Source organism: Pseudomonas sp. TWR2-1-1, from assembly GCF_049897045.1.
In the GTDB taxonomy this organism is placed as follows: Bacteria; Pseudomonadota; Gammaproteobacteria; order Pseudomonadales; family Pseudomonadaceae; genus Aquipseudomonas; species Aquipseudomonas versuta.
In genome coordinates this window covers 39,556-270,241 of record NZ_JAFCVM010000005.1, presented here as the reverse complement: position 1 = coordinate 270,241, position 230,686 = coordinate 39,556, and the positions used below count along the sequence as shown (strand labels likewise).

The 230,686-nt window shown below is 58.8% G+C and carries 204 protein-coding genes, 2 tRNA genes, 1 other RNA gene and 1 pseudogene (1 of these 208 cut by a window edge); 106 read left to right on the top strand and 102 right to left on the bottom strand.

The window, feature by feature from the left end:
- The 10 genes in view from ACP7BO_RS14955 to ACP7BO_RS14910 are tightly spaced (at most 19 nt apart) and all read left to right on the top strand, a layout consistent with a single transcriptional unit that may run on beyond the window.
- On the top strand, positions 1-417 hold the final stretch of the coding sequence (locus ACP7BO_RS14955; RefSeq protein WP_426211166.1) for an MMPL family transporter. 1,899 nt of this gene lie to the left of the window's left edge; only the last 417 of its 2,316 coding nucleotides appear in the window; the start codon falls outside the window, past its left edge; it ends in the stop codon at positions 415-417.
- Positions 411-1,571, top strand: coding sequence for a sodium:proton antiporter (locus tag ACP7BO_RS14950; protein ID WP_397455103.1), 1,161 nt, complete (start codon positions 411-413; stop codon positions 1,569-1,571). The genes ACP7BO_RS14955 and ACP7BO_RS14950 overlap by 7 nt, the downstream gene beginning before the upstream one ends.
- Positions 1,562-2,809 (top strand): NAD(P)/FAD-dependent oxidoreductase, encoded by a 1,248-nt coding sequence (locus ACP7BO_RS14945; protein ID WP_426211164.1) that lies wholly within the window; start codon positions 1,562-1,564, stop codon positions 2,807-2,809. The genes ACP7BO_RS14950 and ACP7BO_RS14945 overlap by 10 nt, the downstream gene beginning before the upstream one ends.
- On the top strand, positions 2,806-3,531 hold the full coding sequence (locus ACP7BO_RS14940; protein WP_426211162.1) for a class I SAM-dependent methyltransferase: 726 nt from the start codon (positions 2,806-2,808) through the stop codon (positions 3,529-3,531). The genes ACP7BO_RS14945 and ACP7BO_RS14940 overlap by 4 nt, the downstream gene beginning before the upstream one ends.
- Positions 3,528-4,082: a DUF3261 domain-containing protein gene (locus tag ACP7BO_RS14935; protein WP_426211160.1), complete on the top strand. Its 555-nt coding sequence runs from the start codon at positions 3,528-3,530 to the stop codon at positions 4,080-4,082. Before ACP7BO_RS14940 ends, ACP7BO_RS14935 begins: the two co-directional genes overlap by 4 nt.
- Entirely contained in the window at positions 4,079-5,266 is a 1,188-nt protein-coding gene (locus ACP7BO_RS14930; RefSeq protein WP_397455106.1) for a beta-ketoacyl-[acyl-carrier-protein] synthase family protein, read from the top strand. The genes ACP7BO_RS14935 and ACP7BO_RS14930 overlap by 4 nt, the downstream gene beginning before the upstream one ends.
- Positions 5,263-5,730 carry a hotdog family protein gene (locus tag ACP7BO_RS14925; protein ID WP_060695927.1) on the top strand — a complete coding sequence of 156 codons (468 nt, stop codon included), beginning with the start codon at positions 5,263-5,265 and terminating at the stop codon, positions 5,728-5,730. Before ACP7BO_RS14930 ends, ACP7BO_RS14925 begins: the two co-directional genes overlap by 4 nt.
- Entirely contained in the window at positions 5,723-6,451 is a 729-nt protein-coding gene (gene fabG / locus ACP7BO_RS14920) for a 3-oxoacyl-ACP reductase FabG (RefSeq protein ID WP_397455108.1), read from the top strand. Before ACP7BO_RS14925 ends, fabG begins: the two co-directional genes overlap by 8 nt.
- Positions 6,451-7,677, top strand: coding sequence for a beta-ketoacyl-ACP synthase (locus tag ACP7BO_RS14915; RefSeq protein WP_397455109.1), 1,227 nt, complete (start codon positions 6,451-6,453; stop codon positions 7,675-7,677). The genes fabG and ACP7BO_RS14915 overlap by 1 nt, the downstream gene beginning before the upstream one ends.
- Before the next feature lie 19 nt (positions 7,678-7,696).
- Positions 7,697-8,128: a hypothetical protein gene (locus tag ACP7BO_RS14910; protein WP_397455110.1), complete on the top strand. Its 432-nt coding sequence runs from the start codon at positions 7,697-7,699 to the stop codon at positions 8,126-8,128.
- A gap of 71 nt (positions 8,129-8,199) precedes the next feature.
- Here ACP7BO_RS14910 and ACP7BO_RS14905 read toward each other — a convergent pair whose 3' ends face one another.
- On the bottom strand, positions 8,200-9,102 hold the full coding sequence (locus tag ACP7BO_RS14905; protein ID WP_397455111.1) for a LysR family transcriptional regulator: 903 nt from the start codon (positions 9,100-9,102) through the stop codon (positions 8,200-8,202).
- Positions 9,103-9,253: 151 nt separating this feature from the next.
- On the opposite strand from ACP7BO_RS14905, the gene ACP7BO_RS14900 reads away from it, so the two are divergent.
- Positions 9,254-10,501 (top strand): MFS transporter, encoded by a 1,248-nt coding sequence (locus tag ACP7BO_RS14900; protein WP_426211412.1) that lies wholly within the window; start codon positions 9,254-9,256, stop codon positions 10,499-10,501.
- Between the two features lie 64 nt (positions 10,502-10,565).
- On the opposite strand, the gene hemE is transcribed toward ACP7BO_RS14900, so the two are convergent.
- The 11 genes from hemE to pilM form a co-directional block, all read right to left on the bottom strand.
- Entirely contained in the window at positions 10,566-11,633 is a 1,068-nt protein-coding gene (hemE, locus tag ACP7BO_RS14895; protein ID WP_060695964.1) for a uroporphyrinogen decarboxylase, read from the bottom strand.
- 266 nt (positions 11,634-11,899) lie between these two features.
- Positions 11,900-13,318: an FAD-dependent oxidoreductase gene (locus ACP7BO_RS14890; RefSeq protein ID WP_060695965.1), complete on the bottom strand. Its 1,419-nt coding sequence runs from the start codon at positions 13,316-13,318 to the stop codon at positions 11,900-11,902.
- A gap of 33 nt (positions 13,319-13,351) precedes the next feature.
- On the bottom strand, positions 13,352-17,800 hold the full coding sequence (gene gltB, locus ACP7BO_RS14885) for a glutamate synthase large subunit (RefSeq protein ID WP_426211156.1): 4,449 nt from the start codon (positions 17,798-17,800) through the stop codon (positions 13,352-13,354).
- Positions 17,801-18,130: 330 nt separating this feature from the next.
- Complete coding sequence (locus ACP7BO_RS14880; protein WP_426211154.1) at positions 18,131-19,702, bottom strand: AAA family ATPase; 1,572 nt, start codon at positions 19,700-19,702, stop codon at positions 18,131-18,133.
- A 10-nt stretch (positions 19,703-19,712) separates the two neighbouring features.
- A complete protein-coding gene (gene aroB / locus ACP7BO_RS14875; protein WP_397455114.1) occupies positions 19,713-20,813 on the bottom strand; it encodes a 3-dehydroquinate synthase in 1,101 nt (366 codons plus the stop codon).
- Positions 20,814-21,152: 339 nt separating this feature from the next.
- The gene (gene aroK / locus ACP7BO_RS14870) at positions 21,153-21,671 is read right to left on the bottom strand and encodes a shikimate kinase AroK (protein WP_397455116.1); all 519 of its coding nucleotides are present in this window, start codon (positions 21,669-21,671) and stop codon (positions 21,153-21,155) included.
- 4 nt (positions 21,672-21,675) lie between these two features.
- Entirely contained in the window at positions 21,676-23,031 is a 1,356-nt protein-coding gene (locus tag ACP7BO_RS14865) for a type IV pilus secretin PilQ (protein ID WP_426211152.1), read from the bottom strand.
- A gap of 12 nt (positions 23,032-23,043) precedes the next feature.
- Positions 23,044-23,571, bottom strand: coding sequence for a pilus assembly protein PilP (locus ACP7BO_RS14860; protein ID WP_426211150.1), 528 nt, complete (start codon positions 23,569-23,571; stop codon positions 23,044-23,046).
- Entirely contained in the window at positions 23,568-24,188 is a 621-nt protein-coding gene (locus ACP7BO_RS14855; RefSeq protein WP_426211148.1) for a type 4a pilus biogenesis protein PilO, read from the bottom strand. The genes ACP7BO_RS14860 and ACP7BO_RS14855 overlap by 4 nt, the downstream gene beginning before the upstream one ends.
- Positions 24,188-24,751: a PilN domain-containing protein gene (locus tag ACP7BO_RS14850; RefSeq protein ID WP_397455124.1), complete on the bottom strand. Its 564-nt coding sequence runs from the start codon at positions 24,749-24,751 to the stop codon at positions 24,188-24,190. Before ACP7BO_RS14850 ends, ACP7BO_RS14855 begins: the two co-directional genes overlap by 1 nt.
- Positions 24,751-25,716 carry a type IV pilus biogenesis protein PilM gene (pilM, locus tag ACP7BO_RS14845; RefSeq protein WP_426211146.1) on the bottom strand — a complete coding sequence of 322 codons (966 nt, stop codon included), beginning with the start codon at positions 25,714-25,716 and terminating at the stop codon, positions 24,751-24,753. Before pilM ends, ACP7BO_RS14850 begins: the two co-directional genes overlap by 1 nt.
- Positions 25,717-25,923: 207 nt before the next feature.
- On the opposite strand from pilM, the gene ACP7BO_RS14840 reads away from it, so the two are divergent.
- A complete protein-coding gene (locus ACP7BO_RS14840) occupies positions 25,924-28,347 on the top strand; it encodes a penicillin-binding protein 1A (RefSeq protein ID WP_426211410.1) in 2,424 nt (807 codons plus the stop codon).
- Between the two features lie 67 nt (positions 28,348-28,414).
- On the opposite strand, the gene ACP7BO_RS14835 is transcribed toward ACP7BO_RS14840, so the two are convergent.
- From ACP7BO_RS14835 to rpmE, 4 genes are all read right to left on the bottom strand, one after another.
- Positions 28,415-30,487, bottom strand: coding sequence for a lipase family protein (locus tag ACP7BO_RS14835; RefSeq protein WP_426211144.1), 2,073 nt, complete (start codon positions 30,485-30,487; stop codon positions 28,415-28,417).
- A gap of 264 nt (positions 30,488-30,751) precedes the next feature.
- Positions 30,752-32,020 carry a malic enzyme-like NAD(P)-binding protein gene (locus ACP7BO_RS14830; RefSeq protein WP_003438767.1) on the bottom strand — a complete coding sequence of 423 codons (1,269 nt, stop codon included), beginning with the start codon at positions 32,018-32,020 and terminating at the stop codon, positions 30,752-30,754.
- 181 nt (positions 32,021-32,201) lie between these two features.
- Entirely contained in the window at positions 32,202-33,029 is an 828-nt protein-coding gene (locus tag ACP7BO_RS14825; protein WP_426211142.1) for a thermonuclease family protein, read from the bottom strand.
- A 5-nt stretch (positions 33,030-33,034) separates the two neighbouring features.
- The gene (rpmE, locus tag ACP7BO_RS14820; RefSeq protein ID WP_003438761.1) at positions 33,035-33,283 is read right to left on the bottom strand and encodes a 50S ribosomal protein L31; all 249 of its coding nucleotides are present in this window, start codon (positions 33,281-33,283) and stop codon (positions 33,035-33,037) included.
- Positions 33,284-33,502: 219 nt separating this feature from the next.
- On the opposite strand from rpmE, the gene ACP7BO_RS14815 reads away from it, so the two are divergent.
- The 6 genes from ACP7BO_RS14815 (at position 33,503) to ACP7BO_RS14790 (ending at position 41,016) form a co-directional block, all read left to right on the top strand.
- Positions 33,503-35,722 (top strand): primosomal protein N', encoded by a 2,220-nt coding sequence (locus ACP7BO_RS14815; protein WP_426211140.1) that lies wholly within the window; start codon positions 33,503-33,505, stop codon positions 35,720-35,722.
- Positions 35,723-35,923: 201 nt separating this feature from the next.
- Positions 35,924-37,660 (top strand): arginine--tRNA ligase, encoded by a 1,737-nt coding sequence (gene argS, locus ACP7BO_RS14810; protein WP_426211408.1) that lies wholly within the window; start codon positions 35,924-35,926, stop codon positions 37,658-37,660.
- A gap of 1 nt (position 37,661) precedes the next feature.
- The gene (locus ACP7BO_RS14805) at positions 37,662-38,354 is read left to right on the top strand and encodes an SPOR domain-containing protein (protein ID WP_060696000.1); all 693 of its coding nucleotides are present in this window, start codon (positions 37,662-37,664) and stop codon (positions 38,352-38,354) included.
- 197 nt (positions 38,355-38,551) lie between these two features.
- A complete protein-coding gene (hslV, locus tag ACP7BO_RS14800) occupies positions 38,552-39,082 on the top strand; it encodes an ATP-dependent protease subunit HslV (protein ID WP_003438754.1) in 531 nt (176 codons plus the stop codon).
- A 62-nt stretch (positions 39,083-39,144) separates the two neighbouring features.
- Positions 39,145-40,479: an ATP-dependent protease ATPase subunit HslU gene (gene hslU / locus ACP7BO_RS14795; protein WP_060696002.1), complete on the top strand. Its 1,335-nt coding sequence runs from the start codon at positions 39,145-39,147 to the stop codon at positions 40,477-40,479.
- 147 nt (positions 40,480-40,626) lie between these two features.
- Positions 40,627-41,016 (top strand): gamma-butyrobetaine hydroxylase-like domain-containing protein, encoded by a 390-nt coding sequence (locus ACP7BO_RS14790; RefSeq protein WP_397455136.1) that lies wholly within the window; start codon positions 40,627-40,629, stop codon positions 41,014-41,016.
- 78 nt (positions 41,017-41,094) lie between these two features.
- On the opposite strand, the gene ACP7BO_RS14785 is transcribed toward ACP7BO_RS14790, so the two are convergent.
- Positions 41,095-41,841: a phasin family protein gene (locus ACP7BO_RS14785; protein ID WP_426211136.1), complete on the bottom strand. Its 747-nt coding sequence runs from the start codon at positions 41,839-41,841 to the stop codon at positions 41,095-41,097.
- 148 nt (positions 41,842-41,989) lie between these two features.
- A complete protein-coding gene (locus tag ACP7BO_RS14780) occupies positions 41,990-42,265 on the bottom strand; it encodes a polyhydroxyalkanoic acid system family protein (protein ID WP_060696008.1) in 276 nt (91 codons plus the stop codon).
- Between the two features lie 110 nt (positions 42,266-42,375).
- On the opposite strand from ACP7BO_RS14780, the gene ubiE reads away from it, so the two are divergent.
- The 11 genes and pseudogenes from ubiE (at position 42,376) to ACP7BO_RS14725 (ending at position 50,591) form a co-directional block, all read left to right on the top strand.
- Entirely contained in the window at positions 42,376-43,146 is a 771-nt protein-coding gene (ubiE, locus tag ACP7BO_RS14775) for a bifunctional demethylmenaquinone methyltransferase/2-methoxy-6-polyprenyl-1,4-benzoquinol methylase UbiE (RefSeq protein WP_003438744.1), read from the top strand.
- Entirely contained in the window at positions 43,146-43,769 is a 624-nt protein-coding gene (locus ACP7BO_RS14770) for an SCP2 domain-containing protein (protein ID WP_397455138.1), read from the top strand. Before ubiE ends, ACP7BO_RS14770 begins: the two co-directional genes overlap by 1 nt.
- Positions 43,766-45,370 (top strand): ubiquinone biosynthesis regulatory protein kinase UbiB, encoded by a 1,605-nt coding sequence (ubiB, locus tag ACP7BO_RS14765; protein ID WP_060696012.1) that lies wholly within the window; start codon positions 43,766-43,768, stop codon positions 45,368-45,370. Before ACP7BO_RS14770 ends, ubiB begins: the two co-directional genes overlap by 4 nt.
- Positions 45,371-45,459: 89 nt before the next feature.
- Positions 45,460-45,861, top strand: coding sequence for a phosphoribosyl-AMP cyclohydrolase (hisI, locus tag ACP7BO_RS14760; protein ID WP_397455139.1), 402 nt, complete (start codon positions 45,460-45,462; stop codon positions 45,859-45,861).
- Positions 45,854-46,186, top strand: a complete 333-nt coding sequence (locus tag ACP7BO_RS14755) for a phosphoribosyl-ATP diphosphatase (protein ID WP_003438737.1) — start codon at positions 45,854-45,856, stop codon at positions 46,184-46,186. The genes hisI and ACP7BO_RS14755 overlap by 8 nt, the downstream gene beginning before the upstream one ends.
- Before the next feature lie 23 nt (positions 46,187-46,209).
- The gene (locus ACP7BO_RS14750) at positions 46,210-46,488 is read left to right on the top strand and encodes a twin-arginine translocase TatA/TatE family subunit (protein ID WP_019825245.1); all 279 of its coding nucleotides are present in this window, start codon (positions 46,210-46,212) and stop codon (positions 46,486-46,488) included.
- Between the two features lie 10 nt (positions 46,489-46,498).
- Positions 46,499-46,912: a Sec-independent protein translocase protein TatB gene (tatB, locus tag ACP7BO_RS14745; protein WP_426211132.1), complete on the top strand. Its 414-nt coding sequence runs from the start codon at positions 46,499-46,501 to the stop codon at positions 46,910-46,912.
- 4 nt (positions 46,913-46,916) lie between these two features.
- Positions 46,917-47,711 (top strand): twin-arginine translocase subunit TatC, encoded by a 795-nt coding sequence (tatC, locus tag ACP7BO_RS14740; RefSeq protein ID WP_073509370.1) that lies wholly within the window; start codon positions 46,917-46,919, stop codon positions 47,709-47,711.
- Positions 47,708-48,418, top strand: a complete 711-nt coding sequence (locus ACP7BO_RS14735) for a 16S rRNA (uracil(1498)-N(3))-methyltransferase (protein ID WP_397455141.1) — start codon at positions 47,708-47,710, stop codon at positions 48,416-48,418. Before tatC ends, ACP7BO_RS14735 begins: the two co-directional genes overlap by 4 nt.
- Before the next feature lie 256 nt (positions 48,419-48,674).
- Positions 48,675-49,736 (top strand): annotated as a pseudogene (locus ACP7BO_RS14730) (methyl-accepting chemotaxis protein); the annotation flags it as partial.
- Positions 49,728-50,591: a methyl-accepting chemotaxis protein gene (locus tag ACP7BO_RS14725; RefSeq protein ID WP_426211406.1), complete on the top strand. Its 864-nt coding sequence runs from the start codon at positions 49,728-49,730 to the stop codon at positions 50,589-50,591. The pseudogene ACP7BO_RS14730 and the gene ACP7BO_RS14725, both read left to right, overlap by 9 nt.
- A gap of 99 nt (positions 50,592-50,690) precedes the next feature.
- On the opposite strand, the gene ACP7BO_RS14720 is transcribed toward ACP7BO_RS14725, so the two are convergent.
- The 15 genes from ACP7BO_RS14720 to hutC form a co-directional block, all read right to left on the bottom strand.
- The gene (locus ACP7BO_RS14720; RefSeq protein ID WP_060696992.1) at positions 50,691-51,425 is read right to left on the bottom strand and encodes an amino acid ABC transporter ATP-binding protein; all 735 of its coding nucleotides are present in this window, start codon (positions 51,423-51,425) and stop codon (positions 50,691-50,693) included.
- Complete coding sequence (locus ACP7BO_RS14715) at positions 51,418-52,377, bottom strand: amino acid ABC transporter permease (RefSeq protein ID WP_426211403.1); 960 nt, start codon at positions 52,375-52,377, stop codon at positions 51,418-51,420. The genes ACP7BO_RS14720 and ACP7BO_RS14715 overlap by 8 nt, the downstream gene beginning before the upstream one ends.
- Positions 52,378-52,479: 102 nt before the next feature.
- A complete protein-coding gene (locus tag ACP7BO_RS14710) occupies positions 52,480-53,277 on the bottom strand; it encodes a transporter substrate-binding domain-containing protein (RefSeq protein WP_003438717.1) in 798 nt (265 codons plus the stop codon).
- 270 nt (positions 53,278-53,547) lie between these two features.
- The gene (gene mdoH / locus ACP7BO_RS14705) at positions 53,548-56,100 is read right to left on the bottom strand and encodes a glucans biosynthesis glucosyltransferase MdoH (RefSeq protein WP_397455142.1); all 2,553 of its coding nucleotides are present in this window, start codon (positions 56,098-56,100) and stop codon (positions 53,548-53,550) included.
- A complete protein-coding gene (locus tag ACP7BO_RS14700; protein ID WP_426211129.1) occupies positions 56,093-57,778 on the bottom strand; it encodes a glucan biosynthesis protein G in 1,686 nt (561 codons plus the stop codon). The genes mdoH and ACP7BO_RS14700 overlap by 8 nt, the downstream gene beginning before the upstream one ends.
- Positions 57,779-58,054: 276 nt before the next feature.
- Positions 58,055-58,492: a D-aminoacyl-tRNA deacylase gene (gene dtd, locus ACP7BO_RS14695; RefSeq protein WP_060696027.1), complete on the bottom strand. Its 438-nt coding sequence runs from the start codon at positions 58,490-58,492 to the stop codon at positions 58,055-58,057.
- Complete coding sequence (gene pip, locus ACP7BO_RS14690) at positions 58,489-59,460, bottom strand: prolyl aminopeptidase (protein ID WP_397455143.1); 972 nt, start codon at positions 59,458-59,460, stop codon at positions 58,489-58,491. The genes dtd and pip overlap by 4 nt, the downstream gene beginning before the upstream one ends.
- Positions 59,461-59,600: 140 nt before the next feature.
- Positions 59,601-60,401, bottom strand: coding sequence for an N-formylglutamate deformylase (gene hutG, locus ACP7BO_RS14685; protein ID WP_397455144.1), 801 nt, complete (start codon positions 60,399-60,401; stop codon positions 59,601-59,603).
- Positions 60,402-60,412: 11 nt separating this feature from the next.
- Positions 60,413-61,618, bottom strand: coding sequence for an imidazolonepropionase (hutI, locus tag ACP7BO_RS14680; RefSeq protein ID WP_060696033.1), 1,206 nt, complete (start codon positions 61,616-61,618; stop codon positions 60,413-60,415).
- Positions 61,619-61,645: 27 nt separating this feature from the next.
- Positions 61,646-63,046 carry an amino acid permease gene (locus ACP7BO_RS14675; protein ID WP_426211125.1) on the bottom strand — a complete coding sequence of 467 codons (1,401 nt, stop codon included), beginning with the start codon at positions 63,044-63,046 and terminating at the stop codon, positions 61,646-61,648.
- Between the two features lie 74 nt (positions 63,047-63,120).
- Positions 63,121-64,653, bottom strand: a complete 1,533-nt coding sequence (gene hutH, locus ACP7BO_RS14670) for a histidine ammonia-lyase (RefSeq protein WP_125863068.1) — start codon at positions 64,651-64,653, stop codon at positions 63,121-63,123.
- A 63-nt stretch (positions 64,654-64,716) separates the two neighbouring features.
- A complete protein-coding gene (locus ACP7BO_RS14665) occupies positions 64,717-66,186 on the bottom strand; it encodes a purine-cytosine permease family protein (RefSeq protein WP_397455146.1) in 1,470 nt (489 codons plus the stop codon).
- Between the two features lie 99 nt (positions 66,187-66,285).
- On the bottom strand, positions 66,286-67,983 hold the full coding sequence (gene hutU, locus ACP7BO_RS14660; RefSeq protein ID WP_060696039.1) for a urocanate hydratase: 1,698 nt from the start codon (positions 67,981-67,983) through the stop codon (positions 66,286-66,288).
- Between the two features lie 363 nt (positions 67,984-68,346).
- A complete protein-coding gene (locus ACP7BO_RS14655; protein WP_426211122.1) occupies positions 68,347-68,925 on the bottom strand; it encodes a HutD/Ves family protein in 579 nt (192 codons plus the stop codon).
- Positions 68,922-69,632, bottom strand: coding sequence for a histidine utilization repressor (gene hutC / locus ACP7BO_RS14650; RefSeq protein WP_171970595.1), 711 nt, complete (start codon positions 69,630-69,632; stop codon positions 68,922-68,924). The genes ACP7BO_RS14655 and hutC overlap by 4 nt, the downstream gene beginning before the upstream one ends.
- Positions 69,633-69,778: 146 nt before the next feature.
- On the opposite strand from hutC, the gene ACP7BO_RS14645 reads away from it, so the two are divergent.
- Positions 69,779-71,143, top strand: a complete 1,365-nt coding sequence (locus tag ACP7BO_RS14645; protein WP_426211120.1) for a formimidoylglutamate deiminase — start codon at positions 69,779-69,781, stop codon at positions 71,141-71,143.
- Positions 71,144-71,337: 194 nt separating this feature from the next.
- On the opposite strand, the gene ACP7BO_RS14640 is transcribed toward ACP7BO_RS14645, so the two are convergent.
- Entirely contained in the window at positions 71,338-73,281 is a 1,944-nt protein-coding gene (locus tag ACP7BO_RS14640) for a RecQ family ATP-dependent DNA helicase (protein WP_426211118.1), read from the bottom strand.
- A gap of 262 nt (positions 73,282-73,543) precedes the next feature.
- Between ACP7BO_RS14640 and ACP7BO_RS14635 the strand changes: the two genes are divergently transcribed.
- Complete coding sequence (locus ACP7BO_RS14635; protein ID WP_426211401.1) at positions 73,544-74,578, top strand: S8 family peptidase; 1,035 nt, start codon at positions 73,544-73,546, stop codon at positions 74,576-74,578.
- 264 nt (positions 74,579-74,842) lie between these two features.
- Positions 74,843-79,903, top strand: a complete 5,061-nt coding sequence (locus ACP7BO_RS14630; RefSeq protein ID WP_426211116.1) for an RHS repeat-associated core domain-containing protein — start codon at positions 74,843-74,845, stop codon at positions 79,901-79,903.
- A gap of 136 nt (positions 79,904-80,039) precedes the next feature.
- On the opposite strand, the gene ACP7BO_RS14625 is transcribed toward ACP7BO_RS14630, so the two are convergent.
- From ACP7BO_RS14625 to ACP7BO_RS14615, 3 genes are all read right to left on the bottom strand, one after another.
- Positions 80,040-81,581, bottom strand: coding sequence for a phosphoenolpyruvate carboxykinase (locus ACP7BO_RS14625; protein WP_060696051.1), 1,542 nt, complete (start codon positions 81,579-81,581; stop codon positions 80,040-80,042).
- Positions 81,582-81,760: 179 nt separating this feature from the next.
- Positions 81,761-82,663 (bottom strand): Hsp33 family molecular chaperone HslO, encoded by a 903-nt coding sequence (gene hslO / locus ACP7BO_RS14620; RefSeq protein WP_426211114.1) that lies wholly within the window; start codon positions 82,661-82,663, stop codon positions 81,761-81,763.
- A 261-nt stretch (positions 82,664-82,924) separates the two neighbouring features.
- A complete protein-coding gene (locus tag ACP7BO_RS14615) occupies positions 82,925-83,332 on the bottom strand; it encodes an RNA-binding S4 domain-containing protein (protein ID WP_426211112.1) in 408 nt (135 codons plus the stop codon).
- 255 nt (positions 83,333-83,587) lie between these two features.
- Here ACP7BO_RS14615 and ACP7BO_RS14610 point away from each other — a divergent pair, with 255 nt between their 5' ends.
- Together ACP7BO_RS14610 and rimK are read left to right on the top strand one after the other, a co-directional pair.
- Positions 83,588-84,070, top strand: coding sequence for an ATP-dependent zinc protease (locus ACP7BO_RS14610; protein WP_397455156.1), 483 nt, complete (start codon positions 83,588-83,590; stop codon positions 84,068-84,070).
- Positions 84,067-84,972, top strand: a complete 906-nt coding sequence (gene rimK / locus ACP7BO_RS14605) for a 30S ribosomal protein S6--L-glutamate ligase (protein WP_060696060.1) — start codon at positions 84,067-84,069, stop codon at positions 84,970-84,972. Before ACP7BO_RS14610 ends, rimK begins: the two co-directional genes overlap by 4 nt.
- An 87-nt stretch (positions 84,973-85,059) precedes the next feature.
- Here rimK and ACP7BO_RS14600 read toward each other — a convergent pair whose 3' ends face one another.
- Together ACP7BO_RS14600 and ompR are read right to left on the bottom strand one after the other, a co-directional pair.
- A complete protein-coding gene (locus tag ACP7BO_RS14600) occupies positions 85,060-86,373 on the bottom strand; it encodes an ATP-binding protein (RefSeq protein ID WP_397455157.1) in 1,314 nt (437 codons plus the stop codon).
- A gap of 111 nt (positions 86,374-86,484) precedes the next feature.
- A complete protein-coding gene (ompR, locus tag ACP7BO_RS14595) occupies positions 86,485-87,225 on the bottom strand; it encodes a two-component system response regulator OmpR (protein WP_003438667.1) in 741 nt (246 codons plus the stop codon).
- A 357-nt stretch (positions 87,226-87,582) separates the two neighbouring features.
- On the opposite strand from ompR, the gene ACP7BO_RS14590 reads away from it, so the two are divergent.
- The 3 genes from ACP7BO_RS14590 (at position 87,583) to gshA (ending at position 92,077) form a co-directional block, all read left to right on the top strand.
- On the top strand, positions 87,583-89,904 hold the full coding sequence (locus tag ACP7BO_RS14590; protein ID WP_397455158.1) for a Tex family protein: 2,322 nt from the start codon (positions 87,583-87,585) through the stop codon (positions 89,902-89,904).
- Positions 89,904-90,287, top strand: coding sequence for a PaaI family thioesterase (locus ACP7BO_RS14585; RefSeq protein WP_060696067.1), 384 nt, complete (start codon positions 89,904-89,906; stop codon positions 90,285-90,287). The genes ACP7BO_RS14590 and ACP7BO_RS14585 overlap by 1 nt, the downstream gene beginning before the upstream one ends.
- 206 nt (positions 90,288-90,493) lie before the next feature.
- Positions 90,494-92,077, top strand: a complete 1,584-nt coding sequence (gene gshA, locus ACP7BO_RS14580; protein ID WP_426211107.1) for a glutamate--cysteine ligase — start codon at positions 90,494-90,496, stop codon at positions 92,075-92,077.
- Positions 92,078-92,130: 53 nt separating this feature from the next.
- Here gshA and argA read toward each other — a convergent pair whose 3' ends face one another.
- Entirely contained in the window at positions 92,131-93,429 is a 1,299-nt protein-coding gene (argA, locus tag ACP7BO_RS14575) for an amino-acid N-acetyltransferase (RefSeq protein WP_397455160.1), read from the bottom strand.
- Between the two features lie 148 nt (positions 93,430-93,577).
- Positions 93,578-94,720: an acetylornithine deacetylase gene (gene argE, locus ACP7BO_RS14570; RefSeq protein ID WP_426211104.1), complete on the bottom strand. Its 1,143-nt coding sequence runs from the start codon at positions 94,718-94,720 to the stop codon at positions 93,578-93,580.
- A gap of 158 nt (positions 94,721-94,878) precedes the next feature.
- Here argE and ACP7BO_RS14565 point away from each other — a divergent pair, with 158 nt between their 5' ends.
- Complete coding sequence (locus tag ACP7BO_RS14565; RefSeq protein ID WP_397455161.1) at positions 94,879-96,267, top strand: inorganic triphosphatase; 1,389 nt, start codon at positions 94,879-94,881, stop codon at positions 96,265-96,267.
- Between the two features lie 49 nt (positions 96,268-96,316).
- Here ACP7BO_RS14565 and ACP7BO_RS14560 read toward each other — a convergent pair whose 3' ends face one another.
- The 4 genes from ACP7BO_RS14560 to ACP7BO_RS14545 all read right to left on the bottom strand — a co-directional run bounded on the left by ACP7BO_RS14560 (position 96,317) and on the right by ACP7BO_RS14545 (position 101,052).
- On the bottom strand, positions 96,317-96,883 hold the full coding sequence (locus tag ACP7BO_RS14560; protein ID WP_426211102.1) for a lipocalin family protein: 567 nt from the start codon (positions 96,881-96,883) through the stop codon (positions 96,317-96,319).
- A gap of 21 nt (positions 96,884-96,904) precedes the next feature.
- On the bottom strand, positions 96,905-97,159 hold the full coding sequence (bamE, locus tag ACP7BO_RS14555) for an outer membrane protein assembly factor BamE domain-containing protein (RefSeq protein WP_060696080.1): 255 nt from the start codon (positions 97,157-97,159) through the stop codon (positions 96,905-96,907).
- Positions 97,160-97,357: 198 nt separating this feature from the next.
- Positions 97,358-98,368: a class 1 fructose-bisphosphatase gene (locus ACP7BO_RS14550; RefSeq protein ID WP_060696082.1), complete on the bottom strand. Its 1,011-nt coding sequence runs from the start codon at positions 98,366-98,368 to the stop codon at positions 97,358-97,360.
- Positions 98,369-98,604: 236 nt separating this feature from the next.
- Positions 98,605-101,052, bottom strand: coding sequence for a glycogen/starch/alpha-glucan phosphorylase (locus ACP7BO_RS14545; protein ID WP_397455163.1), 2,448 nt, complete (start codon positions 101,050-101,052; stop codon positions 98,605-98,607).
- 265 nt (positions 101,053-101,317) lie between these two features.
- Between ACP7BO_RS14545 and ACP7BO_RS14540 the strand changes: the two genes are divergently transcribed.
- Positions 101,318-101,755, top strand: a complete 438-nt coding sequence (locus ACP7BO_RS14540; protein WP_029612548.1) for a YkgJ family cysteine cluster protein — start codon at positions 101,318-101,320, stop codon at positions 101,753-101,755.
- Between the two features lie 1,302 nt (positions 101,756-103,057).
- Here ACP7BO_RS14540 and typA read toward each other — a convergent pair.
- Both typA and thiI read right to left on the bottom strand, forming a co-directional pair.
- Positions 103,058-104,878: a translational GTPase TypA gene (gene typA / locus ACP7BO_RS14535; RefSeq protein ID WP_003438614.1), complete on the bottom strand. Its 1,821-nt coding sequence runs from the start codon at positions 104,876-104,878 to the stop codon at positions 103,058-103,060.
- Positions 104,879-105,017: 139 nt separating this feature from the next.
- A complete protein-coding gene (gene thiI, locus ACP7BO_RS14530) occupies positions 105,018-106,472 on the bottom strand; it encodes a tRNA uracil 4-sulfurtransferase ThiI (protein ID WP_060696085.1) in 1,455 nt (484 codons plus the stop codon).
- Between the two features lie 332 nt (positions 106,473-106,804).
- Here thiI and glnA point away from each other — a divergent pair, with 332 nt between their 5' ends.
- The 4 genes from glnA to ntrC all read left to right on the top strand — a co-directional run bounded on the left by glnA (position 106,805) and on the right by ntrC (position 111,516).
- Positions 106,805-108,211 carry a glutamate--ammonia ligase gene (glnA, locus tag ACP7BO_RS14525; RefSeq protein WP_003438610.1) on the top strand — a complete coding sequence of 469 codons (1,407 nt, stop codon included), beginning with the start codon at positions 106,805-106,807 and terminating at the stop codon, positions 108,209-108,211.
- A 212-nt stretch (positions 108,212-108,423) separates the two neighbouring features.
- A complete protein-coding gene (locus tag ACP7BO_RS14520; RefSeq protein ID WP_426211097.1) occupies positions 108,424-108,777 on the top strand; it encodes a DUF4124 domain-containing protein in 354 nt (117 codons plus the stop codon).
- Positions 108,778-109,001: 224 nt separating this feature from the next.
- Positions 109,002-110,096 carry a nitrogen regulation protein NR(II) gene (glnL, locus tag ACP7BO_RS14515; protein ID WP_426211095.1) on the top strand — a complete coding sequence of 365 codons (1,095 nt, stop codon included), beginning with the start codon at positions 109,002-109,004 and terminating at the stop codon, positions 110,094-110,096.
- Positions 110,083-111,516, top strand: a complete 1,434-nt coding sequence (ntrC, locus tag ACP7BO_RS14510) for a nitrogen regulation protein NR(I) (protein ID WP_060696090.1) — start codon at positions 110,083-110,085, stop codon at positions 111,514-111,516. Before glnL ends, ntrC begins: the two co-directional genes overlap by 14 nt.
- A gap of 406 nt (positions 111,517-111,922) precedes the next feature.
- Here ntrC and ACP7BO_RS14505 read toward each other — a convergent pair whose 3' ends face one another.
- Positions 111,923-112,360, bottom strand: a complete 438-nt coding sequence (locus ACP7BO_RS14505; RefSeq protein ID WP_397455166.1) for a hypothetical protein — start codon at positions 112,358-112,360, stop codon at positions 111,923-111,925.
- On the opposite strand from ACP7BO_RS14505, the gene ACP7BO_RS14500 reads away from it, so the two are divergent.
- The gene (locus ACP7BO_RS14500) at positions 112,359-112,814 is read left to right on the top strand and encodes a tRNA (cytidine(34)-2'-O)-methyltransferase (protein ID WP_060696095.1); all 456 of its coding nucleotides are present in this window, start codon (positions 112,359-112,361) and stop codon (positions 112,812-112,814) included. The two genes, ACP7BO_RS14505 and ACP7BO_RS14500, sit on opposite strands and share 2 nt — an antisense overlap.
- A gap of 148 nt (positions 112,815-112,962) precedes the next feature.
- Here the strand turns inward: ACP7BO_RS14500 and secB are convergent, their stop codons facing one another.
- From secB to ACP7BO_RS14485, 3 genes are read right to left on the bottom strand one after another with little or no spacing between them, the layout of a single operon-like run.
- Positions 112,963-113,448, bottom strand: a complete 486-nt coding sequence (gene secB, locus ACP7BO_RS14495) for a protein-export chaperone SecB (protein ID WP_060696097.1) — start codon at positions 113,446-113,448, stop codon at positions 112,963-112,965.
- Positions 113,449-113,489: 41 nt separating this feature from the next.
- Positions 113,490-113,744: a glutaredoxin 3 gene (grxC, locus tag ACP7BO_RS14490; RefSeq protein WP_060696099.1), complete on the bottom strand. Its 255-nt coding sequence runs from the start codon at positions 113,742-113,744 to the stop codon at positions 113,490-113,492.
- A 2-nt stretch (positions 113,745-113,746) separates the two neighbouring features.
- Positions 113,747-114,160 carry a rhodanese-like domain-containing protein gene (locus ACP7BO_RS14485; RefSeq protein ID WP_003438586.1) on the bottom strand — a complete coding sequence of 138 codons (414 nt, stop codon included), beginning with the start codon at positions 114,158-114,160 and terminating at the stop codon, positions 113,747-113,749.
- 148 nt (positions 114,161-114,308) lie between these two features.
- On the opposite strand from ACP7BO_RS14485, the gene gpmI reads away from it, so the two are divergent.
- The 4 genes from gpmI (at position 114,309) to ACP7BO_RS14465 (ending at position 119,449) form a co-directional block, all read left to right on the top strand.
- Positions 114,309-115,844, top strand: a complete 1,536-nt coding sequence (gpmI, locus tag ACP7BO_RS14480) for a 2,3-bisphosphoglycerate-independent phosphoglycerate mutase (RefSeq protein ID WP_060696101.1) — start codon at positions 114,309-114,311, stop codon at positions 115,842-115,844.
- Between the two features lie 176 nt (positions 115,845-116,020).
- Positions 116,021-117,307 (top strand): murein hydrolase activator EnvC family protein, encoded by a 1,287-nt coding sequence (locus ACP7BO_RS14475; RefSeq protein WP_397455168.1) that lies wholly within the window; start codon positions 116,021-116,023, stop codon positions 117,305-117,307.
- Positions 117,308-117,342: 35 nt separating this feature from the next.
- The gene (locus ACP7BO_RS14470; protein WP_397455169.1) at positions 117,343-118,656 is read left to right on the top strand and encodes a S41 family peptidase; all 1,314 of its coding nucleotides are present in this window, start codon (positions 117,343-117,345) and stop codon (positions 118,654-118,656) included.
- A gap of 1 nt (position 118,657) precedes the next feature.
- Positions 118,658-119,449 carry a divergent polysaccharide deacetylase family protein gene (locus ACP7BO_RS14465; protein ID WP_426211090.1) on the top strand — a complete coding sequence of 264 codons (792 nt, stop codon included), beginning with the start codon at positions 118,658-118,660 and terminating at the stop codon, positions 119,447-119,449.
- Between the two features lie 94 nt (positions 119,450-119,543).
- Here ACP7BO_RS14465 and ACP7BO_RS14460 read toward each other — a convergent pair whose 3' ends face one another.
- From ACP7BO_RS14460 to ACP7BO_RS14430, 7 genes are all read right to left on the bottom strand, one after another.
- Complete coding sequence (locus tag ACP7BO_RS14460; RefSeq protein ID WP_426211088.1) at positions 119,544-120,299, bottom strand: substrate-binding periplasmic protein; 756 nt, start codon at positions 120,297-120,299, stop codon at positions 119,544-119,546.
- Positions 120,300-120,371: 72 nt separating this feature from the next.
- Positions 120,372-121,142: an imidazole glycerol phosphate synthase subunit HisF gene (gene hisF / locus ACP7BO_RS14455; RefSeq protein WP_003438568.1), complete on the bottom strand. Its 771-nt coding sequence runs from the start codon at positions 121,140-121,142 to the stop codon at positions 120,372-120,374.
- A gap of 10 nt (positions 121,143-121,152) precedes the next feature.
- A complete protein-coding gene (gene hisA, locus ACP7BO_RS14450) occupies positions 121,153-121,890 on the bottom strand; it encodes a 1-(5-phosphoribosyl)-5-[(5-phosphoribosylamino)methylideneamino]imidazole-4-carboxamide isomerase (RefSeq protein WP_397455172.1) in 738 nt (245 codons plus the stop codon).
- A 39-nt stretch (positions 121,891-121,929) separates the two neighbouring features.
- On the bottom strand, positions 121,930-122,187 hold the full coding sequence (locus ACP7BO_RS14445; RefSeq protein ID WP_003438564.1) for a DUF2164 domain-containing protein: 258 nt from the start codon (positions 122,185-122,187) through the stop codon (positions 121,930-121,932).
- Complete coding sequence (gene hisH / locus ACP7BO_RS14440; protein WP_060696111.1) at positions 122,187-122,825, bottom strand: imidazole glycerol phosphate synthase subunit HisH; 639 nt, start codon at positions 122,823-122,825, stop codon at positions 122,187-122,189. Before hisH ends, ACP7BO_RS14445 begins: the two co-directional genes overlap by 1 nt.
- Positions 122,825-123,418, bottom strand: coding sequence for an imidazoleglycerol-phosphate dehydratase HisB (gene hisB, locus ACP7BO_RS14435; protein ID WP_003438561.1), 594 nt, complete (start codon positions 123,416-123,418; stop codon positions 122,825-122,827). The genes hisH and hisB overlap by 1 nt, the downstream gene beginning before the upstream one ends.
- 177 nt (positions 123,419-123,595) lie before the next feature.
- Positions 123,596-125,257 carry an OFA family MFS transporter gene (locus ACP7BO_RS14430; RefSeq protein WP_397455173.1) on the bottom strand — a complete coding sequence of 554 codons (1,662 nt, stop codon included), beginning with the start codon at positions 125,255-125,257 and terminating at the stop codon, positions 123,596-123,598.
- Between the two features lie 294 nt (positions 125,258-125,551).
- On the opposite strand from ACP7BO_RS14430, the gene ACP7BO_RS14425 reads away from it, so the two are divergent.
- From ACP7BO_RS14425 to ACP7BO_RS14400, 6 genes are all read left to right on the top strand, one after another.
- Complete coding sequence (locus ACP7BO_RS14425; protein ID WP_426211084.1) at positions 125,552-127,765, top strand: AsmA family protein; 2,214 nt, start codon at positions 125,552-125,554, stop codon at positions 127,763-127,765.
- The gene (gene mutY, locus ACP7BO_RS14420; protein ID WP_426211082.1) at positions 127,762-128,829 is read left to right on the top strand and encodes an A/G-specific adenine glycosylase; all 1,068 of its coding nucleotides are present in this window, start codon (positions 127,762-127,764) and stop codon (positions 128,827-128,829) included. The genes ACP7BO_RS14425 and mutY overlap by 4 nt, the downstream gene beginning before the upstream one ends.
- Complete coding sequence (locus ACP7BO_RS14415; protein WP_003438557.1) at positions 128,826-129,098, top strand: oxidative damage protection protein; 273 nt, start codon at positions 128,826-128,828, stop codon at positions 129,096-129,098. Before mutY ends, ACP7BO_RS14415 begins: the two co-directional genes overlap by 4 nt.
- Positions 129,099-129,202: 104 nt before the next feature.
- Positions 129,203-129,278: transfer RNA gene (locus tag ACP7BO_RS14410), tRNA-Phe, on the top strand.
- A 165-nt stretch (positions 129,279-129,443) separates the two neighbouring features.
- Positions 129,444-129,914 carry a hypothetical protein gene (locus ACP7BO_RS14405; RefSeq protein WP_426211080.1) on the top strand — a complete coding sequence of 157 codons (471 nt, stop codon included), beginning with the start codon at positions 129,444-129,446 and terminating at the stop codon, positions 129,912-129,914.
- A 59-nt stretch (positions 129,915-129,973) separates the two neighbouring features.
- Positions 129,974-130,831 (top strand): alpha/beta hydrolase family protein, encoded by an 858-nt coding sequence (locus ACP7BO_RS14400; protein ID WP_397455177.1) that lies wholly within the window; start codon positions 129,974-129,976, stop codon positions 130,829-130,831.
- 81 nt (positions 130,832-130,912) lie between these two features.
- Here the strand turns inward: ACP7BO_RS14400 and arsH are convergent, their stop codons facing one another.
- The 5 genes from arsH to ACP7BO_RS14375 form a co-directional block, all read right to left on the bottom strand.
- Positions 130,913-131,605 (bottom strand): arsenical resistance protein ArsH, encoded by a 693-nt coding sequence (gene arsH / locus ACP7BO_RS14395; RefSeq protein ID WP_426211078.1) that lies wholly within the window; start codon positions 131,603-131,605, stop codon positions 130,913-130,915.
- Between the two features lie 12 nt (positions 131,606-131,617).
- A complete protein-coding gene (locus ACP7BO_RS14390) occupies positions 131,618-132,088 on the bottom strand; it encodes an arsenate reductase ArsC (protein WP_426211076.1) in 471 nt (156 codons plus the stop codon).
- A 3-nt stretch (positions 132,089-132,091) separates the two neighbouring features.
- Complete coding sequence (locus ACP7BO_RS14385) at positions 132,092-133,375, bottom strand: arsenic transporter (protein WP_426211074.1); 1,284 nt, start codon at positions 133,373-133,375, stop codon at positions 132,092-132,094.
- A 19-nt stretch (positions 133,376-133,394) separates the two neighbouring features.
- A complete protein-coding gene (locus ACP7BO_RS14380) occupies positions 133,395-133,748 on the bottom strand; it encodes a metalloregulator ArsR/SmtB family transcription factor (RefSeq protein WP_397455181.1) in 354 nt (117 codons plus the stop codon).
- 80 nt (positions 133,749-133,828) lie between these two features.
- Positions 133,829-134,077 carry a DUF1272 domain-containing protein gene (locus tag ACP7BO_RS14375; protein WP_060696128.1) on the bottom strand — a complete coding sequence of 83 codons (249 nt, stop codon included), beginning with the start codon at positions 134,075-134,077 and terminating at the stop codon, positions 133,829-133,831.
- Positions 134,078-134,284: 207 nt separating this feature from the next.
- Between ACP7BO_RS14375 and ACP7BO_RS14370 the strand changes: the two genes are divergently transcribed.
- Together ACP7BO_RS14370 and ACP7BO_RS14365 are read left to right on the top strand one after the other, a co-directional pair.
- The gene (locus ACP7BO_RS14370) at positions 134,285-134,890 is read left to right on the top strand and encodes a biliverdin-producing heme oxygenase (RefSeq protein WP_426211072.1); all 606 of its coding nucleotides are present in this window, start codon (positions 134,285-134,287) and stop codon (positions 134,888-134,890) included.
- Entirely contained in the window at positions 134,887-137,124 is a 2,238-nt protein-coding gene (locus ACP7BO_RS14365; protein ID WP_426211070.1) for an ATP-binding protein, read from the top strand. Before ACP7BO_RS14370 ends, ACP7BO_RS14365 begins: the two co-directional genes overlap by 4 nt.
- A 54-nt stretch (positions 137,125-137,178) precedes the next feature.
- Here the strand turns inward: ACP7BO_RS14365 and gltS are convergent, their stop codons facing one another.
- The 4 genes from gltS to gabP form a co-directional block, all read right to left on the bottom strand.
- Complete coding sequence (gltS, locus tag ACP7BO_RS14360; RefSeq protein ID WP_426211068.1) at positions 137,179-138,387, bottom strand: sodium/glutamate symporter; 1,209 nt, start codon at positions 138,385-138,387, stop codon at positions 137,179-137,181.
- A gap of 58 nt (positions 138,388-138,445) precedes the next feature.
- Positions 138,446-139,384: a formimidoylglutamase gene (hutG, locus tag ACP7BO_RS14355; protein ID WP_397455185.1), complete on the bottom strand. Its 939-nt coding sequence runs from the start codon at positions 139,382-139,384 to the stop codon at positions 138,446-138,448.
- A gap of 20 nt (positions 139,385-139,404) precedes the next feature.
- Positions 139,405-140,130 (bottom strand): IclR family transcriptional regulator, encoded by a 726-nt coding sequence (locus tag ACP7BO_RS14350; protein WP_397455186.1) that lies wholly within the window; start codon positions 140,128-140,130, stop codon positions 139,405-139,407.
- A gap of 190 nt (positions 140,131-140,320) precedes the next feature.
- Entirely contained in the window at positions 140,321-141,712 is a 1,392-nt protein-coding gene (gabP, locus tag ACP7BO_RS14345; protein ID WP_060696141.1) for a GABA permease, read from the bottom strand.
- A 535-nt stretch (positions 141,713-142,247) separates the two neighbouring features.
- On the opposite strand from gabP, the gene ACP7BO_RS14340 reads away from it, so the two are divergent.
- The 5 genes from ACP7BO_RS14340 to ACP7BO_RS14320 are packed head-to-tail and all read left to right on the top strand — an operon-like array spanning position 142,248 to position 146,431.
- On the top strand, positions 142,248-143,021 hold the full coding sequence (locus ACP7BO_RS14340) for an ABC transporter ATP-binding protein (protein ID WP_397455187.1): 774 nt from the start codon (positions 142,248-142,250) through the stop codon (positions 143,019-143,021).
- A gap of 13 nt (positions 143,022-143,034) precedes the next feature.
- A complete protein-coding gene (locus tag ACP7BO_RS14335; RefSeq protein WP_060696143.1) occupies positions 143,035-143,787 on the top strand; it encodes a transporter substrate-binding domain-containing protein in 753 nt (250 codons plus the stop codon).
- Positions 143,788-143,845: 58 nt separating this feature from the next.
- Positions 143,846-144,538, top strand: coding sequence for an ABC transporter permease (locus ACP7BO_RS14330; protein WP_426211065.1), 693 nt, complete (start codon positions 143,846-143,848; stop codon positions 144,536-144,538).
- Positions 144,538-145,227, top strand: a complete 690-nt coding sequence (locus ACP7BO_RS14325; protein ID WP_060696148.1) for an ABC transporter permease — start codon at positions 144,538-144,540, stop codon at positions 145,225-145,227. The genes ACP7BO_RS14330 and ACP7BO_RS14325 overlap by 1 nt, the downstream gene beginning before the upstream one ends.
- Positions 145,208-146,431, top strand: coding sequence for a methyltransferase (locus ACP7BO_RS14320; protein ID WP_426211062.1), 1,224 nt, complete (start codon positions 145,208-145,210; stop codon positions 146,429-146,431). The genes ACP7BO_RS14325 and ACP7BO_RS14320 overlap by 20 nt, the downstream gene beginning before the upstream one ends.
- Positions 146,432-146,469: 38 nt before the next feature.
- Here the strand turns inward: ACP7BO_RS14320 and uraH are convergent, their stop codons facing one another.
- Both uraH and ACP7BO_RS14310 read right to left on the bottom strand, forming a co-directional pair.
- Positions 146,470-146,880, bottom strand: coding sequence for a hydroxyisourate hydrolase (gene uraH / locus ACP7BO_RS14315; protein WP_397455189.1), 411 nt, complete (start codon positions 146,878-146,880; stop codon positions 146,470-146,472).
- A 32-nt stretch (positions 146,881-146,912) separates the two neighbouring features.
- Entirely contained in the window at positions 146,913-147,392 is a 480-nt protein-coding gene (locus ACP7BO_RS14310) for a GlcG/HbpS family heme-binding protein (RefSeq protein WP_060696156.1), read from the bottom strand.
- A gap of 135 nt (positions 147,393-147,527) precedes the next feature.
- On the opposite strand from ACP7BO_RS14310, the gene ACP7BO_RS14305 reads away from it, so the two are divergent.
- Complete coding sequence (locus ACP7BO_RS14305; protein ID WP_010656843.1) at positions 147,528-148,202, top strand: heavy metal response regulator transcription factor; 675 nt, start codon at positions 147,528-147,530, stop codon at positions 148,200-148,202.
- Complete coding sequence (locus ACP7BO_RS14300) at positions 148,195-149,574, top strand: heavy metal sensor histidine kinase (protein WP_426211059.1); 1,380 nt, start codon at positions 148,195-148,197, stop codon at positions 149,572-149,574. Before ACP7BO_RS14305 ends, ACP7BO_RS14300 begins: the two co-directional genes overlap by 8 nt.
- On the opposite strand, the gene ACP7BO_RS14295 is transcribed toward ACP7BO_RS14300, so the two are convergent.
- Complete coding sequence (locus ACP7BO_RS14295) at positions 149,523-150,275, bottom strand: DUF72 domain-containing protein (RefSeq protein WP_426211057.1); 753 nt, start codon at positions 150,273-150,275, stop codon at positions 149,523-149,525. The two genes, ACP7BO_RS14300 and ACP7BO_RS14295, sit on opposite strands and share 52 nt — an antisense overlap.
- Positions 150,272-150,703 carry a DNA methylase gene (locus ACP7BO_RS14290; RefSeq protein ID WP_426211055.1) on the bottom strand — a complete coding sequence of 144 codons (432 nt, stop codon included), beginning with the start codon at positions 150,701-150,703 and terminating at the stop codon, positions 150,272-150,274. Before ACP7BO_RS14290 ends, ACP7BO_RS14295 begins: the two co-directional genes overlap by 4 nt.
- Before the next feature lie 147 nt (positions 150,704-150,850).
- On the opposite strand from ACP7BO_RS14290, the gene ACP7BO_RS14285 reads away from it, so the two are divergent.
- A tRNA-Thr gene (locus tag ACP7BO_RS14285) sits at positions 150,851-150,926 on the top strand.
- Between the two features lie 116 nt (positions 150,927-151,042).
- Here ACP7BO_RS14285 and ACP7BO_RS14280 read toward each other — a convergent pair.
- The 5 genes from ACP7BO_RS14280 to ACP7BO_RS14260 form a co-directional block, all read right to left on the bottom strand.
- A complete protein-coding gene (locus tag ACP7BO_RS14280; protein WP_426211053.1) occupies positions 151,043-151,810 on the bottom strand; it encodes an amino acid ABC transporter ATP-binding protein in 768 nt (255 codons plus the stop codon).
- Positions 151,807-152,466 carry an amino acid ABC transporter permease gene (locus ACP7BO_RS14275; protein WP_426211051.1) on the bottom strand — a complete coding sequence of 220 codons (660 nt, stop codon included), beginning with the start codon at positions 152,464-152,466 and terminating at the stop codon, positions 151,807-151,809. Before ACP7BO_RS14275 ends, ACP7BO_RS14280 begins: the two co-directional genes overlap by 4 nt.
- A 10-nt stretch (positions 152,467-152,476) precedes the next feature.
- A complete protein-coding gene (locus tag ACP7BO_RS14270) occupies positions 152,477-153,124 on the bottom strand; it encodes an amino acid ABC transporter permease (RefSeq protein ID WP_003438446.1) in 648 nt (215 codons plus the stop codon).
- 62 nt (positions 153,125-153,186) lie between these two features.
- A complete protein-coding gene (locus ACP7BO_RS14265; RefSeq protein WP_426211049.1) occupies positions 153,187-153,975 on the bottom strand; it encodes an ABC transporter substrate-binding protein in 789 nt (262 codons plus the stop codon).
- 156 nt (positions 153,976-154,131) lie between these two features.
- On the bottom strand, positions 154,132-157,179 hold the full coding sequence (locus ACP7BO_RS14260; protein ID WP_426211047.1) for an aminotransferase class III-fold pyridoxal phosphate-dependent enzyme: 3,048 nt from the start codon (positions 157,177-157,179) through the stop codon (positions 154,132-154,134).
- A 139-nt stretch (positions 157,180-157,318) separates the two neighbouring features.
- On the opposite strand from ACP7BO_RS14260, the gene ACP7BO_RS14255 reads away from it, so the two are divergent.
- The 7 genes from ACP7BO_RS14255 to ACP7BO_RS14225 all read left to right on the top strand — a co-directional run bounded on the left by ACP7BO_RS14255 (position 157,319) and on the right by ACP7BO_RS14225 (position 165,927).
- A complete protein-coding gene (locus ACP7BO_RS14255) occupies positions 157,319-157,759 on the top strand; it encodes an Lrp/AsnC family transcriptional regulator (protein WP_426211045.1) in 441 nt (146 codons plus the stop codon).
- 205 nt (positions 157,760-157,964) lie between these two features.
- The gene (locus tag ACP7BO_RS14250) at positions 157,965-159,305 is read left to right on the top strand and encodes a gluconate:H+ symporter (protein WP_426211043.1); all 1,341 of its coding nucleotides are present in this window, start codon (positions 157,965-157,967) and stop codon (positions 159,303-159,305) included.
- A 44-nt stretch (positions 159,306-159,349) separates the two neighbouring features.
- On the top strand, positions 159,350-160,702 hold the full coding sequence (dsdA, locus tag ACP7BO_RS14245) for a D-serine ammonia-lyase (protein WP_426211041.1): 1,353 nt from the start codon (positions 159,350-159,352) through the stop codon (positions 160,700-160,702).
- A gap of 99 nt (positions 160,703-160,801) precedes the next feature.
- Positions 160,802-161,752, top strand: a complete 951-nt coding sequence (gene dsdC, locus ACP7BO_RS14240) for a DNA-binding transcriptional regulator DsdC (protein WP_426211039.1) — start codon at positions 160,802-160,804, stop codon at positions 161,750-161,752.
- Positions 161,753-161,928: 176 nt separating this feature from the next.
- Complete coding sequence (locus ACP7BO_RS14235) at positions 161,929-162,429, top strand: sigma-70 family RNA polymerase sigma factor (RefSeq protein ID WP_426211037.1); 501 nt, start codon at positions 161,929-161,931, stop codon at positions 162,427-162,429.
- Positions 162,429-163,376, top strand: coding sequence for a FecR domain-containing protein (locus tag ACP7BO_RS14230; RefSeq protein ID WP_426211035.1), 948 nt, complete (start codon positions 162,429-162,431; stop codon positions 163,374-163,376). The genes ACP7BO_RS14235 and ACP7BO_RS14230 overlap by 1 nt, the downstream gene beginning before the upstream one ends.
- Positions 163,377-163,488: 112 nt before the next feature.
- Complete coding sequence (locus ACP7BO_RS14225; protein ID WP_426211033.1) at positions 163,489-165,927, top strand: TonB-dependent siderophore receptor; 2,439 nt, start codon at positions 163,489-163,491, stop codon at positions 165,925-165,927.
- A 192-nt stretch (positions 165,928-166,119) separates the two neighbouring features.
- Here the strand turns inward: ACP7BO_RS14225 and ACP7BO_RS14220 are convergent, their stop codons facing one another.
- Together ACP7BO_RS14220 and ACP7BO_RS14215 are read right to left on the bottom strand one after the other, a co-directional pair.
- Positions 166,120-167,403 carry an OprD family porin gene (locus tag ACP7BO_RS14220; RefSeq protein ID WP_060696174.1) on the bottom strand — a complete coding sequence of 428 codons (1,284 nt, stop codon included), beginning with the start codon at positions 167,401-167,403 and terminating at the stop codon, positions 166,120-166,122.
- A 249-nt stretch (positions 167,404-167,652) separates the two neighbouring features.
- Positions 167,653-168,351, bottom strand: a complete 699-nt coding sequence (locus ACP7BO_RS14215; RefSeq protein WP_426211031.1) for a DsbA family protein — start codon at positions 168,349-168,351, stop codon at positions 167,653-167,655.
- 259 nt (positions 168,352-168,610) lie between these two features.
- Here ACP7BO_RS14215 and ACP7BO_RS14210 point away from each other — a divergent pair, with 259 nt between their 5' ends.
- Positions 168,611-170,683, top strand: a complete 2,073-nt coding sequence (locus ACP7BO_RS14210; RefSeq protein WP_426211029.1) for a TonB-dependent receptor — start codon at positions 168,611-168,613, stop codon at positions 170,681-170,683.
- A 150-nt stretch (positions 170,684-170,833) separates the two neighbouring features.
- On the opposite strand, the gene aguA is transcribed toward ACP7BO_RS14210, so the two are convergent.
- On the bottom strand, positions 170,834-171,940 hold the full coding sequence (gene aguA / locus ACP7BO_RS14205; protein ID WP_426211027.1) for an agmatine deiminase: 1,107 nt from the start codon (positions 171,938-171,940) through the stop codon (positions 170,834-170,836).
- Between the two features lie 307 nt (positions 171,941-172,247).
- Between aguA and rfbB the strand changes: the two genes are divergently transcribed.
- The 5 genes from rfbB (at position 172,248) to ACP7BO_RS14180 (ending at position 178,089) form a co-directional block, all read left to right on the top strand.
- A complete protein-coding gene (gene rfbB / locus ACP7BO_RS14200; RefSeq protein ID WP_060696183.1) occupies positions 172,248-173,330 on the top strand; it encodes a dTDP-glucose 4,6-dehydratase in 1,083 nt (360 codons plus the stop codon).
- A gap of 17 nt (positions 173,331-173,347) precedes the next feature.
- On the top strand, positions 173,348-174,217 hold the full coding sequence (gene rfbD, locus ACP7BO_RS14195; RefSeq protein ID WP_426211399.1) for a dTDP-4-dehydrorhamnose reductase: 870 nt from the start codon (positions 173,348-173,350) through the stop codon (positions 174,215-174,217).
- Between the two features lie 198 nt (positions 174,218-174,415).
- Entirely contained in the window at positions 174,416-176,230 is a 1,815-nt protein-coding gene (locus ACP7BO_RS14190) for a sensor histidine kinase (RefSeq protein ID WP_060696185.1), read from the top strand.
- Positions 176,227-177,621, top strand: coding sequence for a sigma-54-dependent transcriptional regulator (locus tag ACP7BO_RS14185; RefSeq protein ID WP_426211025.1), 1,395 nt, complete (start codon positions 176,227-176,229; stop codon positions 177,619-177,621). Before ACP7BO_RS14190 ends, ACP7BO_RS14185 begins: the two co-directional genes overlap by 4 nt.
- A 12-nt stretch (positions 177,622-177,633) precedes the next feature.
- On the top strand, positions 177,634-178,089 hold the full coding sequence (locus ACP7BO_RS14180) for a thioesterase domain-containing protein (protein WP_060696189.1): 456 nt from the start codon (positions 177,634-177,636) through the stop codon (positions 178,087-178,089).
- Between the two features lie 53 nt (positions 178,090-178,142).
- Here ACP7BO_RS14180 and cysQ read toward each other — a convergent pair whose 3' ends face one another.
- Positions 178,143-178,976 (bottom strand): 3'(2'),5'-bisphosphate nucleotidase CysQ, encoded by an 834-nt coding sequence (gene cysQ, locus ACP7BO_RS14175; RefSeq protein WP_060696191.1) that lies wholly within the window; start codon positions 178,974-178,976, stop codon positions 178,143-178,145.
- Entirely contained in the window at positions 178,973-179,539 is a 567-nt protein-coding gene (gene nudE, locus ACP7BO_RS14170) for an ADP compounds hydrolase NudE (RefSeq protein ID WP_073510363.1), read from the bottom strand. The genes cysQ and nudE overlap by 4 nt, the downstream gene beginning before the upstream one ends.
- Before the next feature lie 88 nt (positions 179,540-179,627).
- Between nudE and yrfG the strand changes: the two genes are divergently transcribed.
- A complete protein-coding gene (gene yrfG / locus ACP7BO_RS14165; protein WP_426211022.1) occupies positions 179,628-180,290 on the top strand; it encodes a GMP/IMP nucleotidase in 663 nt (220 codons plus the stop codon).
- A gap of 73 nt (positions 180,291-180,363) precedes the next feature.
- On the opposite strand, the gene lysM is transcribed toward yrfG, so the two are convergent.
- Positions 180,364-180,804 carry a peptidoglycan-binding protein LysM gene (lysM, locus tag ACP7BO_RS14160; RefSeq protein ID WP_003438388.1) on the bottom strand — a complete coding sequence of 147 codons (441 nt, stop codon included), beginning with the start codon at positions 180,802-180,804 and terminating at the stop codon, positions 180,364-180,366.
- A 115-nt stretch (positions 180,805-180,919) separates the two neighbouring features.
- On the opposite strand from lysM, the gene ACP7BO_RS14155 reads away from it, so the two are divergent.
- The 5 genes from ACP7BO_RS14155 (at position 180,920) to ACP7BO_RS14135 (ending at position 187,040) form a co-directional block, all read left to right on the top strand.
- Positions 180,920-181,807: a LysR family transcriptional regulator gene (locus ACP7BO_RS14155; RefSeq protein WP_060696198.1), complete on the top strand. Its 888-nt coding sequence runs from the start codon at positions 180,920-180,922 to the stop codon at positions 181,805-181,807.
- Between the two features lie 94 nt (positions 181,808-181,901).
- Positions 181,902-182,741: a formate dehydrogenase accessory sulfurtransferase FdhD gene (gene fdhD / locus ACP7BO_RS14150; protein ID WP_060696199.1), complete on the top strand. Its 840-nt coding sequence runs from the start codon at positions 181,902-181,904 to the stop codon at positions 182,739-182,741.
- Positions 182,738-185,086, top strand: coding sequence for an FdhF/YdeP family oxidoreductase (locus tag ACP7BO_RS14145; RefSeq protein ID WP_397455207.1), 2,349 nt, complete (start codon positions 182,738-182,740; stop codon positions 185,084-185,086). Before fdhD ends, ACP7BO_RS14145 begins: the two co-directional genes overlap by 4 nt.
- Positions 185,087-185,379: 293 nt before the next feature.
- Positions 185,380-185,856: a glycine zipper domain-containing protein gene (locus tag ACP7BO_RS14140; protein WP_073510357.1), complete on the top strand. Its 477-nt coding sequence runs from the start codon at positions 185,380-185,382 to the stop codon at positions 185,854-185,856.
- 251 nt (positions 185,857-186,107) lie between these two features.
- Complete coding sequence (locus ACP7BO_RS14135; protein ID WP_060696205.1) at positions 186,108-187,040, top strand: hypothetical protein; 933 nt, start codon at positions 186,108-186,110, stop codon at positions 187,038-187,040.
- Between the two features lie 155 nt (positions 187,041-187,195).
- Here ACP7BO_RS14135 and ACP7BO_RS14130 read toward each other — a convergent pair whose 3' ends face one another.
- Positions 187,196-187,660: an Lrp/AsnC family transcriptional regulator gene (locus tag ACP7BO_RS14130; RefSeq protein WP_397455209.1), complete on the bottom strand. Its 465-nt coding sequence runs from the start codon at positions 187,658-187,660 to the stop codon at positions 187,196-187,198.
- A 127-nt stretch (positions 187,661-187,787) separates the two neighbouring features.
- Between ACP7BO_RS14130 and ACP7BO_RS14125 the strand changes: the two genes are divergently transcribed.
- From ACP7BO_RS14125 to ACP7BO_RS14100, 6 genes are all read left to right on the top strand, one after another.
- The gene (locus ACP7BO_RS14125) at positions 187,788-188,144 is read left to right on the top strand and encodes a hypothetical protein (RefSeq protein ID WP_426211017.1); all 357 of its coding nucleotides are present in this window, start codon (positions 187,788-187,790) and stop codon (positions 188,142-188,144) included.
- Positions 188,145-188,256: 112 nt separating this feature from the next.
- Positions 188,257-190,023: a GspE/PulE family protein gene (locus tag ACP7BO_RS14120; protein WP_426211015.1), complete on the top strand. Its 1,767-nt coding sequence runs from the start codon at positions 188,257-188,259 to the stop codon at positions 190,021-190,023.
- Between the two features lie 129 nt (positions 190,024-190,152).
- Complete coding sequence (locus ACP7BO_RS14115; RefSeq protein WP_060696209.1) at positions 190,153-191,073, top strand: SPFH domain-containing protein; 921 nt, start codon at positions 190,153-190,155, stop codon at positions 191,071-191,073.
- A gap of 3 nt (positions 191,074-191,076) precedes the next feature.
- A complete protein-coding gene (locus ACP7BO_RS14110) occupies positions 191,077-191,553 on the top strand; it encodes an NfeD family protein (RefSeq protein ID WP_426211013.1) in 477 nt (158 codons plus the stop codon).
- A gap of 37 nt (positions 191,554-191,590) precedes the next feature.
- Positions 191,591-191,905 (top strand): DUF2388 domain-containing protein, encoded by a 315-nt coding sequence (locus ACP7BO_RS14105; RefSeq protein WP_060696211.1) that lies wholly within the window; start codon positions 191,591-191,593, stop codon positions 191,903-191,905.
- 190 nt (positions 191,906-192,095) lie between these two features.
- Entirely contained in the window at positions 192,096-193,238 is a 1,143-nt protein-coding gene (locus ACP7BO_RS14100) for a DegT/DnrJ/EryC1/StrS family aminotransferase (protein WP_426211011.1), read from the top strand.
- A gap of 96 nt (positions 193,239-193,334) precedes the next feature.
- On the opposite strand, the gene gcvH is transcribed toward ACP7BO_RS14100, so the two are convergent.
- The 8 genes from gcvH to ACP7BO_RS14060 form a co-directional block, all read right to left on the bottom strand.
- Entirely contained in the window at positions 193,335-193,718 is a 384-nt protein-coding gene (gene gcvH / locus ACP7BO_RS14095) for a glycine cleavage system protein GcvH (RefSeq protein ID WP_060696213.1), read from the bottom strand.
- Between the two features lie 62 nt (positions 193,719-193,780).
- Positions 193,781-194,863 (bottom strand): glycine cleavage system aminomethyltransferase GcvT, encoded by a 1,083-nt coding sequence (gene gcvT, locus ACP7BO_RS14090; protein ID WP_060696214.1) that lies wholly within the window; start codon positions 194,861-194,863, stop codon positions 193,781-193,783.
- A gap of 155 nt (positions 194,864-195,018) precedes the next feature.
- Positions 195,019-196,635 carry an ABC transporter permease gene (locus tag ACP7BO_RS14085; RefSeq protein WP_073510410.1) on the bottom strand — a complete coding sequence of 539 codons (1,617 nt, stop codon included), beginning with the start codon at positions 196,633-196,635 and terminating at the stop codon, positions 195,019-195,021.
- 138 nt (positions 196,636-196,773) lie between these two features.
- Positions 196,774-197,775, bottom strand: coding sequence for an extracellular solute-binding protein (locus ACP7BO_RS14080; protein WP_060696215.1), 1,002 nt, complete (start codon positions 197,773-197,775; stop codon positions 196,774-196,776).
- A gap of 179 nt (positions 197,776-197,954) precedes the next feature.
- Positions 197,955-199,172 carry a 2-octaprenyl-3-methyl-6-methoxy-1,4-benzoquinol hydroxylase gene (locus tag ACP7BO_RS14075; RefSeq protein ID WP_167344893.1) on the bottom strand — a complete coding sequence of 406 codons (1,218 nt, stop codon included), beginning with the start codon at positions 199,170-199,172 and terminating at the stop codon, positions 197,955-197,957.
- 86 nt (positions 199,173-199,258) lie between these two features.
- Positions 199,259-200,446 (bottom strand): 2-octaprenyl-6-methoxyphenyl hydroxylase, encoded by a 1,188-nt coding sequence (gene ubiH, locus ACP7BO_RS14070; RefSeq protein ID WP_426211008.1) that lies wholly within the window; start codon positions 200,444-200,446, stop codon positions 199,259-199,261.
- Positions 200,443-201,777 carry a Xaa-Pro aminopeptidase gene (gene pepP / locus ACP7BO_RS14065; RefSeq protein ID WP_426211006.1) on the bottom strand — a complete coding sequence of 445 codons (1,335 nt, stop codon included), beginning with the start codon at positions 201,775-201,777 and terminating at the stop codon, positions 200,443-200,445. The genes ubiH and pepP overlap by 4 nt, the downstream gene beginning before the upstream one ends.
- 29 nt (positions 201,778-201,806) lie before the next feature.
- The gene (locus ACP7BO_RS14060) at positions 201,807-202,364 is read right to left on the bottom strand and encodes a YecA family protein (protein WP_060696219.1); all 558 of its coding nucleotides are present in this window, start codon (positions 202,362-202,364) and stop codon (positions 201,807-201,809) included.
- A 134-nt stretch (positions 202,365-202,498) separates the two neighbouring features.
- Here ACP7BO_RS14060 and ACP7BO_RS14055 point away from each other — a divergent pair, with 134 nt between their 5' ends.
- From ACP7BO_RS14055 to ACP7BO_RS14040, 4 genes are all read left to right on the top strand, one after another.
- Positions 202,499-202,708 (top strand): TIGR02449 family protein, encoded by a 210-nt coding sequence (locus ACP7BO_RS14055; RefSeq protein WP_060696220.1) that lies wholly within the window; start codon positions 202,499-202,501, stop codon positions 202,706-202,708.
- Entirely contained in the window at positions 202,705-203,022 is a 318-nt protein-coding gene (locus ACP7BO_RS14050) for a cell division protein ZapA (RefSeq protein WP_397455217.1), read from the top strand. Before ACP7BO_RS14055 ends, ACP7BO_RS14050 begins: the two co-directional genes overlap by 4 nt.
- A 31-nt stretch (positions 203,023-203,053) precedes the next feature.
- A non-coding RNA gene (gene ssrS, locus ACP7BO_RS14045) (6S RNA) lies at positions 203,054-203,231 on the top strand.
- A gap of 83 nt (positions 203,232-203,314) precedes the next feature.
- Entirely contained in the window at positions 203,315-203,914 is a 600-nt protein-coding gene (locus ACP7BO_RS14040) for a 5-formyltetrahydrofolate cyclo-ligase (RefSeq protein ID WP_426211003.1), read from the top strand.
- A 40-nt stretch (positions 203,915-203,954) separates the two neighbouring features.
- Here the strand turns inward: ACP7BO_RS14040 and ACP7BO_RS14035 are convergent, their stop codons facing one another.
- Positions 203,955-204,104: a hypothetical protein gene (locus ACP7BO_RS14035; RefSeq protein WP_125863057.1), complete on the bottom strand. Its 150-nt coding sequence runs from the start codon at positions 204,102-204,104 to the stop codon at positions 203,955-203,957.
- A gap of 196 nt (positions 204,105-204,300) precedes the next feature.
- On the opposite strand from ACP7BO_RS14035, the gene ACP7BO_RS14030 reads away from it, so the two are divergent.
- The 4 genes from ACP7BO_RS14030 to ACP7BO_RS14015 all read left to right on the top strand — a co-directional run bounded on the left by ACP7BO_RS14030 (position 204,301) and on the right by ACP7BO_RS14015 (position 209,744).
- Positions 204,301-204,750, top strand: a complete 450-nt coding sequence (locus ACP7BO_RS14030) for an EVE domain-containing protein (RefSeq protein ID WP_397455220.1) — start codon at positions 204,301-204,303, stop codon at positions 204,748-204,750.
- 181 nt (positions 204,751-204,931) lie between these two features.
- On the top strand, positions 204,932-205,897 hold the full coding sequence (locus ACP7BO_RS14025) for an HlyD family secretion protein (RefSeq protein ID WP_060696223.1): 966 nt from the start codon (positions 204,932-204,934) through the stop codon (positions 205,895-205,897).
- Complete coding sequence (rbbA, locus tag ACP7BO_RS14020; RefSeq protein WP_426211000.1) at positions 205,894-208,626, top strand: ribosome-associated ATPase/putative transporter RbbA; 2,733 nt, start codon at positions 205,894-205,896, stop codon at positions 208,624-208,626. The genes ACP7BO_RS14025 and rbbA overlap by 4 nt, the downstream gene beginning before the upstream one ends.
- Complete coding sequence (locus tag ACP7BO_RS14015) at positions 208,626-209,744, top strand: ABC transporter permease (protein ID WP_060696225.1); 1,119 nt, start codon at positions 208,626-208,628, stop codon at positions 209,742-209,744. The genes rbbA and ACP7BO_RS14015 overlap by 1 nt, the downstream gene beginning before the upstream one ends.
- Before the next feature lie 58 nt (positions 209,745-209,802).
- Here the strand turns inward: ACP7BO_RS14015 and ACP7BO_RS14010 are convergent, their stop codons facing one another.
- Positions 209,803-210,207 carry a flagellar basal body-associated protein FliL gene (locus ACP7BO_RS14010; protein WP_397455223.1) on the bottom strand — a complete coding sequence of 135 codons (405 nt, stop codon included), beginning with the start codon at positions 210,205-210,207 and terminating at the stop codon, positions 209,803-209,805.
- A gap of 365 nt (positions 210,208-210,572) precedes the next feature.
- Between ACP7BO_RS14010 and glpT the strand changes: the two genes are divergently transcribed.
- The gene (gene glpT / locus ACP7BO_RS14005) at positions 210,573-211,922 is read left to right on the top strand and encodes a glycerol-3-phosphate transporter (protein WP_060696227.1); all 1,350 of its coding nucleotides are present in this window, start codon (positions 210,573-210,575) and stop codon (positions 211,920-211,922) included.
- Here glpT and ACP7BO_RS14000 read toward each other — a convergent pair.
- Entirely contained in the window at positions 211,919-212,566 is a 648-nt protein-coding gene (locus ACP7BO_RS14000; protein ID WP_426210997.1) for a gamma-glutamylcyclotransferase, read from the bottom strand. The two genes, glpT and ACP7BO_RS14000, sit on opposite strands and share 4 nt — an antisense overlap.
- Before the next feature lie 248 nt (positions 212,567-212,814).
- Between ACP7BO_RS14000 and ACP7BO_RS13995 the strand changes: the two genes are divergently transcribed.
- Positions 212,815-213,264: a sn-glycerol-3-phosphate transporter gene (locus tag ACP7BO_RS13995; protein WP_397457331.1), complete on the top strand. Its 450-nt coding sequence runs from the start codon at positions 212,815-212,817 to the stop codon at positions 213,262-213,264.
- An 86-nt stretch (positions 213,265-213,350) separates the two neighbouring features.
- Here the strand turns inward: ACP7BO_RS13995 and ACP7BO_RS13990 are convergent, their stop codons facing one another.
- From ACP7BO_RS13990 to trxA, 5 genes are all read right to left on the bottom strand, one after another.
- Positions 213,351-214,319, bottom strand: a complete 969-nt coding sequence (locus ACP7BO_RS13990) for a CDP-6-deoxy-delta-3,4-glucoseen reductase (RefSeq protein WP_426210995.1) — start codon at positions 214,317-214,319, stop codon at positions 213,351-213,353.
- Positions 214,319-215,785, bottom strand: coding sequence for a 4-hydroxy-3-polyprenylbenzoate decarboxylase (gene ubiD / locus ACP7BO_RS13985; RefSeq protein WP_060696231.1), 1,467 nt, complete (start codon positions 215,783-215,785; stop codon positions 214,319-214,321). The genes ACP7BO_RS13990 and ubiD overlap by 1 nt, the downstream gene beginning before the upstream one ends.
- Positions 215,786-215,854: 69 nt before the next feature.
- Entirely contained in the window at positions 215,855-217,864 is a 2,010-nt protein-coding gene (locus ACP7BO_RS13980) for an acyltransferase family protein (RefSeq protein ID WP_426210993.1), read from the bottom strand.
- A gap of 119 nt (positions 217,865-217,983) precedes the next feature.
- Positions 217,984-219,243, bottom strand: a complete 1,260-nt coding sequence (gene rho, locus ACP7BO_RS13975) for a transcription termination factor Rho (RefSeq protein ID WP_003438291.1) — start codon at positions 219,241-219,243, stop codon at positions 217,984-217,986.
- A gap of 233 nt (positions 219,244-219,476) precedes the next feature.
- Positions 219,477-219,806 (bottom strand): thioredoxin TrxA, encoded by a 330-nt coding sequence (trxA, locus tag ACP7BO_RS13970; protein ID WP_003438289.1) that lies wholly within the window; start codon positions 219,804-219,806, stop codon positions 219,477-219,479.
- A gap of 361 nt (positions 219,807-220,167) precedes the next feature.
- On the opposite strand from trxA, the gene ACP7BO_RS13965 reads away from it, so the two are divergent.
- The 5 genes from ACP7BO_RS13965 to ppx all read left to right on the top strand — a co-directional run bounded on the left by ACP7BO_RS13965 (position 220,168) and on the right by ppx (position 224,721).
- Complete coding sequence (locus ACP7BO_RS13965) at positions 220,168-220,953, top strand: transporter substrate-binding domain-containing protein (RefSeq protein ID WP_426210990.1); 786 nt, start codon at positions 220,168-220,170, stop codon at positions 220,951-220,953.
- A gap of 22 nt (positions 220,954-220,975) precedes the next feature.
- A complete protein-coding gene (locus tag ACP7BO_RS13960; protein ID WP_060696234.1) occupies positions 220,976-221,641 on the top strand; it encodes an amino acid ABC transporter permease in 666 nt (221 codons plus the stop codon).
- A complete protein-coding gene (locus tag ACP7BO_RS13955; RefSeq protein WP_171970614.1) occupies positions 221,638-222,288 on the top strand; it encodes an amino acid ABC transporter permease in 651 nt (216 codons plus the stop codon). The genes ACP7BO_RS13960 and ACP7BO_RS13955 overlap by 4 nt, the downstream gene beginning before the upstream one ends.
- The gene (locus tag ACP7BO_RS13950) at positions 222,275-223,006 is read left to right on the top strand and encodes an amino acid ABC transporter ATP-binding protein (RefSeq protein ID WP_073510339.1); all 732 of its coding nucleotides are present in this window, start codon (positions 222,275-222,277) and stop codon (positions 223,004-223,006) included. Before ACP7BO_RS13955 ends, ACP7BO_RS13950 begins: the two co-directional genes overlap by 14 nt.
- A 212-nt stretch (positions 223,007-223,218) precedes the next feature.
- Positions 223,219-224,721: an exopolyphosphatase gene (gene ppx, locus ACP7BO_RS13945; RefSeq protein WP_397455232.1), complete on the top strand. Its 1,503-nt coding sequence runs from the start codon at positions 223,219-223,221 to the stop codon at positions 224,719-224,721.
- Between the two features lie 117 nt (positions 224,722-224,838).
- Here ppx and ppk1 read toward each other — a convergent pair whose 3' ends face one another.
- A complete protein-coding gene (gene ppk1 / locus ACP7BO_RS13940) occupies positions 224,839-227,076 on the bottom strand; it encodes a polyphosphate kinase 1 (RefSeq protein WP_060696238.1) in 2,238 nt (745 codons plus the stop codon).
- Between the two features lie 434 nt (positions 227,077-227,510).
- Between ppk1 and ACP7BO_RS13935 the strand changes: the two genes are divergently transcribed.
- On the top strand, positions 227,511-228,131 hold the full coding sequence (locus tag ACP7BO_RS13935; RefSeq protein WP_060696239.1) for a DedA family protein: 621 nt from the start codon (positions 227,511-227,513) through the stop codon (positions 228,129-228,131).
- Here ACP7BO_RS13935 and ACP7BO_RS13930 read toward each other — a convergent pair.
- Complete coding sequence (locus ACP7BO_RS13930; protein WP_426210987.1) at positions 228,109-229,347, bottom strand: sterol desaturase family protein; 1,239 nt, start codon at positions 229,345-229,347, stop codon at positions 228,109-228,111. The genes ACP7BO_RS13935 and ACP7BO_RS13930 overlap by 23 nt on opposite strands.
- 109 nt (positions 229,348-229,456) lie before the next feature.
- Between ACP7BO_RS13930 and elbB the strand changes: the two genes are divergently transcribed.
- Positions 229,457-230,122 (top strand): isoprenoid biosynthesis glyoxalase ElbB, encoded by a 666-nt coding sequence (gene elbB / locus ACP7BO_RS13925; RefSeq protein ID WP_397455234.1) that lies wholly within the window; start codon positions 229,457-229,459, stop codon positions 230,120-230,122.
- Here elbB and ACP7BO_RS13920 read toward each other — a convergent pair whose 3' ends face one another.
- Positions 230,123-230,575, bottom strand: coding sequence for a YaiI/YqxD family protein (locus ACP7BO_RS13920; RefSeq protein WP_003438273.1), 453 nt, complete (start codon positions 230,573-230,575; stop codon positions 230,123-230,125).
- Positions 230,576-230,686 lie beyond the last annotated feature (111 nt).

Here is a 230,686-nt window from a genome sequence, read left to right as displayed (position 1 = left end):
AGCGCCGCCGAATTGAAGCTGTTGTCCTGCGCCCTGATCGTGTTGCTGTTGATCGCACCCTTCGGTTTTCGCGGCGCGCTGCGCATCGTCGCCCTGCCATTGCTGGCCGCGCTGTGCAGCCTGGCCAGCCTCGGCTGGCTGGGCCAGCCGCTGACCCTGTTCAGCCTGTTCGGTTTATTGCTGGTAACGGCCATCAGCGTCGATTACGCCATCCTGATGCGCGAGCAAATCGGCGGAGCCGCGGTCAGCCTGCTCGGCACCTTGCTCGCGGCACTGACCACCTGGCTGTCATTCGGCTTGCTGGCCGTGTCCAGCACGCCTGCGGTGAGCAACTTCGGGCTGGCGGTGAGCCTGGGGCTGGCGTTCAGCTTCATCCTCGCGCCATGGGCCGGGAAACAGGAGCACACCCCATGCTGAGCCTGCTGTTCTGGCTCATGGCCCTGGCCTTGTTCGCCTTGGCCACCCGCCTGGGGCGCCGCTTCGGGGTGATCCCGATTGTCAGCCAGTTACTGCTGGCGTCCATCGGTTTGCCGCTGCTGATGCTGCTGTGGGTCGAACCCCACTGGCAGCTAAGCGGCGCACAGCTGGTCACGCCGGTATGGCTTAAAAGCCTGTACAGCCTGAGTTTCGCCCTGTTGCTGGGGCATATCCTGAGCGATGTGATTGATCTGCGCATCGACCGCCAGAGCCTGAAAATCGCCGTGCCCAGTTTTGCCGTTCCGTTTGTCTGCGGGCTGGCCTGCGCGGTGTGGCTGTTGCCTGCACAACCCTGGCTGAGTTCGCTGGCGGTCGGCCTGGTGTTTGCGATCACCGCGATCCCGGTGCTGTATCTGTACTTGCGTCATATCGACTACCCACCCGCTGCCGCCCGGCGCCTGGTACAAAGCGCGATCCTGATCGATCTGACCTGCTGGAGCCTGTTCGGCCTGGCCCAGGGCAGCCTCAACCTCAACAGCTTGCTCCTGCCGCTGGCAGGCGCCCTGTTGCCATTGCTGCTGCGCGGGCTGCGGATTCGCCAGCCGCTGTGTTACAGCCTGAGCTTTTTCGCCCTGCTGGTGGTGGCCGAGCATTACCACCTCAACGCGCTGATTTTCGGGGTCGGTTATCTGCTGTGCATGGCGTGGCTCAAAGTCCCGCTGGTGATGCCATTGAAAGCTGCCTGGCTGGAAGCTTTGCAGACCCATTTCGCGGTGCCGTTGATCCTCACGTTCGGCATTGTGCAGATCAACCTGCACAGCGCCCTGAACACCATCAGTGCACTGCAGATAGCGGCGCTATTGCTGCTGCCGATGGCCAGCAAGCTGCTGGGCAACTGGCTCGGCCTGAGCTGGGCCACACCGTCGTTCGCGGGCGCCAGCAAATGGCGTGAAAGCCTGCTGCTGAATATTCGCGGGTTGAGTGAAATCGTGTTTCTCAACCTGCTGCTGCAACAACAACTCATCAGCCCCGCGCTGTATTTCGCGCTGATGCTGATGGGCTTGATCGCCACGCTGTTACCGGCGCTGGCGGGCATGAACAAACCCCCTTTGAAGTCTGCTGTAACCCGCGACAAGGAGCCCTTGTGTCAGTAGTAGATATGGAACGTCGTCAGGTGGTGGTGATTGGTGCCGGGCCCTCCGGTGCAATCGCGGCTGCCCTGCTCAAACGCAAAGGCCATGATGTATTGATCGTCGAGCGCCAGCACTTCCCGCGCTTCTCCATCGGCGAAAGCCTGCTGTCGCACTGCCTGGATTTCGTCGAAGAAGCCGGCATGCTCGAGGCGGTGCAAGCCGCCGGTTTTCAGCTCAAGAACGGCGCTGCCTTTGCCTGGGGCGAGCAGTACAGCGCCTTCGATTTTGGTGACACCTTCAGCAATGGCAAGCCGACCACGTTCCAGGTCCAGCGCGCCGATTTCGACAAGTTGCTGGCCGACCAGGCCGCACTGCAAGGCGTCGAAATCCGCTATGGCGAAACCGTGACCGCAGTCGATGTCGAACGCAGCAAACCGCTGCTGCAGGTTGTACGCGAAGACGCCAGCCGTTATCAGATCGAGGCCGACTTTATCCTCGACGCCAGCGGTTACGGGCGCGTACTGCCGCGCTTGCTCGACCTCGAGGCGCCCTCCAGTTTCCCGATACGCCAGGCGGTGTTCACCCACGTTGAGGACCGGATTGACTGCGAGGGTTTCGAGCGCGAAAAAATCCTCATCACCACCCACCCGACCCGGCGCGACATCTGGTTCTGGACCATCCCCTTCAGCAATGGCCGCTGTTCGGTGGGAGTGGTGGCAGCGGCAGAACAGTTTGCCGGGCACAGCCAAAACCTCGACCAGTGCCTGCGCAGTTTTATCGATCAGACCCCAAGCCTGGGCCGGGTGCTGGCCAATGCCGTGTGGGACACCCCGGCACGCACCATCGGTGGTTACTCGGCCAACGTCAAAACCCTGCACGGGCCGGGTTTTGCCCTGCTGGGCAATGCCGCCGAGTTCCTCGACCCGGTGTTCTCTTCGGGCGTGACCATTGCCATGCGCTCGGCCAGCATGGCCGCCGCAGTGCTGCACCGCCAGCTGCAAGGCGAAGCCGTAGACTGGCAAACCGAGTTTGCCGAACCGCTCAAGCGCGGGGTCGACACCTTCCGCTGCTACGTCGAAGGCTGGTACGCCGGCACCTTCCAGGACGTGATCTATCACCCTGACAGCTCACCGCAAATACGCCGCATGATCAGCGCGATTCTGGCCGGCTATGCCTGGGATGAGCGCAACCCGTTTGTCAGCGAACCCAAGCGTCGCCTGCGCATGCTGTCGGACATCTGCGCCACGGAGACCGTATGAAACCTCTGAGCGATACCTACGTTGAAGAAACCCGTTTCGGGTTCTGGTTCTTGCGCAGCCACACCTGGCAGCATCACGTGTTGCGCGTGGCAATCAACGACCTGCGCAGCCTGTTCAGCGCTGAGCTGCCAACTGCGCCGGTGATCCTCGATGCAGGCTGCGGGCAGGGCAAGTCGTTCCAGTACCTGCACCGCACGTTTACTCCCAAGCGCCTGATCGGCCTCGACGCCGACCCGCTGAGCCTGACCCTGAGCCGCGAAGAAGCGCGCCGCCAGGGCATCGACATTGAGCTGATCGGCAGCGACTGCGCCGAACTTGAAGTCGCGGACGCCAGTGTCGACATTCTGTTTTGCCATCAGACATTCCATCACCTGGTGCAACAGGACCGGGCGCTGGCCGAGTTTTATCGGGTGCTCAAGCCGGGGGGCTATTTGCTGTTTGCTGAATCTACCGAGGCCTACATCGACACCTGGGTGATTCGCTGGCTGTTCCGCCACCCGATGCACGTGCAGAAAAGTGCGGCGCAGTATCTGGAGATGATCCGCGATCAGGGCTTTGAGTTTGAAGCGCAGAACGTGTCGTACCCGTACCTGTGGTGGAGCCGCTCCAAAGACTTTGGGCTGCTGGAACGCCTGGGCCTGCGTCGTGCAAAGCCGGTGGGTGAGCGCGAGGAAACCCTGGTCAACGTGGTGGCACGTAAACCTGCGGGACCTGCGCAGTGAGCCTGGCGATGCACAAAACCTGTAGGAGCGAGCTTGCTCGCGAGATTTTTAAAAAGATCAAACAGCTCGCGATCAAGCTCGCTCCTACAGGGTTGCTGGCGTGTCTGCTATTGAGTGGCTGCACCAACCTGCCGCTGCCCAAACAAATGCCGGCTCTGACGCTGCCGATGCAACTGCATATTCAGCGCGAACAGGGCGATCAGCGTCAGGACTGGCTGCTGGTGATTCAGCAACAAGACGCAGGCTTGCGCTGGTCATTGATGGACCCGCTGGGGATTCCCCTGGCGCGTCAGGTGCTGCAGGACGGCAATTGGCATGCCGACGGTTTGTTGCCTCCCAACCCCGAGGCCCGGGAGCTGTTTGCCGCCTTGCTGTTTGCATTGACGCCACAAGCCGGGCTGTCAGCTAATTATCCACAGGCAGAATCGGCGTCCGACGCGCGATTTCTGGGGTCGCGCTGGCAGGTGCACTATCAACAGCCACAAGCGTTTCACATTGATATGAAGGGCAATCTGCACTACGCCATTAGCCCGTTGGAGGCGGCACCATGACCGCATACCTGAATGCATTGGGCATCATCTGTTCACTGGGCCGCGGCCCGGATGAAGTGGCTCACCGGCTGGTGGCGGGAGACTGTTCGGGCATGCAGCGCGCCAGCGGCTGGGTGCCCGCACGCTCGGTGTCGGTAGCCGGTGTGCAGGGTGCACTGGCAGCGATCCCGGCTGAACTGAGCGGGCACAACAGCCGCAACAATCAATTGCTGCTCGAAGCGGCATTGCAGATTCGCGAGCCCATTGAGCAGGCAATCCGCACCTGGGGCCGCGATCGCATCGCCATTGTGCTGGGCACCAGCACCTCGGGTATCGATGAAGCCAGCAACGGTATAACCCATTACTTGCAGCATCAGCAGTTCCCCGCCGATTACGATTATCAGCAGCAGGAACTGGGCGCACCGGCCAATTTCCTGGCTGACTGGCTGAACCTCAGCGGTCCGGCCTATGTCATTTCAACCGCCTGTACCTCCAGCGCCCGCGCCCTGATGAGTGCCCAACGCCTGCTGGACATGAATCTGTGCGACGTGGTGCTGTGCGGCGGTGTCGACAGTTTGTGCAAGCTCACCCTCAATGGCTTTTCGGCGCTTGAAGCGGTGTCCGATGAGCGCTGCAACCCGTTCTCGGTAAACCGCAGCGGGATCAATATCGGCGAAGCCGCGGTGCTGTTTTTGATGAGCCGCCAGCCCGCCGCCGGGCATTCGATTGCCCTGCTCGGCGCCGGTGCCAGTTCTGACGCGCACCATATCTCTGCCCCCGAGCCCACGGGCCGGGGTGCGGCTCAGGCGATGCACAAAGCCTTGCGCCGGGCCAATCTGCAAGCCAGCCAGATCGGCTACCTGAACCTGCATGGCACTGCCACCCGGCACAACGACGCCATGGAAAGTCACGCCGTGACCCAGGTGTTCCCCCAGGGCGTGCCCTGTTCCTCGACCAAGCCCATGACCGGGCACACCCTGGGTGCAGCAGGGGCTCTGGAAGCTGCGTTTTGCTGGCTGAGCCTGACCCACGGCAACCTGCTGCCACCCCATGTCTGGGATGGCCAGGGCGATCCGGCACTGGCGCCGCTCAATTGGGTGACGCCCGGCCAGACTCTGGCATCTACACAACAACGCTGCCTGATGAGCAACTCGTTTGCTTTCGGCGGCAATAACGTCAGCCTGATTATCGGAGACGCCCCATGATTGATTGGCCGCTCGCCGAATTGCTGCCCCACGCCGGCGACATGATCCTGATCGATCAGGTGCTGGGGTTTGACCAGGAACAGATTCACACCCGCCTTACCGTGCGCGCCGGCGGGTTGTTCAACCGCGAAGACGGCAGCCTCCCGGCGTGGGTGGGCATCGAGTTGATGGCGCAAAGCGTGGCGGCCTATGCCGGTTGCCGCGCACGCAGTGAAGGCAACCCCGTCGAGCTGGGCTTTTTGCTCGGCACGCGCAAATTTGAATGTAACGTCGAGCACTTCCCGGCGGGCGCCGAGTTGCAGATCCACGCCCTGCGCTCGCTGGAAGACGACAACGGCATGGGCGTGTTCGAGTGCCACCTCAGCGGCCCCGGCATTCATGCCAGCGCCCGCCTGAACGTGTTCCGCCCGCCCCAGGCACAAAACTATCTTGCTCAAGCATCCCGGGAGACGCGCCATGACTGAGTCCATTTTGGTCACAGGCTCCAGCCGTGGCATCGGTCGCGCCATCGCCTTGCGTCTGGCCCGGGCCGGCTTTGATCTGGTGCTGCATTGCCGCAGTGGCCGCAGCGAGGCCGACGCCGTAATGGCCGAAGTACAGGCCCTGGGCCGCAGCGCCCGGGTGCTGCAATTTGACGTGTCGGATCGCGCCCGCTGCCGGGAGGTTCTTGAAGCCGACGTTGAAGCCTTTGGCGCCTATTACGGCGTGGTGCTCAATGCCGGTCTGACCCGCGATGGCGCCTTCCCGGCGTTGAGTGAAGACGACTGGGATGTGGTGATGCGCACCAACCTGGACGGTTTTTACAACGTGCTGCACCCGGTGATGATGCCGATGATCCGCCGCCGCAAGGCCGGGCGCATTGTGTGCATTACCTCGGTGTCGGGCCTGATCGGCAATCGCGGACAGGTCAATTACAGCGCCTCCAAGGCCGGTCTGATCGGTGCCGCCAAAGCGCTGGCCATCGAACTGGGCAAACGCAAGATCACCGTTAACTGCGTCGCTCCGGGCCTGATCGACACCGCCATGCTCGACGAAAACGTCCCCGTGGAAGAACTGATGAAAATGATCCCCGCACAACGCATGGGCACCCCGGAAGAAGTGGCGGGCGCGGTCAACTTTTTGATGTCCGGCGAAGCCGGCTACATCACCCGCCAGGTCCTGGCGGTCAATGGAGGCCTGTGCTGATGAAGCGTGTTGTCGTCACCGGCATGGCCGGCATCACCTCGCTGGGCAGTGACTGGGCCAGTATTGAAGCCAACTTTTTAGCCGGACGCAGCGGCATTCGCCGGATGGACGAGTGGGACCGGTTCACTGAGCTCAACACCCGTCTGGCCGGCCCTATCGATGACTTTGCGGTGCCAAAGCACTGGACCCGCAAACAGCTGCGCAGCATGGGCCGGGTCTCACGCCTGGCCGTTGGCGCGGCCGAGCTGGCCTTGCAGGACGCCGGTCTGCTCGGCAACCCGATCATTCGCGACGGGCGCATGGGCGTGGCCTGCGGCTCGTCCACCGGCAGCACCGACGAGATCAAGGCCTTTGGCAACATGCTGCTCAACTCGGTGGCCGACGGTTTGAATGCCAACAGTTACGTGCGCATGATGCCCCACACCACAGCGGCCAATATCAGCATCTTCTTTGGCCTCACCGGGCGCCTGATTCCCACTTCCAGCGCCTGCACCAGTGGCAGCCAGGGCATCGGCTATGCCTACGAATCGATCAAGTTCGGACGCTTGCCACTGATGCTCGCCGGCGGCGCCGAAGAACTGTGCCCCACCGAAGCCATGGTGTTTGACGCGCTGTATGCCACAAGCCTGAAAAACGACGCCCCGCACACCAGCCCGCGCCCGTACGACAAGGACCGTGACGGGCTGGTGATCGGTGAAGGCGGCGGCATGCTGGTGCTCGAAGAGCTTGAACACGCCCTGGCCCGTGGCGCCCATATCCATGCCGAAATCGTCGGTTTTGGCAGCAATGCCGACGGCCAGCACACCACCCGCCCGGAAGTCAGCACCATGCGCCGGGCCATGGAGCTGGCGCTGGAAGACGCAGGCATCGCGGCGCAGGCCATCGGCTATGTGAACGGCCATGGCACGGCCACCGAACAAGGCGACATTGCCGAAACCCTGGCCACCAGTGAGTTGTTCGGCAAGCACATGCCGATCAGCTCGCAGAAGAGCTTTCTGGGCCACACCCTGGGTGCGTGCGGGGCGCTGGAATCGTGGTTCTGTATCGAAATGATGAACCGCGACCGCTATGTACCGACGCTCAACCTGGATGAAGTCGACCCGCGCTGCGGCGAGCTGGATTACCTGCGTGGCGGGTTTCGCGAAATGCACAACGAATACGTCATGAACAACAACTTTGCCTTTGGCGGGGTCAACACGTCGTTGATCTTGCGCCGCTGGTCGTAACACTTCTGGAGCCAATGGAATGTCTTACCTGCTACGCGTAACCCTGATCGCCCTTGCCCTGCTGACCACCGTGTCGTGCAGCAGCAAACGCATGCTGACCCCCGACCGCACGCTGCACCCCTCGATTCATGCTGACCGGGCGCAGATGCAACAGGCGATCGTAAAGTCCCTGGTCGGTCGTGGCTGGACAGTGCAAAAAATCACCCCTGAACTAGTGCAGGCGCAAATCACCGTGCGTGAGCAATTTCACGCCGAAATCGACATCCCGTACAGCGCCACCCACTACCAGATCATTTACCGCAACAGCAGCGGCCTGGACTACAAGGACGGCAAGATCCACAAGAACTACATCCGCTGGGTACGCCTGCTGGACCGCGACATCGTGCGCGACCTCAAGGACAACCAGAACGAGCGTACGGCGCAGCAGTTGTCGGAAGCGGCTGCAAAGTGACAGTTAACCCCCTGTAGGAGCGAGCTTGCTCGCGAGCTGTTTTCGCAAAAGGCTCGCGAGCAAGCTCGCTCCTACAGGGGTTGGTTAACGGTTTTACGCGTCAGCAGTTCGGCAAATGCCGTGGCCATCGGCGAGCTTTGGCCCTTGCGCTGCACCAGCCATACCGCCGAATGGGCATCGGCATCCAGCAGCGGCCGATACACCACGCCCTTGATCCGCATGTGCTGATACGACGCCGGCAGCACCGATACGCCCAACCCCGCCGAGACCAGGCCAATGATGGTCATGGCCTCGCCCGCTTCCTGTGAAAAGTGCGGGCTGAAACCTGCCTGGCGGGCCAGGCTCATGAGCTGTGCATAGAGTCCGCTGCCGTAACTGCGCGGGAAGAATACAAAGGGCTCCTCGGCCAGGGCCGCCAGCTGCAGGCCCGCTTCGCTGCCGGCAGCCAGCGGGTGGTCGCCCCGGATCACGGCCACCAGCGGTTCGCTGAACAGTTCAACGGCGGTCAATGAGTCCGGCAACGCCAGCGGGCGGATCATCCCGACTTCGATGGATTCGTCCACCACCCCTTCGGCCACTTCGCGGCTGCTCATTTCCTTGAGGTTTAAATGCACCGCCGGGAACGCCTGGCGAAAGGCAAATATGGCCTGGGGAATACTCGAGCTGAATGGCGCCGATGAGGTAAAACCGATTTTCAGTTCGCCCAATTCCCCCAGCTGTGCGCGCCGGGCGACATCGGCAGCCTTGTCGACCTGGGCCAGCACCAGACGCGCTTCCTCCAGGAACAAGCGGCCCGCTTCACTGAGCTCGACCCGACGGTTGTTTCGATCGAACAGGCGAGCGCCCAGTTCTTGTTCCAGCGCCTGGATTTGCTGGCTCAGCGGCGGCTGGGAGATACCCAGCAACTGGGCCGCACGGCCAAAGTGCAGTTCTTCGGCAACAGCGATGAAGTAGCGTAAATGGCGCAATTCCATAGAAGCCCTATTAAGTCGTAAAACCTATCAAACAGGTCGAACAATATATTGGAAAGAATCGTTAGCCACCTATATTCTTTTGCCATTGCCGCTCGGCTTTACGCTTTCTGAGGTCCCCGTGAAAACTGCTGTCGCCCCTCTCGCCCACGAAATCACGCCGCCTGCACAGGGTGATGTGGTTGCGCAACTGAATGACATTTTTATCGAGAAAGGCACACCGTTGTTTATGCGCACGGTGCTGGCGCTGTTCTCGGGGGGCTTTGCAACCTTTGCCTTGCTGTATTGCGTGCAACCGATGATGCCGGTGCTGTCCCATGAATACGGGATCAACGCGGCGCAGAGCAGCCTTATTCTGTCGGTCGCCACTGCGATGCTGGCTATCGGTTTGCTGATCACCGGGCCCATTTCCGACGCCTTCGGGCGTAAACCGGTGATGGTGTTTGCGTTGTTTTCGGCGGCGGCGTTCACCCTCCTCAGCGCGCTGATGCCCACCTGGGAAGGTGTACTGATCACCCGGGCGCTGGTGGGTTTGTCACTGAGCGGACTGGCCGCCGTGGCCATGACCTATTTAAGTGAAGAAATTCACCCGCAACACATCGGCCTGGCCATGGGCTTGTACATTGGTGGCAATGCCATTGGCGGCATGAGCGGACGCTTGATCAGCGGCGTGCTGATCGACTTTGTCAGCTGGCATACGGCGATGATGGTGATCGGCGGTCTGGCGCTGGTCGCAGCCCTGGTGTTTGTGAAGATCCTGCCCGAGTCGCGCAACTTCCGCCCTCAAGCCATGAACCCGCGCAGCCTGCTGAACGGGTTCACGATGCACTTTCGCGATGCCGGCCTGCCATGGCTGTTTCTTGAGGCGTTCCTGCTGATGGGCAGCTTCGTGACGCTGTTCAACTACATCGGTTATCGCTTGCTGGCTGAGCCATACAACATGAACCAGGCGCTGGTGGGCTTGCTGTCAATTGTGTACCTGTCCGGTATTTACAGCTCCGCGCAGATCGGTGCGCTGGCCGACAAGCTGGGCCGACGCAAAGTGTTGTGGGCCGTGATTGTGCTGATGCTGGCCGGGATCGCGCTGACCATGTTCGAACCCGTCGCACTGGTGATCATCGGCATGCTGCTGTTCACCTTCGGCTTCTTCGGCGCGCATTCGGTTGCCAGCAGCTGGATCGGCCGGCGCGCTACCAAGGCCAAGGGCCAGGCGTCGTCGTTGTACCTGTTCAGTTACTACGCCGGATCGAGCATCGCCGGGACCGCCGGCGGTTTCTTCTGGCATTACGCCGGGTGGAACGGCATTGGTTCGTTTATCGCCGCCCTGCTGGTGATTGCACTACTGGTGGCATTGCACCTGGCCCGATTGCCGGTACTGCCGGGGAACGTGAAGAGCATTTGATCCAAGGCCTCTCGCAACCCAAAAAAAACCCGGCAATGGCCGGGTTTTTTTATCAGGCTTGAGCTTACTCGTGATACTGGCCCGAGAACTCGTGAACGGCGCTGATAAAGGCGCCGGCATGTTCCGGTTTCACTTCCGGGGTAATGCCATGCCCCAGGTTGAATACATGGCCCGAACCCTTGCCGTAGCTGGCCAGGATGCGCTTGACCTCGGTGCGGATCGCCTCGGGGTTGGCGTAAAGCACAGTCGGGTCCATGTTGCCTTGCAGTGCAACCTTGTTACCGACGCGCTGACGGGCTTCACCCAGATCGCAGGTCCAGTCCAGGCCCAGCGCATCAGCGCCGGCATCGGCAATGCTTTCGAGCCACAGGCCGCCATTTTTGGTGAACAGGATCACCGGTACTTTGCGCCCTTCATGCTCGCGGATCAGACCGCTGACGATTTTGCGCATGTAGGCCAGCGAAAACTCCTGATAGGCCGCAGACGACAGATTGCCGCCCCAGGTATCAAAGATTTGTACGGCCTGGGCTCCGGCCAGAATCTGGCCATTGAGGTAGGACGTCACCGACTGCGCGAGCTTGTCGAGCAACAGGTGCATGGCGTGCGGGGTGTCGTAGAGCATGGCCTTGGTCTTGCGGAAGTCTTTCGACGAGCCACCTTCGACCATATAAGTGGCCAGGGTCCACGGGCTGCCGGAGAAGCCGATCAGCGGCACACGGCCGTTGAGCTCGCGGCGGATGGTGCTGACCGCGTTCATCACGTAGCCGAGGTCTTTTTGCGGGTCCGGAATCGGCAGGGCTTCGATGTCGGCCAGGGTGCTGACCACTTTTTTGAAGCGCGGGCCTTCGCCGGTTTCGAAGTACAGGCCCTGCCCCATGGCATCGGGGATGGTCAGGATGTCGGAGAAGAGGATGGCCGCATCCAGCTGCGGGAAGCGGTCCAGAGGCTGCATGGTGACTTCACAGGCGAACTCGGCGTTCTTGCACAGGCTCATGAAATCGCCGGCCTTGGCGCGGCTCGCGCGGTACTCCGGCAGATAGCGACCGGCCTGACGCATCATCCAGACAGGCGTGACATCTACGGGTTGCTTGAGCAAAGCGCGAAGGAAACGGTCATTCTTGAGATCAGTCATGTCTGCATCCGGAAAAAAAGTGGGGGCATTTTCTCAGAGACGGACGCAAAAGGCACGGCAAGAGCCGTGCCTTTTATCTATCGGGTCGATTTGTCGCGGGGATTTTGATTTGGCGCAGACCACAAACCCCATTCTGGAATGAGGTTTGTGTGGGAGCTGGCTTGCCAGCGATGCTGACACCTCGGTCTTTCATCAAGACCCAGGTGATGCTATCGCTGGCAAGCCAGCTCCCACATTTTGATCATATTTCAAAAATTACAACCGCATCACACGCCCAGGTAATCCATGATCCCTTCAGCCGCAGTGCGGCCTTCGAAGATCGCGGTGACCACCAGGTCAGAGCCGCGCACCATGTCACCACCGGCAAAGATCTTCGGGTGGCTGGTCTGGTGTTTGAACTGCGACTGCTCGGGTGCAATGACACGGCCCTGACTGTCGGTCTGGATCTCAAACTGCTCAAACCATGACGCCGGGCTCGGGCGGAAACCGAAAGCGATGATCACGGCGTCCGCCGGGATGATCTCTTCAGAACCCGGGATTGGCTCCGGGCTACGACGGCCGCGGGCATCCGGTTCGCCGAGACGGGTCTCGACCACCTTCACGCCTTCGACCCGACCTTCGCCGACAATGGCGATCGGCTGGCGGTTGTAGAGGAATTTCACGCCCTCTTCCTTGGCGTTCTTCACCTCTTTGCGCGAGCCGGGCATGTTGGCTTCGTCACGACGATAGGCACAGGTCACCGATTTGGCGCCCTGACGGATCGAAGTACGGTTGCAGTCCATGGCCGTGTCGCCGCCGCCGAGCACCACAATCTTTTTGCCTTTCATGTCGACGAAGTCTTCCGGCGACTTTTCAAAGCCCAGGTTGCGGTTGACGTTGGCGATCAGGAAGTCCAGCGCGTCGTGGACGCCCGGCAGGTCTTCACCGGCAAAGCCGCCCTTCATGTAGGTGTAAGTGCCCATGCCCATGAATACCGCATCGTACTCGGCCAGCAGCTGCTCCATGCTGATGTCCTTGCCGATCTCGGTATTGAGGCGGAACTCGATCCCCATGCCGGTGAAGACTTCGCGACGGTGGCTAAGCACGGTTTTTTCGAGTTTGAACTCCGGGATGCCGAAGGTCAGCAGACCGCCGATTTCCGGATTCTTGTCGAAGACCACCGGGGTCACGCCGCCACGCACCAGCACATCGGCACAGCCCAGGCCCGCAGGCCCGGCACCGATGATCGCGACTCGTTTGCCGGTCGGCACCACCCTGGACATGTCCGGGCGCCAGCCCATGGCAAAGGCGGTGTCGGTGATGTACTTCTCGACCGAACCGATGGTGACCGCGCCGAACCCGTCGTTGAGGGTGCAGGCACCCTCGCACAGACGGTCTTGCGGGCACACCCGGCCGCACACTTCGGGCAGGGTGTTGGTCTGGTGCGACAGCTCGGCGGCGGCGAGGATGTTGCCCTCGGCTACCAGCTTGAGCCAGTTGGGAATGAAGTTATGCACAGGGCATTTCCATTCACAATACGGGTTACCGCAACCCAGGCAGCGGTGGGCCTGCTCGGCCGACTGCTGGGGTTTGAAGGGTTCGTAGATTTCCACGAACTCTTTTTTGCGTTGACGTAACAGTTTCTTCTTCGGATCTTTGCGCCCGACATCGATGAACTGGAAGTCGTTATTCAGACGTTCAGCCATTGTTAAAACCTCATCAAACTCTTCAGGCGCATATCACTGCGGATTGGCACGGATGCTGGAAAGCAGCGATTTCAAGCTGGCAGCCTTAGGCTTGACCATCCAGAAACGACGCAGGTAATCATCGAGGTTTTCCGAGAGGTTACGGCCCCACTCGCTGTTGGTTTCCTCAACGTATTCGTCCAGCACGTGTTGCAGATGGTTGCGATAGGCCTCCATCGCTTCGCCGCTGATACGCTGGATTTCCACCAGTTCGTGGTTCACCCGGTCGACGAAGGTGTTGTCCTGATCCAGCACGTAGGCGAAACCGCCGGTCATGCCCGAGCCGAAGTTGTAACCGGTCTTGCCCAATACGCAGACGAAACCGCCAGTCATGTATTCGCAGCAGTGATCACCCGTGCCTTCAACCACGGTGTGGGCACCGGAGTTACGCACGGCGAAACGCTCGCCCGCCGTACCCGCAGAAAACAGCTTGCCGCCGGTGGCGCCGTACAGGCAGGTGTTGCCGATAATTGCGCTGTCCTGGGTTTTGTAGACGCTGCCTGCAGGCGGCACGATCACCAGCTTGCCGCCGGTCATCCCTTTGCCCACGTAGTCGTTGGCATCGCCTTCGAGGTACATGTTCAGGCCGCCGGCGTTCCACACACCAAAGCTCTGGCCAGCAGTGCCTTTGAAGCGGAACGTGATTGGCGCCTTGGCCATGCCCTGGTTGCCGTGGGCACGGGCGATCTCACCCGAAATACGGGCACCGATCGAACGGTCGCAGTTACAGATATCCAGGGCGAAGTCCGCGCCGCTCAGGTCGTTGATGGCCGAAGTGGCCATGTCGACCATCTTCTCGGCCAGCAGGCCTTTGTCGAACGGCGGGTTGCGCTCTACCTGACAGAACTGCGGCTTGTCGGCCGGGATATGGTCGCTGCCCAGCAGCGGCGTCAGGTCGAGGTTGTGCTGCTTGGCCGTCTCGCCCTGCAGGATTTCCAGCAGGTCAGTACGCCCGATCAGCTCTTCGAGGGTGCGTACACCGAGCCTGGCCAGCCATTCGCGGGTTTCTTCAGCCACGTAGGTGAAGAAGTTGACCACCATGTCGACAGTGCCGATGTAGTGGTTTTTACGCAGCGATTCGTTCTGGGTCGCCACGCCGGTCGCGCAGTTGTTGAGGTGGCAAATACGCAGGTATTTACAGCCCAGGGCGATCATAGGCGCGGTGCCGAAGCCGAAACTTTCAGCGCCGAGGATCGCGGCCTTGATCACGTCGAGGCCGGTTTTCAGGCCACCGTCGGTTTGTACCCGAACCTTGCCGCGCAGGTCGTTGCCGCGCAGGGTCTGGTGGGTTTCGGCCAGGCCCAGTTCCCACGGTGCGCCCGCGTATTTGATCGAAGTCAGGGGCGAGGCACCGGTGCCGCCGTCATAACCGGAGATGGTAATCAGGTCGGCATAGGCCTTGGCCACACCTGCGGCGATGGTGCCGACACCCGCTTCCGCTACCAGCTTGACCGAGACCAGTGCCTTGGGATTGACCTGCTTGAGGTCAAAAATCAGCTGCGACAAGTCTTCGATGGAGTAGATATCGTGGTGCGGCGGTGGCGAGATCAGGGTCACGCCGGGTACTGCGTAACGCAGTTTGGCGATCAGACCGTTGACCTTGCCGCCTGGCAGTTGCCCGCCTTCGCCCGGCTTGGCGCCCTGGGCCACCTTGATCTGCAGCACTTCGGCATTGACCAGGTATTCCGGGGTGACACCGAAACGACCGGTGGCCACTTGCTTGATTTTCGAGCTCTTGATGGTGCCGTAACGCGCCGGGTCTTCGCCGCCTTCACCGGAGTTGGAGCGTGCGCCCAAACGGTTCATGGCTTCGGCCAGGGCTTCGTGGGCTTCCGGGGACAGTGCACCGAGGGAGATACCCGCCGAGTCGAAACGCTTGAGGATCGAATCCAGTGGTTCGATCTGGTCGATGGACAGCGGCGTGTCGAGGGTTTTGACCTTGAACAGATCGCGGATCATCGACACCGGGCGTTTGTCGACCAGTGCGGTGTATTCCTTGAATTTGCTGTAGTCGCCCTGCTGCACGGCCGCCTGCAAGGTGGCAACCACGTCCGGGTTGTAGGCGTGGTATTCGCCGCCGTGCACGTACTTGAGCAGACCGCCTTGCTGGATCGGCTTGCGCGCGCTCCAGGCTTCGGCTGCCAGCAGCTTTTGCTCGGCTTCAAGGTCGATGAAACGGGCGCCCTTGATCCGGCTCGGTACGCCGCGGAAGCTCAGGTCACAGATTTCTTCGGACAGGCCAATGGCTTCGAACAGCTGCGCACCGCGGTACGAGGCAATGGTCGAAATGCCCATCTTCGAGAGGATCTTGAGCAGGCCTTTGGTGATGCCCTTACGGTAGTTTTTGAAGACTTCGTAAAGATCGCCCAGCACTTCGCCGGTACGGATCAGATCACCCAGCACTTCGTAGGCCAGGAACGGGTAGACCGCCGAAGCGCCAAAGCCGATCAGTACCGCGAAGTGATGCGGGTCACGGGCAGTTGCGGTTTCTACCAGGATGTTGCTGTCGCAGCGCAGGCCTTTTTCGGTCAGGCGGTGGTGAACAGCTCCCACGGCCAGCGAGGCATGAACCGGCAACTTGCCCGGCGCGATATGGCGGTCGGTCAGGACAATTTGCGTACGGCCGGCACGGGCGGCTTCTTCAGCCTGGTCGGCAATGTTACGCACCGCCGCTTCAAGGCCAACCGACTGGTCGTAGTTGAGGTCGATGATCTGACGCTCAAAGCCCGGCAGCTCGAGGTTCATTAGTGAGCGCCATTTGGCAGGCGAGATCACTGGCGAACTGAGGATGACCCGGGAAGCGTGCTCAGGGGATTCCTGGAAGATGTTGCGCTCGGCACCGAGGCAGATTTCCAGCGACATGACGATGGCTTCACGCAGCGGATCGATCGGCGGGTTGGTGACCTGCGCGAACTGCTGGCGGAAGTAGTCATACGGCGTGCGCACACGCTGGGACAAGACTGCCATTGGCGTGTCGTCCCCCATCGAGCCCACGGCTTCGTAGCCCTGCTCGCCCAATGGACGCAGCACCTGGTCACGCTCTTCGAACGTCACCTGATACATCTTCATGTATTGCTTGAGCTGATCCACGTCGTAAAACGCCGAACCGTGGTCGTGGTCGTCGATGGTGGCCTGAATGCGCAGGGCATTCTTGCGCAGCCACTGTTTGTAGGGGTGGCGCGACTTCAAGCGGTTATCGATGGAATCTGTGTCCAGGACCTGGCCGGTTTCAGTATCGACGGCGAGGATCTGGCCAGGGCCTACACGGCCTTTGGCGATCACGTCCTGCGGCTGGTAGTTCCACACGCCGATTTCCGAGGCGATGGTGATATAGCCGTTGGTGGTGGTGACCCAGCGCGCCGGACGCAGACCGTTACGGTCGAGCAGGCAGACTGCGTAACGACCGTCGGTCATTACCACGCCCGCCGGGCCGTCCCACGGTTCCATGTGCATCGAGTTGTACTCATAGAACGCCCGCAGGTCGGGGTCCATGGTTTCAACGTTCTGCCACGCCGGTGGAATCAGCATGCGCACGCCGCGGAACAGGTCGATACCGCCGGTGACCATCAGCTCCAGCATGTTGTCCATGCTGGAGGAGTCAGAACCCACGCGGTTGACCAGCGGGCCGAGCTCGTCGAGGTCGCCGATCAGGTCGTTGGCGAACTTGGTGCGACGGGCCAGGGCCCAGTTGCGGTTGCCGGTGATGGTGTTGATCTCGCCGTTGTGGGCGAGAAAGCGGAATGGCTGGGCCAGCGGCCATTTCGGCAAGGTGTTGGTCGAGAAACGCTGGTGGAACACGCAGATCGCGGTTTGCAGGCGCTCATCGCTCAGGTCCGGATAGAAGGCGGTGAGATCCGCCGGCATCATCAGGCCTTTATAAATGATGGTCTTGTGGGAAAAGCTGCAGATGTAGTGATCGGTATCAGCGGCGTTGGCCACCGAGGAACGGCGACGGGCGCTGAACAGCTTGATCGCCATGTCCTGATCGCTCAGGCCGGCACCGGCAATGAACACTTGCTCGATCTGCGGCAGACGGTCCAGTGCCAGACGGCCCAGGACGCTGGTGTCGATTGGCACTTTGCGCCAGCCGACCAGTTGCAGGCCCGCCGCGAGGATTTCGCGGTTCATGTTGTTACGGGCCGCTTCAGCCTTGATCGGGTCCTGGTTGAAAAACACCATGCCGACCGCGTACTGCTTGGGCAAATCATTGCCGAACTGTTCTTTGGCGACTGCACGCAAGAACAGATCAGGCTTTTGAATCAGCAGGCCACAACCGTCACCGGTCTTGCCGTCTGCGTTGATCCCACCGCGGTGGGTCATGCAGGTCAGGGCCTCAATGGCGGTTTGCAGAAGGGTATGACTGGGTTCGCCCTGCATATGGGCAATCAGGCCGAAACCACAGTTATCCTTGAATTCATCGGGGTGGTACAGACCTGCTTTCATAGACACTTTCTCACCAGGCTGCCCTATAAAGGGGCAAATTTCTTTTAATTCAACCACTTGGTCCCCGCGCTGAACGTACGCCAGCTTGGCAGGGCAAAAGGGTGGTCATTCTACACACCGACGTAAGGGCTCACAAATTAAGCGGCGATTTGCCGTAAATTCATGTCGCATTTATGAAGGTTTAAAGCGATTGCCTGTGCTAGTCAAAACATTTTTGATGTTGACCGCCACACGGCGCAGACACCACAAGGCCTGCGGCTTAAGAAGTCGCAGGCACAAGCTGGAATTTTGATGTACTAGAACGGCGGCCTGGGTAAGGCCGCCGGAGCATCAGCGAGCTGCTGCCAGTTCTTGTTGGACGCTGGCGACAGTGCGAGGCCAAGGTTTACCAGCCTGAATCTTCGCTGGCAAGTTCTTGATTGCCGCAGTTGCTGCGGCATGGTTCGGGAAATTGCCGTAGGTGACGACAAACAGGGGCTTGCCGTTGAGCGATTTCTTGAAGTAGCGGGCTTCGCCACCCACCTCTTTGACAACGTTTTGCGCAGACGCTTCGGAGCTGGTGCCAACAATCTGCACCACGTAGTTAGTCGCTGGCTGGCTGGAGTACCAGCTACCGCCCGGTGCAGCCTTGGCCAGGTTGACCGGCTTCTCGGCAGGCTTCACGACAGGCTTTGGAGCCGGGGCCGGAGCCGGCTTGGCAACCGGGGCTGGCGCGGGCTTGGCTGCTGCAACGGCTGGCGCCGGGGCCGGACGCGGTGCGGCTACAGGCGCAGGGCCAGGTGTCACGCCCGCTGGTGGCGCGGTAGTGGTTACGGTTGGCGGCTGAGCCACACCACCGTCGACTGCCGGAACACCGCCGTCATCGCCTTCGGCAATGCCGCCAGCGGCCTCAGCCAGAGGCCCCCGCATTACCGGCTGCGACTGGCCCACCAGCGGCAATGGCATTGGCTGCGAGGAACCGGCGAAATCTATCGACGGGTTGGCGCCGCCGTTGGGCGTAGCCTGGCCCAGTTGCGTCTGCTCGGTAGCGGGTGCGGTTGGTGCTTTGCTGCGACCCGGAATCAGAATGGCAGCGGCTACAGCCACGACCACTACGGCACCAATGGCCAATACGTGTTTCTTAGGCATCTTGAACCCCATACTTGGACGCTTGACCGCGGAACGGCTAGCTATCATGGCTTCGATCATTGCATCGCGGGCGACCTGGTTGATGATGCCAGGCCAGCCTTCGGAGCTCTCGTGTATATCTGAGATCTGCTGTGCGCTAAAGAGTTCGATTCCGCGCCCGGCACCTTCAAGCCGCTGAGCCAGATACTCGCGGGTTTCTTCTTCGGTGTAGGGCTGCAACTCGATCACATGGAAGCGCTCTTCATCAGCGCTCAATTGCTCAAGCCCGGCAATCATCGATGGCTCGCCGAACAGGAATACATGCGGCCGGCCTTCCGGCGCACCTGCTGCCAGTGCCAGCAACGCTTCAAGCGCAGACTCGTCGAGCTGCTCGGCATCATCGACCAGCAGGTAAACTTCCTGGCCGGTCAGCGCCAGCTGTACCACCTGCGCCAGAATCGCCCCCACATCGGCCCGGGCAGCGTTCAGCGTTTGCGCCACCTGGCGCAAAATGCCCGCAGCGTCACCGGCACCCCGTGCCGATACCACAACGCTCTGCACTGATTGCTTGTTGGTACTGGCCACCAGCGCCTGACGCAGCAAGGTTTTGCCGCTGCCTTCAGGCCCTGTCACCACCAACAGCAACTGGCTGTAGCGCGCTAGGTGGTGCAATTGCCCCAGCACCGGCTTGCGCTGGGCAGGAAAAAACTTGAACCCCGGCACCCGTGGTGCAAAGGGGTCGTGGTTGAGCTGGAAGTGACCGAGGAACGCCTCGTCGGCATGCAAACTAGTCATCAGGATCTTATTAACCTTTAAGCTGAGCCAGTGCGCGGTAATCCGCACCCAGCGTGGCTTGTAGAACCTCTTGTGGATAATCGTCAGTCACTGTGGCTTCGCCCATGCGGCGCAGCAGCACCAGTCGCAAACGACCGTCGATCACTTTTTTATCAACTGCCATGTGTTGCATGAAGTCGGCTTCGCTCATGCCTGCAGGCGGCACAACCGGCAAACCGGCACGCTGGAACAAGCGGATACCGCGATCACGCTCGGCTTGACTGATCCAGCCCAGGCGGTAAGACATTTCCAGCGCCATCACCGTGCCTGCCGCAACCGCCTCGCCATGTAGCCAGACGCCATAGCCCATATGGGTTTCGATGGCGTGGCCAAAGGTGTGACCAAGGTTGAGCGTGGCGCGTACGCCCGACTCGCGCTCATCGGCGCCGACCACTTCGGCCTTGGCTGCGCACGAGCGCTGAATGGCGGCAGTCAGGGCGACCTGATCAAGGGCACGCAGTGCATCCATGTTGTCTTCAAGCCAGGTCAGGAAAGGCTCGTCGCAAATCAGCCCGTACTTGATGACTTCCGCCAGCCCTGCGGACAATTCGCGGGCAGGAAGAGTATTGAGGGTCTGTGTGTCGATCAGCACCAGATTGGGCTGATAGAACGCACCGACCATGTTCTTGCCAAGCGGATGGTTGATCCCGGTTTTGCCGCCAACTGACGAATCAACCTGAGACAGCAAGGTGGTCGGCACCTGGATGAAATCGACACCGCGCTGATAACAGGCAGCTGCGAACCCCGCCATATCGCCAATCACACCGCCACCAAGAGCAATCACAGTGGTGCGACGGTCATGCCGGGCAGTGAGCAGGCCATCGAAAATCAGCTGCAGGGTTTCCCAGTTTTTGAATGATTCGCCATCAGGCAGAATGATCGGCAGTACGGAGTACCCCGCCAGGCTGCGGGTCAGGCGCTCAAGATAGAGGGGGGCAATGGTGGTGTTGGTCACAATCGCCACCTGGCGACCGGCGATGTGCGGAGCCAGCAGCAGCGGCTGATCCAGCAAACCTTCGCCAATGTGAATCGGGTAGCTACGCTCGCCTAGATCAACCTTCAGTGTTTGCATGAATCCCCGCATTGAAAAAGGACAGCCTGCGTCCTGTCTCACAATTATCAAGTGTGGGTCGCGCCGGGAAGTGACACAACCCTCTAGCCTTTGACCATACCGCTCAAACAATACAAGACAAGCTCTGTGGGAACTGGCCTGCCGGCGGCTGCATAAACCGGGTCAAACTGTGAGACCGCGGTGCCTGCATCGCTGGCGAGCCAGCCCCATACTAAATTTGCCTGCCTGGTCCATGATCGGCGCCGAGGATAGCGCATTTCGCAACGCACTTTAATGGCCCGGCCATGGATACACCGTCAAGGGAACGGTGGTTTTTTGTAACCGCTGTCGAGGCAACCGCTACCGTGGAGCAAGCTGAGCCAGACGCTCAAGAATATTGAGCACCACCATTCGCGGCGGCCGCTCATCGGTTTCGACCACCAGATCGGCGATTTCCCGGTAGAGAGGGTCGCGGATCGCCAGCAAGTCCCGCAGGATTTTCTCCGGGTTCGCATTACGCAGCAGAGGCCGATTGCGGTCACGCGCGGTGCGTGCAACCTGCTGTTCAATGGAGGCATGCAAGTACACCACCCGCCCGCCATTGCGCAGCGCAAGCCGGTTTTCCGGGCGCATGACCGCGCCACCACCGGTTGCCAAGACCACGCCATCGGCCTCGCAAAGTTCGGCAATCATTGCCGTTTCACGATCCCGGAAACCCGGTTCGCCTTCTTTATCGAAGATCCACGGGATATTGGCACCGGTGCGCAATTCAATTTCCTTGTCGGAATCTTTGAAAGGCAGGTGCAGCTCTTTGGCCAGCAAACGTCCGATGGTGCTTTTTCCAGCCCCCATTGGCCCAACAAGAATCAAATTTCGCACAGAATCAATGACTCACAGCAATCGCCTGGTTGTTCATGATACGCGGAGTCAGGAACACCAGCAGTTCGGATTTTTTTTCCTGGACAACGTCTCTACGGAAAAGTCGGCCAACATACGGCAGATCGCCAAAAAATGGCACTTTATCTATTACATTGCTTTGAGTATTTGAGAACACCCCCCCAATCACAATGGTTTCACCGTCTTTAACCAGCACTTTGGCCTTGACCTCATTCTTTTTGATCGGCGGCACATCGTTGACCATATTGATGTAATCAGGCTCGTCCTTGGTCACAACGACTTCCATGATGACGCTGTTGTCCGGAGTGATTTGCGGAGTCACTTGAAGCGACAGCGACGCTTCCTTGAACGACACCGAGGTTGCCCCGCTGCCACTGGTTTCCTGATAGGGGATTTCGGTGCCTTTAAGGATTTTGGCGGTTTCCTTGTCCGCGGTGACGACCTTGGGTTGAGAGATGATTTCGCCATTCCCGGTTTTTTCCATGGCGCTGAGTTCCAGGTCAAGCAACACATTGTTGCTGATAAAGGCGATGCCCAACCCCGAGGAATGACTCCTGATACCCAGATCGACGAAGCTCGTATCGCCGCTGCCACCTGCCGGTTCAAGACCACCAGCGCTCCACTTGCCACCCTGGTTGATCGCACCGCCCCAGCGCACCCCCAGGTTCCTTTCAAAGTCCACCCCGGCCTCAACAATACGGGCCTCGATCATTACCTGACGCATCGGCACATCCAGCTGAGCCACGATGCGCCGCAACTCTTCAAGCTGCTCGGGGGACTGCAGCGCAATAATGTGATTGGTACGCTCATCGACCGTCAGCGAGCCCCGCCCTTCTGCGCCAGGCTGGCTAGCGGTCACTGACTCGAACAGCCGTGCAATGTCTGCTGCCCGGGCATGACTGACCTGCACCAGCTCTCGACGCAAAGGCACAGCTTCGGCCAGTTTATTTCGCACCTCTTGTTCATGCTGCTCACGGGCGGCTATTTCGTCAGCCGGTGCAACCAACAGCACATTGCCTTCAAGGCGCTTGTCGAGATCTTTACTTTTGAGCACCAGCTCCAGTGCCTGATCCCAGGGAACATCCTGCAGGGTGAGCGTCACACTGCCCTCTACGGCATCACTGACCACCAGATTGAATCGGGTGAAATCCGCCAGCAACTGAAGCACCGTACGCACTTCGATGTCCTGAAAGTTAAGCGATATTTTTTCGCCCGCATACACCGCACCACTCGCTTCGGGCCCTGGTGCCACAAGGGCACCGACCTGTGCGAGCGCCAGTATTTGCGGCGAATTCAGCGCACTCCATAGCGCCAGCCCACACACCGGGAAAATCCTTTTCATGGCGTAGTTCCGTCAAGACTGCTGTTTTAATGGGATCGTCAGGGATCGCTCCAGCCAACCGCCCCGACCATCAGAAATCACTTCAAACACTTCAACCTGCGCAGCATCGATCGAGACAATCTGACCGTTATTGCGCCCCAGGTAATCACCTGTTTTCAAGCGATGGACAACCTCGCCAACTCGCAACAAGGCGCTGGTTTGCTGAGCACCGGTGAGCGTGCCGACCATTTCGAATTGCTCAAGATCAAAACTCTCCAGAAATTGCCGCGGCCGGTTCTCGTCAAGCCCGTCACCCGCAAGACTTGCCTGCCAGCTCCCGGGAGCACCTTCTCCTGCTGCCATAAAAGGGTTGCGAAGAGTCTGCGCCTGGTAGACAAAAGGCGGCCGGGGCGCAATTTTCGGGACAGGCGCAATGGCATCTACCGGGAGAGACCGGACTGTCTGAAACCAGGTTTGCAACTCCCGGTTGCCTTGTGTGTTGTCGCACCCCGCCAGAGCCACCATGCACCCCAGAACGCACAACCGTGTACGAGCGCTCATGGGGCCAATCCTTGATCGTGGGTGCGGTAAGTAGTGGCCAGCAAGGTCATGCGCAATTGTTCGCTACCCGAACCACCAAGAGCCGCAAGGGTAAAGTCCTGCACTGTCACAACCCGGGGCAAGCTCGCAAGACCGCTGACGAAAAGACCAAAGTCGTGATACCCGCCGACCAGCGACATCTGCAGTGGCAGCTCGGTATAAAAAGACTGAATAACTTCAGGCAACCAGTGGATATGTTCGATCCGCAGGCCGCTGGTCAGGCCTATGCGCGCAATCTCGTCCAGCAACCCGGGCACTTCTGCCTTGCGGGGCAATTGCACCACCAGGTTTCTGAATGAGTTTTCGAGTTCCTGCATTTGCAGCAGGTTGGCATCAAGACCCGCAACATGCGACGCCCTGGCCTCAAATCCGGTCTTGAGCACCACCTCCGTCGCACGCTCCTCCTGGAGCCTGATTAACGGAGATTGAATCTGCAGCAGATACCCCACCAGTAACACAAAGCCCGTTAACGCGAGCGCCACCACTGACTTGCGCCTTGCCGACCAATCCCCCGGATGCCCAGCTTCCAACTCGCGCAAATCAAGGCTGCGCAGGCTCTCCAGCCACTGCGCAACCATTAGAGCGTACCTCCGGCCGGGGCATGCCGGCTGCGTACGGTCATCTGAAACAACCGCTCGTCGCCACCGGCCTGAACCGGACCGGCTTTCACATCGATGAGCACCGGCGTTTCCAACCAGTGCGAAGCATCCAGATTTCGCATCAACTCGGCGACGAGTGTGTTGGACAGGGCAACCCCCGTGATGACGATGGTGCGCTCAGTCATTTTGACGTCGGTGAAATACACGCCCACCGGCAGGCTGCGCGCCAATTGTTCCAGGATGATCCCGCTGTCTGACCGGTTTGCCTGGAGCGTCTCGATGGTTTGCATGCGCTCAAGCAATTGCTCGCGCCGCACCTTCAACTGATCGATTTGCCGGGCTCGCCCATCCAGTTGCACCGTGGCACTCCTGATCAGGTCATTGCGTGCCAGCTGGCGCTCAACCGCACGGTCAATAAAGCGCTCAATCACCAACAAACCACCTGCCGCCACCAGCGCCAGGGCTAACAGAACGATCAAAAAACGCCTGCGACGCTTTTCACGCGCCAATGCGCGCCAAGGCAGCAAGTTGATTCTCGCCATTAATCAAACCCCCTCAAGGCCAGACCGAAGGCAGTCAACAACATCGGAGCATCGCAGAACAAGGCTTCAGGCGCGAGCGCAGGATCAAGGTCGATGAACGCAAACGGGTTGGCCACACATGCCGGCAGGCCCAGCTTCGTTTCAATCCACTGATCCAGCCCCGGACGGGACGCCCCCGTCCCCGCCAACATGATTGAAACGACCGGCCTGTCATTCCCGTACCCGGCAATCTGCTCAAGCCCGTCACTCAGGTGCTCAACAGCCAGCGCTCTAAAGATTTCATCGCAAGGTTCGCCTGCCCCAAACAGCAATTGCCGGGAATGGGTTACACGGCCTTGCTGCACGATGCTTAACAGGGTCGTCTCTGTAGCGAACTCCACCACTGCCACTGCGCCTGAGGCTTGCAGAGCCGGACTCGGCATCCACAACACCGCACGGGCCAAAGCATGGGTCTGAACATCGATCACCCGTGCCTGCAATCCGGCACAGTTCAATAGCGCCTGATACCACGCCAGGGTCTCTTGCCGGCACGCCACCAGCAAAACGCTGACTTGCCCCGGATTGATCGACAACTCCTCTTGAACTTCGAAGTCCAGCGCAGCATCTTCAAGCGCATAGGGAAGGTATTGCTCGGCTTCCAGCCAGACGTGAAGCTCGAGTTCTTCCTGACTCAAGCCCGCTTGCACCTCAAAGGTTTTACCAATGACCTGCGTGTCAGACACTGCAACAACAGCCTCACGAGCCACCACTCCCGCCCTCTCCAATGCCCTGGTCAGCGCTTGCGCGACACTTTTCGGATCAGCGCCGGTCTGATCCTCCGTACACAGGGGAGCCAGCGGTTCAATGGCATACGCATGCAGCCTGAATGCACCGTGCGCACGGCTCAGTTCGACGACTTTAATCGCGTGAGAACCGATATCGATCCCCACGAATCTCTGGCCGGACTTGCTAAATAATCCGCTCACTGATGTTTTCCCTAATGCAATCCGTGACTTACGGAGGGGTAAAAAATGAGATCCGTTCAAAACCTGTTCTGACATGCGGTCCATGACGCCCATGAGCGAAAAATGCTTATAATGCCGGGCGTTTTTTTCCGTATCGTCGACCCGTCGCACTTGCGCACTACCCTGACGTGCAAACCCTTTTCTTAATCTGGAAATCCAAAAGCCTTGATTCGTCTGCTGAAGTTTTTCGGGTGGTCTTTCGTTGCTGTGTTCTGCGGGCTTCTGCTCGTACTGAGCGGCGCGTTTCTCTATCTTAGCCCTGGCTTGCCGTCCGTAGAGTCGTTGAGAAGTATCCAGTTGCAGATTCCTTTGCGGGTCTTCACCAGCGACGGGAAATTAATCGCAGAGTTTGGCGAAATGCGCCGCTCCCCGATCAAGTTCGCCGACATTCCGCCCAATTTCATCAATGCGTTGCTGTCGGCAGAAGATGACAACTTCGCCAATCATTACGGGGTCGACCCCAGCAGCCTGATGCGCGCCGCAACTCAGCTGGTAAAAAGCGGACACATACAATCGGGTGGCAGCACCATCACGATGCAGGTTGCGAAGAACTATTTCCTCTCCAGCGAGCGCAGCTTTTCCCGCAAAACCAATGAAATCCTGCTGGCCCTGGAGATCGAACGCGAACTGACCAAGGACGAAATCCTTGAGCTGTACGTGAACAAGATTTACCTGGGCAACCGCGCTTACGGCATCGAGTCCGCAGCGCAGGTTTACTACGGCAAGTCGATCCGCGACCTGAGCCTGGCGCAGATGGCCATGATTGCCGGCCTGCCCAAAGCCCCTTCGCGCTTTAACCCGCTGGCCAACCCGGTACGCAGCAAAGAACGGCGCGACTGGATTCTGGGCCGTATGTACAAGCTGGGGAAAATTGACAAGGCCAGCTACGAAACCGCGATCGCAGAGCCGGTCAACGCCAGCTATCACGTGCCAACCCCGGAAGTCAGTGCACCCTACATCGCCGAAATGGCCCGCGCCGAAATGGTTGGGCGCTACGGCAGCGAGGCCTACACCGAAGGCTATCGTGTTACCACCACCGTACCGAGCAACCTTCAGGAACTGGCCAATACCGCGGTTCACGAAGGCCTGATTGCCTACGACCAGCGCCACGGCTACCGCGGCCCGGAATCACACCTGCCGGGCAAGACTCCGGCCGCCTGGGCTCAAGAACTCACCAAGCAACGCCCGCTCAGCGGTCTGGAGCCAGCCATCGTGACCCAGGTCGACAAAAACGGCCTGCAAGTGCTGACCCGTACCGGCGAAGGCCACGTGCCGTGGGACAGCATGAAATGGGCGCGCAAGTTCCTCAATACCAACAGCATGGGCCCGATGCCCAAGCAGCCTTCAGATGTCGTGCAAGTCGGCGACCTGATTCGCGTACAGCCCCAGGCCAATGGCAGCCTGAAATTCAGCCAGGTGCCAAACGTTCAGGGAGCCCTGGTTTCCCTTGACCCGGACAACGGCGCCATTCGCGCACTTGTCGGCGGTTTCGCGTTCGAGCAAAGCAACTACAACCGCGCAATGCAGGCCAAGCGCCAGCCGGGCTCCAGCTTCAAACCCTTCATCTACAGCGCCGCGCTGGATAACGGCTACACCGCCGCCACCCTGGTCAACGACGCACCTATCGTGTTTGTCGACGAGTATCTGGACAAGGTCTGGCGCCCAAAGAACGACACCAATACATTCCTCGGCCCGATCCGGGTACGCGAGGCGCTGTACAAGTCGCGCAACCTGGTCTCGATCCGCTTGCTGCAAAGCCTGGGCGTCGACCACACCATCGACTACATCAGCAAGTTCGGCTTCAACAAACAGGACCTGCCGCGCAATCTGTCGCTGGCCCTGGGTACGGCTACCCTGACCCCGATGGAAATTGCCACCGGCTGGAGCACGTTTGCCAACGGCGGTTACAAGATCACGCCGTACCTGATCGACAAGATCGAAAGCCGCAACGGCGATACCCTGTTCGTTGCCAACCCGCCAAGCGTGCCGAAAAACGCCAGCAAAGACGTACCGGCAGAAGCCGCAGCGCTGACCATCGACACCATCAATGCAGCCCCGGGCTTGCCGACTACACAAACCCAGGCAGTCGCCGAGCGCATCGTTGACGGACGCACCACCTACATCCTGACCAGCATGCTGCAGGACGTTATCAAGCTCGGCACCGGGCGCCGCGCCCTGGCATTGGGCCGTACCGATCTGTCGGGCAAAACCGGTACTACCAACGAGTCCAAGGACGCATGGTTCTCCGGGTACAACGCCGATTACGTGACTACGGTCTGGACTGGCTTCGACCAACCCGAAAGCCTCGGGCGTCGCGAGTACGGTGGCACCGTCGCCCTGCCGATCTGGATGACCTATATGGGCGGCGCACTCAAAGGCAAGCCTGCTCACACCCAGCCCGAACCCGAAGGCATCCTCAGCCTGCGCATAGATCCGGTGAGCGGCCGCATCGCCTCACCCGGCACACCTGGCGCCTATTTTGAGCTGTTCAAAAGCGAAGACACGCCACCCACCAACAGTGAGCTGGGCAATGGCGTAGCGCCAGGCAGCCCGCTGCCGGCAGATGACGGCGCGCCGATAGATCTCTTCTGACGCCGAGCTACCGAGCGCAGCGCCCCGTCAAAGGCGCTGCGCTCGGCACCATCACCGCCAGCGCCGTTCAGGCCTGTATTCGTCCCGTCTGGAAAATCCGCAGATTCAATCCGTCGAGCGACTCTTCTACAGGCGCCATGGCCAACTGATCGGCACGCCGGCTTTCACTGTGCGCCAACCAGCGTGCCAACCCCTCGGCCAGCGCCTCGGGGTGTAGCGCAAACTGGCCATACACACTCGCCGGGCCGGGTACCTTGAACCTCAGACAGTACAAACGCTCGCGGGTCATGTGGACCTTGCTGATCTCGCGCATCAACAAATTTACCGTCCGAACCTGCCCGTGAGTCTTGCTCCCTGGGCGAGTCATCTGTTGCTGGTATTTGCCCCGCAGTTGTTGAGCGATGCTCTCGAACGCCCGGTCAATGAACATGACCTCACGCTCTGTCACCAGTGAGCGCTTCCCCTCCAGAGCTTGCTGATAACGACGCAGAGCGGCCCAACAACTCGGAATGTAGCTGTCGAGCATGAATTGCTGGCCCACGCTAACAAGCTCCTTGAGCGGCCCGTCACGCCCGGGTAATGCGCATTTGTGCTCAAGCACTGCGACGTTCACTGCGTGCTGGGTGACGGTATCGCTCACAGGCCCCCACATCACATGCGAGACCTGGCCCTGTCCAAACTCCACCGGCATAAAGTGCTGCAAGTTTCCGTGATGCTGATAAAGCTCCCCGGTCAGATGGTTAAGCCCCACCACAAACGCCCCGAACCCCGCAGGCACACGCTCAAACGTGAACACGTCTTCTGCGCCATACGCCGACAGCCTGGTGTTCATCCAGCCCCCCGGGGTACAGGGCACCGGGTCATCATGGTTGACCATACGATGATGCACCAGGGACCCGGCATCTTTGACGAAGGTCGCATCTGCCGCGCGCGGGGCGCCGTATGTGTAGAGCTGTACATCGCAAGCTGCAGAACGCTTGCGTAGCATCTGCGCCAGAATCAACCCGATGGCGCCACCCGTGCTGTGACCACAAACCAGTATTTTTTGCCCCGCGTAGAATTTATCCAGGTAAGTGCTCACAAGCTCGTAAGCCTGCCTGGCGGCCTGATAAAACCCGCCATGCACCTTGCCTTCACCCTCCTCAAATTGCACTTGAAGTACATCTGCATCGCACGAGATATCGGACCACGAACGGGTGCTCCGAACGGCAATCAGGATGATTTCGTCGTGATGGGTCACAAAGGTCTGTGCATCGCAGCCTTGTGCTCCAAACCGGATATCGCCCAGAAAGTGAATATTGGCCGGGGTTCGCTGAGCGGCTTCTAATAACGGGTCATTGAGCGGATATAAAACAGGATCGAAGGGCACGATCTCGAAACGCCTGGAGTACGGCACATCCTCATAGAGCGGGTAATAGCGCTTGGCTTGCTCCGGGTTGACCTGCCAGTCCCCCATGCTCAGTTGCGCATACGCAGACTGTTCACTCGGCGTGCCTGATGCCTGACCAAACGGGCAATGGCCCAACGTCGACATCAATGCCAACTGGTACAGGTTAAGCGCACAAAACTGCGGGCTCGTTGACAGCATCGGACGCAACGCCCGCAAGGGACGAATCTGCAGCACCGAGTGATGATTGCCAGCCAGAAGCAGCCCGGGCCGAGAGCGTCCGCAGGCTCTCGGCGGAGCTGCATCATCGGCCGGAAAATGGCACTCAAGCTCTGGCGGCAAATGCGTAACGTGCTCGACCAGATGCCTCACTTCAACCTGGTAATAGTCATGTCCGGCGCTCAGGTGCGCCGGGTTATTCGGTGCACGGGCAGCGTCACGGTCAAGGTGTCGGGTTCGCTCGGCCCTGACCTGAAGCTCGGTGATTTTAAGGGGGTAATGCGCCCGGTCCATTAATTGCGAGTAGAGCGGATCGCTACGGTCATGGGGCTGCGTAAACAGCAAGCGGACCGGGCCGCCCACAAGATTGATCAGTCTGGCGCTACCTGTCTGATCCAGATAACCACTGTGCTTGCCGCCCTCCCTGTCGACGACATCAAAAGCCAACCCCGCATAGGGCTCTCCCGCCCCATGCGCATCTATTAACTGGAAAGTGGTGCAACTATTACTGTGCTCGCAGGCAAGAGTGGACATCCGTGATTCCTCTTTGGCGCAGAGGGCACGCTTCGAAACAAAGTAGCCCCCAAATAAAGGGGGGCGAAGCTAACGAATAGGCTCAAGAAAATATGTAGGATAATTCTCAAAAGTAAGCAAAAACCGCCTAAACGATTACAAGTTGTCTCCTGCCATCCCTGAGGGTCTGGCTTTTGCTAGCTCAACAAAAACCTGACACCGCCAAAAAGCAAAAAGCCCCGATGCTTCGCAGCATCGGGGCTTCAGGTTTGACGCTAAACGGAATTAGCCGTTAAACACGTCATCCACGCTTTTGAGCGGGTAGTTTTTCGGGTATGGCAGGGTAGCAACGCCGGTCTCGATGGCGGCCTTGGCCACGGCATCGGAGATCAGGGTGATAAGACGGGCGTCCATTGGTTTCGGGATGATGTACTCACGACCGAATTCCAGCTTGATGCCGCCGTAGGCGTCACACACTTCTTGTGGCACCGGCAGTTTGGCCAGTTCACGCAATGCGTTGGCCGCTGCGATTTTCATTTCTTCGTTGATGCGCTTGGCGCGAACGTCCAGAGCACCACGGAAGATGAAAGGGAAGCCCAGAACGTTGTTGACCTGGTTCGGGTAGTCCGAACGGCCAGTGGCCATGATCACGTCGTTACGCGTGGCGTGAGCCAGTTCCGGAGAGATTTCCGGATCCGGGTTGGAGCACGCGAACACGATCGGGTTAGGCGCCATGCGCAGCAGGTTCTCAGCGCTCAGCAGGTTTGGACCCGACAGGCCAACGAACACGTCTGCGCCTTCCATGGCGTCAGCCAGGGTGCGTTTTTCGGTTGCGTGGGCAAATACCGCTTTGTACTGGTTCAGGTCGTCACGACCGGAGTGGATCACCCCGGTACGGTCGATCATGTAGATGTTCTCGATGGCTGCGCCCATGCTCACCAGCAATTTCATGCAGGAGATGGCAGCAGCACCGGCGCCCAGGCAGACGATTTTGGCGTCAGCCAGGGTTTTACCGGCGATTTCCAGGGCGTTGATCATGCCGGCCGCAGTCACAATGGCGGTGCCGTGCTGGTCATCGTGGAATACCGGAATATCGCACTGCTCGATCAAGGCACGCTCAATCTCAAAGCACTCAGGAGCCTTGATGTCTTCGAGGTTGATGCCGCCGAAGGTGATGGAGATGCGCTTTACAGTGTCGATGAAGGCTTGCGGGCTTTCGGAGTCAACTTCGATGTCAAAAACATCGATACCGGCAAAGCGCTTGAACAGTACGCCTTTGCCTTCCATAACAGGTTTGGAGGCCAATGGGCCGAGGTTACCCAAGCCCAGAATCGCGGTACCGTCAGAAATTACGGCTACCAGGTTGCCCTTGCCGGTGTACTTGTAGGCAAGTTCAGGGTCGCGGGCGATTTCGCGCACTGGTTCGGCTACACCCGGGCTGTAAGCCAGCGCTAGATCGCGGGCAGTCGCAGTAGGCTTGGTGAGCTCGACACTCAGTTTCCCTGGACGGGGCTGGGCATGATATTCGAGAGCGGCGGTTTTCAAATCAGACATGTGGGCAATCCGCTTTTATGCTGTTGGACAGACGGACCGCCGAGCATACGCGTGTCGTAAAGTCCCGACAAGACTGACCAGTCAGCAGTGTCAAGGGCTTTACCTTACGACTTTGGGCCAAGAGCCGCGCCCTGCAAGGGCTAGAGTGTTCACAATCAGCATTAAAAATTGTCTACAACTTTCAATGCGCAATGACTTGAAGCATCCCCGAATGGGTCAATGGCAACATCCAGCGCACCTGCCCGTCCTTCAGGCCACCCCGGCGCTGGCGATCCAGCACCCAGCCACGGGCTTCAACCTGCGCACCTTGCAGCTTGAGCAAGGATTGTTGATCAAAGTTGGCAAGCTGATTGGGTGCAATGTGCAATACCAGACCGCCCTGCAGATCGATCCAAAGACCGCCACGATTGCGCTGCACCTTGCTGACCTTGCCGCCCACCAATGCAAAACCCGAATGGGTAATTTGCTGCGGCGCCAGCACCGGCGACTGGCGCCATAACCCCAAACCGGAGGCCCGGGCGCTGCGCTCCGCAGCCTGCTGGCACTCGAGCAGCTCGACGTTCGGGGCTATCGCGACCTGATACGCCAGTCCATCGGCCAGTAACCGGGCCTCGAGATTACTGCCATCGGCGCCAAACACATGGGCCAGAGTGCGACCGTAACGGTCCTGAGCCTGCCTACCGGCGAACAATCCAACCCGCCCGTCGCTCTGAGCCACCAGGTCTTGCAGACGCCTGCGCGCAGCCTCGGCAAAAGGCTCGGCGGACTGGCTTTTCTTCCCCGTCTCGGGGGCATTGAGACCGATCATGCGCACACTGCGGCCATCCGTGAGGCGCAGCGTGTCGCCATCGATCACCCGCTGCACCTGTGCGTAAGACAGCGCTCCCGGCGCGGCGCACAGCGGCGCAGCAGATACGCCAGCCAGCCAAATCGCAGGCACAAAAAAGGCGCCCGCAAGGGACGCCTTTTTCAATAACCCGGCCAGACCAGAAAGCCTGACCAGAGTCATCAGCCTTACTCGGCTGCTTTGTCTGCTTCTGCTGCTGGAGCTGCTTTAGCGCCGAAAGCACCAAAACGAGTCTTGAAGCGATCAACACGACCGCCAATGTCCAGAGTTTTCTGCTTACCGGTGTAGAACGGGTGGCACTCGTTGCATACGTCAGTGCCCAGTGGCTTGCACAGGTTCGAACGGGTTTCGAACTTGTTGCCGCAGCTGCAAGTTACCAGGATTGTTTCGTACGCTGGATGGATATCGGCTTTCATGGGGTATTCCTCAGGCTAGCGTGCCGCCACTCAACACCATTGTTGAATACCGCACGTAAATTTAGGGCGCCGATAATACCAGACCTTTGCATTGACGCAAGTGACCAATCATGCTCCCCCCAAATTCTTTCACCATTCATTGACCTGCCTTTTAGTCCCGGACCGCGTTGTCTGCTAGGCTCCGGGCCATCTTTGCCGTTCATCACTTGAGAGCCCCGCGTGCCCGACGCCATTTTGCGCCTTGCCCTGCCTTCCCCCTTGCGCCGCCTGTTTGACTACCGGGCGCCTGCGGGCGTGTTGCGCAGTCAATTACAGCCAGGCATGCGCCTGCGGGTACCGTTCGGGCGGCGCGAAATGATCGGCATTCTGGTCGAAGTGGTAGACCACAGCGAAGTGCCAGCCGACAAGCTCAAGCCGGCTATCGCACTGCTCGATGCCACACCGCCGCTGCCAGCCTCCTTGTTCAAGCTCTGTTTATGGACCTCGCAGTACTACCAGCACAGCCTGGGCGACACCCTGAGCTGGGCGCTGCCAGTGTTGCTGCGTCAGGGCGAACTGGCCGAAACCCGTCAGGAGCGGTTCTGGCAAATTGCCCCCGGCGCCAGACTCGACGACCCACGCGTCGCCCGTGCCCCGCGCCAGCGCGAAGCACTGGCAACCCTCGCCCAGCACCCCCATGGCGTGGCCCATCAACTGCTCAGCAAGTTGATGCTGAGCAAAGACAGCCTCGACCTGCTGCTGGCCAAAGAACTGGTCACCGTGGAAATCCGCCGTCACGCACCGAGTGAGCGCCACGAACACTGGCTGGCCCAGCCGGAATTGCCGCTCAACAGCGAACAACGGGCCGCCTACGAGGCGATTCGGGCAGGGTTCGACCACTTTCACGCCTTTTTACTGGCTGGTGTCACGGGCAGCGGCAAGACCGAAGTGTATTTGCAACTGATCCGCGAAACGCTCCAGGCGGGTAAACAGGCGCTGGTGTTGATCCCCGAAATCAACCTGGGCCCACAGACCCTGGCCCGTTTCGAGCAGCGTTTTAACGCGCGCATCGCACTGGTGCACTCGGCAGTCAACGACCGCGAACGCCTGGAAAGCTGGCTGGCAGCCCGGGATGGCGAAGCCGACATTATTATTGGCACCCGCTCGGCATTGTTCACCCCGATGAAAAACCCCGGGCTGATCATCATCGACGAAGAGCACGACGGCTCCTATAAACAGCAGGAAGGTTTGCGCTATCACGCCCGCGACCTGGCACTGGTCCGCGCCCGCCAGGAAAACATCCCGATTGTTCTGGGCTCCGCCACCCCTTCGCTGGAAAGCCTGCACAACGCCTACACCGGTCGTTACGGCCTGTTGCGCCTGAACGAACGGGCGGGTGGCGCCAAACAGCCACGCTTCCTGCGCCTGGATGTGAAAAGCCGTCCACTGGACAGCGGCATTTCCGGCCCGATGCAACAGGCCATCGGCCAGACCCTTGCCGCGGGTCAGCAGGTGCTGGTGTTTCTCAACCGCCGGGGCTTTGCGCCGACATTGCTGTGCCATGACTGCGGCTGGATGTCGGAATGCCAGCGCTGTGATGCGCGCATGACCGTCCATCAGCGTTCTGGCGAACTGCGCTGTCATCACTGCGGTTACGTCGAGCGCGTACCGCGCAATTGCCCGCAATGCGGCAAAGTCGATTTACGGCCCGTGGGCGCCGGCACCGAGCGCGCTGAAGAGCGACTGGGCATTTTATTCCCCGATTACCCGGTACTCAGGGTCGATCGCGACAGCACCTCGCGCAAAGACGCGATGAACCAGCTGTTTGCCACGATTCAAAAGGGCCAGCCATGTATTTTGATCGGCACCCAAATGCTCGCCAAAGGCCATCACTTCCCACGGGTGACACTGGTGTCGATCCTGGATGCCGATGGCGGCCTGTTCTCCGGCGACTTCCGCGCCAGCGAGCGCATGGCCCAGCTTATCGTTCAGGTCGCCGGTCGTGCCGGTCGTGCCGAAGAGCCAGGCAAGGTGATCATCCAGACTCACCTGGCCGACCACCCATTGCTGATTCAATTGACCGAGCAGGGGTACTTCGCCTTCGCCGAACAGGCCTTGAGTGAGCGTCGGGCAGCCGGGCTACCGCCATTTGCGCACCTGGCCCTGTTACGTGCCGAGGCCCACAAGCCGGGGCAGGCCGAAAGCTTTCTGGATGAGGCTTGCAGCGAGGCAGAACGTTTATTGGGCGAGCTGAGTCTGGGCGGCATCGAACTGCTCGGCCCGGTGCCGGCGCCCATGGAGCGCCGCGCCGGACGCTATCGGGCTCAGCTACTATTGCAAGCCAACGCCCGCGGGCCTCTGCATCGACTGCTCAGCCAATGGCTGCTGGCACTGGAGCAAATGCCCAGCGGCCGACAGGTACGCTGGTCGCTGGATGTCGACCCGGTGGATTTGTATTGACCCAAACCTGCAGGTGCGAGCTTTTCAAGATCAAAAGATCGCAAGCAAGCTCGCTGCTGCGGGTTGTACTCGCTGCAATTTGCATAAACCGTGAACTACCCGACTGCCAAGGTTGGCAAGGCCGACCCGGCAACGGATAATACCCAGTTTTTCCACCTGCGCACTGAGGCGCTACCGCGCTTGCGGTCGACAGAGAAGACCATGAAAGACACCATTCGCCAGCTGATTCAACAAGCCCTAGCCCAACTCGTCACAGAAGGTGTGTTGCCTGAAGGCCTGACGCCAGCGATTCAGGTGGAAAACGCCCGTGACAAGACTCACGGCGACTTCGCCAGCAACATCGCCATGATGTTGGCCAAACCTGCCGGCATGAAGCCGCGCGATCTGGCTGAAAAAATCATCGCGGCCCTGCCTGCCGATGAACAAATCAGCAAGACCGAAATTGCCGGCCCCGGCTTCCTGAATTTCTTTCAGAACACCCAGGCCCTGGCTTCGCGTCTTGACGCAGCTCTGGCCGACCCGAAAATTGGCGTGCGCAAGGCCACCAAGCCAGTGCGCACCGTCGTTGACATGTCCGCCCCCAACCTGGCCAAAGAGATGCACGTGGGCCATTTGCGCTCCACCATCATCGGTGACGGCGTAGCACGGGTGCTGGAATTCCTCGGCGACGAGGTGATTCGTCAGAACCACGTGGGCGACTGGGGCACCCAGTTCGGCATGCTGATGGCGTACCTGGAAGAAAACCCGATCACCAGCGACGAGCTGTCTGACCTGGAGAACTTCTACCGCGCGGCCAAAAAACGCTTCGACGAGTCCCCTGAATTTGCCGACCGCGCTCGCGGCCTGGTGGTCAAGCTGCAAGCCGGCGACCCGGATTGCCTGGCGCTGTGGACCAAGTTCAAAGATATCTCGCTCTCGCACTGTCAGAAAATTTACGAGCAGTTGAACGTCAAACTGACGATGGCTGACGTTATGGGCGAAAGCGCCTACAACGACGACCTGATCAACGTGGTCAACGACCTCAAGGCCAAAGGCATGCTGGTCGAGAGCAACGGCGCCCAATGCGTGTTCCTCGACGAGTTCAAAAATGCTGAAGGCGAGCCACTGCCGGTGATCATCGTTAAAGCTGACGGCGGCTATCTGTACGCCACCACTGACCTGGCGGCGATCCGCTATCGCAGCGGAGTACTGAAAGCTGATCGCGCCTTGTACTTCGTCGATCAGCGTCAGGCACTGCACTTCCAGCAAGTGTTTGCAGTCGCCCGCAAAGCCGGTTTTGTAACCCATCCGATGGAGATGGAGCACATGGGCTTCGGCACCATGAACGGGGCTGATGGCCGCCCGTTCAAGACCCGCGATGGCGGCACGGTAAAGCTGGTCGACCTGCTCACCGAAGCCAAAGAGCGCGCCTACACCCTGGTCAAAGAGAAAAACCCGGAACTGGCGGAAGACGAACTGCGCGCCATTGCCAAAGTGGTCGGCATCGGCGCTGTGAAATACGCTGACTTGTCCAAACACCGCACCAGCGACTACAGCTTCAACTTCGATTTGATGCTGAACTTTGAAGGCAATACCGCACCCTACCTGCTGTATGCCTACACCCGTGTCGCGGGCGTCTTCCGCAAACTGGGCAAGAACTTCCAGGAAGTTGAAGGTCAAATCGTACTTGCCGCACCGCAAGAGCAAGAATTGGCTGCCAAACTGGCGCAGTTCGGTGAAGTGCTGAACAACGTTGCCGAAAAAGGCACCCCGCACACCCTGTGTACTTATTTGTACGAAGTGGCCGGTCTATTCTCCAGCTTCTACGAGAACTGCCCGATCCTGACAGCCGACGACGAAGCGCAAAAACAAAGCCGCCTGCGTCTGGCAGCCTTGGCGGGGCGCACCCTCAAGCAAGGCCTGGAATTGCTGGGCCTGGAAACACTGGAGCGCATGTAAGTTGGCCGCCAAGAAAAAACCTGCACCCAAGCGAGGCGCCAGCCGCTATCAGGCGCCTGCAAAGAAGCCGATCCCGGGCTGGCTATGGATGGCCATTGGCCTCACGGTGGGTGCGTTTATCGTGTTTCTGATGAAACTCGAGCCCGGCAAGGGTGACGACGTAAAACGGGTCAAGCAAGAGCAACAGAAAGCTGCTCAAGTCGCTGAAGCGAATAAAACGGCGCCTAGCCCTACCCAGCCGGTCAAACCCAAGTACGACTTCTATACCTTGCTGCCCGAGTCTGAAGTGATCGTGCCGCCGGATGCCGTACCGGAGAAAACTCCGCCTACGCCGCAAACGGCGCCACTGGCACCGGTGACACCTGCCGAAGCGGCAAAAATCGACACCGCCCGCGCTCAGGCGGCCTTGAGCGGCATTACGCCACCTCCTGCGCCACCCATCGCCAAAGCGGCACCTGTAACCAAATTCTTCCTGCAAGCGGGCTCGTTCCGTAAACAGGCCGATGCTGAGCGGGTTCGCGCGCAAATCATTTTGCTGGGCCAGACCGCCACGGTCGAAGCCGGCACAGTGAAAGATGAAACCTGGTACCGGGTGCTGGTCGGACCGTTCAGCAACCGCGAGCAGTTGACCGTCGCCCAGAAACAGCTGGCGGGTAGCGGCTTCAACAATTTGTTGTTGCAACAACGTCGCTGATCAAAAGCGGCTCCCACAGAATGTGTAAACAATCTGTGGGAGCCGGCTTGCCGGCGATGGCAGCACCGCATCATCCAATTCCCCCTCGTATCCGCACTCCATTCATCTGCATTCCCTCCCCGCTGTTGAAAAACCGCCTACAACCCCCATATGTATTTCCATCAGGCATTTTCGCCCCGCTGCGTGGAGACTCTCCCTTGACCACCATCGTTTCAGTACGCCGTCACGGCAAAGTCGTTATGGCTGGCGACGGCCAGGTTTCTCTTGGCAATACCGTGATGAAAGGCAACGCGAAAAAAGTCCGCCGTCTCTATCACGGCCAGGTTATCGCCGGTTTTGCCGGTGCTACCGCTGATGCATTTACCCTCTTTGAACGCTTTGAAGGCCAGCTGGAAAAACACCAGGGCCATCTGGTTCGTGCGGCTGTCGAGTTGGCCAAAGAATGGCGTACCGACCGCTCGCTCAGCCGTCTGGAAGCCATGTTGGCCGTAGCCAACAAAGACGCATCCTTGATCATCACCGGTAACGGTGACGTGGTTGAGCCAGAAGACGGCTTGATCGCCATGGGCTCCGGCGGTGCATTCGCTCAGGCAGCAGCCCGCGCCCTGCTGATGAAAACCGATCTGTCGGCCCGCGAAATCGCCGAAACCGCTCTCGGTATCGCCGGCGACATCTGCGTATTCACCAACCACAACATCACTATTGAGGAGCAGGACCTCGCTGAATAAGCCACCTGCCGGGCCGGCTTGCCGGCCCGTTTGCTGATTCTGCTAGAGGAACGCCAATTACTATGTCCATGACTCCCCGCGAAATCGTCCACGAACTCAATCGCCATATCATCGGCCAGGACGACGCCAAGCGCGCCGTTGCCATCGCCCTGCGTAACCGCTGGCGCCGGATGCAGCTTCCAGAAGAGCTGCGCGTTGAAGTGACGCCAAAAAACATTCTGATGATCGGCCCGACCGGCGTCGGTAAAACCGAAATCGCCCGCCGCCTGGCCAAACTGGCCAACGCGCCGTTCATCAAGGTTGAAGCGACCAAGTTCACCGAAGTGGGCTATGTCGGCCGCGACGTTGAATCGATCATTCGTGATCTGGCTGACGCGGCGATCAAGCTGTTGCGCGAGCAGGAAATCGTCAAGGTTCGCCATCGTGCCGAAGATGCAGCCGAAGAGCGCATCCTCGACGCCCTGTTGCCGCCTGCCCGTACCTTTGGTGAAGAAGCGGCCACACCGCAGGACTCCAACACCCGTCAGCTGTTCCGCAAACGCCTGCGTGAAGGCCAGCTGGACGACAAGGAAATCGAAATCGAAGTCGCAGACATTGCCGGCGTCGACATTTCCGCGCCGCCCGGCATGGAAGAAATGACCAACCAGCTGCAAAGCCTGTTTGCCAACATGGGCAAAGGCAAGCGCAAGAACCGCAAGCTCAAAGTCAAAGAAGCACTGAAAATGGTGCGTGACGAAGAAGCCGGCCGCCTGGTCAATGACGAAGAACTCAAGGCCAAGGCCCTGGAAGCCGTTGAGCAACACGGTATCGTGTTCATCGACGAAATCGACAAGGTTGCCAAGCGTGGCAATGTCGGCGGTGCCGATGTCTCCCGTGAAGGCGTTCAACGTGACCTGCTGCCGCTGATCGAAGGCTGCACCGTGAACACCAAACTGGGCATGGTCAAAACTGACCACATCCTGTTTATCGCTTCGGGGGCATTCCACCTGAGCAAGCCAAGCGATCTGGTGCCGGAGCTGCAAGGCCGCCTGCCGATCCGGGTCGAACTCAAGGCGCTGACGCCGGAAGACTTCGAGCGCATTCTCAGCGAACCGCATGCGTCCCTGACCGAGCAATATCGCGAACTGCTGAAAACCGAAGGCCTGAACATCGAGTTCCTGCCCGAAGGCATCAAGCGTCTGGCCGAAATTGCCTGGCAGGTAAACGAAAAAACCGAAAACATCGGTGCTCGCCGCCTGCACACATTACTTGAGCGTTTGCTTGAAGAGGTGTCTTTCAGCGCCGGTGATATCGCCAGCGCACAAAAAGACGAGCCGATCCGCATTGACGCTGAATACGTGAACAGCCACCTGGGCGAACTGGCCGAGAACGAAGACCTCTCGCGCTATATTTTGTAAGCCCTCACCCAACCTGTAGCCGCTGTCAAAGGCTGCGATAAGGCCCAAAGCCTGCTGCGATCCCCCGGATCCAGCGCCAACCCGTTTGGCAATCGCAACCTGTGGCCGCGGCTACAGCGTGTGTGATGACAAAAAGGTTTTGTCCAAATGAGCCCTACTCCAGCGCCAATCCCCAACGCCATCAACCTGCACAAAGCCTCTAAAACCCTCACGCTCAAATACCCCTCCGGCGAGCAATACCACCTGCCTGCAGAGTTTCTGCGCGTGCACTCGCCCTCCGCCGAAGTCCAGGGCCACGGCAATCCGATTCTGCAAGTCGGGAAAATCAACGTAGGCCTGAGCAAGATAGAACCCGCGGGCCAATATGCGTTGAAAATAACCTTCGATGACGGTCACGACAGCGGCCTGTTTACCTGGGAGTACCTCTACCAGCTCGGAGCACGCCAAGAGGAGTTGTGGGCTGATTATCTGCAAGAACTGAAAAAAGCCGGCAAGTCCCGCGACCCTTCGGAATCCATCGTCAAGCTGATGCTTTAACGCCCATCCCGAATAGAAAGAGGCTTGCCAGCGATGGTGTCTGCATCGCGGGCAAGCCTCTTCTGTAGCTGCTATGGGCTAAACCGTAGCTTCAGGTTTTGCTTCAGGAGCAGTGACCGGCGGTTTAGCGGCGGCCGGCTTTTTAGCTGCGACCGGTTTTTTTGCCGCAGGCTTGGCTGCTACAGATTTGGCAGCGGCAGGTTTTGCTGCAGGCTTGCTCGCAGCAGTTGCAGGCTTGGCGGCGGGTTTAACTGCGGGTTTGGTCGCAGGTTTGGCTGTTGTCCTGGCGGCGGGCTTGGCCACTGCTTTAACAGCTGGCTTGGCCGCTGCGGGTTTCGCCACGGGCTTGGCAGCCGCTTTGGCAGGTGCCGGCTTGCTGGCAGCCGAAGGTTTGGTTGCAGCCACTTTGGCTGCCGCAGCGGTGAGCTTCTCAATATGTTTGGTCAGGGTCTCGACCTTGGTGTGCAACGCTTTGACCTCTTCACGGCTGGGAACACCCAAACGTGAAATCGCATTGTTCAGACGCTTATCGAACGCCTCTTCGAACTCGCTCCACTTGCCCAGAGCCAGGTCTTTGACATCCTCGACCCGGGTACGGGCAGATGAGGTGGTTGATTTAGCGCCGTCGGCCAGTTTAGCGACCGCTGCCTTGGACAATTTCTCGGCCTTTTCCCCATCTTTGACTAACGTATCAAACAGCTTGCTGCCGTCGGTATCGATCTTTGAGTACACACCCAAACCTGCCAGCCAGATTTTGCGTGAGTACTCCTCAACCTTGCCTACCCATGAATTGCTTTCTTTGGCAGTCGGTTTTTTAGCAGCCATCGTGTTCCCCTCAATGTTAAGTCGCGACGTCAGTGAGCAAGATCGTCGAATCATCAAGATGAACATAGTGCTCACCTGCATCAGGTTTAGACGCTAAGTGGCCTCGCTGCCAGTCAGAAGCCAATCAGGGTTGGCCAGCGCTGCTATTTCATGACAAAGCCTTGTCCAGGGAACGCTCGATTTCCGATTGAATCATGCCGCTCATCGCAGACATCAACATACCCAGTTCAACATCGACCCTGATGGTTTTGTCGCTGATGGCCAGGGTGCCGTTCACTCCCGAACGCTTGAGCTTTACCGTGTCTCCCGACCAGTCGGGTGTCAGGCCATACTGCCCCGCCAGCTTGGCAACCAGGGGTTGAGCTTTTTCACGTGCTGCTTCCAGGCCCAGGGTATGGGTCCGTTCAACGCTGATACGAGCCATTGGTTCACTCCGAGTAAATAAGGCCGACACTATACTTACCTTCAGCCTCGCCAAGACAAAGCCGGCCACCGGGATTAGAATGTCCAGCATTCTCTTTTGGTGACAGCGATATGACTGATCAGCGCAAAGGCAGCGATGCCGAACCCACCACTCACTTCGGCTTCAAAAATGTTCCGGAAAGCCAGAAGGCGGAAAAAGTCGCCGAGGTTTTTCACTCTGTAGCCGCTAAATATGACTTGATGAACGACGTCCTCTCAGGCGGCATGCACCGTCTGTGGAAGCGTTTCACCATCGAACTGTCCGGCGTACGCCCGGGCAACAAGGTGCTGGACATCGCAGGCGGCACCGGTGACCTGGCCCGCAAGTTTTCCCATCTGGTCGGCCCTACCGGCCAGGTCGTGCTGGCTGATATCAACGCCTCCATGCTCAAGGTCGGCCGTGACCGCCTGCTGGACAAAGGTGTTGCCGGCAATATCGAGTTTGTTCAGGCCGACGCTGAAAAGCTGCCGTTCCCGGACAACCACTTCGATTGCGTAACCATCGCCTTCGGCCTGCGCAACGTGACCCACAAGGAAGACGCATTGCGCTCCATGCTGCGGGTACTCAAGCCGGGCGGACGCCTGTTGGTGCTGGAGTTCTCCAAACCGACCAACCCCTTGATGTCCAAGGTTTACGATGCTTATTCGTTCGCCTTCATGCCGATGGTTGGCAAGCTGATCCTCAATGACCCGGAGAGCTATCGCTACCTGGCCGAGTCGATCCGCATGCACCCGAACCAGGAGACACTGAAGTCGATGATGGTCGAGGCCGGGTTTGACCGGGTGACCTATCACAACATGACTTCAGGCATCGTCGCGCTGCACCGCGGCATCAAGCCCTGATGTTATTGCGCGGTCTTCTCGCCAGCGTCGAAAACGGCGTCAATCGTATTTTACGGTTGGACAGTACAGCCATGGCGCGCCTGCAGCCTTTGACCGGCAAAGTCATTGCCGTCGAATGCGCGGCTCCGCCATTGCAGCTGTTTATCCTGCCCAGCGATGAAGGCCTGCTGCTGGCTAGCCAATGGGCAGCCGATGCCGATTGCACCCTGCGTGCACCCGCATCCAGCTTGTTGCGCCTGGTTCTGAGCAAAGACAAAACCGCCGTGCTGCACAGCCCTGAAGTAGATCTTGAGGGCGACAGCCATGCATTGATGGCGCTCGCCCAGGTGCTGCAGGACCTGGAGCTGGACTGGGAGTACGAACTCTCGCGCTGGCTCGGGCCGGTCGCCACGGCACTGATTGGTGGTCACCTGCGCAGCCGCGCCAACTGGTATCAGCAAGGGTTCGCCAGCCTGAATCAGAATCTGGCCGAATACCTCAGCGAAGAAGCCCGCACCTTGGTCGGACAACGTGAAGCGCAAGCGCGTTTTGACGAACTCGACCAACTCAAACTCGACCTGGACCGCCTTGAGGCGCGCTTTGAGCGCCTTGGCCGATCCCTCAATTCCAGCGATAACGCATGAAGCTGCTTGCCATACGCCGTTTGTTTCGCATCCAGCGCGTCGTCATTCGCTACCGCCTTGATGACTTGCTGTTCGCCCTGCCCTTGCCGTGGTGGATGCTCTCGTTGCGCTATGCGCTGCCGTGGCGCTGGTTCCCGCGCAAGAAGCTGGAACTGAGCCGCGGCGCTGCACTGCGCTTGGCGCTGCAGGATCTGGGACCGATCTTTATCAAGTTCGGGCAAATCCTCTCGACCCGTCGCGACTTGCTGCCCGAAGACATCGCCGACGAACTGATGCTGTTGCAGGACCGCGTACCTCCGTTCGACCCCCAAGTGGCGGTCAAACTGATCGAAGAGCAACTCGGCGCCACAATCAGCGAAGTGTTCAGCCGTTTTGACATCGAGCCGCTGGCCTCGGCCTCGGTGGCCCAGGTTCACTCGGCCAAGCTCAAGACCGGCGAAGAAGTTGTGGTCAAGGTCGTACGCCCGGGCCTCAAGCCAATCATTGGTTCGGACCTGGCGTGGCTGTTCATTCTGGCCAGGGTTGCCGAACGCCTGAGCGCCGACGCCCGGTTGCTGCATCCGGTAGACGTGGTCAGTGACTACGAAAAGACCATTTATGACGAACTCGACCTGTTGCGTGAAGCGGCCAACGCCAGCCAGCTCAAACGTAACTTCGAAGGCTCGCCGATGCTCTACGTGCCGCAGATTTACTGGGACTGGTGCCGCCCCAAAGTCCTGGTGATGGAGCGCATCTACGGGGTTCAGGTCACAGACCTCAAAACCTTGGCCGACCAGCGCACCGACATGAAGATGCTGGCCGAACGCGGAGTCGAGATTTTCTTCACCCAGGTATTTCGTGACAGTTTCTTTCACGCCGACATGCACCCCGGCAACATTTTCGTCAGCACTGTCAGCCCGTGGAGCCCGCAATACATCGCCATCGACTGCGGCATCGTCGGCAGCCTGACCCCCGAGGACCAGGACTACCTGGCGCGCAACCTGTTTGCCTTCTTCAAGCGTGATTACCGCCGGGTGGCGCAGTTGCACATTGATTCGGGCTGGGTACCGGCACACACCAAACTCAACGAGTTTGAAGCCGCGATCCGTACCGTATGCGAGCCGATCTTTGAAAAACCGCTTAAAGAAATTTCCTTTGGCCAGGTGCTGATGCGCCTGTTCCAGACCGCCCGGCGCTTCAATATGGAAGTCCAGCCGCAGCTGGTGCTACTGCAAAAAACCCTGCTCAACATTGAAGGCCTGGGGCGTCAGCTGTACCCCGACCTCGACCTATGGAGCACCGCGCAGCCGTTCCTCGAGCGCTGGATGCGTGAACGCGTAAGCCCCAAAACCTTGCTGCGCAACCTGCACAGCCAGGTCGAGCAGATCCCGCATCTGGCCGGCATGACCCGGGACCTGCTGGAGCGCATGTCGCAACCCCATGCCAAAAACCAGCGCCTGGTGATCAGCGAACCACGGGACAGCTGGTTCCTGCGTCTGCTCGGTGCCGGGCATCTGGCCGCAGGTGCCCTGCTGGCCAGTGTCGGGCCGCTGCACACCCTAAGCTACTGGCCGGCCGGGATCTTGCTGGCCGTGGGCCTATATCTGATCGTGCGCCGATAATCTGCAGGAGCAAGCTCTCTCCTGCAGGAGTTCTAGCCACTATCTGGCGAGGCTGGCAAACTGTTAAATCGCTACGCGCGGAGTCGAACATGAACAACTGGCTGGACGAAATCAAATGGGACAGCGACGGCCTGGTGCCGGCGATTGCCCAGGACCATAAAACCGGGCGCGTCTTGATGATGGCCTGGATGAACCGCGAAGCCCTGAGCCTGACCGCCGCCGAGAACCGTGCCATTTACTGGTCACGTTCGCGTGGCAAATTGTGGCGCAAGGGTGAAGAATCAGGCCACGTGCAAAAACTGCACGAAATGCGCCTGGACTGTGATGCTGACGTCATCATCCTGATGGTTGAGCAAATCGGTGATATCGCCTGCCATACAGGCCGTCAGAGCTGCTTCTATCGCGTGTACGAAAACGCCGGTTGGAAGACCGTCGATCCGGTGCTTAAAGACCCGCACGCCATCTATCACGCAGGACACTCCCATGACTGACACATTGAGCCGCGTTGCCCGGGTACTCGAAGAGCGCAAAGGCGCCTCGCCGGACAGTTCGTATGTCGCCAGCCTGTACCACAAGGGTTTGAACAAGATTCTGGAGAAGGTCGGCGAAGAGTCGGTTGAAACCATCATCGCAGCCAAGGATGCGGCCATCAGCGGGGATTGCAGCGATGTGATCTACGAAACCGCCGATTTATGGTTCCACAGCATGATCATGCTTGCCCAGCTGGGTCAGCATCCTCAGGCCGTACTGGATGAGCTGGAGCGTCGCATCGGCACCTCCGGCCACGTGGAAAAAGCCTCGCGGCCATCCGCTTAAACTTATTTAGCAAGGAACTCATCATGGGTATTTTTGACTGGAAACACTGGATCGTCATTCTGGTAGTCGTGGTCCTGGTCTTCGGCACCAAAAAACTGAAAAACCTGGGTACTGACGTGGGCGAATCGATCAAGGGCTTTCGCAAAGCCATGAACGACGACGAGAAGCCTGCCGAGCCGGTAGTGCCGCCTGCACAGCCAACGGCCGCCCCGCAGCCACACACCACTTCGACCCTGAACGAGCCGCACACCATTGACGTGCAGGCGCAAAAAGTCGAAGAGCCGACCCGCAAAGACGTGTGAGCCAAAAATAATGTTCGGTATCAGCTTCAGTGAACTGCTGCTCGTTGGCCTGGTGGCCCTGTTGGTGCTCGGCCCCGAGCGCCTGCCGGGGGCAGCACGCACGGCGGGCCTGTGGATCGGCCGCTTGAAACGCAGCTTCAATGCGATCAAACAGGAAGTTGAGCGTGAAATCGGCGCCGACGAAATTCGTCGGCAATTGCACAACGAGCACATCCTGTCGATGGAAGAAGAAGCCAAGAAAATTCTGGCCCCGCTTCAACCGCCTGCACCTGCTGTGCCGACCGAGCCTCTGGCAACGCCTGAGCAACCGGTGCCTGCAGAGCCGCCGGGCCCTGCTCCGATCAACCTGAGCAAGACCGGGTCCGAGCCTGCGCCCCAACCGCCAGCGCCTCACGACTCAACCCTGCCACCGCGAGCCCCCTAAGCGCATGAGCGACAAGACTGAACACGACCAGCCGATGCCGCTGGTATCGCACCTGACCGAGCTGCGCACCCGCCTGCTGCGCTGCATCGCCGCGATTTTTCTGATCTTCATCGGGTTGTTTGCCTTCACCCAGCAGATCTACACCCTGGTTTCCACGCCGTTGCGTGAATACCTGCCGGTGGGTGCCACGATGATCGCCACCGACGTGGCATCGCCGTTCCTCACGCCGCTCAAGCTGACCATGATGGTGTCGCTGTTTATTGCGATTCCGGTGATCCTGCACCAGATCTGGGGCTTTATCGCACCCGGCCTGTACAAGCACGAAAAGCGCATTGCCGTACCGCTGCTGGTTTCCAGCATCTTCCTGTTCTACGCCGGCATGGCGTTCGCCTACTTCCTGGTGTTCCCGCTGGTGTTCAAGTTCTTTGCCGCCGCGACACCGGAAGGCGTCGCCATGATGACCGACATCAGCAGCTACCTTGATTTCGTCATGACCCTGTTTTTTGCCTTTGGCGTGGCCTTTGAAATCCCGGTGGCAGTGGTGCTGCTGGTATGGATCGGCATTGTCGACGTCAAATACCTGCGCAAGATCCGGCCGTACGTGATCATCGGCTGCTTCGTGGTGGGCATGATTCTGACGCCGCCGGACATCTTCTCCCAGACCCTGCTGGCAATCCCGATGTGGATGCTGTTTGAAATCGGCATTCTGTTTGGCAGCCTGGTCAGCAAAAACAAACGTGGCGATCACCCGGACGAGCAGCCTGGCAGCGACGCTCAGCCGCCAGCACCGCAAGCGTGAACCTGCTGCTCCTCGAAGAGGCTGATTTCATTGCCACCGACCGCGTGATCCTGCGCGACCGGCGTCTGACCCACATGCAGGAAGTTCACCGCGCCGCCGTAGGCGACAGCCTGCGGGTCGGGCGCATCGGCGGGTTGATGGGCAGCGCCGAACTGGTACGCCTTGAGGCCAAAGAAGCCGAACTGGTCATCCACAGCCTCGACCAGCCACCGCCCGAGAAACTTCCGCTGACCCTGTTACTGGCCTTGCCACGCCCGAAAATGCTGCGCCGGGTGCTGCAAACTGTCGCCTCGATGGGCGTGCCGAAAGTGGTATTGGTCAACAGTTACCGGGTCGAAAAGAGTTTTTGGCAGACGCCGTTCCTGGAACCTGAAGCGATTCGTGAACAGCTGATTCTGGGGCTCGAGCAGTCCCGCGATAGCGTGTTGCCTGAAATCGTCATCGAAAAACGCTTTAAACCGTTTGTCGAAGACCGCCTGCCACAGCTGGTCGAAGGCACACTGGGCCTGGTTGGCCACCCGGGTGATTACCCCGCTTGCCCGCGCGGCCTGAGTGAACCGGTTACCCTGGCCATCGGTCCGGAAGGCGGCTGGATCCCTTACGAAATCGACCTGCTGGCCAAAGCCGGCCTGCAACCGGTGCAACTCGGCGCCCGCATCCTGCGGGTCGAAACTGCCGTCACCGCCCTTCTCGCCCGGTTGTTCTGACACCGGCCACGTAGTCGCTGACGAGGCTGCGATGGACGACGCAGCAGGCCCCGGGGTTGAAGGCCCTGGCCCTTATCGCAGCCTCGTTCCTCGTCAGCGGCTACAGGGTTGTGCCATAGCACTTGCGACCTGCATCACACATTCAGTACCCGCCCTACAGTTCTGCTCCCGCGCGCCGATGCCCTGTTACCCATAAAGACCGCAAAGCGATGGTCTGCTTGGCGTCTTGCGATCTGCGCCGTAAAGGAGCCTCACCATGTACCGTCAACTGGCCCGACTGCTCGGCAACATCAGCGTTAACCGCAAACTGAGTCTCGGGTTTGGTCTGGTGCTGGTTTTAACAGTGCTGATTACCGCTACCGGTTGGAGGGGGCTGGTTTCGGTGATCGACCGCGGCGACAAGCTGGCCAACATCTCAAAGATCATCGGGTTGACCAAGGACCTGCGAATTGCGCGCCTGGACTATGAGCGGGACAAGGGTGAGAAAGGCAACGCAGAGGTAAATGAGCAACTGGCCGCACTGGACCAGGCGCTACAGCTTTCGCACAAGCAGCTCACCGATCAGGCGGAGCTGGCACTGGTCGAGCAACAACTCAGCGCAGTGGCTGAATACAAACGGGCGTTCGCCGATTCCGGCCTGGCCATTCAGGCTCGCGAAGCCAGCCGTGCACAGCTCGGCAGTACGGCTGACAGTGCCGTCGCCAGCGTTGCAGAGGTCGAAAAAGCTTTGCTGCAAGGCGACAACCTGGCGCAGTTCAACAGCGTGATCCAACTGGAAAAATTGCTGCAACAAGCCCGGTTCCAAGTGCGTGGCTACACCTATAGCGCCAACCCCGAAGCCGGGCAGCCTGCTCTGGACGCCATCGACAATGCACTCAAAGAGCTCGACAGCCTGCCCGCCAGACTCCCCGAAGAACACCTTTCCCGCATGCAGCAAGCCAAGCAGGCAATGCAAAACTATCGGACCGCCGTGACCGCCTATCGCGATGCTCAAGTCGACAACGCCCGGGCGCTGACGCGCATGCAGCTGCAGGGCAGCAACCTGATCGATCTGAGCCAGACACTTTCAGCGCTGCAAACTGCAAAACGCGACCAGGACAGCCAACAGGCCCAAATCCTGCTCTTCAGCTGTGCGTTGCTGGCGCTGGTACTGGGCATCATTGCTGCCTGGGTCATTACCCGACAGATCGTCATACCGCTTCAGCGCACGCTCAAAACCGTTGAGTCGATCGCCTCAGGCGACCTGAGCCATGACATTCAGACCGATCGCCGCGACGAACTGGGCCAGCTGCAGCAAGCGATCCAAAGGATGACCCGCAGCCTGCGCGAGCTGATTGGCGGAATCAGCGATGGCATAACCCAGATTGCCAGCGCCGCCGAACAACTCTCGGCCGTGACCGAACAAACCAGCGCCGGGGTCAACAGCCAGAAAGTCGAAACCGATCAAGTAGCTACCGCCATGCACGAAATGGCGGCAACCGTGCAGGAGGTGGCACGCAATGCCGAAGAGGCATCAGAAGCCGCCGTTGTCGCCGACCAGCAAGCCCGCGAGGGTGACAAAGTGGTCGGCGAGGCAATTGCCCAGATCGAGAAACTGGCGGTCGAAGTGGGGCAGTCCTCCGAGGCCATGGACCACCTCAAGCGTGAAAGCGACAAGATTGGCAGCGTGCTCGATGTCATCAAGTCTGTCGCCCAACAAACCAACCTGCTGGCGCTCAATGCCGCCATTGAGGCCGCCCGGGCCGGTGAAGCAGGACGCGGTTTTGCGGTGGTTGCCGACGAGGTGCGCAGCCTGGCGCAACGTACGCAAAAGTCCACAGAAGAGATTGAAGCGCTGATTGAAGGCCTGCAGAGCGGCACCCGGCAAGCCTCCAGCAGCATGGACAGCAGTCGCACCCTGACCCATAGCAGCGTTGAACTCACCCGCCGCGCAGGCGAAGCCCTGGGCAGTATTACGCGCACGGTCTCGACCATTCAGGGCATGAATCAACAGATCGCCGCGGCAGCCGAACAGCAAAGCGCCGTGGCTGAAGAGATTAATCGCAGCGTACTGAATGTGCGTGATGTGTCAGAGCAAACGGCGGCGGCCAGTGAAGAGACGGCAGCGTCCAGTACTGAGCTGGCCCGCCTGGGAACGCACCTTCAAACGCTGGTGGGGCGCTTCAAGGTATGAAGGACCTGTAGGAGCGAGCTGACTCGCGAGCTCTTTGCAGCGATCTAGAAAAAGCTCGCGAGCAAGCTCGCTCCTACAGGCAAGCTTGCTCCTGCAGGGTTACAGCACCTGGCGCAGAAACGCCTGGGCCCGCAGGTCTTTGGGCGAGTTGAAGAAGTCTTCCGGGGCGGAATCCTCCAACAGTTTGCCGTGATCAAAGAACAGCACGCGATTGGCCACTTCACGGGCAAAACCCATCTCATGGGTCACGCAGACCATGGTCATGCCTTCGCGGGCCAGGGTCTTCATCACGTCCAGTACTTCGCCGACCATTTCCGGGTCTAGCGCCGAAGTCGGTTCGTCGAACAGCATCACCTTGGGCTCCATCGCCAGCGCACGGGCAATCGCCACGCGCTGCTGCTGGCCGCCCGAGAGCCGCGACGGGTACTCATTGGCCTTCTGCCCGATTCCGACCTTCTCCAGCAACGCACGGGCCTTGGCTTCACGCTCGGCCTTGCCGCGCTTGCGCACGACCTTCTGCGCCAGGCACAGGTTTTCGAGCACGGTCATGTGCGGGAACAGGTTGAAATGCTGGAACACCATGCCGACTTCACGCCGATAAGCGTTGACGTCAGTTTTCGGGTTGGCCAGGTCCAGGCCGTCGATGCTGACCGAACCTGAGTCGAATTCTTCCAGCCCGTTAAGGCAGCGCAGAAAGGTTGATTTACCCGAACCCGAAGGCCCGATCACCACCAGCACTTCGCCTTTGGCGACTGTGGTGCTGACATTGTCTACCGCGCGGACGATCTGCCCGCGGGTATCGAAGACTTTTACCAGTTCGCGAACTTCAATCACTTTGCGCAAGCCTCCGCTCAAGCCGGCTGGCCAAATGCGACAGCGGCAGGTTGATCAACAGGTACAGGCCCGCCACGCAGAACAGGATTTCGAACGGCGAAAACGAAGTGGTGATGACTTCACGGCCGCTTTTAAGCAGCTCGGTAATCGCAATCACCGACACCAGTGAGGTGTCTTTTACCAGACTGATAAATTGCCCGGCCAACGGCGGCAGTACGCGCTTGAAGGCCTGCGGCAGTACCACGTGGCGCATCGACTGGCTGGCATTGAGGCCCAGCGAGCGCGCCGCCTCGTCTTGCCCGCGGGCGATAGACTGCACGCCCGAGCGTATGATTTCGGCCACATACGCACCGGTAAACAGCGACAGCGCGGCAATACCGGCAAATTCGCGGGACAGGTTGAGCACGGTGCCAATAAAGAAGTAGAAGATAAAAATCTGTACCAGCAGCGGTGTGCCACGCACCAGTTCGACGTACAGGGTCGAAAGATCGCGCAGGGTCGGGTTTTTCGACAACCGGCACAGCCCTGTGGCCAGACCGATCAGCAAGCCCAACACACCCGATACCAGCGACAGCCAGACGGTGGTCCACAAGCCCCAAAGCAGCGGCCCAGCGGCCCAATGACGATTGACGCCCACCACATCGCCTTCGGCCACATCGTCGCCTTCGGCCAGTTGCAGGCTGTTGTCGGCAACCGTCAGACGCTGTTCGGCGCCATCATCACCTTTCAATACAACTTCGGTAGTGTCGCCCTTACGCACCAGCTCAATCACGGTCGAAGTTTCTGCTGCCCGCTGGGCTTCTTCAGCCTGGTAGGCGAAGTACTGCGGGACACGATTCCAGCGCCATTCGTAGGACATCAGCGAGGTGGCGTAGTACAGACCGCCCGCCAGACCGATGAGCACCAGCACGGTCAATACGTGCCAGGGCCACTGGGGTTTTTTCTGTTTGATCACTTTCAGGTTCCACGTTTTGTGTCGCTAGGGAGGCCGTCAATCGCGAGCAAGCTCGCTCCTACAGGAGATAACGCCAAGGCTCGCGATTGAAAAACAGCCTTATTCCATGTCCTTGAGCCAGGCAGTGTCTTTGAACCACTTGTCATGGATGCGATCGTAGGTGCCGTCTTCGTGGATCTGGTGCAGGAAGTTGTTGATGTAGTTGATGCTGTCGTAGTCGCCTTTCTTCAGACCAAAGGCCAGCGGCTCGTAGGTGAATGGCTTGTCGAGGAACACCAGCTTGCCGTTACCGAACTTGTTGACTGCCACAACGTTGTACGGCGCGTCGTAGATAAACGCATCAGCCTTGCCGTTAACCACGTCCAGTACCGCTTCCGGTTCGTTGTCGTAACCGTGGTACTGGGCTTTGGACATCAGTTTGCGGGCGACGATTTCACCCGTGGTGCCGATCTTCGAAGTCAGGCGGTATTGCGGGTCGTTCAGGTCTTTGTAGGATTTGACCTTGTCTTCCAGCTCCTTGCGAATTAGCAGGGTCTGGCCCACAACAATGAAGGGTTCGCTGAAATTGAGGCGCAGGTTGCGCTCCTGGGTCAGGGTCATGCCGCTGCCGATCATGTCGAACTTGTTGGTCATCAGGGCCGGGATGATGCCGTCATAGCCGGTGGACACCAGTTCCAGTTTGACGCCCATGGACTTGGCCATGGCTTTGAGCAGATCGACTTCGAAGCCAATGATCTGACCCCGTTTGTTGGTCATTTCGAATGGCATGTAGGTCGGGTCCATGCCCACTTTCAACGTACCGCGCTTGACCGCGTCCTCGATTGCGCCTGCATGAGCGGCGCTCACCGCCAGCAGTGCAGTGACACCACACAGCAGTTTTGACAGAAACTTCTTCATCATCAACTCCCCCTCGACCTGCTTATAAAGGTGTTGGCCAACGGCCGGCCCGATTCAAAAAGCCAATAAAGCCGGGCACTCACCCATTCGGAGACGGATGCTAACTCACAGAGGGGTTATGAGACGAGTTTTGAGATAGAAAAGCGTGACAGGCGGGGGGGTGCTGGCAGGGAGTGATCTGTGGGGGGGGCCGGCTTGCCGGCGATACGGCCCGGGCTATTGCGGGCAAGCCCGCTCCTGCAAAAGCAGGAGCAGGCTGCTCACGTCAGATCAAGCAGCAGGTTGTAATGGCAACAATGGTGCGTGAGGGTCAGCTGCGACCGACTCACGCCAGGCGTTCAACCAGTCTTCGTGACCTTCGCTCCACACCAGCTCATGCAGGCGCGCCAGTGCAACAGGGTCGCTCAACAACGCCATACGCTCATTGTTGTTCAGACCCTGAGGTCCGACCTTGATTGCATGGCGCACGCGTTCGGCCCGCAACCATTCAATCGGTTCGGCCTCACGGTGACGCGAAGTTGCCAGGCCACAAGCCAGGGCATTCTGCTGCGGATCAACCACGGCCCGGACAAAGCCGTCATGCAGCGCGCGGTAGCGGTTCTCATGGGTGTACTCGGCAGTAGCCGACAACTCACGTGGCGGTGCGTATTCCTCAGGAATCAGGAACAGGCTTTCGTCACGGGACTTGAGGCCCAGCTTGACCCGGCTGGAAATCACCGACACCGGAATCGACAGCATCAGCGAACCGACAATCGGCACCAGCCACCACAGGAAGCTTGGGTTCAACCACAGCACCAACGCAGCCCAGGCCGCACCCAGAAGGGTTTGCGGGCCATGCCGGCGTACGGCTTCGCTCCATGGCGTGGAGTCGTCGTCGCGTTGTGGCGAGTTCCAGGTCGCCGCCCAGCCAAGGAATGCAGCCAGTACAAAGCGGGTGTGGAAGATCATGCGCACCGGTGCCAGCAGCATCGAGAACAGCATTTCCAGCAACATCGACAACGTGACTTTGAACTTGCCACCGAACTCTTTGGCGCCCTTGGCCCAGATCAGAATGATGCTGAGCAATTTAGGCAGGAACAGCAGCACGATAGTGGTCGAAAACAGCGCCACGGCCTTGTCCGGGTGCCATTGTGGCCACAGCGGGTACAGCTGGCGCGGTTCCATGAAGTACTGCGGTTCCATCAGCGTGTTGACCGCCAGCAGGGCCGTCGACAGCAGCAGGAAGAAGAACCACAACGGCGCCGACAGGTACGACATCACGCCCGTCAGGAACACCGCACGGTGAACCGGGTGCATGCCCTTGACCAGGAACAGACGGAAGTTCATCAAGTTGCCGTGACACCAGCGACGGTCACGCTTGAGTTCGTCCAGCAGGTTTGGCGGCAGTTCTTCATAGCTGCCCGGCAAGTCGTAGGCAATCCATACACCCCAACCGGCACGACGCATCAATGCGGCTTCAACGAAGTCGTGGGACAGGATCGCCCCCGCAAAAGCCCCTTTACCCGGCAACGGCGCCAGGGCGCAGTGTTCGATAAAAGGTTGCATGCGGATGATCGCGTTGTGGCCCCAGTAGTGGGATTCACCCAGCTGCCAGAAGTGCAAACCGGCTGTGAACAGCGGCCCGTATACCCGCGTCGCAAATTGCTGCATCCGCGCATACAGAGTGTCCATGCCCGACGCCCGTGGCGCGGTCTGGATAATGCCGGCGTCTGGCGTGGCTTCCATCAAGCGCACCAGACTGGTAAGGCATTCGCCGCTCATGACGCTGTCTGCGTCGAGCACCACCATGTACTTGTAATCACCGCCCCAGCGACGACAGAAGTCGTCCAGGTTGCCGCTCTTACGTTTCACACGACGACGACGACGGCGATAGAAAATCCGCCCGAAGCCTTCTGTTTCGCGGCACACATCCAGCCAGGCCTGTTGCTCGGCGACGCAGATGTCAGGGTCGTTGCTGTCGCTCAGAACAAAGAAGTCGAAGCGATCCAGATCACCCGTGGCCGCGACCGATTCGTAGGTAGCCCGCAAGCCCGCAAACACGCGGGTTACGTCTTCGTTACAAATAGGCATGACCAACGCTGTGCGTGCCTGCTCAGGGATCGGCTCATTGCCGGCACTTTTGCCGGAAATGCGGTATTTGTCATGCCCTGTCAGCAGTTCCAGAAAACCCATCAGGGCCGTCCAGAAACCTGCCGACACCCAGCAGAACAGAATCCCGAACAAGATCAGGATGCTGGTCTGCAAGGCATAGGGCAGTACTTGCTGCGCCGTCTGCATCAACGGCTGGTGCAGCACTTCTTCGAGGTCGACGAAGGCCCAGCCCTGATACGGCATGATGCCTTTCATGTACCAGCCGGCGACGATGGTTTGACCCAGCATCAGGACCAACAGGATGTAACGGCGGATCGAACCCACCGTACGCCAGCGGGCCTTGGGCAGCACGCGCTCGTCGATTTGTTGCTTGGGCGGGTTGCTGCGCCCGGTCAAACGGCGCCAGCCACGAACCAGGATATTGGTCCGCCACGGTTCGGGTACCACTTTGGTACGGCGAATCGGCGGCGTTGCCTTGAGCATCACCCGGCCGCTGGCGTCGAGGGCGAGCATTTCTGCTTCCTCGAGTTCAGCTGCCGAACTGAGGTTCAGACGCGTGCCCACCGAAGCCTGAGCGGCCTCGGCGGCATCGATGTCGGTCTGTGCCGACAAACGCGCGTGCAACTCGGCGAACGAGGTGCAGCTCGCCAGTTCGGCGCGCTGCTCATCGTTCAGTGGCAAATGCGCCAGATACTCGCCGAGCGAGTCTGGCCGGGCTTGAGCATTACTCATCGGCGGGCAACTGGTAGCTCCAGGTCTCAGTCAAAACTTTCTCAGTCTTGACCGGTTCCGGCGTGGCCGGGGCAGCTTCGGCCGCAGGCGCTTTGGCGTCCTTGGCGTTGTGCTCTTGCTTGTCCTTGGCCTTGGCCGCAGCTTTTTCAGCTTTGGTAACAGGGGCTGCAGGTTTGGCCGCCGGCGTTTCTACATCCTGGACCAGTGCCGCACGCATTTCCGTGGCCTTGCTCGGATCTTTGATTTTCATCCGCAGGGTCAGGCGCCAGCCTTTGGTCTCAGGGTTGTAGCGCACGCTGTTTTCAACCAGATCGGCATTGTCGCCAACACTGACCTGGCTACGCACGGGTGCATTTTCAGGCAGTTTTTCAAGCGACGGGCCTTCGAAGTCGACCAGGTACGCCACGCTGCCGTCTGGCTGACGGATCAGGTTGGACTGCTTGACGTCGCCAGTCGAACGCAAGGTCTGTTTGACCCACGCGCTGTCAGTCGGGTGCAAGGCAGCTTCATCCAGGGTCCAGTGCATGCGGTAAGCGAAATCAAACGGTTTAAGCGGCTCAGGCTGTTTTTCCGGGCTCCAGAACGCAACGATATTGTCGTTGGTTTCGTCAGCAGTCGGAATTTCCACCAGGTTTACAGTGCCCTTGCCCCAATCGCCTTTTGGTTCGATCCAGGCGCTTGGGCGCTTGTCGTAGCGGTCGTCGAGGTCTTCATAGTGGCTGAAGTCGCGGCCACGTTGCAGCAAGCCAAAGCCCAGCGGGTTTTCGACCGAGAAGTTGCTGACCGAAAGATGTTTCGGGTTGTTCAGCGGACGCCAGATCCACTCGCCATTGCCGGCATGGATCGCCAGGCCCGACGAGTCGTGCAGTTCGCGACGGTAGTTGAGGACTTTGGACGGCTGATTGGCGCCGAACAGGTACATGCTGGTCAGCGGAGCGATGCCCAGCTTGCCCACTTTGTCACGCAGGAACATTTGCGCCTGGACGTCGACCACAGTGTCCATGCTTGGACGCAGGGTAAAGCGGTAAGCACCGGTCGCACGTGGCGAATCGAGCAAGGCGAAAATCACCAGATGCTTGTCATTGGGCTTGGGCTTTTCAATCCAGAACTCGGTGAAGCGCGGGAACTCTTCGCCCGATGGCAATGCCGTGTCGATTGCCATGCCACGAGCCGAAAGACCGTAGATCTGCCCTTTGCCCACTACGCGAAAGTAGCTCGCGCCGAGCATGGTCATGATTTCGTCCTGCTTATCCGCCTTGTTGATCGGATACAGCACGCGGAAACCGGCCCAGCCGAGATTTTCGGTGGCCTTGGGGTCGAACTTGACGTCACCGAAGGTGAAACGGCTCGGGTCGTACTTGATCTCTTCGACCTTGGTGGCAGTCACTTCATTGATTTTCACCGGCGTGTCGAAATGCATGCCCTGGTGATAGAAGGACAGTTTGAAAGGGGTTTTATCCCCTGCCCACTGGGCTTTATCGCGGTTGAACTGAATCTTTTGATAATCCGCGAACTTCATGTCGCGGAATTCGTTCGGCAGATTACTGCGTGGCGCTTGGTATTTCTGTTCAGCCAGGGTCTTCGCCTCAGCCGCCACGTCATCCAGACTAAATGCCCACAGTTGACCCGCACCGAACAAGCAAAAGAGCGCAGAGCCCGTCACCAGTGCGTTGCGCAACCGCTTGGCAGACCTTTTTGGTGCATTAATTGGACTAACAATCACGAGCAAACCTCGCCGAAAACAGATGATGAAACCAACGGCCAGCGATCTTTATGCCAGGTTGGCGAGCACTCTTCCGACAGCCAAAGGGATGAATGATTCCCCAAGACAGTAGGACAAGACTCTATGTAGCGCAGGATTATCTAGTAGGCCGCGTTACAACGCATCTAGTCTCAGCAAGTATTTCTCGCTAAAACCCCCTGTTTTCGGACGAAAATGCGATTTTTTGTGCTTTTAGGTACTTAACAAAAATGTAACCGGGCCGTCGTTGACTAAATGCACCTGCATATCGGCTCCAAAGCGACCCGATTCGACGGTCGGATGCAGGCGTGCGGCTTCGCTCAGCAGGTGATTGAACAGCGCCTCAGCCAGTGCAGGGGGCGCTGCCGTGGAGAAACTCGGGCGCAGGCCGCTTTTGGTATCGGCGGCGAGGGTGAACTGTGAAACCAGCAGCAAACCGCCGTTGATGTCGGCCAGCGACAGGTTCATCTTGCCTTCCTCATCGCTGAAAACCCGATAATTAAGCAATTTGTGCAGCAGCTTGGCGGCATTCGCCTCGGTGTCACCCGGCTCGACAGCAACCAGCACCAGCAAGCCCTGATCAATTGAACCGACAATCTCCCCGCCGACCTCTACCCGTGCGCCACTGACGCGTTGTAACAGCCCCTTCATGCTTCGTCGGGCTGCAAACGCAGCAGACGGCGGGCCATTTGCTCAGTGGCACGCACCAGCGCATCGGTAATACCGGGCTCAGACGCCACGTGCCCGGCATCGCGAATCACTTGCAGCTCGCTGTCGGGCCAGTTCTGATGCAGCTCCCAGGCATTGTCCAGCGGGCAAATCATGTCGTAACGACCGTGCACGATCACACCCGGCAAGTGGGCAATTTTGTGCATGTCGCGGATCAGTTGGTTGGACTCCAGAAACGCGCTGTTCATGAAGTAATGACACTCGATCCGGGCAATCGACAAGGCCCGATGGGGGTCACAGAAGCGGTCGACCACTTGCGGGTTTGGCCGCAAGGTGGCAGCACGCCCTTCCCAGGCTGCCCACGCCTTGGCGGCGTGCATCTGGGCAATCTGGTCGTTGCCGGTGAGACGCTGATGAAAAGCGCCCAACAGATCATGACGCTCTTCCTCTGGAATGGGCGCCACATAATCTTGCCAGTAATCCGGAAAGATCCGGCTTGCCCCCGACTGGTAGAACCATTCGATTTCTTGTGGCCGGGCCAGAAAGATCCCGCGCAGGATAAGGCCGTGCACCCGGTCCGGATGGCTTTGCGCATAGGCCAGCGACAGCGTCGAGCCCCACGAGCCGCCAAACAGCACCCATTTGTCGATGCCCAGGAACAGACGAATCCGCTCCATGTCGGCCACCAGATCCCAGGTAGTGTTGTTATCCAGGCTCGCGTGGGGAGTCGAACGCCCGCAACCGCGCTGATCGAACGTGATGATGCGGTACAGATTGGGATCGAAATAGCAGCGGCTGTTGGCGTCGCAACCAGATCCCGGCCCCCCGTGGACAAACACCACCGGCAAGCCGTCCGGGGAGCCACTTTCATCAATGTAGAGCACGTGTGGCTCTTCCACTGCCAGTTCATGCCGGGCGTAGGGTTTGATCTGCGGGAACAAGGTTTGCATTACGCACTCCATGTGAGGCTGAAAAATGTTGCCGTCTGGCATCATAAACCCGATTGATGGAATGAGCATTCCCCCATAACGCTGCTTGCTCGCGAGCTTTTCCATTCGCTGGCAAACAGCTCGCTCCTACAGGGTTCAGGTTATGCGTAGCGCTGTTGGCCCCACTCGATGATCCGCGTCAGCAATTGCCTGAGCACCACTTGAGTCGGTGCGGCCAGATCCTGTCGATACTTGAACGGCTCGAACTCTTCCATATAGGTGCACTGCGCCAGCTCCAGCTGCACCGCATGAATGTTGTCCACAGGGCTGCCGTAATGGCGGGTGATATGTCCGCCCTTGAAACGCCCGTTCAGCACGTGGCTGTAGGCCGGGTGCTCAGCGCAAATCGCCTCCAGATCACGGGCCAGGGCCGGGTCGCAACTGGCGCCATTGAAGGTCCCCAGATTGAAGTCCGGCAGGCGGCCGTCAAACAGATGCGGCACCTGTGAGCGGATGGAGTGCGCGTCGAACAACAGCGCGTAGCCAAACTCATCCTTGAGGCGTTTGAGCTCCTGCTGCAAGGTCTGGTGGTAAGGCTTCCAGATCTGCTCCAGATACGTCGCCCGCTCTGCCGCCGACGGCACCTGCCCCTCGCGAAACAACGGTACGCCGTCGAACAGCGTGGCCGGGAACAGGCCGGTGGTTGCCCCCACATACATCGGCGCATCGTCTTCGGGGCGATTGAGGTCGATCACAAAGCGCGAATACTCGGCCGCCAGGGTGCTGGCCCCCAGCGCTTGAGCAAAATCGTAAAGCTGCGGGATATGCCAGTCGGTGTCCGGCAGGCTTTGCGCCTCGGGAATCAGACCAGCTTTGACTGCCGGGGTCAGCTTCAAGCCCGCGTGGGGCATGCTGATCAGCAATGGCACGCGACCCTGTTTGAATGTCAGAACCTTATCCACAAGCGTTTCTCCTAAAGCTCGACGTCGACGCCATTGCGCACGACGCGTTTATCCAGATCACCGCCCAGCCAATAGGCCAGGTCTGCCGGGCGATCGATATTCCAGGCCACAAAGTCGGCCACTTTGCCCGGTTCCAGCGAACCGTGGGTTTCGCCCATGCCCAATGCCGTGGCTGCGTGCTGCGTCACGCCGGCCAGGGCTTCTTCAGGCGTCATGCGGAACAAGGTACAGGCCATGTTCAGCATCAGGCGCAGCGACAAGCCTGGCGACGTGCCGGGGTTGAGGTCACTGGCGATAGCGATTTTCACCCCGTGCTTGCGCAAGGCATCCATGGGCGGCAGTTGCGTTTCACGCAGGAAGTAAAACGCGCCCGGCAATAGCACCGCAACGGTGCCGGCTTTTGCCATGGCAATGGCGTCTTCTTCAGTCATGAACTCCAGATGATCCGCCGACAGCGCCTGATAGCGCGCCGCCAGGCTGGAACCGTGCAAGGACGACAGTTGCTCGGCGTGCAGTTTTACCGGCAACTCCAGCGCCTGGGCCACTTTGAACACCCGTTCGACCTGCGCGGGCGAAAACGCCAGGTATTCGCAGAACGCATCTACCGCATCCACCAGCCCTTCAGCCGCCAGCGCGGGGAGCATTTCACTGCAGATATGCTCGATGTAGTCGTCAGCACGGTCCTTGTATTCCGGTGGCAAGGCGTGGGCGGCCAGACAGGTGCTGCGCACCGTTACCGGCAACTCCTGGCCAAGACGACGAATCACCCGCAGGATTTTGCGCTCACTCTCAAGGCTCAGTCCGTAACCGGACTTGATCTCGACGCTGGTCACACCATCGCGCAGCAAACAGATCAAGCGCTCACGGGCACTGGCGAACAATTCGTCTTCGCTGGCAGCACGGGTCGCACGCACGGTGCTGGCAATACCACCACCGGCTGCGGCGATTTCTGCATAGCTAACGCCTTGCAGGCGCTGCTCGAACTCGCCGCTGCGGTTACCGCCAAATACCGTATGCGTATGGCAATCGATGAGCCCCGGGGTGACCCACGCGCCTTCCAGTTCGCGGGTCCGACCGTACTCGCCCGCTGGCAATTGCAGACGCGGGCCTATCCACTCAATGAACTCGTCACGGGTCACAATGGCCGCATCCTCGATGATCGAGTACGTACCGTTGGCCATGGTCGCGACATTGCAGTGCTGCCACAGGGTTTTCATTCAGTCACTCCGTCAATGATCAGAAACTCAGGAAAGCTCGGGAGCCACTTCAATCGAACGGCCGGCAGCCGGTTTTACCCACAGCAGGTAAGCCACCACCAACAGCACAATCCAGACCGCACCGACCACCAACGCCGCCCGGGTTTCAGGGAAATAGCCCAGCACGCCAAAGATAAACACCATGAACACGATGGCCGCGATGGGTGCATACGGCCAGAACGGCACCGGGAACTTGAGCTCGGCCACTTGTTCACGGGTCATGGAGCGGCGCATGGCTACCTGGGTCACCAGAATCATCAACCATACCCACACGGTGGCGAAGGTCGCAATCGAGGCGATGACCAGGAAGATGTTTTCCGGGATCAGGTAGTTAAGCAGCACCCCGCCCAAAAGTGTGGCGCCCATGACCAAAACGGTCATCCACGGCACACCGTGACGGGAGATTTTGGCGAAGCCCTTGGGCGCCTGCCCCTGCTGGGCCAGACCGAACATCATGCGGCCCGCGCCGAAGATGTCGCTGTTGATTGCCGACACGGCCGCCGAAATCACCACAATGTTGAGGATGGTAGCCGCCGAGCTGATGCCCAGACTGTCAAAAATCTGCACAAACGGGCTGCCCTGGCTGCCAATCTGGGTCCAAGGGTAAATGGCCATCAGCACAAACAGGGTCAGCACGTAGAACAGCAAAATCCGCAACGGGACTGCGTTGATTGCCTTGGGAATGACGCGCTGCGGGTCTTTGGCTTCGCCGGCAGTGATGCCGATGATTTCAATGCCGCCAAACGCAAACATCACCACTGCAAACGAAGCAATCAAACCGCCGATACCATTGGGCATAAAGCCGCCATAGGCCCAGAGATTGCTGATTCCGGTGGCAGCTGCGTCCGTGCTGGAAGTACCGATGCCAAACAGCATGATGCCGAAGCCGGCCAGAATCATCGCCACAATGGCGGCGACTTTGAGCAGCGACAGCCAGAACTCCATTTCACCGAAGACTTTAACGCTGCACAGGTTCAGCCCGCCGATCAGCAGCACGATGCCCAGCACCCAGATCCAGCGCGCCACTTCGGGGAACCAGAAGCCCATGTAAATACCGAACGCAGTGATATCGGCCAGACACACGATGATCATCTCGAAGGCATAGGTCCAGCCGAGGATAAAGCCGGACATCGGCCCCAGGTAGGTGCTGGCGTAATGACCGAACGAGCCGGAGACCGGGTCGCGCACAGCCATTTCGCCCAGTGCGCGCATCACCATAAAGACCGCCGCGCCGCCAATCAGATACGCCAGCAGCACAGCAGGTCCAGCCATTTGGATGGCAGCGGCTGAACCATAAAAAAGACCCGTCCCGATCGCTGAACCCAGCGCCATAAAACGGATGTGACGAGCCGATAGCCCGCGCTTCAAACCTTGAGTTTGACTTTGCATTTCGCGTCCCTAGTTATTTTTGTCGGCGAAAACAGATACGCAGAACGCTCCAGGAGCGTTCTGCGATTTTGGGGTTACAGGCTCGGAAGAACGTTGGCAGGCACCAACGCATTCAGACAACGGGATGCCAGCAGGTGCATGGCGGCTTCGATGTCCGGAGCGAAGAAGCGGTCCTTCTCGTAGAACGCAACTTTGCTGCGCAGGGTGGTACGGGCAATTTCAAGCTTGACCGAGGTTTTCAGGCCATCGCGCAGATCGAGCCCCTGGCACGCAGCCAGCCACTCGACCGCCAGCACGCCACGGGTGTTCTCGGCCATTTCCCACAGACGCTTGCCTGCAGCCGGGGCCATCGAGACGTGGTCTTCCTGGTTGGCCGAGGTCGGAATGCTGTCGACGCTATGGGGATGGGCCAGCGCCTTGTTCTCGCTGGCCAGGGCTGCCGCCGTCACCTGAGCGATCATGAAGCCGGAGTTGACGCCGCCATTGGCCACCAGGAACGGCGGCAGTTGTGACATGTGCTTGTCCATCATCAACGAGATGCGGCGCTCGCTCAGCGAACCGATTTCAGCAATGGCCAAGGCCATGTTATCGGCCGCCATCGCAACCGGCTCGGCGTGGAAGTTGCCGCCCGAGATCACATCGCCCTGCTCGGCAAACACCAGCGGGTTGTCCGACACGGCGTTGGCTTCAATGGCCAGCACTTCGGCGGCCTGGCGGAACTGGGTCAGGCAGGCGCCCATCACTTGCGGCTGGCAGCGCAGGGAGTACGGGTCTTGCACCTTGTCGCAGTTTTTGTGCGACTCGGAGACTTCGCTACGGGTGCCCAGCAGGTCACGGTAGATCGCAGCGGCGTCGATTTGCCCGCGCTGACCACGTGCCGCATGAATGCGAGGGTCGAATGGCGAGCGCGAACCCAGCACCGCTTCCACCGTCAGGCCGCCGCAGGCCATGGCGGCCGCGAACAGGTCTTCACCTTCAAACAGGCCGCGCAGCGCGTAGGCAGTCGATACCTGAGTGCCGTTGAGCAAGGCCAGGCCTTCCTTGGCGGCCAGGGTCAGCGGCTCAAGACCGGCCTGCTTCAAGGCGGCAACGGCGTCCAGCCATTGACCTTTGTAGCGCGCCTTGCCTTCGCCCAGCAGCACCAGGGACATATGGGCCAAAGGCGCCAGATCACCCGATGCGCCGACCGAACCTTTAAGCGGGATATGCGGATAGACCTGGGCATTGATCAAAGCGATCAAGGCATCGATCACTGTGCGGCGGATCCCGGAAAAACCACGGCTCAGGCTGTTGACCTTGAGCACCATGATCAGGCGCACCATGTCGTCGCTCAACGGCTCGCCGATACCGGCCGCATGGGACAGCACCAGCGAACGCTGGAGGTTTTCCAGGTCTTCGCTGGCAATTTTTGTCGAAGCCAACAAACCAAAACCGGTATTGATGCCGTAGGTGGTGCGGTTCTCGGCAAGGATCTGCTCGACGCAGGCCACGCTGGCATCAATCTGCGCCGAAGCGCTTTCGTCCAGACTGAGGGTTACCGGCTGCTGGTAGATTTCACGCAGTTGGGCAAGGCTCAGTTGGCCGGGGATCAGGTTTAAACGGTTCACATTAATGCTCCTTTGAAATTCTTGTTGGCTGCCATTCACTGTGGGCGAGTTGATGCTTGCAGGCTAAATCGTTGCGGCCACAACGGGCAGAACAGCTGCCGTATGGGCGGGCGCATGGGATTCGGCCGGTAAAATCAGGTGCTCGGGAACCGGCCGCGCCCACTTCCTTGCAGCCCAGTAATACAGGGCTGCAGGCACGACCAGGCCGATGATCCAGGAGATATCGGTGCCGCCCAGGCTATCCACCAGCGGGCCGGTGTAAAAATGGGTCGACATAAAAGGCATTTGAATCAGCACGCCAAACACATAGACGCTCAAGCCAACCCGGTTCCAGCGGCCATATCGACCCTCGGGGTTGGACAGCGCCGGGATGTCGTAGCGCTCTTTGGTGATGCAGTAGAAATCCACCAGGTTGATCGCGCTCCATGGCGTGAAAAACGCCAGCAGAAACAGGATAAAAGCGGAGAAATCCTTGAGGAACGAGTCTTTGCCCAACAGTGCCAGGGTGGTGGCCATGGCGACCATCACCAGGATGTAGAGCAAGCGCACACCACTGGGAATCCGCCGGCTGCCGCGAAAGCCGCTGACGATGGTGGCGATGGACATGAAACTGCCGTAGGCATTGAGTGTGGTGATCGTCACCTTGCCGAAGGCCACGGCGAAATACAGCAACGCCGCCACAATGCCGGTGCCGCCCAGTCCGACAATGAATGACACTTCGTGATGAGCGAATTGCGAGCCTGCCAGAGCGGCAGCCAGCACGCCGAACACCATGGCAATCTGGGCGCCGACGACAGAACCCAGACTGATGGCCCAAAAGGTTTTGACCGGCGAAGTCTTGCTCGGCAGGTAGCGCGAGTAATCCGCCACATAAGGGCCAAACGCAATTTGCCAGGAGGCGGACAGCGAGATCGCCAGCAAAAAGCTGCTGATGGAGAAATGCTTGTTGGCCAGCAACGCACCGATGTCATTGCCTGCCAGCAGCTTGTAGAACAGATAGATGAAGGCAATCACCCCCAGCACACTGGCGACCCGGCCAATGCCGTGAATCACCCGGTAGCCGAAGATGGTCAGGACGACGATAAAGCCGGCAAAGGCGACAATGCCGACCCAGTCCTCAACCTGCAGCAACTGGGCAATCGCCTGCCCGGCCAGCAGCGAGCCGCTGGCCGAAAACCCGATGTACATCAGGCACACCAGCACCAGCGGCACCACCGCGCCATACACCCCGAACTGCACACGGCTGGAAATCATCTGCGGCAGACCCAGTTGCGGCCCCTGGGCACCGTGCAGCGCCATCACCGCGCCGCCCAGCACCTGTCCGACAAACAGGCCGATCAGCGACCAGAACACATCGCCGCCCAGCACTACGGCCAGCGCGCCCGTCACGATTGCCGTGATCTGCAGGTTGGCGCCCAGCCACAGCGTGAACTGGCTAAAGAGCCGACCATGACGTTCGGATTCGGGGATGTAGTCGATCGAACGTTTTTCGATCAGCGGCGATGCGCCTGCACGATCATCATTAACAGCCATGTGCCCCACCTCAAATAAAGGAAAACGGGATGTGCTCTGAATTCGCAGTTCCTGTGGGAGCTGGACAGCCAGCCCCCACAGTTTTTGGTGCCAGCCGGGTTAGCCGTTAATCATCGGCAAGTTAAGGCCTTGTTCATTGGCGCAGTCGATGGCGATGTCGTAGCCGGCATCGGCATGGCGCATCACGCCGGTGGCCGGGTCGTTATGCAACACGCGGGCAATGCGTTCGGCCGCTTCGTCGGTGCCGTCACACACAATCACCATCCCCGAGTGCTGCGAGAAGCCCATGCCTACGCCGCCGCCGTGGTGCAAGGACACCCAGGTCGCGCCGCTGGCGGTGTTGAGCAAGGCGTTGAGCAGTGGCCAGTCGGATACGGCATCCGAACCATCTTTCATCGATTCGGTTTCGCGGTTCGGGCTTGATACCGAACCGGAGTCCAGGTGATCGCGACCGATCACGATCGGCGCTTTCAACTCGCCGCTACGCACCATTTCGTTGAACGCCAGACCCAGCTTGGCGCGCTGACCCAGGCCGACCCAGCAGATACGTGCCGGCAGACCCTGGAAGCTGATGCGTTCGCGCGCCATGTCCAGCCAGTTATGCAGGTGGGCATCGTCAGCGATCAGTTCTTTGACCTTGGCATCGGTTTTGTAGATGTCTTCAGGATCGCCCGACAGAGCAACCCAACGGAACGGGCCTACACCGCGGCAGAACAATGGGCGGATGTACGCCGGCACGAAACCCGGGAAGTCGAAGGCGTTTTCGACGCCGACTTCTTTGGCCATCTGACGGATGTTGTTGCCGTAGTCGAAGGTTGGAATGCCGGCCTTCTGGAACGCCAGCATGGCTTCAACATGTTCGCCCATCGAAGCCTTGGCGGCTTTGACCACGGCAGCCGGATCGGTCACGGCGCGGTCGCGGTACTGCTCCCAGGTCCAGCCTTTTGGCAGGTAACCGTTGAGCGGGTCGTGGGCGCTGGTCTGGTCGGTGACCATGTCCGGGCGCACACCACGACGGACCATTTCCGGCAGCAGTTCGGCAGCGTTGCCGCACAGGGCGATGGAGATGGCCTTGCCTTCAGCGGTGTATTTCGCGATACGGGCCAGTGCGTCATCCAGATCGGCGGCTTGCTCGTCGACATAGCGCGTGGCCAGACGGAAGTCGATGCGGCTTTGCTGGCACTCGATGTTCAACGAGCAGGCGCCGGCCAGGGTAGCGGCCAGTGGCTGCGCCCCGCCCATGCCGCCCAGGCCTGCGGTCAATACCCACTTGCCTTTGAGGCTGCCGTTGTAATGCTGGCGACCGGCCTCGACGAAGGTCTCGTAGGTGCCCTGAACGATGCCCTGGCTGCCGATGTAGATCCAGCTGCCGGCGGTCATCTGGCCGTACATGGCCAGGCCTTTGGCGTCGAGTTCGTTGAAGTGTTCCCAGGTGGCCCAGTGCGGTACCAGGTTGGAGTTGGCGATCAGTACCCGCGGCGCGTTGCTGTGGGTCTTGAACACGCCGACCGGCTTGCCCGATTGCACCAGCAAGGTTTCATCGTCATTGAGGTTGGTCAGGCTTTCGACGATTTTGTCGTAGCACTCCCAGTTACGCGCTGCCCGCCCAATACCGCCATACACCACCAGCTCGGTCGGGTTCTCGGCCACTTGCGGGTCGAGGTTGTTCATCAACATCCGCAGCGGCGCTTCAGTCATCCAGCTTTTAGCAGTGAGCTGGGTACCACGGGCAGCGCGGATTTCACCCTCACGATGACGGGTGAACGCAGCAGGCGATTTAGGGGTAGTTGAAGTCACGGGTAACTCCTCAGCGATGGGCAGATGCGTCGGGGGACAAGAGGGCCGACGCACACTTATGTACTTGTACATACAAGCATATGCAAGTAAGCGGCCAAGGTGAGCTATCAGCCCGTGAAATTTAAGCGCACGCCGCTGCAAGGCTTGAAAATCAAGGCCATGAGACATGAAGGATTTTTTTGGAAGGGGTGAGAGGTAAAGCGAAGGGATGTTACTGGAGCGGGGTTTTGCGTCTTTTTGGGGCGTTCGGTAACAAGATGGGGCGCAGCAATAACCTTAACCCTGTAGGAGCGAGCTTGCTCGCGAGCTCTTAAATGCGGCCACCAAAAGCTCGCGAGCTAGCTCGCTCCTACAGGTAGCGGGTTAGATCCCGCACAACTCAATCACGCAGCAGCGACCGGTCACAGTGATTTCCAGCAACTCACTATTGTCGTTGAGCTGAAGACAGTCATAACGCCCAAGCTGTTCGTGGCGAGTGTTACCCACGCAGACACTGACGTGCTCATCAGCACCGAAAACCAGCAGGGTCCGGGCCGAGCTGAAGAAACGCAGCGGTGTTGTCGCTTGCAGCCATTGCAGACGGGCGGTGTAGCGATCAGGCGCATAGATCAGATTGAAGTCGCGGATTGGCCCGTCAATCAAGGTACAGCTGACCGTGCTTTGACCTTTGAACGCGTAGGCATCGAACGGTAACAATGCCCGGGTACTCGCGCCATCGACCTGCAGGCTCATGCCTGCACCTTGCAGCACGCTGATAATCCGCTGGTAGCCGTCGAAACGGGAAAACCCGCCCGACTCACCGATATCCGCAATGGACAGGCGCCAGCCAAAGCCTTCAAGGCCTTCGCCTGCGTCACGGGTAATTTCTTCGGTGCTGCCGCCGCCGTTTTTCCACGGCATGCGCGGGTAATCAACAGCGCGTAATACGTTCAACTCATTCATTTACTGAAGCGTCCTTCCAGGCGATGGCGGGAACCGGGGTGGATCAACCGGGCGGCGGTAACAGGCTGACGGCCCGACCAGGTACGGCGGCGGATCAGCAGGCACGGCTCGCCGGGCTCGATTTGCAGCAATTGGCACTCTTTGGGATCAGCCAGAATCGCTTCGACTATGTGCTCGCCCTCGGTCAGGGGGGCGACCTGGGACAGATAGGCGTAGGGCGTTTGCAACGTGAAGTCTTGCTTCAAGTAATCCGGCGCCACCTGGGCATTTACGAAACGGTCCTCAATTTGCACGGCAATTTCGTTTTCGTAATGCACGATCAATGAGTGAAACACCTTCTGCCCTTCGCGCATGTCGAGTACGGCGGCGCGCTCTGAACCGGCGAGCTCTTCACCCAGGCTGATGACCTTGCACGAATGCTTATGCCCGCGAGCAGCGATTTCATCGGCAATGTTATTCACTTCAAACAAGGCCGACTGGGTTTTGGGCTCGGCCACAAAGGTGCCGACACCTTGCATGCGCACCAGCAAGCCGTCGGCGGTCATTTCACGCAGCGCACGGTTGATGGTCATACGGCTAAAGCCCAACTGGCTGACCAGCTCGCTTTCAGAAGGCACGCGGTAATGGGCAGGCCAGTTACCACTCTGGATTTGCTGAGTGATCATCTGCTTAACACGGGCGTATAGCGGGGCCGGACTATCGCCCATGTGGGCGGCCAGCGGGGACACGACAGGCGGAGTCGACACAGGCAATCCTTGTTTATGAGTTAGGGGGGTTAGATTGCCGGAGTTTACCGAGCAGGCAAACGTCTGTATATGTATATACAAATAACAAACCATGGGATGCCGAACCAATGTCCGTCTTCTTTGCCGAGCGTGCGCTGTTACCCACAGGCTGGGCTGCCAATGTCCGAATCGAGGTAGGTGCCGATGGCCGCCTGACCAGCATGCGGGCCAATGCCGACGCGCAAGACGCCGAACGCTTGAGCGGCCCGCTGTTGCCGGGCATGCCGAACCTGCACTCTCACGCGTTCCAGCGTGCCATGGCCGGGCTGGCCGAAGTGGCGGGCAATCCTGATGACAGCTTCTGGACGTGGCGCGACCTGATGTATCGGCTGGTCGGCAAAATCAGCCCCGAGCAGCTCGGCGTCATTGCCCGCCAGCTGTATATCGAAATGCTCAAGGCCGGCTACACCTCGGTCGCCGAGTTTCATTACGTGCACCACGACCTCGCCGGCCAGCCCTATGCCAATCCGGCAGAGCTGGCGCTGCGCATCAGCGAAGCGGCACGTTCGACCGGTATTGGCCTGACCCTGCTCCCCGTGCTGTACAGCCACGCCGGTTTTGGCGGCCAGGCGCCCAATGACGGGCAGCGCCGTTTTATCAACAGTACCGAGCAGTACCTGAAGCTGCAGCAACAGTTAAAACCGCTGCTGGCGCAACAACCGGCACAGGCTTTGGGCCTGTGTTTTCACTCGTTACGTGCCGTAACCCCCGAACAGATCCACGAAGTGCTGGCTGCCAGCGACAAGACCTGCCCGGTGCATATCCATATCGCCGAGCAGCAAAAGGAAGTCGACGACTGCCTGGTCTGGAGCGGCAAACGCCCTATCCAGTGGCTGTATGACAACGTAGAGGTTGATCAGCGCTGGTGCCTGGTCCATGCCACCCACGCCGATGCTGATGAAGTGGGCCGGATGGCACAAAGCAAAGCCGTGGCAGGTCTGTGCCTGACCACTGAAGCCAATCTGGGTGACGGTATTTTTCCGGCGGTGGACTACCTTGCCCGGGGCGGGCGCCTGGGGATTGGCTCGGACAGTCATGTGTCATTGAGCGTGGTCGAAGAATTGCGCTGGCTGGAATACAGCCAGCGTTTGCGTGACCAGCGCCGCAACCGGCTGTATCGCGCTGATCAGCCCATGGTCGGGCGCACCTTGTACGACGCGGCCCTCGCAGGTGGCGCACAGGCGATGGGCCAGCCGGTTGCAGGTCTGGCCGTAGGCCAGCGCGCCGACTGGCTGGTGCTCGACGGCAATGACCCCTACCTGGCCACTGCCCGGGACGACGCCATTCTCAACCGCTGGTTGTTTGCCGGTGGTGACCGTCAGGTGCGCGACGTACTGGTGAATGGCCAGTGGGTGGTCCGTAACGGCCATCATGCCGATGAAGAAGCCAGTTGCCGCGACTTCACCCGGGTATTACGCGAGCTCTTGGACTGAACCACATCCGTAGGAGCGAGCTTGCTCGCGAGCGGTTAAAAGCTCGCGAGGCAAGCTCGCTCCTACAGTGATCCAGCGCCCGGAGATCGCTGGTTGTTAGTTGCCGCGACTTTACCCGGGTATTACGCAAGCTCTTGGACTGACCCACATTCTGTAGGAGCGAGCTTGCCTCGCGAGCGGTTAAAAGCTCGCTCCTACAGTGATCCGACGCCTTGATGTTGCGCGGCCCATTCCCGTACTTCGGCATAGGGGTAGTTTTCCAACGCCGCAAACCCCGGAATCGCCCGCGCTTTCATCTTGGTAAACAACGGCACGCTGATCCCGCATAAAAACCGGGTCAGGCGTTCCGGCGGGGGATAACTTGCGGTGAATTCCTGGTGCCTGTGGATAAAAGCACTACACAGAGCTTCGAAGTTTTTATCCACAAGCGGCGACAACTTGGGAGGCTCAGGCAAGTGCGCAACCTGCCCGGCACACACCGAACAATGCCCGCACTGATGTGGCGCCTGTTCGTCGCCGAAGTAATGCGCCAGGCGATAACTCAGGCAGGTGTCGCTGGCGAACAATGCCAGCATGGCGTGAATGCGCACGATCTCGCCGCGCTCATGGGCCGTGAAATATTCATGCAATTCCAGGCTCAGCGCCTCGGCATCGAAATCTGTCACCAGCAGGCTGTAGACCTCGGTCATCTGCTTGCTTTCAAGCTCGATCCAGCCTTTTTCCTGAAAGTAATCCAGCGCTTTGACCACCCGGTTACGGTCGGCCCGATGCTGGCTGTACAGCATGTCGAAATTGACCGTGGCCCAGGTCCGGGCGCGACTGGAGGTCTGGATAATGGCCGACACAAACTGCTGGCGCTCGCCCTCGAATCTGGCCAGCAGTGCATCGGGCTCAATCAGGAACTTGAATCGATACTCGGCGAAATAGGCATAGCGCGGTGCAATCAGGCCACGCAATTCCAGTTGCACCAGCAGGGTCTTGAGCGGTAGCTGACGGATATTGCTCTGATCGGCCAAAGGCCCCAGCAAGAATTCCCACTGCCCTTCAGGGATGGAGGCACGCAGCTCTTCCAGCACACAGCGAATGCCCTGCAACTCGGGTGTGTCGCCGTACACAAAATTTTCCAGCACGTTGAGACTGTCGCGATTGGCCAGGACCAGACAATCCGATGGCTGGCCATCGCGCCCGGCACGACCGATTTCCTGGCTGTAGTTTTCGATCGACTTGGGCAAGTCGAAGTGCACCACGTTACGAATGTCGCTTTTATCGATGCCCATGCCAAAGGCAATGGTGGCCACGATGCAATTCAATTGCCCGCCCATGAACTGACGCTGAATGCCCTCACGCTGATCGTGGGGCAAACCGGCGTGATAAGCGTTGGCGCTGATCCCGTTCTGGTTCAGATGCGCGGCGATCTGCTCGGCGGTCTTTTGCAAGGTGACATACACAATGCTCGGCTGGCCGATGCGTTCGCCCATCCATTGCACCAGGCGCTGGCGCTTGGCGGCCCCGGTGACCGGCTCGACCCACAGGTTGAGGTTGGCGCGATAGAAGCCGGTGGTGATGACATCCTCCTCGGCAATCGCAAATTTGGCCTGCATGTCGGCAATCACGTTGGGCGTGGCCGTTGCTGTGAGCAGCAAGGCTTGCGGGATGTTGAACTGGCGCTGGTAGTCCGGGAGCTTCAGGTAGTCCGGTCGGAAGTTATGCCCCCACTCGGAAATACAGTGCGCCTCGTCCACCACCAGCAATGAAATCGGCACCTGCTGCAAAAAGTTTCGAAAACGCTCGTTCTTCAGGCGCTCCACCGAAATCATCAGGATTTTCAATTCACCCGCTTTGGCCCGGGCCATGACGGCGCTGGCGTCATCACGGCTCTGCGCCGAGTCAATGCTGGCGGCTGCAATGCCATGGCGTTGCAAAAACGCCAGCTGGTCCTGCATCAGCGCCAGCAGGGGCGATACCACCAGCGTCAGGTGCGGCAACAACAAGGCGGGAAGCTGGTAGCACAGCGACTTGCCCGACCCCGTCGGGAAAATCGCGGCCGCCGAACGCCCGGCCAGCACGGCACTGATCGCCGCCTCTTGCCCGGCACGAAACTGTGGATAACCGAAAACCTGTTCCAGGGTGTTGTGCATCACTGTCACTCCATTGACCGTCGCAAAGCGCAAAACACTAACGCGGACTTTGCAGACGATCGAAAAAAGGCAGCAGGTTTAACGCCACAAATTGATACAGAGAAAACCTGCACACCCAAACAAAACCGCAGACATTAACACGCTTGACCGGCACTACCGCTCGCACTGTCGCGACGGATCAGCTGCCCCTGGATATTTAACAACGATGGACCTTCACATGCCTCAAGCGCTACCCAAACCTCCGTTTAAACAATCCTGTTCCATGCTGCAACGCACCACCCTGCTGCTCCTCCCCGCGCTGCTTCTGGGCTGCGCCACAGCGGGGGCTCCTCCAGCCAGGGAACTCGATACAAGCCCGTTTGAAACAACCGAATACCGTGCCCAAAAAGCTCTTGCGGTGGTTAAAGCCTCGACGCTCTATGCCCGGGGCGGCACCGGCCAGAACGTCAAGGTTGCCCTGATTGATTCGGGCATTAACGACACCCTTCCCGAGTTCCAGGGGCGCATCGCCGACCCCGGTCATGACTTCGTACTCAAGCGCCCCGGCACCCTCGACATCAAGGGTCACGGGACCCAAATGGCGGGCATTCTGGCCGCCAACAAAGACGAAAAAGGCATGCATGGCATGGCCTTCAACGCCCAACTGATCCCTATGCGCTTTGGCGACGACAAGGAGCCGTTCTACTTCGACTCTGAAATCGCTCAGGCGTGGCAACTCAGTTATGACAAGGGCGCACGGATAATCAGCAACTCATGGGCCAACCCGATAGAAGCCAACACCAATGAACCCATTATTTATGAACGCTTGATGGGCGACTCGCTGGAGGCTGCCAAAAAGCTGGTAGCGGACGGTGCCGTTTTCGTATTTTCCACCGGCAATGAAGTCAAACGTGAACCCCTTGCCGAGCCGGGCCTGCCAGCCCTGTTTCCAGAACTGGAACAGGGCTGGATTGCTGTCATGGCCCTCAAGAGCGACGGCACCGCCATCAACCAGAAGTCCAACTACTGCGGCCTGGCGGCACGCTGGTGTATTGCGTTACCCGGGGGCGACAGCGGGGATGGCTTGCTCACCACACAGCAGGACGGCAGCTATGGACCGACCATAGGAACCTCACCTGCCGCGGCACTGGTCAGTGGTGCCTTGGCAGCCCTGCAAAGCCGTTACCCGCAGATGACTGCACAACAGTTGCGCGAGCGCTTGCTCAGCACTGCCAATCGCAGCGGCATCTATGCCAACAGTGAGGCCTACGGCCAAGGCTTGATGGATCTGGAGGCAGCTTCGCGCCCGGACCATTAGTAGTGAAGACAACGGCTCACGTCGAAATTTGATCCATCCTTTTGATTTTTCAGTCCTGTCGGCCGCTGTAAAGTGCTTTGCAGCGGCCACTTCTGCATTACACGCGCACCTCCCCTGCGTTTGCCAACAAATGTCGACGTGCCATCCACAGGTTCGACAGGGCTTTTTTTGTCACAACACCGCCTACAACACAGGCTCATTGTTAGCCTCAAGCCAGCGACTCTATTTTGCTACCCCTTTGCAGCGAGCCAAGGAGTAGCAAACATGACTGACCCTTCTGAGCACATTCCCGACACCCAATCCGCCGCCAGCTTGCTAAGCACCGGCGACGTATTTTCCGGCGCCTACAACTTCATGAGCAGCATCAGTGCCGGGGTCGATCCACGCACCGGCATGTTTTCGGCCTCGATAACTCTGCCTACCGGGGCCGCCAACGATTTACGCGGCCCGATCAGCCAATTGCGCCTGGGCTACAGCCCCTTGATGACTGAAGACCAGGGCTTTGGTCTGGGCTGGATGCTCGGCACCACGTCCTGGGACGGGGCCAGTCAGCAGTTGCAGCTCAATTCCGGCGAGCGTTTTCGTGGGGAGATTGTTGGTCAGAGCATGCGCTTCCCGGACGTTCGCTTGCCGGTGGTGACGGTCACGGTGCAGCGTCAGGAGATGTGGGTGCGGCATAACGACGGTACCTCCGAGCGCCTGATTCCATTGGCCGGGCATCCGAGCCTTTGGGTGGTCAGCACCCTGGTGGGGGCCGATGGCAGTGCCCTGAGTTTTGACTGGCGCTCCATCGGTAACGCCGCTTACTTGCAAAAGGTCAGCGATGCCCAGGGTCGAACCGTGGTGGCGTTGGCCTACGAGGGTCAGCAAACCCATCTGACCCTGCAGCCGGATACCCCCTCGCAGATGGTGATGACTTTTCAGCGCATCTCCGGGCAGTTGCGCCGGGTGACGGTGGACGGGCTTCCCGACAATGGTTGGCAATTTGACTACAGCACCGCGAGCTCGGGGTTGTTGCTGTTGAGCAAATGCACCCAGCCCACCGGTAGCACCGAGGAAGTGACTTACAGCGAGGCCAACGGTTTATACCTGCCTGCGGGTGCACCGTTCCCACGAATGCCGGTAGTCAGCCAGACCCGCAAGGATCCGGGCGACGGCCAGCCGGTGCAGTTGGTTCGGTATGACTACGGCCTTTATGGTTCCAACAATTATTTCGGCTGGCCGGTAGTGCGGCAGTGGCGCAACCGTGAGGACAATCTTTACCACCTGACCGGGGGCGGCGATTTTCTTTATGGCTCTACCGAAACCTTGATGGATGCTCGGGGTACGACTCTGCAGACCATCAGCCGCACCTTTAACCGTTTCCATCTGCTGACCCGCGAACGCACGTTACAGGGCCAGACGATGCAGGAAACCCAGACCACCTATTACGACGAACCCTGGCTGCCCATTGCCCGGCAAGTGCCTTACTTCCAGTTCCCGCACAAGGTGATCACTCGCAAGGCGCATTTGGACGGGCAGCGGGTGTTGCGTGAATTGGGTACCGAGGAAGAGACCCGCTATGACGAGCTGGGCAATCCGGTGTGGCACCGCAATGCATTGGGTGGCATTGAAGCGTCGGAGTACTACCCGGTCAGTGGTGAGACCGACCATTGCCCGGCCGATCCGCTGGGTCGCATCACCCGTCTGAAAAGTCGCACCGCAAGCCCGCCACCCGGCACTGAGGGCCCGGTCAAACAGACTCGATACCTTTATCAATCATTGCCGGTACGGCAGGATGCGCCGGCGTTTGCCTTGCCGACTTTCGTCCAGAGCAGTGAAGAACGCTTGTTGCTGGTGGAAGGTGAAAACCTGACTGAACTGGTGCATTCCAGCCAGACCTTTATCGTTGATCCGGCCTCGCCCCATCACGCTCGCCTGCTCAGTGAAACCGAGACTGTTCAGGGTAAAAGTACGACCCGGGTCTACAGCTACACCCTCACTCAGGCCACTAACGCCCGCTCTCTTGAACGTGCCGTGTTGCAGGAAAACGTAACGGTCACTGGGCACGACGGGCACTCATCTGTATCCCAGTCCTCACAGGATCTGTACTCAGGCCTGATGGTCACCGAGCAGACCGATGAACAGATGCGCATCGCCTTTGCCCACGATGCCCTGGGCCGTGTAGTACAAGAAGTCGCCGCCCCGAATTCGGCTTTCGAAGCCGCGGTCAACTGGGCCTATTCGTTGTCAGCGAACGAGCGCTGCCAGACCCGAATCGGCGCTTCCGGGCGTAAGGAAACGGTCTGGCTGGATGGTATGGGCCGGGAAATTCGTCGAGAAAAACAGACCGACAGCGGTCAGACCTATACCGCCTGGACCGGCGAATATGACGTGTTGGGCCGGGTATTTCGTGAGATCAGCTGCGACCCCGGTAACGAAGACACTCCGGCCCTGAGCCTGACCACCGAACGAACCTTTGACGACTGGGGCAATGTGCTGACCGAAACGTCGGCGGACGGCGTCACCCAGCACACTCTGGCCGACCCGGTAGCGCTGATCGGAACCAGCTGGCAAACCGACGCCAATGGCGTGGCCGGGGCCAAAACCGTGACTACCCATACCCTCGATGGACGCCCTCTTAAAGAAGAACTCTATTGCGCCGACGGCGTGCTGCAGCACGAGCAGAGCTGGAGCTACGACGGGCTGGGTCGCTGCATCAGCCAGTCCGATTCAATGGGCCGCGAGACCTTGCAGGAATGGGATGTGCGGGATCGACTGGTATCGACCACGCTGCCCGATGGCAGTGTGATCAAGCGTACCTATGCCGAAGGGCATGACGGTGAATTACCGGCCACGGTCTCTATCACTCATGCTTCTTTGGGCAGCCATGAAGTGGTATTGGGCGAACGCCAATACGACGGTCTGGGCCGACTGGTGTGGGAAAAGGTCGGCCAGAGTGTCTCTGAATGGCAATACGCCGAAGGACAAATCCACGCCCATACCCAGACCTTGCCCGATGGCACCCAGGTCCTGACCGAACGTCAGCCGGAACTGGGTGGAGCATTGCTATCGATGCAGGCACCGGGCATCAGCGTGTTCAATAAATATGATCCGCTCAGTGGCCGTTTGCTGGAGTCGCAAGGGAATCTGGGGCAACAGAATGATCACTGGTCCCCGTCGGGCTTGCTGACCAAGGCCGATTACGCCTGGCAAGGTGATCAACCGCGCTCGCAGCAGCAAACCACCACGCCATCGGGCAAGGTCACGCGTCTGACCGATGCTGACGGCGCGGAACAGCGCTGCCAGTACGATGGGTTTGGACGATTGAGTCAGCAGCAAGGTCCCGACGTTACTGTCACCGTCACCTACGATGCGGCGTCGCGGATTCACCAGCAGCGCACCCAATCCCGTGATGGCTCGCGTGACATGACCGTAGCCCTGGGCTACGACAGCCTCGGCCGCCCGGCCCGCCGCACTACCGACACCCGCACCCCGTCCGGGCAGCAGGTGGAAGTGCAAACCCAACAGTGGCGCCAAGACGGCAAGCTCACCCAACGTGAACTGAGTCGTGACGGTGTTCTGGTACGCAGTGAGACCTTCGATTACGACATTCGTGGCCGCATGATTGCCCATCGCCTTACAGGCCCATCGTTACCAGAAGACGCCCACGGCAAACCCTACCGCCAACAACACTTCCAGTACGACGCTCTCGATAACGTTCGACGTCTGGAAACCGTCTTTGCTGACGGCAGCGCCAACAATGTCAGCGTATTCGGCTACAACCCTTCCGACCTTACCCAGCTGATTAGCATCAGCCACAGCCGACCCGATTACCCGGCACCGGTAACCCTGGAGTACGACGCGCTGGGCAATCTCAAGCGCGACGAGCGCGGCAATCCACTGCACTACGACGCCCTAGGCCGACTCATCGGAGTAACACTGCCCACAGGCCAGCGTCGTTGGCACTACGGCCCGGGCGGCAACATCATCAAGACCGAGGACGCTGGCGGTCCACGTTGGCGCTACCACACCGGCGGCCACCTCAGCTGCGAGGTCGGTGAAAGCACCCAAACCCGCTGGGTCCGTGCCGGAAATGTTCCGGTGGCCGAAAGCCGACTGGCCTCTGCTGTGCGCGAAGTCATGCTGCTGGGCACCGATGCCCAGGGTTCAGTAACTACGGAGGCCAAAGACCAAATCCAGACCCCGGTCTACGGTGCCTACGGCCAAAGCACAACCGGAGCCAGCCGACTGGGCTACGCCGGCGCCTTGCGTGAACAAGACACCGGCTGGTATTTCCTCGGCGACTACCGGATCTACAACCCGGTGCTGATGCGTTTTCACAGCCGTGACAGCCTCAGCCCTTTCGGGGAAGGCGGTCTTAATGGCTATGCCTACTGCGCCGGCGACCCGGTGAACCGCATCGACCCGTCGGGCCATGCGTGGACCGACTGGCTGTTACCGGCAGCGGGGCTCGTGCTGGGCATGATCGGCACCGTAGCGTCACTGGGTGCTTTGGCGGCGCCTGCCGCAGCCCTGACCGCCAGCTATATGGTGGCGGTGACCACTGCGACCCTGAGTGTGGTGTCACTGGCCGCAGACGTCGCCTCCATAGTCTTGCTGACCAGCGGCAATGAAAACGCCGGGCGGATTCTGGGCTATGTGGGCATGGCCACGGGCCTGGCATCGGCGGCGCCGTCGATTGCCAGTGCCGCTGCCAAAAACGTCAAAGCATTCGGCATGCGCGTGGGCCGCGGGCAGTACAAGCTGCAACATGCAGGGGGTGTTCCCGGGGGAGGCAGGGCATTTCCTGGAAGGGCTCAACGAGTGGGAGCCGAGATGCCACCCATGCGCAATACGGACTTTTCCATGATGCTCGAGCAAACACCGATCCGAGAGAGTTTCTTGCCGCACTTGTCGCGCGGTGATTTGCAAAATATAGGGCAAACCAACTCAGCCAACATGGCCTCTGTTTATCGAGAGGGGACATCCACTGCTCCCGTGCCACTAGAGCTGCCTTTCAGGGGAACCTCCGGTCTGGTTAATGGGCAAATACAGGAATTCGGTTATCCGGTTATTGCCAACCCCCACTATGTCAATGAAGTAAGGCAGACCATTTCCGGCACTCATCCCAAGTATTACCCTTGGCAGATCGGTGAAGCGGGTATCGAGAACCCGAGCCAGTTAAGGATCATAGACCGTCCGGTTTTCGAAGACTACGCTGCGCAGAGACTCGCCGGGGATGAACCTTTCCGGTGGGGGCTCATGAGTTTCGACTCGGATTTTCGGTGGTTTTCACAACGGGGGGAGATAGCGCACAGAGGATGGAACTGCCGGATTCTCTGACGCCTTTAACGTATCCAGCCGTCTGACTTCACCGATAGCCCGCAAAAATCTGAACCCTATTCGGGACGGAACACGATGCACAAAAAAGCCGCCTTTTCAGGCGGCTTTTTCGTGGATCAAATTACTGACCGCAGGCTTACAGCTTAGGGCCGGCAGCCTTGATCGCGTCGCTGACGTCGAACTTCTTGAAGTTCTCTACGAACAGGCCGGCCAAGGCTTTGGCAGCTTCGTCGTAGGCAGCTTTGTCTGCCCAGGTGTTACGCGGGTTGAGCAGAACAGTGTCAACGCCCGGTACGGCCAATGGCACGTCGAGGTTGATGGTGTCCAGGTGCTCGGTTTCTGCGCCGATCAGAGCACCGCTCTGGATCGCTGCAATCACGCCACGGGTGGTCGGGATGTTGAAACGCTTGCCTACGCCGTAACCGCCGCCGGTCCAACCGGTGTTAACCAGGTAGACCTTGGAGCCGAAACCACGGATACGCTTGATCAGCAGCTCTGCGTATTCGCCAGCCGGACGCGGGAAGAATGGCGCACCGAAGCAGGTGGAGAAGGTCGACTTGATGCCGCTGCCCGAACCCATTTCAGTCGAACCCACCAATGCGGTGTAGCCGGACAGGAAGTGGTAAGCCGCCTGTTCTTCGCTGAGGATCGAAACCGGTGGCAGCACGCCAGTCAGGTCGCAGGTCAGGAAGATCACAGCGTTTGGCTCGCCGCCCAGGTTTTTCTCGGAACGCTTGGCAACGTGCTCCAGCGGGTAGGCGGCACGGCTGTTCTGGGTCAGGCTGACGTCGGCGTAGTCAGGGTGCTTGGCATCGTCCAGTACAACGTTTTCCAGCACGGCACCGTGCTTGATGGCTTTCCAGATAACCGGCTCGTTCTTCTCGGACAGGTCGATGCACTTGGCATAGCAACCGCCTTCGATGTTGAACACTACGCCCTCGCCCCAACCGTGTTCGTCGTCACCGATCAGGTAACGGCTTTCATCGGCCGACAAGGTGGTTTTACCGGTGCCGGACAGGCCGAAGAACAGGGTCACGTCGCCCGCTTCGCCGATGTTGGCGGCGCAGTGCATCGGCAGTACGTCGGCAGCAGGCAACAGGAAGTTCTGTACCGAGAACATGGCTTTTTTCATTTCACCGGCGTAACGCATACCGGCGATCAACACTTTTTTCTGGGCAAAGTTGAGGATCACACAACCGTCGGAGTTGGTGCCGTCACGCTCAGGCACGCATTCGAAGTTGGCCACGTTGAGCACTTGCCACTCTTCACGACCGGCCGGGTTGTACTGAGCCGGGTTGATGAACAGGCAACGACCGAACAGGTTCTGCCAGGCAGTCTGGGTGGTCATTTTCACGGCCAGGTAGTGGTCTTCGGAAGCACCTACATGAACGTGGGAAACGAAATGTTCTTGCGCGTTGTTAAACGCCTCGACGCGGTCCCACAGAGCATCAAACTTGTCAGCCGGGAACTTGCGGTTGATCGGCCCCCAGGCAATGGCATCCTGAGTAGTCGGCTCTTCAACGATGAAGCGGTCAGCTGGCGAACGGCCTGTACGATGGCCAGTTGTAACCGCCAGTGCACCATTGTCGGCAAGCTCGCCTTCACCACGGCTCAGGGCTTCTTTGACCAGATCGTCGATGCTCAGATCGGTGTACACGGCGTTATTAGCTTGCGTCATGAGGTTCCCCGTCGGCCATTGGCCGAGTGCGCCAAACGTTTTGTAGTAGAAAAGTTTGCACTACTACCGCGAAAAAAGTGGGGCGGATTATGCCAGAAATGCCCAAAAAAAGTAGGGCCCACCTGTCAGAACCGCGCAAGAACGGGGTTTGACAGGTGTTTCACCTGGGCTGAAACGTTTTAGTGATGAGTGTCGGAGGGCGACTTTACACCGGCACCGGAGAACAATTGATCCACATCGGCAGCATCAAACAGGTAGCGCTCATTGCAAAACTGGCAGTCAATTTCGATATGGCCGCCATGTTCAGCTACAAGATTTTGCGCATCTTCAAGGCCCAGACTGGTCAATGCATTGCCCGAACGTTCACGCGAGCAGCTGCATTTGAACTCAACCGTTTCATCATCAAACAGGCGCACGGTTTCTTCGTGGTAAAGACGATGCAGGATGGTTTCGTTATCCAGACCCAACAACTCTTCAGCCTTGAGGGTGTCGCCCAGCGCCAGCAATGTGTTCCAGCTGTCGACGCGCTCTTCTTCATCTTTAATTTTGTCGCCCGGCAGTTGCTGCAGGAACATGCCGCGCGCACGCTTGCCATCAGCGACCAGCCAGAAGCGGGTCGGCACTTGCTCGGACATTACAAAATAGTTGGTGAAACAGTCAGCCAGGGTGTCGCCGTTCAGATCCACGATGCCCTGATAGCGTTTGCCAACGGTCGGGTCGATAGTGATGGCCAATACGCCGTTGGGCAGCAGGTCTGCAAGGGTCGCATCCGGCGCAATCCGCTCGGCGTCAAAACGGGCAATACCGCGAATTTCACGGTCGCTGGTGCACTCGATCATCAACAACGGCACCGGACCTTCGGAGCGCGCTTGCAGGCTCAGAAGACCATCGATTTTCTGGTTGCCCACCAGCAACGCAGCCGCCGCCATCAGTTCGCCCAACAACTGCTGGACCGGCAATGGATAAGCATGCTTGGCCAATACTTCGGCGTAGCTGTGCTCCAGCGAAGCCAGCTCGCCGCGGGCATCGCAGGTGTCAAACATGAAGCGTTGGGTGGCATCGGTTTTGTTTAAGTCGGACATAGGAATAGGATTCTAAAAGTGGTTACTAAATGTGTTCGCACCTGTAAACAGCATGCAGATTTAAGGCTAATAGCCCTATATGGCGTCACACCTGGATAGTTACAAGCCTTGGCTACCCGGACACGACGCACGGTCGGTGAGTCATTGATACCCGGGCAGCCCTTGTGGGAGCCGGCTTGCCGGCGATGCCAGCGACGCGGTTCCGTGGTAATTCAATCGCTGGCAGGCCAGCTGCCGCAGGGGTCGAGATACGGTACAAACCTATTGCGCGGCGCCCGAATCTTGAAACTGATGCAACTGGCGGCGTTGCTTCTTGGTCGGTTTGCCGTCGCTGATAATGCCCATTGCCCCTGATTTGAGCATGGCGGCCATGCTTTCACGCTTGGCAATGCTTTGCTCGGTTTCGGCATACAGCAGCTGCGCCTCCGGGGCGCCTCGGCGTACAACTGAAAGTCCTTTGACCTCCACTGTACGCTCTTCGAGTCCGACACGAATTTGCAGCTCATCACCCAAACGGGGCTCTTTGCTCGGTTTGCAGCGCTCACCACGGCAGTGCACCTTGCCGCTTTCAATGGCGGTCTTGGCCAATGCACGGGTCTTGTAAAAACGCGCGGCCCAGAGCCACTTGTCCAGACGGACCTTGTCGTCCTCTTCCTGTTTCTGCGCCATTGGAATCTCCTTCACTCGATATTCGCAACTCTACTACTACTTTGGGTGAACCCAAGAAGGAACCTGACCGATAGAATGCCGCCTGCTGCCATGCCGCAACTAAAATACAGCACAGCGTGAACGCAGATAACTGTCGCCATTTACCGGATATTCTGCGTGAATACCGCCTTTATGCTTTCAAGTCGGCATTCGCCGGCTGCTATACCTGCAGGGCCTGCCCTGCAGCCTGGATACGTTAATCGCCGGTTACCTATATTGAAGACTTTTGACCATTTGACCGTTGTCGGTCTGCGCGAGTGGGTGGCGCTTCCCGATCTGGGAGTTGCGGGCCTGCGGGCGAAAATCGACACCGGTGCCAGTACCTCCAGCCTGCACGCCACTGAAATCGAGCCATTTGTGCGCGACGGTGTCGAGTGGGTACGTTTCAATGCCCATTTGGGCACGCTTGTACAACTACGCCACCGCCGTTGCGAAGCGCCACTGGTGGCGATAAAAACGATTAAAAGCTCCAACGGTCATACACAGGTTCGTTATGTGATCCGTACCGGCCTTGCGCTGGGAGATCGGGTCTGGTCGGTGGAGTTCACCCTCGCCTGCCGCAAATCCATGCGTTACCGCCTGCTGCTGGGCTCCAAAGCGCTGATCGACGGCCAACTGGTGGTCAATCCAGAGTTTAAATACGTACAAGACAAGCCGGTGTTCCCGGTCACTACTACCTCTGCCACAGGTGTTGCATGAAGATCGCTGTGCTGTCGCGTAACCCGCGTCTGTATTCCACTCGTCGTCTGGTTGAAGCCGGTACTGAACGAGGCCATGAAATGGTAGTGATCGATACCCTGCGCGCCTATATGAACATCGCCAGTCATAAGCCGCAGATCCACTACCGCGGCAAGCCACTGGAAGGCTTTGACGCGGTCATCCCGCGCATTGGTGCGTCAGTCACGTTTTATGGCTGCGCGGTGTTGCGCCAGTTCGAGATGATGGGGGTTTTCCCGCTCAACGAATCGGTGGCAATCGCCCGCTCGCGAGACAAGTTGCGCTCGCTGCAACTGTTGTCGCGACGCGGCCTGGGCCTGCCGGTGACAGGCTTTGCTCACTCGCCGGATGATATTCCGGACCTGATCGAGATGGTCAATGGTGCGCCGCTGGTGATCAAGGTACTGGAAGGCACCCAGGGGATTGGCGTGGTGCTGTGTGAAACCGCCACGGCGGCGGAGTCGGTGATCGAGGCCTTTATGGGTCTCAAACAGAACATCATGGTGCAGGAATACATCAAGGAAGCCGGTGGTGCGGATATCCGCTGCTTCGTGGTGGGTGACAAGGTGATTGCGTCCATGAAACGCCAGGCCAAGCCCGGCGAGTTCCGCTCCAACCTGCATCGTGGCGGCAGTGCCAGCCTGATCAAAATCACCCCGCAAGAGCGCATGACAGCCATTCGCGCGGCCAAAGTCATGGGGTTGAGTGTGGCGGGGGTCGATATCTTGCGCTCCAACCACGGCCCGCTGGTGCTGGAGGTCAATTCATCGCCCGGACTGGAAGGTATCGAAACCACCACGGGCAAGGATGTAGCCGGGATCATCATTGAGCATCTGGAGAAAAACAGCACGCCGCACATGACCCGGACCAAAGGCAAAGGTTAAAAGCAGCTGCCTGCAACGGCCCTGTAGGAGTGAGCTTGCTCACGAGCGGTTGGAAGCTCGCGAGCAAGCTCGCTCCTACAGCACTCCTTATACCGCCCCTCTGGGCAACATCAGGCCCAGCGGCAATCGCACCCGGGCCTCAAGGCCACCGCCGGCACGGTTACGCAATTCAACATTGCCGCCATGCATGGAGGCGATGCGCTTGACGATGGCAAGCCCCAGCCCGGTCCCTTTGCCACCACGCGCACGATCACCGCGGATAAACGGATTGAAGATGTCTTCAAGCTCTGAAGGGTCAATGCCCGCTCCCCGGTCCATCACACTCAGCACCACATACGGCGCACTGGTGTCTCCGGATACGTAGGCCGCCACTTCCACGTTATCGCCGGCATGGTGCAACGCATTGCCGATCAGGTTGTTGAGCAGACGTTTCATCGACACCCGACGCAACGCAAACGGCTGAATCGGCTGCAGGCGCAGACTCACTTGCTGTTCGTTCTGGTTGTAAGGCGCAACAACCTCGCGGATCAATTCGCACAAGTCGACTTCTTCGACCGGTTCATCGCGACCGTCACGTATAAAGGCCAGGAATTGATCGAGAATCGCGTCCATGTCTTCAATGTCGCGCACCATGTCGTCGGTCAGGTCACTGTGGTTGCCCATGAGCTCCAAAGACAGACGCAAGCGGGTCAATGGCGTTCGCAGGTCATGGGACACACCGGCGAGCATCAGTTCGCGTTCGCGGCCTGCCTGCTCCACATCTTCTGCCATCTGATTGAAAGCGCTGTACACCTCGGTCATCTCGCTCGGTGTATCACTGATCGGCAGCCGTACACTGCGCCCCTGCCCCAGTTGCCTGGCCGCATAAACCAGACGCTTGAGCGGCTGGTTGAGCTGACTGACGAAAATCCATGCCGAGGCAGTCGATAACAAACCGATGGCCAGGAACCAGCCGAGCACACTCCAGATTTTCTGCCCGCGTAGCGGGTGCGGATACAGCGGTACTTTCAGCCAGCCGTCGCCAAGGCTCGGAGCACGTACCCACAGCGCGGGGGGCGCGTGCATGCGCAAGCGCACCTCGGTGTCGGCCCCCAGCTCGGCCTGCATCTGGCGCTCATAAATTTCACTGTACGGCCAGTGCTGCTCGCCTTCGGGTACGCCACCACCGACCACCCGAATCAAACCGGCTGCATCGGCAATCTTTTCGCGATTCTCCTCGTCGGCAGCCCAATAAGCACGCAGGGTCAAGGCCACGCCGTGGCTGTACTGGCGGTCGACCAGCATGTCTTCGTTCATCAACAGATAAACCAGGGTCAGTGCCTTGGAGAACAGCACGACAATGAGGACCAGCCACAGGGTGCGAGAGAAAAAACTTTGGGGGAACCACAGAGGGGTTTTCATAGACAGCCGTCTTAACACTTTGCAGGAGCGAGCTGTGAGGCTCGCATAATTTGGAATCGCGAGCCTTCGGGCAACCGGGTACCGGAAAGGCTCGCTCCTACAAATGATCCATCACTTGGTCGCGTTGCCATCCGGCACGAACACATAACCTACGCCCCAGACGGTCTGGATATAGCGTGGCTTCGACGGGTCCGGCTCGATCATGCGGCGCAAGCGGGAGATCTGGACGTCGATGGAACGCTCCAGTGCATCCCATTCACGGCCACGGGCCAGGTTCATCAGCTTGTCGCGGGTCAACGGCTCGCGGGCATGCATGACCAGAGCTTTAAGCACGGCGAACTCACCCGTGGTGAGCATGTGGACTTCGTCGCCACGCTTGAGCTCGCGAGTTGCCAGCGACAGTTCGTAATCACCGAACGTCACGCTTTCGTCTTCGCTGCCCGGGGCACCCGGTACAGGAGCGGCCTGGCGGCGCAATACCGCACGCACCCGCGCCATGAGTTCATCGGGGTTGAACGGCTTGGCCAGATAATCGTCGGCGCCCAGTTCCAGGCCCTTGATGCGGCTCAGCTCGTCACCCTTGGCGGTGAGCATGATGATCGGCACCCGGTTGCCCGCAGCACGCAAGCGGCGGCAAGCCGACAGCCCGTCTTCGCCGGGCAGCATCAGGTCCAGCACCACCAGGTTGAATACCTCACGGGCCAGCAAACGGTCCATTTGCTCGACGTTTGGCACAGCGCGGGCGCGATAGCCCTTGCTGACGAAGAAACGTTCCAGCAGGCTGCTCAGCCCGGGATCGTCGTCAACGATGAGAATTTTTTCGCCTTCTGCCGCTTGTGCAATGCTGCTCATTAGATGCTCCTGTGATCTCGGCGCGCATTATGGCTTAGCTGCTGTCATACGCATGGAGTGCATTGTTAGCAGATTTTTCCTCCACTAACAGCACGCAGACCAATGTGCTGCGCCGCGTAGCCCCCTGAATTCGGGAACGCTGGTTATAATGCGCCGCCTTTTGTGTCGGGCAACCTTGGATTTTCAAAGATCGCGTCAGGACTTATTTTTCCGGTGTCTGGCGTAATGTGCTGATTTCGCGGGTCAACAGGCCGCCCTTTTGGCCCAGGCAGCGGCCTCATTCAGGTCGCTCAACCAGCCTCGCAAGCCTAGAAACCCGGGCATGCGAGCCTGCTTCACAATTTGTCAGGTGGTTTTATGGACAGCATCAACAGCCGCATCGCCGAAGAACTTGGCGTGCGCCCGCAGCAGGTCGAAGCGGCCGTCGCGCTTCTGGATGAAGGCTCCACCGTACCCTTCATCTCCCGCTACCGTAAGGAAGTGACCGGCAGCCTGGATGACACCCAACTGCGTCATCTGGAAGAACGCCTGCGCTACCTGCGTGAACTCGACGAACGGCGTATCAGCATCCTCGCCAGCATCGAAGAACAAGGCAAATTAACCCCTGAACTGGCCCGCGACATCAAACTCGCCGAGACCAAGACACGCCTCGAAGACTTGTACCTGCCGTACAAGCAGAAGCGCCGCACCAAGGGCCAGATTGCCCTGGAAGCGGGTCTCGGCGAACTGGCAGACGGTCTGTTCAACGACCCGGCCCTGAGCCCTGAAACCGAAGCAGCCCGTTTTGTCGACGCCGAAAAAGGTGTGGCAGACGTCAAGGCAGCTCTGGACGGCGCCAAGTACATCCTGATGGAGCGCTTCGCCGAAGACGCCAGCCTGCTGGATAAACTGCGCAGTTTCCTGAAACAGGAAGCGATTCTCAGCGCCCGGGTAATTCCCGGCAAAGAAGAGGAAGGCGCCAAGTTCCGCGACTACTTCGAGCACGACGAACCGCTCAAAAGCATGCCGTCGCACCGCGCGCTGGCTATTTTCCGTGGCCGCAACGAAGGCATTCTCAGCTCCTCGCTCAAGGTCGGTGAAGAACTGCCCGGCACCATGCATCCCGGCGAGATGATGATCAGCGAGCGTTTCGGCCTGCAGAACCAGAACCGCCCCGCTGACAAATGGCTGAGCGAAGTGGTGCGCTGGACCTGGAAGGTCAAGCTCTATACCCACCTTGAAACCGACTTGCTGGGAGAGTTGCGCGACGGGGCTGAAACCGAAGCCATCAACGTGTTCGCCCACAACCTGCACGACTTGCTGCTGGCCGCACCTGCCGGCCCGCGCGCGACCCTGGGGCTGGACCCGGGCCTGCGTACCGGCTGCAAGATTGCCGTGGTCGATGCCACCGGCAAAATGCTCGAATACGCCACCGTGTATCCGCACGTGCCGCACAACAAGTGGGACCAGACCATCGCCGTGATGGCCGCCCTGTGCGCCAAGCACTCGGTCGAACTGATCGCCATCGGCAACGGCACCGCCAGCCGCGAAAGCGACAAGCTGGTGATTGACCTGATCAAAAAGTACCCGGCCCTGAAAGTCACCAAAGTGATGGTGTCGGAAGCCGGCGCCTCGGTGTACTCGGCCTCGGAGCTGGCCGCCAAGGAGTTCCCGGACCTGGACGTATCGATCCGTGGCGCGGTGTCGATTGCCCGCCGCCTGCAGGATCCGCTGGCAGAGCTGGTGAAAATCGACCCTAAATCCATCGGTGTCGGCCAGTACCAGCACGACGTATCCCAGCTCAAGCTGGCACGCGGCCTGGACGCCGTGGTTGAAGACTGCGTAAACGCCGTGGGTGTTGACGTCAACACCGCATCGGTGGCGCTGCTGGCCCGTATCTCGGGGCTCAATGCCACACTGGCGCAGAACATCGTCAGTCACCGCGATGAAAACGGCGCATTCAAAACCCGTGCTGCATTGAAGAAAGTCAGCCGTCTGGGCGAAAAAACCTTCGAACAGGCAGCCGGTTTCCTGCGTGTCATGAATGGCGACAACCCGCTGGACGCTTCGGCGGTTCACCCCGAGGCCTACCCGCTGGTCAAACGCATTGCCTCGGACACCGAGCGCGACATTCGCTCGCTGATCGGTGACGCAAGCTTCCTCAAGCGTCTTGATCCGAAGAAATTCACTGACGAAACCTTCGGCCTGCCGACGGTCACCGACATCCTCCAGGAACTGGAAAAACCCGGCCGCGATCCACGTCCCGAGTTCAAGACTGCCGAGTTCCAGGAAGGCGTCGAAGATCTCAAGGACTTGCAACTGGGGATGATTCTGGAAGGCGTGGTTACCAACGTTACCAACTTTGGTGCCTTCGTCGACATCGGTGTCCATCAGGACGGCCTGGTGCATATCTCGGCACTGTCCGAGAAGTTCATCAAGGACCCGCGTGAAGCTGTTAAAGCCGGTGACGTCGTCAAGGTCAAGGTCATGGAAATCGATATCCCGCGTAAACGCGTGGGGCTGTCGATGCGCATGAGCGACACCCCCGGCGAGAAAATCGACGGTGCTCGTGGCGCGCGCCCAGGTTCGGCACCGCGCCAGCAAAACACCGCGTCGCGTAAAGAAACCGTGGCTGCGGCCCCGGCCAACAACGCGATGGCGTCACTGTTTGCCAACGCCAAACAGATGAAAAAACGCTAATGACGCTCCCGGACGGCCTGACCCAAAGCGCCTTCAGTGATCTGATCGGTTGCCGCGTGCAGTGGGTGGAAGACGGCGTGGCGCACGTGGCGCTAAGCCTGGAACCGCAACTGCGCAATCGCGGCGGGAAAATGCACGGCGGGGTTTTATTCAGTCTGGTGGATATCAGCATGGGGCTGGCGTGTTCCAGCGCCCATGGCTTTGACCAGCAGAGCGTGACCATCGAGTGCAAAATCAACTACATCCGGGCGGTGTCCGATGGCGAAGTGCTGTGCATCGCCAAAGTCATTCACCCCGGAAGACGCACCCTGGTCGTCGAAGCAGACGTGCTGCAAGGCGACAAACTGGTGGCCAAAGCACAAGGCACCTTCGCCGTCCTGTAGCCGCCGGCAGGTGATTTGAGTTAATTTCGGCGCATAAGGGTCAATAGACCCTTGTGCGGCACCGAAATGCGCTTCAAGCGCCGAGGGCCGAACAAGGACGGGCGACATCATTACAAGCCAGGCGACCACGCCAGTTTCAACTTCACCCTTGTAGACCGTCCTGACCACCCCCATATTGGGGCGACTGACGCGTGAAGGAATCCAACTTGAGCCAACTTCTCAACCGCCGCCTGGCTCTGCTCAGCGAGCGCGCTAACCTCTCACTGCTGGAGCAGTGCTTGCATGGTATCGAGCGCGAATGCCTGCGCGTTACGGCCGATGCCCGACTGGCGCAGACCCCGCACCCCGAAGAACTGGGCTCGGCCCTGACCAACGATCAAATCACCACTGACTATTCCGAGTCGCTGCTGGAGTTCATCACCCCGGCCCTGCCTGATCCGGCAGAGACGCTGGCCAGCCTCGACAAGATTCACCGTTTTGCCTACAGCAAACTCGGTAACGAGTTCCTGTGGAGCCCTTCGATGCCGTGCCCGTTGCCGGCCGAAGAAGACATCCCGATTGCCTACTACGGCACGTCCAATATCGGTCAGCTCAAGTACGTGTACCGCAAAGGCCTGGCCCTGCGTTACGGCAAGACCATGCAGTGCATCGCCGGCATTCACTACAATTTCTCCCTGCCTGAAGTGCTGTGGCCGGTACTGATGAAGGATGAAGGCTTTGTCGGCACCGAGCGCGACTACCAGTCCAATGCCTACATCGCGCTGATTCGTAATTTCCGTCGTTACAACTGGCTCCTGATGTACCTGTTTGGTGCTTCGCCTGCGCTGGATGCGGGTTTCCTGCGCGGCCGCTCACACCAGCTGGAACAACTGGACGCCGATACGCTGTACCTGCCTTACGCCACCAGCCTGCGCATGAGCGACCTGGGTTACCAGAGCAACGCCCAGGCCGGTCTGACACCCTGCTACAACGACCTCAACAGCTATACCGACAGCCTGCGCAAAGCGGTGGCAACACCTTATGCACCGTATGTTGAGATCGGCACGCACAAAGATGGCGAATGGGTGCAACTGAACACCAACATTCTGCAAATCGAAAACGAGTACTACTCCAACATCCGCCCCAAGCGCGTGACCTACACCGGCGAGCGGCCGATTCAGGCGCTGGTGGCCCGTGGCGTGCAGTACGTTGAAGTGCGTTTGCTGGATATCAACCCGTTCCTGCCCGTGGGCATCGACTTGCCTGAAGCGCGTTTTCTGGACGCGTTCCTGCTGTATTGCGCCTTCCAGGAAAGCCCGCAATTCGACAACACGACCTGCAGTGATTGCTCGTCGAACTTCATGAGCGTGGTCAAGGAAGGTCGCCGTCCGGGCCTGCAATTGCAGCGCGATGGCCAGCCGGTCGACCTGAAGGAATGGGCAGCAGAACTGCTGGAGCAAATTGCACCACTGGCCGCTTTGCTCGATGCAAGCCACGGCGGCGATGCTCACAGCAAAGCGCTCGACGAACAGCTAGCCAAGGTCAAGGACGCGTCACTGACGCCGTCCGCCAAAGTCCTGGCCAGCATGATCGAGCACAAGGAAAGCTTCTCCCAGTTCTCGATGCGCCAAAGCCTGGCCCATGCCGAGTTCTTCCGCAGCGAACCGCTGAGTGCTGAAGACCAGGCTGCGTTCGAAGAAAAGGCCCGCAGTTCGCTGGTACAGCAGACCGAACTGGAACAGCACGAAGTCGGAGACTTTGATTTGTTCGTCGCCTCGTACCAGGCGAGCATTCTGGCGATCAGTAACTAAAAGCTCCTCACCTCGGGCCCCGCCCTTTGAGGCGGGGGCCAAGGGAGCACGAGTTACAGCGCCTTCTCGAATATCTTGGAATTACGCTGAAAGTTGTACAGCGACGCGCGCGCAGCCGGCAGGCGTTCGACGCTGCTCGGCTCAAAGCCGCGTTCGCGGAACCAGTGGGCTGTGCGGGTTGTAAGCACGAACAGGGTTTTTAGCCCCTGGGCCCGGGCACGGTTTTCGATGCGCTCCAGCAACTCGTCACCGCGACGACCATGGCGGTACTCCGGATTCACCGCCAGACACGCCAGCTCCCCCGCGTCCGAATCGGCAATCTGATACAGCGCCGCACAGGCGATGATCATGCCTTCACGCTCAACCACACTGAACTGCTCGATCTCGCGCTCCAGCACTTCGCGTGAGCGACGTACCAGAATCCCCTGCTCTTCCAGCGGGCTGATCAGGTCGAGCAAACCGCCCACGTCTTCAATCGCCGCTTCACGGGTGACTTCGAATTGCTCCTGGGCCACCAGCGTACCGCCACCATGACGGGTAAACAGTTCCGTCAGCAGCGCACCATCTTCGGCGTAGCTGACGATGTGGCTACGTGCCACGCCGCCACTGCAGGCCTCGGCAGCCGCTTCCAGCAGTTCGGCCTGATAATCGCTCCCCAGACGCTTCATGTGCGCCGGTATCTGTTGCGGACGCAACTCACGGACCAGATGCCCGGTCTCGTCGAGCAGGCCCGACTCGGCACCGAACAACAGCAGTTTGTCAGCACCCAGGTCGATAGCGGCGCGGGTGGCGACGTCTTCGCAGGCCAGGTTGAAAATCTCACCGGTCGGTGAGTAGCCCAACGGTGACAGCAGCACGATCGAGCGCTCGTCCAGCAGACGGTTGATACCCTTGCGGTCGACCCGGCGCACTTCGCCCGTGTGGTGATAATCCACGCCATCGAGCACACCGATCGGGCGCGCTGTGACCAGGTTGCCGCTCGCCACCCGCAGGCGTGAACCCTGCATCGGCGAAGAAGCCATGTCCATCGACAAGCGCGCCTCAATCGCAATACGCAACTGGCCCACGGCATCGATCACGCACTCCAGGGTCGGCGCATCGGTAATGCGCATACCTTCATGGTAATGCGGCACCAGGCCACGGGCTTCAAGCCGGCTTTCGATTTGCGGGCGCGAACCATGGACCAGCACCAGCCGCACGCCCAGGCTGTGCAACAGCACCAGGTCGTGAACGATATTGCCGAAGTTTGAGTGCGCTACGCCGTCGCCGGGGAGCATGACGACGAACGTGCAGTCGCGGTGAGCATTGATGTAAGGGGAAGCATGACGCAGCCAATTAACGTAATCGTGCATAACCGGAGCCTGTAAAAAATGAGCAGCCTGAAAAGGGCAAAAACAGCAAACGCACAACGGGCTGGTGGTTATCGTCGAAACATACTTGGCAACACGCGTGCTCTCCTCATGTGTGGAAGTGGTGGGCGCTGGCGCTCCCGCCTTTTTTTCAGGTCAGACAATAGTGTTCGATCAACTGGCTTAATAGACGCACTGTCGGCTTCAAACGTGACATTTCCAGGTGTTCTCCCGGCTGATGAGCACAACTGATGTCGCCGGGGCCCAACACAATGGTTTCGCAGCCAAGCTGCTGAAGATAAGGCGCTTCCGTGCCAAACGCCACTGCTTGTGCGCGATGCCCGGTGAGGCGCTCGGCTACCCGTACCAGTTCAACATCGGCCGCCTGCTCAAATGGCGGGACACCGGCAGCAATCGGGGCGAAATCGATCTTCACTTGATGGCGCTCGGCCAAAGGCTGCAATTTGCCGCGAATGATCGCCCGCAGCTCGTTCGGGTCCATGCCCGGCAAAGGCCGCAGGTCAAACTCCAGCGAACATTGACCGCAAATGCGGTTTGGATTGTCGCCACCGTGAATGCAGCCAAAGTTCAGGGTCGGCTGCGGCACGCTGAACTGCGGGTTGCGGTATTCGTTGAGCCATTGCTGACGCAGCCCCTTGAGTTCGCTGATCGCGTCGTGCATGGCTTCCAGAGCGCTGTGGCCAAGGCTTGGGTCGGAGGAATGGCCGCTACGCCCCAGAATGTCGATGCGCTCCATCATCACGCCTTTGTGCATGCGGATCGGCTTGAGCCCGGTTGGCTCGCCGATCACCGCAGCACGTCCCAGCGGGCGCCCGGCTTCGACCAGAGCCCGGGCACCGGCCATCGAGGTTTCTTCGTCGCACGTGGCCAAAATCAGCAGTGGCTGCTTGAACGGCTGATCGAGCAGCGGGCGCACGGCCTCGATCACCAGCGCGAAAAACCCCTTCATGTCACAACTGCCAAGGCCTACCCAGCGATTGTCGACTTCTGTCAGTTTCAGCGGATCGGTCTGCCACAGCGCTTCGTCATAAGGCACGGTATCGCTGTGCCCCGCCAGCACCAGCCCCCCGGGGCCGCTGCCAAAGCTGGCGAGCAAGTTGAATTTCCCCAGGCTGACCTGCTGGATATCGCAACTAAAACCCAGCTCGGCGAGCCAGGTGGCCAACAAATCGATCACCCCTCGATTGGATTGATCCAGATGAGGCTGGGTGCAACTGACCGACGCAGTGCCGATCAAGGCAGCGAATTGCTCTTTCATGGAAGGTAAAGGCATGCGCTGACTTCCTGTTAGCTGGGCGAGGCCCATCATAGAGCCATCTGGCGGGCAGAATAAACCCGTGCGACGCGTCGGAGCGGCGAGTCCTGTACACTGCACGGCCTTGGCAGCCACACCTTTTCCCGGCTGCGCAACCGTTCCTGGATTTTCCGGCCATGCAAAAAGAAACCGAAATCAAACTGCGCGTCAGCCGCGAAACCCTCGCCGCCTTGCGCGAGCACCCACTGCTGAAAAAGCGCAACAAAAGTGGCTGGGAAAGCCGTGAGTTGTTAAACCAGTACTTCGACACACCTGAGCGCGACCTGGCCAAGGCCAAAGTTGCCCTGCGCCTGCGCCGCGATGGCGAAGAAGTGATCCAGACCCTCAAGACCCGCGGCCAGAGCATTGCCGGCCTGTCGGAGCGTAACGAGTACGACTGGAAGCTGCCTAAAGCCAAGCTCGATACCAAAAAACTCGACGGCGAATGCTGGCCCGAAGAGTTGGCCGAGCTGGACAAGAAAACCCTGAAACCAATCTTCACCACCGATTTTGTCCGCGAGCGCGCAGAAATTTCGTGGGGCCGCGGCAAGGCCAAAGTCGTGATCGAAGCGGCGCTGGACCTTGGCCACGTGATTGCGGGCAAGCAGAAAGAAGAAATCTGCGAGCTGGAACTCGAACTGCGCGAAGGCGAACCGTCTGCGTTGCTGGAACTGGCAGCCGAGCTGGCCGAGAAGCTGGCCCTGATGCCATGCGATATCAGCAAGGCCGAGCGCGGCTATCGCCTGTTCGATGCCAACAGCTATGCCGTCAGCCTGCCGGCACCTGTTTTGACCCCGCAAACACCGCTGGACGACGCCTTTGCCGCGCTGGCCTGGCACTTGCTGGGCAGCAGCCAGCGCCTGGCCGAACAGTACCGTTTCAATGGCCACTGGCGTTTGCTGCAAGACTGGGTTCAACAACTGACTGACCTGCGTGCCCTGGTCAGCAGCCTGGGTCAGGCCGCGCCACGCCAATCCACCAGCGCGCTGCGCGCAGAGCTCGATGCCTTGCTTGAAGACTGGCGCCCGCTGGTACAAATCGGCCAGGACGACGAAGACGTGCGTAAAGCCGCTCCCGAGCAGTTCCTGGAAGAGCTGGAAGACCCACGCTGGGGCCAGTTCTCGCTGAACACCTCACGCTGGTTGATGGCTCGCAGCTGGACCATTGATCGCGGCACCACCCGTGGCAATCGCCAGGGTGCTGCACAGTTGGCCAGCTGGTTGCCGCGCCTGCTCTCGGACGAAGCCATCGCCCTGCGCCTGAACCGCTACCAGCAGCAACCCGAAGATCTGGCCGAGCAACTGCCGCGTATCGAGCGGATTCAGGCATGGCTGCGCCTGGCGCGTAACGTGCTGGAAATCCCGGAAGTCGATCGTTTGTACGGTGAACTGAACAAGCTGCAGGAACTGGCCAACCAGCCAATCTCTGAAGATGCCGAGAGCAATGACCTCTTGCTCAACGCTCGCAAGCAGCAAGCGATTGCCGTGTACCAGAACCGCGCCTGGAAGACCCTGCTGCGCGCCTAAGCGCACGGCCCCTGCAGGAGCGAGCTTGCCCGCTCCTGCAACTGCGGCCCTACTTCGTGCCTTTGGGCATGTCCGCGTCTGGCGTTCGCCAAATCAGTCGCGTGGTGTCATACCCTTGTTGTTGAGCCTTGCTCAGCAACTCCTCCCGGGTTTGCTGATCAATCTGCGGCTTGCGTGACAGCAGCCACAAATAACGCCGATCAGGATTACCCACTAGCGCCGTGCTGTAGCCATCGCCCAGGTACAACACCCAGTAATCGCCCTTGGTCACCCCCGGCAGCACCGATGACACCCAGTTATCGAACTCGACCCACAGTTTGTCGGTTTTACCCGCAACCTGAGGCGTAGCCGTACCTTTGGCCTCTTCCCACTCGCCTTCAGCGGTCCGGCAACGGTTCAGTACCGCCACGTTGCCGTCCGGCTTGAGGCTGTAGTGCGCCTCGGATTGCGCGCAGTTACGCTGGAAGAACATTGGCAATCTCGCCTGCTCATACCAGGTGCCCTGATAACGTTTGAGATCAACGCTTTCGACGGTTTTGGGGGCCAGCGAATTGTCGGAGGTGCTGCATCCGGCTAACAGCAGTGCAGCGCCGAACGTGGCTAAAAGACGTTTCATCGCAGATGCTCCTGATCAGCCTTACTTAAGACCTTGCCCGGAAAAAATCAGCACTTTATCGCCAGCGTATTGCACGCTGATAAAGCTGGTTTTATCACCCCAGGTGCAGCTCGACATACCCAGTGCACCGGAACAATCGGTCGGGCTACCCAACAACTTCTCTACCTCGGCCTTGGTCATGCCGGCCGACAGTTTTGAGTAGTTTTCCTGGTTGACCTTGCTGCATGCCGCCAGCAATACGCAAAACGACAACATTGCCAAAGAACGCAACTTCATGGAAAAGCTCCTGATTGAGAAAGTCGGCCGAGCCGCTTGATGCAAGCTTAGAAGAGAAAAGTACGGGGTGGTTCCCGATAGGCGGGGGGATTTGTTCCGGGACCGGAAACAACTGTAGGAGCGAGCTTGCTCGCGAGCTGTTGGGGACTGAACAGCTCGCGAGCACGCTGGCTCCTACAGGAGGTGAAGCGGTGCGTCTTACTTGTTGTGGTACGAAGTCACGCGTGCCACTTCTTCTTTCGAGCCCAGGAACACCGCTACACGCTGGTGCAGGCCTTCCGGCTGGATGTCGAGGATACGCTGGTGGCCGTCAGTGGAAGTACCACCAGCCTGCTCCACAAGGAACGACATCGGGTTGGCTTCATACATCAAACGCAATTTGCCCGGCTTGGACGGCTCGCGGCTGTCACGCGGGTACATGAACAGACCGCCACGGGTCAGGATCCGGTGTACGTCGGCAACCATCGCGGCAACCCAGCGCATGTTGTAGTTCTTTTCCAGCGGGCCTTCTTCGCCAGCCAGCAACTCGTCAACGTAGCGTTGTACCGGAGCTTCCCAGTGACGCTGGTTGGACATGTTGATGGCGAATTCCTGGGTGCTCTCAGGAATGGTGATGTCTTCGTGGGTCAGTACGAAGCTGCCCATTTCACGGTCCAGGGTGAAGCCTTTGACGCCGTCGCCCAGGGTCAGCACCAGCATGGTCTGAGGGCCATAAATGGCGTAACCGGCAGCTACCTGCTGCGTGCCTGGCTGCAGGAAGGCCTTTTCATTCAAAGGCTCGTTCTGGGTCAGGTATTCGTTCGGGCAACGCAGCACCGAGAAGATAGTACCGACCGGGGCGTTGATATCGATGTTCGACGAACCGTCCAGCGGGTCGAATACCAACAGGTATGCGCCTTTCGGGTATTTGCCCGGAATCTGGTAGGCATTGTCCATTTCTTCGGACGCCATACCGGCCAGGTGACCGCCCCACTCGTTTGCTTCAAGCAGGATTTCGTTGGAAATCACGTCGAGCTTCTTCTGCACCTCACCTTGTACGTTTTCGGTGCCCATGCTGCCCAGAACACCACCCAGGGCACCTTTGGACACGGCGTGGCTGATCTCTTTGCAAGCACGCGCCACCACTTCGATGAGGAAACGCAAATCAGCAGGCGTGTTGTTGCTGCGGGTCTGCTCGATCAAATAGCGACTCAGGGTAACGCGGGACATGTAAGGCTCCGAACAATGGGGAGGGGGGCGAAAAACCCGCGCAGTTTAACGCGTGTTGCCGTGCAAATCTTCTAATCAGACTCAGAACCGGCCAAGCGGGTTCAGCTGAATCCTTAAATCATCCAAAAACCTGTAGCCGCTGCCGCAGGCTGCGATAAGTCCCACAGGGGCTTCGCTCTTAAAAGCACGAGCCCTGCGGTCTCGATCGCAGCCTGCGGCAGCGACTACAAAGAGCTCTACAACGCTTTCCAGATTTCAGTCGCATACTCGCGAATGGTGCGGTCAGAGGAGAACCAGCCCATGCGCGCCGTATTGAGCACGGCTTTGCGCCACCAGGCGTCCCTGTCATGCCACAGGGTTTCAACCCGCATCTGGGCAGCCCAGTACGCATCGAAATCCGCGCAGACCAGAAAACGGTCGTAATCAATCAGAGAGTCTACAAAGCCGGTGTACCGCGCCTGGTCGTCATGGGAAAAGACCCCGCCGCGAATGGCCTGCAATACGTCATTGAGTCGATGGGAGGCGGCAACATCAGGCCCGGCGTGAAACTCGCCATTGCGCTTGCGGGCTTCGACCTGCTCTGCGCTGAGGCCGAAAATAAACATGTTATCGGCGCCAACCCGCTCGCACATCTCCACGTTGGCGCCATCCAGGGTGCCGATGGTCAACGCTCCGTTGAGGCCGAACTTCATGTTGCTGGTACCCGAGGCTTCGAAACCTGCAGTGGATATCTGCTCGGACAGATCCGCAGCCGGAATGATGCTTTCGGCCAGGCTGACGTTGTAGTTGGGGATAAACACCACTTTGAGCAGGCCGCGTACGGTCGGATCGTTATTCACCGTGCGGGCGATATCGTTGGCCAGTTTAATGATGAGCTTGGCCTGCTCATAACTGGCCGCCGCCTTGCCCGCGAAAATCTTGACCCGGGGCACCCAGTGGTTGCCCGGCTCGGCACGAATGGCCTGGTACAGCGCGACGGTGTGCAGCAGGTTGAGCAGTTGGCGCTTGTACTCGTGAATCCGTTTGACCTGCACATCGAACATCGCTTCAGGATTGACCACGATACCCAGGCGCTCATAGATCAGCGCTGCCAAGGTGCACTTGCTTTGCAGGCGCTGCGCGGCAAATTGCCTGCGAAAATCTTCACGCTCGGCAAAAGGCTCCAGCTTGATCAGCTTGTACTCGGTGTCATCAAGGACATCGGGCCCCAGCGCTTCAACCAGCATCGCGGTCAATGGCGGGTTGGCCTGAAACAGCCAGCGGCGGAAGGTCACGCCATTGGTCTTGTTATTGATCCGGTTCGGATAGAGCTTGTGCAACTCGGAGAAAACCGTGCTGCGCATCAACTGAGTGTGCAACCCGGATACACCGTTGACGCTGTGGGAGCCGAGAAACGCCAGATTACCCATGCGTACCCGACGGCCGTTTTCCTCTTCAATCAGCGACACGGCACGCAGCACATCGAAATCATGCACCCCTTTGTCGCGCAGAGAATCGATGTGATAGCCATTGATCAGGTAGATGATCTGCATATGGCGCGGCAACATGCGCTCCATCAACCCGACAGGCCAGGTTTCAAGTGCTTCGGGGAGCAAGGTGTGATTGGTGTAAGACAAGGTGTCGACAGTGATTTTCCAGGCGGTTTGCCACTCGATGGCGTGTTCATCGACCAGGATGCGCATCAATTCCGCAACGGCGATCGAGGGATGAGTGTCGTTGAGCTGGATGGACACATGCTCGGCCAGGTTCAGCAGCGTGTCGTGAACGTGCAAGTGCCTGCGCAACAGATCCTGCAGCGACGCCGAAACAAAGAAAAACTCCTGGCGCAGGCGCAGCTCCTGCCCGGCCTCGTTGCTGTCTGCCGGATACAGCACACGGGAAATACTTTCGGCGCGCACCACCTCGGCCACCGCACCCAGATGGTCACCGGCGTTGAAACGCCCCAGGTTCAGGTCATGCAGCGCCCTGGCGCGCCACAGCCGCAAGGTGTTGACACTGGCACCGCGCCAGCCCACGACGGGGGTGTCATAGGCGATGGCCCTCACCGTCTCGCTGGGCTCCCAGACCTGCCGTGACTGGCCGTGCTCATCCTGCCGGGTTTCAACCGCACCGCCAAAGCCGATCGAGTACAGCACTTCGGCGCGCTCAAACTCCCACGGGTTACCGAAGTCCAGCCAGTTCTCGGTTTGCTCCTGCTGCCAGCCGTCGACGATGCTCTGCCGGAACAACCCGTGCTCATAACGGATGCCGTAACCATGGGCGGCGATGCCCAGGGTCGACATGCTTTCCATAAAGCAAGCGGCCAGACGACCCAGGCCGCCGTTGCCAAGCGCCGCATCGGGCTCCAGCAGGCGGATGCGCTCCAGATCGACCCCAAGCTCGGTCATCGCCTCGCGCGCGACCTCCAGCAGCCCCAAATTGCTCAGGCTGTCATACAGCAAGCGCCCGATCAGAAATTCCAGCGACAGGTAGTACACCCGCTTCTGGTCCTTGCGATAAATCTGCCGCGTATGGTCCATCCAGTGCTCGACCATATGGTCGCGGGCAGCCAGTGCGATGGCTTCGAACCAGTCATGGTCAAACGCGTGATCCGGGTCCTTGCCCACCGCGTAAGTCAGTTTGGCTACCACAGCGGCACGAAAAGCCGCCACCTGTGCGTCACGAACAAGCGGTTCCTGGGGCATCGATACAACCTCGAACGAGAAGGAGCGATTTGAAGAACGAATGGTGTCAGCCTAGACCGTTCGACATGAGGAAAGCGCTTTGATTCGGGGTTTTAGGGCTGTTTTTACAAATAAAACTGACGAAATGAATATCGCCCCAAAACGAGGCGCGAACGCCAGTGAGCGCTTTAAAACATGGCCCTGATCGAAAAACCGGCAAATGGTTGTTCACACATTCACCAACCCCGGTATCATCGCGCGCCCTGATGCACGCCGGAATACAAGCCTGATGAAGTCCAACCTGATCGCCGCCGCGGAAATCGACCGTATCGATACCTGGGCCAAATACTCCGCGCCCATGTGCGGTTCCTGCATTTCCAGCTGCTGCACGCTGCCGGTCGAGGTCAAAATCAAAGACCTGATCCGCATCGGCATCGTCGATGAGTTTGAGATGGGCGATCCGCCGAAAAACATCGCCAAACGCCTGCAGAAAGAAGGCATCGTGGAGCGCTTCAATCAGAAGTCCGGGATTTTCACCCTGCAGCGCATGAGCAATAACGACTGCCTGTACCTGGATCGCAAGTCGCGCATGTGCACCATTTACGAAAAGCGCCCGGACACTTGCCGCAACCACCCACGGATTGGCCCGCGCCCGGGTTATTGCGCCTATGTGCCCAAAGCGGTTGAACGCAAAAACAGCAGCGAGAAGCTGATGGTGTTTTAACCCGCTCTCGATCCATGGGGGAGCTGGCCTGCGGCGCTCTGCCTGATAAACCGCAACTGCCCCATCGCTGGCAAGCCAGCTCCCACAAGGCCCGCGCAGCACACAAATCCCGGGCTGTGACCCAATACCTGTGGGAGCCGATGACATCCCTGCGCGCTACCTGATAAACCGCAACTGCTCCATCGCTGGCAAGCCAGCTCCCACAAGGCCCGCGCAGCACACAAATCCCGGGCTGTGACCCAATACCTGTTGGAGCCGATGACATCCCTGCGCGCTGCCTGACAGACCGCAACTGCCCCATCGCTGGCAAGCCAGCTCCCACAAGGCCCGCGCAGCACATAAATCCCGGGCTGTGACCCAATACCTGTGGGAGCCGATGACATCCCTGCGCTCTACCTGAAAACCGCAACTGCTCCATCGCTGGCAAGCCAGCTCCCACAAAGCCCGCGCAGCACATAAATCCCGGGCTGTGACCCAACACCTGTGGGAGCCGGCTTGCCGGCGATGACATCCCTGCGCGCTGCCTGACAGACCGCAAATGCTCCATCGCTGACAAGCCAGCTCCCACAAGGCCCGCGCAACACATAAATCCCGGGCTGTGACCCAATACCTGTGGGAGCCGGCTTGCCGGCGATGACATCCCTGCGCGCTGCCTGATAAACCGCAACTGCCCCATCGCTGGCAAGCCAGCTCCCACAAGGCCCGCGCAGCACATAAATCCCGGGCTGTGACCCAATACCTGTGGAAGCCGGCTTGCCGGCGATGACATCCCTGCGCTCTGCCTGATAAACCGCAACGGCTCCATCGCTGGCAAGCCAGCTCCCACAAGGCCCGCGCAGCACACAAATCCCGGACTGTGCCCCAACACCTGTGGGAGCCGGCTTGCCGGCGATGACATCCCTGCGCGCTGCCTGATAAACCGCAACTGCCCCATCGCTGGCAGGCCAGCTCCCACAAGGCCCGCGCAGCACATAAATCCCGGGCTGTGGCCCAATACCTGTGGGAGCCGGCTTGCCGGCGATGACATCCCTGCGCGCTGCCTGACAGACCGCAACTGCTCCATCGCTGGCAAGCCAGCTCCCACAAGGCCCGCGCAGCACATAAATCCCGGGCTGGGACCCAATACCTGTGGGAGCCGGCTTGCCGGCGATGACATCCCTGCGCTCTGCCTGACAGACCGCAACTGCCCCATCGCTGGCAAGCCAGCTCCCACAAGGCCCGCGCAGCACCTAAATCCCGGACACAAAAAAACGCCCCCGACCGCAAGGCCGGGGGCGTTTTTTGTTCAGCTAACTAAATAGCTTATTTGCTGCTTTTCTTGCTAGCGCGGGTACGCTCGCTTTCGCCCAGGATCTTCTTGCGAAGACGGATGGACTTAGGCGTCACTTCGCACAATTCGTCTTCTTGAACGAATTCCAGAGCTTGCTCCAGTGTGAAGCGGATAGGCGGAACCAGAGCGATGGTTTCGTCTTTACCCGAAGCACGCATGTTGTCGAGCTTCTTGCCTTTGGTTGGGTTAACGCCCAGGTCGTTGTCGCGGCTGTTGATGCCGACGATTTGACCTTCGTACACGTCTTCACCGTGACCCAGGAACAGTTTGCCACGAGCCTGCAGGGTTTCCAGCGAGTAAGTCAGAGCCTTACCGGTAGCAACCGAAACCAGAACGCCGTTCTGACGGCCGGACATGTCGCCCGACTTCATCACGTCGTAACGGTCGAAGATCGAGGTCAGGATGCCAGCGCCCGAAGTCAGAGTCAGGAACTCGTTACGGAAACCGATCAGGCCACGTGCAGGGATGTTGTATTCAAGACGAACACGGCCCTTGCCATCCGGAACCATGTTGGTCAGATCGCCTTTACGGATACCGATCTGTTCCATGATTGCGCCCTGCGATTCTTCTGGCAGGTCGATGGTTACGTTTTCGTACGGTTCGTGCTTAACGCCGTCAACCATGCGGATGATTACTTCCGGACGACCAACACCCATTTCGAAGCCTTCGCGACGCATGGTTTCGATCAGTACGGACAAGTGCAGCTCACCACGACCCGACACTTTGAACTTGTCAGCGGTGTCGCCTTCTTCAACGCGCAGAGCAACGTTGTAGAGCAATTCTTTGTCCAGACGTTCCTTGATGTTACGGCTGGTTACGAACTTGCCTTCACGGCCGCAGAACGGCGAGTCGTTAACCTGGAAGGTCATCGAAACGGTAGGTTCGTCAACGGTCAGCGGCTTCATCGCTTCGACGTTCAGTGGGTCGCACAGAGTGTCGGAGATGAACAGCTGGTCGAAGCCGCTGATGCAGACGATGTCGCCGGCAGCTGCTTCTTCAACGTCAATACGGTGCAGACCGTGGTGACCCATCAGCTTCAGGATACGACCGTTACGGCGCTTGCCGTCAGCATCGATAGCCACAACCTGGGTGTTCGGCTTGACGCGACCACGAGCGATACGGCCAACGCCGATGATGCCCAGGAAGCTGTTGTAGTCCAGTGCCGAGATTTGCATCTGGAACGGGCCGTCACGGTCAACTTTTGGAGCCGGAACGTGGTCAACAATCGCCTGGTACAGCGGGGTCATGTCTTCAGCCATGTCGGTGTGGTCAAGACCAGCAATACCGTTCAGGGCAGAGGCGTAAACCACTTTGAAGTCCAGCTGTTCTTCGGTAGCACCCAGGTTGTCGAACAGGTCGAAGATTTGATCCAGAACCCAGTCCGGACGTGCGCCTGGACGGTCAACCTTGTTGATAACCACGATTGGACGCAGGCCGGCTTCGAAAGCCTTCTTGGTCACGAAACGGGTTTGCGGCATAGGGCCGTCTTGTGCGTCAACCAGCAGCAGAACGGAGTCAACCATCGACATTACACGTTCAACTTCGCCGCCGAAGTCGGCGTGGCCCGGGGTGTCCACGATGTTGATGTGGTAGCCGTTCCAGTTGATAGCGGTGTTCTTGGCAAGAATGGTAATGCCGCGCTCTTTTTCCTGGTCGTTGGAGTCCATCACGCGCTCGTCGTTGAGCTCGCCGCGTTCCAGAGTGCCGGATTGACGCAAGAGTTTGTCTACCAGGGTGGTTTTACCGTGGTCAACGTGAGCAATGATGGCGATGTTACGTAGATTTTCGATCACTTGTGTATCTCGATCAGAGGATTCGGTGTGCTGACAGGTCGTGGCAGCGATTAACAGTAGAGTCAGGTCAAGCCGTTACAACTTGACCTCGGCGTCGGGGGGCCGGTGACGCAGGCCACAGGCATACAGCCCCGGGCTCTTAGCTCGGTCGATAAACGCGCACATTGGCATGTCCCTCACTGAGCAAATGGTGAGCATGCAGGCGACTCATCACGCCTTTGTCGCAATACAACAGGTACTGACGGGTGTCATCCAGTTCCTTGAAGCGGCTGTTCAATGCATAGAACGGCAACGCTTGTACTTCGATGCCAGCCAGTTCCAGCGGTTGATCTTCCTGAGCATCCGGGTGACGGATGTCTATCACGATCTGGCCCGCCAGCACTTCGCTGACCTCTTCGACTTGCAAGTCCTGGCCCAATTCATCGATCACCCGATCAATCGGCACCAGTTTGGCCCGCTCAAGCGCACGCTCGAGCACGGCCATATCGAACTGTTGTTCTTCGTACTCCACGCGGTTGCGTTTGGCGTGGGTCTTGGGGTTGACCGAAATCACCCCGCAATATTCAGGCATGTGCTTGGCAAAATCGGCCGTACCGATTTCAACCGCCTGATCAATGATGTCCTGCTTGTGGCTCGCGATCAGTGGACGCAGGACCAATTTGTCAGTAGCCGAGTCAATCAGCGACAAATTGGGCAGGGTCTGGCTCGATACCTGGGAAATCGCTTCGCCGGTTACCAGCACTTCGATATCGAGACGCTCAGCGATACGGGTTGCAGCGCGCAACATCATACGCTTCAAAATGACGCCCATATGACTGTTATCGACTTTGCCGAGAATTTCGCCCAAAACTTCTTCGAACGGAACGCTGACAAACAGCACGCGCTGCGAGCTGCCGTACTTCTTCCATATATAGTGCGCGACTTCCATCACGCCCAGTTCATGGGCACGTCCGCCCAGGTTGAAGAAGCAAAAGTGGCTCATGAGGCCGCGACGCATGATCTGGTAGGCCGCAACGGTAGAATCGAAACCACCGGACATCAACACCAGGGTCTGTTCCAGAGAGCCCAGCGGGAAGCCGCCGATGCTGTCGTGCTGGCTGTGAATCACAAACAACCGTTGGTCGCGAATTTCGAAGCGGACTTCAATTTGCGGATTTTTCAGGTCAATTCCTGCCGCACCGCATTCACGACGCAGCTTGCTGCCGACGTATTTCTCGATTTCCATCGAGGTAAACGGGTGCTTGCCGCCGCGCTTGCAACGCACGGAAAAAATCTTGCCCGCCAGCGCATCACCGAAGTGCAATTTGCACTTTTCAACCACGTCATCGAAGTCACCCAGCGGGTACTCGTCGACTTGCAGGAAATGGGTGATGCCCGGCATGCAGCTAAGGCGCGCAGTCATCTCCTTCAGGGCTTTGGGGTCACTTACGCGCGTTTGCAGCTCGATGTTGTCCCACACGCCCGTCACCACCACAGCCGGATCCAGATCGCGGAGCACAGCGCGGATGTTTTTAGCCAATTGGCGGACGAAACGCATCCGAACCGGACGGCTCTTAATAGTGATTTCGGGGAAGACTTTTACGATTAGTTTCATGAAAACAGCGCGCGAGCAGCCTGCCAAAAAAGGGGGGCGCGGATTATAGCGGAAATTGCTCAAGGTTTAACCAGTTATCGTACAAACGGTTTTCACCGCACCAAAATGGGTCAAAAGACCCGGATTTCGCTTCATTTGAGTGCGACAAAGCTTCTTAATCGGTAGTCTGCGGCGCTGACCTGCTTAAGATTGGGGCATTAAGCCCAAGTCGGGGCACTGGCATGCAATTTGCTCTCTTGTGAGGCAGGTTGCCTTGGCAGAGTATTCGCGCCGGCATCAACCACCTTTAACGGGCTCTCCACTACTCAGCCCGAAGCCACCCGGAGGACACTATGTCGAAGTCGGTTCAACTCATCAAAGATCATGACGTCAAGTGGATTGATCTGCGCTTCACTGACACTAAAGGCACTCAGCACCACGTGACCATGCCGGCCCGTGATGCGCTGGATGAAAACTTCTTCACCGACGGCAAAATGTTCGACGGCTCCTCCATTGCTGGCTGGAAAGGCATCGAAGCGTCCGACATGATCCTGCTGCCAGACGACAGCACTGCCGTTCTGGACCCGTTCACCGAACAGCCAACGCTGATCCTGGTGTGCGACATCATCGAACCTTCGACCATGCAAGGCTACGATCGCGACCCGCGCGCCATCGCCACCCGTGCCGAGGAATACCTGAAGTCCACCGGTATCGGCGACACCGTGTTTGTGGGTCCGGAGCCTGAGTTCTTCATCTTCGACGAAGTGAAATTCAAGTCCGACATCTCCGGTTCCATGTTCAAGATCTACTCCGAACAAGGTTCGTGGATGTCCGACCAGGACGTGGAAGGCGGCAACCGTGGCCACCGTCCAGGTATCAAGGGCGGCTACTTCCCTGTTCCTCCGTTCGACCACGATCATGAAATCCGTACCTCCATGTGCAACGCCATGGAAGAGATGGGCCTGGTCATCGAAGTACACCACCACGAAGTGGCAACTGCCGGCCAGAACGAAATCGGCGTGCAGTTCAACACCCTGGTGAAAAAGGCTGACGAAGTTCAGACCCTGAAGTACTGCGTACACAACGTGGCAGACGCCTACGGCCGTACCGCTACTTTCATGCCTAAGCCTCTGTACGGCGACAACGGCTCGGGTATGCACGTACACATGTCCATCTCCAAAGATGGCAAGAACACCTTCGCTGGCGAAGGTTATGCCGGCCTGTCCGACACCGCCCTGTACTTCATCGGCGGCATCATCAAGCACGGTAAGGCCCTGAACGGCTTCACCAACCCGGCTACCAACTCCTACAAGCGTCTGGTACCAGGCTTCGAAGCCCCGGTAATGCTGGCCTACTCGGCTCGCAACCGTTCTGCTTCGATCCGTATTCCTTACGTGTCCAGCCCTAAGGCTCGCCGTATCGAAGCACGCTTCCCGGACCCGGCTGCCAACCCGTACCTGTGCTTCGCAGCACTGATGATGGCTGGTCTGGACGGTATCCAGAACAAGATCCACCCGGGCGACGCAGCTGACAAAAACCTGTACGACCTGCCGCCTGAAGAGGCGAAAGAGATCCCGCAGGTTTGCGGCAGCCTGAAAGAAGCCCTGGAAGAGCTGGATAAAGGTCGTGCATTCCTGACCAAAGGCGGCGTTTTCAGCGACGATTTCATCGACGCTTACATCGCTCTGAAAAGCGAAGAAGAAATCAAGGTTCGCACCTTCGTACACCCACTGGAATACGAGCTGTACTACAGCTGCTAATCCAGCAACGACTGCCCACGCAGGCGTTACCAAGAGGCCTCCTTCGGGAGGCCTTTTTTATGGCCGCGGTTTTATCGCTTGCGCACCCACAGAAAGAAATCCGACCGGTGCTGCAGCCATTGACCCAGTCAATAAAGGCCGGAGCCGACATCAATCCCCTCGACACTAGCCCAGGCTGACGCCCCCTGTTTCTCACAAGGTGGCCACCGGCAATGCCCCACGAAAGTACTGCGACTCCAACAGACCCCACCGGAATTTCCCGAGTGAGACAGCAGGCAACCCTGCTTTTATTTGTACTGCTTTGTGCCCAGCCGGCGGCAGCGCAGATCTATCGCCATAGCGATAGCAACGCCAGCGTGACATTCAGCGACGTACCGGCGACGGGCGGCCACTCGGAGCAGATATCTGTTTTGCCGGCAAACCGGATCGCAGCGTTCCGGCATTGGCCTGCCAGTATCCCCCCGTACATGCTGCTGCCCGAACAGGAACTCGCCCAGCCGCTCAACCCCGATCGCTACAGGCGTCAGCCACAGCAGACCGCTCAGGACAATTTAGAGGCGAACTGAATCTATTCAGCATATATGCACTATATTGGTGCGACTGCTGATCTATTACACACTTCTCAGCCCAATTTGGTTCAAAACGACCCACGTCAATTGCATTAACGCCATCTAAAAGGGCTGTAACTCCTTATTTCAGGCGAATCGCGCTTCTTTTCGGAGCCTTGGTTTGTTTTTTGCATTTTCCTTGTCTCAGCGCCTCACCCGCGCATGCAATCCGGGATCGGCCCATGACCATCAGTGACGCCCTGCACCGACTGCTACTCGACAATCTGACCACTGCCACCTTGTTGCTCAATGCCGATCTGCGCCTTGAGTACATGAACCCGGCAGCGGAAATGCTGCTGGCCATCAGCGGCCAACGCAGTCATGGGCAATTCATCAGCGAACTGTTTACTGAGTCGACGGAGGCCTTGCACTCGCTGCGCCAGGCCGTTGAACAGGCCCACCCGTTTACCAAGCGCGAAGCCATGCTGACGTCGCTGACCGGCCAGAGCCTGACGGTCGACTACGCCGTGACCCCGATCCTGAGCCACGGCGACACAATGCTGCTGCTTGAAGTGCACCCGCGCGACCGGCTGCTGCGTATCACCAAAGAAGAAGCGCAGCTGTCCAAGCAGGAAACCAGCAAGATGCTGGTGCGCGGCCTGGCCCACGAAATCAAGAACCCGCTGGGCGGCATTCGCGGCGCGGCGCAGTTGCTGGCCCGCCAGTTGCCCGATGAAAGTCTGCGTGACTACACCAACGTCATCATCGAAGAAGCCGATCGCTTGCGTAATCTGGTTGATCGCATGCTGGGCTCCAACAAACTGCCTTCGCTGGCCATGACCAATGTGCATGAAGTGCTGGAGCGGGTGTGCAATCTGGTCGAGGCCGAGACACAGGGCAGCATCACGGTAGTGCGCGACTATGACCCCAGCCTGCCCGACCTGCTGATCGACCGCGAACAGATGATTCAGGCCGTGCTCAACATTGTGCGTAATGCCATGCAGGCCATTGGCAGCCAGAACGAACTGCGCCTGGGCCGCATCAGCCTGCGTACCCGGGCCATGCGCCAGTTCACCATTGGCCATGTGCGCCATCGACTGGTGACAAAAATCGAAATTATCGACAACGGGCCGGGCATCCCGGCCGAGTTGCAGGACACCCTCTTCTTTCCAATGGTCAGCGGCCGCCCTGACGGCACCGGGCTGGGGCTGGCCATTACCCAGAACATCATTAGCCAGCACCAGGGATTGATCGAGTGTGAAAGCCACCCTGGCCACACACTCTTCTCGATCTTTCTACCATGGAACAAGGAGCCGCATCGACATGAGCCGAAGTGAAACCGTGTGGATCGTCGACGACGACCGTTCTATCCGCTGGGTCCTGGAAAAAGCCTTGCAACAGGAAGGCATGACCACACAGAGCTTCGACAGCGCCGACGGAGTGATGAGCCGACTCGCCCGCCAGCAGCCCGACGTGATTATTTCTGACATTCGCATGCCCGGCGCCAGCGGTCTGGACTTGCTGGCCAAGATTCGCGAACAGCACCCGCGCCTGCCCGTGATCATCATGACCGCCCACTCGGACCTCGACAGTGCGGTAGCGTCTTATCAGGGTGGCGCGTTCGAATACCTGCCCAAGCCGTTCGACGTCGACGAAGCTGTATCCCTGGTCAAGCGAGCCAACCAGCATGCCCAGGAGCAACAAGGCCTGGCCGCCCCTCCGTCACTGGCACGTACTCCGGAAATCATCGGTGAAGCACCGGCGATGCAAGAGGTATTTCGCGCCATTGGCCGACTCAGCCACTCCAACATCACCGTTTTGATCAACGGTGAGTCGGGCACCGGTAAAGAACTGGTCGCCCACGCTCTGCATCGCCACAGCCCGCGCGCGGCATCGCCTTTTATCGCGTTGAACATGGCAGCCATCCCCAAGGACCTGATGGAGTCCGAGCTGTTCGGCCACGAGAAAGGTGCCTTCACCGGAGCCGCAAACCTGCGCCGCGGACGGTTTGAGCAAGCCGATGGCGGGACCCTGTTTCTGGACGAAATCGGCGACATGCCTGCCGACACCCAAACGCGCCTGCTGCGGGTTTTGGCCGATGGCGAGTTCTACCGGGTCGGTGGCCATACGCCGGTCAAGGTCGATGTACGGATCATTGCAGCGACACACCAGAACCTCGAAACCCTGGTGCAGGCCGGCAAGTTCCGCGAAGACCTGTTCCACCGCCTGAACGTGATCCGCATCCATATCCCGCGCCTGTCGGACCGTCGCGAAGACATCCCGACCCTGACCCGCCACTTCCTCAGCAGCGCCGCGCAAGAGCTGTCTGTCGAGCCCAAGCTGCTCAAGGCCGAGACTGAGCAATACCTGAAAAACCTGCCGTGGCCAGGCAACGTACGCCAGCTGGAGAACACCTGTCGCTGGATCACCGTGATGGCTTCAGGTCGCGAAGTGCATATCAGCGACCTGCCGCCCGAGCTGTTGAACCTGCAGCAAGACACGTCGCCAGTCACCAACTGGGAGCAGGCCCTGCGCCAGTGGGCTGACCAGGCGCTGGGCCGTGGCCAGTCCAACCTGCTCGACAGTGCGGTGCCGACGTTTGAACGGATCATGATCGAGACCGCCCTCAAGCACACCGCAGGCCGTCGCCGCGATGCAGCCGTGCTGCTGGGCTGGGGCCGCAACACCCTGACCCGCAAGATCAAGGAACTGGGGATGAAGATTGATGGCGACGAGGATGACAGCGACGAGGCATAACTCGCCATCGGGATGATGGGAGAGCTGGCTTGCCAGCGATGGCACCCTGTGATCTGCCTGAAAGATCGCGCGCAAGCTCGCGCCTACAGGACCGCACCAGCTTCAGGCAACACGCACTAATTGTGTGCACAGCTCTAGATCAATGGTTACAGCAACATCGGCAACCCAAAACAGCAGTCCCAAAAAAGCCCCGGATTCCGGGGCTTTTGCATATGGATGAAAAAAATAACATCGAAAACCCAAAACTGGCATGCACCCTGCAATAACCCTGACAACGCTTTAGGGGACCTTGATACAGGCAGGTCAAGACTCCCCACTTTTACATCCGCAGCCTTGATGCCTTCTGCATCAACGCGCACAACGCTTTTGGGGAACCGGTACAGGCAGGCCGCAATTCCCTCTTTTATTACTCTCGCAGGTTTACCTGCAACCGCCAGCGCCCTTCCTGCGGCGCTCCGGCCCAGTCGCCCCGCAGAGCACGGGCCGCCACCAACGTCAGCAGCAACCCGCCATCGGTATGACGTAGCCGCCAGTTCACAACCTTGTCAGCGAGCTTCAACTGGCCATTTTGCGGCGTGCCCCTGGCATCGAACAGCAACCCCAGGGTGCCATCAACCCATTCGCCATGCAGCTTGGGCTCAGCGCTGAACCACACCACCAGCGCGCCGGGCAACACGTCCACCTGCTGCAGCTCAACCGGCACAGGCGCGGTCAAACGCCCTATCATCATCCCCACCATTACACCGACTATCGCCAAAGAACCTAAAACCCGTGGCCATAGTTTCGGTCGCGGGTCCTCTTCAGGCGTAGAATGCTGCCCATCTTTAAGTTCGGAGCCGTGCATGTTTCACGTCATCCTTTTTCAACCAGAAATTCCGCCGAATACCGGCAACATTATCAGGCTGTGCGCCAACAGCGGCTGCCACCTGCATTTGATCGAGCCTATCGGTTTTGAGCTGGACGACAAGCGCTTGCGCCGTGCCGGGCTCGATTACCACGAGTACGCGCCGCTCAAGCGCCATGCCGATCTGGCCAGCTGCCTCGAAAGCCTTGGCCATCCGCGACTGTTCGCTTTTACCACCAAAGGTTCACGGCCGTTCCACGACGCCCGGTTTGCTGAAGGTGATGCCTTTATCTTCGGCCCTGAAAGCCGTGGCCTGCCGCCAGAGGTGCTGGATGCGCTGGACAGCGAACACCGCCTGCGCCTGCCGATGCGCGAAGGCTGCCGCAGCCTGAACCTGTCCAACACCGTGGCCGTGGCTGTGTACGAGGCCTGGCGCCAGCTGGACTTCAAGTAATACGCCAAAAACTGTAGGAGCGAGCTTGCTCGCGAGCTCTGCGGGGCCAGCTTGAAGAGCTCGCGAGCAAGCTCGCTCCTACGGGTGCCTCTGTCCAAAGGCAATAAAAAAGCGCCATCAAGGCGCTTTTTTATTGGGCATCGACTGTTTATTGAACAGTCGGGCTGCCTTCTTCCTGCATGCGCTGCAATTCTTGCGCGTACAAGGCATCGAAGTTCACCGGAGCCAGCATCAACGCCGGGAACGAGCCACGGGTAACCAGGCTGTCCAGGGTTTCACGGGCATACGGGAACAGGATGTTCGGGCAGAACGCGCCCAGCGTGTGGTTCATCGACGCAGGATCAAGGTTTTTGATCAGGAAGATGCCAGCCTGCTGGACTTCAGCAATGAACGCCACTTCTTCACCGTTTTTGACGGTAACCGACAAGGTCAGAACCACTTCGTGGAAGTCGCCTTCCAGCGGCTTTTGACGGGTGTTCAGGTCCAGGCCAACGCTCGGCTCCCACTGCTGACGGAAGATCGCCGGGCTTTTAGGGGCCTCGAACGACAAGTCGCGCACGTAGATACGCTGCAGGGAAAATTGTGGAGCGGTGTCTTCATCGCTAACAGCAGCGGTGTTCTGTTGGTCAGTCATCACAGATCCTTGTTGATCTTGGGGCTTATAGAGAATGAGAGTCAGACGTTCAGCAGCGCATCCAGTTTACCCGCGCGGTCCAGGGCAAACAGGTCATCGCATCCGCCGACATGGGTCTCGCCAATCCAGATTTGCGGGACTGACGTACGACCTGCCTTCTTGGCCATCTCGGCACGTACCTGAGGCTTGCCGTCGACCTTGATTTCTTCAAAGGCAACTTTCTTGCTTTCCAGCAGGTACTTGGCGCGGCTGCAGAACGGGCAATAATCGCTGGAGTAAACGATGACCTTGGACATTTTTACTTCACCACTGGCAGGTTGTCGGCGCGCCAGCTGCCAATACCGCCGGACAGTTTGGCAGCGTTGTAGCCGGCCTTGAGCAGCTCACGGGCGTGGGAGCCTGAATGCTGGCCCTGGGCATCAACCAGGATGATGGTCTTGCCCTTGTGCTTGTCCAGCTCGGCAATACGCGCCATCAGCTTGTCCTGCGGGATATTCAACGAGCCCACGATGTGGCCGGCGGCAAAGTCTTTAACCGGGCGAATATCAATCACCACGCCTTCGTCGCGATTGACCAGACCGGTCAGTTCGCCCGTGCTGATGCTGCGCCCGCCGCGGCTCATCTCGTGGGCAATCAACAACGCCAACAGGATGACAAACGCGCCTACAAGCAGGTAGTGAGAAGTCGCAAATGCAATCAGGTGCTCAACCATCAGAAGGTTCCAGGGTCGTAAAATGTGGGCCAGTATACACAGCCGCCTTGGTCGGCCAAACCCCGCCCGGCGGTGACGTCACATGAACTTCGCTTTAAACTGCGCGTCTTCTTCACACCTTCCAATAAACCAGCCACGAGTGGGATCTATGACTACCACGCCTAAACCTTTGGTCCTGATCATCCTGGATGGCTTCGGTCACAGTGAAAGCCACAAGGGCAACGCCGTCTATGCGGCCAAAAAACCGGTGCTCGATCGTCTTTGCGCGAACATGCCAAACGGCCTGATTTCAGGTTCGGGCATGGATGTGGGCCTGCCAGACGGCCAAATGGGCAACTCCGAGGTTGGCCACATGAACCTGGGCGCCGGCCGCGTGGTGTATCAGGATTTCACACGCGTCACCAAGTCGATCCGCGACGGTGAGTTCTTCGAGAACCCGACCATTTGCGCGGCAGTCGACAAGGCAGTGGCTGCAGGCAAGGCTGTACACATCATGGGCCTGCTTTCCGAAGGCGGCGTTCACAGCCACCAGGACCACCTCGTGGCAATGGCCGAGCTGGCGTTCAAGCGCGGCGCTGAAAAAATCTACCTGCATGCCTTTCTGGATGGCCGCGACACGCCGCCAAAAAGCGCGGCGTCGTCCATCGAGCTTTTGGACGAAGCCTTCAAGGCTCTGGGCAAAGGCCGTATCGCCAGTCTGATCGGGCGCTACTTCGCCATGGACCGCGACAACCGTTGGGACCGTGTGGCCCAGGCCTACAACCTGATTGTCGACGCCAAGGGCGAGTTCAACGCCGCCACCGCCCAGGAAGGCCTGGAAGCCGCCTATGCCCGTGGCGAGAGTGATGAATTCGTCAAAGCCACCACCATTGGCGAGCCGGTCAAGGTAGAAGACGGCGATGCCGTGGTCTTCATGAACTTCCGCGCCGACCGTGCCCGCGAGCTGACCCGTGTATTTGTTGAAGACGACTTCAAGGAATTCGCCCGCGCCCGCCAGCCAAAACTGGCCGGTTTCGTGATGCTGACCCAATACGCCGCCAGCATCCCGGCGCCAAGCGCATTTGCCCCCGGCAGCCTGGAAAACGTCCTCGGCGACTATCTGGCGAAAAACGGCAAAACCCAGCTGCGCATTGCTGAAACCGAAAAATACGCCCACGTGACCTTCTTCTTCTCCGGTGGCCGTGAAGAGCCGTTCCCGGGTGAAGAGCGCATTTTGATCCCGTCGCCGAAAGTAGCCACCTACGACCTGCAACCGGAAATGAGCGCGCCCGAAGTCACCGACAGGATTGTCGATGCCATCGAGCACCAGCGTTACGACGTGATTGTCGTTAACTACGCCAACGGCGACATGGTCGGCCACAGCGGTGTGTTCGATGCTGCAGTCAAGGCCGTTGAGTGCCTTGATGCCTGTGTCGGCCGCATCGTCGAGGCGCTGGACAAGGTCGGTGGCGAAGCCCTGATCACCGCCGACCACGGCAACGTGGAGCAGATGTCCGACGACACCACCGGCCAGGCGCACACCGCCCACACCTGTGAACCCGTACCGTTCATTTATGTAGGCAAGCGTGCATTCAAGGTGCGTGAAGGCGGGGTTCTGGCCGACGTGGCGCCGACCATGCTCAAACTGCTGGGTCTGCCACAGCCCGAGGAAATGACCGGCAAGACCATTTTGCTCGACGCCTAAGCCATGCACCTGTAGGAGCGAGCTTGCTCGCGAGCTTTTAAGGCTCGCGAGCAAGCTCGCTCCTACAGGAGTTTCGCGTACAGGATCTGCAGCTACTATTTCACTTTCATCCATTTCTTATAGGTAACGATGGCGGGCATACTAGGCCGTCCCGTTCCCCAGGTGTCGCCCGCCCCATGCTTCGCGCCCTTATAGCCCTGACCCTCGCATGCCTGCTCCAACCGGCGTTTGCCGACGAGCGCGCACAAACCCAACAACAGCTGGAAGCTACGCGCCAGGACATCGGCGAGCTTAAAAAACGCTTGGGCCAGCTCCAGCAAGAACAATCGGGCGTGCAAAAAGAACTGCGCGGCACCGAAACCGAAATCGGCAAACTGGAGAAGCAGGTAGACGCCCTGCAAAAAGAACTAAAAAAGAGTGAAGGCGAGCTGCTGCGCCTAGATAGCGAGAAAAAAAAACTCCACAGCGCAAAACTTGAACAGCAACGCCTGATCGCCATTCAGGCCCGTGCCGCCTATCAGGGCGGACGTCAGGAATACCTGAAGATGCTGCTCAACCAGCAAAACCCCGAGAAGTTCGCCCGGACCCTCACCTATTACGACTACCTGAGCCAGGCCCGCCTGGAGCAGCTCAAGGGTTTTAACGAAACCCTGCGCCAACTGGCCAATGTCGAAGCCGACATCAACTTGCAACAAGCCCAGTTGCTGACCCAGAAAAGCAGCCTCGATGAGCAGCGCGCCGCACTCGATAAAGTCCGCGCAGAGCGCCAGCAAGTGCTGGCCAAACTAAGCTCCGATGTCAAAGACCGCGATCAAAAGCTGCAAGCTCGCGAGCAGGATCAGGCCGATCTGGCCAAAGTCCTCAAAACCATTGAAGAAACCCTCGCCCGCCAGGCCCGTGAGGCCGAAGCAGCGCGGCAAAAAGCCCTGATTGCACAGCAGGAAGCAGAGAAAAAACGTCAACGGGAGGCTGAATCGGTTGCCACCGACGCCCCGCGCAAAACGGTCAAATCGACACCGGGTGCCCTGGTTTCGAGTGCCGGCGTCTCCTATGGCGGACCTTTTTCTCAAGCACGGGGCAAACTTCCTTGGCCAGTTGATGGTCGATTGCTTGCGCGCTTCGGTGAAAGCCGTGGTGATGATGCCCGAACCAAGTGGGACGGCGTGATGATCAGCGCCGGTGCAGGCACCCCGGTCCACGCGGTACATGGTGGGCGCGTAGTGTTTGCCGACTGGCTGCGCGGCGCTGGACAGCTGGTGATTCTGGACCACGGCAACGGCTATTTGAGCCTGTATGGCCACAACCAGACGCTGCTCAAGTCGGCCGGCGATATCGTTAAAGCCGGAGAAGTGATTTCCACCGTTGGCAACAGCGGCGGCCAGGCTACACCCGCACTGTATTTTGCTATTCGTCAGCAGGGCCGCCCCAGCGACCCTGCACAATGGTGTCACGCTCAAGGATGAGCCCATCACCTTTAATACGTAGGAGTTTGTTCAACATGCCGCATTTGTCCCGCCTCAACTCGCTGGCCCTGATGATCGCTCTGGTGATCGGCTCGCCTCTGGCATTTGCTGCCGAACCCGTCGCTCATCCGGCGCCAGCAAACAGCGCCAAGGCGCCACTGCCGCTGGACGAGCTGCGCACATTTGCCGAGGTCATGGACCGGATCAAGGCTGCGTATGTTGAACCTGTAGATGACAAGACCCTGCTCGAAAACGCCATCAAGGGCATGCTCAGCAACCTTGATCCGCACTCCGCGTATCTGGGCCCTGAAGATTTTGCCGAGCTGCAAGAGAGCACCAGCGGCGAATTTGGCGGGCTGGGCATCGAAGTCGGCTCCGAAGACGGCAATATCAAAATCGTCTCGCCGATCGACGACACCCCGGCAAGCAAGGCCGGGATTCAGGCGGGCGACTTTATCGTCAAGATCAATGGTCAGCCCACCCGCGGCCTGAGCATGACCGAGGCGGTCGACCTGATGCGCGGCAAGATCGGTCAGAAAATCACCCTGACCCTGGTGCGCAATGGCGGCACGCCTTTCGACGTAACCCTGACCCGCGCCAACATTCAGGTCAAAAGCGTCAAGAGCCAGCTGCTTGAAGACGGCTACGGCTATATCCGCATTACCCAGTTCCAGGTCAAGACCGGCGAAGAAGTTGCCGCCGCGCTGTCCAAACTGCGTCGTGAAAACGGCAACAAAAAACTCAAGGGCATCATTCTCGACCTGCGCAACAACCCGGGCGGCGTCCTGCAATCAGCCGTTGAAGTGGTGGATCACTTCATCACCAAAGGCCTGATTGTTTACACCAAAGGCCGCATCGCCAACTCCGAGTTGCGCTTCTCCGCGACCGGCAAAGACCTGAGCGAGGGCGTTCCGCTGGTGGTGTTGATCAACGGCGGCAGCGCTTCGGCATCAGAAATCGTCGCCGGCGCCTTGCAAGACCAGAAACGCGGCGTGGTGATGGGTACCACCAGCTTCGGTAAAGGCTCGGTGCAAACCGTACTGCCGCTGAACAATGACCGCGCACTGAAGATCACCACTGCGCTGTACTTCACCCCCAACGGCCGTTCAATCCAGGCCCAGGGCATCGTGCCGGACATCGAAGTCAGCCGCGCCAAGATCACCCGCGAGCAAGACACCGAGTACTACAAAGAGGCCGACCTGCAAGGTCACCTCGGCAACGGCAATGGCGGGGCAGACAAGCCCACCGGCTCCGGCCCCAAAGCCAAACCCATGCCGCAGGACGACGACTTCCAGCTGAGCCAGGCCCTGAGCCTGCTCAAAGGCCTGAGCATTACGCGCGGCAACTGAGATGCGTTTTTCGTCGGTCCTTGCCCTGCTCTGCTGCCTGACCGGTGCCGCCCATGCGGCGCCGGCCAGTCCCACCACAACACCGCACAAGGCTTACCTGAGCCTGATCATCGATGACCTTGGGCAAAACCTGCCACGCGACCGCCGCGTGCTGGCCTTGCCCGGCCCGGTCACCACGGCCGTGATGCCCGACACCCCGCACGCCGCCGAATTCGCCCGCGAAGCCTACAAGGCCGGCAAGATCGTCATCCTGCATATGCCCATGGACCCGGCCACCGGCCCGTTTGCCTGGCACCCCGACTTGCCCCTCGACGAGCTGGCAAAGCGCCTCGACGCCGCCTTCAAGGCCGTGCCCTATACCAGTGGCATCAACAACCACATGGGTAGCCGCATGACCTCACAGCCGCAGGCCATGGCCTGGCTGATGGAGAACCTGCAGCAGCGGCACAAATTCTTCGTCGACAGCCGAACCAGCGCCCAGACGGTCGCAGCGGCCCAGGCACAGAAGATCGGCCTGGCCAGCGTGTCGCGGGATGTGTTTCTGGATGATGTGCGAACGGAGGAAGCGATTGCCACTCAACTGCAAACGGCGATCAAGCTGGCGCGCAAACAAGGGTCGGCAGTGATGATCGGTCATCCGTATCCCCAGACCCTCGCCGTGCTGGAACGCGAACTGCCCAAGCTCAAGGCCCAGGGCATTGAGTGGATCGATATCAGGCAAATGATCGGCGTGCGCAGCAACAAGGCCATGGCCGGACACGGCAAGGACGGGGTCTACCGGGCTACCCCCTGATAATCCGACCCTTGTAGGAGCGAGCTTGCTCGCGAGCTTTACCTTGAAGAGCTCGCGAGCAAGCTCGCTCCTACAGTTCAGGTGCAGGTCAGGTTCAGAGGTATTTGGCGCGGATCTTGTCAACCACACCTTCGGCCCGTAACTGATCCAGCGCCTTCTGTAACCTGGCGACCACCTCGTCCGGCACCTCTTTGTTCAACGCCAGAAAAAGTTCGGCCTGATTGAAGCGCAGCACGGTCTTGAACCCTGAAATCCCTACCTGACGCGCTAAAAAGCGCCCGGCCGGGTCGCCGGTGGCCCAGAGGTCAATCTGACCGGCCAGCAGCTTTCTGGCGTTGTCCTGATCGCGCAGCACAATGACCGGCGCCATTCCTTTCTCTTCCAGGGCCAAGGCGATCGCATCGCCCTTATAGGCGCCCACCTTGTATGGGCGGGCCTGCTCAAGGGAGGTCAGGGTTATCGGGCTATTGGCCCGCGCCAGCAACACCCAGTCATCCGGGCCGATGGGGCCGACCCATTTGAACAAGGCTTCGCGCTCGGGAATCCGGGCCGTGACGAATACGCCATAACCGGGGTTATCCAGGGCAAGGTGATAGATACGCTCCCAGGGAAAGCGCAGGGTCATGCTGTAACCGATATCTGCACGCTTGAAGGTTTCGCGCAGGACATCGACGGCAATGCCTTCCAGGTTCTGGTTTTGAGCGAAATTTTTGCCGTTCTTCGCCATGTTGTAAGGCGGGAAGTTTTCGGTCAGCAGCACCAGCGAGTAACGCGAAGTATCAGCTGCAAAAACAGTACTCGTCAGGCACAGGGCAGAACTGGCGAGAACGAGTAAAAAACGTTTAAACATGACAGACGACCTAAATCCATGGCGTGCCCAAGAGTGCCGTGGGCCCGCCATGCTGTCCAGTAGCCTTTGGGCTTAGCGCACCACAATCCCGCGCTCGGCCATGTAGGCCTTGGCCTCTGGCACGGTGTATTCGCCGAAGTGGAAAATACTCGCCGCCAGTACCGCGCTGGCGTGGCCTTCGAGGATGCCGTCAGCCAGATGCTGCAGGTTGCCGACACCGCCCGAAGCGATCACCGGGATGCCCAGCGCATCGCTGATGGCACGGGTCACACCCAGGTCGAAGCCGCTTTTCATGCCGTCCTGATCCATGCTGGTCAGCAGGATCTCACCGGCACCCAGACCTTCCATCTTCATTGCCCACTCGACTGCATCGAGCCCGGTCGGCTTGCGCCCGCCGTGGGTGAAGATTTCCCAGCGCGGGGTTTCGCCCGGCAATGAAACCTTCTTCGCATCAATCGCCACCACGATGCACTGCGAACCAAAATGCTGCGCCGCCTCACCCACAAACTCCGGGTTAAACACCGCTGCCGTATTGATCGAGACCTTGTCGGCACCGGCATTGAGCAAGTTGCGAATGTCCTGGATGCAGCGCACGCCACCGCCCACGGTCAGCGGGATGAACACCTGGCTGGCCATGCGCTCGACGGTATGCAACGTGGTGTCGCGGCCATCGACGCTGGCGGTGATGTCGAGAAACGTAATCTCGTCGGCACCCTGCTCGTCATAGCGACGGGCAATTTCCACCGGGTCACCGGCATCGCGAATGTTCTCGAACTTGACGCCCTTGACGACCCGGCCGTTATCCACGTCCAGGCAAGGGATGATGCGTTTGGCCAGCGCCATGCCGTTCTCCTCAGGCCTTGTAGGCGTCGCAGAAGGCTTGCGCCTCTGCTACATCCAGGGTGCCTTCGTAAATCGCACGGCCGGTGATGGCGCCGACGATACCGGGCGCTTTGGCGTCCATCAGGGCTTTGATATCGCCCAGATTGTGGATGCCGCCCGAAGCGATCACAGGAATGCTGGTGGCTGCTGCCAGTGCCGCGGTGTAGCTCACGTTGCAGCCCTGCATCATGCCGTCTTTGGCAATGTCGGTATAAACGATGGCCGATACGCCGTCAGCCTCAAAACGCTTGGCCAGGTCGATCACCTGAATGGTGCTCACCTCAGCCCAGCCGTCAGTTGCGACAAAGCCGTCCTTGGCGTCCATGCCGACAATGATTTTGCCGGGGAAGGCGCGGCAGGCTTCAGCCACGAACTCAGGGTTCTTCACCGCTTTGGTGCCCAGAATCACGTAGCTGACGCCGGCCTTGACGTAATGCTCGATGGTTTCCAGCGAACGGATGCCGCCACCGATCTGGATCGGCAACTGCGGGTAACGCTTGGCGATGGCAGTCACCACCTCGCCATTGACCGGCATGCCTTCGAAGGCGCCGTTCAGGTCAACCAGGTGCAGGCGGCGGCAACCGCCCTCTACCCATTTGGCGGCCATGCTCACCGGGTCATCGGAGAACACGGTGGAGTCTTCCATACGGCCCTGGCGCAGACGTACACAGGCACCGTCTTTAAGATCGATAGCGGGGATAATCAGCATCTGGCAAACCTTCAAATTCGGGAGTCAGTGACTCGCAAGTCAGTTCTTTTCGAGCGCCCACAGGTCGCTTTCGATGCTCTCGAACCTCTCTTTGAGGTGCGTCTGCACATCGAAAATCGCGCGATTGTAGTAATGCGGCGCGATTTCGCGGGTGAACAGCTCAAGGATTTCAGCCGCTTCGAATGAACCCAGGTCCAGTTCGAAGCGGTCTTGCATAAAGCGTTTGATCTTGCTGTTGGCTTCGTTCTCTTGCTCGGGGGTGAGCGTGAGAATCGGCGGCTTCTTACGAGGCGCCATTACCAGCGCCCGTCCCAGGCCATGAAGTTTTCCAGCAGTTGCAAGCCGTGGGTATGGCTCTTCTCTGGATGGAACTGCACCGCAAAACGCGAGCCGTCAGCCAGCGCGGCTGCAAAGTCGACGCCGTAATGCCCGCCACCGACCACCTGGCGAGGATTACCCGCCGCGATGTAGTAGCTGTGGACAAAATAGAAGCGCGCCATATCGGGAATGCCATGCCACATAGGGTGATCGACCCTTTGCTGCACTTCGTTCCAGCCCATGTGCGGCACCTTGAGGTGCTCGCCGTCTTCGTGCAGATCCTTGCCGAAAAATTTCACCTGACCGGGGAACAGGCCGATGCAATCAACGCCACCGTTCTCTTCACTGCTATCGAGCATGGCTTGCATGCCGACGCAAATCCCGAGAAAAGGACGGTCCTGACTGACTTCACGCACCAGCGAATCAAACCCCAGACGACGGATCTCGGCCATGCAATCCCGAATGGCGCCCACACCGGGGAACACCACGCGGTCAGCTTCGCGAATCACGTTGGCATCGCTGGTAATCACTACCTGCCCGGCGCCAACGTGCTCCAGCGCCTTGGCCACCGAGTGCAAGTTACCCATGCCGTAATCGATAACCGCCACTGTCTGCATCAGAGCACGCCCTTGGTGGATGGCATTTGCCCTGCCATACGCTCGTCCAGCGCAACGGCCATGCGCAGCGCGCGGCCAAATGCCTTGAACACGGTTTCGATCTGGTGGTGGGTGTTGGTGCCGCGCAGGTTGTCGATGTGCAGGCTGACATTGGCGTGGTTCACGAAGCCCTGGAAGAACTCCTGAAACAGATCGACGTCGAAGCCGCCCACGGTGGCGCGGGTATACGGCACGTGCATTTGCAGGCCCGGACGGCCCGAAAAGTCGATGACGACGCGCGACAGCGCTTCGTCCAGCGGCACGTAGGCGTGACCGTAACGGGTCATGCCTTTTTTATCGCCGACTGCCTGGCTGAAGGCTTTACCCAGGGTAATGCCAACATCCTCGACGGTATGGTGATCGTCGATATGCAGGTCGCCTTTGCACTCGATGTCCAGGTCGATCAGCCCGTGTCGGGCGATCTGGTCGAGCATGTGCTCAAGAAAAGGAACGCCGATATCAAATCGGGCCTTACCGGTACCATCCAAGTTGATCGAGGCTTTAATCTGGGTTTCCAGAGTATCGCGCTCGACTGACGCCTTACGTTCGGCCATCACCAGCTCCGCAAAATCATTGGGCGAAAAAGGTGGCCATTATAGGCACGGGTCAGGCAAACAGAAACATGGAAGGGGATATGACTGACGGACTGAGTCATTCGGTAGGAGCGAGCGTGCTCGCGAGCCCTTTAAAAGCTCGCGAGCACGCTCGCTCCTGCGGGTCAGGCATCGGTATTAATGAAACAACACCGCCGTCTTCTGCACTGTCACCCACACGCCCCACAGCAGCGGAATGCCCACTGCCAGCCAGGCCGCGATGACCAGGGGCAGACTGCCGGAGGCCGCTTTCCATTCCAGCGAGGTGCTGGCATCGGCGCCTTTGTCGTGACCCAGCGCCTGTTCGGCCGCCAGTTGCGCGTCAGTCATGAAGTACTTGTCATCCACCGGGCGTACCAGCAAGTTGCAGATAAAGCCCAGCACCAGCAGGCCGGCCAGGATATACAAGGTGATGTCATAGGCCGCCGCACGCTCGACCCCGATGCTGAGTTGATACTCACGCAGATAGTTGACCAGCACCGGCCCAAGCACACCCGCGGCCGCCCAGGCAGTCAGCAGACGACCATGAATCGCACCCACCATTTGCGTACCGAACAGATCCGCCAGGTAAGCCGGAACCGTGGCAAAGCCACCGCCGTACATCGACAGAATGATGCAGAACGCAGCCACAAACAGCGACACGTTGCCCAAATGACCCAGGTTCGGAATCATCGCGTACAACGCAAAACCCAGGGCGAAGAACACGAAATAGGTGTTTTTACGCCCCAGGTAGTCGGAGAACGACGCCCAGAAAAAACGCCCGCCAATGTTGAACAGGCTCAGCAGACCGGTAAAACCGGCCGCAATCGCCGCGATTTGCGCCAACTGCGCCGCATCCAGCTGGCTGAATGTCAGGTCATTGCCCAGCAATTTGCCCGCGAACACTTCCTGCAACAGCGGTGAGGCCATCCCCAGAATGCCGATACCGGCTGACACGTTCAGGCACAACACCAGCCACACCAGCGCAAACTGCGGGGTTTTCCAGGCAACGCTCACGTGTACATGGCGCTGGGTAATCATCGCATTGGCGGCTTTCTTCGCCGGCGGGGTCCAGCCCTCAGGCTTCCAGCCGGTAGGCGGAACGCGGTACGACAACGCGCCACCAATCATGAACACGAAGTAAATCGCCGCCATCACCACAAAGCTCTGCCACACGCCCACGCCATCGGGGCCAGCAAAATGGCCCATCAACGCAGCTGCCAGCGGCGCGCCCACCATGGCGCCACCGCCGAAGCCCATGATCGCCATACCGGTCGCCATGCCGCGCTTGTCCGGGAACCACTTGATCAACGTCGAGACCGGCGAGATATAGCCCAGGCCCAGGCCGATACCGCCAATCACCCCCGAACCCAGCCACATCAGCCAGATCTGGTGGGTATAAATGCCCAATGCCGAAACCAGCAGGCCACCACACCAGCACAGTGCCGAGACCACACCGGCCTTGCGCGGCCCGGCATGCTCAAGCCAGCCGCCCCACACAGCTGCCGAGCAACCGAGGAAGATGAAAAACAGGGTGTAGATCCAGCCGAGCATGGAGATCGGCCAGTCACATTGCGACGAGAACACCTGCGCGATGAAGCTCATGTCCGGCGCACAAGCCACTGGCGCGGTGACGCCCAGGGCTTTGGACAGAGGCAGCCAGAACACGGAAAAACCGTAGGCCATGCCGATACACAAGTGAATGGCCAGTGCGGCCGGCGGAACCAGCCAGCGGTTGAAACCAGGCCTGGCGATGATGCGCTCCTTTGACAGGAACCCGGGCTGTGAGGCAAGACTGCCCGCAGCGGTGCTGTTACTCATTGTTGTTTCCCCCATGGATGAAGTGATCCCCGGGCACGCTAAACCCCCGACTTTGGCACCTTGCGGCACGAGTCATTTTTGTAGGATTTATTTCGAGGCGCGACAAAGCGCCGCAGAAGGCCCGAAAAACTGCCGAAGATTACCACTTGAACACAGGAAAATGCCCACGCTGATTCGGTGTTTGATAGCCAAACTGATCCGCCACTATCCACCCCACAGTCGGCCTGCCCGTGACGCTATACTCTGCGACCAACTTTAAAATTTCCCTTCACTCAGACTTACAAGGACTCGCCCATGAAAGCGTTCGGCAAAATCCTGGGTCTGGTGCTTCTCGGGTTGTTGCTGATCATCGTGGCTCTGGGCTTTGCTCTGAGCCATCTGTTCGATCCCAACGACTATAAAGACGAGATCCGCCAGATAGCCCGCGACAAAGCCCACATTGAGCTCACGCTCAATGGCGACATTGGCTGGAGCCTCTTCCCCTGGCTCGGACTGGAACTGCACGACGCCAGCGTCGCAACCCTGGCGGCACCGAACCAGCCCTTTGCCGATCTGCAAATGCTGGGTCTGTCAGTACGCGTACTGCCCCTGCTGCGCAAAGAAGTGCAGATGAGCGATGTACGGGTCGAAGGCCTGAACCTGCGCCTGACCCGCGACAAAGACGGTCACGGCAATTGGCAGGACATCGGCCAACCGGCACCTGCCACCGCCAGCACCGATGCCGGCAGCCCCAGCACCGAAACCGCAAACAAGCCGGACAGCGTCAGCCAGCCACTCAAGCTGGACATCGACAGCCTGACCGTGAATAACGCGCGGGTTGAGTACAACGACGAGCAGAACGGCCAGCAGTTCAGCGCCGAAAGCATCCAGCTGAGCACCGGCCCGATTCACGAAGCGACCAGCACCCCGGTCAAACTGACTGCGTTTCTGGGCACCAACAAGCCAGTGATGCGGGTCAAAACCGAAGTCGACGGCAAGCTGCGCTTTGACCGCGTACTCAAGCGCTATCAGTTTGAAGACATGAAAATGGTGGGCGAGGCCTCTGGCGAACCGCTGCAGGGCAAAACCATGACCTACGCAGTTCAAGGGCAGATACTGGTAGATCTTGCAGCCAACGTCGCCGAATGGAGCGGCCTGAAGGTATCAGCCAACCAGCTGCGCGCCCTGGGTGAACTCAAGGCCAGCAACCTGGACAGCACGCCACAGATCAGCGGCGGCCTGTCGATTGCCCAGCTCAATCTGGCCACCTTCCTCGACAGCATCGGCCACACCCTGCCCCAGATGGCTCCGGGTAGCCTGAGCAAAGTCGAACTGGTCAGCCGCCTGTCCGGCAGCCCCACCAGCCTGGCCTTCGACGAACTCAATCTGAAAGTCGATGACAGCACCTTTACCGGCCGTATCGCCATTGACGACTTCGCCAGACAAGCCCTGCGTGTGCAGCTCAAAGGCGACACGTTCGACGCCGATCGCTACCTGCCGCCTAAATCGGCCGCAGCCAACAGCGCTGCAGCCGCGCGCAAAACCGAAGTTCAAGGCAGCGAAGCAGGCGCATTGGCAGCATCAGGCGATACGCCATTGCCAGATGCACCGACCAAAAGCGGCTGGAGCACGACCAAGATCATTCCCGTGACTCGCCTCAAGGCGCTGGACCTGGAGGCCGACCTCAGTTATGGCCAACTGACCCTGACCCGGCTGCCGATCCAGAATGCAGCGCTCAAGGTCAGCAGCAAAGACGGCCTGCTGACCCTGCAAAACCTCAGCGGCAACCTCTACAAAGGCACGTTTGCCGCCAACGGCAGCCTCGATGTACGGCCAATGCTGCCACTGGCCAACCTGCAAACCCGGATCAACAACGTGCCGGTCGAAAAAATCCTCCAGAGCCAGGGGCAAAAACCGCCTGTAACCGGCCTGCTGACCCTCAACAGCAATGTCACAGGCAGCGGCAACAGCCAGAGCGCGCTGATTCAAAGCCTTAACGGCACGGCAAACTTTGTGCTCAACGACGGCGTGCTGCTTAACGCCAACCTTGAACAACAGCTGTGCAAAGGCATCTCTGTGCTTAACCGCAAAACCCTGAGCGGCACACCACCGGGCAAAGACACTCCGTTCAAGGAGCTCAAGGGCAGCCTGGTGTTCCGTAATGGCGTGGCCAGCAACCCGGACATGATCGTGCGCATTCCCGGCATGAGCGTAAAAGGCGATGGCGACATCGACCTGCGCGTACTGGGCATGGATTACCGCATCGGCATCATCATTGAAGGCGACACCCGCGCCATGCCGGACCCGGCGTGCCAGGTCGGCAAAAACTTCGTCGGTATCGAGCTGCCATTGCGCTGTCGCGGTCCGCTGGAGCTGGGCGCCAAGGCCTGCCGTCTGGACAAGGAAGGGCTGGGCAAAGTCGCTGCCAAAGTGGCGGGCAATAAAATCAGCGAGAAGCTTGAAGAGAAACTCGGCGACAAGGTCAGCCCGGAACTCAAAAATGCCCTCAAGGGGCTGTTCAACCGATGAAAGACGAGCAATTTTCTGTAGCGGTACTGGACTGGTATGACCGCCACGGCCGCCACGATTTGCCCTGGCAACAGGGCATCACCCCATACCGGGTATGGGTCTCGGAAATCATGTTGCAGCAGACCCAGGTCAGCACCGTGCTCAACTACTTCGACCGGTTTATGGCCTCGCTGCCAACAGTCCAAGCCCTGGCCGCCGCTCCCGAAGACGAAGTGCTGCACCTGTGGACCGGGCTGGGCTACTACACCCGCGCGCGCAATTTGCAGAAGACCGCAAAAATCGTGGTCGCTGAATATGGCGGTGAATTTCCGCGGGATGTCGAAAAACTGGTGGAGCTGCCCGGCATTGGCCTGTCCACTGCCGGTGCGATCGCCAGCTTGAGCATGGGCCTGCGCGCCCCGATCCTCGACGGTAACGTCAAGCGGGTGCTGGCGCGCTATACGGCGCAAGAGGGATACCCCGGCGAGCCCAAGGTCGCCAAACAGCTGTGGGCCACCGCAGAACGCCTGACGCCCCGGGACCGGGTCAATGCCTATACCCAGGCGATGATGGACATGGGCGCCACGCTTTGCACCCGCAGCAAGCCCAGTTGCCTGCTGTGCCCGCTCGAAAGCGGCTGCCAAGCACACTTGCTGGGCCTGGAGACACGCTACCCGATCCCCAAGCCGCGCAAGACCATCCCGCAAAAACGTACCCTGATGCCGATGCTGGCGAACGCCGAGGGCGCGATCCTGCTTTACCGTCGCCCGTCTACCGGCCTGTGGGGCGGGCTCTGGAGCCTGCCCGAGCTGGATGACCTCAAAGACATCGAGCATCTGGCATTGCAGCACGCCCTGAAGCTGGGCCCGCAACACGAACTGCCCGGCCTGACCCACACGTTTAGCCATTTCCAGCTGGCCATCGAACCCTGGCTGGTCCACGTCGAAGAGTCCGGCCATCACATGGCCGAGGCTGACTGGCTCTGGTATAACCTCGCCACCCCGCCGCGCCTGGGCCTTGCTGCCCCGGTCAAGAAGCTGCTCAAACGCGCAGCCGAGCTATTGAATCCAGGAGAGTCGTCATGACCCGCACCATCATCTGCCGCAAGTACAAAGAAGAATTGCCCGCCCTTGAGCGCGCTCCGTTCCCGGGCGCCAAAGGTCAGGACATTTTTGATCACGTCTCGGCCAAGGCATGGGCAGACTGGCAAAAACACCAAACGCTGCTGATCAACGAGAAGCGTTTGAACATGATGAACGCCGAAGACCGAAAATATTTGCAGGGCGAAATGGATAAGTTCTTCAGCGGCGAGGAATACGCACAAGCTGAAGGCTATGTTCCGCCAACCGAATAATCCCCGGTTTTATTGGGTTTGGCCCGTAAGCGACGGTAATAGTTAAATATTTTTCAAAAAAGTGTTTGACGGATAATCGAAAAAGGCTTCTAATGCGCCCCGTTGCCCAGATAGCTCAGTCGGTAGAGCAGGGGATTGAAAATCCCCGTGTCGGCGGTTCGATTCCGTCTCTGGGCACCACATTCAGCATTGATGTGGTGTTCGCACCACCTCAAAGCAAACAAGAAACCCGCCTAGTGCGGGTTTTTTGTTGGGCGCGATTTATACCCGGTGGCGCCACCTCTCTTGGCGATTGCAAAGAGATGGGGTTCAATCCTCTCCTCAGCCTGCAAAGGACACACGTTCATGGCAACGCCAAAGAAACAGCAAAAACACGCGCAGCGGGCCAAATCCAAAGCCAAACAGAACCGCGTCGGCAAGCCGGCCAAGGCTTCGGCTGCGACCCTGATCGACAATCCGTTCGATGACGTAAAAATCGACCTCAGCACCTTCAACTTCCAGGACATCCTCGACAACGGCTTTGACCCGGCCGATTACGACGATCTGTTCCAGGTGATGAAGGCCGCCGAAGCCATCAACCTGCAAACCATGTGCACGGTGTTCCTGCAATACCCGGTGCTGGAGCTGGTGATCTCGGAAGAGGAAGAAGAGCCCGCGACCGACTTCCTGATGGGCCTGCTGATCGAGTACCGGATTGCCATCCATGGCGACGATGAAGACAGCGCCGTGGCCTGGATCGAAACCCCGGCATTCCACAAAGCCTACGTCGAAGCTTCGCGCCTGCTGCAAGAACGCAACACCCGGAGCAGCCACTGACAGCTGCCCTGCCCCGACCTGTCAGCCGGGCGTTCACCGAGCCTGCTGCTGACGGTTACTTGCTGGGCGGTCTTGAATGGCGCCAGCACACGCCGCACGCCTCGCGCGCCGTAGTCATCATCAATGCCGCCACCTCGGTGCGCTGCAGCTACTACGCGCGCTTTGCCGAGTATCTGTTCAGCCATGGCATGGACGTGATGCTGTTTGACTACCGCGGCATCGGCGCCTCGCGCACAGGATCACTGCGTGGCTTCAAGGCCTCCTGGTCGGACTGGGGATCGCTGGACTTTGAAGCGCTCCTCAAGCGCGCACAGCGCCAATACCCGGGCCAGCCGATCGATGTGGTCGGCCACAGCTTTGGCGGCTGTGCAGCAGGCCTGGCAGCATCCGGGGCGGTTATTCGCCGTGTAGTGACCGTAGGGGCGCAATTTGCCTGCTGGCGTGACTATGCGCCCGCACAGCGCTGGCAAATGTTCACCAAGTGGCACGCCGTCATGCCTTTGCTCACCGGGCTCTGCGGCTACTTCCCGGGCAAGCGCCTGGGCTGGCTCGAAGACACCCCGGCAGGCGTGGTCAAGGACTGGGTGACATTCGGCACGCGCTTTGAGCAACTCCCCAGCGCCCGCCACCTCGGGGCCCTGCCCTTTGCTTCGGTAAGGGCCAAAACCCTCGCCATCAGCCTTAGCGACGATCCGTTCGGCACCGTGGCGGCCATCGAGCGCCTGCTCAGCCATTTCAGCGCCAGCTCCCGCACACATTTGCGCATCAGCCCGGAAGATATCGGTGTAACAGAGATCGGCCATTTCGCGTTTTTTCATAGCCGATTCCATGACAGCTTGTGGCCGATTGCCCTGCAATGGTTACAGGCGGGAGAGTTGGCGGACGATGTACCCGGCTCCATACAACAACCCCTGTAGGAGCGAGCTTGCTCGCGAGCTCTTCCTGAGAGCCGGATAGAGCTCGCGAGCAAGCTCGCTCCTACAGGGTGTTGAGACCCTTTAGATCGCCCGCTGGTTAACCCGGCCAGACAACTCTTCAGCCGTTTCCTTGCGTTCCGAATAGCGATCTACCAGGTCCGGACGGTCGCGCAGGAGCAAGGTGAATTTGACCAGTTCTTCCATCACATCTACCACGCGGTCGTAGAGCGCTGAGGGCTTCATCCGGTCCTGATCGTCAAATTCCATGTAGGCCTTGGGCACCGAGGACTGGTTGGGGATGATGAACATGCGCATCCAGCGCCCCAAATTACGCAACTGGCTGACGGTATTGAACGACTGCGAGCCACCCGAGACCTGCATCACCGCCAGGGTCTTGCCTTGCGTGGGACGCACCGCCCCCAGCGCCAGCGGCACCCAGTCAATTTGTGCCTTGAACACGGCAGACATGGCGCCGTGACGCTCGGGTGAGCACCACACCTGCCCTTCTGACCATTGCATCAACTCCAGCAGCTCCTGGACCTTGGGATGGTCGCGGGGTGCATCATCGGGCAGCGGCAACCCGGACGGATTGAAGATCCGGGTCTCGGCACCCAGGTGACGCAGCAAGCGTGCAGCCTCTTCAACCAGCAAACGGCTGAACGAGCGCTCCCGCGTCGAGCCGTACAGCAGCAAAATGCGCGGCGGATGCGATTGCTGCTCCGCACCGGGCTGATCGAGCAGTCCGAGGTTGAGGTTAGGCATCTGTTCGCTCATCAAAGTCTCCTGTTACAACGTGGAAATTCGCTCAAGCTCAAGCCTGAGCCCCGGCACCGAAAGGGATTCAAACGGTAGCTCGAAAAAAGCCCGGCAGCGCCTCTCAATCTGCGCCAGGGTGGCTCGAAATGCCTGATCAGTCGCGGCTTCGTCAGCCACAACCTCGGAAGGGTCGGCAAGCCCCCAATGGGCTTTGATTGCGGGGCCGAAATAGACCGGGCAGGCCTCACCGGCCGCCTTGTCACACACCGTAATTACGATGTCGGGGGGCGCTCCTTCGAAGGCCTCGTTGCCTTTACTGTACAAACCCGCCGTGGCTATTCCGGCGTCTTGCAGGGTGCTCAGGCTGCGCGGCAGCACCCGGCCTTTGGGAAAGCTGCCGGAACTGACAGCCTCAAAGCCTGGCGGTGCCAAATGGTTGAACATTGCCTCGGACAAAATGCTTCGGCAGCTATTGGCCGTACACATAAACAGAACTTTCATCACCTACCCTCCCAACCGCACGGCCAACGCCGCCAACGTGATCAACAGCACCGGTAACGTCAGCACGATCCCGACCTTGAAGTAGTAACCCCAGGTAATGCGTATCCCTTTGCGCGCCAGTACGTGCAGCCACAGGAGGGTGGCCAGACTGCCAATCGGGGTGATTTTTGGCCCAAGGTCGCTACCGATCACGTTGGCGTAGATCATGGCCTCCTTGATCATCCCGGTAGCGCTGCTGGCGTCAATGGACAGGGCCCCGATCAGCACGGTGGGCAGGTTGTTCATGATTGATGACAGCAACGCCGTCAACAGGCCGGTACCCAGGGTCGCGCCCCACACACCGTAGCGGGCAAAGCCGTCGAGCCAGCCGGCCAGGTAATCGGTGAGCCCGGCGTTACGCAGGCCGTAGACCACCAGGTACATGCCCAGGGAGAAAATCACGATCTGCCACGGCGCCTCCTTGAGTACCTTGCGGGTGGAGATTTTGTGCCCCCACGCCGCGATGCCCAGCAACAACGCCGCGCACAAGGCCGAGATGGCGCTGATGGGAATCCCCAGCGGTTCCAGAGCGAAACAGCCCGCCAACAAAATCCCCAGCACCCACCAGCCCGCCACGAAAGTGGCTTTGTCATTGATGGCACTGGCCGGGTCATCAAGCTGCGCAGGGTCGTAATCGGCGGGAATGTCGCGCCGGAAAAACCACAACAACATGCCCAGCGTGGCAGCCACGCTCACCAGGTTGACCGGCACCATCACCGCGGCGTACTGGTTGAAGCCGATTTTGAAGTAATCCGCCGAGACGATATTGACCAGGTTCGACACCACCAGCGGCAAGCTTGCGGTGTCGGCAATAAAGCCTGCCCCCATCACAAAAGCCAGGGTTGCCGCCGGTGAAAAACGCAGCGCCAGCAACATGGCGACCACGATAGGGGTAAGAATCAACGCCGCGCCGTCGTTGGCAAACAGCGCCGAAACCAGGGCACCCAGCAACACCATATAGGCGAATAAACGTTTACCGCGGCCTCTGCCCCACCGCGCCACATGCAAGGCCGCCCAGGCAAAGAACCCGGCTTCATCGAGCAACAGGCTGATGATGATCAACGCCACGAAGGTGCCTGTGGCATTCCAGATGATCGACCACACAACCGGGACATCGCCCGGTTGCACCACACCAAAAATCAGGGCCAGCAGCGCCCCCAGCGAGGCGCTCCAGCCCACCCCGAGCCCCCGGGGCTGCCAGATGACCAGCACAATCGTGAACACAAAAATCGCAATGGCAGCCAACATAAAACTCTCCCGACCCGGCTCAGCAGCAGCGGTTGCGTTGAGGGCGATCGCCCATGGCTTCAAGGCGCAACACATCGTCGCGCAACCATTGCCCGTTGGCGTTCAAGGTGGTGTCGAGGACCGACATGACCCACTGCGGCAGCGCCGGATTAAGCCGGTAATAAACCCACTGGCCCTGGCGACGGTCCAGCAGCAGCCCGCAGCTGCGCAATTGCGCCAGGTGACGGGAGATTTTGGGCTGGCTGTCATTGAGCGCACACATCAGCTCACAGACGCACAACTCACCTTCTTGCACGATGAGCAGCGCAGAGCGCATTCGGGTGGCATCAGCCAGACATTTAAAAATCGCCGGAGGGGAAAAATCGACCGTCATCTCGCATCGCCTTACATATGGAAATCCGAATATATGGATTTCCATATGCATTAGCAACCGGCCGGGATAAGCAGTGCAGGTCAGTTGCGGGCGGTGCAGCCTTCAGGCTTGGTCACTCGCGTTTTGGAGGCCGGGTTATTGCCCAGCTTGTTGACCGGCCGACGCGGCCGCACCATCAGCTCGCCCCCGCAGTTAGGGCAAAGCCCGCCCAGTTTTTGCTCCGAACAGGAGGCGCAAAACGTGCATTCGAATGAACAGATCCGCGCAAGGGACGAATCAGGCGGTAGGTCACAATCACAGCATTCGCAATTGGGGCGTAATTCGAGCATGAGCACCTCATCTAGACGGAAACATTCGTTGTTGTAGTTAAGACGCTTCCAACAAAAAGCCAATCGTTAATTTGCGCGTAAAACTGCCGGAGCAGTGCCTGATATCAAAACCTTCTATCTGAATGAATGGCACTTTTTGATTATCACGCCTTCAAATCCTGATCAGCGCTCCTTTCAAAGCGTACACAGAGAGCCCCGTCATACGGCATGCCATACGAATCCAGCTCCCCACCAACGCCTTCGGTTTTGAACGAGCTCCGCTCCGGCACCCAGACCCTGCATGTTGCGCTTGAGAAGCGCCTGCCGTTTTTTTCGGACAGTCTTGACCTGCAGCGTTACACACGTCTGTTGGCGGCCTATTACGGGTTCTACCGGGCCATGGAGAACAGGCTTGTAAACAGCGCGTTGATCCCGCCGGGTTTTGACCTGCACGCACGCCTCAAGACCCAGGCCCTGGAGCAGGATCTACGCGCCCTGGGCATCAAGCCCGGGACACTTGCGCTGTGCCCGACCCTGCCGCAGTTGAACAGCGAAGCCAGTGTGCTGGGGGTTTTATATGTGCTTGAGGGTGCCACGCTGGGCGGCAATATCTTGCGCAAACAAATCTCTGATCGCCTGGGTCTGCAAGCCCATGACGGTGGCGCCTTTCTCTACGTATATGGCGAAGCCACCGGCCGCAACTGGAAGTCGTTCCTGGATTTTCTCTGCGCCATGCCACTGGATGCCCGGGCACGCGCCGAGGCCGTCAAGGCGGCCTGCTCTACTTTCAGCTGTTTCGAGCAATGGTTAGAACGTCAGGAGGTGTTGTTATGAACCCACTGGATACTGAAGATTTTGAAGTCTTGCTGGCCAATTGCGCTGATGAGCCCATTCGTTTTCCGGGGGCCATTCAGCCCCACGGTATTTTGTTGACCCTCTGCGGTCCCGAGCTGCTCATCCAGCAAATCAGTGCCAATGTCCAGAGGCTGTTCGGCGTGCTGCCTGCAGCCCTGTTGAATCAACCGCTGTCGATGCTGACCGGCCCGCAGGCCGCCGCCGCGGTGCAACAAGCCAGCCACTTGGTCGAGCAAATCGATATGCCGCCACTGGAGTTGAATCTGCAGGGGCTGACCTGGGAGGGCTTGTTACACCGCAGCAACGGCACCCTGATTCTGGAACTCGAGTTAAAGCCCGATGAAACCGAGCTCAACAGCACGATGGCCAAGGTGCGCAACCTGAGCCGCGTACTGCAACGCCTGCAGGCTGCCAGGACACTGCCCGCGCTGTACGAAACCTGTGTCAGTGAGATTCAGGCTCTGACCGGGTATGACCGGGTTCTGATTTACCATTTTCAAGAAGAGGGTCACGGCCAGGTCATCGCCGAAGCCTCAGCCCCTGCGATGGAGCTGTTCAACGGCATGTTCTTTCCGGCATCGGACATCCCGGAGCAGGCCCGCGAGCTGTATCGCACCCACTGGCTGCGCATCATTCCCGACGCGGCCTATGAGCCGGTACAGCTGGTCCCCAAATTGCGCCCTGACACGGGGCAAGCACTGGACCTCAGCGGGGCAGTCTTGCGCAGCGTGTCGCCGATCCACTGCCAATACATGCAAAACATGGGCGTACTGTCTTCGATGAGCATCTCCCTGATGGATGGCGAACGCCTCTGGGGCCTGATCAGTTGCGGCCATCGCACCCCTCTGCATGTGCCGCACGAGCTGCGCATGGCGTGCCAGACTATTGGCCAGGTCCTGTCCTTACAGATCAGCGCCTTGCAAACCCTGGAAATCAGCCGCCAGCGAGAAGCAAAAATAGACGCTTTGGTGCACTTGAATAGCGCCATGGAGCAAGGCCCGGAAAACGTGTTCGACGGTCTGGCGCTGGAGCCCCGATTGTTGATGGACCTGACCCGGGCCAGCGGTGTAGCCATCATCGAAGACAAAGTGCTGCACCGTTACGGCCAATGCCCGCACCCCGAACAAATCCGTGATCTGTACCAATGGTTCAAGCAATCCGGCGACCCTGTGTTTTCCACGCACAGCCTGTCGACGCTTTATGCCCCGGCCGCCGAGTACAAGGATGTCGCCAGCGGCCTGCTGGCCATGTGTCTGCCCAAGCCTGTCGATAATGCCGTGCTGTGGTTTCGCAGCGAGATCAAAGAAAGCATGCCGTGGAGTGGCGACCCGAAAAAACCTCTCAACCTGGAACGCAGCGCTACCGGCTTGCGACTAAGCCCGCGCACCTCGTTCGAGCTGTGGAAGGTCGAGGTGGACGGTATCTGCGACAAATGGAGCCACGGCGATTTGTTCGCCGCCAACGACCTGCGCCGCTCGGCACTGGAAAACGACCTTAGCCGTCAGGTGCGCCGCGAACAGCAGGCGGTACGGGCACGGGATGAGTTGGTGGCGGTGGTGTCTCACGACTTGCGCAACCCCATGACCATCATCTCCATGCTGTGCGGGATGATGCAGAAAACCTTCAGCAGTGACGGCTCCCATGCTTCACGGCGCATCACAACCGCTATCGACACCATGCAACAGGCCTCCAGCCGCATGAACATCCTGCTCGAAGACTTGCTCGATACGTCCAAGATAGAAGCCGGGCGCTACACCATCTCCCCGCAATCACTGGACGTGACCCAGATCTTTGAAGAAGCGCTGTCGTTGCTGACGCCATTAGCCACCGACAAGGGGCTCGAGCTGACCTTCCACTCAGAGCCCGATCTGAAAATTCATGCCGACCCCGAGCGCCTGTTCCAGGTGCTGTCCAACTTGATCAGCAACGCGATCAAGTTCACCCCTGCTCAAGGCACCATCCAAGTGGCCGCCATAACGAGCGGAGACGACATCGTGTTCAGCGTGCGCGACTCCGGCAAAGGCATCCCGGCCGAGCAACTGCCGCACATCTTTGAACGCTACTGGACGGCGAAGGAAGGCAATACGTCTGGCACTGGCCTTGGGCTGTACATTTCTCAAGGGATCATCAAGGCCCATGGCGGCCTGTTAGTTGCACAAAGCACCCCGGGCCAGGGGAGTGAATTCCGCTTTACCGTGCCTAAATTTGCGTGACGCCTGTCGCCGGCAAGCCAGCTCCCACAAGAGCTGGCCTGCCACTGCCTGACCTCAGCTGAACGCGTTGATAAACCAGGTGATCATCGGGATCGCCACAATGTCGATCAGTACTGCACCGCATAACGGCACGATGATGAAGGCTTTGTAGGAGAACACTTTGTAGTGATCGCAGATGGCGCCCATGTTGGCCACGGCATTGGGCGTCGCTCCCAGCCCGTGCCCCATGAAGCCTGCACACAGGACGGCGGCGTCGTAGTTGCGGCCAAACAGGCGGAACAGGACGAACACGCAGAGCAGGATCATGATCACCACTTGCACCACCAGAATCACCAGCAGCGGCAACCCCAGCTTCTCCAGCTCCCAGAACTTCAGGCTCATCATGGCCATGGTCAGGAACATGCCCAGGCACACGTCACCAATGGTGCTCACGGCATGGTCAGGCATCTCGACAGCCTGGGTGCGGTCATTGAGGTTGCGCAGAATGATGGCCACAAACATCGCGCCCACATAGCTCGGCAACACGATGCCCAAATGCTGCTGCAAGCTGCCGCCCAGCCAGAAACCCAGCACCATGATCACCACGATGCAGGTCAGCAGCCGCAGCAGGGTCGCCGCGTCCAGAGCCGCCGGCGGGGTGTGGACCACTTCTTCAAAGGCCTCGAGGTTACCCACCGCTTCAGCCTTGACCGTGAGCTTGTTGCGTTCAATCAACCAGCGCGCCAGCGGGCTGCCCAACAAACCGCCGGCCACCATGCCGAAAGTCGCTGCCGCCAGAGCGGCAGTGGTCGCGCCTACCGCCCCGAGGTTCTCGGCAATCGGGCCGAACGCGGCCGCTGCACCGAAACCGCCTTCCAGCGACACGGCACCGGCCATGATGCCCAGCAACGGATCAATCCCCAGCAGCTTGGCCACGCTGACCCCCACCACGTTTTGCACCAGGGCCAGGCCCCAGCACGCACCCAGGTAGATAAACAGCAACTTGCCGCCCTTGCGCAGCAGGCCCAGGCTGCCACCCAGACCGACAGTGGTGAAAAACGCCACCATCAGCGGGGTTTGCAGGCTGGTATCGAGGGTCAGGTTGAGCAGTTGCTGATCGCGTAACAGCCAGATCACCAAGGCAAAACCAAAGCCGCCAATCACCGGCGCCGGAACACAAAGTTGGCGCAGCCAGTAGCTGCGTTTTTTCAGCTGGGCACCCAGGCCCAGCAGGAGCAACGCGAGAGCGAGGGTGCTCAGCGCATCCAGTTCGAATGTAAGCATGGCGAATTTCTCTTTTTCTTATGATTCAACAAGCGGTTTCAGGGATGTACGGAAAAACTTAATCAATCAGGCTGGCGAGCAGACGCGCGCCAATCCGGGCGGTGCGGTTATCGGTGTCCAGACTCGGGTTGAGCTCGGCAATATCGGCCATGCGCAATTTGCCGCTGGCTTTGGCATGGCGTACCAGATGCTCGACGATCTGCATGTCCACCCCATGGGCAGACGGCGCGCTGACCCCGGGCGCCTGGCTGGCGGGCAGGACATCAAGGCAGATGGTCATGTAAAGGTGGTCGACGTCTTGCAAGAAATCGTCGATCAGGGCTTCGCAGGCACAGATGTCCCAACTGTTCATCTGTCGGTCGAGGCGGTAGCGCACCTTCAATTGCTCGGCCTGCTCAAAGAGCGCCGCAGTGTTATTCAGTTGGCTGACGCCCAGGCAGCAGTAGGCGAATGGCATTTCTGCGCGCTGGCAATATTCGGCAATCTGCCGGAACGGCGTGCCCGAACTGCTTTGCCCGGCATGGCGCAAATCAAAATGGGCGTCGAAGTTGAGAACCCCGATCCGCGCTTGCGGGTTGCGCTGGCGCAAGTGATCGGCCAGACCGCTGAAGCTGGCAAAAGCGATTTCATGCCCGCCACCCAACCCCAACGGCAAGTGCCCCTGATCGAGCAGGTAGCTGACGTGGTGGGCGTAGATCTGCTGCGCGCCTTCCAGGTTGCTGTCGGTGCAGCTCACATCGCCCGCGTCATACAGCGGCGCGTGGCCGTGCCATGCCAGATTGGCCAGGGCCTTGCGCAAGGCCGACGGTCCCTCGCGGGCACCGGTGCGGCCCTGATTGCGCTTGACCCCCTCATCGCAGGCCAGCCCGATCAGCGCCGCGCCCGCCGGCTGGCTCCGGGCAAAGGGTTTGACCCATTGATGCCAGCGCAATGCGCCCTGCCCTTCGGCAGCGTCTATACGGCCTGTCCACACGTGCATGTCAGGAACAACGGTCATGCTTGAAACTCCAGTCAAATTCAGTCGAGCCGGGCGCTCAGGCGCAGCGCGACATCCTGGGTCCAGCGGATCAGGCGTTCACTGCGGTTTTGCGCCCGAATGGCCGGGGCCATGAGGCTGATAGCGCCGAGCAGGCGATTGCGGCTGTCGATCACCGGGGCACTGACGCCCCAGATGCCGTCGTCGATTTCGCTCAGACTCACGGCATAGCCGGTCGCCCGGATCTCGGCAAAACTGCGCTGATAGGCGGCGATTTCTTCGCGTTCCAGGCCCTGTGCCTGAAGAATTGGCAGGCTTTGCGCCTCATCCATGTGCGCCAGTAACACCCGGGCCGAGGCCCCGACCAACAGCGGCTGGGCCAGCCCTTTCTGGTAGCAGCAGCGCAGTGGTTGCGAGCTGTCGACCAGTTCGATGCAAATCGCCTGGCCGTTACTTGGCACCATCAACGCCACGCTTTCCTGGCTTTGCTCTGCCAGGCGTTTGAGCTCTGACTTGGCCAGCGTTACCAGCACGGCTTCGCGATCGAACTTCTTGGCCAGCTGCAAACAGGCCGGCCCCGGCAAATAGCGGCCCTGACCGTTTTCTTCGGCCAGCCCCCAGCGCAGCAGGGTTTTGAGATGCCGATAAGTGCTGCTGAGCGGCTGTGACAGTTGCTCGGACAGTTCTTTGGCGGAGATCGCCTCACCGGATTGACCCAGGGTGACGAGGATCTGCAGCAAGCGATCAGTGGGCGTGTTGTAGTTCATATCGGCCTCATGCTCTTGCCCGCATGGTGCACGGAGTTTCCCATTAGCTGAAACTTGATTCCCACCCAGTGAGAAAAAACCCTCAGATAACGATCAGCGGTAGGCCATGGGTATTCCTGCGCCCACAAAAAAGGCCGCGATCCCTAGGGATCGCGGCCCGGTGTACTGAACGTCGAGCGCCGTCCTGGCGTCAGTTCAGTACAGTTGCCCCCAGCTTCTCAATACGTCGACGACGTGCCACCAACAGGCCCGCCGTTACCACCAGAATACTCAGCAAGCCGGTGGCCATGATTTCAACCCGGTGCGACTCCTGGAACAGCATGATGGTCAGGATCGCCACGATAAACACGATGACCGCCCAGGTCAGGCCCGGGAACAGCCACATTTTAAAGGAGATGGTCTCGCCCAGCGCCATACGCTTTTGACGCATGCGCAACTGCGAAATGGCAATCACCAGGTACACCAGCAGCGCAATGGCGCCGGAGCTGGCCAGCAAGAACTCGAACACGGCTGCCGGTGCTACATAGTTGGCGAACACGGCCAGGAAGGCTGCACCGGTCGACATCATCACCGCCCAGTAAGGGGTGCCGCTGGCATTGGTACGCTTGGCCGCAGCCGGTGCGTCACCGCGTTTGCTCAGGGAGTAGAGCATGCGCGACGAGGTATAGAGCGCCGAGTTCAGGCAGCTGGTAACCGCGATCAATACCACGATATCGACAATCAGCTTGGCATTCGGGATGCCCATGCGCTCAAGCACGGTCTGGTAGGAGCCGAACTGGGCCAGGCCCGGATCGTTCCATGGCACCAGTGCCACAACGATGAAGATCGACACCAGGTAGAACAAGCCGATACGCCAGATCACCGAGTTGGTGGCCTTGGTGATTTGCTTGCTCGGGTCTTTGGATTCTGCCGCAGCGATGGTCACGATTTCTGTGCCCATGAACGAGAACATAGTGGTCAACATGGCGGCCAGTACCGCGCCCATGCCGTTGGGCATAAAGCCTATGGTGTCGACCAGATGCGAAACGCCGCTGACCTGACTGGTCGGCAGCAGGCCGAAAATGGCCATCAGGCCCAAGATAATGAAGCCGATAATCGCCAGCACCTTGACCAGCGCAAACCAGAACTCGAACTCGCCGTAGTTCTTGACGCTGAACAGGTTGGTCACGGTCAGCAACAGGGTGATGACCAGGGTAAAGACCCAGATCGCCGTGCCGGGGAACCATGCATGCAGGATGGTGGCGGCGGCGACGGCTTCCAGCGGGATAACCAGCACCCAGAACCACCAGTACAGCCAGCCAATGGTGAAACCGGCCCAGTGCCCGATGGCACGGTCGGCGTAGGTGGAGAACGAGCCGGTGTCAGGGGATGCGACGGCCATTTCGGCCAGCATGCGCATCACCAGCACCACCAGCGTACCCGCTGCGGCGTAAGCCAGCAGTACGGCAGGACCCGCCTGTGCAATCGCGTGTCCGGAGCCGACAAACAAGCCGGCACCGATGACCCCGGCAATCGACAGCATGGTTACATGCCGTGGTTTGAGACCTTGCTCCAGGCCGTTAGGAGTTTGCGTATTGCTCATTGGGACTACCTTTGCAGTGAAAGCCATTCCGAGCGCCGCGCTTGTTTACCTTCTCGTAAAAAGTAACCAACGGGGCGTTTAGAATTATTTACGCAATAAATGAGCCAAAATGTGACAGATGCACGGTTTGCGTGGGCTGCATCGGTTCACCTCTGGGTTTGCAACTTGTTGAGAGTGATGGCTTTTTGCCTATTCGTTACCGTAACACTCAGTCACAAGTTCCGGGGCGCACCAAAAATACCCAATTTTGCCCATATGGTGCAAAAGCAGTGCACATCTTTAACCTTTAGTAGGTTCGCGCTTCCAACACCGGGCCAAAGCTGGCAACATCGCGACCTTTTTTAAGCGACACCTGTCTGGCCGAACGGCAAAATACGGGGTCAGTTGTAGTTCGCGCGACAGTCTGCTGTCGGGATGCGACAAACGACCACCCTCTCGCCTTTTGTTCCCCAGGAGCGGCTGGTTGCCTTTGTGGCCCTATGCTAGCTTGGCCGCCCAACAGCAGGATCGCTCCCGAACACAATGAGGAACGCACATGGCTTTGGCCACGCCCGCGCTTGAAATCCGCAACTTGCATAAACGCTACGGCGAGCTTGAGGTACTTAAAGGTATCTCGCTGACCGCACGCGACGGCGACGTGATCTCGATCCTGGGTTCTTCCGGCTCCGGCAAGTCCACCCTGCTGCGCTGCATCAACCTGCTGGAAAACCCGCACGAGGGCCAGATCCTGGTCGCCGGCGAAGAACTCAAGCTCAAGAAAGCCAAAAATGGCGAACTGGTCGCTGCCGATGGCAAGCAGATCAATCGCATGCGCAGTGAACTGGGTTTTGTATTTCAAAACTTTAACCTGTGGCCGCACATGACCATCCTCGACAACATCATCGAGGCCCCGCGTCGTGTTCTGGGTCAGAGCAAGGCTGAAGCGATTGAAGTTGCCGAAGCGTTGCTGGCCAAGGTTGGCATCGCCGAAAAACGTCACGCCTATCCGTCCGAATTGTCCGGCGGCCAGCAACAACGCGCCGCCATTGCCCGCACATTGGCCATGCAACCCAAAGTAATCCTGTTCGATGAACCGACATCGGCACTTGACCCGGAAATGGTCCAGGAAGTACTTAGTGTTATCCGCGCGCTCGCCGAAGAAGGCCGCACGATGCTGCTGGTCACCCACGAAATGGGCTTTGCCCGTCAGGTGTCCTCCGAAGTCGTGTTTTTGCACCAGGGCCTGATCGAAGAACAAGGGTCGCCAGAACAGGTGTTCGACAACCCGGTTTCAGCGCGCTGTAAACAATTCATGTCCAGCAACCGCTAACGGAGCAACACGAATGCAAAACTATAAAAAGCTTCTCCTGGCCGCTGCCGCCACCCTGGTTTTCAGTGCCAATGCCTTGGCTGTTGATAAGTACAAAGTGGGGATTGAAGGCGCTTACCCTCCGTTCAACAACAAGAACGCCAGCGGGCAAGTGGTTGGTTTTGACTACGACATTGCCATGGCCCTGTGCGCCAAGATGAAAGCCGAGTGCGAAGTTGTGACCTCGGACTGGGACGGCATCATTCCCGCACTGAACGCCAAGAAGTACGACTTTATTGTCTCCTCCCTGTCGATTACTGACGACCGCAAACAGGCTGTCGACTTCACCGACCCGTACTACTCCAACAAACAGCAGTTTGTGGCCAAGAAAGGTGTCGATTTCAAAACCGACATTGAATCGCTCAAAAGCAAGAAACTGGGCACCCAGCGTTCAACCCAGGCCGCAACATGGCTGGAAGATAACGTAGGTGGCGACATCGCCTTGTATGACACCCAGGAAAACGCCTATCTCGACTTGTCCTCGGGCCGTGTAGACGCACTGCTGGCCGACAAGTACGCCATCTATGGCTGGTTGAAGGATGATCCGGCGGGCAAGGACTATGAGTTCAAGGGCAACCCGATCAACGAAGACGACAAGGTCGGCATTGCTTTGCGTAAAGGCGAAAGCGACTTGCGCACCAAGTTGAACCTGGCGCTCAAAGAAATCAAAGAAGACGGCACCTACAAAAAGATCAACGACAAGTATTTCCCATTCAGCATTGAATGACCTGCCTGACCGGCGCGCCGCAAGGCTGCGCCGGTCCCTAGCAAAGCCTGCCTAATTTATGACTATCGACTTATACGGATTCGGCCCGGCGCTTGCCGCTGGCGCGCTGATGACCGTCAAACTGGCACTCACTGCGCTGTGTCTGGGCCTGGTGCTCGGGCTGCTCGGTGCACTGGCCAAAACTTCGTCCTACAAACCACTGCGATGGCTGGGCGGTACGTATTCGACTCTGGTGCGCGGCGTTCCGGAACTGCTGTGGGTCTTGCTGATTTACTTCGGCAGCGTGAATGCCGTACGTGCCCTCGGCGAATTCATCGGCATGCCCGACCTCACCCTCAGTGCCTTCGCGGCGGGCGTGCTGGCGCTGGGCCTGTGCTTTGGCGCTTACGCCACTGAGGTTTTTCGCGGCGCCATTCTGGCCATCCCCAAAGGCCACCGCGAAGCGGGCCTGGCGCTGGGCCTGACCAGGCCGCGGATTTTCACCAAGCTGGTTTTGCCGCAAATGTGGCGCATTGCCCTGCCCGGCCTGGGCAACCTGTTCATGATCCTGATGAAAGACACCGCGCTGGTATCTGTCATCGGCCTGGAAGAAATCATGCGTCAGGCACAGAACGCCGTGACCTTCGCCAAACACCCGTTCACCTTCTACATGGTGGCTGCCGTGATGTACCTGGGCCTGACCGTACTGGCCATGGGCACCATGCATGTGCTTGAAAAACGCGCGGCGCGCGGCTTTGTGAGGAGAACGTAATGGTCCTGGAACTCTTCCTCAAGTGGCTGCCCAAGCTGATTCAGGGCGCGACCCTGACACTGGAGCTGACTGCCCTTTCGGTCATCGCCGGTCTGATTGTGGCCATCCCGCTGGGTATCGCCCGCTCCTCCAGGCTCTGGTACGTGCGTTCGCTGCCCTATGCCTACATCTTTTTCTTCCGCGGCACGCCGCTGTTGATCCAGCTGTTTCTGGTCTATTACGGCCTGTCGCAGTTCGATGTAGTGCGTGAAAGCGTGTTGTGGCCGTACCTGCGCAGCCCGTTCTGGTGTGCGGTGATCACCATGACCTTGCACACCGCGGCGTACATCGCCGAGATCCTGCGCGGTGCAATCCAGGCCATCCCGCCGGGTGAAATCGAAGCCGCACGCGCCCTGGGCATGTCGCGCTTCAAAACCCTGGTGCATATCGTGCTGCCGCGTGCTGCGCGTATCGGCCTGCCGGCCTACAGCAACGAAGTGATCCTGATGCTCAAGGCCAGCTCGCTGGCGAGCACCGTGACCCTGCTGGAACTGACCGGCATGACCCGCACCATCATTTCCCGCACCTACCAGACGGTGGACATGTTCCTGATTGCCGGTGTGATCTATCTGGTGATGTCGTTTGTCCTGATTCAGGGCTTCAAATTACTGGAGCGCTGGTTGCGCGTTGATGCCTGCCAAGGGCGTTAAGCCCCGGGGCGAGCCCCTGCTCGCCCGCTTCGAGGCACTGGACAGGTTTTTGCGTGACCACCAGCACCTGTGGCGCCCACGGCCATTCACTGCGCTGAATATGCCGTGGGAAGCGCAACACCCTGAACTCGCCCGATGGCTGCGCAGTCGTTCGCTGCAAGACGCCGAAGACAGCCACAGCCATCTTCTGGATCTGCCTGCTCCCGCGCCGTTCCCGCAACTGGCAGCCACTGCCCTTGCCCTCAGCCGCGTCGAACGCTTGCCCGCGCAAGCCCTGCCACCTGCCGCCCAACGCCTGCAAGTGGATGTACCGGGGCGCAAATGGCAGCAAATAGAAGCCTTCGCCCAAAGCCTGAACTTCAGGCAAACACCCGTTCACTGGCTGGACTGGTGCTCGGGCAAAGGGCATTTGGGCCGTCGGCTATTAACTGAAGGGCAACAGCTGACGTGCCTGGAATACGACTGCGCACTGATCGATGCCGGCCAGGCACTTAGCCTGCGTCACCACTTGCCGGCCCGCCATGTACAACAGGATGTCCTCGCTCCGGACGTCGAATTACACCTGCGGGCCGACATGACTCCAGTCGCCTTGCATGCCTGTGGCGATTTGCATGTGCGCCTGCTGCAACTGGCCAGCGCGGCGGGCTGTGCACAACTGGCGATTTCGCCCTGCTGCTACAACCGTATCAGCGCGAGCCACTATCAACCGTTATCCACAGCTGCCCGCGCCTCCACCCTGCGCCTGTCACTGCAGGACCTGAGCTTGCCGATGAGCGAAACCGTGACCGCGGGCAGCCGCGTACGGCGCCAGCGCGATGAATCAATGGCGCGCCGCTTGAGCTTCGACGTGTGGCAACGCCAGCGCCGTCAATGCGACGAGTACTTATCCACACCCTCACTGCCCGGCACCTGGCTCAATAAGCCTTTCGCTCAATACTGCGAAGACCTGGCAGCGCTGAAGAACTTATCCACAACCGGCGAAGAAGACTGGCCGGCGCTGCAGGCTGCGGGTCGGGAGCGGTTGGCGCAGGTGCGCAATCTGGAACTGGTACGCGGCTTGTTCCGCCGCCCGCTGGAGCTGTGGCTGGTGCTGGATCGAGCCTTGTTCCTGAGTGAACGCGGCTATGAGGTGCGGCTTGGCGAGTTTTGCGACAGCCACCTGACGCCACGCAATTTGCTGTTACTGGCGCAGCGTTGTGGATAACTTGTGGGAGCCCCGCTCCCACAATGATTACCTGCGGTTTACGATCCGCGATAGGTCGAGAACCCGTAAGGGCTCAGCAGCAACGGAATGTGATAGTGCTGATCCGCATTTTTCACTTCAAAAATCACCGGAATTTCCGGAAAGAAGGTATCTCGCCCCGCTTTCTTGAAGTAATCGCCCGTTTTGAATACCACACGGTACTGACCCGCTTCCATTGCCTGTTTATCCGGGAACAACTCGCCGATGCGCCCCTGTTCGTTGGTCACACCCTGTGCCAGCGGCTGCCAGTTCTGGCCAACGTGTTTTTCCAGGGTGACGTTAACGCCTGGCGAAGGCAGACCGTTTTCAAGGTTGAGTACATGCACGCTCAACGGATTGCCCGCCGCCAGTGCCAGGCTGGATATCGCGCTCAGGCTCAAGGCCGTCAAAGTGATTCGCAAAGCTTTCATCGGTCTTCCTCAATGGTTAAAAAACACTCAATTCAGCGTTGAGTCGTCAGGCCGATCTGTTCGGCGGCCTTGATTGCGCAGGCTTCGTCCTGCTCGGCACCACCCGCCCCCGCTACACCCAGCGCGCCCACAAGCTCACCGTCTGCAAACAGCGGCACACCACCGCCCAGCAGTAACAGTTCAGCAATGGAGTTGAGGTTCGCAGCTTCGGGATTGCTGCGCGCACGCTCGGCAAACAGACGGGTCGGGGTTTTGGTCGACAGCGCAGTAAAGGCTTTACGCTGGCTGGCCAGCAGGTTGTGCGGGCCTACCCCCTCGGGGCGCATGGCCGTCAGCACGTTGCCACCACGATCCAGCACGCTCAGCGCCCCGGAGCAGTGCTTGAGCGTGGCATCGGCCAGCTGGCGGGCGGTGGCCAGGTCCAGATCAGCATGACGCGCCAGGTTTGGCGCAGCCTGGGCAGCACCGGCAACGCCAACCGCAGTCCATAACAGCAAAGTTTTCAGCATCATCGGCAAGCTCCTTAACGAGTGCCGACACCTTAGCCAGCGGGCTCCGTCAAAAGCCCGTCAGTTGCATTACAAGTTTGTAATAGGCAATGCCACAGAAGACGCCTAGCCTGTGCAGACGATTGATCGAGGTGTGCGATGCGTTTGTTACTGGTTGAAGATGAAGCCAAGACGGCAGATTTCCTGGCCAAAGGCCTGGGCGAGTCCGGCTTTGCGGTAGATGTGGCGCTGAACGGGCTGGACGGCCGCTACTTTGTTGAGCAGCAGGAATACGACCTGATCATCCTGGACGTGATGCTGCCGGGGCTCAACGGCTGGCAACTGCTGCAGTTGATCCGTCAGCGTGGTGCCACCCCGGTACTGTTCCTGACCGCCAAGGACGCCATCGAAGACCGGGTTCGCGGCCTGGAACTGGGCGCCGACGATTACTTGCTCAAACCCTTCGCCTTTGCCGAATTGCTGGCCCGGGTACGCACTCTGCTGCGTCGCGGGCCGTTGCGTGAAGCCGAGTCTTACACCATTGCCGACCTCGAAATCGATGTTCTGCGCCGGCGCGTCAGCCGTGGCGGTCAACGCATCAGCCTGACCAACAAGGAGTTCGCATTGCTGCACCTGCTGGCCAGCCGTCAGGGGGAAGTGTTATCGCGCACCTTGATCGCCTCTCAGGTTTGGAACCTCAACTTCGACAGTGACACCAACATGGTTGAAGTCGCCGTGCGCCGCCTGCGCTCCAAGGTCGACGACCCGTACATGCCAAAACTTATCCACACCGTGCGCGGTGTCGGCTACCAGCTCGAAGCCCCGGATGAATAGATCCATCGCCTGGCGTCTGGCCCTGGCGATTGCCTTGACCTGCGCTCTGGTGCTGAGTGTGATCGGAGTGTTTCTGTATCGCTCGCTGGCCTCGGAACTGACCTTTCGGGACGATCAGGCACTGCTCGGTCGCCTCGAGCAGGTCCGGGCCCTGCTGCACGACAGCGACAGCCTCGAAGCCCTGCAGGAGCGTCCGCGCCTGTATCAAAACATGCTGGGTAATCTGGACAGTGTGTTGCTGGTCAAACGTAGCGATGGTGGTCGGGTCATCGCCATCAATCCGCATCAGCAAACACTGCCCGACCTGCCACCCATTGCTCAAGATTCGTCGCCGCTACGGTCTGACATCCAGACTGTGGATAACATCGCCTTGCTCACAGGGGTGGCACAAGGTCCGAGGGACGAGCCTTTGATTGTCACCGTCGGCAAACGCCTGCAAGAGCGTGAGCAAATGCTCGCCAGCTACCGGGGGCGCCTCTACATGGCGGTAGGCTTTGGCGCAGTACTCGCCTTCGGCCTTGGCTTGCTGTTGTTGCGGCGCGGTCTGGTACCTCTGCGTGAACTGGCGCAGGCCATGCGCGACATCCCCCCCCGCAGCCTCGATCAACGCATGCCCGCCGACGATGTTCCGGCAGAGCTGAAAGAGCCCGTACAGGCACTTAACGCAATGCTGGTTCGCCTCGAAGACAGCTTTGGGCGACTGTCACAGTTCTCTGCCGACCTGGCCCACGAAATTCGCACGCCGCTGCACAACTTGCTGGGCAGTAACAGCTTGGCACTGAACCAGCCACGCAGCCCGGACGAGTACCAGGAACTGCTGGCGTCGAATATCGAAGAGTACGAACGGCTCAACCGTATGGTCGAAAACCTGATTTTCCTGGCCCGTGCCGATCACGGCCAACGGCCCCTGCAACTGCAAACCCTGGACTTGCAGACCGTGGGCGACGAGTTGTGCGATTACTTTGAAGCCTTGGCAGAAGACCGTCAGTTACAGCTGAACAACTCACTTTGCGGCGAACTGAGCGTCGACCAGCAGTTACTGCAACGGGCCTTGGGTAACTTGCTGGCCAATGCCGTGCGCCATGCCGAAGCCGGGACAACCATCACCTTGCAACGCCGTGATGACGCCCAATATTGCTGGGTTGGCGTACATAACCAGGGCCCGCCCATTGACCCGCAGCATCTGGACAGACTGTTCGACCGGTTTTACCGCGTCGATCCCTCTCGCGCAGAACCCGGTGACAGCGGCGGGTTGGGGCTGGCGATCGTGCGATCGATCATGCTGTTGCATCACGGACAAGTGCGGGTCCGCAGCGACGCTCAAGGAACGTTGTTTGAGCTGGGGTTCCCGGCGTTGCCCATGAGCGCTTGAAAGGTCAGCGCGTCGTTGATGGCGAAACCGCTGGCCGTGTTATCGAAAATGAACCAGTACTCGGTCGTTGGCTCTACGCCCATCAGCACCTGTTCTGACAACGTCCTGAGTCGGGCCACGCCATATTCACTGTGATAAATACGCGGCGAGCCATGCAGGCGCCAATACTGGACGCCAGGCCACCCGCCCGGTTGAAAGCCTGTGCTTAATACCGCCGGATCAGCGGCAACCCGACCGATATGCAGTGTCTGTAACAGCTCATCGGCCGCCAGCCATGAGTCGTTACGCGGCTCCAGCACCAATGAGCCCTTGTACCGAAGGCGCACTTCCCGGAAAAACGCCCGTGCAATCTGCGGTTCATACATCAACCCGGGCGGTAATTGCACCAACACACATCCCAGGCGATCGCCCAACTGCGTGCATTGCGCAAAAAAACTGTCCAGCTCGTCTTCACAGCTCTGCAAGCGCCGTTCATGGGTGATCGATTTGGGTAATTTGACCGAGAATCGAAAGTCCGGCCCTACGCTGTCAGCCCACCGCTGGTAAGTCTGCGCACGGTGGGGCCGGTAAAATGAACTATTGATTTCCGTGGCCGAAAAGCGCCCGGCGTAACGCTGCAAATGCGTGCCCTCACTGGCAAAACGTGGCCAGTATTCACGCCCGATGCTCCATCCGGCGCAGCCCACGAAGACGCGGTTCAAAACAACACCGCAGCGGCATCGCGCATAAAGATTTCCACAGTCTTTGGCCCCACACCGTCGAATTCCAGCAAGCGACGCTCAAAGGTGTGGCGATCTTTACTGGTGCTACAGAGGGCACCGAATTTGCCGTCATATTCATCGACCAGTTTCTTGGCCAGGGCAGACAGACGGGTGGCGGTAGTTTCGTCGTAACGCACGTAATGTGCCTTACCGAGAATCGACACCAGTTGCCGATGGGAAAGCTGCGCCAGACGCTGAGCCGAGTCACAGTCGTGCTCTTCGACCAGAACCTGATAAGCCCTGGCGGCAATCGGTGCCTGAATTCGCTTGCCCATCAAAAAACTGGCTACGAACCATTTGAACAAGGCGGTCTCATCGCCGGCCTGCAACCTGATGCCCAGATCGTTGGCGGTGATCACTTCAGTCATGACGCGCTCCCTCATCAACCCTGTGTAGATATGAAAAACACCAGGTGCGGAAGTTCGTTTTTTCGGGTCCACTGACGCGCGCGTAAAAATAGTCTGTTATCAGGGGTTTACAACCTAAAACATCCGGGTATACTCGTCGCCCATAACGCCGGTATAGCTCAGTTGGTAGAGCAACTGACTTGTAATCAGTAGGTCCCGAGTTCGACTCTTGGTGCCGGCACCATACAAGGTTCCAAAGACAGCCAACACAGTCTTTGAAACCCCCGAAAAACCCGCCTTCTGGCGGGTTTTTTCGTTCTGGGGTTCCAGGCTTGGCGCTGAAAGGAAGCCCGTTAACTGCTAGCTATTGTGCAGATGTTTTTTCAGGAACGACCGGGTTCGCTCCTGAACCGGGTTTTGCAGGATCTCGCCCGGCGCCCCCTCCTCGACCACAACCCCGCCGTCCATAAAGATAATCCGGTCTGCAACTTCGCCTGCAAAACGCATTTCATGGGTGACGATCAACATGGTCATGTTCTCGGCGGCGAGCTGCTTCATGACCAGGTTGACCTCTTCGACCAGCTCGGGGTCCAGCGCCGATGTGGCCTCATCGAACAACATGACTTTTGGCTGCATTGCCAGCGCCCTTGCGATGGCAACCCGCTGTTTCTGTCCGCCAGAGAGGCGGGAGGGATATTCATCAAATTTGTCGGCCAATCCGACTTTTGCCAAATATTCCATCGCCAGTTCACGCGCGGCTTTTTTCGTCAGCCCCTTGAGCTTTAGCGGGCCCAACGCAATGTTTTCATATACGGTCAAATGCGGAAATAAATTGAAGTGCTGGAAGACCATGCCCATTTGCTGACGCACTGCATTTATATGCTGTTCATAAGCACGGCCTTTCAATGGCCGGTTAACTTGTTCTCCATCTAACCAGACCTCGCCATCATTCAGCACCTCCAGGTGATTGATGGAGCGCAGGAGTGTGCTTTTTCCAGATCCACTGGGGCCGATGATGGCGATGATTTGCCCGCGAGAGACACAAAGATCTATGCCCTTGAGTACTTCAAGTGCTCCATATGCCTTACGGGCACCCTTGACCTCAACCATATATGTATTATTGATCATCGTGACATCTCTACTTTCTTTTCGAGAAGATGCAAGCCGGCTTCGAGAACAAGGTTGGCCGCGTAATAGATAACTGCAACAGTCAGATAAAACTCGAACGGGCTATAAGTTTCGCTGACTGCCAGTTGCGCGCTGTATACCAGCTCTGCAATCCCGATCATTGACACCAGTGAAGTGTCCTTTAACAGGACAATCAGATTATTTCCCAGCGGCGCAATGGTCCTGCGCAGTGCTTGCGGCACTATGACGTAACACTGGGTCTGTCCACGGCTGAGACCGATAGAACGGGCACCTTCAATCTGACCGGGGTCAACGGAGACCACGCCGGCACGTATCACGTCGGCATTGTAGACAGCGAAGTGCAGGCTAAGGCCAATGATGCCGGCCACCGGTGCGGGAATATCGATCCCCACTTGCACCAGACCATAATAAATTACGTACAACTGCAAAAGCAGTGGCGTGCCCATGAGCAGCCACGTCATAAAACGCACGGGCAATGCCACAACTTTGGGGGCATAAAGAACGATCAGGGCAAAGGCGATCCCGGCCAGCAGACTTACTACGCTGGACGTTACAAACATTATTAGCGTCCACCACAGCCCCATCGCCAGCATCTCGGAATAGGGTGTAACGATACTCAGATCCAGGCTTTGCATATGAATGCTCTCACCTTGCCGCGAAGCGATTGTCGAGATAATCCACAATAAATCTGACCGAGTAGACCATCACAATATAAAGCAGTGCCGACACCATAAAGATTTCGAATGGCTTATAGGTTGAACTGATAAAGCGTTGCGCCGTATATGAAAGTTCAACCACAGAGATCGTCGACACGAGTGCAGAACCTTTAATCAGTGCGACAGCGTTAACCCCCAGCGGCCTGATCATTAACTTTGCAGCTTGTGGCAGCGTGATAAACCATAAAGTCTGGCTGCGCCCGAAACCAATTGAACGTGCAGCCTCTTCCTGGCCAGGGTCCACGTTGGAGATGGCGCCACGAATGGATTCCGCCATATAAGCGGCGATGTTCAGGCCCAAACCTATGACACCTGCCGCAAACGGCTCCAGTTCAATTCCGATCTGCGGGCCGCCGAAGTAGATGATGAACAGCTGAACCAGGCAGGGAGTGCCACGAAAAACACTGATGTAGAGCCTTGCCAGCCAGCGAAATATGAGGACTGTGGACAACCGCGCAGCCACCAGCACGATGGCCACCAGAAAACCAAGCAACAGTGCGAGCACGGAGATTTGCACCGTAATCCAGGCCGCCTCCAGGAAAAACGGAAATGTGCGCTGTATGAGAGTCAAATCCATGGGCACGCTCAGAAAAATCAGATGACTGGCCCGACGACAAGTCGGGCCAGGCTAACGCTGAATCAGCGGATATCTTTGCCAATCCACTGCATCGAGATCTTTTCGTAAGTACCATCGGCGAGCATATCTGCAAGCGCGCCCTGCATCGCCGCCTTGAGCTCGGGGTTATTTTTGCGCAGTGCAATGCCCATGCCTTCAATCCCGCCATCGCTCTGCGGTGGCGTAATGATGCGCACCTTCTGCCCGGTTTCCTTGACTGCGACCAGCACCGGAACGCTGTCCATCACTATCGCATCGATACGCCCGGCATCCAGATCGACCAGCATTTCGGGCAGACCTTTATAGGCTCTCACCTTCAGGTTGCCGCGCGCCCTGGCCCATTTATCGTGGGCATCCCCGAGCGTGACGCCAACCACCACATCTTTAAGGTCATCAAGGCTTGTGATCGAAGAGTCGTCCTTCACCACGATCGTGCGGCCCGCATGGTAATAGGGCCCCACGAAATCCACGGCCCTCTGGCGTTCCGGGGTAATGGTCATGGAGGCGATAATGGCGTCATATTTTTTCGCCAGCAGACCAGCAATTATCCCGTCGAACGGCGTGGTAATAATCTTCACCTTTACCCCCAGGCGCTCGGCCAGGGCCTCGCTGATGGAGGCATCGAAGCCGACAATCTGGTTCTGCTCGTTGGCAAAGCTGAAGGGAGAGTATTGGCCGCTCATCGCGATACGGATTTCTTTGGAGTCCTGGACCGACTTCAAATCATCAGCCTGAACAGCTGACGTGCAAAACAGTGCCGCAGCCGCAACTGTGGAAGCGGCAATCAATTCCTTGAGCTTTGTAGTTAGCATTGGAGGCACCTTGGAAGAATTGTTTTTTATTTTTCTTGGGATTACTCACCCAGCCTTCACCAAAGCTTTGCATAGGTCCTTGCGCAAAGCACCCTGCAAGGTGTCAGCCCGACTGACACATTGCCGGAGTTGGCCGACACAATGTCGGCCGAGGACTCACTTAAGTGCAGCCTTAAAGCTTTCGTCCAGAACCTCAAGCAAAAAATCAGCATTGGTCTGACTGAAAATCATCGCCGGGCGCATTTTCAGAACATTGTCATGGGGGCCTTCCGTACCGATCAAAATGCCTCGCTCCCGGGCACCGTCGGCAACTTTCCTGGCCAGCGCGGTGGCGGGAACCCTGGTTTTCCGATCTGTGACCAGTTCGATCCCGAGGAACAGCCCCTGCCCGCGCACATCGCCTATGGCCTCGTAGCGCAGTTGCAACTTGCGAAAGCCATCGAGCAGATAGTTACCCATGGTCAGTGCGTTGAGCTTCAAGTGATCGCGCTCGATCACATCCAGCACCGAGAGCCCTATGGCGCATGAAACCGGGCTGCCGGCAAAGGTATTGAAGTACTCCATGCCATTGTTGAAGCTGTCGGCAATTTCACGGGTGGTCACCACCGCCGACATGGGATGCCCGTTGCCAATGGGTTTGCCCATGGAGACTGCATCGGGAACCACACCCTGGGTTTCAAACGCCCACCAGTGGCTGCCGACCCGACCAAAGCCGACCTGGACTTCGTCAGCCAGGCACAGACCGCCCTCTGCACGCACCATGGCATAGACTTCTTTGAGGTAGTTTTCCGGAAAGAACAGTTGCCCGGCGACGCTGGGAATGGACTCAGCCAAAAAGAACGCCGGGGCTCTGCCCTGCTTGCGCATGATCTCGATCTGGTCCGCCACGCTTTCAGCGAAACGCTTGCCCAGCTCCTCGAACGGCCAGTCAGCCGCAGCACGGTAAGCATCCGGCACAACCGCCTCAAACACATGCCCTGCACGGCCCTTGCCGGCTTTACGCTTGTACTTGTAAGGGCTGAGGTCGATCAGTTCCTGGGTCGTGCCGTGGTAAGCCCAGTCCAGCACAATTGCATCGTTGCGCCCCGTGTGATTGCGCGCCATACGGAGCATCAGGCTGTTGGCTTCACTGCCTGAACAACCGAAGGAAGCAACCGCCAGACCTGCGGGTAACGTGGCGGTGAGCCGCTCTGCATACTCCACGATATTGTCGTGCAGATAACGGGTATTGGTATTGAGCCGGGCTGCTTGTTGCGACAGCGCTTGCACCACATCCGGATGGGAGTGGCCGAGATGGCACACGTTATTGAAGCAATCCAGGTAGGCCCTGCCGAAGTTATCTATCAACCAGACCCCGTCCCCGCGTACGAACTTGATCGGATCTGAATACGAAATCGACAAGTTAGGCAGCAGCAGCTCTTTACGCTTCGCCACAATCTCAGCCTTGCTGCGGCCGTCCTGGCTGTAGGTTTCCGGAGGAATGCCCGCGAGCGCCGACGGGTCGGGGAACACGTCAGCCCAGACCTCAAGATAAGCCCGCTCACCTACGCCGATGAACTCGCTGGCTTGCAACCCGGTGTCAGTGGACATCTGAAAATGCACATGGGGGATCCAGCCACCATTTTCCGCATCCGTGCCCATATACCCCACAAGCGCACCCGCCTCCAGGCGATCACCGGGTTTGAGCCGCGCCAGCGCTTCATGGGCCATGTGCCCCCATAGGGTCAGGAATGGCGGACAAGCTTCTGGCGAATGCTCGAGCATGATCAAACCACCGTAGCCCAGCGGTTCGCCCTCGACTTCGACGCTGCGCACCACCCCGGCAACAGGGGTATACAGAGGCGTCCCCGCGGGCATTAGCAAGTCGACACCGACGTGAATGATCCGACGCTGCCCTTCAATGAATCGCGACTCGAACGCCGTGTCGGTATAGATGGTTCTTGCCTCGCCCCATGGCCCGATGCCCAGCGGCACCTTATGACCGGCAGAAAATTCATTCCACCACCGGGCTGCCTCTGCAGGACGCTGCTCGGCGGAAGCGATCGTCATCACATGGGATGCATCTGCAAACGGCGCAATTGCCTTGTTCATGGTCGCCGCAGACGGATGCACGATATCCGCGAAGGATTTGCTGTTTTCGCCCAGCCAGCGACGAACCGCACCGGCGCCCTCGATCGCATCAAACCCGCAGGCTTTGCGCAGGATCGCCGTCGCCAGGCGCGGGTTCATCCGGTCCATTCGCTCCAGAAGGCGCCAGGCCGGGGCTTCGCTGATGGCCAGGTAGGGATTGTCCTCGGTCTGGCCGTAGCGCAAAGCCGACAAGGTGACGCTTGTCACCAGGCGTATGGCAATCAGATTGAAGAGAACATCAAGCTCTTCCGGTTGCAGCGGGTACTTCTCATGGAAACCGGCAGTCAGGGCAGCTGCTGCGCCGACCGGATCTTCCATGTCGAGAATGGAATACGCACAGGTGATGGCGACTTCGGCAATCAGAATGGTATGGACCGCATCGCCAAAGTCGATGATGCCTGAGACCTTCTGCGGGTTCCGGGGATCGACCAGGATGTTCCAGTCATTACCGTCATTGTGAATGACCTGGGTGCGCAGACGCGCAAGCCGGGGTTGCACGGAGTGTTCAAAACGATCGATGAAGCGTTCCAGAATGGCTCTTCTGGCAGGGTCCTTGATGAAGTGCAGGCGTGAACGCGAACGTGCGGCGTGACGCAGATCCCAGTCCAGATCCCGTACCGCGCCGGGATGTATGAAGCCTTGAAGGGCCCGGTCAATATCACCGAACGATTGGCCCAGGCTGCGCATCAACTCGAACGTGCGCGGAACCTCGGCCAGGGGTGTGCCGTGCAACCAGCTAACCAGGCGCACTGCATGGGTTTCGCCGGAGGGTGCCACTACAGAGGCCAGAAAGTCACCTGTCAGGCTTTTCTTGAGTGAAGGCACGGTGAGTTCAGGGCTGTAACTGGCGAGGTGGCTGAGAATGGCGGTCTGAAACTCGCTTTCGACTCGCGGTTCAGTCGAGTTGACGACTTTCAGAATCCATCCCGCACCGGTTCCTGTCTGCAACCGGTAGTTGCGGTCGCGCTCGCCGTCCAGAGGCGCAGCCGTACCTGAAACGTTGAAAAGCTGCTCGCCCAGCTTTTCGGCATCAGCCATCGAGAACCGGGGGGCGGGATGGGAAAGATTAGTCATGGTAATTGTTTTCCAGGCCATTTTTTTCAGATAGCTTGGCATGCGAAACCTTGCAGGACAGTAGGTATGCGGTCGGCTTTGGCCTGCATATTGCCGGAATCAACCGGCACAAATTCGGTAGCAGAATCGGGGAGTTCTAATGCGCGAGCTGGACACGAAAGATCGCGAAATACTCGAAATTCTTTCTAAAGAGGCTCGAATTGCCCTAAAGGCTCTGGCAGCGAGAATCGGACTTTCAAGAAGTGCTACCAGCGAGCGGGTCATCAATCTTGAACGCAACGGGGTGATCAGAGGCTACCGGGCTGATATCGGCGAAATCGATGCCAACGTGATTCGCGCAATCCTCCTTGTGTGCCTCAAACGCACGCCTGCAATGGGCCTGCTTGACCTGCTTGCACAAAACTCCCAGGTGCGACGCATCTCTTCGGTCAGCGGTCAGCTCGACCTGGTAATTGAGGTCGAGTCACGCACCATTGATGATCTGAACCGGGTCCGGGATGCAGTCGCCAGCCATGAATCCGTTGAAGACATCACCACCGCCGTGGTGCTTCGCCGCGATATTGACCGGCAGGCATCCTGAGGCGGCTTCGGCCCTTATCGCAGCCTCGTGCCTCGTCAGCGACTACAGGTTCAAACCGTTATCCGGGGTCTTATAGATGACCCCACATCACCCGTCCCTTGAAGATCCATCCTTTGTCAGTCCCCTGAGATGTAACTTCTAATTGCTGGAAGCAAAGTGACTCCGATCACTGATTTCAACAATAAAAGCGCTTCCAGGAGATTCCATGCACAGTGCTCCCACTCTATTGCTGGTGCTGTTTTGTGCCATCGCTCTGATTGTTTTCCTGATCGTCAAAGTCCGCGTCCACGCCTTCCTGGCCTTGACCGCCGCAAGCTTTGTGGTGGGTATTGGTTCGGGCATGCCGCTGACGCACATGGCTGCTTCCTATGAAAAAGGGGTCGGCGGCACGCTCGGGTTTCTGGCAACCATCATTGGTCTGGGCGGGATTCTGGGCAAGATGCTGGAAGAGTCCGGCGGCGCGGAGCGCATCGCTCAGGCACTGCTCAAGGCTCTGGGTAAGGAACGTGCCTCCTGGGCCATGATGCTCGTAGGGTTTATTGCCGGCATACCGGTGTTCTTTGAGGTGGGCTTTGTTCTGCTGATTCCGCTGATCTATGTGGTCGCGAAAGAAACCCGAATCAATCTGTTGTACCTGGGCGTGCCCCTGGCCGTGTCGCTGATGGCCGTGCATTGCATGTTGCCGCCACACCCGGCCGCTATGGCAATCACCGGGATGCTGGGGGCCGATGTCGGCAAAGTGATCATCTATGGCCTGATTGTCGCCCTGCCGACTGCCATGATCGCCGGGCCGCTATGGGTCAGGCTGGTCTGCAAGCGTGATGCGCCGGACTCTCAGGAAGCGTTTTTGAACGAGCACTGTGATGACAGCAAAACCCGTGAGTTACCGGGCCTTGGCCTGACCCTGCTGACCATTGTGTTGCCACTGCTGCTGATGGTCGGGAAAACCTTTGCGGCCGGACTGCCACAGGACTCCATGGCATTCAGCGTTATTTCATTTCTGGGCACCCCCCTGATCGCCCTGTTCATTGCCGTGGTGTTCGCCTATTGGGCGCTGGGCTTGCGCCGCGGGTTATCCATGCCTGAGCTGCTCGCTCACACCCAAAAGAGCTTCCCGCCTCTGGCCAGCATCCTGTTGATCATCGGCGCCGGCGGGGCATTCAACGGCATTCTGGTGGACAGCGGCGTGGGTGACGCGCTGTCCGGCACGCTGACCCAACTGAATATGAACCCCATCGTTCTGGCCTGGCTGGTGGCCGGCCTGATGCACTTCGCCGTCGGCTCGGCAACGGTGGCCATGATCAGCGCGGCGGGCATGGTCCTGCCCATGCTCGGCGCCCATCCGACAGTGAGCAAGGAAATCATCTGCGTGGCCATCGGCGCCGGTGCCATGGGCTGGACCCATGTCACGGACTCCGCCTTCTGGGTGGTCAAGGAGTACCTGGGGGTCTCGCTGACCGACGCCCTGAAGACATTTACCACCGCCACGGTACTGGCCTCGTTGATCGCGCTGGGCCTGACCCTGCTGCTGTCGCACTTTGTTTGATCCAACCCGTATTTTTTAGCCTGATTGTTTAAAGGGACCACGTCATGATTTTGGGAAAACCCCTTGAAAGCTGGTATGCCAGCTACCCGCTGATTCGCGATCTGGTCGCGCTGCAAGAAACCACCTGGTTCAATCCCGGCGTGGCTCCGGTCGCTCAGGCGATTGGCGATGTGGGGCTGACCGACGCCGATGTCGCCGATGCCAGCGCCCGGCTCGCGCGATTTGCTTCTTACTTGCGCCAGGCGTTCCCGGAAACCGCCAGCAGTGACGGCATTATTGAATCGGACATTGTGCCGGTGCCCCATCTGCAGCAACTGCTGGGTGAACGCTACAGCCAGGCATTGACCGGCTCACTGTGGCTCAAGCGCGACAGCCATCTGCCCATCTCGGGCTCGATCAAGGCCCGTGGCGGGATCTATGAAGTGCTCAAGCATGCCGAAGATCTGGCACTGGCCGAGAACTTTCTGACCCTCGAAGACGACTACGCGCTGCTGCACAGCGACAAGGCCCGGGCGTTTTTCGGGCAGTACAAAATAGCCGTCGGTTCGACCGGAAACCTTGGCATGTCGATCGGGATCATGGGCGCAGCGCTGGGCTTTCAGGTCACCGTGCACATGTCGGCCGATGCCCGCCAATGGAAGAAGGACAAGTTGCGCTCACACGGTGTGACCGTCATCGAGTACGCCAGCGATTACAGCGTGGCCGTGGCCCAGGGCCGTGAGCAGGCAGAGGCCGACCCCGCCTGCCATTTCGTCGACGATGAAAACTCGGTCAATCTGTTTCTGGGTTACGCCGTCGCCGCCGAGCGCCTGCAACAGCAGCTGGCAGCGGCGCGGATTACGGTGGATGCGCAGCACCCCCTATTTGTGTATTTGCCCTGTGGCGTGGGCGGCGCACCGGGTGGTGTGGCTTTCGGCCTGAAGCTGGCGTTCGGTGACGCCGTGCACTGCATCTTCGCCGAACCCACCCATTCACCCTGCATGATGCTGGGCGTCTACACCGGCCTGCACGATGAAGTCAGTGTGCAAGACTTCGGCATTGATAACGTCACCGCTGCAGACGGTCTGGCGGTTGGCCGCGCTTCCGGCTTTGTGGGTAAGGCCATGCAACGCCTGCTTGATGGTTTTTACACCGTTAGCGATGAGCACATGTACAGCCTGCTGGCACTGATGGAGCGCAGCGAAGGCATGCGTCTTGAGCCTTCCGCGCTCGCCGGTGTACCCGGGATTGCCAGGGTGCATGCCGATCAGCAAGGCTACCTGGCTCGCACCGGCCTGGACGCCCATGCCATGGCCAATGCCACTCACCTGATCTGGGCTACCGGCGGCAACATGGTGCCTGACGACGAGATGGACGCTTATCTGACCAAGGGCCGTGAATTGCTCGCCAGGGGCTGATTCTGTTCGCTGACTCAAAGGCCGGACCGGATGTGGCAAGATGCACGCCTTGCCACATCCGGCAGGCCTGACCGGCCTTTTGGCTTGAGGGGAAAACACGTGCTCAACCTTCCGCCCCGCATCAGCTCCAGACTCAACAGCAGCCAGTTCGCCAATTTGCATACTTTTCTGGTTGCCGCACGCCATCTGAGCTTTGCCCGCGCCGCACAGGAACTGTGCCTGACCGCCAGCGCCGTCAGCCACCGTATCAGCCGGCTCGAAACCGCCCTGAACATGAAGTTGTTCCAGCGCCTGACCCGCCAGGTCAGCCTGACCGACGAAGGCGAACGCATCTTCGAAATACTGCAGAATGCGATGGGCGAATTGTCCGAGGCCCTTGAGCAATCGTCACAGGCAGAAGTTGCCGGTTCCATTGCGCTTTATGTCAGGCCTTCGGTCGCCCAATGCTGGCTGGTGCCCAGACTGGCTGATTTCGTCGAGCGTTACCCGCAGGTCTCGCTGGATCTGCGGGTAGGCAATGACAATGTCGACTTCCGCACCCGTAAAATTGACCTGGCCCTGTATTACGCCAACGGCGAATTTCCCGGGCTGACCAGTCACCGCTTGATGCAGGAGCGTCTGGCCCCGGTCTGCAGCCCGCAATATGCGAAGCGCCACGGCCTGCTGCAAAGCCCGGAAAACTTGAGACACTGCACGACCTTGCACGACTCACTGGCCTGGGATCATGCAGCCTTTGATGCCGAGTGGAGGTTGTGGGCCGAACAACACAACATGCTCCAAGCCCTGCCCAAACGTACCCTGACCTTCGATCGCTCTGACCTGAGCGTGACGGCAGCCATCAACCACGCCGGCATCGCCATCGGCCGCCAGCAGCTGGTACAAACGCGCGTCAATCGCGGCGAACTGATACTGCCCTTCGCTGACTTCAGCGTGTGCGGCCACTACGATTATTATCTGGTTCACCCACCGCTCAGCACCCTCCCCAAGCGCTTGCTGGTGTTTATGAACTGGCTCAAAGACTGTGCCCGACAATCATCGCCACCGCGCTGACGCGGGCGCCGGGCTCGCGCATCATGGCGCCCGCCCTGAATCGAAGGGCGCCAGGCCGCTATCTGCAAGCGCCGCCACACAGCGACCCGATCCATCCCGTCAAAAACGCCCTTGCATAAATAGCGTGCCATCACGACAATGAGATCGATTACCATTTACTCACGGGTGGCATTCTCATGTCGGCGCTCGATCGCTCAGCTCTTCATCAGTTGTACAGCGACCACAACAGTTGGTTGAAGGGCTGGTTGCGCGTGCGCCTGGGCAATGCTGCCGACGCTTCTGATCTGGCTCAGGATACGTTCCTGCGGGTCATGACAGCCCGTAATGCGGCCCCGATTCGCGAACCACGAGGCTACCTGTGTGCCATTGCACGATCACTTTTGATTGATAAATCACGCCGGCGCACCATTGAGCAGGCTTACCTTCACGCGTTGTCGCAAAGGCCGGAGCCCATAGATGTTTCACCAGAGATCCGTTTGTCGATCATCGAAATGCTGGTCTCCATCGATCGCCTGCTCGATGAACTGGGCACCCGGACCCGGGAGATTTTCCTCGCGGTTCAGCTTGAGGGGTTGACCTATGTAGCGGCGGCCGAACGGTTCGGTGTGTCGGTCACGACGGTGAAAAATCATTTGATTCGCGCCATGACCCGGTGCCTGTTGCTGGTTGATAACTGATGAGCGTTAGCCTGGACCTGAAAACACTTGAGGCCGCCGCCACGTGGTACGTGCAGCTCAATGACGGTGAACTCAGCGAAGCCAGGACCCGTGCCTGGCAAGTGTGGATGCAATCCGGCCCACAGAATGCGGCAGCCTGGGCCCGAGTCGAGAAGCTCCAGCAGCAATGGGCCCTGATACCCCGCCGGGCAGCCTTGTCCAGCCTCGGTGCAGCCAGTGCGCAACGCCGCGATGTATTGAAAGTACTTGGCATGCTACTGGCCACCGGCGCCTGTTCATGGCTGGCCGTTGAACAATTGCCCTACCGTCCGATGCTGGCTCAGCAACGCACGGGCTTGCGCGAACGTCGCTCGCTGCAACTGGACGATGGCTCGCACCTGCAGCTGAACGCAGACACGGCGCTGGATATCCGCTTCGACGCAAAGCAACGGCTTATCCAGCTGTACCGTGGCGAAATTCTGATCGAGACCGCCAGGGACCCCGCACGGCGTCCATTCATCGTCGATACCGGCGAAGGGCGCGTGCGCGCACTTGGCACCCGGTTTAGCGTCCGCCAATTGGCCGGGCGCACGCGAGTCGGGGTGCTGCAAGCCGCGGTGCAAGTCTGTGCAAACCGGCATCCCGATCGGGTCGTGCGGCTGGAGGCAGGCCAGCAAGTCTCGTTTGACCGCGATGCGGTGGATGACATTCACCTTTTACCCGCCGGCTCGACCGCGTGGGTACAAGGCATGCTGAGTGTCGACAACTGGCGCCTTGGCGACTTTATCGAGGAGCTGGACCGCTATCGGCCGGGTGTTGTGCGCTGTGCGCCAGGGGTGCAGAACTTGAACATATCAGGGGCTTTTCGTCTCGATGACACGCAAACAGTGCTGGATAACCTGAGCAAAACCCTGCCGGTGAAGGTTCGCTACCTGACCCGCTACTGGGCAAGTATCGAACCGGCATAAGCCCGGCGACAAATGATTGGGCGCTTAACCTTGCTGATTTCGATTCTCATCCGTCAATGACATAAGCCGCGATTGCAGCGAGTTTCTGACATGACAACGCAAGGATCCCTGAATGCCCCTGCTCGCCCCCAACCCCACAACTAAAATAACGCGCGCTGTTCGCCTGGCGGTGTTTGGCGTAACCCTCGCCAGCCTGTCCGGCCTGGCACTGGTGCCCACCCAGGTGTCTGCCCAGAGCCAGGCGACGTACCAGATCAGCGCTGGCCCGCTGGGCAGCGCCCTTACCCAATTTGGCATACAGGCGGGGGTCACGATTTCGTTCGATCCCAAACAGACCGGCCACCTCAATACCACCGGCCTGCAGGGCCAATACAGCGTCGATGAAGGTCTGCAACGGTTGCTCGCCAACAGCGGATTACAAGCAGAGCGCCAGAGTAACGGAGGCTATGTGCTGGTCGCCGCCAGCCCTGAAACGGCACTGGAACTGGGGGCGACTCAAGTCTCCACCAACCAGCTGGGCACTGTTACCGAAGGCACCGGCTCTTACACGCCGGGCTACATCGCCACCGCCACCCGCATGGTGCTCAAGCCCCGGGAGACGCCGCAATCGATTAGCGTGATCACCCGCCAGCACATGGATGACTTCGCGCTCGACAATGTCGACGACGTGATGCGCCACACACCGGGTATTACCGTATCGGCCTACGACACTGACCGCACCAACTACTACTCCCGCGGTTTTTCGATCAACAACTTCCAGTACGACGGCATTCCCTCGGCCGTGCGCAACGTCGCCTATTCAGCGGGCAACACCCTGAGCGACATGGCGATCTATGACCGTATCGAGGTGCTCAAGGGCGCTTCAGGCCTGCTCAGCGGAGCCGGTTCGCTGGGCGGCACCATCAACCTGGTACGCAAGAAACCGACCAGCGATTTTCACGGCCATATCACCACGGGAGCAGGCTCCTGGGACAACTACCGCACTGAAGCGGACGTCAGTGGCCCCTTGACTGAATCCGGTAATGTGCGCGGGCGCGCCGTGGCGGCCTATCAGGACAGACAGTCGTATATCGACCGCTACTCGAATCAGAGCTCGGTGTTCTACGGCATCCTCGAATTCGACCTGTCGCCCGACACCTTGCTGACCGTGGGCGCCGACTATCAAGACAATAAACCCCAGGGTTCGACCTGGTCAGGCAGCTTTCCGCTCTACAACTATGCGGGTGAGATCAACAGTGCCAAGCGTTCCTTCAGCAACGCCACCGACTGGAGCAGCTGGCAGCAATACACCCGTACCGTCTTCGCCACCCTGGAACAGGATCTGGGCAATGGCTGGGTAGGCAAGCTGCAACTGGACCACAAGCTCAATGGCTACGATGCGCAGCTGGGAGCCATCCAGTTCAACCAGCCCGCGGCTGACGGCACCGCCAAAATCAACGCACAACGTTACAAGGGCGAAACCACCAGCGACGCAGCCGATCTCTATGTCAGCGGCCCCTACGAATTTCTGGGTCGTGAACACGAGCTGGTGCTGGGCGGCTCGATCAGTACCGCGAACTGGAAAGGCAAAGGTTACTGGGACGTGACATTCGCCACGCCGAACATTGTCGATTACTTCAACTGGAACGGGCACCTGGCCAAGCCTGACTGGGGCAATGCGTCGCAAATCAACGATGACACCGTGCGCCAGACGGGCATGTACGCGACCACGCGCCTTAACCTTACCGATGAGCTGAAACTCTTTCTGGGCGGTCGGGTAGTCGACTACACACTGACGGGCACCACCAACACTTACCGCGAATCGGGGCGCCTGATTCCCTACGCCGGCCTCACCTACGACCTCACCGACTACCTGACTGCGTACGCCAGCTACACCGATGTGTTCATGCCCCAGGAGTTCTACAACCTGGACCGCCACAGCAAGATGCTTGACCCGGACCAGGGCGAGAACTATGAAGTCGGGCTCAAGAGCGAGTTTTTCGATGGCCGCCTGAACGCCAGCCTGGCGTATTTCGAGGTCAAGGAAAGCAATCGTCCCATCCCCGACGATGCCTGGAACAACCTGTCACCCACCCCGCCCAACTACGCCTTCAAAGGCACTGCCGCGAGAACCAAGGGCTACGAGCTGGAAATATCCGGAGAGCTGAGCCCTGGCTGGAGCCTGCAGGCCGGGTACACCCACAAGGTGGTGCGCGATGACAGCGGTAAAAAGATTTCGACCTTTGAACCCGAGGATCAACTGAGCTTCTACACCATCTACAAACTCAAGGGCGACCTGAACAAAGTCTCGGTGGGCGGTGGCGCACGCTGGCAGAGCACGGCCTGGCAAGAGATGTACAACAGCCCCAAGGACAGATACGAAGATTTTTCGCAGAAACCCTACTGGGTGGTGGATCTGATGACCCGTTATCAATTCACTGAAAACCTGTCGACCACCCTCAACGTCAACAACGTGTTCGACAAGTATTACTACACCAACATCGGGTTCTATAACTCTGCGATTTATGGTGAACCGCGCAACTTCATGCTGACCACGCGCTGGGACTTCTGACCCCAATACGTCTGTAGGAGCGAGCTTGCCTCGCGACAGGTGCCAACGACAATCTGTGTGCCGTTGAGAACATCGCGAGGCAAGCTCGCTCCTGCAGTGTTCTCCCGTAACGTAAAACGCCCCGGACATCAGGACCTGATGTTCGGGGCGTTTCTTATTCAGATGTCCGGCCTGTGCAGCAGGCCGGTGGCATCAGAAAATGCTGATCGGGTAATCAACAAATACGCGTACTTCGTTGCCGCCGACGTTGTAGTCGCTGGCGTTGTTCGACACGCGCAACCACGAACCGCGCAGACGCACGCTCAAATCCTTGACCGGGCCGCTTTGTACGACGTACTTGGCCTGGTTGAAGATTTCGCGCTCGGTACCACGACCACGGTCGGAACCGTCGTCGATGTTGCTGCCGCGTACGTAGGCGATGTTGTAGGTCAGGCCCGGAATGCCAACGGCACCGAAGTCGAAGCCATAACCCAGCTGCCACGAACGTTCGTCTTTGGCGTTGAAGTCGGACCAGTAAGAGTTGGCCAGCAGGATGGTGTTGCCGCCATCGCCCACGCCGCCTGCATTGCGGTAGCCGCCGTACGGGTAGCCGATCTCGCCGGTGCTGCTCTGGTAAGCCAGGGTCAGGGTGTGTGCGCCAAACGCGTAGGTGGTCGCCAGGCTCCAGATCTTGTTGTCCTGACCGTCAACTTGCAGTACGTCGCGAGCGTAGTCTTCTTTGACGTGGGTACGGTAGCCGTTGAAGTCAAACGTCAGGGACTGTTTGTCTTGCAGCGGCATGACGTAGTTAACACCCACGTACTGCTTGTTCAGCTCATCGACCATCTGCGAGCCGTACAGCGAAGCCGACAGGTTGTCGGTGAACTTGTAGCTACCGCCGAACACATTGATGCTTTTCAGGTCGCCGCTGTCCCGTGCGTCAGCGCTTTTACGCGACTCTGCGGTGAAACGACCGACATTGATCTCCAGGCCGTTGATTTCCTTGGAGGTCAACAAAGTACCGGTGAAGCTTTCTGGCATCAGACGCGAATTGTCGTACATCAGCACCGGCAGAGCAGGCATTTGATCGCCGTACTTGAGCACCGTGTTGGACACACGGAACTTCACTGCAGCGCCAGCCTTGGAGATGTCGTCAGCAGCCTTGCCGTCGGCATCCTGCTTGAAGAAATCGATGCCGCCCGCGCCGCTTTTGCCACGACCGCCATCCAGACGCAGTGCGTAAATGCCGAAGGCATCCACACCGACGCCAACGGTGCCCTGGGTGAAGCCCGAGCTGAACGTGCCGAGGAAGCCTTGGCCCCATTCAGCCTTGTCCTGTTTATGGTTTTTGTAGTCGCGGCTGATGTAGGCGTTACGCGCCAGTACATTCAGGTGGCTGTCTTCTACAAAACCTTTTGCATCAGCTTGATCGTTAGCCATGGCGTGGGTAGCACTAAGTACGCCCAACGCGAGCAGGCCTATCCGTTTGTTCAACATATTATTTTCCTTATTTCTGAATACGAAGCGCGCTGTGGGTATCAAGCTGAAACATTGAGTGGTGGTTGGTTCACATAAACAAAAAAAACCTGCACGACGACTGAGTGCAGGTCTTTCGAAAAGTTGGTGTATGGCTGTTAGCCACAGGCGTTGGCGGGAATCCTAGCCGTCGTGAAGGTAAAGTGTCAATTTCGTGAAAAAATTGTTAATTGGCAGGACTTTCCTGAACTTTGAGCCAAGCGTCAGTAATTATTCCCCGCAGCCATTCAGGCCGCAGGCTGGAGCTGAACTGTTTGGGTGGCGAACAGCCACGCCATCCAGTTGGCGCAACCAGTCTGCAAACGCCTGGGGCTTGCCCAGGTACCCCCCCAAATCGATGACCTGATACCGACCGGACTGCTCCAGCACCGCCGTCGGAAACCCCTGACCACCGACCCGCGCCAGCAGCGCCCGGCTGTCCTTGAAGTGCGCCTGGGTCAGGCCACCAAGGGCGGCGATAAAAGCCGCCTTGAATGCTTCGGCATCCAGACCGATGTCAGCAGCCAGCGCCAACAACACGTTTTCATCGGCAATACGCCGGCCTTCCACGTAATGAGCCGTTTGCAGACGCCCCAACAACTCAAGTCCGCGCCCTGCCAGTTGCTCCGCTGCCAATATCGCGCCGGTCGGCGGCTCTGAATCAAAGACGGCCGTGGTATCGCGCAGCAAGCCTTCAAAGTACGCCTCACCAAAAGGCTGACCGGTAAGTTCGGCAATCCGCTGATCGTGGGGCATCACATAGTCACGCAGTTGCGCCGTCACCGGACGGCGATGGGCACCGGTCATCATGCCGCCGCCATGGGCCACAACCGGCAAGATGCCGCGTGCAGCTTCAATCAACGGTTTGGCGCCATAGCACCAACCGCACAGTGGGTCGTAGATGTAATGCAAGACAGGGGGGGTGCTCACGGGTCGCTCCAAATGATCAACAAGATAGAGCGCCAGCTTAGCTTTGGGTCACGAGGGGAAAAACGCCGGTATGGCTTTTAGTGTGTTTCGTGAATCGGGCGAATCAGGTGCAGCAAGGGACCGGGGCGGGAGAAACAAATTGATACATATCTACCGGTCGCGTTAATGGCAATAATTAACATAAAGCTACAAGAACCATTACCATTCGCACCCTAAAAAATATAACCCCCGATCCAACCCGCCCGGACACTTCTCAACCATGCTCTCCCCTTGCCGCTTCACGCCTTTGAATCTGGGGCTGTGTGCCTTGCTGTACGCCGGATTTGGCACGGCTGCCACCACCCTCCCCGAGCTGTCGATTAACGCCAGCGAAGCTGAGGCCGATGACCCCCGGGTCAGAGATGTCACCACCGCCACCCGTACGTCGACCCCTGCGCGCTATGTGCCGCAAGCCATCGATTCGGTGAAAACCAGCAACGTGCTGGATTACGGAATCAACAGTCTGGGCGAAGCCCTGAGCGGTATTCCCAACGTCAGCAGCACCGCTGATACACGCTTCGACAGCCTGCGCATTCGCGGTTTTGACGCCAGCAACGACTTTTATCTGGATGGTATTCGTGACGACAGCCAATACGTTCGCGACCTGCATAACATCGAGCGGATTGAAGTGCTCAAAGGCCCGGCAGCGGTACTTTACGGGCGTGGCAGCCAGGGCGGGATCATTAACCGCGTGAGCAAAGTGCCGCAATGGGGGCGCCAGTCCAGCCTGCAGGCCCAAGGTGGCAGCGAAGATTTGCGCAGCCTCTATGCCGACCTCAGCGCTGACCCGAGTGACACCGTCAGCCTGCGTCTGAACATGGGCAACGAAGACAAAAACAGCTTCCGGGACCACGTCAGCGGCAATCGTCAATTGTTTGCACCGGCGATGAGCTGGCAGATCACCCCGGACCTGAACTGGTTGGTTCAATACGAATACAGCCGCTACAACCGCACCCCGGATCGCGGGATCCCCAGCATCAACGGACGGCCGGCAGATGTCCGTCGCGGCACCTCGTATGGCGGGCAGAACGATTTTATCGATGATAAAACCCAGAACCTGCGCTCGCGCCTGAGCTATGAGTTGAGCGACAACTGGCAACTGCGCCACACCCTGGGGGTGTTCAAGCTCGACAGTCAGTTCGAGAACACTTACCTGGTGGGCTACGACCCGAAAATTGACAAGGTCAATCGTCAGAGCTGGCAGCAAGACATGACCACCCGCAACATTTTCAACAACCTTGAAATCGAAGGCGGTTTTGACACCTTTGGCCTGGAACACCGCCTGTTGACCGGCCTGGAAATCGGCAGCCAGCGCCGTGATCCCAAGCTCTACCGTGCCAAGGGCGTCCCCGCCCTCGATGTGTACAACCCGGATCGAAGCCTGCGCCCGACCGGGCCGATGCTGATTTCCAGCGACAACCACACCGAAGTCGAAAGTCAGGGCCTGTATGTGCAGGACCAGATTCGCCTCAACGATCAATGGCAAGTGCTGGCAGGCTTGCGCCATGACCGCTTTGAAGTCGAGTCCACCAGCAATCTCAAGGACATCACCGAAGAACGCAAAAGCCACAGCACCAGCCCGCGGCTTGGCGTGGTCTGGACACCGCTGCAAAACCATTCGTTTTACGCATCGTGGACCAAGACCTTTTCGCCAGTGGGCGGCGGCTTGATCGGTATCACGCCGGGTGCTTCAGGGAACGCCAACGATCTGAGCCCGGAGCTGACCAGGCAGAAGGAAATCGGGGTCAAAAGCGACTGGCTGGATGAGCGTTTGAGCACCACGCTGGCCGTCTACGAGCTGGAACTCTACAACCGTCGGACCAAGGACCCGGATGACCCCACCATCACCCTGCTCTCGGGCCTGCAACGTTCACGCGGCATTGAGCTGACAGCCAGCGGCAAGCTGGGTGGCAACTGGTACATGCGCGGTGGAATTGGCCTGCAGGACGCGACCGTGGTCAAGGACAACAACGGCTTTGAAGGCAAACGCATCAACGGCGTAGCCAGGCACAATGGCAGCGTGTTTTTGACCTGGAAACCGGAAATGGGCTGGTACGCAGAGACTGGCCTGACCCTGGTGGGCCAACGTTATGCGGACAACCAGAATACCGTGGTGCTACCGGGTTACGGCCGCTGGGATGCACTGGCGGGCTATCGCGAAAAGGACTGGGATGTAAGCGGCGCGCTGACCAACCTCACCGACCGTTATTACTATGCCTCAGCCACCAGCGGCTCCCAGATCATGCCGGGCGAGCCCCGCAGTCTGGTGATGACGGGGACGTACAAGTTTTAAACACGTAGCAGCTGCCGCAGGAACGAGGCTGCGTCCGGCGGCGGAGCCGTCGTAAAACCAGATCACCGATTGTTGTAGAAAAGGATCGTGATCAGCGGTTGCGACGGCTTTGCCGCCGGACGTAGCCTGCGGCAACTGCTACGCGTCCGATTACGCCTTACGCGGCGCCGGCTGCTGCTGGGTCAGGCAATGGATGTTGCCACCGCCCAACAGCAACTCACGACCCGGCACCATCACCACTTCATGTTGCGGGAAGAGGTTTTGCAGGATGCCTTTGGCCTGCGCGTCCATCGGATCATCAAAGCTCGGTGCAATGATGCCGCCGTTGACGATCAAGAAATTCACGTAAGACCCGGCCAGCCGCTCCGACGGATTACGATCCTGACTGCCGGCAACCTTGTCGACGCCGTCGCACTCTTGCTGTGTGGCAAACATCGGCCCCGGAATCGGCATTTTATGCACGACAAACGGACGACCTTTGGCATCGGTGCTGGCTGCCAGTACGTTCATGGCGGCATGGCAACGCACATAGTTGGGGTTCTGTTCATCGTCAGTCCAGGCCAGCAGTACTTCGCCCGGTGCAACGTAGCAGCAGAAGTTATCCACATGGCCGTCGGTTTCGTCATTGAACAGGCCGTCCGGCAGCCAGATGATCTTATCCACAGCCAGATGCGAACGCAGTACGTCTTCAATCTCTTCACGGGACAGATGCGGGTTGCGGTTGCGGTTCATCAGGCACTCGGCCGTGGTGATCAGTGTGCCTTCGCCGTCCACGTGGATCGAGCCGCCTTCAAGCACGAAGCCGGGAGTGTGATAACGCGCAATGCGTTCGATTTCGAGGATCTTGCTACCCACTTGACGGTCGCGGTTCCACGGGAAGTACAAACCGCCATCAAACCCGCCCCAGGCGTTGAAGTCCCAATTCACACCGCGCACTTCACCGCTGTCATTGATGACAAAGGTCGGCCCGCTGTCACGCACCCAGGCGTCGTCGCTGGACATCTCGACCACTCGGATATTGGGTACATCGAGGTGCGCACACGCATTTTCGTACTGGGCGGCCGACACGCCGACGGTCACCGGTTCGAAGCGCGCAATGGCCTTGGCCACGGCCACGTGAGCCGCCTGAGCAGGCTTGCCACCCAACCGCCAGTTGTCCGGGCGCTCTGGCCAGATCATCCAGGTCTGGGTCTGCGGAGCCCATTCCGCCGGCATGTGAAAACCGTCAGCGCGGGGCGAACTGTGCAAAGTGGTCATCGGGATCAGGACTCCTGGGAGGCGGCTAAAGGGAAAAATCGAACACGACTAATTCTGAAACAGTGAACACAGGCCAGCCATGCGTCAACCGCAGGCGCTTTTATAATCGATAAATATCGGTAACAACACGTTTATTTAGCATTAACAGAAAAATAAAAGCATTAATAGCCGATATAAATCGGTAATGGCATTTACCAACTGACGGGGGGCGTCCTGTGCCGGATGACTTGTACTTGCACCACCTCGTCACTACCCACAAGCTATGCGCCAAACGTTTAAAGACCTTCAAGGAATAAGGAATATCCACATGCGCATTTTAGTCACCGGCGGTGCCGGTTTTATTGGTTCGGCGCTAATCCGGCACCTTATCCGGAACACCGCACACGAAGTGCTCAACCTCGACAAGTTGACCTACGCCGGTAACCTTGAATCGCTGCAAAGCATTGCAACCGACACCCGCTACGAATTCGTCCAGGCCGACATCGTCGACCAGGCAGCGGTCAGTGCAATCATCGAGCGCTTCCAGCCGCAGGCCATCATGCACCTGGCCGCCGAGTCCCACGTTGACCGCTCCATCGACGGGCCGTCGGACTTTATCCAGACCAACATTGTTGGCACTTACAGCCTGCTGGAAGCCACCCGCGCGTACTGGCTGACACTCCCGGAGCCGGCCAAAAGCGAGTTTCGCTTCCACCATATTTCGACTGACGAAGTGTATGGCGACCTGCATGGCGTCGACGACCTGTTCACCGAAACCACGCCTTACGCGCCAAGCTCGCCCTACTCGGCCAGTAAGGCGGCGTCCGACCACCTGGTCCGCGCCTGGAACCGCACTTACGGCTTGCCGGTGTTGCTGACCAATTGCTCGAACAACTACGGGCCCTTCCATTTCCCGGAAAAACTCATTCCGCTGGTGATCCTCAATGCCTTGGCGGGCAAACCGCTGCCGGTGTATGGCAACGGCCTGCAAGTACGTGACTGGCTGTTCGTTGAAGACCACGCCCGCGCCCTGCTTAAAGTCGTGACTGAAGGCGTGGTCGGCGAGACTTACAACATCGGCGGCCACAACGAGCAAAAGAACATCGACGTGGTGCGCAGTATTTGTGCCCTGCTCGAGGAACTGGCGCCAGAGCATCCGCCCGGCGTTGCTCAATTTGCTGACCTGATTACCTTCGTGACCGACCGTCCAGGCCACGACCAGCGCTACGCAATCGACGCCAGCAAAATCGAACGTGAACTGGGCTGGGTGCCTGAAGAAACATTCGAAACCGGCCTGCGCAAAACCGTGCAGTGGTACCTGGACAACCTGGAGTGGTGCAAACGCGTCCAGGACGGCAGCTATCAGGGTCAACGCCTGGGCTTCACCGAGCCCAAGGATCTGCTGGCATGAGTAATGGCACTGCGCCTTTGAAAATCCTGATCAGCGGCAAGACCGGCCAGGTCGCCCTCGAACTGCAAAAGCACCTTGGCGGTCTGGGCGAGCTGATTGTGCTGGGTCGTAACGATCTTGACCTGAGCAAACCCGAGCAAATTCGTGCACAGGTACGGGCCCACCGGCCCGACCTGATCATCAATGCGGCCGCGCACACCGCGGTGGATCTGGCCGAAAGCGAGCCTGAGCTGGCATTTGCCATCAATGGCATTGCGCCCGGTGTGTTTGCTGAAGAAGCGGCGGCACTGGGCATTCCGCTGATTCACTACTCCACTGACTATGTGTTCGACGGCAACAAGCCTGCGCCTTACACCGAAGACGACACCCCCAACCCGCTGGGTGTCTATGGCAAGAGCAAGCTGGCGGGCGAGCGAGCAATTGCAGCGACCGGCGCTGAGCACCTGATTTTGCGCACCAGCTGGGTGTACTCCACCCACGGCAAGAACTTCCTGCTGACCATGCAGCGTTTGCTGCAAGAAAGGCCGGAGTTGCGCGTGGTGGCAGATCAGATCGGGGCCCCTACCTGGGCAGGCACTATTGCCCGCAGCACGCGCCTGTTGATCGAACGCTGGCAAGCCGCAGAAGCCGGAGCCTGGGGGGTTTACCACCTGACGGCCCAGGGCGAAACCTCGTGGTTTGGTTTTACTCAGGCCATCGCCGAACATCTATCAGCCCAGGGCAAGCCTTGCGCAACCCTGGAGCCGATACCGGCCAGTGCTTATCCGACACCGGCTGCCCGGCCACAAAACTCGCGTCTTGATTGCAGCCGCCTTGAGCGCGAGTGGCACGTTGCTCAGCCCGCCTGGCAAAACGCATTGCGTGAGTGCCTGGCCGCGCAACACTAACCTGCGCCAAAACTGTTGCCTGCATCGCGGGCAAGCCAGCGCCTACAACAAAGGCCGGGTATAACTGACCTGTGCAAACCCTGTGGGAGCTGGCTTGCCAACGATAGCGGCAACGCGGTCGACAGTGCACCCTCGCCGTCTGCATCGCCACAACAAAGGCTGGGTATACTGCGCCGTACTCTCGCGGCGCAGTATTCGATGATCACGACCTCTTCAGTTCCTCGCAGACCCCGCTGGCGCAGCCTGGCCTTGCTGGCATTGTGTCTGGCGCCTTTGTTGTGGCCGCTGCAACACCTGGCCGAGCGTTATTACCGCAGTGAGCTGGCCGGGCAAAACCGCCAGACTCTCGACCTCTACGTCGCCAACCTACTGGGAACACTGCATCGTTATGAAGTGCTGCCGCAGATCCTCGGCGAACTGCCAGCCCTGCGTGCCGTGCTGGCAAACCCCGAGGATTCGCAGGCTCAGGCCAGGGCTAATGAGTTGCTCAATGGCATCAGCACCCAGACCGGTGCGGTGGTCATGTATCTGCTCGATACCCATGGCGACACCCTGGCTACGTCTAACTGGGATAAAAACGACAGCTTTATCGGCCGCAATTTCGCCTTCCGCCCTTATTTCAGTGAAGCGATGGAAGGAAAACTAGGGCGTTTCTTCGGCTTGGGCACCACCTCCGGCAAACGCGGTTATTACTTTGCCGCGCCGGTCCTGGAGGGCGAGAAAAAAATCGGCGTGCTGGTGGTCAAGGTCGACCTCGATCACACCGAACAGTTGTGGGGCAAGACACCCGAGCAACTGCTGATGACCGACCACAACGGCGTGGTCATCCTTACCTCGCGCCCGGAATGGCGTTTTCGGGCTACCCGCGATCTGTCGCCAGAAGAGCGTGAGGCCATTTTCGCCATCTTGCCCTACCCGACCCGTGACCCGCAGCCGCTCAAGCTCGACTTGAATGCCTGGTTGGTGCAGACCCAGAAAATCGACGAGACCGGCTGGAGCGTCAACATTCTTGCCCCGCGCACGCTGATCGACCGGCCGGTGCGCACAGTGCTGGCCATCGGGGCGGCAACCTTGCTGGTGGTGATGCTGTTGATCAGCCTGATGATGCAGCGCCGTCGCCATTACCTGGATCGCATCGCCTTCGAAGGCAAGGCGCGCCGCGAGCTGGAAATGCGTGTGGCAGAACGCACCAGCGACCTCGAAGGCCTCAACCAGCGGCTGCGCAAGGAGGTGCTGGAGCGCGAGCACGCGCAACAGGAGCTGGTGCGCGCTCAGGACGATCTGGTGCAGGCGGGCAAACTGTCAGCGCTGGGCACCATGTCTGCCAGCATCAGCCACGAACTCAATCAGCCCCTTGCGGCCATTCGCAGTTATGCCGAAAACGCTGAGGTGCTGCTGGATCACCAGCGCATCGAAGACGCGCGCGGCAATCTCAAACTGATCAACGAACTGACCGGACGCATGGCATCGATCATCGCGCACCTGCGCGCCTTTGCCCGCCGTGATCGGCATGCGCCGGAAAGCGTCGCCCTGCAACCGGCGCTGGATGATGCCCTGGCGCTACTGGCCAAACGCCGTCGCAGCATGGAGGTCGAGCTGATTCGCGACTTGCCTGCCGCCACGTTATGGGTCGAGGCGGGTGAGACGCGGTTGCGCCAGGTGCTGGGCAACTTGCTGGCCAACGCGCTCGATGCCCTGACCGAGAAAGGTCCGCCCCGGCGTTTGTGGCTAAGTGCCCAATCCACCCCGGAAGGCGTCACTGTGTACATTCGCGACAATGGCCCGGGCTTTTGCATGGAAGCTCTGGGCCGCGCCGGTGAGCCGTTCTACACCACCAAAACCCGCACTCAGGGGCTGGGGTTGGGACTGGCCATTTGCGACACGCTGATCCGCGCGTTTGGCGGCGAGTTGCTGTTCGCCAACCACAAGGAAGGCGGCGCCTTAATTACCCTACGACTGCGCGCAGGTGCGCCGGGCGTCAGCTTGCAAGCTTCCGAGGACTCCAGGTCATGAGCCAGCCCATCGATCCCCATGTACAGATCATCCTGATCGATGATGACCCGCATCTGCGTCAAGCCCTGTATCAAACCCTGGACCTGGCAGGGCTCAAGGTCTTGCCACTGGCGCAAGCCACCGGTCTTGGCGAGCGCATAGGCCGGGACTGGCCGGGCGTGGTGGTCAGTGACATTCGCATGCCGGGCATGGACGGGCTTGAGTTGCTGGCCCAGCTTCACGCCCAGGACCCGGAGCTTCCGGTGCTGCTGATCACTGGCCACGGCGATGTACCGCTGGCAGTGCAGGCAATGCGTTCAGGGGCCTACGACTTTCTGGAAAAACCTTTTGCCAGCGACGCACTGCTCGACAGCGTGCGCCGGGCACTGGCCCTGCGCGCTCTGGTACTGGACAACCGCAGCCTGCGCCTGGCCCTGAGCGATCGTCAGCAACTGAGTACCCGACTGGTCGGCCATTCACCGGCCATGCTGCGCCTGCGAGAGCAAATCGGCGCGCTGGCTGCGACCAAGGCCGATGTACTGATTCTGGGCGAAACCGGCTCAGGCAAAGAAGTGGTCGCACGGGCCCTGCATGACTTGTCGAGCCGTCGCAATGGACCTTTTGTTGCGATCAACGCGGGCGCGCTGGCGGAGTCGGTGGTTGAAAGCGAGCTGTTCGGCCATGAACCCGGGGCTTTTACCGGTGCGCAAAAACGCCGTATCGGCAAGTTTGAGTTCGCCAATGGCGGCACGCTGTTCCTCGATGAAATCGAAAGCATGAGCCTGGATGTGCAGGTCAAGCTGCTGCGCATGCTGCAAGAACGGGTGGTTGAGCGTCTGGGTGGCAATCAGTTGATCCCGCTGGACATTCGGGTAATCGCCGCCACCAAGGAAGACCTGCGCCAGGCCGCTGACCAGGGGCGGTTCCGCGCCGACCTGTATTACCGGCTCAACGTTGCACCGCTGCGCATTGCACCCTTGCGCGAGCGTGGTGAAGACGCCTTGATGCTGTTTCAACATTTCGCCGACGAGTCCAGCAGCCGCCACGGTCTTACACCCAATGTGCTGCAACCGGCGCAACGCGCACTCTTATTGCGTCACAACTGGCCGGGCAACGTGCGCGAACTGCAAAACGTGGCCGAACGCTTTGCCCTGGGACTTGAGCTGGCGCTGGACGATGACTCGCCCGACGGTTCGCAATCGACTGGTGCTGAAGTGTCGGGGGGCCTGAGCGAACAGGTCGAGCATTTCGAAAGAAGCCTGATTGCCGCCGAACTGGAGCGCTCCCATAGCTCCATGCGCAGCCTGGCCGAAGCGCTGGGCGTACCGCGTAAAACCTTGCACGACAAACTGCGCAAACACGGGCTGAACTTCGAAAGTGGCAGTCACCCGCACACCGATGAACTTGATTGAAGAGGCCATGGCATGAATCGCGACAGTCGTTATCTGGAATCTGTACTCCATCACGACATTCCGCTTACCCGTGAAATGGGCCTGAAGGTCATAGGCTGGCACCAGCACCAACTGCGCCTGCAGATGCCGCTTGCGGCCAACATTAACCACAAAAGCACCATGTTCGGCGGCAGCCTGTACTGCGGCGCGGTGCTTGCAGGCTGGGGCTGGCTGCACCTGAGCCTGCGTGAGGCGGGGATCGAAGACGGGCACATCGTGATTCAGGAAGGTCACATCAGCTACCCGCTGCCCGTGACCCGGGACGCTATCGTGCTGTGCGATGCACCTGCCGATGCGGCCTGGAACAAGTTTCTGGCCATGTACAAACGCCATGGCCGTGCACGCTTGTCTCTCGATACACGGGTCATCAATGCCGAGGGCGAAGAGGATGCGGTGAGGTTTAGCGGGCAATATGTGTTGCACCGCTAACCCGCGAAACGGGTTGCTCGCGAACTGTTAAAAGATCGCGAGCAAGCTCGTTCCTACAGGTCGCTTTGCGCCAGGGCCAGCAACTGTTCGCGCCACGGCGCTTTGGCCGGCAATGCCAGAAAATAGTCATTGAGCAGTGACTCGCGCGCCGGGTAGTTGAACGGCTCGCCATCCAGTTGCAGGACCACCCCGCCCGCGCCCTCCAGCACGCCCTGGGCTGCTGCAGTGTCCCACTGGGAAGTCGGCGCCAGACGCGGATAACAATCGGCAGCGCCCTCGGCCAGTAAGCAAAACTTCAACGAACTGCCTACGCTGGTCAGTCGCAATTCACCCAAGTGTTCACTCAGACCCGTTAACAAGCGTTCTTGCCGGGGACTGGAGTGCCGGCGACTGGCGACCACCGTTAACGGCTCGCCTTCAGGCGGGGTGTTGCGCACGCTGATGGGCGATCTCTCGCTACCATCTTCACGCCATGCACCCAGCCCTGCGCCGCCGTAGTAACAACGGCCGCTGGTGGGCATTGAGACCACACCGAAGACCACGCGACCCTGTTCGATCAGCGCAATATTGACGGTGAATTCTTCACTGCCCGAAATAAATTCCTTGGTGCCATCCAGCGGATCAACCAGCCACCAGCGGGTCCACGCGGCGCGCACGCTTTGCGCAATATTGGCGTCTTCTTCCGACAAGACCGGGATGTCCGGGGCCAACGCCGTCAGGCCATCCAGCAACACGTGATGCGCGGCAAGATCGGCAGCGGTGACCGGCGAATCGTCCGCCTTGGCGGTAACGGCAACGTCCGCACGCCAGAATGGCAGGATCGCGTCGCCTGCGGCATGGGCCAGCGCGATCACGCCTGCAAGCAAGGGGTGGGGGAAATCACTCACGGCACAAATACTCCGCGCTGGGTCAACAAATCCCGCGCCAGATACAGTGCAGCCAGGGCGCGGCCTTCGCTGAATTGCGGGTTTTGCACCAGACTCGACAGCTCGCGCAGATTGACCCGCTCAACCCGCATCGGCTCGGGTTCATCACCTTCCAGACGCTCTTCATAGAGGTCGGTGGCCAGTACCACCTGGATTTTCTGACTCATGTAACCCGGCGACAGCGACAGCTCGGTGAGGTGTTCCAACTGGCGGGCGCCATAACCGGCCTCTTCCTTCAGTTCACGTTCGGCGGCAGCCAGCACATCTTCGCCCGGCTCAATCAGGCCTTTGGGCAATGAGATTTCATACTCATCAGTGCCGCCGCAGTACTCTTCAACCAAAATGGCGTGATCAGCGTCGATCATGGCCACAATCATGACCGCGCCATAACCGTTGCCACGCCCCACCAACCGTTCGTAAGTGCGCTCGACACCATTGGAAAAGCGCAACTGCACTTCTTCGACGCGAAACAATCGGCTACTGGCAACAATTTCACGGGCAAGTACGGTGGGTTTTTGGCGCATAGCGGCTCCTCAATATGAACGGGTTACTATACCCCGGCTTTTCCGATTGTCTGTGTCGGAAGTTTTTCAACTGCGGGAGAAGTTTTGCATGACAGCGTTACCTTGGGGCGACATTGATACCGTACTGCTGGACATGGACGGCACCCTGCTCGACTTGCATTACGACAATCACTTCTGGCTGGAACACCTGCCCCGGCGCTATGCCGAGTTGCATGGCATCAGCCGGGCAATGGCCGACCTGGAGCTGACACCGCTGTTTGAGCGCAATGCTGGCCAGTTGCAGTGGTATTGCCTGGACTTCTGGAGCACCGAGCTGAAGATCCCGGTGCGTGAACTCAAGCTCGAAACTGCCAACCTGATTGCTCTGCGCCCCGATGCCGATACTTTTTTAGCGGCGATCAGGCAGGCCGGCAAGCGGGTGATCATGATCACCAATGCACACCGCGATTCGTTGTCGTTAAAAATGGAGCGCATCGAGCTGGCGCCTTACTTCGAACGCCTGATCAGTTCCCACGATTATGGTTTCCCCAAGGAAAGCCCGGCTTTCTGGGACGCACTGCAGGCCGATATCGGCTTTGATCCGCAGCGCAGCCTGTTTATCGACGACACCCTGCCGATCCTGCGCAGTGCCCGTGATTTTGGCGTTGCCCACTTGCTGGCGGTCAAACAGCCGGACAGCAAAAAAGGCCCGAAGGATACCGAGGAGTTTGCAGCGTTAGGGGGTTATCGGGATTTGCTGGAAGGGCTTTGAAAAAACGCCCTGTCTGTGTAGGAGCGAGCTTGCTCGCGAGCCTTTAACAGCTCGCTCCTACAATTGGCAGGGGTTACTCAGGAATACGCAGTGTCTGCCCCGGGTAGATTTTGTTGACGTCTTTTAGCAGTGGCTTGTTGGCTTCAAAAATCTTGTTGTACTGGTTGGCATTGCCATACACCCGCAGCGAAATCGCGCTCAGGGTGTCGCCTTTTTCTACCACTACAAATTTGGAAGCCACAACCACCGGCCCGGTGACGGTGATCTTGTCTTCAACACTGGCCACACCGGCAATGTTGCCCGCCGCCAGAATGATTTTTTCTTTCTCTTCCTGCGTGGCCACTTCACCGCTGACGGTCACTTTGTCGCCATCCACGGTGGCCGTGATGTTGGGGTTGCCCAGACCTACCTGTTCAACGTGTTTCTTGAGTTCTTCACTGGCATTGGCATTGCCCGGTGTCAGCAGGTCGATCAATTTTTCGCCGGCTTCTTTCACAAAGCTAAAAATACTCATGAATCACGCTCCAAGGGTTGAGATATCCAGATCCACTAGCGTAGACCATCATTGGCGAAGCCGGCTGCGGACCAGGCGCGCTAGAATCGGGCGGTGAATAGCGCGTGGAGCGACGATGGACATTAAACAGCTGAAATTCCTCATAGCCCTGGATGAAACCAGGCATTTCGGCCAGGCCGCCGCCCGCTGCCACATCACTCAGCCCACCCTGTCCATGCGCCTGCGCAGCCTTGAGCAAGAACTGGGCCTGCAACTGGTCAACCGCGGCCAGCGCTTCGAAAGCTTTACCGCCCCCGGCGAGCGGGTACTGGCCTGGGCCAGAACCGTGCTCGCCGCCTATGACGGCTTGCAGGCAGAAGCCGCGGCATGTCGTGGCAATTTGATCGGTACGCTGCGTCTGGGCGTGGTGCCACTGTCGAGTTTTGATCCACTGCCTTTATTACAGCGCCTGCATCAGGAACATCCTGAACTGCGATTTGAGCTGTCCGCCCTGAGCTCCGAGCAAATCCTCGAGCATCTGGCCAGTAACCGGCTGGACGTGGGCGTGTCCTACCTCGATCGTCTGGATCAGGAGCGCTTTGACTTCCAGCCCCTTGGCGAAACCCGCATGGGGCTGCTTTACGACCAGCGGCACTTCAACTTTGGGGAGCAACCCCTGAGCTGGGAGGCATTGATTGAACTGCCTCTGGGCCTGCTAAGCGGTGGCATGCACTTTCGCCAGTCCATCGATCACAACTTTCATAGCCGTGGCCTTACCCCTCAACCGATCTTGCAAACCGACGCAGTCCATCAACTTTTGCAGGCCGTGCATGGCGGCTTTTGTTGCGCGGTAATGCCTCTGGAGGGCGGGCTTGAAGCCCTGACCGACAATTTGCGCCTGCACCCGATTCAGGATGCAAATACCTTGTCCCGCCTGGGTTTGATCATGCGGCGGGCCGCACCGCGCTCGGCTCTGGCCGAGGCTTGCTTCGAGATGTATCAAAAATCAGCAAGCCACTCTTGATCGACGCCATCTATCAATAGATAAGGACTAGCGATTAGACGTGACACTGTGTCGCGCCTAGGCTAGTGCTGACCCAAATGTCGGTACTAGCCCTATGAACGCCAAGCGCCCCCAGTGCGCGGCACCTGCCTCTGTCATGCCCGCGCCCGCTGCCAGCCAGAACTATCACTACGTCACACTGGACCGCAGCAGCGGCGGTGAAACCGCGCTGGCCGAAGAAGTCGCTCTGGCGATTGCCTACAACGGCATCAGCCAGGCCGTAATGCTGGTCACCCCCACCGATCTCGAAGACTTTATCGTCGGCTTCAGCCTGGGCAGCGGCATCATTCAGGACCCCGACGAAATCTATGACCTCAAGCTTACGGGGGCAGGTTCTGCCCAGTACGCGCAGGTCGAAATCGCCAGCCGGGCATTCTGGAATCTCAAGCAACAACGCCGACAACTGGCGGGCACCAGCGGCTGCGGGTTGTGTGGCGTGGAAGCGGTGGAACAGGCCCTGCCAGACCTCAAAGTACTGCCCGGTGCCCCGTTACCGCCCGCCCGCTGGCTTGAAGGTTTGCGCCAGCGCATCAGTGATTTCCAGCCGTTGGGCCAGCACTGCGGTGCGGTCCACGCAGCTGTTTATATGAACGGCCAGGGTGAGTTGCTGATGGGCCGCGAAGACATTGGCCGACATAACGCCCTCGATAAACTGATCGGTGCACTGGTACGCCAGCACATCGATCTCACCGGCGGGGCGGCAATCGTTACCAGCCGTTGCAGCCTTGAACTGATTCAAAAAGTGTTACGCGCCGGAATCCAGACCCTGATCAGCCTGTCCTCGCCTACCGGCCTGGCGCTGCAATGGGCCCGTCGCCATAACCTCAACCTCATTCATCTGCCACAAAAGAGCGCACCACGGGTGTACAGCCCGGCGCAGGAGAGTCAAGCGTGAGCACTCATCATCAAGCCGATAAAACCCCTACCCCACGCTACAAGCCCTACAAAGGCCCGGCAGGCGGCTGGGGCGCGCTGATCAGTGTGGCGCAGGCCTGGTTGACCAGCGACAACGCGCTGAAAAACCTGCGCATGATGCTCAAGACCAACCAGAATGGCGGCTTTGACTGCCCGGGTTGCGCATGGGGCGACTCGCCGGAAAGCGGCCTGGTCAAGTTCTGTGAGAACGGTGCCAAAGCGGTGAACTGGGAAGCCACCAAACGCCGGGTGGATGCCCCGTTCTTCGCCAAGCACAGCGTCAGCGCCCTGCTGGAGCAGAGTGATTACTGGCTGGAATATCAGGGTCGCCTGACCGAGCCAATGACTTACAACGCTGAAACCGACCACTACACACCCATCAGCTGGGACGCTGCGTTCGCGTTGATCGCCAGGCATTTGTTGAACCTCTCCAGCCCCAACGAAGCCGAGTTCTACACCTCGGGCCGGGCCAGCAATGAAGCGGCGTATTTGTATCAACTGTTCGTGCGTTCATTCGGCACCAATAACTTCCCCGACTGCTCAAACATGTGCCACGAAGCCAGCGGCGTGGCCCTGGCGCAAAGTATTGGTGTCGGCAAAGGCACAGTGACGTTTGACGACTTCGAACACGCCGACGCGATATTCGTGCTCGGCCAGAACCCCGGCACCAACCATCCGCGAATGCTTGAGCCATTGCGTGAAGCGGTTAAACGCGGTGCCCAGGTGGTGTGTGTGAACCCGCTCAAGGAGCGCGGTCTGGAGCGTTTTCAACATCCGCAGCACCCACTGGAAATGCTCACCAACGGCGACCGCCCGACCAACACTGCCTACCTGCGCCCCGCATTGGGCGGCGATATGGCACTGTTGCGCGGTATGGCCAAGTTCCTGCTGCAATGGGAGCGCGATGCCCAGGCAGCGGGTGCACCTGCTGTGTTTGATCACGCTTTTTTGAATGAACACACCGATGGCGTGCTTGATTACATCGCCAGCCTGGATGCCACCTCGTGGGACCACATCGTTGAGCAATCGGGCCTGACCCTGGTCGAAGTCGAGCGCGCTGCGCGCATGTACCTCAAAGGGAAAAACGTCATCATGTGCTGGGCGATGGGCATTACCCAGCATCGGCATTCGGTGCAGACCATTCAGGAAATCGCCAACCTGATGCTGCTGCGCGGCAATATCGGTCGCCCGGGTGCCGGCCTGTGCCCGGTACGTGGCCACAGTAACGTGCAGGGCGACCGCACGATGGGCATCAACGAGCGCCCGCCGGTGGCTTTCCTTGATTCGCTGGAACGGCGCTTCAACTTCAAGGTACCGCGTGAGAATGGCCATAACGTGGTCGAAGCCATTCACGCCATGCTCGAAGGTCGCGCCAAGGTGTTTATCGGCTTGGGCGGCAACTTTGCCCAGGCCACCCCGGACAGCCCGCGCACCGCCGAGGCGCTGCGCAATTGCGACCTGACGGTGCAGATCAGCACCAAGCTCAACCGCAGCCATCTGATGCACGGCAAAGAAGCGCTGATCTTGCCGTGCCTGGGCCGTACCGATATCGACATCCAGGCTGAAGGCCCGCAGGCCGTCACTGTCGAAGACTCGTTCAGCATGGTTCACGACTCCAATGGCCAGTTGCAGCCATTGTCGAACCTGATGCGCTCGGAACCCTCGATCATCGCCGGTATTGCAGCTGCCACCCTGGGAACTCACCCCATTGACTGGACGTGGGTGGTTGCCGACTACAGACGCATTCGCGACTTGATTGCCGACACCATCCCCGGCTTCAAAGACTTCAACACCCGGATCCAGCACCCGGGCGGCTTCTACCTTGGCAACTCGGCCGGGGAGCGGCAGTGGAATACCCCGACCCGGCGCGCCAACTTCCGGCCCAACGTGCTGCCTCAGGATCTGGTGGATGCCCGCACCCGTGCGACCGGAAAGCTGCCTGACCTGATCCTGCAATCAATGCGCTCCCACGATCAGTACAACACCACCATTTATGGTCTGGATGACCGTTATCGCGGGGTTAAGGGCCAGCGTGACGTGCTGTTCGTCAACGAAGCCGACATCATCCGCCTGGGCTTCAAGCCGGGGCAGAAAGTCGACATCGTGTCGATCTGGAACGACAACCGTGAGCGCCGGGTCAAGAACTTCACCCTGCTTGCATTCGATATCCCTGCAGGCCAGGCTGCCGCCTATTACCCTGAAGTCAATCCGCTGGTGCCGCTTGAAAGCACGGGGGATGGCAGCCATACGCCAACTTCCAAGTTCGTGGCTATATGCCTTGAGATGGCAAGCCCGTCGAAACTGATTATGGCCAAGGCGGGTTAACCCTCCTCAAGTCTGTAGAGCGGGCTTGTTCGCAGTTGCGCAGGCCTTGCTCCGACAGGATCGCGGGAATCTCTTCCACAAAGAGGTTCAGGAATTTCAGACACAAAAAAGGCCGTTTTCCTGTGAAAACGGCCTATGCGAACTTATTAAAAGACCCTCGAACCGGCATTAAGTTCCCGATACAAAACAACAAGTTACCGAATTGTGTACAACTCGTGTTACTGGTCGGAATTCGATTGTAACCACTCCCCTGCAGCCTCAGGATCGCGTCGTCATCCCTTTGAGGCTCAATTATGAAGCTCACCTCGATTCTCTTGTTGTCCCTTGGCCTGGTCAGTGGCGTTGCCTCGGCCGGTGGCACCACCGAAGCCGGTGTAGGCGGCGCATTAGGCGGGGTACTTGGTGCCGTAGTCGGTCAACAACTCGGCGGCTCGACCGGATCAGCGATTGGTGCTGGCGTCGGCGGCGCAGCGGGTAGTGCCGTAGGTGCCGACAAACGCAGCCGGGGCGAAGCGGCCATTGGCGGCGCGCTCGGCGCAGCTGGCGGCAACGTCCTGGGCCGCAGTGTCGGCGGCAGCACTGGCGGCCTGGTCGGCGCAGCGGCTGGCGGCGGCGCGGGTGGCGCGCTGGGTAACTACATGGGCAATAAGAGCGATGCTGATGATCGCCGTTACAGCAACCGCGACAATCGCCGTTACTACCGTGACGACAACCGTGGTCGCGGCCATGCTTATGGCCATCGCAAGAAAAACAAGCATCGTCACCATTGATTGATCGCTTGAGAACGGGAGCCTAAAGGCTCCCGTTTTTCGTTTGGGGCCAGGACCCGTCCGCCAAGTTGTTTCAATGCATTTCGCCCGTCTGTTTTAACTTCAATCATGCAACCTGCATGACCGTCCATTTCGCTAAAACCTCTAACTCATTGAAAAATATGAAACTAGTGCCAAACATTTAATTGGCATACCCCCTGCAATCTCTTGAATGAACGCTGCACTTCCTACCATTCAGGAGCACAACAACAATGATCGGGACAACTGAGCACTATCCCGCTGCCCTGCAAGACTCGTCTGGCCACTCAGGTGTTTCCTGGGCCGCCATCTTTGCCGGCGCGGCTGCCGCAGCTGCACTCTCCTTGCTACTCATCATGCTGGGCGCCGGTCTGGGCTTTTCGGCCGTTTCGCCGTGGGCCAATGAGGGCGTGGGCGCCAAGGGGCTGGGTATCACAGCCATCATCTGGCTGGCCGTGACACAAATCATCGCCTCAGGCATGGGCGGCTATCTGGCCGGGCGTCTGCGGGTCAAATGGGCCAACATGCATGGCGATGAGGTTTACTTTCGTGATACCGCCCACGGCTTTTTAGCCTGGGCAGTTGCCACGCTGGTTACGGCCACGCTAATCGCGGGTTCGGTCAGCAGCATAATCGGTAGCGGCGTTCAGGCCGGCGCCAGCGTTGCCTCGGGCGCTGCCACGGCCATGAGCAGTGCGGCCGGTAGCGCTGCAGGCAGTCACGCCAGCCAGGGTTCGGGCAACAGCTCTGACTACTTTATCGACACGCTGTTTCGTGATGACCGTGGTACGGCTGTCAGCGAAGACGCTGCCCATGGTGTCGTGACTCGCATCTTTGTCCGCAGCCTGGGCAATGACGGCCAACTGAGCGCCGAGGATCGTACCTATCTGGCGCAAATTGTCGCCCAGCGTACCAACCTCAGCCAGCCTGAAGCCGAACAACGGGTAGACCAGGTCTATGCCAAGGCCCATCAAGCCGTTGCCGACGCCAAGGTAAAAGCCAAAGAGGCCGCTGACACCGCTGCCAAAGTGGCCGCCTGGACCACCCTGTGGATGTTTATCGCCCTGCTGCTCGGTGCGTTCTTCGCCAGCCTGTGCGCCACCTTCGGCGGCCGTCGCCGCGATGCAGTGACGTATCTGACCACGACCACCACTCCGCTTGTTTAACCCTGGACCTTCTGTCTACTGGAGAATGAAATGCGCTCACTTCTGCTGTTTTTTCTCGGCATCCCAATCCCGATCATCATCCTGATTGCGCTGTTTGTTCACTGATGTAGTGGGCACAAACCTGACAACGGCCTTCCTTGAGAAGGCCGTTTTTTTTATACCGGCAAGCACGTAGTGGATTTGATTTCGGACAGGGCGACAATCGAATTCACCTCTTGAATACCCGGCACCATCGACAGTTTTTCGAAGAAAAACCGCTCATACGCCTCAATGTCAGCGGTAACGATGCGCAGTAGAAAATCCACCGCGCCCATTAGTACGTAGCACTCCAGGACCTCAGGAAAGCCGCGAATGGCATCGGTAAACTCGGTGAAGTTGGAACGACCGTGGGCGTTGAGTTTGATCTCGGCAAAAATCTGCGTGTTGAGACCGATTTTCTTGCGATCGAGCAGGGTCACCTGGCCGCGGATAATTCCTTCGTCTTTCATCCGCTGAATACGCCTCCAGCATGGCGATTGCGACAACCCGACCTGCTCCGCGATTTGAGCACTGGACAGTGAGGCGTCCTCTTGCAGCAGCGCCAGAATGCGCCGGTCATAAGCATCCAGCTCACTTTGCATAGAACAACCTCCATATGGCATTCCTAAGACTTGGATAAGTCTTAATTTCGTTTAATCGCTGCATCTTAGATAAAAAATTCCTGCCGTGGCGTGTAAATATTTCCCTAGCCAAATCAGGAGTTTTTGCATGCCGCCTCTGCAAGCCGTCACCCACTCAGCCCGCCCCGACGTCTGGGCCAGCAACGCCGCCCCATGCCCGGTGTATTTTGGTATCCAGGCTGAGGCCGAGGCCGATGCGCTGTGCCGCGTACTGAATCTGTTTGCCTTGCAGCAACTGATTCCTCGACACGTCAACGTGGTACGCGACAACGACAGGCTCAGCATTGAAATTGTGAGTGATGAGCAAAGCTGGCACCGGGCTCAGGTGATTGGCGAAAAAATGCGCAACCTGGTCAGTGTCTTCGAGGTGCAATTGCTACCGGCCAAATCCCGGGACGCTGATTTCAAGGGTGGCGCCATAAACCACCAGCGCGTTGCCGGGTAATAGCCTGCAACCATTGTTCAGGTCAGGGCAAAGGGGTGACAACTAGGCTTTGGACTTCACGCCCCGGACAAGGATATGTCCGGGGCGATGCTTAGAAGTCCAAGGAGGTTTTATGCACTTCGCCCCTTCACGTGACCACTGGCTGGATCTCAAAGAGCTGGTAACCGCACTCCTCGCCCAAGGGCGCCTGGAGCAAGATGGTGCCGAACAGGCATTGAGCGCAGGTCGCCAGCCGCATCACGTACCGGTGCATCCCCTGGTGTTTCTGGCCAGGCAGCAACTCGTCGACCCCAGTCGCCACGGCAAGACCCTCGACCTTGAGACCCTCACCGCCTGGCTGGCAGATCAATGCCAGCAGCCTTATATGCGCATAGATCCGCTTAAAATTGACGTTGCAACAATTACCGGACTTATGTCTTTGGCATTTGCCCAACGCCATGAAATCTTTGCGGTGGCAGCCGATCAGCAGTCCATCACCATTGCCAGTACGCAACCGTGGGTCACCAGTTGGGAAACGGACCTCAAACAAGTGCTCAAGAGGCCCATCAAGCGGGTCATTGCCAATCCTCTGGATATACAGCGCCTGAATGCAGAGTTTTTTCAGCTGGCCAAATCGGTCAATGGCGCCACGCTCAATGATCAAAAAGCCAGCAGTCAGGCCAACCTCGAACAGTTACTCACCCTCGGTAGCAATCAGGCACCCGATGCCAATGACGCGCATATTGTGAATATCGTCGACTGGCTGTTTCAGTACGCCTTTGAGCAGCGTGCCAGCGATATCCACATTGAGCCGCGTCGCGAACAGGGCGGTGTGCGCTTTCGCATAGATGGCGTGCTGCATAACGTTTATCAGTTCCCGGTGCAGGTGACAGTGGCCGTTGTTAGCCGCCTCAAAAGCCTGGGCCGGATGAACGTCGCAGAAAAACGCAAACCTCAGGATGGCCGGGTCAAAATCAGAACCCCGGCCGGAGCAGAGGTGGAACTGAGGCTCGCCACCTTGCCCACTGCCTTTGGCGAAAAAATGGTAATGCGTATCTTCGATCCGCAGGTGCTGCTCAAGAGCTTCGACCAGCTGGGTTTCACCCCGCAAGACCTGCAACGCTGGCAGCACATGACTCGCCAGCCCCACGGCATTATTTTGATCACCGGCCCTACCGGCTCGGGGAAAACCAGCACCCTCTATGCGACGCTAAAGCAACTGGCCACTGCACAGATCAACCTGTGTACCCTGGAAGACCCCATCGAAATGATTGAACCTGCGTTTAATCAAATGCAGGTGCAACCGGGCATCGACCTGACGTTCGCCAGTGGCGTACGTGCCCTGATGCGCCAGGATCCGGACATCATCATGCTCGGAGAAATACGCGATCTGGAAACTGCCGAAGTCGCGATACAGGCTGCCTTGACCGGACATCTGGTGTTGTCGACCCTGCACACCAACGATGCCCCCAGCGCCATCAGCCGCCTGCAAGAGCTGGGCGTAGCGCCCTATTTGATCAAGGCCACGCTGCTGGGCGTCATGGCGCAACGACTGGTGAAAACCTTGTGCCCCGAATGTAAAAGCCAGACGCCGCTGATGCCGGACGACTGGCAGGATTTCGCTCCAAAATGGTCAGGGCCAACCCCCGGCCATGCCTGCAGGGCGACCGGCTGTGTTGTATGCAGGGATACGGGTTACCTGGGTCGAGCTGGCGTCTATGAAATCATGCAGATGAATGACGCGCTCAGAGTCCTGATCAGCCCCCGGACCGACTTGAACGCCGTACGTCGCGCAGCATGCGCCGAAGGCATGCTGCCCTTGAGACTGGCAGCTGCCAATAAAGTCGCTGCAGGCATGACCACTCTGGAGGAGGCATTGCGCGTTACTCCTGCGTATTGAATTGTTTTGACTAAAATCTAAACAGTCGCGCAGTTTGCATACAGGAGTGAGCTTGCTCGCTAGCCTTTGACGTTAAGTGCATACAACCAGATCAATATTTTCCCCTTACACCTTGAACAAGGAATGGCTATGCAAGCGGGTACAGTGGTTCTGTTATTTGTAGCCTTGGCGATCGCCGTGCTTTTCATGGGGTTCAAGGTCGTGCCGCAAGGCTATCAGTGGACGGTAGAACGCTTCGGACGCTATACCAACACCCTTAAACCGGGCCTGAATATCATCATTCCGGTAATGGATCGCATCGGCCGCAAGATCAACGTGATGGAAAGCGTGCTGGATATCCCGCCCCAGGAAGTGATTACCGCCGACAACGCCACCGTACAGATCGATGCCGTATGTTTTTTCCAGGTGGTCAATACGGCCCAGGCTGCCTATGAGGTCAATAACCTTGAGCACGCCATTCGTAACCTGCTGCAAACCAATATCCGCACAGTGCTTGGCTCCATGGAACTGGATGCCATGCTCAGCCAGCGTGACGGCATCAATGAAAAGCTGCTGCGCACGGTTGATGAGGCCACAGCCCCCTGGGGTATCAAGATCACCCGGATCGAGATCAAGGACATCAGCCCGCCAGCAGACCTGATGGCCGCCATGTCCGGCCAGATGAAAGCCGAGCGTATCAAGCGTGCGCAAATCCTTGAGGCTGAAGGGCTGCGGGCCTCGGCAATTTTAACCGCCGAAGGTAAAAAGCAGGCCCAGATCCTCGAAGCTGAAGGTGGCCGCCAGGCTGCATTCCTCGAATCCGAAGCCCGTGAGCGCCAGGCCGAAGCTGAAGCCCGGGCGACACAGGTAGTGTCCGAAGCCATTGCCAATGGCAATGTGCAGGCGATCAACTACTTCGTCGCGCAAAAATACATTGATGCACTCGGGAAACTGGCCTCTGCCAATAACAGCAAGGTCATCCTCATGCCGCTGGAGGCCAGCCAGGTCATTGGCGCAGTGGGCGGCATCGGTGAAATAGTCAAAGCCACCTTTGATAACAAAAAGGTCTGAGACATGTGGGAGTTCCTGCAAAACCTGAGCTATTGGGACTGGCTGGCACTTGGCACAGTGCTGCTGATCCTGGAAGTTTTCGGGGCCGGCGGTTATCTGCTTTGGGTTGCAAGTGCAGCGATCATCGTCGGGGCCGCGACCTTCCTGATACCGGGCCTGTCCTGGACCCTGCAGCTCCCGCTGTTTGGCGTGCTCGCGGTTCTCACTGCGGTGTACTGGTGGCAGCACCAGCGCGGCGCGGTTAACAGTAGCGATCAACCAGACCTTAACCGCCGGGGACACGAGCTGATCGGCCGTACGTTTGTCGTTCAACAAGCGATTGTCGGGGGCCGGGGCAAGATCAAGGTCGGGGATGGGGTATGGATGGTTACAGGGCCCGATGCTGACGTGGGCACACCGGTTCGCGTGATATCCCAGAACGGGACCGTGCTAAGCGTAGAAGTTGCGCATGAAGTTACGGAACTCCCGGGCAGGAACTAGAATCAAAGTTGGTATTAACCTATTCGGAGTCACTGTCATGCGTCTCAAATATGCTGTAGCCGCGATCGCCTTGCTGTCCCTTCCTGTTGGTTCTGCAATGGCCGACAGCTTTTGGCGCAATGTGTTGTCTTCTGGTGCAACCACAGGTTCCACCTACCTGACCTTCAAAAAAGACCGAAAAGTCATCGCCGCTCAGGATGATGCGGGGAGCTTTGTTGCCAGCAACGGTTCGATCCGGGGCCCTTATCTGGAATCCGCCATGCAACAAGTGCGCGCCGATAACCCACAGCTGAAAGTCAGTGACATGGACCTGGCCAACGCAATCCTGGCGAAAAACGCATCGGTGGAGTAAAGCTTCCCTTTGCTCGCGATTCGGGGAACACGGGGCTTCAAGTCCAACCGGGTTATCCAGTCGCGAGCAAGCCCTAGCTCCATGCCCGTTGCCACGCTTGATTCAGCCTCTATACAGAAATTTCACCCGATGTGGGCCATGCTATGGGTATGCTTTGCCCACTCAAACTCACATCGGACGTATTGCTTCCATGAGCTCACTGCCTTTCCTGCCGTTTTCCAAACCCACCATTGATGAAGCCACCATCGCTGCGGTAGGCGACGTGTTGCGCTCAGGCTGGATCACCAGCGGGCCCAAGGTTCAGGCGTTTGAAGCGCAACTGTCCGAGTATTTTGGCGGGCGCCCGGTGCGCACGTTCAACTCCGGCACCTGCACCATGGAAATCGCCCTGCGCATCGCGGGTATCGGTGCCGGTGATGAAGTCATCACCACCTCCATTTCATGGGTCGCCACGGCCAACGTGATTATCGAAGTGGGCGCCACCCCGGTATTTGCCGATATCGACCCGATTACACGCAATATCGATCTGGCCAAGGTCGAAGCCGCTATAACCCCGCGTACCAAAGCAATCATTCCTGTGTATCTGTCGGGCTTGCCGGTGGACATGGACGCGCTGTACGCGCTGGCCAAAAAATACAACCTGCGGGTTGTCGAAGATGCAGCCCAGGCTCTGGGTTCCAGCTGGAACGGGCAACGCATTGGCGCACGCGGCGATTTTGTTTCTTTCAGTTTTCAGGCCAACAAAAACATCACCTCGTCCGAGGGCGGCTGTCTGGTACTGAACAACGACGAAGAGGCGCGTCTGGCTGAGAAATATCGCCTGCAAGGCGTCACCCGTACCGGTTTCGACGGTCTGGATGTCGACGTGCTCGGTGGCAAGTTCAACATGACCGATATTGCAGCGGCGATTGGTCTGGGTCAGTTTGCCCATATCGAAGCCATTACCGCCCACCGCCGGGAACTGGCCAAAGATTATTTCGAATGTTTTGGTCCGGACTTTGAGGCCGAGTACGGCGCGCAACTGCCGGTCGCTGATTTCAACAATACCAACTGGCACTTGTTCCAGCTGGTGCTGGCGGAGCGTAAAGATGGTCAGCCTGCGCGTGCGACCTTTATGAAAGAGATGCAGGCACTGGGCGTCGGCGTCGGCTATCACTACCCGCCGATCCATTTGCTGAGCTTGTATCGTGCACAAGGCTTCAAGGAAGGGATGTTGCCGATTGCCGAGCGCGTGGGCCGACTGATCGTGTCACTGCCGATGTTTACCGCCATGACCAAGGCAGATGTGGAACGCTCTGTGGCGGCGGTTAAAGCGGTGTTGAAAGACGCTTAAGTATTTAGAACAACTGCAGGAGCAAGGCTTGCCTCGCGATCTTTTGATCTTCTAAAAGATCGCGAGCAAGCTCGCTCCTACAGGAACAGGCTGGGGTTACTCGCCGATTGCGGCTTTGTAACCGGCAGCATCCAGCAGTTTTTCCAGTTCCGCAGTGTTGCTTGGCTTGAGCTTGAAGATCCAGCTGGCGTAAGGTGCCTCGTTCAGCGACTCAGGGCTGTCCGCCAAGGCTTCGTTAATGGCAATGACTTCGCCCGACACCGGCGAGTAGATATCCGAAGCAGCTTTTACCGACTCAACGACCCCGGCAGTATCGCCAGCGGCAAATACTTTGCCGACCTCGGCCAACTCAACAAACACCACATCCCCCAAGGCTTCCTGAGCGTGATCGCTGATACCTACGGTAACCGTACCATCAGCTTCCAGACGGGCCCACTCGTGACTTTCAGCAAAGCGCAGGTCAGCAGGGATATCGCTCATATTCAGTGTCCTCAAGAAGAAATTTCAGCGGCTTACACACCGTGTCAGTCCGCCAGTAAACGTTAGATCAAGGCTTTGCCAAGACGAACAAATGTTGGTTTAACCACTCGAACCGGGTACCACTTACCACGAATCTCAACCTCGGCACGGTCAGCCGTTGCCATCGGAACTCGAGCCAAAGCGATCGATTTGCTTAGCGTGGGAGAGAAACTACCACTGGTTATCTCTCCTTCGCCAACATCAGCGATACGAACCACCTGATGAGCACGCAATACACCGCGCTCTTCGAGCACCAGACCCACAAGCTTTAGCTTCACTCCGTTGGCCTTTTCAGCCTCCAGCGCTTCGCGCCCGATGAACTTGCGCGAAGCAGGCTCCCACGCGATGGTCCAGGCCATATTGGCTGAAAGTGGCGAGACAGACAGATGAATATCCTGCCCATAGAGGTTCATGCCAGCTTCAAGACGCAAGGTATCGCGAGCGCCCAAACCAATAGGGGAGATACCGGCACCGACCAGGTCGTTAAAGAAAGCCGGGGCCTGATCGGCCGGAAGCAGAATTTCCAGGCCATCTTCACCGGTATAGCCTGTGCGCGCGATAAACCAGTCACCACAGCTCTGCCCTTCGAAGGGTTTTAGTTGGTGAATCAGCTGGCTGCGGGCCTGACTCACCAGCTCGGCCACTTTATGCCGGGCTTGAGGCCCCTGAATGGCCAGCAACGCCAGCTCGGGGCGCTCCTGCAGCTCAACGGCATAGCCCTGAGCCTGAGCCGCCATCCAGGCCAGGTCCTGGTCACGGGTCGCGGCATTGACGATCAGCCGATACCCCGCGGGCATCAGGTAGACAATCATGTCATCGACCACGCCGCCCTTCTCATTGAGCATGGCGCTGTATAAAGCACGGCCGGGTGTGTTCAGACGTTCGACATCGTTTGCCAACAAATGCTGTAGCCATTCCTTGGCCTGATCCCCGGTGACGTCAATCACGGTCATATGCGAGACATCAAAAACCCCACAGTCACGGCGCACCTCATGGTGCTCCTCAACTTGCGAGCCGTAATGCAAGGGCATATCCCAACCGCCAAAATCGACCATCTTCGCGCCAAGGGCGAGATGCAGGTCATACAGAGGCGTACGCTGTCCCATGGGTTTCTCCTTCCGGGCTTGGCGAAGGTGCGGACAGGCTTGTTGTTGGCCCAAGACCTCTAAAAGAGGGCTTTATGCGTTAACAGAGAACCTGGCCTGACAGACAGACCGCACCGAATGCCGCGCATTGTAGCCGCATGGGGAGGGACTGGCACCTAGCCGATTCGATGGGCCGAGCGACGAATCAACCCGATGACCGGCAATAAGCCGACCAGCACCAATGTCAGTGCAGGCAACGATGCCCGCGCCCACTCACCTTCACTGGTCATCTCAAAAATCCGCACCGCCAGCGTGTCCCACCCAAACGGGCGCATCAGCAAGGTTGCCGGCATTTCTTTGAGCACATCGACAAATACCAGCAGCGCTGCACTCAGGGTGCCCGGGAGCAATAACGGGAGATACACCTTGATAAACAGTCGCGGGCCACTCACACCCAAACTGCGGGCGGCTTCTGGCAAAGAAGGACGAATGCGCGCCAGGCTGTTTTCCAGAGGGCCGTACGCCACAGCGATAAAGCGCACCAGATACGCCAGCAGCAAAGCCGACAGGCTGCCCAGCAATAGCGGCTTGCCAGCCCCTCCAAGCCAGCCTGATACCGGGATCACCAGTTCACGATCCAGATAGCTGAAAGCCAGCATGATCGACACCGCCAGTACCGATCCCGGCAATGCATAACCGAGGTTGGCCAGGCTCACCCCGGCGCGGATAGCCGTTGTGGGCGCCTGTCGCCGGGCAAACGCCAGCACCAGCGCCACACTTACGGTGATCAGCGCGGCCATGGCCCCCAGATACAGGGTGTGCAAAATCAGGCCGCTATAGCGCTCATCAAGATCAAAGCGCCCGCGCTGCCAGAACCACACCACCAATTGCAGCATCGGGATCACAAACGCGCAGGCGAACACCAGCATGCACCAGCCACTGGCCAGCCACGCCTTGGGGCCCCGCAAGTGATACAAGGCCTTGCCCCGGGGCCGTTCGTTACTGGCGCGACTGGCGCCCCGGGCACGGCGTTCGCCATAGAGCACCACCATCACTACCAGCAGCAGCAAACTGGCCAGTTGCGCAGCGGTCGACAGGCTGAAAAAGCCGTACCAGGTTTTGTAGATGGCCGTGGTGAAGGTGTCGAAGTTGAACACCGATACGGCACCGAAATCGGCCAGGGTTTCCATCAGTGCCAGGGCCACTCCCGCCCCGATTGCCGGGCGCGCCATGGGCAATGCCACACGCCAGAACGCCTGCCACGGGCTTTGACCCAACACCCGGGCTGCTTCCATCAGACCTTTGCCCTGAGCGAGGAATGCGGTGCGCGCCAACAGGTAAACGTAGGGGTAGAACACCAGAATCAGCACAATAATTACGCCGCCGGTGGAGCGCACCCTCGGCAGACGCAGGCCCATACCAAACCATTCGCGCAGCAGGGTTTGCACCGGGCCGGCAAAATCCAGCAGGCCGACAAAAACAAATGCCAGCACATAAGCCGGAATCGCGAACGGCAGCATCAGCGCCCAGTCCAGCCAGCGCCTGCCGGGGAACTCGCACAAGCTGGTTAACCACGCCAGACTCACGCCAAGCAGCGTCACGCCGATGCCAACCCCCACAATCAGAGTGAGTGTGTTGCCCAGCAGGCGCGGCATCTGCGTATCCCACAGGTGGCTCCAGATCTGTGGATCAATGCTTTGCCAGGACAGCAGCAAAACGCTCAGTGGCAACAGCACCAGAGCGGCAATGACAAAAACCAGTGGATACCAGCGACGTTGGGCGGGATGGGCCACGAAGAACTCTCGGAAGTGGAAGTACCGGAAACAAATATGGGAGCGGGCCTGGCGATGCATGCGCCGCGGTCTCCTGCAGAAACCGCGGTGATGCTATCGCGGACAAGCCGCTCCCACAGGTAAAACTTCAGCTTTTTATCAGTTCCAGCCGGCACGATCCATCATGCGAATCGCTTCTGCCTGACGCTTGCCTGCTACTTCAACCGGCAGCTCATCTGCCTTGAAGTTACCCCAGCTGGCCACTTCGGCTGAAGGAGCAACATTCGGGTTGGCCGGGAATTCCTGGTTGGTCCCCGCAAAAATCGCCTGAGCTTCAGGCGTGGTCATCCACTCCACCAACGCCTTGGCGGCTTCAGGATGCGGGGCGTATTTGGTCAGGCCAATACCGGACAGGTTGACGTGAACACCACGGTCCGCCTGGTTAGGCCAGAACAGTTTCACCGCCAGATCCGGCTTCTGCTTGTGCAGGCGGCCATAGTAGTAAGTGTTGACGATGCCGACGTCGCACTGCCCGGCGTTAATTGCTTCCAGCACTGCAATGTCATCCGAGAACACATCGGTAGACAGGTTATTCACCCAGCCCTTGAGGATTTCTTCGGTTTTTTGCGGACCATTCACCTCGATCATGGTGGCGGTAAGCGACTGGTTATAAACCTTTTTGGCGGTGCGCAGGCACAGGCGGCCTTCCCACTCTTTGTCTGCCAGGGCTTCGTAAGTCGACAACTCTTCTGGTTTGACCCGGTCAGAGGCGTAGGCAATGGTTCGCGCACGCAAACTCAGGCCAGTCCACTCGTGGGAAGAGGAACGGTATTGAGGCGGGATATTTTTATCGATCACGTCAGACTTGAGCGGTTGCAGAATGCCCATTTGCTCGGCTTGCCACAGGTTGCCGGCATCCACGGTCAATAGCAGATCAGCAGTAGCGTTCTGGCCTTCTGCCTTGATGCGCTGCATCAGCGGCGCTTCCTTGTCGGTAATGAACTTGATCTTGACCCCGGTCTTGGCGGTATAGGCGTCAAATACCGGCTTGATCAACTCGTCGATGCGCGAGGAATAGACCACCACTTCATCGGCAGCAAATACGCTGCTTCCGAAAACAGTAAGGGCCAGTGCAGTCAGCAGGCGCTTGGGTACCAACATGGTGGGCGGTCTCTCTTAATGCGAATCGGGCGTAAATGGTAGTGAATCACATTTGCCATCTCAACCTAACTCGCCCCAGAGCCGTTACCGGATGTTGCAAGAAACGCCTTCCTGTAGGAGCGAGCTTGCTCGCGATCTCTGCAATGCACAGCTCGCGAGCAAGCTCGCTCCTACAGATTTCAGGCTTTGGCCAGCGGCGGCAAGTCGCCGGTCAGGCCCAGCGCCTGGCGCACAAAGAGCGCTTTGGCTTCGGGCATTTGGTTTACCCATTTCAATCCGGTGTTACGCAGCAAGCGGGCAGTCAACGAATCAGCCTGGAACAGGCGCGCAAAACCCTCCATCGACGCCATCAGCGCCAGGTTGTGCGGCATGCGCCGCCGCTCGAAACGGCTCAGTACCCGCACATCCGCCAGCCGGTCGCCACGATCAACCCCGTGCAACAACACATCTGCCAGCACCGCTGCATCGAGAAAACCCAGGTTCACGCCCTGCCCGGCAAGCGGGTGGATGGTGTGCGCCGCATCGCCGATCAGCGCCAGGCCTTCGGCCACATAACGCTTGGCGTGACGTTGACGCAACGGTACGCAGACCCGCGGGTCTGCGCTCACCACGCTGCCCAGGCGGCCTTCGAAGGCCGACTCCAGTTCGCGGCAAAAGTCGTTGTCATCCAGTGTCATCAGGTGCTTGGCCTGCTCAGGTGTGGTCGACCAGACAATTGAGCACCAATCCTGCTGACCATCACGCTGCAGGGGCAAAAATGCCAGCGGACCATAGTCGGTAAAGCGCTGCCAGGCGGTCTGCTGATGGGGTTGCGAGCAACGCACGCTGGTGACGATGGCGTGATGCTGGTAATCCCACTCGCGCGTCTCACAGCCTGTCAGTCGGCGCACGGCCGAGTTGGCGCCATCCGCGGCAACCACCAGCGGCGCGCGCAGGGTGCGACCATCCGCCAGGGTCAGCAGCCAGTCGTCACCGGAACGACGCATTTGCTCCAGCCGTGCATTGGCCAGCAATTCGATATTCGTGACCTGCAGACACTCCAGCAAGGCGTCCTGGATCACGCGATTTTCAACGATATGGCCCAACACCTCGGCATGTACGCTGGCCGCCGAGAAGTGGATCTGCCCCGTGCCGCTGCCATCCCATACATGCATGTGCGAATAAGGGCTGACACGGCGCCGGGCAATCCCGTCCCATGCCCCAAGGCGTTGCAGGATGCGCTGACTGGCGGCCGACAAGGCGCTGACTCGCGGCTCGAACGGCGCCTCGGGGCTAAACGGTTTGATAGCCAGCGGGCTGCCATCAAGCAGCAGAATTTTTAGTCCGCTGTCCTTGAGCGCCAGCGCCAAAGCGCTTCCGACCATTCCGGCCCCGACAATCAGCAGATCTGCGCGCATTTCCATGCTTTAAGCCTGTCTCGCTAGCGGCATACGCCGCACTTTAAAAAATGGTCCGACCCGGGACATGTGTACCCCGGCCGTCATTAACTGTCTGCGCGGGTGCCCAGCCCCATCGCTTGACGGGCAAACCAGCGTTTGGCCGGCGGTAACAGATCGAGGCCGAGCAGGCCAAGGTTACGCCCCAGCGAGACCAGCGGCTGGTCACTGCCGAACACCCGTGTTACCTGGTCCGAGAAGCCAATCGTCAGTTGTTGATCGAGTTTTTGGCGCTGTTGATAACTCAGCAGCGTGGCAAAATCACCGGGCTTTTTGGCACTCGCCAACAAGGCGTCAGCCAATGCCTGCGCATCACGCAGGGACAGGTTGAAACCCTGACCGGCAATCGGGTGCAGGCTATGGGCCGCGTTGCCCAGAACTGCCAGGTGCGGGCGTACCTGCTCCTCGGCTTCAATCAGCGTCAGCGGATACAAGTGTCGGGCGCCAACCTGCTTGAGGGTGCCCAGCCGGTAGCCGAATACGCCCTGCAACTCGCTGAGAAAGCTTGGCTCATCGAGTGCCGCCAGACGCCGGGCGTCCATCCCCAGCCGGGTCCATACCAGCGCACAGCGGTTATCAGCCAATGGAAGCAAGGCCATCGGGCCTTCATCGGTGAAACGCTCGAAGGCCATTCCGGCATGGGGCAAGCTGGGGGTGATGTTGGCGATTAGCGCACTTTGATCGTAAGGGCGCTTGCGCACATGAATGCCTAATTGCTCGCGCAACCCCGAACGGCCGCCATCGGCCAGCACTGCCAGGTCGCAATCGAGGGTGGTTTCATCGTTGAGCGTCAAGCGGTAGCCGTCTTCAAGCGGCTGCATATGGATAACTTCAGCCGGGCAACGCCAGCTGATCACGTCCGGGTCCAGACTTTTCCACAGGCTTTGGCCGAGCCAACTGTTTTCGACCACGTAACCGAGGGCCGGCACCCCTTCTTCGCGGGCCGACAAACGGGCAGTCGAAAAACGCCCGCGATCTGACACATGTATGTCCCGTATCGGTTCGGCTCGCTCAGCAATGACTTGCCACAGCCCCATGCGCTCGTAGATCTGCCGCGCGCCATAACTAAGCGCCGAGGAGCGGGCGTCGTAGCTGGGCTGATAACTGTTGCCCGGGGCAAACGGTTCGATCAGTACGATTTTCCAGCCCCGCGCCTTGGCCCCGGCTTGCAACGCCAAAGCAAGGCTGGCGCCGACCAGACCGCCACCGATAATCGCCAGACTGACCCGATTCATGCTGCGCTCACCCGTGTTGCCGCCATCAAGACCTCGATGTCAGCGACGGTTTTCGGCACGTCGCCGGTCAAGACTTCACAGCCGTTTTTGGTGACCACTACGTCGTCCTCGATGCGTACCCCGATACCGCGCCATTTTTTCGCGACATTCAGGTTGTTCGGGCTGATATAGATACCGGGCTCAACCGTCAGCGCCATGCCGACTTCCAGCACGCGCCATTCACCGCCAACCTTGTATTCGCCCACGTCATGCACATCGAGGCCCAGCCAGTGGCCAGCACGGTGCATGTAAAACGGTTTGTAAGCTTCGCTGGCAATCAGCTCATCTACGTCGCCCTGCAACAGGCCCAGCTCAACCAGTCCCGCCGTGATCACCTGGACCGTGGCTTCATGGGCTTCATTCCAGTGTCTGTTGGGAGCAATCCGGGTAAAAGCGGCTTCCTGGGCTGCCAGCACCAACTCGTAAATGGCTTTTTGTTCAGGCGAAAACTGGCCGCTGACCGGAAACGTACGGCTGATATCACTGGCGTAGCAGTCGATCTCGCACCCGGCATCGATCAATACCAGGTCGCCGTCCTTGAGCAGGGCGTCATTCTCCTGGTAGTGCAGGATGCAGCTGTTATCGCCTGAAGCGACGATCGAGCCATAGGCTGGCATTTTTGCCCCGCTTTTACGAAATTCGTAGTCCAGTTCGGCCTCGAGGCTGTACTCATGCAAACCGGCGCGACTGGCCTGCATGGCGCGCACATGGGCGCGAGCCGAGATTTGCGCCGCGTGGCGCATGACCTTTATTTCTGCCGCCGATTTATACAGGCGCATGTCATGCAGCAGATGATCCAGAGCAACGAATTCGTTTGGCGGCTGAGCGCCGAGGCTCGCCTTGGAGCGGATCGCGTTGATCCATTCCATCAGGTTGCGATCAAAATCGGGGTTGCTGCCCATCGCCGAGTACACCCGGTCACGGCCTTCAATCAGCCCTGGCAGGATGTCGTCGATGTCAGTGATGGGGAACGCGTCGTCAGCGCCGAAGTTGCGGATAGCGCCTTCTTGCCCGGCACGCAAGCCATCCCACAGCTCACGCTCGGCATTGCGCTCGCGGCAAAACAGTACGTATTCACCGTGGGCCCGGCCCGGGATCAGGACAATGACCGCCTGAGGCTCGGGAAAGCCGCTCAGGTACTGGAAATTGCTCTCCTGACGATAAACATGCTCGACATCACGATTGCGAATTGCCACTGCCGCAGCAGGAAGAATCGCAATGCTGTTGGGCTCCATCTGCGCCATGAGCGCCTTGCGGCGACGTGTGTATTCCGATTTCGGGATATGGATCATGGGCAGACGGGTTCCCTCTTGAAGATCAATCAGTGCAGCGAAGGCTTTGCAGCCGCAGGCTCATCAGCTTTTTTGGTTTCGGCGAACAGGAGCAATGGCGCAACGCGCAGGTATTCCATCACTTGCATGTAGTCGCTTTCACCGTCATCGGACTCATCAAGGGCATCTTGAACCTGAGAAATGGCGGCCAGATCCTGCAGGACTTCCTTGCCTTCAGTGCTCAAGGCATTGTCACGGTAGTTAAGACCGAAACCGGAGAGGAAACCCTGGCACCACTCACCCAGCGCTATTGCACGCTCGGTCAGAGGCGCTTCATCGGTAGGCAACAGCAGCACGACAGTCATGTCGTCACCGGTCAGTTCACCTTTAACCATCTCTTGCAAACCGATCAGGGCATTGCGTACGTTGTCCTGAATTTCGCCTTCGAGCAGATCGGCCGCGTCAGCCAGCCAGCTGTCGTGGTCGAAGCCGGCGCCAGCAGCACTGCGGCCCAGCAACAGGCCGTGCAGTTCTGCAGGCGAAACATTATGGCCGCTGGTGGTCAGCAGGGTGGCAAAGGCTTGATACGGGGAATTCTGAATAGGCATGGTCAGCTAGGCGCCAAGCGGCGCTATGTCTAGAATGGAGGCCTTGTATCCTAGCATCGGCAGACGTGCCAGACCATCGAGGCGTCAACTCGTTTGACGGTCACCATCCATCAGAAATTACACAGTAGGACACAATGGAAGACACCGACCTGCATGCACTGATGGCCAGACTCGAGTTACTGATCAACCGGGTCGAGCAACTTAACCGTCAAAACGGACTCTTAGTAGCTCAGGAAAAGACTTGGCGCGAGGAACGCGCGCACCTCATTGAAAAAAACGAAATCGCCCGACACAAGGTGGAATCGATGATTTCGCGCCTCAAAGCCCTGGAGCAAGACTCATGAGTACAAGCAGTAGCGTCACCGTGCACATCCTCGATAAAGAATATTCGATCATGTGTCCCCAGGAAGAACGCACCAATCTGGTGAGTGCCGCCCGTTACCTGGATGGCAAGATGCGAGAAATTCGCAGCAGCGGCAAAGTCATTGGCGCCGACCGTATCGCCGTGATGGCCGCCCTGAATATTACTCACGATCTGCTGCACAAGCAGGAAGTCGCCGAAGTTCAGCCCAACGGCTCAACTCGCGAACAGGTACGTGACCTGCTGGAACGCGTCGATCTGGTGCTCGCCACTGATCCGAACGAACGTCAAAGCTGATTCATAAGGTTTCTTTGGGGTATACTCGCGCCACTCCCTGGGGTATTCGCCAGTTAGCGATGTCCCTGAGCCGATTCGCACTACCCTGGAGCTTGCACGTTGGGCCGGTGTGCATGTCCGCTAGACGGAAAGCCTTAAGGTCTACTGCAACTTCCACCTTGAACTTTCGGGTTCAAGGGCCAAGCCGACAGCGGTACTTCGGGGAGCCTGATTTTTTAGCGCAATGCCGGCCCTGAGTTGGCACTGCCTTTCACGAGCCAACCGTCCGGTGAACTCGACCTTGAACAACGCCATGACCGAACCTGCGACACGCCCCCAGCTTCGCCGACTATTGCGCAAAGCCCGCCGCGAACTTTCGCCAGGCGAGCAACGCCAGGCCGCCCGTGGCCTGTACCGGCAACTGGCGCAACACCCGCTGTTCCGCCGCGCCAAACATATATCGCTGTACCTGCCCACTGACGGTGAAATCGATCCGCGCCTGTTGCTGCGTGAAGCACAACGCCGGGGCAAGATTACTTACCTGCCCGTGCTCAGCGCCTGGCCTCGAACCAAGATGGTGTTTCAACGCGTTGCGGCCGGCGAAAAACTGATCCCCAATCGCTTCCGGATTCTAGAACCCAGAACCAACCGCGCCCGCCAACGCAAGGTCTGGGCGCTCGATCTGGTGCTTTTGCCGTTGGTCGGGTTTGATAAAACGGGAGGACGACTGGGTATGGGCGGCGGTTTTTACGACCGCAGCCTGGCCTATCTGGCCCGACGCCAAAACTGGCGCAAGCCGACGCTGCTGGGGCTAGCCCATGAGTGCCAAAAAGTAGAGAGCCTGGCGCAAGCCAGTTGGGATGTGCCGCTACAGGGCACGGTCTCGGACAGGCAGTGGTACGTCGCCCACTGAATACCAAGGCATCTGTATCAAAGAGATGCCTTGCCAGTACTTATCGTTTAAATGGCTGTACTTGTTGTTGCGCCAACTCAATCGGCGCGTCAGTCGAGGCTGACCAGAGGCTTTGCGCATAACCCGTTGTAACCACGCCCAAACCGAACAAAATAACCAAAATCCACAGTAAATCCGGTTTGCGTTTCATCGATTGCCCCCCTTCAGGCAAATCAACACGATGACAGCAACGGTTTTTGTTATAGGCCGTGCAGCAGCGTCAAGCTTAAAATCCCGGCATTCTGAGGCAACACGAACTGACACGCAAACTCTGGCGTCAACCGACTGTCGGTTCACAGCGAAGTTGCCAGACAAAATGACCAAGCCACATTTGAGGAGCAGTGAAAATGGCCTACTGGTTGATGAAATCCGAGCCTGACGAGTTCTCGATCAAGGATTTACAGAAGATTGGCGAAGCGCGCTGGGACGGCGTACGCAACTATCAGGCTCGCAACTTTATGCGGGCCATGGCCGCAGGCGACGAGTTCTTCTTTTACCACTCCAGTTGCCCCGAGCCAGGCATTGCCGGTATTGGCCGAATTGTTCAGGCCGCCTATCCCGATCCGACCGCCCTCGACCCCGAAAGCCACTATTTCGACCCCAAAGCCAATGCCGAGAAAAACCCGTGGAGCGCATTGCAGGTGGCCCATGTGCAAACGTTCCCCAAGGTCATCAAGCTCGACTACCTGAAGCAACAAAGCGCACTGGCCGAAATGCCGCTGGTACAAAAAGGCAGCCGCCTTTCAGTCATGCCCGTAACCGCCGAGCAATGGGCAGTAGTGATGGGCTTGCTTTAGTGGGCGCTGGCTTGCCAGTGACAGCAACAGCGAGACTAATCACGGCCCCTGCATCGAATCCGCCCCTGCTCAGGCAACATCCTGTTTTAGCGTCTAGGCTCTCAACTTCCTTTGACTGGCATCAAGCCTTCCTGGCCTTGAAACATTCAAACTAGAGCGCTCTGTGACACAGGATGTCGGCATGTCTAAGAATCATCGTATTTCCCATTATTTCGTTATTCCTTTGGCGATATTGCTGATCGCTGCAGGCGGATTCGGTTACTGGAAATCCCAGCACGACCGGCTCCCTGAAGGTATCAGCATGGGTAACGGTCGACTCGAATCCACAGAAGTGCAGATCGCCGCCAAAATTCCGGGCCGCCTGGCCGAGGTCCTGGTCGACGAAGGTGATCATGTGACCAAAGGCCAATTGCTGGCCCGCATGGACACTCGCACCCTTGAAGCCACTCGCGCGCAGGCAGAAGCCGAAGTGCAGCGCGCCCGTGAGGCCCTGGCTGCGAACGAAGCCAACGTGCAATTGCGCCAAAGCGAAAAGCTGCTGGCCAGCCAGGAACTCAAACGTTTTCGCCAACTGTCCGAACGTGGTTTTGCCAGCGCCCAGTTGCTCGATCAGCAACAGGCAAAATTCAATACCAGCAACTCGGCCGTAGTCGCCGCACAGGCTCAAGTCGCCGCAGCCAAAGCGGCCATCGTTTCCAGCCAGGCGCAAGTCGCGCAACTCACCAGCGAAATTGAAGACAGCAGCCTGCGTGCACCAATCAATGGCGTGATCCAGTTGCGCCTGGCCGAGCCCGGCGAAGTGCTGGGCTCAGGTGGGCGGGTATTTATGATGATCGACCCGAGCGACCAGTACATGAACCTGTACTTGCCCGCCTCAGTGGTCGGCAAGCTGGCGGTTGGCGCTGATGCCCGCGTAGTACTCGATGCCCTGCCCGATCAGCCCTTGCCGGCAAAAATCTCCTTCGTCGCCGCCAAGTCCCAGTTCACCCCAAAAGAAGTCGAAACCCGTGACGAGCGGCAAAAACTGGTATTCCGCGTCAAGCTGCGCCTGACCGATCCCGCCGCCGTGCCTCAAGCAAAACCGGGCATGCCGGGAGCCGGTTATGTAAGGACCAGCGACGTGGACTGGCCGGCTAACCTGCAATGAGCGATCTGGCGATCAATGCCAGTGGCATCAGCCACAGATACGGCAAGCAACAAGCGCTGCTCGACATTGCCTTCAGCCTGCCAAAGGGCACGCGCTGCGGGCTGATTGGCCCGGACGGTGCGGGCAAATCGAGCTTGCTGGGCCTGATTGCCGGGGTCAAAAAACTTCAGCAAGGCTCACTTGAGGTGCTCGGCGGCCCGATCGACGACCGCCGCCATCGCAACACTCTTTATCCGTTGATTGCCTTTATGCCCCAAGGCCTGGGCGGCAATCTTTACCCCGAATTGTCCATCAGCGAAAACATCCGTTTTTTTGGCACTCTGTTTGGACTGTCCAATGATGACTGCGAGCAACGTATGGCGCAGTTACTCAAGGCCACCGATCTGGAGCGCTTTGCCGAACGGCCCGCAGGTAAACTTTCGGGCGGGATGAAACAAAAGCTGGGGCTCTGTTGCGCGCTGATCCACGAGCCCGACTTGCTGATCCTTGACGAACCCACCACCGGGGTCGACCCGCTGTCACGGCGGCGTTTCTGGGAGCTGGTGGATGACGTACGCAGTCAACGCCCACAACTCACATTGCTTGTCGCTACGGCCTACATGGAAGAGGCAGAGCAGTTTGAACATTGCCTGATGCTGGATCGCGGCAAATTGATTGCCGCCGGATTGAGCCAGGAACTGGCAGCCGTCACCACCACCGGCAAGCTGGATGAAGCCTTTACCCACTATCAGGGCGACAGCGGTCACAACAACGAACCGCTGGTGATTCCGCCACGCACCAGTGACAACAGCGACATCGCCATTGAAGCCCACGACCTGACTCTCAAATTCGGCGACTTCACGGCGGTCAACAAGGTCAGCTTTGCCATTGGCCGAGGCGAGATTTTCGGCTTTCTGGGCTCTAACGGCTGCGGCAAAACCACCACCATGAAAGTGCTGACCGGGCTGATGCCAGCCACCGAAGGCAGTGCCAAACTGCTGGGCAATCCGGTCAACGCCAAAGACCTGGCCACCCGCAAGCGCGTAGGGTTCATGTCGCAAAGCTTCTCGCTGTATGGCGAGTTGAGCGTACGACAAAACCTGGTATTGCATGCCCAACTGTTCGACTTGCCCAAGGATCAAAGCCAAGCCCGGATCGAGGAACTGATCCAGCGTTTCGATCTGGCAGAGGTTGCCGACCAGCAATCCGGCGAACTGCCTCTGGGCCTGCGTCAGCGTTTGTCTCTGGCAGTGGCGGTCCTGCATCGCCCCGAAGTGCTGATCCTCGATGAGCCCACCTCAGGCGTCGACCCGGCTGCGCGTGATGACTTCTGGCGCCTGCTGATCGAACTGTCGCGCGAGCAGGGGGTGACGATCTTTCTGTCCACCCACTTTATGAACGAGGCGCAACGCTGCGACCGCATCTCGCTGATGCACGCGGGCAAGGTTCTGGCCTGCGACACACCGGATGCGCTGCAAAAACAATTTCGCGGCGACACCCTGGAAGCGGCATTTGTCACCTGCCTGGAAGAAGCGCAAAACGATCCGGCCGCCAACGCCCCAGCCGATGCACAATCCGCACCGGTGGCTGCCGTGAATGCGCCACCGCCACCAAGCAAAACCGGCTTTAGCCTGTCCCGGCTGATTGCCGTCGCCAGCCGCGAATCAAAAGAGTTATTGCGCGACAAGGTGCGCATGGCGTTCGCTTTGCTGGGTGCAGTATTCATGATGGTCATTTTTGGCTACGGCATTTCGCTGGACGTGGAAAACCTCGCCTTCGCCGTGTACGACCAGGATCAAAGCCCGCAGAGCCGCGCCTACCTTGAAGCCTTTCGCAGTTCGCGCTATTTCGAAGAACACGCGCCCATCCAGAGCGCTGACGAATTGCATAAACGCCTGCAGCGTTCCGAAATCAAAATTGCCCTGGAAATCCCCCCGGGCTTCGGCCGTGATCTTTACGCCGGACGTCAGCCCACCGTTGCCGCGTGGCTCGACGGCGGCATGCCGTTCCGGGCCGAAACCAGTCGCAATTACGTTGACGCAGTGCATTCAGCCAACATTGAGCAACTGGCCGCACTGAGCAGCCTGGCGCAAAACAAGCAGGGGGCTGCCAAGCTGGAAACCCGGTTTCGCTATAACCAGGACGTGATCAGTGTGAATGCCATCGGCCCCGGCGTGATGGCGCTGATTCTCGCGTTTATTCCGGCAATGCTCACGGCACTGGGTATCGTGCGGGAAAAAGAACTGGGCTCGATCACCAACTTTTACGCCACGCCGCTGACCCGGCTGGAGTTTCTGCTGGGCAAACAGGCTCCGTACCTGGCCGTAAGCCTGGTCAACCTGGCGTTGCTGGTGGCGATGAACCGCTGGCTGTTCGGCGTACCGTTTAAAGGCAGCGGCCTCACGCTGGCATTGGGCGGGCTGTTGTATGTACTGGCCACCACCAGCATGGGTCTGCTGATTTCCGCATTCACCCGCACTCAAATTGCCGCGATCCTGGGCACCATGATCATCACCAGCCTGCCGACCATTCAGTTCTCGGGCTTGATCGTGCCGCGCTCCTCGCTTGACGGTTCCGCGGCGCTGATGGGCATGCTGTTCCCGGCCGGGCACTTTCTCGATATCGCCGTGGGCACCTTCACCAAAGCACTGGACCTGCGCCAACTGTGGCCGCAATGCCTGGCACTGCTGGGGTTCTTTGTCGCGTTCACCGGGCTGAGTTTGATCATGCTCAAGAAGCAGGAGGTTTGATGCACAAGCTCTCGCACATCCTGCGCCTGGGTCTTAAAGAACTCACCAGCCTGCGGCACGACAGTGTCTTGCTGCTGTTTTTGCTCTATGCCTTTAGCGTGGCGATTTATATGCCGGCAGCGGGCTCGATCATCGGCGTGCATAACGCCAGCGTGGCCATCGTCGATGAAGACCACAGCCAGTTATCGCGCAAACTGGGCGAGTCGCTGTTACCGCCAGAATTCCAGGCGCCGCAAGACTTGCCTTACGACCAGCTGGACCAGTCGATGGACAGCGGCCGCTACACCTTTGTGATCAACATTCCGGCCAACTTTCAGGCCGACTTGCTGGCCGGACGCGAACCGGGCGTGCAGGTCAACGTTGATGCCACGGCCATGAGCCAGGCGTTTATGGGCGCGGGGTATATCGGCCGGATCTTCCAGCGTGAACTGCTCAACTACACCGGACAGGCCGCGGCCGCGGCGAATACGCCGGCGCTGCTCAGCAGCCGCGCGTTGTTCAACCCCAATCTGGAGGGCGGCTGGTTCCTGGCCGTGATCCAGATCGTCAATAACATCACCATTCTGGCGATTGTCCTGACCGGCACTGCGCTGTTGCGCGAGCGTGAACACGGCACCCTCGACCACTTGCTGGTCCTGCCCCTGACCGCGCTGGAAATCATGCTCGCAAAAATCTGGAGCAACATGCTGGTGGTGGTGCTGTGCACCTGGGTATCGCTGGAAGTGGTGGTGAAATGGGCGCTGGGTGTACCGCTGGCGGGCTCGTTGATCCTGTTTTTATTCGTGACGGCACTTTACCTGTTTGCCAGTACCGCACTGGGCATCTTCCTCGCGACACTGGCCCGCTCAACGCCGCAGTTCGGCTTGCTGGCGATCCCGGTGATTATCCCGATGCTCCTGCTGTCGGGCGGCAGCACCCCGCTGGACAGCATGCCCGAGTGGCTGCAATGGGTGATGCAGTGCTCGCCATCGACCCACTTCGTGAGCCTCAGTGCCGCGATATTGTTCCGTGATGCCGGCGTCGAGGTGGTGTGGCCGGACTTGCTGGCACTGACCGCCATTGGCTTGGTGTTCTTCGCCATTGCGCTGGCACGGTTCCGCAAAAGCCTAGCGTCTTAGTTTTACCACCCGCCATGCGCAAGCCCGCGGCACCGGGCTTGCAGTCATCATTACAGGCTTACTGAACAATCAAATTATTGAACAGCAAATCATCGATCATTGGCTTGCCGGTCTCGTCGGTCATCACCTGCCGGATTTGCTTCAAGGCCTCCTGGCGCAGCTTCTCCTTGGCTTCAACGCTGCCCAGGCTTTCGCTGGTCTGCTGGGTAAACAAACCCACCAACTGATTACGAATCAACGGGTCATTGGCTTTCACCGCCTTGGCCGCCTCGGCTCCAGACACGCGCAACGAAATGTCCGCCTTGTAGACCTTGAGTTTCGAACTGCCATCGAGCCCGTAGTTACCCACAAACGGCGGGCTCAACGTGATGTAACTGACCTTGGCAGCGCCCTCTTCCGCTTCTTCTGCAACCGCCACCATCGGCAAGGACAGGGCCAGCATCAATACGATCCACGCTTTCACAATTCGCTCCTTTGTACGGGTTGGGGCAAACAGTCAGGGCTGCTTACACATCTATTTCTGGTTATCGGCCATTAACTGCAAAGCCGTAGGGCTCCGATCCTGTTGTGAGACAGCTCTGATTAAACGGAAAGACCCTGCCCCTTAAATCTTTGTGCACAGCCTGTTTCTCCATGCCTGTGGATAGTTTTGGCCGGTTTTGACGGCCATAGGGGTTGTGGATGGTTTTGTCCCAGAGCGAAAGGTTCACAAAGGAAAACGCCCTGTGGGATTTTTCCTGAGACAGCCCATGGTAATGCCTGTCATTTTCAGTAACGAAAATGTAACGTTCGAGCTCGCTTATATAACAAGAAATTTGGAGCTCTTGAATGTTTGCTTTTTTCCGACCTGCCGCACACCAGGCTCCCCTGCCTGAAGAAAAAATAGACAGTACTTATCGACGTCTGCGCTGGCAGATTTTCGCGGGTATTTTCTTTGGTTACGCGGGCTATTACCTGCTGCGTAAAAACTTCTCACTGGCCATGCCGTACTTGATTGACGAGGGTTACACCCGGGGTCAACTGGGCCTGGCCATGTCCGCAATTGCCATCGCTTATGGTTTGTCCAAGTTCCTCATGGGGCTGGTATCCGACCGCTCCAACCCGCGCTTTTTCCTGCCCTTCGGCTTGCTGATTTCAGCGGGCGTAATGTTCATTTTCGGTTTCGCACCCTGGGCCACCTCCAGCGTCACCATGATGTTCATTTTACTGTTTATCAACGGCTGGGCGCAGGGCATGGGCTGGCCGCCAAGCGGTCGGACCATGGTTCACTGGTGGTCGCAGAAAGAGCGCGGCGGCGTAGTGTCAGTCTGGAACGTGGCACACAACGTCGGCGGCGGCTTGATCGGGCCGCTGTTTTTGCTGGGCATGGCCTGGTTCAACGATTGGCACGCGGCATTCTATGTACCGGCTACCGTTGCCCTGCTGGTCGCGCTGTTTGCCTTTGTCACCATGCGCGACACCCCGCAGTCGGTAGGTTTGCCACCGATCGAGCAGTACAAGAATGATTACCCGGCCGGTTACGACTCCAGCCACGAAGACGAATTCAGCGCAAAAGAAATCTTCGTCAAATACGTGCTGCGCAACAAAATGCTCTGGTATATCGCCCTGGCCAACGTGTTCGTTTATCTGCTGCGCTACGGCGTACTGGACTGGGCCCCGACTTATCTCAAGGAAGCCAAACACTTCACGGTGGACACCACTTCGTGGGCGTACTTCTTCTATGAGTGGGCAGGTATCCCGGGCACGCTGCTGTGCGGCTGGATGTCAGACAAGATCTTCCGCGGCAATCGCGGCCTGACCGGGATCGTGTTCATGTCGCTGGTAACGGTCGCCACACTGGTTTACTGGCTCAACCCGCCGGGCAACCCGACCATCGACATGATCGCGCTGTTCTCCATCGGCTTCCTGATTTACGGGCCTGTGATGCTGATCGGCTTGCAAGCCCTGGAACTCGCGCCGAAGAAAGCGGCCGGCACCGCCGCAGGCTTTACCGGGTTGTTCGGCTACCTCGGCGGCTCGGTGGCAGCCAGTGCAGCCATGGGCTATCTGGTAGACCACTTCGGTTGGGATGGCGGCTTTGTGCTGCTGATCAGCGCCTGCCTGCTGGCAATCGCGTTCATGGTCCCGACGCTGTGGCATAAAAATGTAGCCAGTGCAGAGCGTGCGGTTAAGGCCTAAGCCTTGAACGGCATGCAGCGCCTGAGCCGTGCCTCCAGATTCAGATCTGGCATGGCGTGACTACGCAGGGCGCTTACGGTCTGCTCGACATAATCGCGAGTAGTACCGTAGCGCCCGTTAGCGTTGGCCAGTACCTGGCTGAGTACACCGTCTGACAGATTGCCCGCATAGCTGGGCAGATGTCGCTCCAGCACAAACCCCAATGCCTGCACCTGACTGCCATCTTCCAGCCGGCAGGTGAGCCAGTGCGGCCGATAAGACGGCACCGGCATTTCACGCAGCCACAGGGCGTAGAGCGAAGCGTCGAGGTTGTCTTCGGGCAGGCGATAAGCAAAACCACTGCACGAGCCGCCCCGGTCCAGACCAAAGACCAGCCCCGGCCATTGCGGCGTGCCGCGATGTTCGTGGGACCACAGATACAGCCCGCGATGATAGCCATGCACCCGCCCGCGCTTGCGCTCGACCGCCGAACACTCGGGGCGCCAGATCAGTGAGCCATAGGCGAATAACCAGACGGGGCCGCCTTGATGGCAGGCCATGGTGGCTTGCAAGGATTGCTGAAGTTGTTCTGGGGTCAACGGCGCCCCAAGATCGAGTCGCGGAGGGTAATCCGGGGTTAAACACACAGATTCAATAACAGTCATAACTAAGGCTTTTGGGTCCTGCTCGCATTACATGATGTAAACGAAAGTAACGACCTGAATGGTATAGCACTAAAAAGGAAATGACTTGCAGGTCCAGACCTATGGCAACCTGCAGAGACCGGCCGCACTAATTGCACATGTGTAAGGCGCAGGTTCAGGTAACTCGCCCCCCAGATCTCTATAGTGTTGCGCCCAAACATAACGACAGAGGCCATAACATGAAGAAATCAGGAATCTGTTGCCTGTTTATGTTGGCTTACACCAGCTTTGCGCTGGCCCAGGATGACATTCAACAAAAAGACAAAGACTTTTGGTACGTGCAAACCAGTGTCTTCACGAAACATTTCTCGCCAGACCCTGATCACAATAACAATCAGGATTTGATTGGCCTTGAATATAACGATGCATCCGGTTGGCTTGCGGGCGGAGCAACTTTTCGTAATTCATTTAGCCAGCGCTCTTATTACGCCTATGCCGGCAAACGCTTTGACAGTGAAAACTATCCGGTCTATTTGAAGCTGACCGGTGGCTTGCTGGAAGGCTATCACGGGCAATATCAAGACAAGATCCCGCTCAATCGCTTTGGCGTTGCCCCGGTGATTATCCCTTCGGTCGGTGCTTATTACGGACCCGTGGCAGCCGAGTTGGTGTTGCTCGGTTTCAATGCCGCCATGATCACCGCCGGACTGCGCATCTAAGGCATACAAACCTTTAGGAGCGAGCTTGTTCGCGAGCTCTTCAACGGCTCGCGAACAAGCTCGCTCCTACAGGGATTTGGGGTCATTCATGGCCGTGGAGCGTAGGCGAAAACATCGGCGCGCATCTGGTGTGGGTCCATCCCGGCATTGACCAGTGCATCGAGGGTTCCATAGATCATCGCCGGGGAACCGCTGGCATAGACATGCACCGCCTTCAGATCGCTGATGTCTTCACACACGGCTTCATGCAACAGACCACAGCGGCCCTCCCAACCACACAGGTCACTCACGACCTTGTGCAGGAACAGGTTGGGGATCTTCTGCCAGGCGTCCCATTCCTCTAGGTTGTAGAAGTCTTCAGGGCGACGCACCCCCCAATACAAGTGCACCGGGTGTTTGAAACCCTTCTCACGACAGTGCTCGATCAGGCTGTGCATTTGCGCCATGCCGGTGCCGGCCGCGATCAGGACCAGCGGGCCGTTTGGCAAATCGCACAGGTGCGTGTCGCCAAACGGCAGCTCAAGGCGGACCATCTTGTTGCGCTGCAACTGCTCGATCAGGCTGCGAGCGCTGTCTTCGCGCACCAGCACGTGCAGCTCAAGGTCACGCCCCGAGTGCGGCGCACTGGCCAGTGAAAAGGCCGATTTCTCGCCATTTTCACGTTCCAGCATCACGTATTGCCCTGCGTGGTAACGCGGCGGTTTGCCCGCAGGCGCACGCAAACGTACGCGCCAGACATCGCCGCCCATATCCACACAATCAATCAACTGACATGCCAAGCTACGCACCGGTAACTCTCCCAACGCTAGCACCCCGTCCCACAACACCACACAGTCTTCAAGCGGCGATGCCAGGCAGGTATAAAATTCGCCGTGATCGCGCACTTCTCCCGCCTGCTCCACCTGGCCCTCAACCAGCAAGGCCGCACACACATGGCAATTACCATTGCGGCAACTTTGCGGGCATTCATAGCCCAGGCGTTGCGCCGCATTCAGAATCCGTTCACCAGGCAAAGTTTCCAGCACCGCGCCTGAAGGCTGCAAGGTTACACGCATCAATCTATTCCTAATTGATTCCAGATGTCATCGACCCGGCGTGTGACCGCCTCGTCCTTGACGATGACCCGACCCCACTCGCGGGTCGTTTCACCCGGCCATTTATTGGTTGCATCCAGCCCCATTTTCGAACCAAGACCGGAAACCGGCGAGGCGAAATCGAGGTAATCGATGGGCGTGTTTTCGATCATTACCGTGTCACGCTTGGGGTCCATGCGGGTCGTAATGGCCCAGATCACGTCATTCCAGTCGCGGGCATTGATATCGTCGTCAGTCACGATAACGAACTTGGTGTACATGAACTGGCGCAAAAACGACCACACACCGAGCATTACCCGCTTGGCATGACCCGGGTACTGTTTCTTCATGGTCACAATGGCCATGCGGTACGAGCAACCTTCAGGCGGCAGATAGAAATCGGTGATCTCCGGGAACTGCTTTTGCAGAATCGGCACGAACACTTCGTTCAGTGCCACCCCCAGAATCGCCGGCTCATCCGGTGGCCGGCCCGTATAGGTGCTGTGGTAGATCGGTTTGATCCGATGGGTGATACGTTCAACAGTGAACACCGGAAAGCTGTCCACTTCGTTGTAGTAACCGGTGTGGTCGCCGTAGGGGCCTTCGGGTGCCATCTCGCCAGGGTGGATCACCCCTTCAAGGATGATTTCAGCAGTGGCCGGCACTTGCAGGTCATTGCCACGGCACTTCACCAGTTCGGTGCGATTGCCGCGCAGCAAACCCGCGAACGCGTACTCGGACAGGCTATCAGGCACCGGCGTTACGGCACCGAGGATGGTCGCCGGGTCTGCACCCAGGGCCACCGATACCGGGAACGGCTGACCCGGGTGTTTCTCGCACCAGTCGCGGTAATCGAGCGCACCGCCTCGATGGCTGAGCCAGCGCATGATGACTTTATTGCGGCCAATGACCTGCTGGCGATAAATACCCAGGTTCTGACGGTCCTTGTTCGGACCTTTGGTCACGGTCAGGCCCCAGGTAATCAGCGGCGCCACGTCGCCCGGCCAGCAGTGCTGAACCGGCAGCATGGCAAGATCAACATCTTCACCTTCAATGACCACTTCCTGACACACCGCGTCTTTGACGACTTTGGGGGCCATGGCAATGATCTTGCGGAAGATGGGGAGCTTGGACCATGCGTCTTTAAGACCTTTGGGCGGCTCAGGCTCTTTGAGGAAAGCCAGCAATTTGCCAATTTCACGCAATTCGCTGACCGACTCGGCCCCCATGCCCATGGCCACACGCTCAGGCGTGCCAAACAGGTTGCCGAGTACCGGGATCGTATGTCCTGTCGGGTTTTCGAATAGCAGCGCCGGGCCCTTGGCTCGCAGCGTGCGGTCGCAGATTTCTGTCATCTCCAGCACAGGAGACACGGGAATCTGGATGCGTTTCAACTCTCCGCGCTGCTCTAACTGCTGCACGAAATCCCGAAGATCCTTGAATTTCATTGACGTTGGCACCCTCAAAATAGGCGTACATCCTACCTGCTAAGACGTGAGCTGGCAGCTTATCGCTGCTCAGCGGGCCGTATTCACCTCACTCACGCCAGTCAACGCTTGAGCCGACGCCTCTTCGAACACCGGCGCCAACACTGGCAGCATTAACCGGGCACCCGCCTCTGACAGATGATTGTCGTCGGTGTACAACGAATGACCATCGCGCTGCGCACGACACAGACCTGAGGCGTCGCAAAGCGCCGGGGTCGGATCCAGTACCGTAATACCTGCATCCGTTGCTGCAATTTGCGCGAACAACCGGTTAATGAATGCTTTTTGCTTAAGGTGTTCGGCCAAGGGAAACCCAACGTCGGCGGTCGGCTTGTGCAGCATGGCCAGGCGGCTTAGCCGGTAAGGCGGGTTGAACGGCTGCAACGGCGCCTCTTTCATGAGCCAGACTCGATACCCGGCCTTGCGCAGCTGCTCTACCCGTGCTCGCACCCCGTCAGCCAGCTTCTGTTCGGCGACTGCAGGGTCATAGCGGCCGTCGGCATCCTTCAGTGCATGGGCGTGATCGCCCTTGGCATCGCCATATAGATACAGACTCCAGCGGGCCACAAGCATCACATCCGTCACCGGTTCCTTCTGCAGGGCCTGTTCCACACGGCGGTTGTAAGCGGCACAACGCTCGCCGTGTTCCAGCCCCTCAAGGGGTAAACACCCCGCAGAACTGGCCAGCATCACATTAACCCCGTGCTCCCGGGCGTTTGCCTCCAGCGCCGGGATTAATGCCGTGCCATGACTGTCACCCCAGACCAGCAACTGCGCGGGCTCGACAGCGGAAGCAGTTTTGCCGTAACGACAAAAAGGCTTGTCAGCGGGGCTTTTGTCGTCAGTGATACAGGCCATCAACTCAGGACGCCATTGGCTGGCATTGGCGTACTGCAAAGCATGTTCAGGCAACCGCGACGGCAAGCCATCGGTCCAGCGCAGCGCTTGGCCGGCCAACCCCAGGACCAGGATGCCCAGCCCCGCGGCGACCAGGATCTGACGACGCCCCGCCAGCAATCGACGCTCACGGAACGGTGTTTCGATGTAGCGCCACGACAAATAGCCCAGGACGAGTGTCAGCGCAATCAATGCACCGGTGAGGCCGGGACCGAACTCTTCCACGCTGGCATAGCTGGCAAAAACAAAGACCGGCCAATGCCACAGGTACCAGGAGTACGAGATCAAACCGAGCCCCACCATCAAGCGTGAGCTCAAAATATGCCCCACCCAAGTGGTGTGATGCTCATTGGCCCAAATCAGGGCAACAACACCCAGTACCGGTAACAGTGCAGCCATGCCAGGGAAAGGGGTGCTTTTGTCGTAAGCGAAAACCGCGATCAGAATCAGGCCGAGACCGAGCAGACTTATGCATTGCGCGGCGGATGATGTAAGGCGCGTCTTACTGACCGGTGCGACCGCCAGCATTGCGCCAGCCAGCAGCTCCCAGGCCCGCATCGGCAACAGGAAAAAGGCCTTTTCAGGGTGCTGCGCTACAGCCCACACGCTTAATCCGAACGAGATCAGCAACACGCTAAACAAAGCCAGACGCCAATGCTTGAAGCGACTGGCCAACAGGGTCAGAACCAGCGGAAAAACAATATAAAACTGTTCTTCAACCGCCAGTGACCAGGTGTGAAGCAGCGGTTTTAAATCGCTGGCCACATCGAAATAGCCGTTCTGTCGCATAAACAGCAGGTTGGAGGCGAACATCACCTGGTATCGGACTGAATGGCCCAGCGCTTCGTAGTCCTTGGGCGCCATCAGGAACCAGCCCACCGCGAGAACGGCGACAATCAGAACGAACAGAGCAGGCAGGATACGTCGCGCACGCCGCGCCCAGAACTCGACGAAACTGAAGCGCCCGGCCTCACGCTGGTTCCAAATGATCGACGTGATCAGATACCCGGAGATTACAAAAAATACGTCAACACCGACGAACCCGCCGGTCAGGCCCGGTACCCCGAAGTGAAACAAAACAACAGCAATGACCGCGACGGCACGCAAGCCATCAATGTCCCGGCGATATACAAGAGAGCTCATCAACGTTTAAATCCGAAAATTATTATTTTCATTGACCGGTACCAACCCGAAACCTTCCTTTTTAAATCAAAAAAAAATGACGTCCCGGAGGACGCCATTTTTTAAGACCCTAAAACGTATTATTTACGTTTCATCGACAAGAAGAATTCATCGTTGGTCTTGGTCTGCTTCAGTTTGTCGATCAGGAACTCGATGGCTGCAACTTCGTCCATCGGGTGCAACAGCTTGCGCAGGATCCACATGCGTTGCAACTCGTCATCGGCGGTCAGCAACTCTTCGCGGCGAGTGCCGGAACGGTTGATGTTGATCGCAGGGAAGACGCGTTTTTCAGCAATCTTGCGGTCCAGGGGCAGTTCCATGTTACCGGTACCCTTGAACTCCTCGTAGATCACTTCATCCATCTTCGAGCCGGTTTCAACCAGCGCGGTGGCGATGATGGTCAGCGAGCCGCCTTCTTCGATGTTTCGCGCAGCACCGAAGAAACGCTTTGGCTTCTCAAGGGCGTGAGCATCGACACCACCGGTCAATACCTTGCCGGAGCTTGGAATCACGGTGTTGTAGGCACGAGCCAGACGGGTAATGGAGTCAAGCAGGATCACCACGTCTTTTTTGTGCTCGACCAGGCGCTTGGCCTTCTCGATCACCATTTCAGCAACCTGCACGTGGCGGGTTGGTGGCTCGTCGAAAGTGGAAGCAACCACTTCACCACGAACGGTACGCTGCATTTCGGTAACTTCTTCCGGACGCTCGTCGATCAACAGAACGATCAAGTGCACTTCAGGGTTGTTACGCGAGATGTTGGACGCGATGTTCTGCAACATGATGGTCTTGCCCGCTTTTGGCGGAGCAACGATCAGGCCGCGCTGACCTTTACCGATCGGGGCGCACAGGTCGATAACACGACCGGTCAGATCTTCGGTGGAACCGTTACCGATTTCCATCTTCATGCGTACAGTCGGGAACAGCGGGGTCAGGTTCTCGAAGAGAATCTTGTTTTTCGCGTTCTCTGGACGATCGTAGTTGATCGTATCGACTTTCAGCAGTGCGAAGTACCGCTCGCCTTCTTTTGGCGGACGGATTTTACCGACGATGGTGTCGCCGGTGCGCAAGTTGAAGCGTCGAATCTGGCTTGGCGAGACATAAATATCGTCTGGGCCGGCCAGGTAAGAAGCGTCAGCGGAACGGAGGAAGCCGAAGCCGTCCTGGAGAATCTCCAGCACGCCATCACCGGAGATTTCCTCGCCGCTTTTCGCGTGCTTTTTGAGCAGGGAGAAAATCACGTCCTGCTTGCGCGAACGGGCCATATTTTCTATGCCCATCTGTTCGGCCAATTCGAGCAGTTCGGTAATCGGCTTTTGCTTGAGTTCAGTCAGGTTCATATAGGAATGACGTAATCATTTATGGAGGGGGAAATTAAGCTTTTGGCTTAATGAGGCCGCGCCGCAGAGAAGGCGACAGGATCGCGTACTAATTCGATAAGGAGTGCGTCGGCGACGGCTTGCAGGGGGCAGTGGAGAAACCAGTGCGGGGCCGAATGTACCACTTGAGTTTCATAGCGTCTAGTCCCTGAGCCATGAAAAAGCCCCGCATTTTGCGGGGCTTTTATCGACGCTTAAATGTTGGCGTCGAGGAATGCTGCCAGCTGCGACTTCGACAGTGCACCAACCTTGGTGGCTTCGACGTTGCCGTTTTTGAACAACATCAGCGTTGGAATACCACGTACGCCGTGCTTGGCCGGGGTTTCCTGATTCTCATCGATGTTCAGTTTGGCAATAGTCAACTTGCCTTTGTAAGTTTCGGCGATCTCGTCCAGAACTGGCGCGATCATTTTGCAAGGGCCACACCATTCAGCCCAGTAGTCGACCAGTACAGCGCCTTCAGCCTTGAGAACATCGGCCTCAAAGCTAGCGTCGGTGACGTGTTTAATAAGATCGCTGCTCATGGAAGTCTCCGTGGTTGTAAGCAAAAACGTAGCACATCATAGCCGTCATCATCGCGTTCAGGAAGCTGACCCTTGATTGACTCTTACTATAGAGCTGCATGAACAAGAGTATCGCTCAGACCTTTCACCCGACCCCGTCGACGTAGCATGCCCTATTGCGGTGCACATAACTCACGTCCGACGCACCTATCAGGGTCGTCAAACGCGCGTGATCGCGCGCCAAACCTGCGAAATAGCGGTTGGCATGGCCTGTGCTCTGTCAAATCAGCCAATGAACACTGCACACCCTCTGCAAGCCTGGCAAACCGGCTTCCTCAGATTTATCGCAGCGTTTTACCTCACCTGTTTTCGGAGACTTGCCATGACCCAGCGCTACAGCGCCCTGATCTGCGCCCTGTTCGCCAGCCTGATGCTGAGCCAGATGCCGGCCCATGCCAATGACCTAGATGACGTAAAGGCCCGCGGCACACTCAAAGTGGCGGTGCCCCAGGACTTCCCGCCTTTCGGCTCGGTCGGCCCTGACATGAAGCCCCGCGGGCTGGATATCGACACCGCCAGACTGCTGGCCGACCAACTTCAGGTCAAACTTGAGCTGACGCCTGTCAACAGCACCAACCGCGTCCCTTATTTGACCACCGGTAAAGTCGACCTGGTGATTTCCAGCCTCGGCAAAAATCCGGACCGCGAGAAAGTCATCGACTTCTCCAACGCCTATGCGCCTTTCTACCTGGGCGTTTTTGGCCCGTCGGACGCTGAAATCAAAACCCTGGACGACCTTAAAGGCAAAACCGTCAGTGTCACCCGCGGCGCGATCGAAGACATTGAGCTGACTAACGTGGCCCCGGCCGGTGTCACCATCAAACGTTTCGAAGACAACAACTCGACCATCGCCGCCTATCTGGCGGGCCAGGTTGACCTGATTGCCAGCGGCAACGTGGTGATGGTCACCATCAGCGAGCGCAACCCCAAACGAATGCCGGCCATGAAGCTCAAACTCAAGGACTCGCCGGTCTACGTGGGCGTCAACAAAGGGCAGCCCGAGTTGCTGGATAAAGTGAATCAGATTCTTGCCGCGGCCAAAGCCGACGGCAGCCTGGAGAAAAACGCACTGCTGTGGCTTAAAGAGCCGCTGCCAGCCGACCTCTGATTGTTTTGCGCCGAGATCAGCCATGGCTTATCAGTTCGATTTTTTACCGGTGCTGCAAAACGGCGACCTGCTGTTGCGCGGCGCCCTGTTCACCCTTGAGCTGACCGCCATCGGTACGCTGTTTGGCGTCAGCCTGGGCATTATTGGTGCGGTGGTGAGGGCATGGAACATCCGCCCCTTCGCAGCGCTATTCGGGCTGTATGTCGAGTTGATCCGCAACACGCCGTTTTTGGTGCAGCTGTTCTTTATCTTCTTCGGCCTGCCGGGTCTTGGCCTGCACATCAGCGAATGGCAGGCCTCTGTGCTGGCGATGGTGATCAACCTGGGTGCCTATTCCACCGAGATCATTCGCGCAGGGATTCAGGCCATCCCCAAGGGCCAGCTGGAAGCAGCATCGGCACTGGCGATGAGCCGGTTTGAAGCATTTCGCCATGTGGTCCTGCAACCGGCGCTGGCCAAGGTCTGGCCAGCGCTGAGCAGCCAAATCATCATCGTGATGCTCGGCTCGGCAGTGTGTTCGCAAATTGCCACTGAAGAACTCAGCTTCTTCGCCAACTTCATTCAGTCCCGTAACTTCCGGGCCTTTGAAACGTATGCCCTGACGACCCTGATTTATCTGTGCATGGCTTTGCTGATCCGCCAGTTGCTCAACTGGGTGGGCCGGCGCTACCTGACCAGGAGCCGCTGATGGACTTCACTTTCTGGGACATCGTGCGCAACCTGCTGACGGGTTTGCAGTGGACGGCGGCACTGTCACTTGTAGCGTTTCTTGGCGGCGGCCTAATCGGCTTGCTGGTGCTACTGATGCGCATCTCCAGAAGTCGCTTCGCCCGCATTCTGGCGCGCGGCTATATAGAGCTGTTTCAAGGCACGCCCTTGTTGATGCAGCTGTTCCTGATTTTCTTCGGCGTCGCTTTGCTGGGCATCGATATTTCACCGTGGATGGCCGCTGCGCTGGCCCTGACACTGTTCACCAGCGCCTATCTGGCCGAAATCTGGCGAGGCTGCGTCGAGTCGATTGCCCACGGTCAGTGGGAAGCCTCGGCCAGCCTGGCACTAAGCCCGCTGGAGCAGTTGCGTTACGTGATCTTGCCGCAGGCCATGCGGGTTGCCATCGCCCCTACCGTGGGCTTTTCGGTACAGGTCATCAAAGGCACCGCCGTGACCTCCATCATCGGCTTCACCGAGCTGACCAAGACCGGCAGCATGCTGGCCAACGCCACTTTCGAGCCCTTCATGGTCTACGGCCTGGTGGCGCTCGGTTACTTCCTCTTGTGCTACCCCTTGTCGCTCAGTGCGCGCTATCTGGAAAGGAGACTGCATGCCTCTGCTTAGAGTTACCGCCCTGCATAAATATTACGGCGACCATCACGTGCTCAAAGGCATCGACCTGACTGTCGAACAAGGCCAGGTTGTGGCGATTATCGGCCGCAGCGGGTCGGGTAAAAGCACCCTGCTAAGAACCCTTAACGGTCTGGAGTCCATCAATGACGGGGTGATTGAGGTCGATGACGAATACCTGGACGCCGCCCGCGCCGACTTGCGCAGCCTGCGCCAGAAGGTCGGCATGGTGTTCCAGCAGTTCAATCTGTTCCCGCACCTGAGTGTTGGTGAAAACGTCATGCTGGCCCCGCAAGTGGTACAAAAAATACCCAGGGCCAAAGCCGCGGTGCTGGCGCGCGAGATGCTGGAGCGAGTTGGTCTGGGGGACAAGTTCGATGCCTTTCCCGAGCGTTTGTCGGGTGGGCAGCAACAGCGGGTAGCGATTGCCAGAGCGCTGGCCATGTCACCCAAGGTGCTGCTGTGTGACGAGATCACCTCGGCGCTCGACCCTGAGCTGGTCAACGAAGTGCTCAGCGTGGTGCGCCAGCTGGCCCGCGAAGGCATGACCCTGATTATGGTGACCCATGAAATGCGCTTCGCCCGGGAAGTCGGGGACAAGCTTGTATTTATGCATCAGGGCAAAGTCCACGAGGTGGGCGATCCAAAGACGCTGTTCGCCAACCCGCAAACCCCGGAACTGGCAAATTTCATCGGCACGAACCCTCTGTAGGAGCGAGCTTGCTCGCGAGCCGTTCAAAGCGATTCACAGACCGCGAGCAAGCTCACTCCTACAAAGAGGAATCGCACAACAAAATACGAATTGTCCGAGAGCAGCTAACGTCATTGCTTACGTGCGCCACATCAATGCATCTGACACTACGCGTTGGCGCGAGCGTTTGATCGTGGCACGATGACGACGTTATCGACCGAGATCCTTCAACCATGCCCCAATCCCAAAGCAAGAATCCATCCCTGATCGCCGCTATTGATCTGGGTTCTAACAGCTTTCACATGGTGGTGGCCAAGGCCCAGAACGGCGAAATCCGTATCCTGGAGCGGCTTGGTGAAAAGGTTCAGTTAGCTGCCGGCATCGACGAAGAACGCAAACTCAACGAAGAATCCATGCAGCGCGGGCTTGATTGCCTGAAGCGATTTGCACAACTGATCAACGGCATGCCATTGGGCGCCGTGAGGATCGTGGGCACTAACGCGCTGCGTGAAGCCCGCAACCGCAACGAATTTATCGTGCGTGCAGAAGAGATTCTGGGCCACACCGTTGAGGTCATTTCTGGACGTGAAGAAGCGCGCCTCATCTATCTAGGGGTATCGCACACCCTTGCTGACACTCCGGGTAAACGCCTGGTCGCTGACATCGGCGGCGGCAGTACCGAGTTCATCATCGGCCAGCGCTTTGAACCGTTGCTGCGCGAAAGCCTGCAAATGGGCTGCGTGAGCTACACCCAGCGCTATTTCCGCGACGGCAAAATCACCCCGGCCCGTTACGCCCAGGCCTACACCGCTGCGCGCCTCGAAATCATGAGCATTGAGCACGCGCTGCACCGCCTGAGCTGGGATGAAGCCATTGGCTCTTCCGGCACCATTCGCGCCATAGGCCTGGCGCTCAAGGCCGGCGGACACGGCAACGGTGAAGTCAATGCCGAAGGACTGGCTTGGCTCAAGCGCAAACTGTTCAAACTGGGCGAGGCGGACAAAATCGACTTTGAGGGTATCAAGCCTGACCGTCGTACGATTTTTCCGGCGGGCCTGGCGATTCTGGAAGCCATCTTCGACTCCCTGGAGTTGCAGCGCATGGACCATTGCGACGGCGCACTACGCGAAGGTGTGCTGTATGACCTGCTGGGCCGTCATCACCATGAAGACGTGCGTGAGCGCACTCTCAGCTCGCTGATGGATCGCTATCACGTGGACCGCGAGCAGGCGGCACGGGTTGAGCGCAAAGCATTGCTGGCTTTCGATCAAGTCGCCAAGTCATGGGAGCTCAAGAACGGAATCTGGCGTGAACTGTTGAGCTGGGCCGCCAAGGTGCATGAAGTCGGGCTGGACATCGCCCACTACCACTACCACAAACACGGCGCCTATCTGATCGAGCACTCCGACCTTGCCGGTTTCTCGCGCGAAGACCAGCAAATGCTCGCGCTGCTGGTGCGCGGTCATCGCCGTAATATTCCTAAAGACAAATTCGCCGAATTTGGCGCGGACGGCATCAAGCTGATTCGTCTGTGCGTGTTGCTGCGCTTTGCGATTTTGTTCTATCACATCCGCGGTAATCAGGAAGCGTCGCAGGTGAAGCTGCGCGCCGAGGGCGACCACCTTGAGGTGATCTTCCCCGCAGGCTGGCTGGAGAAAAACCCGTTGACCCAGGCCGACTTCGAGCAAGAAGCCCAGTGGCTGACCCGCGTCGGGATTGTTTTGACAGTGTCCTGATCAAACAGACACTCCTGCAGGAGCCAGCTTGCCTGGCGATGACTGCACCGCGGTAATTCTGAAGCACCGCGTTGATATCATCGCCAGTCAAGCTGGCCCCTGCAGGGTGGGTGTGGATTACACCGACGGCCCGCTGCTCACCGTCAATACCGGCAGGCTCAGACGCTCCAGCAGTGTTGCTTGAGCACTGCGCGGGTTTTGATTACCGGTTGGCGTGTTACGAATATAACGACCGTCCGATTGCAGGCTCCAGCTGTGGGTGTTGTCAGTCAGATAGCATTCCAGCTCTTTCTTGACCCGTAGAATCAGCTTTTTACCCTCCACCGGGAAGCACGTCTCGACGCGTTTATCCAGGTTGCGCTCCATCCAGTCAGCACTGGACAGGAACATCTGTTCTTCGCCGCCATTAAGGAAGTAGAAAACCCGAGTGTGCTCCAGGAAGCGACCGATGATCGAGCGCACATGAATGTTGTGCGATACACCCGGAATGCCCGGCCTCAGGCAACACATCCCGCGTATTACCAAATCGATCCGGACGCCGGCCTGGCTGGCCTTGTACAGCGCCCGAATGATTTTCGGGTCGGTCAACGAGTTGAACTTGGCGATGATATGCGCAGGCTTGCCCTCGGACGCGAACTGGGTCTCGCGGGCAATCATGTCGAGCATGCCTTTTTTCAGGGTAAACGGCGCATGCAGCAGTTTTTTCATGCGCAGGGTCTTGCCCATGCCGATCAACTGGCTGAACAACTTGCCGACGTCTTCGCACAGGGCATCATCGGATGTCAGCAAACTGTAGTCGGTGTAGAGCTTGGCGTTGCCCGCATGGTAGTTACCGGTGCCCAAGTGCGCGTAGCGCACGATCTCGCCCGCCTCACGACGTAGAATCAGCATCATTTTGGCGTGGGTCTTGAAGCCGACCACGCCATAAATCACCACGGCACCGGCTGCTTGCAGACGGCTGGCCAGTTGCAGGTTGGACTCTTCGTCAAAACGTGCACGCAGCTCTACAACCGCCGTCACCTCTTTACCGTTACGCGCCGCATCTACCAGCGCATCAACGATTTCTGAGTTGGCGCCGCTGCGATACAGGGTCTGGCGCACCGCCAGCACATGCGGGTCTTTGGCCGCCTGACGCAACAAGTCAACCACCGGGGTAAACGACTCAAACGGGTGCAGCAGCAAAATATCCTGCTTGCTGACGACGCTGAAAATGTTCTCGCTGTTCTGCAACAACTTCGGGATCGCCGGCGTGAATGGCGTGTATTGCAGCTCGGGATGGCTGTCCAGCCCGGTGATGCTGAACAGCCGTGTGAGGTTGACCGGGCCATTGACCGTGTACAACTCGGTTTCATGCAGGTTGAACTGCTTGAGCAGGTAATCGGACAGATGTTTAGGGCAGGTGTCGGCCACTTCCAGACGCACCGCATCACCATAGCGACGCGAGAACAACTCGCCACGCAGGGCGCGGGCCAGGTCTTCTACATCTTCAGTGTCGACAGACAGATCAGCGTTGCGGGTCAGGCGGAACTGGTAGCAGCCCTTGACCTTCATGCCCTGAAACAGATCATCGGCGTGGGCATGAATCATCGAGGACAGGAACACGTAGTTGTCCCCTGTACCGCCAACCTCTTCAGGCAACTTGATCACCCGAGGCAGCAGGCGCGGAGCCGGGATAATCGCCAGGCCCGAATCACGGCCGAAGGCGTCGATGCCTTCGAGCTCAACGATAAAGTTCAGGCTCTTGTTGACCAGCAACGGGAACGGATGCGTAGGATCAAGGCCGATCGGGGTGATGATGGGCGCAATTTCGTCACGGAAAAACTTGCGGACCCACGCTTTGATCTTGGTGTTCCATTGGCGGCGACGAATGAAGCGCACCTGATGCTTTTCAAGCTCGGGCAACAGAATATCGTTGAGGATCGCGTACTGGCGGTCAACGTGACCGTGGACCAACTCGCTGATCCGCGCCAGCGCCTGATGCGGCTGCAGACCGTCGGCACCCGCCTGCTCACGGGCGAAGGTAATTTGCTTCTTCAAACCCGCGACACGAATCTCAAAGAACTCATCCAGGTTGCTGGAGAAAATCAGCAGGAACTTCAATCGCTCCAACAACGGATAGGACTCATCCAGCGCCTGTTCCAGCACGCGAATATTGAACTGCAACTGCGACAGCTCGCGGTGGATATACAGACTGCTGTCATCCAGACCCGGAATGGCAATCGTTGGGTGCGCCGCCGCAGGCGCCTCATGCGCAACAACTGCATGACCTTGCGGCACGGGCGGGGTTTCAACGGCCTGTTCAACAACCGGCTCGGCCTCAGTAGCAACGAGTTCTGTCTGTCCTTCGGTATTCATTGAGTGTTCCTGTAAGAGCGGGTTTGACTCTCGTAACAGTTAAGCGGCGCGTGTAATCGAGCTGCCAGAATGCCACCAACGCCAGTGGGTTTAAACCGCTCAAAAGCGCTTTATGCGGGCCAGAGCTGATTAGAGGGCAATTTGTCGAAATTGTTCTGAGGCAAGGGGGCAATCTGGCGGGAGCTGGCTTGCCAGCGATGGCTCAAGCCCGGTGTTGCAAAATCGCCGGCAAGCCGGCTCCCGCAGGTTGAGCACTCAAAACAGCTACGCGCGATGGTTATAACCCCACTCCATGAACACTAGATGACAACACCAATGACGTAAGTCAAATACTCGTGCTTTGTAGGATTTGTTAACGCCAAGACACATTTCGATACTTTCCTGAATGTCCCTTAAGGCGTAGGCTGCGCGTTCATTTCGCCAGCATCCAGACAATGCTCCAACAATTTCTTCAAGAATTCGGTTACTTCGCCCTGTTCCTAGGGACGTTCTTTGAAGGTGAGACCATTCTGGTCCTCGCAGGCTTCTTGGCGTTCCGCGGATACATGGACCTCAAACTGGTAATGATCGTGGCGTTCCTCGGCAGTTATGCCGGCGACCAGCTGTGGTACTTCCTGGGGCGCAAGCACGGCCGCAAATTGCTGGCGCGAAAACCGCGCTGGCAGCTCATGGGCGACAAGGCACTGGAGCACATTCGCAAGCACCCGGATATCTGGGTCTTGAGTTTCCGCTTCGTCTACGGCCTGCGTACCGTCATGCCTGTGGCCATTGGTCTGTCGGGCTACCCGCCGGGCCGCTACTTGCTGCTCAACGGCATTGGCGCGGCCATTTGGGCCATCGCCCTGGCGACCGCCGCCTACCACTTTGGCGCGGTGCTTGAAGGCCTGCTGGGCAGCGTCAAGAAGTATGAGCTGTGGGTGTTGGGCGCTTTGCTGGTGCTGGGACTGGGCCTGTGGGCACGTCGGCGCTTCAAGAATGCCCGACTGACCAGGCAGGCCGCTCTCGAAGAGAAAAACCGGGCCGCAGGTGAGGCTAACAACCCGCCAGCTGAGTAAACCGGCCTCTGCACAGGTAGAGACCGATCACGCTCAACACGCTGTAACTGAACAGGCCGGCCCAGCCCAATGCGCTGGCCGGCCACAGCCCAACCCATGGGGCGAGCCACCCCAGTGGCAGGTTCAACGCCAGACGCAGCCACTCAAGCTTTAACGCCCAAGGGCGGTTCTCCAGCCCGGCTCCCAATACAAACAAACCCAGCCCCATATAGCCCCAGCCCACAATCAACGCCTGGGGTGGCAACGTCTCGCCCAGATTCAGCAAATAGCTGCCGAGCGCCACATAGGCGACAAATTGCAGCGCGATATACAACTGCTGGCGAAACGGCAATGCCACTTCAAATTTCTCGAATTGGCTCAAGTCCGGCTTGTGCAGCGGGTACTTCGCCGCGACATCCTCAGGTCGCCAACCCGTGGGCATAAACCAGATACGCAACTTGTCCCGCCAGTGTTCGGTATGCCGCGCATCCGCCAGCAACTGGCCATAGAACTGCCAGTTGGCCCACAGCGGATTCCAGCTCGCCAGCGGTGTCGTCACCCCGAAAATCACAGGTTCGGCATCGTCTTCTTCCTGAAAGGTGCCAAACAGGCGATCCCAAAAAATGAACACTCCTCCGTAATTGCGATCCATGTAGAGAGCATTTTGCGCATGGTGGGCCCGGTGATTGGACGGCGATACGAAGAACCACTCGAACCAGCCAAGCTTGGGGATATGACGGGTGTGGACCCAGAACTGATAGAGCAGATTAAGGGTCGCCACTGTAACGAATACCAGCAGCGGCACCCCCAGCACGGCCATGGGCAGGTAGAAGATCCAGCCAAACAAAAAACCGGTGCTGGTTTGGCGCAGGGCTGTGGACAAGTTGTAGTCCTCGCTTTGGTGATGCACAGAATGCGCGGCCCACAACACGTTGCGCTCATGCCCCAGACGGTGATGCCAGTAGTAACAGAAGTCGTAAAACACAAAGGCAAACAACCAGACCCACACGCTGTTCTCAGGCAGCTCGAAAACTGCCAGATAGTTCAAGGCAACGCCGTAAGTGACCAGCCCGACACCCTTGGTCAGCAGCCCCGTGGTGGTCGACAGTACGCCGGTGCTCAGGCTGTTGATCGTATCTGCAAGCCGATAGGTAGGCATTGCGCGCCAGCGGTCGACCAGCAACTCGACCGCGATCAGCACAAAGAAGAACGGCACTGCGTACAGAATCAGCTTCATTGCACACCTCACCCGAAGATCAACCAAGCGTAGGCGCTGTCAGACCAACCCCCTATGGCGTCAAACGCCAAATCAGGCGACATTAACGCCACGAACAAGGAGACCCAACATGACCCACAAAAAAGTTGCCGTGATTCTGTCTGGCTGCGGCGTCTACGACGGTGCCGAGATCCACGAAAGCGTCATCACCCTGCTGCGCCTGGACCAGCGCGGTGCCAAAGTGCAGTGTTTCGCCCCCAACATCGCCCAGCATCATGTGATCAACCATCTGACCGGCGAAGAGATGCCCGAGTCACGCAACGTGCTGGTCGAGTCGGCGCGTATCGCGCGGGGCGAGATCAAGGATATTCGTGAAGCCAATGTCGATGACTTTGACGCGCTGATCGTGCCGGGCGGGTTTGGCGCGGCGAAAAACCTGTCCGACTTTGCCATCAAGGGCGCTGAATGCACCGTGCAACCTGACGTGCTGGCCCTGGCCGAAGCGTTTGCGCAAGCGTGCAAGCCAGTGGGCCTGATGTGCATCTCGCCGGCCATCGCCGCCAAGATCTACGGCCCCGGCGTTACCTGCACCATCGGCAACGACGCCGAAACGGCGGGCGCCGTGAGCAAAATGGGCGCGACACACCAAGAATGTGAAGTGACGGAAATTGTTGAGGACAAAGCCCGCAAACTGGTCAGCACTCCGGCCTACATGCTCGCCAGATCCATCAGCGAAGCGGCTTCAGGGATCAACAAAATGGTCGACCGGGTGCTGGAACTGACTCACGAAGCCTGATCAGCCCCGCGCCAGACGGGTCAGGATTCGATCCAGGGAATTGGCGAACGCCTGTTTTTCGCGTTCGCCATAAGCGCCCTGCCCGCCGCCCATCTGGCCTTGCTCACGCAGATCTGTAAACAGATTACGCACTGCCAGACGCTCTCCCATATTCTGCGGATCAAACTCCTTGCCTCGCGGGTCCAGCGCTGCCACGCCCTTCTTCACCAGCCGGTCGGCCAAGGGCACATCGCTGCAAATGACCAACTCGCCGGGCACCGCGTGCTCCACCAGATAGTCATCCGCCGCATCCGGGCCGCTGGGCACCACAATCAGTTTGACCAACGCGTACGTCGGCTTGACCTGACTCTGCCCCGCCACCAGTACCACCTCAAACTGACGTTTGAGAGCGAACTTGATCACTTGATCCTTCGCGGCCTTGGGGCAAGCATCTGCGTCGATCCAGACACGCATGGGAAGATCTCCTGAATTAAATGACCTGTAGGAGCGAGCTTGCTCGCGAGCTTTCAACAGCTCGCGAGCAAACCACCGACGAAAAGGTGGGGGGGGTGCAATTAACGGCCG

Coding starts and splice junctions, on each gene's coding strand:
- ACP7BO_RS14950 (WP_397455103.1), top strand. CDS start 411: ATGCTGAGCCTGCTGTTCTGGCTCATGGCCCTGGCCTTGTTCGCCTTG.
- ACP7BO_RS14940 (WP_426211162.1), top strand. CDS start 2,806: ATGAAACCTCTGAGCGATACCTACGTTGAAGAAACCCGTTTCGGGTTC.
- ACP7BO_RS14930 (WP_397455106.1), top strand. CDS start 4,079: ATGACCGCATACCTGAATGCATTGGGCATCATCTGTTCACTGGGCCGC.
- ACP7BO_RS14925 (WP_060695927.1), top strand. CDS start 5,263: ATGATTGATTGGCCGCTCGCCGAATTGCTGCCCCACGCCGGCGACATG.
- fabG (WP_397455108.1), top strand. CDS start 5,723: ATGACTGAGTCCATTTTGGTCACAGGCTCCAGCCGTGGCATCGGTCGC.
- ACP7BO_RS14915 (WP_397455109.1), top strand. CDS start 6,451: ATGAAGCGTGTTGTCGTCACCGGCATGGCCGGCATCACCTCGCTGGGC.
- ACP7BO_RS14910 (WP_397455110.1), top strand. CDS start 7,697: ATGTCTTACCTGCTACGCGTAACCCTGATCGCCCTTGCCCTGCTGACC.
- ACP7BO_RS14905 (WP_397455111.1), bottom strand. CDS start 9,102: ATGGAATTGCGCCATTTACGCTACTTCATCGCTGTTGCCGAAGAACTG.
- hemE (WP_060695964.1), bottom strand. CDS start 11,633: ATGACTGATCTCAAGAATGACCGTTTCCTTCGCGCTTTGCTCAAGCAA.
- ACP7BO_RS14890 (WP_060695965.1), bottom strand. CDS start 13,318: ATGGCTGAACGTCTGAATAACGACTTCCAGTTCATCGATGTCGGGCGC.
- gltB (WP_426211156.1), bottom strand. CDS start 17,800: ATGAAAGCAGGTCTGTACCACCCCGATGAATTCAAGGATAACTGTGGT.
- ACP7BO_RS14880 (WP_426211154.1), bottom strand. CDS start 19,702: ATGACTAGTTTGCATGCCGACGAGGCGTTCCTCGGTCACTTCCAGCTC.
- aroB (WP_397455114.1), bottom strand. CDS start 20,813: ATGCAAACACTGAAGGTTGATCTAGGCGAGCGTAGCTACCCGATTCAC.
- ACP7BO_RS14865 (WP_426211152.1), bottom strand. CDS start 23,031: ATGAAAAGGATTTTCCCGGTGTGTGGGCTGGCGCTATGGAGTGCGCTG.
- ACP7BO_RS14860 (WP_426211150.1), bottom strand. CDS start 23,571: ATGAGCGCTCGTACACGGTTGTGCGTTCTGGGGTGCATGGTGGCTCTG.
- ACP7BO_RS14855 (WP_426211148.1), bottom strand. CDS start 24,188: ATGGTTGCGCAGTGGCTGGAGAGCCTGCGCAGCCTTGATTTGCGCGAG.
- ACP7BO_RS14850 (WP_397455124.1), bottom strand. CDS start 24,751: ATGGCGAGAATCAACTTGCTGCCTTGGCGCGCATTGGCGCGTGAAAAG.
- ACP7BO_RS14835 (WP_426211144.1), bottom strand. CDS start 30,487: ATGTCCACTCTTGCCTGCGAGCACAGTAATAGTTGCACCACTTTCCAG.
- ACP7BO_RS14830 (WP_003438767.1), bottom strand. CDS start 32,020: ATGTCTGATTTGAAAACCGCCGCTCTCGAATATCATGCCCAGCCCCGT.
- ACP7BO_RS14825 (WP_426211142.1), bottom strand. CDS start 33,029: ATGACTCTGGTCAGGCTTTCTGGTCTGGCCGGGTTATTGAAAAAGGCG.
- rpmE (WP_003438761.1), bottom strand. CDS start 33,283: ATGAAAGCCGATATCCATCCAGCGTACGAAACAATCCTGGTAACTTGC.
- argS (WP_426211408.1), top strand. CDS start 35,924: ATGAAAGACACCATTCGCCAGCTGATTCAACAAGCCCTAGCCCAACTC.
- hslU (WP_060696002.1), top strand. CDS start 39,145: ATGTCCATGACTCCCCGCGAAATCGTCCACGAACTCAATCGCCATATC.
- ACP7BO_RS14790 (WP_397455136.1), top strand. CDS start 40,627: ATGAGCCCTACTCCAGCGCCAATCCCCAACGCCATCAACCTGCACAAA.
- ACP7BO_RS14785 (WP_426211136.1), bottom strand. CDS start 41,841: ATGGCTGCTAAAAAACCGACTGCCAAAGAAAGCAATTCATGGGTAGGC.
- ACP7BO_RS14780 (WP_060696008.1), bottom strand. CDS start 42,265: ATGGCTCGTATCAGCGTTGAACGGACCCATACCCTGGGCCTGGAAGCA.
- ubiE (WP_003438744.1), top strand. CDS start 42,376: ATGACTGATCAGCGCAAAGGCAGCGATGCCGAACCCACCACTCACTTC.
- ACP7BO_RS14770 (WP_397455138.1), top strand. CDS start 43,146: ATGTTATTGCGCGGTCTTCTCGCCAGCGTCGAAAACGGCGTCAATCGT.
- ubiB (WP_060696012.1), top strand. CDS start 43,766: ATGAAGCTGCTTGCCATACGCCGTTTGTTTCGCATCCAGCGCGTCGTC.
- hisI (WP_397455139.1), top strand. CDS start 45,460: ATGAACAACTGGCTGGACGAAATCAAATGGGACAGCGACGGCCTGGTG.
- ACP7BO_RS14755 (WP_003438737.1), top strand. CDS start 45,854: ATGACTGACACATTGAGCCGCGTTGCCCGGGTACTCGAAGAGCGCAAA.
- ACP7BO_RS14750 (WP_019825245.1), top strand. CDS start 46,210: ATGGGTATTTTTGACTGGAAACACTGGATCGTCATTCTGGTAGTCGTG.
- tatB (WP_426211132.1), top strand. CDS start 46,499: ATGTTCGGTATCAGCTTCAGTGAACTGCTGCTCGTTGGCCTGGTGGCC.
- tatC (WP_073509370.1), top strand. CDS start 46,917: ATGAGCGACAAGACTGAACACGACCAGCCGATGCCGCTGGTATCGCAC.
- ACP7BO_RS14725 (WP_426211406.1), top strand. CDS start 49,728: ATGACCCGCAGCCTGCGCGAGCTGATTGGCGGAATCAGCGATGGCATA.
- ACP7BO_RS14710 (WP_003438717.1), bottom strand. CDS start 53,277: ATGAAGAAGTTTCTGTCAAAACTGCTGTGTGGTGTCACTGCACTGCTG.
- mdoH (WP_397455142.1), bottom strand. CDS start 56,100: ATGAGTAATGCTCAAGCCCGGCCAGACTCGCTCGGCGAGTATCTGGCG.
- dtd (WP_060696027.1), bottom strand. CDS start 58,492: ATGAAGGGGCTGTTACAACGCGTCAGTGGCGCACGGGTAGAGGTCGGC.
- pip (WP_397455143.1), bottom strand. CDS start 59,460: ATGCAAACCTTGTTCCCGCAGATCAAACCCTACGCCCGGCATGAACTG.
- hutI (WP_060696033.1), bottom strand. CDS start 61,618: ATGAAAACCCTGTGGCAGCACTGCAATGTCGCGACCATGGCCAACGGT.
- ACP7BO_RS14675 (WP_426211125.1), bottom strand. CDS start 63,046: ATGCAAAGTCAAACTCAAGGTTTGAAGCGCGGGCTATCGGCTCGTCAC.
- ACP7BO_RS14665 (WP_397455146.1), bottom strand. CDS start 66,186: ATGGCTGTTAATGATGATCGTGCAGGCGCATCGCCGCTGATCGAAAAA.
- ACP7BO_RS14655 (WP_426211122.1), bottom strand. CDS start 68,925: ATGAATGAGTTGAACGTATTACGCGCTGTTGATTACCCGCGCATGCCG.
- hutC (WP_171970595.1), bottom strand. CDS start 69,632: ATGGGCGATAGTCCGGCCCCGCTATACGCCCGTGTTAAGCAGATGATC.
- ACP7BO_RS14645 (WP_426211120.1), top strand. CDS start 69,779: ATGTCCGTCTTCTTTGCCGAGCGTGCGCTGTTACCCACAGGCTGGGCT.
- ACP7BO_RS14640 (WP_426211118.1), bottom strand. CDS start 73,281: ATGCACAACACCCTGGAACAGGTTTTCGGTTATCCACAGTTTCGTGCC.
- ACP7BO_RS14635 (WP_426211401.1), top strand. CDS start 73,544: ATGCTGCAACGCACCACCCTGCTGCTCCTCCCCGCGCTGCTTCTGGGC.
- ACP7BO_RS14630 (WP_426211116.1), top strand. CDS start 74,843: ATGACTGACCCTTCTGAGCACATTCCCGACACCCAATCCGCCGCCAGC.
- ACP7BO_RS14625 (WP_060696051.1), bottom strand. CDS start 81,581: ATGACGCAAGCTAATAACGCCGTGTACACCGATCTGAGCATCGACGAT.
- hslO (WP_426211114.1), bottom strand. CDS start 82,663: ATGTCCGACTTAAACAAAACCGATGCCACCCAACGCTTCATGTTTGAC.
- ACP7BO_RS14615 (WP_426211112.1), bottom strand. CDS start 83,332: ATGGCGCAGAAACAGGAAGAGGACGACAAGGTCCGTCTGGACAAGTGG.
- rimK (WP_060696060.1), top strand. CDS start 84,067: ATGAAGATCGCTGTGCTGTCGCGTAACCCGCGTCTGTATTCCACTCGT.
- ACP7BO_RS14600 (WP_397455157.1), bottom strand. CDS start 86,373: ATGAAAACCCCTCTGTGGTTCCCCCAAAGTTTTTTCTCTCGCACCCTG.
- ompR (WP_003438667.1), bottom strand. CDS start 87,225: ATGAGCAGCATTGCACAAGCGGCAGAAGGCGAAAAAATTCTCATCGTT.
- ACP7BO_RS14590 (WP_397455158.1), top strand. CDS start 87,583: ATGGACAGCATCAACAGCCGCATCGCCGAAGAACTTGGCGTGCGCCCG.
- ACP7BO_RS14585 (WP_060696067.1), top strand. CDS start 89,904: ATGACGCTCCCGGACGGCCTGACCCAAAGCGCCTTCAGTGATCTGATC.
- argA (WP_397455160.1), bottom strand. CDS start 93,429: ATGCACGATTACGTTAATTGGCTGCGTCATGCTTCCCCTTACATCAAT.
- argE (WP_426211104.1), bottom strand. CDS start 94,720: ATGCCTTTACCTTCCATGAAAGAGCAATTCGCTGCCTTGATCGGCACT.
- ACP7BO_RS14565 (WP_397455161.1), top strand. CDS start 94,879: ATGCAAAAAGAAACCGAAATCAAACTGCGCGTCAGCCGCGAAACCCTC.
- ACP7BO_RS14560 (WP_426211102.1), bottom strand. CDS start 96,883: ATGAAACGTCTTTTAGCCACGTTCGGCGCTGCACTGCTGTTAGCCGGA.
- bamE (WP_060696080.1), bottom strand. CDS start 97,159: ATGAAGTTGCGTTCTTTGGCAATGTTGTCGTTTTGCGTATTGCTGGCG.
- ACP7BO_RS14550 (WP_060696082.1), bottom strand. CDS start 98,368: ATGTCCCGCGTTACCCTGAGTCGCTATTTGATCGAGCAGACCCGCAGC.
- ACP7BO_RS14545 (WP_397455163.1), bottom strand. CDS start 101,052: ATGCCCCAGGAACCGCTTGTTCGTGACGCACAGGTGGCGGCTTTTCGT.
- thiI (WP_060696085.1), bottom strand. CDS start 106,472: ATGAAACTAATCGTAAAAGTCTTCCCCGAAATCACTATTAAGAGCCGT.
- glnA (WP_003438610.1), top strand. CDS start 106,805: ATGTCGAAGTCGGTTCAACTCATCAAAGATCATGACGTCAAGTGGATT.
- ACP7BO_RS14520 (WP_426211097.1), top strand. CDS start 108,424: ATGCCCCACGAAAGTACTGCGACTCCAACAGACCCCACCGGAATTTCC.
- glnL (WP_426211095.1), top strand. CDS start 109,002: ATGACCATCAGTGACGCCCTGCACCGACTGCTACTCGACAATCTGACC.
- ntrC (WP_060696090.1), top strand. CDS start 110,083: ATGAGCCGAAGTGAAACCGTGTGGATCGTCGACGACGACCGTTCTATC.
- ACP7BO_RS14500 (WP_060696095.1), top strand. CDS start 112,359: ATGTTTCACGTCATCCTTTTTCAACCAGAAATTCCGCCGAATACCGGC.
- ACP7BO_RS14505 (WP_397455166.1), bottom strand. CDS start 112,360: ATGCACGGCTCCGAACTTAAAGATGGGCAGCATTCTACGCCTGAAGAG.
- secB (WP_060696097.1), bottom strand. CDS start 113,448: ATGACTGACCAACAGAACACCGCTGCTGTTAGCGATGAAGACACCGCT.
- grxC (WP_060696099.1), bottom strand. CDS start 113,744: ATGTCCAAGGTCATCGTTTACTCCAGCGATTATTGCCCGTTCTGCAGC.
- ACP7BO_RS14485 (WP_003438586.1), bottom strand. CDS start 114,160: ATGGTTGAGCACCTGATTGCATTTGCGACTTCTCACTACCTGCTTGTA.
- gpmI (WP_060696101.1), top strand. CDS start 114,309: ATGACTACCACGCCTAAACCTTTGGTCCTGATCATCCTGGATGGCTTC.
- ACP7BO_RS14475 (WP_397455168.1), top strand. CDS start 116,021: ATGCTTCGCGCCCTTATAGCCCTGACCCTCGCATGCCTGCTCCAACCG.
- ACP7BO_RS14470 (WP_397455169.1), top strand. CDS start 117,343: ATGCCGCATTTGTCCCGCCTCAACTCGCTGGCCCTGATGATCGCTCTG.
- ACP7BO_RS14465 (WP_426211090.1), top strand. CDS start 118,658: ATGCGTTTTTCGTCGGTCCTTGCCCTGCTCTGCTGCCTGACCGGTGCC.
- ACP7BO_RS14460 (WP_426211088.1), bottom strand. CDS start 120,299: ATGTTTAAACGTTTTTTACTCGTTCTCGCCAGTTCTGCCCTGTGCCTG.
- hisF (WP_003438568.1), bottom strand. CDS start 121,142: ATGGCGCTGGCCAAACGCATCATCCCTTGCCTGGACGTGGATAACGGC.
- hisA (WP_397455172.1), bottom strand. CDS start 121,890: ATGCTGATTATCCCCGCTATCGATCTTAAAGACGGTGCCTGTGTACGT.
- ACP7BO_RS14445 (WP_003438564.1), bottom strand. CDS start 122,187: ATGGCGCCTCGTAAGAAGCCGCCGATTCTCACGCTCACCCCCGAGCAA.
- hisH (WP_060696111.1), bottom strand. CDS start 122,825: ATGCAGACAGTGGCGGTTATCGATTACGGCATGGGTAACTTGCACTCG.
- hisB (WP_003438561.1), bottom strand. CDS start 123,418: ATGGCCGAACGTAAGGCGTCAGTCGAGCGCGATACTCTGGAAACCCAG.
- ACP7BO_RS14430 (WP_397455173.1), bottom strand. CDS start 125,257: ATGAGTAACAGCACCGCTGCGGGCAGTCTTGCCTCACAGCCCGGGTTC.
- ACP7BO_RS14425 (WP_426211084.1), top strand. CDS start 125,552: ATGAAAGCGTTCGGCAAAATCCTGGGTCTGGTGCTTCTCGGGTTGTTG.
- mutY (WP_426211082.1), top strand. CDS start 127,762: ATGAAAGACGAGCAATTTTCTGTAGCGGTACTGGACTGGTATGACCGC.
- ACP7BO_RS14415 (WP_003438557.1), top strand. CDS start 128,826: ATGACCCGCACCATCATCTGCCGCAAGTACAAAGAAGAATTGCCCGCC.
- ACP7BO_RS14405 (WP_426211080.1), top strand. CDS start 129,444: ATGGCAACGCCAAAGAAACAGCAAAAACACGCGCAGCGGGCCAAATCC.
- arsH (WP_426211078.1), bottom strand. CDS start 131,605: ATGAGCGAACAGATGCCTAACCTCAACCTCGGACTGCTCGATCAGCCC.
- ACP7BO_RS14390 (WP_426211076.1), bottom strand. CDS start 132,088: ATGAAAGTTCTGTTTATGTGTACGGCCAATAGCTGCCGAAGCATTTTG.
- ACP7BO_RS14385 (WP_426211074.1), bottom strand. CDS start 133,375: ATGTTGGCTGCCATTGCGATTTTTGTGTTCACGATTGTGCTGGTCATC.
- ACP7BO_RS14380 (WP_397455181.1), bottom strand. CDS start 133,748: ATGACGGTCGATTTTTCCCCTCCGGCGATTTTTAAATGTCTGGCTGAT.
- ACP7BO_RS14375 (WP_060696128.1), bottom strand. CDS start 134,077: ATGCTCGAATTACGCCCCAATTGCGAATGCTGTGATTGTGACCTACCG.
- ACP7BO_RS14370 (WP_426211072.1), top strand. CDS start 134,285: ATGCCATACGAATCCAGCTCCCCACCAACGCCTTCGGTTTTGAACGAG.
- ACP7BO_RS14365 (WP_426211070.1), top strand. CDS start 134,887: ATGAACCCACTGGATACTGAAGATTTTGAAGTCTTGCTGGCCAATTGC.
- gltS (WP_426211068.1), bottom strand. CDS start 138,387: ATGCTTACATTCGAACTGGATGCGCTGAGCACCCTCGCTCTCGCGTTG.
- hutG (WP_397455185.1), bottom strand. CDS start 139,384: ATGACCGTTGTTCCTGACATGCACGTGTGGACAGGCCGTATAGACGCT.
- ACP7BO_RS14350 (WP_397455186.1), bottom strand. CDS start 140,130: ATGAACTACAACACGCCCACTGATCGCTTGCTGCAGATCCTCGTCACC.
- gabP (WP_060696141.1), bottom strand. CDS start 141,712: ATGAGCAATACGCAAACTCCTAACGGCCTGGAGCAAGGTCTCAAACCA.
- ACP7BO_RS14340 (WP_397455187.1), top strand. CDS start 142,248: ATGGCTTTGGCCACGCCCGCGCTTGAAATCCGCAACTTGCATAAACGC.
- ACP7BO_RS14335 (WP_060696143.1), top strand. CDS start 143,035: ATGCAAAACTATAAAAAGCTTCTCCTGGCCGCTGCCGCCACCCTGGTT.
- ACP7BO_RS14330 (WP_426211065.1), top strand. CDS start 143,846: ATGACTATCGACTTATACGGATTCGGCCCGGCGCTTGCCGCTGGCGCG.
- ACP7BO_RS14325 (WP_060696148.1), top strand. CDS start 144,538: ATGGTCCTGGAACTCTTCCTCAAGTGGCTGCCCAAGCTGATTCAGGGC.
- ACP7BO_RS14320 (WP_426211062.1), top strand. CDS start 145,208: ATGCCTGCCAAGGGCGTTAAGCCCCGGGGCGAGCCCCTGCTCGCCCGC.
- uraH (WP_397455189.1), bottom strand. CDS start 146,880: ATGAAAGCTTTGCGAATCACTTTGACGGCCTTGAGCCTGAGCGCGATA.
- ACP7BO_RS14310 (WP_060696156.1), bottom strand. CDS start 147,392: ATGATGCTGAAAACTTTGCTGTTATGGACTGCGGTTGGCGTTGCCGGT.
- ACP7BO_RS14305 (WP_010656843.1), top strand. CDS start 147,528: ATGCGTTTGTTACTGGTTGAAGATGAAGCCAAGACGGCAGATTTCCTG.
- ACP7BO_RS14300 (WP_426211059.1), top strand. CDS start 148,195: ATGAATAGATCCATCGCCTGGCGTCTGGCCCTGGCGATTGCCTTGACC.
- ACP7BO_RS14290 (WP_426211055.1), bottom strand. CDS start 150,703: ATGACTGAAGTGATCACCGCCAACGATCTGGGCATCAGGTTGCAGGCC.
- ACP7BO_RS14280 (WP_426211053.1), bottom strand. CDS start 151,810: ATGATCAATAATACATATATGGTTGAGGTCAAGGGTGCCCGTAAGGCA.
- ACP7BO_RS14275 (WP_426211051.1), bottom strand. CDS start 152,466: ATGCAAAGCCTGGATCTGAGTATCGTTACACCCTATTCCGAGATGCTG.
- ACP7BO_RS14270 (WP_003438446.1), bottom strand. CDS start 153,124: ATGGATTTGACTCTCATACAGCGCACATTTCCGTTTTTCCTGGAGGCG.
- ACP7BO_RS14265 (WP_426211049.1), bottom strand. CDS start 153,975: ATGCTAACTACAAAGCTCAAGGAATTGATTGCCGCTTCCACAGTTGCG.
- ACP7BO_RS14260 (WP_426211047.1), bottom strand. CDS start 157,179: ATGACTAATCTTTCCCATCCCGCCCCCCGGTTCTCGATGGCTGATGCC.
- ACP7BO_RS14255 (WP_426211045.1), top strand. CDS start 157,319: ATGCGCGAGCTGGACACGAAAGATCGCGAAATACTCGAAATTCTTTCT.
- ACP7BO_RS14250 (WP_426211043.1), top strand. CDS start 157,965: ATGCACAGTGCTCCCACTCTATTGCTGGTGCTGTTTTGTGCCATCGCT.
- dsdA (WP_426211041.1), top strand. CDS start 159,350: ATGATTTTGGGAAAACCCCTTGAAAGCTGGTATGCCAGCTACCCGCTG.
- ACP7BO_RS14235 (WP_426211037.1), top strand. CDS start 161,929: ATGTCGGCGCTCGATCGCTCAGCTCTTCATCAGTTGTACAGCGACCAC.
- ACP7BO_RS14230 (WP_426211035.1), top strand. CDS start 162,429: ATGAGCGTTAGCCTGGACCTGAAAACACTTGAGGCCGCCGCCACGTGG.
- ACP7BO_RS14225 (WP_426211033.1), top strand. CDS start 163,489: ATGCCCCTGCTCGCCCCCAACCCCACAACTAAAATAACGCGCGCTGTT.
- ACP7BO_RS14220 (WP_060696174.1), bottom strand. CDS start 167,403: ATGTTGAACAAACGGATAGGCCTGCTCGCGTTGGGCGTACTTAGTGCT.
- ACP7BO_RS14210 (WP_426211029.1), top strand. CDS start 168,611: ATGCTCTCCCCTTGCCGCTTCACGCCTTTGAATCTGGGGCTGTGTGCC.
- aguA (WP_426211027.1), bottom strand. CDS start 171,940: ATGACCACTTTGCACAGTTCGCCCCGCGCTGACGGTTTTCACATGCCG.
- rfbB (WP_060696183.1), top strand. CDS start 172,248: ATGCGCATTTTAGTCACCGGCGGTGCCGGTTTTATTGGTTCGGCGCTA.
- ACP7BO_RS14190 (WP_060696185.1), top strand. CDS start 174,416: ATGATCACGACCTCTTCAGTTCCTCGCAGACCCCGCTGGCGCAGCCTG.
- ACP7BO_RS14185 (WP_426211025.1), top strand. CDS start 176,227: ATGAGCCAGCCCATCGATCCCCATGTACAGATCATCCTGATCGATGAT.
- ACP7BO_RS14180 (WP_060696189.1), top strand. CDS start 177,634: ATGAATCGCGACAGTCGTTATCTGGAATCTGTACTCCATCACGACATT.
- nudE (WP_073510363.1), bottom strand. CDS start 179,539: ATGCGCCAAAAACCCACCGTACTTGCCCGTGAAATTGTTGCCAGTAGC.
- yrfG (WP_426211022.1), top strand. CDS start 179,628: ATGACAGCGTTACCTTGGGGCGACATTGATACCGTACTGCTGGACATG.
- lysM (WP_003438388.1), bottom strand. CDS start 180,804: ATGAGTATTTTTAGCTTTGTGAAAGAAGCCGGCGAAAAATTGATCGAC.
- ACP7BO_RS14155 (WP_060696198.1), top strand. CDS start 180,920: ATGGACATTAAACAGCTGAAATTCCTCATAGCCCTGGATGAAACCAGG.
- fdhD (WP_060696199.1), top strand. CDS start 181,902: ATGAACGCCAAGCGCCCCCAGTGCGCGGCACCTGCCTCTGTCATGCCC.
- ACP7BO_RS14140 (WP_073510357.1), top strand. CDS start 185,380: ATGAAGCTCACCTCGATTCTCTTGTTGTCCCTTGGCCTGGTCAGTGGC.
- ACP7BO_RS14135 (WP_060696205.1), top strand. CDS start 186,108: ATGATCGGGACAACTGAGCACTATCCCGCTGCCCTGCAAGACTCGTCT.
- ACP7BO_RS14130 (WP_397455209.1), bottom strand. CDS start 187,660: ATGCAAAGTGAGCTGGATGCTTATGACCGGCGCATTCTGGCGCTGCTG.
- ACP7BO_RS14125 (WP_426211017.1), top strand. CDS start 187,788: ATGCCGCCTCTGCAAGCCGTCACCCACTCAGCCCGCCCCGACGTCTGG.
- ACP7BO_RS14120 (WP_426211015.1), top strand. CDS start 188,257: ATGCACTTCGCCCCTTCACGTGACCACTGGCTGGATCTCAAAGAGCTG.
- ACP7BO_RS14115 (WP_060696209.1), top strand. CDS start 190,153: ATGCAAGCGGGTACAGTGGTTCTGTTATTTGTAGCCTTGGCGATCGCC.
- ACP7BO_RS14110 (WP_426211013.1), top strand. CDS start 191,077: ATGTGGGAGTTCCTGCAAAACCTGAGCTATTGGGACTGGCTGGCACTT.
- ACP7BO_RS14105 (WP_060696211.1), top strand. CDS start 191,591: ATGCGTCTCAAATATGCTGTAGCCGCGATCGCCTTGCTGTCCCTTCCT.
- ACP7BO_RS14100 (WP_426211011.1), top strand. CDS start 192,096: ATGAGCTCACTGCCTTTCCTGCCGTTTTCCAAACCCACCATTGATGAA.
- gcvH (WP_060696213.1), bottom strand. CDS start 193,718: ATGAGCGATATCCCTGCTGACCTGCGCTTTGCTGAAAGTCACGAGTGG.
- gcvT (WP_060696214.1), bottom strand. CDS start 194,863: ATGGGACAGCGTACGCCTCTGTATGACCTGCATCTCGCCCTTGGCGCG.
- ACP7BO_RS14080 (WP_060696215.1), bottom strand. CDS start 197,775: ATGTTGGTACCCAAGCGCCTGCTGACTGCACTGGCCCTTACTGTTTTC.
- ACP7BO_RS14075 (WP_167344893.1), bottom strand. CDS start 199,172: ATGCGCGCAGATCTGCTGATTGTCGGGGCCGGAATGGTCGGAAGCGCT.
- ubiH (WP_426211008.1), bottom strand. CDS start 200,446: ATGAATCGGGTCAGTCTGGCGATTATCGGTGGCGGTCTGGTCGGCGCC.
- pepP (WP_426211006.1), bottom strand. CDS start 201,777: ATGATCCATATCCCGAAATCGGAATACACACGTCGCCGCAAGGCGCTC.
- ACP7BO_RS14060 (WP_060696219.1), bottom strand. CDS start 202,364: ATGCCTATTCAGAATTCCCCGTATCAAGCCTTTGCCACCCTGCTGACC.
- ACP7BO_RS14055 (WP_060696220.1), top strand. CDS start 202,499: ATGGAAGACACCGACCTGCATGCACTGATGGCCAGACTCGAGTTACTG.
- ACP7BO_RS14050 (WP_397455217.1), top strand. CDS start 202,705: ATGAGTACAAGCAGTAGCGTCACCGTGCACATCCTCGATAAAGAATAT.
- ACP7BO_RS14040 (WP_426211003.1), top strand. CDS start 203,315: ATGACCGAACCTGCGACACGCCCCCAGCTTCGCCGACTATTGCGCAAA.
- ACP7BO_RS14035 (WP_125863057.1), bottom strand. CDS start 204,104: ATGAAACGCAAACCGGATTTACTGTGGATTTTGGTTATTTTGTTCGGT.
- ACP7BO_RS14030 (WP_397455220.1), top strand. CDS start 204,301: ATGGCCTACTGGTTGATGAAATCCGAGCCTGACGAGTTCTCGATCAAG.
- ACP7BO_RS14025 (WP_060696223.1), top strand. CDS start 204,932: ATGTCTAAGAATCATCGTATTTCCCATTATTTCGTTATTCCTTTGGCG.
- rbbA (WP_426211000.1), top strand. CDS start 205,894: ATGAGCGATCTGGCGATCAATGCCAGTGGCATCAGCCACAGATACGGC.
- ACP7BO_RS14015 (WP_060696225.1), top strand. CDS start 208,626: ATGCACAAGCTCTCGCACATCCTGCGCCTGGGTCTTAAAGAACTCACC.
- glpT (WP_060696227.1), top strand. CDS start 210,573: ATGTTTGCTTTTTTCCGACCTGCCGCACACCAGGCTCCCCTGCCTGAA.
- ACP7BO_RS14000 (WP_426210997.1), bottom strand. CDS start 212,566: ATGACTGTTATTGAATCTGTGTGTTTAACCCCGGATTACCCTCCGCGA.
- ACP7BO_RS13995 (WP_397457331.1), top strand. CDS start 212,815: ATGTTGGCTTACACCAGCTTTGCGCTGGCCCAGGATGACATTCAACAA.
- ACP7BO_RS13990 (WP_426210995.1), bottom strand. CDS start 214,319: ATGCGTGTAACCTTGCAGCCTTCAGGCGCGGTGCTGGAAACTTTGCCT.
- ubiD (WP_060696231.1), bottom strand. CDS start 215,785: ATGAAATTCAAGGATCTTCGGGATTTCGTGCAGCAGTTAGAGCAGCGC.
- ACP7BO_RS13980 (WP_426210993.1), bottom strand. CDS start 217,864: ATGAGCTCTCTTGTATATCGCCGGGACATTGATGGCTTGCGTGCCGTC.
- rho (WP_003438291.1), bottom strand. CDS start 219,243: ATGAACCTGACTGAACTCAAGCAAAAGCCGATTACCGAACTGCTCGAA.
- trxA (WP_003438289.1), bottom strand. CDS start 219,806: ATGAGCAGCGATCTTATTAAACACGTCACCGACGCTAGCTTTGAGGCC.
- ACP7BO_RS13965 (WP_426210990.1), top strand. CDS start 220,168: ATGACCCAGCGCTACAGCGCCCTGATCTGCGCCCTGTTCGCCAGCCTG.
- ACP7BO_RS13960 (WP_060696234.1), top strand. CDS start 220,976: ATGGCTTATCAGTTCGATTTTTTACCGGTGCTGCAAAACGGCGACCTG.
- ACP7BO_RS13950 (WP_073510339.1), top strand. CDS start 222,275: ATGCCTCTGCTTAGAGTTACCGCCCTGCATAAATATTACGGCGACCAT.
- ppx (WP_397455232.1), top strand. CDS start 223,219: ATGCCCCAATCCCAAAGCAAGAATCCATCCCTGATCGCCGCTATTGAT.
- ppk1 (WP_060696238.1), bottom strand. CDS start 227,076: ATGAATACCGAAGGACAGACAGAACTCGTTGCTACTGAGGCCGAGCCG.
- ACP7BO_RS13935 (WP_060696239.1), top strand. CDS start 227,511: ATGCTCCAACAATTTCTTCAAGAATTCGGTTACTTCGCCCTGTTCCTA.
- ACP7BO_RS13930 (WP_426210987.1), bottom strand. CDS start 229,347: ATGAAGCTGATTCTGTACGCAGTGCCGTTCTTCTTTGTGCTGATCGCG.
- elbB (WP_397455234.1), top strand. CDS start 229,457: ATGACCCACAAAAAAGTTGCCGTGATTCTGTCTGGCTGCGGCGTCTAC.
- ACP7BO_RS13920 (WP_003438273.1), bottom strand. CDS start 230,575: ATGCGTGTCTGGATCGACGCAGATGCTTGCCCCAAGGCCGCGAAGGAT.